Raw genomic sequence first — 230,686 nt, forward strand, 5'->3', positions numbered from 1 at the left:
GTAGCGGTATCGGCAGCAGCACCAAATAACGTTTATTTTGTTGGAGATAAAGTCAGCTTTAAATCAACCGATAATGGACTTACCTTTATACAAGGTGGTATTCCAGATGCTGAAAGAGGCCAATATGGCGGTTTTGCTGTTTCTGATACCAACCCTAATCTTATTATAAACGGTAGTCTTGATACTTACAGGTCTACAAATGGTGGCGACAGTTTCACTAAAGTAACCAACTGGATATATGGAAGTTCTACTGGTGTTGGCGGTAACTTTGTACATGCCGATATTCGTGAGATAGAAGTGGTAAACGGTACAATCTATCTTGGAACAGACGGATGGTTAGTGAAAAGTACCGATGGTGGCTTAAATTATGAAGTACTCACATACACTGTGGGTAACCATGAAATATACCAACATGGTATGGGCGTTTCTCAATCAGACGATGCCACTTTAGTTGTAGGAGTACAAGATAATGGCACCAGTATTTGGTATCAAGGTCAGTGGAATCACTGGAAAGGTGGCGATGGTGGTACCAGTATGATAGATCACTCCGACCATAACATTATCTACGGGTCTTTATACAATGGAGATTTTAAAAGAACCGATACCGGTGGTTTAACGGGAACAAGAATAGACTTAGGGGATACAAAACCCGGATCTTTACCACCACTTATTCAACATCCAACGGATCCTGCCACCATATTTTTAGGTGAAGGAAGTGGGCAGATATGGAAATCAACAAATAGAGGTGGTTCTTGGACTACAATAGCTGATTTAGGTGTAAATGATGTGATTGATGAAATGGCTATCGCGCCTTCCAACGCTGATTATATTTATGCTTCTATAAAAAATAGAATATGGCGTACAACAGACGGTGGTGCTAATTGGTCTGAAATCACAAGTGGATTAACCAATCGTGTGATTAAAGGAATAGCTGTAGATTATGATGACCCAAATCATGTCTCTGTTTGTTTTACAGGTTATGCCAATAATGAAAAAGCTTATACAACCTCAGATGGTGGTGGAACGTGGACTAACATTTCCGCAGGATTACCCAATCTTACAACATCCGATATAGTATATGATAATTCTGCAAACAATGCACTGTATATAGCAACAGATATAGGTGTGTATTATAAAGATGATACCTTAACCGAATGGCAGGCTTTTGGATTAGGATTACCAAACGTGGTAGTTAACGATTTAGAAATTCAGCACAATACACAACAGTTGTACGCAGCCACTTGGGGGCGTGGTGTTTGGAGAGCTGAATTGGTGGGCGAAGATGAAGCGCCAACAAGTAAGTTCGGTTCAGATACCCAAAGTATTTTTGAGGGTGAAACTATTAATTTTACTGATGAGTCTATCGGGTTTCCAGATGCGTGGAGTTGGACATTTGAAGGGGGGGCACCAGCTACCAGTACAAACGAAAAACCGAGTGTAACGTATGCAATGGCAGGAACATACAAAGTAACATTAACCGTTACTAACGCTTTTGGATCAGATACAAAGGAAGTAGATGGCTATGTAATAGTAAATCAAGCGTCTACTCCAGTTGCAAATTTTGAGGTGGATACGCAAACTGTTTTTGAAGGTAACTTTGTGAATTTTACCGATACCTCTACCAATTTACCTTCATCATGGAGCTGGACATTTGAAGGTGGAACACCAGCGTCAAGTACAGAACAAAACCCGACGGTTGTTTATAATACTTTAGGTACTTATAAAGTTACCTTAACTGCTACCAATCAATTCGGATCAGATACAAAAGAGGAGGTTGGGTATATTACAGTAACTGAAAATCAAGGGTCGGGACCTTTACAAGCACATTTTAATTTTCAAGGTGATATTCAAGATTCCTCTTCTTATTCAAGAGACCTTATTGCCGTTGGAGAACAAAATATAACCTACGTTAATGATAAGGATGGCAATGCAAATAGTGCTTTTCAAATCAATGGACAATATTTAGAGAACACTTATACAGGCGTTGGAGGTACCGACGAAAGAACAGTAACCGCTTGGATAAAAACTACAAACGCTGGTTCTAGAAAAACTGTAGTTTCTTGGGGAGAAAATTCTACTGGGCAGATGTGGAACGTTATGGTAGATAATGGTAACATTAGAGTAGAGGGAGGATCGTGTAATGTACAGAATGACGATTCTACCGTAGCAAGATTAGACGGCGATACGTGGCGACACATTGCAGTAACTTACAACGCTGCTGATGGTACTACTATGAATACTATCAAACTTTATATTGATGGGGTGTACTATGCCAATCAACCAGATTCTGGAGACTCATTTAGTTCAGAAACAACAGTTATAAATACAAGCACTGCCACCAATCTTAGAGTGGGAAGTGCTGCATATAACGCAATTTACGACTGGATAGGTGAATTGGATGATGTACGTGTGTATTCAAAAGCATTATCTGCGGCCGAAATTGTAACCGTAATGAATGAAACGCCTGATATGCCACCAGTAGCTAATTTTGTTGCCGATGATGTAAATCCGTTTATTAATGAAACCGTATCATTTACAGATACGTCTTCTGGAACACCTACATCATGGAGTTGGACATTTACGGGAGGTTCACCAGCAGCAAGTACCGAACAAAACCCTCAAGTAATATATACTTCAGAGGGAACTTACCAAGTGTCTTTAACAGTAACCAATGCTTTTGGTACAGATACAAAAACAGAAACAAACTTTATTACAGTAACAGTGCCACCTGCACCAACAGCAGATTTTAGTGCTAATGTTACAGAAATATGGGAAGGGGAACAGATTACATTCTCTGACGAGTCCACAGATGCCCCAACAGAATGGGATTGGGCTTTTGAAGGAGGCGAGCCTTCTACAAGCACCGAGCAAAATCCTGTAGTAACCTATAATGCTGAAGGACTTTATAAAGTTACCTTAACGGTTACAAATCCTCAGGGCTCAGATACGAAAGAAGTTGTAGATTATATTTTGGTGAAAAAACCTGTTGAAGTTAATTTAAATCAAGATAATTATTCGGTTTCAATAACAAGCGAAACTTGTAGAAATAGTAACAATGGCAAAATAAGCATAACACCTTTAGCAGATTATCCTTATACCGCTGTTATAACGGGTAATGGTGTAAACAATTCCATAGAATTTGGTGTTAATTCGCCGTTATCGATAGAGAATTTATCAGCAGGATCATATACCATTTGCATAACTGTTGCAGATGCACCAGATTATGAACAATGTTTTACTGTGCAGGTTAACGAACCAGAAAATTTAAGTGTATTCTCAAAAGTTTCAAATTCAAAAGAGATAGTTTCTTTGGATCTTGCTGGGTCTTCATCTTACCATATTTATTTAAATGGTGAAACGTTTACGGTAATGGAAAGTAGTATCAACCTAGAATTAAATCCTGGTGCGTTTAATGTCTTAAAAGTTTACACCAATAAAACGTGTCAAGGTGTTTATGAAGAAACGTTTGATTTTAGAGGAGAAACTCACTTCTTTCCAAATCCTGCTAAAAACAATATCAACATAGTTTTAAGCGAATCGTTTCATATTAGTAAATCATTAAATATATCCATTCATACTGCTACAGGTCAAAGGGTGTATCTAAAAGAATATAAAGAAAAAGAGCAATCAAAACAATTGACAATTCCATTAGAGCGTCTTAAGCAAGGTGTTTATTTTATAAATATTTCCAGTGAAAGTCAATCTAAAACGCAAAAAATTATAAAGTTATGAGAAAGTTTTTAATGTATACCTGTATTATTGGGTTGCTGTTTAACTGCAGTAGTGGTGGTGATGATGATGGTGGTGGAACACCAGAACCACAACCAAAAAAGCCAACAGCTGCAGTCCTAGTTTTTCCGAATCAAAATTCAGAATGTACCGAGGGAACTAATATTACAGCTACAAATAGCACTGTGTTATTTAAATGGAATGCAGGCGCTAATACAGACTCCTACGACGTAGTATTAAAAAATTTAATCACCGCTGAAACCACAACGCATTCATCTACAACCAATGAAAAAAGCATTGAACTTTTAAGGGCTACGCCATATTCATGGTATGTAATTTCTAAATCTGATGACGTTACGGATACTGCTAACAGTAGCACCTGGAAATTTTACAATGCTGGTGAGGGTGTAGTCACATATGCACCGTTTCCTGCAGTGGCTGTAGCTCCTGTCGATGGTGCATCTATAGCTACTACAACTACTGTAACTTTAGAATGGACAGGAAGTGATGTGGATAATGATATTGCTAATTATGATGTTTATTTTGCTGAAGAAGGAACTACTTTAAGCGATATTGCTAATGGTATAACAGCTAATAATGTATCAAGTGTGAGTGTAGCCTCAGGTAAAAGCTACAAGTGGTATGTGCTAACTACTGATGATGAAGGCAATACTTCAAATTCTGAAGTGTTTAGCTTCTCGGTTCAGTAAATATTAAAATCTATTTCACGAAATAATTATGAAAAGTATTAGCAAAAAGTTTGTTGTTTTTGTGCTATTTATGCTAGCATTATCTGCATTAGCGATCTATTTACACATGCTAAACAAAAAAGTAAATAAAGAAGAGCATGATTACCCCGTGTGGATTGAAATGATGGAAACCCCAGGGGTTAATTTAGAAGAAGCAAGACAAGCTTTTGATGCCTATTGGGAGCACCACGAACATTATAGAGGGGATAAGTCTAAGAAATTTGAAAGATGGTATGCTAGGAATAGCAAACGCTTGGATGCTTATGGCAATGTAGTTCCACAGGCAGAAATAGTGGCCGAATATCAAAAAGCAAGAGAATTATCAAATTTTGCACAGCAAGGGCAGTGGATTAATTACGGCCCAATAGATGTAGGGCCTCGTAATGGTATAAAAAAAGATGGTGGACGTGTGAAAGATGTTGAATTTCACCCTACAGATCCAAACATGTACTATGTGTCCTGTTTTAAAGGTGGATTGTTTACAACAGATAATGCAGGTCTTAATTGGACGCCTTTAACTGACCAAATTCCAGATGAAGTTTTAATATCTAAAGTAAGGCCTTCAAATCCTAGCAACATAATTATTGGGACTGATTTGGGTGTAAAATACACAACTAACGGTGGAACGGTATGGAATGCATCAACAGGAATATCTGGAGAAACAAACGCTTTAATCATCAAGCCCGATAATGAAAATATAGTTATAGCTGGTAACGATTTTGGTATATACAGGTCTGTAGATGGTGGCGTATCCTTTGTACAGGTGCAATCGGCGAAATCGGTTGAAGAACTAAGAATGCACCCCACAAATCCACAAATTATGTACGCTGGTACCAATGGAGGTTCACAAAATTCTTCTACCGAATTTTCACAGTTCTTTCGTTCTATTGATGGCGGTTTAAACTGGGTAGAAAATACAACAGATTTTGGAGATGGTACATTTATGAAAATAGCTGTAACTCCTGCACAACCAAACTATGTTTATGTTATCAATTCGAGAGACCATTTAGGTACAGATTCTTTTGACGGCGTTTACCGATCTACAGATTCTGGAGCCAGTTTTACAAAACGTTCTGTTAGTCCAGATAATATCGTGAACTATAATGATAATGGAAACATTGATACGGGCTCCAGAGGGCAACCGAATTATAATTTATTTATTGTTGCAGACCCAAACAATGCCGATATTTTATATGGCGGTGGCGTAAAATCATGGAAGTCTGTAGACGGAGGTGCTAACTGGACTCAGTTTTACAGGGATGTATCCTCTGATGGAGGTGATATACATATAGACCAGTTAACTTGGGCATATTCCCCTCATGATGATACGTTGTTTGCCGTTAATGACGGCGGTATTTATTATTTGAATTCAAATGATAAATTTCAACAGATTACCGATGGATTGCCAATTGCAGAAGTTTGGGAGTGTACTCAAAGTCAGCAAAATTCGACTAATGTTGCTGGAGGTACATTTCACTGTGGGATTAAATTAAACAGAAGTGGTGTATGGACTAGCCCATGGGGTGGTGACGAATCTACTGTGCTTTTCGATTATTCAGATGATACATATGCGTACCATTTCAAATACGATAGAATTCATAGATCAAGTAATGGCGGTATGACATTCCAACGTATCAATAATAACGCAGATAGAGGCGAATACACAGGAACTGGAGTTTTGGATAAAAGTGATGTAAATACGCTGTTTGTTGGATTGTTTGAAGTGGAACGTATCAATAATGCACGTACCGCAAACTCGTCAACAGTGTGGGATAAAATTTCCTCTTTTGGAGGGTCAACCAGAATTCAGAAGATAGAACAAAGTGATGCTGATCATAATATTTTGTACGTTTCAAGAGGAAGCGGTTCGTTTTATAGGTCGGATAATGTAAGAGATGCAAGTCCTGTGTTTACCAATTTAACAGGTAATTTAATAGGCTCGGGTAAAATAACAGATATTGCCACACACCCAACAAATGCAAATATTGTTTATGTTCTCAGGGGTAATAAAGTGTATAGGTCTCCAGACAAAGGAGGCTCTTGGACAGATATCTCTACAGGCTTACCAAACATTCCGCTTTTAGAAATGGTTTACGATAAAACAAGCGATGAAGGCATCTATATTGGTACTGATATGGGCGTGTATTATAAAGATGCCACAATGGGTAGTTGGATTGATTATTCCAATGGATTAGCCGTAGTAAGGGTTTCTGGAATGGATATCTATTATGGTGCTAACAGAAACGAGAGTTTTATAACGGTTTCTACTGATGGTAGAGGCTTTTGGAGATCCGCCTTAAATGATGTTACAGTTCCTACAACCGCAGCTAATTTCTCAGCGGATACACAAACAGTTATTGTAAATAACTCTGTATCTTTTACAGATGCTTCCACAGGAGACCCGATGGCCTGGGAATGGGTTTTTGAAGGTGGTACACCGGAAACAAGTACCAGCCAAACCCCTGTAATACAATATGCCACAACGGGCACGTATAAAGTAACTTTAAAAGTTAGTGGTCTTGGTGGGATAGACACTAGAGAAGAGGTTGGATACATTACTGTAATCAACAATCCAGGAGGCTCAGGTCCTTTGCAAGCACATTACAATTTTGATCAGAGTATATCGGATTCGTCTTCTTATTCCAGAGGGTTGTCCGTCATAGGGGGGTTCTCGCCTTCATATGTGGATGATCGCGATGGAAATTCTGAAAATGCCTATTTGGCACCGGGTAGTTCAGGCTTTTATTTGACCAACCCTTATAAAGGTATCGGCGGCACCGGTGAGCGTACTGTTACAGCTTGGATAAAAACTACTACCGCTGGAACCAGAAAAACTATTGTGTCGTGGGGAGCTAATTCTTCTGGACAGATGTGGAATGTGATGGTTGAGAATGGGAATATTCGTGTTGAAGGTGGGGGGTCCAATGTCCAAAATGATGATTCTACAGTAGCAAGGTTGGATGGAGATACGTGGCGCCATATTGCTGTGACTTACAATCCAACGGATGGAGATAAGCTAAGTGATGTAAAACTTTACATTGATGGTGTGTATTATGCCAACCAACCAGATATAGTAGATTCTTTTCAATCTGAAACCACAGTTATTAATACAGAAAACACTGTTAACGATTTGCAAATAGGTAATGCTGGCTATAATGACAACTATTACTGGTTGGGCGAATTGGATGATGTACGTATATATTCGAAGGCTTTGACCATAGGGGAGATTAATACAGTATTGGTTGGAGGTACTTTGAGTATTGAGAATAATGGGTTTGAAAATAATGAGATTAAAGTTTATCCAAACCCTGTGAAAGATTTTTTAAAAATTAAGTCTAGTAACATGGAAAAGTTGAACCTTAAACTTTTCGATATAAAAGGTAAACAATTGAATAAAGTTTACGGTAATAAAATTGATATGTCTTCCTTTGTTTCTGGGTTTTACATACTTACTGTAAGTTCTGGTGTTAAACAGGCTTCGTATAAAATATTGAAAAACTAAATACTCAATAGGCGTTATTTCTTAAAACTATGAATGCGATAAAAAATAAAATTTTAAAATTTATAATACTCCTAGCAATAAGTCTAAATGTGTTTTCCTGTTTTTCAAAAAAAATAAATTCGGTTAACGAATCAAAACCTAACATAGTATTTATTCTTGTAGATGATTTAGGCTGGAGTGATGTGGGTTTTATGGGTAATCCTGTATACGAAACATTAAATTTGGATAAATTATCTATGGAAAGCGTAACGTTTTCTAATGCTTATGCTCCAGCGGCAAATTGTGCACCAAGTAGAGCATGTATTTTAACAGGTAAAAATACCCCAAGGCACGGTATCTATACTGTAGGATCTTCTGAAAGAGGAAAGGCTGCAAATAGAAAACTAATACCTACGAAGAATACTAAAACATTAAAAGAAGACTTTATAACGTTGGGTGAAGTTCTAAAAGCTAAAGGATATCAAACGGCCACAATGGGCAAATGGCACCTAAGTGATAACCCAACAACCCAAGGGTTTGATGTAAATGTTGGCGGGTCTCATGCTGGTCATCCAAAATCGTATTTCAGCCCTTATAAAAATCCAGTTTTAGAGGATGGTGAAGATGGAGAGTATTTAACGGATAGACTTACCAATGAAGCCATCAGCTTTATAGAGTCTAATAGCACAAAGCCATTTTTCCTCTATTTGCCTTACTTTACAGTACATACACCGCTGCAAGGAAAAAAAGATTTAGTTGAGAAGTATAAGGAAAAAATAAAAGGAGATAAACGCTTTAATGCGGAGTATGGTGCTATGGTAGAGAGTATGGATGCCAATGTAGGAAGAATTTTAGAAGCATTGAAAACGCTAAATATTTCTGAAAACACCATTGTTGTTTTTACATCAGATAACGGTGGTTTGGCTAGTGTATCTTCACAATTTCCAATTCGTGCAGGAAAAGGTTCTTACTACGAAGGAGGTATTAGAGTGCCTTTTGTAATGCGATGGCCAAATAAAATAAAGCAACCTAAAAAGGAAGATACTCCAATAACAGGATTGGATATTTTTCCAACAATTCTTGAAGCTGTAAACGATACCAAAGATTATGAATTAGACGGGAATTCAATACTACCATTAGTTTTAAACAATAAACCTTTTACTGAACGGTCGTTGTTTTGGCATTTTCCGATATATTTACAGGGTGTAAATCCACTTAAGGATGAAGCAAGAGATTCTTTATTTAGAACACGCCCAGGAAGCGTGATTAGAAAGGGCAAATGGAAGCTACACGAATATTTTGAGGACAATGCACTAGAGCTTTATAATCTGGAAGCGGACTTGAGAGAACAAGAAGATGTTTCAGAAAAATACCCGAATATTACCAAGGAACTGCATCGCGAACTTGTAGCTTGGAGAAACAAAAGTAATGCACCTGTTCCAAAGGAATTAAATCCAAGGTATGTGTCCAATTAAAACGACATTATTTATCATACATCATGCATAGAAGAGATTATATAAAAACCATTACATTAGGCTCTATTTTGCCAATAGCTCTGGGATGTAAGGATTCATTAATATCTGGTAATTATTCCAAAGGCCCAGGAAAAGTACGTTTCAAAAGCAATTGGCACCAATGGGATGACATGAAGTGGGCAGGACCCGAATATTGGGGAAACACATTACAGGACTGGATGATTTCAAAAGGTAGATTGGTATGCGATATAACCAATAAAAACAGAAATATTCACCTACTAACGCTTCAAAATCCTAACGGGAATGCAGCATTAAAAATGGATGTTTCGATACAATTAATGCATACTGATATTTCTAAGGCAAATAGTGGTTGTATTGGTTTTAGAATAGGTGCAAAAGGACCTTTTGATGATTACAGGTCTGCCGCAGTTTTTGGAAAGGGGATTGATATTGGTCTAACACCTCAAGGACAATTGAAGGTTGGTGATCAATTTTATCAATCAGATTTAGCAGAAACGCCTAAAGCCTTCAATATATATGTTTCAACCAAAGCGAAAGATGATTTAAACCAGTATGTTGCTGTTAAGATTGAAGATATAGCGTCTGGCAATATGTTGTTTGAACAGGACAATATAGTTGTGCCAAATGAAGATTTAAAAGGCAATATAGCCTTACTTGCAGATATTGATATAAAAGGTAAGGTATTGCAGAATAGACCATCAGTTGCCTTTGAAGACTGGATTATAGAATCAGATAATTTATATCAAAATAAAGATCATATTTTTGGTCCTATATGTTTTGCACAATACACGCTAAATAAAAATACATTAAAACTTACCGGACAGTTTTCACCCATTGAAACTATAAAAGACCATAGTATTGAAGTAGCATTCCAGCACAATGGTACGTGGAAAAGCATGTTAAAAACCAAGCTGAAACATGAAGGTAGAGCCGTTAATTTTAAATTTGATAACTGGAATTATAATTACGATGTGCCTTATCGCATATCAGTAAAAATACCTCTTAAAAATGAGATTATAGAATATCAATACGATGGTACAATAGCTAAAGAACCATTAGATCAAGATAATTTAAAAGCAGCGGTATTCAGCTGTAATTTTCATTTTGGTTTTCCCGATGCAGATATCCATGAGAGCGTATCTAAACTTAATCCCGATGTTATTATGTTTTTGGGAGACCAGTTTTATGAAGGGACCGGTGGGTTCGGGGCAAAATTCCAGGGGGATTACGATAAAATGTGCTTAGACTATCTGCGTAAATGGATGATGTTTGGGTGGTCTTACAGAGAAATTTTTAGACATAAGCCATGTGCCATTATACCAGATGATCATGATGTTTACCATGGCAACATTTGGGGAGAAGAAGGAAAATTAGCTGATACTAGTAATGGTTTTGGCGCCTCTGCTCAAGATAGTGGTGGCTACAAAATGCCTCCGGAATGGGTTAATATGGTGCAGTTTACGCAAACCAGTCACTTGCCTGATCCTTACGACGCTACGCCAGTAAAAAATAATATTGGGGTGTATTATACGCATTGGAACTATGGTGGCATAAGTTTTGCCATTTTGGAGGATAGAAAATTTAAGTCTGCACCAGAGCATATTTTACCAAAGGAAGCTGAGGTTAATAATGGATGGATTATGGCAGATAATTTTGATATAAAAAAATATAAGCACCTTGATGCAGAGTTATTAGGTGAAAGACAAGAATTATTTCTAGAAAATTGGATTGAAGATTGGTCGAATGGTGCACAAATGAAAGCCGTTTTATCACAAACAAATTTTGCAACGGTAGCTACGTTGCCAGAAGGGGCAAAAACAGGAGCTGTAATTCCAAAACTGTATATTCCAGAACTAGGTGAATATATAAAGGGAGATAGACCGACGGTAGATATGGATTCTAATGGTTGGCCGGCAAAGAAAAGAGATAAAGCTATAGAAATAATTCGAAAAGGCTTTGCGTTTCATATAGCAGGTGATCAACACTTGGGGTCGTTTATTCAGTATGGTAAAGATGAATTTGGAGATAGTGGATACGCTTTTGCGGGACCCGCATTAAATAATATATGGCCTCGTAGATTTTGGCCACCAGTAGATAGTTCCAATCATACGTATGATAATCCCGCATATACAGGGAACCATATTGATGGTTTTGGAAATAAAATGACGGTTGAAGCTGTAGCCAATCCTCATAATATGCATAAAGAACCTAAAGTGTTACATAATAGGGCTGTGGGTTATGGTATTGTGACCTTCAACAAAAAAGATAGAACAATTAAAACGGACTGTTATCAAAGGTTTGCTGACCCCCTAGCAGAAGGCGCACAATACCCAGGTTGGCCACAGGTAATTTCGCAAGAAGCAAACTATAGTAGAAAAGCAAAGGCTTACCTGCCTGAAATTAAAGTAAATGGAATAGCCAATCCTGTCATTCAAATTAAAAATGAAAAAACTGGAGTTCTGGTTTATACGCTCCGCATGCTCAATAACATCTTTAAGCCAAAAATATTTGATGATGCTGTGACTTACACTGTAAAAGTAGGAGAGCCAGATAAAAATTTATGGCAAGAAACGAAGTCTGTTAAGGTTGATGGTAACGAATTGGTATTTAATTTCTAGTAAATACTCAGATACACAAATTTTCGATGGCATCATGAATTATAAGTCTCTAATAATGATACCATAATTTTGGTTTTATTCTTGATTTCTACTATGGTTTCAAAAACTGTAGATTAATACCAGCAAAAAGCTGAAATTGAGGTTGGGTGCCTCTATGTAGCATAGAATATTGAGGCTCTATAAAACAATTAAAAACGGTATTACTAACTTTTACAACTTTACCAATTCCTAAGGCCATTGGTACGGAATAGGATTCGGTTTCAAAATTGAAGAACCAAGCAGGAGCTCCACGAAGGTAGGTTCCATTGCCTAATTGCCAAAAATAAAATGGTTGTATAACAGAGTTGTTTGTTTTGTCACGACCGTCATCTCCAGCTATAGAGGTTTGCCACGTTACTAGCCCGCCTAGTTGAAACTGCGGCGATTTTACAACAAAGGCTACAAATGCAATTCCAGCTTGCCATTTACCAGAACCTAACAAGTCGTTAGATGCTGAAGGTGCTGAAATTATTGGTCCTATACCTACTGTAGCCGTGGGCTTTGAAACGAAGTTATAAGTTAATAAGGCATTAACATCCCCTAGGCCGTTTTGTGCATTTACAATACCAGTGCCATCAGGGGAAGCAACTGTATTTAATGGAACAGAAACCCTTAACAATAATCTTCCTGAAGAAAAAGGTTTAGCAAAGCGTATCCAAGATGTGTTGAGGTAAGCGTCATCAGGGGCATCTGCAAGCTTGGGTATATAATAATTATGAAAATTAAGAGCGGTCATGTTTGCTAATGGATTGTTAGCTTGAGCACCACCAGTATGTCCTTCTTTTGGTTCTTGAGCCACAGCAGATAGGTATACCATGAGAATTATAAATAAAGCTAAAATATATTTCATAGAATATTATTCTTTTAAAAACTTCACCATAAAATCACTGATTTTAAAATCAATAGTTTTTTCAGATTCTGCATTTTTACTAGTATATACATAATTAATAACATTTGCTTTATCGAGTTTTCTAGATACTGCAACTGCATGTTTTCTATGGTGCTGGATGATATTATTGTTTTTAGGAAAATTAGCCTCCATTAAATTCATTAGGTATGTTGGCGGGTCTTCTGAATCTATCATGGTTAGCATATCCAGACTTTCTGAAGCTTTGCGCACCTGCTTTTTAAATGGTTTATATTTTGGATAACCATAAAAATTAGCAGCAGCGTCATAGAACTGTTTACGTTTTAATGGTACTAATAAACTCATAAATGGGATGATTTTTTTCCATTTAAAAACGTTGTATGTTGCTTGAGTCGCTATGGCACCAACACATTTCAGTCGTGTTGATTCCCCCAGCAAAGTTGTGTCACCTTGGATGGCTAAATCATCATGGTACGCAAAGTACAAAGATGAGCCCGCACCTGCAGAACCGCCATAACATCCTACCCTTTCTTTATCTATATTAAACTTGCTGGCATTAAATCTGAAGTACTGAATGGCTCTCTTAATATCCTGCAGAGATACCTTTACACCCAGAGAATCATTATTTTTATAGAATCTATAATTGATGGTCGCTACCGCGATATTATTCTCTAGAAATGTTTTGATATCCTGTTTTCTTTTGTAGAGTGCTTTTTTGTCTCCATGTTGAAAACCTCCACCATGGATAAAAATAACAAGCCCGTGTTCAACATCTTTTTTAGGGATTATAATATCAAACGAATTGCGTTCATAACTGCCATAGGCTCCATTTAGAATTGTATAGTAGTTATCATTGTTTAAATAGTCTAAATCTTGACCATTTAATATTAACATATTGAATGATAAACTTACTAAAAGTATTATTCTATTTGGAGTCATATAGTTTTTTTATAAAAGCAACTCCAACTAAAGTTGTTCTAAATTAAAAGTAATTAAATATTAATAAAATGACCTATTATCTCGAAGATAAATTGATGTCAGACTTTGTGAAATCAAAGAAGCTTGCAAATGTGTCTAACTGATTAATATCTCCTTTGGCACTTCCGTTTCCACTGTTAATAGCATCTTTTACGCGCCCTTTCCCTAAAACAAAATCATACACAACACCACTTGGTATGTTAAGCACTAAATCAGCATTGTCAGGAATGTATTTGTAAAATGCAGCAATTCCATTTCTTACATGAAAACCATATTTTTCATTGCGATCCGTGATATTAAACCCTATTTTAAAATTAGCATCTAGCGCTTTTGAAGCATTAATTTTAACTCTTAGGTTTTCCAAAATGGTGCCAATTCCGAACTGTTGTATAATTACTGGGTTAGCAAAATCAAAAGCACCAGACTTATCGAGTGTTCCATCTAACTCTTTAGCACCCGATAGCGCAAAATTTCTATAGTAAATATTAGATTGATCGTAGCCCCACTCCTGCATCGCTTTTGCTTTCACTTTTCTTGCTTCAGTGTCTTCAGGATTGGCTCTCACAAGATGTGTGGTGATTTCCATGGCCCATCCATAATCTTCAGCTTTAATGGCTTCATTTGCAATTTCTAGAACGTTGTCCCTACCGCCCATGGCAGAAACATATAATTGGGCTTTACGCTTAAAAGCAGGAGTAGCCAATTCCGTAGCATCTCCAGAGTACCAGCCCAAATAACCATTGTAAACATTTCTAACCACATGTTCTACACTACCATAAAATTCTTGTAGCCAAGGGTCTTTTTTTATGTTTTCCGGGAGAGAAACAAGCCCAACGAGTTCTTCACGAGTAGCTCCTTGATTCATATGGTAAATAGATTGATCATGCGTATATTGAATAGCATCTCTATAGTTTTGTATGCGCTCAACTATGAAGTCGTTTCCAACCCATGATCTCATATGCGAGTGGCTATAGCTATCACTTTTCTTGGCGTATGCCAATAAATTATCCACGCCTTTATACCATTTTACTAAATCTCTATATTTAGTACCTCTTAAAGTGTAAAGGTTAGGGAACGATTCTCCTTGAATTGTTTCAGAACCATGTACATGTTTTAAGTCTGGAAAATACACGTTTATTTCGTCTTCAGCATCACCATAGGCCTCAAATAACACCATTTTTACACCAGCCACTTCAGCTTTAAGCTCACCTTTTACGATATCTGTTGGTCTATAAAAAGAGATTTTACCACCAGCAAACGTAGGGCCTAATCCTGCATGTACTAGTCCTTTTTCATTCTGGCCTAAATAGGTGGCGCCTCCATAAGCAGTACGCTCTGTTAAAATAGAACCCACTACGCTAGCATCATTGGCTAAATACTCCATGAATTGATGATGCGCAAATACTTTTACTTCTCCACGATTTACTTGTTCTTGAGTAACGCCCATTCCAGCAGCACCAAAAGAATGATCGGGATGCCTGTGTGAGTAAATTACCGCTTTTACAGGTAATTGGATGTTTGTTTCTTTTCTAAAATCGTTTATAATACGTTCTGAAGCTTCGTCGCTTTCGCCTGGGTCTACAACTATTAGGCCATCGTTACCTACCACGATTAACGTCGATGTTAACTGCCATCCGGCCATTAAAAAGGCTTTGTCTTTTACTGGCTCGTAAATAGTTTTTGCCATTTGTTTGCCAAAAGATGTCATTCTATCATTAATAAATTCGCTATCTTCCGTTATGGCGTAATTGTCGAACTGATTACGAATTGGTGCAAGATTTTTTAAAATGGCTTCATCTGCATAAGGTTCAATTTCTAAAGGCACATTGTGGTCTATAATTTCGGGGTTAAGTAGGCCTTTATCAAAAGTTTGATTTTCTTTACAGCCTATGATGGTTAAGCATGCAACCAAGTAAAATAGTTTTTTCATTGTATCGTATTTAAATATTTTCAAAAATAATAAATCTCAGTGAGCTTATCACATTCTGAAATTTGAAAGTTAAATTTAGATATTTTTATAGTACGTCGAAGGTTAAAGTTGTTAAAAACGGAATGTTTTAGTTGACTGAAACTCCAGAAAAGGCTCTATGGGTTGGTATGCGGTGTGCAACTGCACTTATGCATTATTTGAAAAAAAAATACCAAACAACAATTTTTGATATTTAACATACATTTTAATTATGTTGGCAAAGTGCGAAGAATGGCGGGTCCAAAACTTATATGGAGAAAAGTAGCCACTTTTAAACTCTAAATGTGCAGTCCTTTTATGGGAGATAACAATTTATAGCCTGAAACAGAAAACATCAAACGGTTTAAATCTTATTTTGACGATTCAAGAGCCATTTCAGAATTGCCGCCTTTTGGTCCAGAAGGGACATTTAACGGCTTTCATTTTGACAAACCTGTTACCCGAAGGATTGATTATATTTTCGTGAGTAAAACCGACTTCAAAGTGAAAAAGTATGCAGTACTTAGCGATTCAAAAGATTGTAGATACCCTTCCGATCATTTACCGGTATTTATAAACGTGCAAATTTTAAGGGATTAAGATTTTTTCCAGCACTAGAACTTTAACAGTATTTCGTGTAACATTTCAAACGTTAGTAAGTCTTCAGAATAACGACTAACGTAATAATTCGTAATTTTGTTCTTCAACACAAACCATAATATGGACATTAACGATAATATTGAATCGCCAATGGTGCTAAAAGTTAGCTTCAATAAGCTGCTTCAGCATTATGAAATTTTAGCTACTGGCAAGGATGAATTTTTGTCAGCCAAGGCGAAGCGTATATTAAAGACTGCTGCGCCGTATTCAGAATTAAGAGATGGTTTTAGTGATACTCAAATTTTAAAAGACAGAGAAAAAGAAATAAGTATTATTTTACAAGATTCTTTTGCTCCAGTACTAACCAGAAATGAAATTAAAACAGCTTCTGTTCCATTTCATGATATGATCTTTAATTCTTCCGAGCGGTTTAAACAAATTATAGAAACCGCAGGTAAGGATTTTGAGTTAAACATAAAAAACATGCCCAATGATGATAGGTATATTATTGCATGTACGATTATATTAAATTTTTGTTACGGGTACAATTTAAATTTTAGGCGTCCATTTTATTATGAAATACCTGATGCCAATGGTATCGTGCGCTCTTATAAAATACTATATAATGCTGATTTTTGTGAAATAGAACCAACAGAAAAGGCAAAAAAAATCACTGAAGAGGATTACGAAGAATTATTAGATAATTTTGATAATATAGAGCTCTGGAAAGAAAAATTTCCAGCTAACAGTTATATTTTTAAAGGTTTTGTTATCTCAAATATTTTTGATGTTACAGACGATCAGTCTATTTCCAAATTAAAATCGAATCTCATTGGCGAGGACAAAAAGAAGGACGATCATTTCATGAAAGAGTTTCAAGATGTTTTTCGTTCGCTTTTTGGTTTGAAAGATTTACAGATAGGTTTTTCCATATTTCATGAAAATGAAAAAGTATTTGAGAAAGTACATGGAGTTGGTATAAATAGTTTCTTGTTAAATAATGAGGATTTAGCGGAATGCTCTGATGCATTGTGTGATTGGTCGTATAACAGGTTGTTGAACGAGCAAAGGTTTTTTTCAATTTCAAATGTTGAAAAATGTCATAAACAGGCAAAAGGTAAAGCGCCACATATCAGTACGCTTTATAAGCAAGGTGTCGGAAGTGCCATTTTTGCACCAATAGCTAACGATAAGGGACTAATGGGCATCCTGGAAATAGTTTCAGATAAGCCAAAGGCACTTAACAGTATCAATGCAAATAAGTTAATTGATGTAATGCCATTTATTGTTTCTTCAGTAGAGCAGTCTAAAAAAGTAGAAGAAAATTTAATAGAGGCTATTATACAACAAGAGTGTACCTCGATTCATCCGAGTGTTTATTGGAAGTTTGTGGAAGCTGCACGTCAATTTTTAAAAGATAAGGCCAATTTTGGTAATGAAGCTACGTTTAAAAGTATCGTTTTCGATAATATTTACCCATTGTTTGGTCAAATAGACGTAAAAGGGTCTTCAGAGGCTAGGAATTTAGCAACGCAAAAAGATTTAACCTTACAGCTTAAACTAGTTGATAAAATTATCTCTAAAATTATTGAAAAGGAAAAGTTGCCTATTTACGAGCAAATTCAGTTTCAAATCAATCAGTGTTTAGATGAACTTAAAACTAATTTTAAAGTTGATAGTGAACATAATATAGTTGCATTTTTGAATAGGGAAATTGATCCTGTTTTTAAATTTCAAATAAAAAACAATCCTAGATTAAAAGCAGATATTAAAGATTATTTCAGTAAAATAGATGATAGTTTAGGCTTAGTATATTATTACAGAAAAAATTACGATGATACTATAGCGCTTATAAATAAAAATATGGCAATGCTTTTAGATGAAAAGCAAAAAGAAGCTCAGGCCATGTATCCACACTATTTTGAGCGTTATAAAACAGATGGGGTAGAACATAACATGTATATTGGGGAAGCTATTACTAAGGCCGATAGTTTTAATCCTGTATATCTTTATAATCTAAGATTATGGCAGCTACAAGTGATGTGTGAAATGGAGAATGAGTATTATAGTAATCAACATTTATATCCAGTCTCATTAGACGTTGCATCAATGATTTTAGTATTTAATCAGCCATTATCTATAAGATTTAGAATGGATGAAAAACAGTTTGATGTTGATGGCACCTACAACGCAAGGTATGAAGTGGTGAAAAAACGTGTAGATAAGGCAAAAATTAAAGGTACGGATGAGCGTGTTACCCAAAATGGAAAAATAGCTATAGTATATTCTCAAAAATCAGATGAAGAAGAGTATTTGCAATACATTAAATTTTTACAGAGCAAAAACGTTTTAGATAAAAAGGTAGAAATTCTGGAACTTGAAGATTTACAAGGTGCAACAGGTCTTAAGGCATTGCGTGTTGATATACTATTCCATGATAAGGATGACAACAAGAACTTCTATACCTACGATGATTTAATGAAAGAAATTAAAGCTTAAACGCTGTAGTATTCTTATCTACGTCTACATAGTTGAAACTTGTTGATTGGGTTTCGGGTAAAACGTCCTCGATTTCTGCACCATTACTCTTTAATGCATAGCCAAAAGCTAAGACAGAAACAATCATTCCAATCATAAAAATGGTATATGTTATTCTTAGAATTCTGTACTTTCTTTCAAGTACTTTTCCTAGGAAGTATAAATCTTTGGTAAGCGATTTGTAAACATAATCTTTATCTTTTAATAGTTCGCCAATGGCCCATTCAAATTCTGAAAGTTCCATTTTATGAAAATTCCCGAAAAAGGTTAGATTTACTTTTCTATTCGCAACGTCTTCTTTGGTGAACTCCCCACTAGTAATATTGGGTCTTGTCGCGATTATTGATAAAACCATAGATATTACGCAAGATAAAGTAAAAATAGCGGTAGGATATACCAAATACGGATTTGTATCTAATTTCGAAATTAAATTGGCCAAAACCAAAGAAATAATAATGGCATTTACCGATAATAAAATATTTGCTTTGGTATCGGCGATATCACTAAGTTTTATATGATTTCTAAGTGCTACCCTGTAAAAAGTTTGAATTCCTCTTTCCGGACTTTCATTTTTGTATTGTGCTTTATATTTAGCCTTTAGTTCTTCGGTGTTTAATTTTTTCTTACGCTTTTTCCGTGTTTTTATAAGTTTTGCAAGGTTTTTTTCTTTTCTAGACTGCCAATTCTTTAAAGCGTAATCTGTGTAATACTCATGTTTTTTGGTGAGTACTTTAATATTTTCATTCACCCATTCACTGGGAGAGTAATTGGCAATCCCTTGAATCTCTAGCTCTTTTCTTAAAAATTCACTAGCCTCGGCAAAATATTTCTTTCCAAAATGAGATGCATCTGCATCCCTTATAATTTTTCCAAGCTCTGTTTTTGGCGTATCTTTAAATTTTGTTGCCATAATACATTCGCTTACGGCATCAATTATGTCTTTTTCAGTATCTTCTTTTTTCAGAAACGTCGTAGCTATTTTCACACTTTCCTCTTCGTGTCCATCACGTGTTTTGGTGTAGCCCGTATCATGTAACAAAGCGGCTAATTCTAAAATTTCGGCATCTTTTTTCGAGATTTCAGTATTTTCAATGATTTCTCTTACGCTTTTTAAAACACGGTCTGTATGGGTTTGGTTATGGTAAATAAACGTTTGGTCAAGTTCATTTTTAAACAAATCAAACACAAACTTTTCGGCATTCTCAATCAACTTCGACATAAAAAAAATTGGTTTTTCGTTTCACAAAATACTAAAAAAAACAGAATTAACACTTTATGTTAAGACGTAATGAAATTACAAAAATTACGACTACCTTTATTGTTGAAAAGCATATAATATTAACTCAAAAAAGAAAGGAAGCTTTATTATGCTAACATGGAAAGATGTAATTAATTTTTCGGTCAATGAAAATCCAATACCAGACAAACGTGTAGAAAAAGCAGAGGCCGAATGGCAAACTCAATTAACCCCAGAGCAATTTAGAATTACAAGACTTAAAGGGACAGAACGACCACATAGTGGTGCGTTATGTAGTATTCATGAAGCAGGTAAGTACAATTGCGTGTGTTGTAACGCACCGTTATTTGATTCTACGATCAAGTTTGAATCTGGTACAGGATGGCCTAGTTTTACGCAGCCAATCAAGGAAAATGCTATAAAATATGAAAGAGACACTGCTTTTGGAATGGTGCGTGTAGAGGTAATGTGCAATACTTGTGATGCGCATTTGGGGCATGTATTTCCTGATGGACCAGAACCTAGTGGATTACGGTATTGCATCAATTCTGAATCTATGCAGTTAGAAACATCAAAGATAAAATGACGATTAATTTTAAGAATAATACAGCGATGTTACGTCTGTCTGTACTAATAAATTATTATCTATCAGACGAAAAGGAGGTTGCTAATGAGTAATAAAAATCTACAAATGGCTACAGTTGGTGGTGGCTGTTTTTGGTGCACTGAAGCAGTGTTTCAAGAAGTAAAAGGCGTTGAAAAAGTAGTATCCGGTTATACAGGAGGAAATGCTCCAGGAAAACCAACCTATCGTGAAGTTTGTTCTGGATTAACAGGGCATGCCGAGGTGGTACAAATTACGTTTGATGCTAATGTGATTTCATATGAGGATATTTTAGTTATTTTTATGACTACACACGACCCTACAACCTTAAATATGCAAGGTGCGGATAGGGGTACTCAGTACCGTTCGGTGATTTACTATCATGATGATGCTCAAAAGGAAGTAGCAGAAATTGTTTCAAAAGAAATAACACCCTATTATGAAAACCCTATAGTTACAGAGCTGTCCCCCTTGGGCATATTTTACGAAGCAGAGGAGTATCACCAAGATTACTATAGAAACAATCAAGAGCAAGGGTATTGTAGTGTCGTAATTACGCCGAAGTTGGCAAAACTTAGAAAACTTCATGCAGATAAGTTGAAGTAAATTATCGCATTATTTTCAAACATTAAATGTTATATAGCGTCCAAAGGTGTCATACAACGCTATGTTTAAACCATTACTGTTGGTTAAAATAAATAGGCAAGCCTTCTTATGTCGATGTAAAAAGTGGATTGAAAAATTGTTATGAAACTCAATATAAAAGATAAATTCAATAGGGAATTACCTGCAGACTCAAATCTTGAGAATTCTAGAAGACAAGTTGCTGAATCATGTTTTTCTTATGTTACACCAAAGCGAACGTCAAAACCTGAATTACTACACGTTTCTCCTGAAATGTTAGAAAATTTAGGGCTTTCAGAAACAGAAGTTAAAAGTGGACAGTTTTTAAACGTGTTTACAGGAAATGAAGTACTCGCTAACACAAAACCTTATGCCATGTTTTACGGCGGACATCAATTTGGAAATTGGGCAGGACAATTAGGTGATGGGCGCGCCATTAATTTATGCGAAGTTGAGCATAATGGTAAAAATTGGGCACTACAGCTAAAAGGCGCGGGAGAAACACCATATTCCAGAACAGCGGATGGGTTAGCCGTGTTAAGGTCTTCTATTCGGGAGTATCTGTGTAGTGAGGCAATGTTTCATTTAGGTGTGCCAACAACCAGGGCTTTGTCTTTGGCATTATCAGGAGATAGAGTGTTGCGCGATGTGATGTACGATGGTAATCCAGCATACGAAAAAGGCGCAATAGTGTGCAGAACAGCCGAATCGTTTTTACGTTTTGGAAACTATCAAATTTTTGCCGCAAGAGAGGACGAAAAGAATTTGAAAACACTGGTTGATTACACAATAAAACACCATTTTCCACATTTAGGAGCGCCTTCTAAAGAGACCTATATAGCATTTTTTAGAGAAGTTACAAATCGTACATTAGAAATGATTATCCACTGGCAGCGCGTTGGATTTGTACATGGTGTAATGAATACCGATAACATGTCTATTCTTGGTTTAACCATCGATTATGGGCCTTACGGATGGTTGGAAGGCTATGACTACGGTTGGACGCCAAATACGACTGATAGGCAACACAAGCGCTACCGCTATGGTAACCAACCGAATATAGGTTTATGGAATCTGTTACAATTGGCAAACGCTATTTACCCATTAGTTGAGGACGCAGAGCCTTTAGAAACTATTTTAAATCAATATAAAACGGATTTTGATAAGAAGTCTTTAAATATGATGCGCTCTAAATTGGGGCTGGAAAATAAGGATAAGAATGATCAAAAACTAATTCAAGAATTAGAGGATAATTTACATCTTACGGAAACCGATATGACGATTTTCTTTAGAAATTTAGCTAATTTCAAAAGAGAAAATACTGTAAAGGCTTTGGATATAATTCATCTTGCATTTTACAAACCGGAAGCACTAGTTGGTAACATTGAAAAACGATGGAAAGACTGGTTTGCTGCGTATTCTGAAAGATTAAAATTAGAGAAGCTTTCATATGCTGAAAGAAAAGTAAAAATGAATCAAGTAAACCCTAAATATGTACTGAGGAATTATATGGCGCAATTGGCAATTGACGATGCTGATAAAGGGGATTATAAGCTAATTGATGAACTATTTCAAATGCTTAAAAAACCATATGAAGAGCAACCGAAATATGAAAAATGGTTTGCAAAACGTCCTGATTGGGCGCGACATAAGGTGGGGTGTTCTATGTTATCATGTAGTTCGTAAATGGGGTTGTTAGATAAGATAAAGAGACTATCGGTTGGGTATTCCGAAGTAAGTTACAATAACAAAAAATATGGAGTAACCCGAACTGATTTTAATCAAGGTAAAAGCTTTAAGGTTTAGGCAGAGGATTTAGGAGGTACTGACTTTATCAGTCTCAATTATTATATAACCGCAACGTCAGAAAAATTGAAACCATGTGAGATGCCAGATGAAAAGGTGGTGCATTTTCTAAATAATTTTGCAGTTTTAAAATGAAAGATAAAATAGCATTTGGCGGTGGGTGTCATTGGTGCACAGAGGCAGTGTTTCAATCTCTAGTAGGGGTTTTAGAAGTTGAACAAGGTTTTGTAGCTTCAATTGATGAAAATGCAGCATTTTCAGAAGCTGTAATTGTTCATTTTGACACCACCAAGATTTCAATTGGGGTGCTTATTGAAATTCATTTACATACACATAGAAGTACATCAAACCATTCTATGAGAATGAAATACCGCTCTGCGGTTTATACGTTTTCAGAAGCCCAAAAATATATAGCCATAGCTCAATTGAGACTATTGCAGTTTCAATTTCAAAATCAATTAGTAACTCAGGTATTACCTTTTAATGGGTTTAGGGCGTCACGAAAGCAAATTCAAAACTACTATTTCAATAACCCCGAGAAACCGTTTTGTGAAAGTTTTATCAATCCAAAGCTACAAATACTACTGGATAAGTTTTCAATATTTACAGATAAAAATAAATTAAAACATTTAACTAATGAATCGCGAAAGGCTTACTATAAGAAACACCAAGGGTCATAATTTACAGGCCTATTTGGAATTACCAGCAGACCAGAAACCACATTACTTTGCCATTTTTGCACATTGCTTTACCTGCAATAGTAATTTGTCTGCGGTAAAAAATATTAGTAGAGCACTAACGTCTCATGGTTTTGGCGTAGTTCGTTTTGACTTTACAGGATTGGGACGAAGTGAAGGTGAATTTGCCGAAAGTTATTTCTCGGCCAATGTAGATGATTTAATAGCGGTTAATGATTTTATTACCAAAAACTATAAAGCCCCAGGACTATTAGTTGGTCATTCACTAGGTGGAGCCGCTGTAATTGTTGCGGCTTCAAAATTGGAGAATATAAAAGCAGTGGCTACAGTTGGGGCGCCTTCAACTGTAAGTCATGTGACGCATTTGTTTTCTCATGGTATTGAAGAGGTAAAACAAAAAGGAGAGGTTGAAATAAATATTGGTGGAAGACCATTCAAGATTAATAATCAATTTGTTGAAGATTTTAGCAACATAGATTTACCTGAAATTACCCAAAACTTAAGAAAACCATTGCTGATTATGCATGCGCCTTTTGACCGGATTGTTGGTATTAATAATGCACACGAGTTGTATCATAATGCACATCATCCAAAAAGTTTTGTGAGTTTAGACAATGCAGATCACTTACTGTCTAATTCAAAAGACAGTAAATACGTTGGGAATGTTATAGGCACTTGGGCTGATAGGTATTTTGAGCCTCAGGATAACACCGTATTAGATACCAATGGAGAACAGTTGGTAGCACATTTAAATTTAGTGGATGATAATTTTACAACATCAATTCAAACCAAAAAACACAGTTTTATTGCTGATGAACCAGAATCTATTGGAGGTGATGATTTTGGACCTTCTCCATATGATTTTTTAAGTGCAGGATTGGCAGCATGTACTGTAATGACGTTAAAAATGTATGCTGAACGCAAGAAATGGGATTTGCAAGAGGTGTATGCGTATATTACGTATTCTAAAAAGCATAGTGATGATTTAATGTTAGACATAGACGAGCCAAAACGAATTGACCATTTACAAAAACGTCTAAAATTTATTGGAGATTTGGATGAAACCCAAAAAGCAAAATTAAAAGAAATAGCCTCTAAGTGCCCTGTGCATCGTACTTTGTTGTCTGAAACTGTAATAGAAACTGAAATGATAGATTAATGAGTAATAGCAAAACAAAAATTGGTTTGGGGCTTGCGGCTTTAGGACGGCCAGAATACATTAATATTAGAGATAATGATGCTATTGATAAATCTGAAAAATATTTTAAAGAAAATTCACTTTCGGTTTTAGATGAAGCTTATAATTTAGGAGTCCGTTATTTTGATACAGCACCTTCATATGGAAAAGGGGAAGCATTTTTACAAGAATGGAATGTTAAAAGAAACCATAAAGATGCAATTCTAGGAACAAAATGGGGCTATACCTATGTAGCAAATTGGGAGCTTGGTTTTACAGGAAAACACGAGGTAAAAGAACATTCTTTAGAAAAATTATTAGAGCAATGGCAGGTTTCAAAAGCATTATTGCCAAATTTAAAATACTACCAAGTACATTCTGCAACTTTTGATAGTGGTATTCTTGAAAATGAAGCTGTTTTGCTTCAATTACACCAAATAAAAAACAAAACAGGTTTAAAAATTGGTATTACAACTAGTGGCGCAAATCAGAAGGAAGTCATCGCTTCTGCTTTAAAAATTCAAATTGAAAATGAAGATATATTTGATAGTTTTCAAGTAACTTATAATGTATTTGAGCAAGATACTTTTGCTATTTTAAAATCAGCTCTATCAAATGGTAAAGAAGTTATTATAAAGGAGGCATTAGCTAACGGAAGGGTTTTCCCAAATGAAAAGTTCAAGAATTATAAAAATGCGTATCAAATTTTAAATCGACTATCAAAAAAATACGATGTAGGTATTGATGCTATCGCTTTACGTTTTGTAATGGATAGTTTACAGCCAACGTATGCGTTGAGTGGGGCTTCAACTATCGCACAATTACGAGATAATTTAAAAGTAATGCGTTTTAAATTGTTGAAAGAAGAATTAGATGAATTGAAAGAACTGAGCATAGCTTCAGAATTGTACTGGAAAGAGCGTAGTAGACTATCTTGGAATTAACTAACACTAGCATTCGCACTAATAATTAGTGTAAATGCAATATATTTAGGAGTTTGTTTTTCCTAATTTTACATGTCGAAACAAAAATATATGAAGTTAAGTAAACTATTTTCAGTTACTATATCAATGTTACTACTTAGTGCATGTGCTACTTATGCACCACAATATGCTAATGAGAACCACCAACAAACCCAGTTTCCAAATAAAGAAATAGATAAAACGTTTTATCTAGTTGGAGATGCTGGAAAGTCACCTATGGGCGGTATGTCTAATGCGTTAAGCGCATTTAATACTTATACAAAGACTAAAAGCACAAAAGGTGATTACGCTATTTTTTTAGGAGATAATATTTATCCTTCAGGCTTGCCCAAAAAAGATGAAAAAGGCAGGAAGGAAGCTGAAAACGCTTTGGACGCCCAAGTTAAATCTTTGTCTGGTTTTAAAGGTGAGGTTGTATTTATTCCAGGAAATCACGATTGGTATGCCAATGGTGTTAAGGGCTTAAAACGGCAAGAAAAATATATAGAAGATGCTTTAGGGAAAAACACATTTCAGCCAGAAAATGGCTGTCCTTTAGAAAGCATTGACATAGGTGAAACCATTCAATTGATAATTATAGATACAGAATGGTATTTGGAAAATTGGAACGATCATCCCACAATCAATGATAAATGTGAAATAAAAACCCGAGAACGGTTTTTTATTGAAGTTGAAGGCGAGCTAAAAAAAGCACAAAATAAAACGATTGTATTCGCCATGCATCACCCTATGTACACTAATGGTACTCATGGTGGGAAATACGCAGCTATAAAACACTTATTTCCATTTCAGCAAAAAATCCCATTACCCATAATTGGGTCTTTAATAACACAATTACGCACACAAGGAGGTGTTTCTATTCAAGACCGCTATAATGAACGCTATAATGAATTAATGAATCGTTTGGAAACCATGGCCATAGACTCAGAAAATTTGGTGTTTGTTTCAGGTCATGAACATACGCTACAGTATATAGAACAGGAGACCATTAAGCAAATTGTTTCAGGTTCAGGTGCCAAAGAGTCGTATGCTGAAATTAGTGACAATGGTCTGTTTTCTTATGGAGGCGAAGGTTTTGCAGAATTAACCGTGTTCAAGGACGGTAGTAGTTGGGTGCGATATTATAGTGCCAAACAAGGTCGGCCAGAAATTGTGTTCACAAAAGAAATTTTTCCAGCAAAAAAACAATATGATATATCCGAGCTCCCAGATGCCTTCCCTCAGGAAGTTGAAGTGTCTATTTATTCCAAGGAAGAAACAGATGTGTCTGGTTTTTTTGAATCGGTTTGGGGAGACCATTATCGAGATGTGTACAGTACAAAAATTAAGGCTAAGGTTGCAACATTAGATACATTGTTTGGAGGTTTAGAAGTTGTTAGAAAAGGCGGCGGGCATCAAACACGCTCATTACGTTTAAAAACTAAAGACGGTAGGGAATTAAATATGAGGGCACTTCGCAAAAGTGCTACCCAGTATTTACAAACGGTATTATTTAAAGATACCTATATTCAAGATGAATTTGAAAAAACAGAAGTTGAGGAGTTAATCTTAGACTTCTATACCGCAGCGCATCCTTACGCTTTTACTGTTGTGCCAGATTTATCGGATGCTGCAGGCATTTATCATACTAATCCATATTTGTATTTTATTCCTAAGCATAAGCATTTAGGGGATTTTAATGAGGAGTATGGAGGGGAATTATATATGATTGAAGAGCGTCCTGAAGAAAATTATGCGGAAGAGAAGAATTTTGGTTATGCTGATGATTTAGAAAGCACACACGATATTATTGAAAAAATTAGAGAAGACGAAGAACATAAAATAGATGAGAACGCTTTTATAAGGGCGCGTTTATTTGATATGCTGATTGGCGATTGGGATAGACACCAAGACCAATGGCGTTGGGCGCAGTTTGATATGGAGAATGGTGCCCATTATTACAGACCGATTCCAAGAGACAGAGATCAGGTGTTTTCTAATTTTGATGGTGCTTTGTTGGATGTAATGCGTATTATTTCTGGCTCTACCAAACAGTTACAGGTATACGACGAGAAGCTGGAACATGTAGAATGGATGAATGCAGCTGGGATTAAATTAGATCGTGTTTTAATACAGCAAGCAGATAAAGAAACTTGGTTAAAACAGGCTAAATTTCTTCAAGATAACGTTACAGATGCCATTATTGATAAGGCATTTAAAAAAGTGCCAGAGGAGGTGCAAGATGAAACGCTGAAAGAAATAAAAGAAAAATTAAAAGGAAGACGCACCAATCTTTTAGATATAGCTACACGTTACTATAATTACCTGAATACATTAGTGATTTTAACAGGTACAGATAAAGACGACTATATTGAAGTTACCCGAAGCGGTGATAATGAAACACATGTTAAAATTTCTAGAATTAAAGGTGGCGAAAAAGCTGATGTTTTGGTGGATAAAACATTCAAGCGCGATATAACCAAGGAAATGTGGATATATGGACTGGATGATAAAGATATTTTTGAGGTAAAAGGAAAAGCCAATAATCCTATTTTTATTCGCCTTATTGGAGGTCAGGAAAATGACACATACATCATTAAAAATGGCAGACGAGTTAAGGTCTACGACCATGAAAGTAAAAAGAACACGATTAAAGAAAATAAAGGTGGTACCATAAGGTTAACCGATGTGTATAAATTGAATTTATTCGATTTTAATAAAAACATCACAAAAACCAGTGTAATTACACCTGCTATAGGTTTTAATCCAGATGATGGTTTTTTACTAGGCATGCAGTATGTTAAAACAACCAAAGGGTTTCAAAGAAATCCGTATTCGCAACAACATAGATATAAAGGTGGATATTATTTTGCAACAGAAGGGTTTTCGTTAAACTACGACGGTGAATTTGCAAACATTATGAACGACTGGAATTTACATATCGGCGGGCAATTTACCTCTGCAAATTTCACGAATAATTTCTTTGGCTATGGTAATGAAACAGTAAATAATGATGATGATTTAGATTTGGATTACAATCGTGTAAAAACCAGTATCATGGCTTTAAAAGCAGGTATTTTGAAGAAAGGGAATTTTGGTAGTGATTATGGGATAAGAGCTATTTTTGAGGGTATAAAGTTAGATGATACAGATAATAGATTTATTACCAATGACTTTGTGCCAGCTACTAACGAAGCCTTCTATGAGCGTCGTTTTTTCGGTGGGTTAGAAGCACAATTCAATTATTCAAGTTTCGATGATAAAATCAACCCCAAAAAAGCCATGACCTTTATGTTACAGGTGGGAGGTAAAACAGAATTTGAGGACACAAAAAATACCTACGGTTACATAAATACCAATCTCGGATTTTACAATTCAATTACGAGAAATAAAAAGCTGGTGTTAAAAACCGATATGCGGGCCCAATTTAGAATAGGCGATGATTTAATATTTTATCAAGCAGCCAATATTGGGGGAAGAAATGGATTGCGTGGCTTTAGAACTGAGCGTTTTACGGGTCAAAATTCATTTGTTGGTAGTGCAGATTTGCGTTACAGTTTTCCGTCATTTAAAACAAGCACATTACCTTTGCAAATAGGCGTTTTTACAGGTGCAGATGTAGGGCGTGTATGGGTAAAAAATGACACTTCAAAACTATGGCATAACGATTATGGTGGCGGTTTTTGGATTACTGCAGCCGAAAGTTTATCTGGAACATTCAACTTTTTCAACAGTGTAGAAGGGTTGCGTTTTTCTTTTGGATTTGGACTGAATTTTTAGTTAAGTTTAAAATTGTAAAGGTTACCGCCTTCGCTTTTGTCTTTTTCATCTGTAATGTAAACGTCGCTATTGCTTTTAAAACAAATGCCTTCTTTTTGGGATTTATGCTCAAAGCTTAGTTTTTGTATATCACCTTCAAAAAAATTATCGTCCTTAAAATTAGTAATTTTCCAAAGCTTATCATGATTGAGTAAAACAATGGTTTTTCCATCATTGCTTATATCTGCCGAAGTTATTTTAGTACGTTTGTCTTTTAATTCGAGTTCCGCGATATATTCAGCAGTATGTTTTCCGATCTGGTTTGGGACTTTAAAGAGCTTTGTAGATTTATTCTCTTTACTAAAAATATAGAAGTAATCGTTTAAAAGAAAAAACGCTTCAAAATCCTCGGATTTCATTTTTTTAGGTAATAAGAAATTAATGCGTTCTGCGTTGGCCTCATCATCTTTTAAATTAGAAACTTTATAAATGGTAAAATCATCACGGTTTTTGCTGTTGTTACCAAAATCGCCAATGTATAGATTACCCTGTTTATCTGAAGTTAAGTCTTCCCAATCGATGTTACTGGAGTTGCTAATATCTATGTCTTTTACAATATTGCCCTTAAGGTCTATGCCGTAAATGTTATTTTTATTTCCAGCGTCTTCAATAGTCCAAAGCAAATCAGAGTGTGCCACCTTTTCAATTGCCGAGGCTTCTTTTAAGCTACCTGATAAATCACCTAAAACATTCAATTTTCCTGTATGGCAAGAAGTAAGAAAAAAAGTAAGAACTAGTAATTTTTGAAAATAATACATGCTGTTTTTTCTTTTTTCTGAAAAATAACACCTTCAAAAGGTATTAAAAAATTAAAATTCTTAAACTATTTATAAAACTTGGTGTAAAGCCTCTTATAATTTAATAATTTTATGGTGAAATTGAAATTTTGTATATGACGACGGTTGATGATTTGCTAAATCTTCTAGTATTAGATAAAATAAGTGATAACGAATTTAATGGAGAAAGTAAAACAGTGGGCAGTCCCATTGTTTTTGGAGGGCAAGTTCTGGCTCAAGCGCTAAATGCAGCTAGCAGAACCATTACCAACCAAAGAATTTTACATTCCATGCACGCCTATTTTTTAGAAGCTGGCGATTTAGAGCAACCTATTACCTATCATGTTAGTGTTATTAGAGATGGCGGTAGTTTTTCAGTAAGAAGGGTTACTGCATCACAAAACAAAATCACCATTTTTATTTTAGCCGCATCTTTCCATAAACGAGAGGAAGGTTACGAGCACCAAATACAAATGAAGTCTGGTATTAAACCACCTGAGTCGTTGTTAAGTTGGACAGATTTGCGGGTGGAGTATGGTGATGCCTTGCCTAAAGGCCTAAAAACATTTTTAGAAATAAAAAGACCAATAGAGTTTAAACCAACAGCATTTGCAAATCCGTTACGTCCAAAAGATCTGCCGCCAAACCATGATGTTTGGTTTAAATTAAAGGGCAATGTTAACAATATAGATTTGGCCACCAAACAGCAGATTTTAACTTATATATCAGATTATAATATTTTGGTTTCCACCTTAAACCCTCATGCTAGTAAAGCACATTGGGGAAATACAATAACAGCGAGTTTGGACCACTCGATGTGGTATTTTAGGGATTTTGATTTTTCCGACTGGTTGTTGTACTCTATGGAGTCTCCTAGCGCATCCCATGCTAGAGGATTTGCTAGAGGTAATATATTTACAAGAGAAGGTAAATTAATAGCTACAGTTGCACAAGAAGGTTTAATACGTCCAATAAATAAATAATAAAATATGCTAAAAATAGGACACAGAGGGGTAAAAGGGCACGTTGCCGAAAATACTTTACCATCTATCCAAAAAGCTTTAAAATTAGGTGTTGATGGGATTGAAATTGATGTGCATCGTTGTGCATCGGGAGAATTAGTGGTTTTTCATGATTTTACTTTAGATAGGATGACGAATGGCACTGGAGAGATTTCAAAATTCACTTATAAAGAATTAAAAAAACTTAAAACCAAAGGTAACTTTGAAATTCCAACCTTAGCACAGGTTTTAACCCTAATTGATAATAAATGCTTGCTAAATGTTGAGCTTAAAGGGCATAATACTGCAAAAGAAGCAGCGAGAATTATTAAGTTTTATATAGATAAGAAAGGATGGGAATACCAAAACTTTATAGTATCTAGTTTTCAGGAAGACTTGTTGCAGGAGGTTTTCAATATTAATAAACATATTCCCCTTGGAGTATTAACAGAGAATAATTTAGAAAAATCTGTTGCCTTAGCTAAACGTATTAATGCAATTTCTATTCACGTAAATTATACCATGCTTACTGAGGAAATTGTTCAAGAATTAAAGCAGGATTACAAGGTGTTTGCTTTTACGGTTAATAACTTAAAACCACTTGCAAGGATACAATCTTATGGTGTAGATGGCATTATTTCTGATTATCCAGACCGTATATGATTAAGAAGGACGTAATTATTGTGGGAGGCGGAGCAGGAGGTTTTTTTGCGGCAATTAATATAGCTGAACAACGTCCAGATCTAAAAGTTGCAATTTTAGAACGCGGAAAGGAAGGGCTTACCAAAGTCAAGGTCTCTGGAGGAGGTCGTTGTAATGTGACGCATGCTGAATTTATCCCTCAGGAACTAATTTTGAATTATCCACGAGGTGAAAAGGAACTCTTAGGGCCATTTCACCAGTTTATGACAGGAGATACTATCGAGTGGTTTGAAAAGCGCGGTGTTCCCTTAAAAATTGAAGATGATGGTAGAATGTTCCCAGTGAGCAATTCTTCCCAAACCATTATAGATTGTTTTTTAGCTGATGCTAAAAAATATAAGGTTGAGGTATTGTATAATCACTCGGTAAAAAAGATAGAGACATCTTTTCAAGAGCAGTCGGGTGGTTATTATTTTGAATTAGAAACAACTCAAGGTTTGTTTTCAGCTGAAAAAATTTTAGTAGCTACAGGAAGCAATCCTAAAATTTGGAAATTGCTTGAAAACCTTGGACATACCATAACGCAACCAGTACCATCTCTATTTACTTTTAATATTGAAGACGAACGTATAAAAGACATTCCTGGAGTTGTAGCCAAAAACGTGGAGGTTCAAGTTTTAAATACAAATTTATGGAGTGAAGGTCCGTTGTTGATAACACATTGGGGTATGAGTGCGCCATCAATTTTAAAACTATCTGCATTTGGCGCTTTAGAACTTGCCAAAAGAGATTACAGATTTCAAATAGAAATTAATTTCATAAAACAGTCTTTTAATGATTGTTTAGAGCTGTTAAAAGTTCTAAAACAAGATTTAGCTAAAAAGTCGGTATATAAATCCACACAATTTAATCTTCCAAAGCGGTTATGGCACCAATTGGTTTTAGCATCACAAATGGATGAAGATACCCGATGGGCAGATTTAAATAAACAGCAATTAGAAAATTTAGCAGGCCAACTCACTAAGGCTGTTTTTAATGTTGATGGGAAAAGCACTTTTAAAGAGGAGTTTGTTACAGCCGGAGGTGTCAATCTTAAAGAAGTTAATTTTAAAACTTTTGAAAGTAAAAAAGTTAAAAATCTATATTTTGCAGGTGAGGTTTTAAATATTGATGCTGTAACAGGAGGATTTAACTTTCAAAATGCATGGACTGGTGCATATATTGCAGCGAAAGCGATTACGAAATCTATTTGATATGAAATTTTTAATTATGGTTTGTCTTATTTCTAATGTTATGTGGTCTCAAAACTTAGATGCACATCGATGGAAAGAGCGTGTTATTATAATTTCTGCGGATGAAGAAAATTCAAAACTAGCAGAAGCACAGTTGGATATATTTAAAGCTGAGACAGAGAAATGCATTGACAGAAACATTGTAATATACAAATGCGTTGCTAATAATTGTGAGTTTTATGAAGGACGACAAGATTCAAATAAAGTCAAAATTAAGAAACCTGAAAAAGGCTTTAAAATCTCATTAATTGGATTAGATGGCGGTGAAAAAGTTAATTCGAATAAAGTTGAGAAAGCTGCCGTGATCTTCAATTTAATTGATACTATGCCTATGAGACGGAATGAGATCAAAAGGCGTAAGAAAAAAAATGATTAAATATATAGCTTTACTTCGTGGTATAAATGTTGGCGGTCAAAAAAAAATTCCGATGGCAGAACTTAGGGCTCTATTAACTAATGTTGGATTGGAAAATGTGCACACTTATATACAAAGCGGGAATGTAATTTTTCAATCTTCAGAAACGGATACATCTAAGTTAGCGTTGAAAATCCAAGACACCATTACATCCCATTTTGAGTTTGAAGTCCCAGTTTTAGTTCTAAAACCAGAAGCTTTGCAGCAAATTGTTGATGAATGTCCATTTCCTAAACAGCAAAAAGAGAATAGTCATTTTATAATGTTGTACGCTGCTCCTGAAAATAACTTAGTTGATGAGGTTGCTAGATTATCATATCCTAACGAAGTATTTTTAATCACTAATTATTGTGTGTATTTCCACTCTTTTAATGGTTACGGAAAGACAAAGTTTAGCAATAATTTTTTTGAGCGAAAACTAAAAGTGACTGCAACGGCTAGAAACTATAAAACAATGATAAAGTTATTATCTTTGTCAGCAGAATAAATACTATGACAGAGAAAGATTTTATTCCCAAATCATATTCAAATAACATCGAAAGTGGAAGTTTTACTTGGTCGTCACCAAGTAATATTGCATTGATAAAGTATTGGGGAAAAAAAGAGCGCCAAATCCCTGAAAACCCTTCCGTTAGCTTTACTTTAAGTAATTGTAAAACTATAACAAAAGTTAGTTTTTCAAGAAAAGAAGATACGGCGAACTTTTCGTTTGATGTGTTTTTAGATGGAGATCAAAAAGACGATTTCAAACCAAAAATTGAAACATTTTTTAAGAGAGTAGAAGTTTACTTGCCTTTTTTAAGAGATTATCATTTTAAAATTGAAACATCAAATACGTTTCCCCACAGTTCTGGTATTGCATCCTCGGCCTCTGGAATGAGCGCATTGGCTTTGTGCCTCATGAGTATTGAAAAAGAATTAATTAATTCTGATGTCACCCTGAACGATGTCACTGAGCATGATCGCAGTGCAGCTGAAGGGTCTTTTAATCAAGAGTATTTCATCAAAAAAGCATCATTTTTAGCCAGATTAGGCTCAGGAAGCGCATGTAGAAGTCTAGAAGGCGATTTGGTAGTTTGGGGATGTCATGAAGCTATTGAAGAAAGCTCGGATTTGTTTGGTGTAAAATATCCTTTTGAAGTGCACCAAAACTTCAAAAATTATCAGGATACTATTTTATTAGTCGATAAAGGTGAAAAACAAGTAAGTAGTACGGTAGGGCATAATTTAATGTATGGGCATCCCTTTGCAAAAGAGCGCTTTCAACAGGCCAATAAAAATTTGAATGATATGGTTGACGTATTTAAAGAAGGTGATTTAGATAAGTTTGTAGCCTTAGTTGAAAGTGAAGCCTTAACATTACACGCGATGATGATGACGAGTATGCCTTATTTTATCTTAATGAAACCGAATACATTAGAGATTATCAATAAAATTTGGGCATTTAGGAGAAAAACAGGCTCAAAAGTGTGTTTTACTTTAGATGCAGGCGCTAATGTACATGTGCTCTATCCTGAACAAGAAGCAGCTAGAGTCTTAGAATTTATTGAGAATGAATTAGTTGCATATTGCCAAAATGGACAGTATATTTGCGACGTTATTGGTTTGGGTGCTGAGAAATTATAAAATTATTAATTCTTTTGTTTAAAAAAATATTATATTTGTTAAACAAGTAGCCCTAAATAAAATAGCTACATATGAAAGGACCTCTTTTTTATTCTAAAATTTTACTCTTTGGTGAATACGGTATCATCAAGGATTCCAAAGGTTTGTCTATTCCATATAGTTTTTATAACGGTGCCCTGAAGAAAGATGAACATCCTTCAGAAGCAGCAATAAAGTCTAATGAAAGTTTAAAGCGATTTGTAGAACATATACAAGGTATTGATGATGCAATCGTACGCTTTGATGTAGATAGGCTATTAGAAGATGTAAACTCAGGAATGTATTTCGATTCTTCAATTCCACAGGGTTATGGTGTTGGAAGTAGTGGTGCCTTGGTTGCAGCTATTTATGACAAATATGCGTTTGATAAAATTACGGTACTTGAAAATTTAACCCGAGAGAAACTTTTGAAATTAAAGTCAATCTTTTCAGCTATGGAATCGTTTTTCCATGGTAGTTCTTCAGGATTAGATCCCTTAAACAGTTATCTGAGTATTCCAATTTTAATCAATTCTAAAGATAATATTGAAGCCACTGGCATTCCTGCGCAACAAAGCGAAGGTAAGGGTGGTGTATTTCTTTTAGATTCTGGGATTATTGGTGAAACTGCCCCTATGGTAACCTTATTCATGGAAAACATGAAAAAGGAAGGTTTCCGAAATATGCTTAAAAACCAATTTATAAAGCGTACTGATGCTTGTGTGGACGATTTCTTGAAAGGAGATATTAAATCTTTGTTCAGAAATACAAAGCAGCTTTCTAAAATAGTGCTGAATCATTTTAAACCTATGATTCCTCAGCAGTTTCATGAACTTTGGAAAAAGGGGATTGAAACTAACGACTATTATCTAAAATTATGTGGTTCTGGTGGCGGAGGCTATATTCTTGGGTTTACCGAAGATATGGAGAAAGCAAAACAATCACTTTCAGATTATAAATTAGAAGTAGTTTATAACTTCTAAAATGCAATATTTCTTATCTTTATAGTCACCCTGAGCGCAGTCGAAGGGTGTTCATCTTGAAATTCTTTTTTAATGCTTTCCAGAAAACAGAAACATATATTGCTAAAGTTTTTCAGCATGTTTTCTGTCGTTAGAGGTTATAATATTTTAATTATTGTTATTGCCCAGTATCTCACGTCAATTTACATTTTGGCTTACGATAAACCTGTAAAAGAGGTTGTGCTAGATGTAAACCTTTTAATGCTAGTTTTAGCTTCGGCGGCAACGATCGCAGGAGGCTATATAATCAATAGCTTTTACGATTCTGAAAAAGATTTGATTAACCGCCCCATAAAATCACGATTGGATAGGTTGGTAAGTCAAAACACTAAATTGTCATTTTATTTCGTGCTTAATTTTATTGCAGTGATTATGGCGAGTTATGTGTCCTTTAAAGCGGTAATATTCTTTTCTGTTTACATTTTTGGTATTTGGTTTTATTCCCATAAACTAAAGAAATTGCCGTTTATAGGGAATCTTACATCAGCAATACTAACCATTACGCCGTTTTTCGCCATTTTCATGTATTATAAAAATTTTGAAACAGTAATTTTTGTTCACGCTATATTTTTATTTTTAATGATTTCTATGCGCGAACTCACTAAAGATTTAGAAAACATTAAGGGTGATGTCGCTCAAAACTATATCACAATTCCAGTAGCATACGGTGAAAAAGTGTCAAAAACAATGCTGACAGTTTTAGCAGTAACAACCCTTATTCCCATGTATTTACTACTGTTTTATTTTGAAGTAGGCTATATGTATCTTTTCTTTTATTTAAGTTTATTTTTATTAGTGGTGTTTTTGATATTATTGTGGAAATCTACAACAAAAGTACAGTACTTGATACTGCACAATATTTTAAAATTTATAATTCTTGCAGGTGTATTTAGTATTTTGCTGATAGATGTGAGTGTTATTTTAAACCGAATTTAAATGCAAAATTTATTGAAAGTTGCACTGGCTCAAATTTCACCAGTTTGGTTGAGTAAGCATGATACCTTGGTAAAGGTAGAGCAATCCATTATTGAAGCAGCAGAAGAACAATGTGAACTCATCGTTTTTGGGGAAGGTTTAGTGCCTGGGTATCCGTTTTGGTTGGCATTAACTGGTGGAGCAGAATGGAATACAAAAGTGAATAAGGCGTTGCATGCGCATTACGTTAAAAACTCTATTACTATTGAAGATGGTGATTTAGAAGGGATTTGTAAGCTAGCCAAGACACACAATATAGCAATTTATTTAGGTGTTATTGAACGTCCTGTTGATCGCGGCGGACATAGCATTTATGCATCTTTGGTTTATATCAATGAAAAAGGTGAAATTAAATCGGTTCACAGAAAATTACAACCCACTTATGATGAGCGCTTAACATGGGCGCCAGGAGATGGTAATGGCTTACAAGTGCATCCGCTTAAAGATTTTACCGTTGGAGGGTTAAACTGTTGGGAGAATTGGATGCCTCTACCAAGAGCAGCCCTATATGGTTTAGGTGAAAACTTACATGTAGCGGTATGGCCCGGGAGTGATCATAATACCAAAGATATTACACGTTTTATAGCTAGGGAGTCGCGGTCCTTTGTAATTTCAGTAAGTAGTTTAATGTCAAAAAGCGATTTCCCGAAAGACACACCGCATTTAGATAAAATACTTGAAAAAGCCTCAGATGTTTTAGCCAATGGAGGTAGCTGTATAGCGGGACCAGATGGGGAATGGATTGTAGAACCGGTATTACACAAATCGGGGTTAATAGTGGAAACTATTGATTTTAAACGGGTGTATGAAGAGCGACAAAATTTTGATGCCGTAGGGCACTATTCCAGACCCGATGTTACACAGCTTCATGTGAATACAGAACGACAATCTACAGTTAAATTCACTAAATAATTCGTAAATCTAAATTCTATAATGGTAAATTTTAAGTATATCTTTGTGCAAAATTATAAATAATGAATAGACAACAAGGAGGCAAAGGTAAAGGGAAACCGTCAGGACGTGGTAGTGGAAACAAGCGTTTTACCAGTTATGCGAGAGGAAATGCTCCAATAAAAAAATCTAAGCCGGAACAAAAAGGCTCTGGAAATTCTGATGAAATTCGTTTGAACAAATATGTGGCAAATGCTGGAGTATGTTCTCGTCGTGAAGCCGATGTACATATTGCTACAGGTTTAGTTGCTGTAAATGGCAAAATAATCACCGAAATGGGCTACAAGGTAAAGCCTGGAGACGAAGTACGCTATGATGGTGCTAGAATAAGCCCAGAGAAAAAGGCTTATGTATTGCTAAACAAGCCTAAAGGCTTTGCAACTACTACAAGCGAAGGTAAAGGCAAAACCGTAATGGATTTAGTGGCAAATGCTACGAATTCCAAAATAAAACCTATCGGTCGTTTGGGCAGAAATTCTAAAGGGTTGTTGTTATTTACTAATGATGATACTATTCATAAAAAATTCACCAATTCTAAGCATGGTGTGGAGCGTTTGTTTCACATTGAATTAGATAAAAATTTAAAACTGGAGGATTTAAAAAAGATTCAAAACGGATTTAAGTTAGAAGGTAAATTAATTGAAGTTGAAGAAATTAGCTATATAGATGGCGCAAGTAAAAAAGAGGTTGGTTTAAAAATAAAAAATACAGGCAATACAATTATTCGAACCATTTTTGAACATTTTAGATACGATATCATTAGTGTTGATTGTGTTGCTATTGCGCACTTAACAAAAAAAGATATTCCGCGTGGCCACTGGAAGCACTTAACGGAGCAAGAGTTGAATACGCTGCGTATGTTGTAGTTTATTAATTTCCACTCAACTTTGGGTAAATATTTTTCGAGGAAGATACACTAGTAAAGTTAAGTAATATCGAAAGAAACGGAGATGAAATTTTTAAACCCTAGCATTATACTGATTAGTGTTTAAAGAAGAATATATAAAAAAGAGCCCTAGAATTGGGCTCTCGTTTTTTGGACATATCCTTTAGTTTGGCTATTTAATCGTATTGGTGACTAATTCAAAAAATTAAATAATGGTGGATTGCCCCAAGTGAATATTCGTAAAGTTTAGATTAGTCTCTTCTGGGTTGTTTATAAAGTCTTCAATAAAATCACCCACTTTACTCGTAGAGATATTATCGTATTTCGTGTTTAAATCTGGTGTGGTGATATGCAGTTTTAACGACTTGTCTACAGCTTCACGCACCAAAGCAGCTTCATCGGCTAAATTAAAATAGTCTAATAACATAGCTGCCGATAAAATTGAAGCAATGGGGTTAGCAATACCTTTATTTTTTGCGATGGAATAGGCGCCATGAATAGGTTCAAACATCGCATGTTTATCACCACGCGAGGCAGAGGCTAATAGTCCAATAGAGCCAACGATAACACTGGCTTCTTCTGATAAAATATCACCAAACATATTCTCGGTAAGTATAACATCAAATTGTTTAGGCTTTTTTATAAGTTCTACCGCTGCATTATCAACAAACATAAAATCTAATTTTACATCTGGATATTGTTTTCCCAAGTCTAAAACCGTGCGTCGCCATAATCTAGAGCTTTCTAAAACATTGGCTTTATCAACTAAGGTTAATTTTCCTTTTCTAGATTGGGCTGCTTTAAATGCTGCATGGGCAATGCGTTCTATTTCATAACGATGGTATTCGCAAACATCAGATGCCGTATTGCCATCAGCGCTTAGTGTTTTTTTTCCAAAATAAATACCACCAGTAAGCTCTCTGAAAATAAGAATGTTTGTGTCTCTAATTTGTTTTACTTTTAAAGACGATTTGTTCAATAAATCATCATAAGCAATTACAGGGCGAATGTTGGTGTGTAACGCTAAGGCTTTACGTAATCCAAGGAGGCCTTGCTCTGGACGAATTTTAGCATCAGGATCAATGTCGTAAGCAGTATCACCAATGGCACCAAACAAAACCGCATCGGCATTTTTACAAAGTTCGATGGTTTCCTCAGGTAAAGGATTTTGTGTTTTGTCTATTGCTGCGGCACCAACTAATCCGTATTGAAAGTTAAACGTATGCTCGAATGCCATACCAATAGCCCTAAGGACCTTGACCGCCTCGGCAGTAACTTCAGGGCCGATGCCATCACCTGGTAAAACAGCAATGTCTAATTTCATAGTCGTTATGTTATGATGAAGTGATTTCGTTATACACTTTCGTAGATTCTATTATTTGATGAATATCGTTATCATCAATCTCTTTCTTTTTATCGGCAAACTCTAAAAACTTAGTGTAAACTTCGTCCAACTGTAACTTGGTGAGTTCGTAGCCTACATTCTTTGCTCTATAAGCCAAAGCTGCTCTACCGCTTCTTGCTGTTAATACAATGGCAGACTCGGTAACACCAACATCTTTAGGATCTATAATTTCGTAAGTCTCACGATTTTTAATCACACCATCTTGGTGAATTCCAGAACTGTGGGCAAATGCATTTGCACCAACAATGGCTTTGTTTGGTTGTGTATAAATCCCCATACTATCAGATACTAACTGACTTACGCCGTACAACATTTCAGTTTGTATTCTAGTATCCAAATTTAAGTACGGGTGTTGCTTTAAAATCATTACCACCTCTTCTAAGGCTGTATTTCCTGCGCGCTCACCAATACCATTAATCGTACATTCTATTTGGCGTGCTCCGTTAATTACACCTTCAATAGAATTGGCTGTAGCCAACCCTAAATCGTTATGGCAATGGCACGATAAAATGGCTTTATCAATACCTTTTACATTTTCTTTTAAGTATTTTATTTTAGCGCCATATTCATGAGGTAAACAATAACCTGTAGTGTCAGGAATATTTAAAACAGTGGCTCCTGCTTTTATCACAGCTTCACAAACGCGTGCGAGATATTCATTGTCGGTCCTACCGGCATCTTCAGCATAAAATTCTACATCTTCCACAAAAGACTTTGCATAACTTACCGCTTTCACAGCGCGTTCTATGATATCTTCTTGAGTAGATTTAAATTTGAATTTTATATGAGATTCCGAAGTGCCAATACCTGTATGTATCCTAGGTGTTTTGGCATATTTTAAAGCTTCAGCAGCAACTTTTATATCGTTTTCTACAGATCGTGTTAGTCCGCAAACGGTTGCATTTTTTACTATTTTCGATATTTCCTCTACCGATTTGAAATCGCCAGGGCTAGAAACAGGAAAACCAGCTTCAATAATATCTACACCCAATTTATCAAGCTGTTCAGCAATAATTAGTTTTTGTTCCGTATTTAGCTTACAGCCAGGAACTTGCTCTCCATCGCGAAGGGTAGTATCAAAAATTTGAACGTGATTATCAGACATTTATTAGAATATATTTTCTTATTGTTTCACGAATTTATATTTTGGTTTCGTAAAAGCTACTATTCATATCGTTTTTTTTACGATGTTTAACTCATATGTTTATAGATTAAGTAATTGAAAATCAGTTTTTTAAATCTGATTTTACGACTATGGTAAAAGAGCAAAAAGATAATTTATTTGTTTTGGTGAAATCGCTTTCTAAATCAGAGAAGCGACAATTCAAATTATACGTGGGGAGATTGGGTGTAAACGAGGATTCGAAGTTTTTGATGTTGTTTAATATTTTAGACAAATTAAAGACTTATGACGAGGCCACTATTTTAAAAAAAGGCATCGTAAAAAAGCAACAATTGTCCAATCTTAAAGCACACCTTTACAAACAGATTCTAATCAGTTTACGTTTAAACCCTTCACATCAAAACATCAGAATTCAAATTAGGGAACAGCTAGATTTTGCTACTATTTTATACCACAAAGGCCTATACAAACAAAGCTTGAAAATTCTAGATAAAGCCAAAAATTTAGCGATTACCAACGAAGAAAAAAATGTAGCCTACGAAATTGTAGAGTTAGAAAAAGTAATAGAATCTCAATACATTACCAGAAGCATTAGCAATCGTGCCGATGAGCTAACCATTCAAGCGAAAGAATTGAGTTTACAGAATGTTTTGGCAAGTAAACTGTCTAATTTGTCATTACAATTGTACGGGTTATTTTTAAAAACAGGCTATGTAAAAAATGACGAGGAATACCAAATTATCGATAAATACTATCGCGATAGATTACCAAAATACGACATTAATAAACTGGGATTTCGCGAAAAACTATGGTTGTACAAAGCAAAATTATGGTATAGCTTTTTAACTGTAGATTTTTTGTCTTGTTACAAGTACGCCTCTAAATGGGTTGGTTTATTCTACGAAAACAAAGACATGATTGTTCTTAACCCTGTATTCTTTTTAAGAGGCAACCACTATTTGTTAGAAGCATTGTTCTATTTACGGCAATACAATAAGTTCAAAGAAACCTTAGCGAAGCTAGAAGAAATTACTCAAGAAAAATGGTTTCCGTTAGATGATAATAACGAATCTTTGGCCTTTTTATACATCTACAACAACAAATTTAATTTGCATTTTATAGAAGGCAGTTTTACAAAAGGGTTACCACTTATTGATGAGGTGTTAGAGCAACTAAAAAAGTATGGTAACCGTATTGATGAGCACCACGTTATGGTATTTTATTACAAAATGGCGAGTATGTGCTTTGGTGCCGGAGACAGTAAAAAATGTATTTATTATTTAGATAAAATTATAAGTAATAAATCGCTGCAAATGCGCGAAGATTTACTGTGTTTTTCAAGAATTTTAAACCTTGTGGCGCATTACGAAGCAGGATTAGATTACAACTTAGATGTATTGATAAAAAGCACCTATAAATTCCTGATTAAAATGGAAGACCTGTACGAAGTCCAAAAGGAATTTATTAAGTTTTTAAGGGTGCTGGGAGATATTTATCCGCATGAGGTAAAAGGAGAATTTATAAAACTCCATAAGAAATTAAAAGAATTCGAAAACGATCCTTACCAAAGTCGTGCATTCTTGTATTTAGATATTATCTCTTGGCTCGAATCTAAAATTGAGAGCCGACCTATAGGGCAAATTATTCGCGATAAGTTTTTACAAACGCAAGATTAAATTTTTTTTGGGCGCAACCCACAACACTTCGACAAGCTCAGTGCAGGAGGGTCCGGGCTTTCCGTTAATAGTTTTGGCTCGATGCGCGCCTCGCCAAAAGCTGCCACTGCAATCCCTTGCGCAGGTGTATTTGTATTGGTTTATGCTTTTACTATTGTAAAGCGGTTTTCTGGGGAAGTTCGTTTAATGTATTGCCGGATTTGCGCCGTACTTTAATAACTTGTATCCTACAGTAAACGAAAGTAGCTGAAAATTTTTACAAAATCAAGTGAATTATACGTAGGTATTAGGGATTAGTTTTTAGGCAAATACAACAAAAGCGAAAATAGTTTCTCGAAAAATTTGGATTTTTCACAATTAAAATTGAATATTTGCATTCACAAAGTTCAAACACTTATTGAAATGTTATCAAGAAAGGTGGAGGGAATAGACCCTTTGAAGCCTTAGCAACCTCCCGACCTTTTTCGGGGAAGGTGCTAAATTCTACTTAAACCCCGATGCAGGCATCGTTGGTTTGGATAGATAACCAAAAAAATTACATCGCTGTAATTTCAGAATTCTTAATAACATTTTTCTATGAAGTACACTTTTTTAAAGTGCATTTGAATTTTTGGTTTTAATATTAACTAGAAAAATTAGAAAAATGAGCGATCAAAAATTAGCAACAAACGCCCTACACGCAGGGCATGATGTAAAAGCCAATGGAGGTACAAGAGCGGTACCCATTTACCAAACAACATCGTATGTGTTTAACGATTCAGACCATGCAGCAAACCTCTTTTCTTTGCAGGAATTAGGATTTATTTACACGCGTTTAAACAACCCAACAAACCAAATTTTACAGGAGCGCTTAGCAGCGGTAGAAGGTGGTATTGGCGCTGTGGTCTTTGCTTCGGGAACAGCAGCGATTTCCACAGGATTGTTAACCTTGTTAAAATCTGGCGATCATATTGTAGCATCCAGCAGTTTATATGGCGGAACGTATAATTTACTAAGCGTTACCTTGCCAAGATTGGGCATTACAACGACGTTTGTAGATGCTTCAAATCCAGATAATTTTGCCGATGCAGTACAAGAAAACACAAGAGCCTTTTTTGTAGAATCTTTGGGTAATCCAAAATTGGATGTTCTGGATTTGGAGGCTATTGCGGTACATTCAAAAGCGGCAGGTGTTCCGTTTATTGTAGATAATACGGTAGCAACGCCAGCGCTGTTAAATCCTATTAAGCATGGTGCAAATATTGTAATACATTCGTTAACGAAGTATATTGGCGGACAAGGCACATCATTAGGTGGCGCTATTATAGATGCTGGAACGTTTGATTGGGCCAACGGAAAATTCCCAGAGTTTACCGAGCCTTCGGCTGGATATCACGGTTTAAAATATCATGAAGCTTTAGGAGCTGCATCTTACACATTTAAGTTAATTTTGGAAGGGTTGAGAGATTTTGGTGGCGCTATGAGTCCTACAAATGCGTTCAACATCATTCAAGGTTTAGAAACGCTACCGGTTAGAATTAAGCAACACAGTGAAAATGCTTTGGAATTGGCCAAATGGTTGGAGGCTCAGGATGAAGTAGCTTGGGTAAATTATCCAGGTCTAGAAAGTAGCAAATACAACGCATTAGCCAAAAAATATTTACCACAAGGACAGAGTGGAATTGTTACCTTTGGACATAAAGGTGGTTTTGATGCTGCAAAAACCATTGCGGATGAAACAAAGCTTTTCTCTTTGCTGGCTAATATTGGTGATACAAAATCATTAATTATTCACCCGTCAAGTACGACGCATCAACAATTGGATGAGGCGGAACAAGCTTCTGCTGGTGTATCTACCGATTTAATCAGATTGTCGGTGGGTATTGAAGATATAGAAGATTTAAAGGCGGATTTAAAACAGGCTTTTGCTAAGATATAAAAGCCCCACCTAACCTCCCCAAAGGGGAGGAACCATACTCATGCGGAGTATTGTGTTCGAGTGAGCGTAGTCGAGGTATTAGGAAGGCGAGGGTGCGATTTTAAATATAACAGTAAGCATTTCCCTCTTTGGAGGGGCTAGGAGTAGGTAAAAAGCAAAAGTTAAACGACTTTTGGGAACGGCCTTAGCAGACACACCCGCGTTAGGGATTGCAGTGGAAAGCCCACAGCCCGACGAAGGAGGTGCGAGGACTTGGAGCGGAAAGCCCGACCTGATAGGGTAACGCCAAAAAATAAATAAAACAAAAGTTGATAGGTTTTAATTCCCAGTCGACTTTATAACATAAGAGTAAGTATTCCTCCCCTTTGGGGAGGTTGGGAAGGGCTTATGAAACACAAATTACAACACATAACAATTAAGGATTACACTACCGAAAGTGGTGTGCTTAACCCAGAAATAAAACTGAGTTATCAGGTATTTGGTAAATCGCTTGGAAGCGCGCCAATTGTATTGGTAAATCATGCATTAACAGGCAATAGCGAAGTCGCTGGCGACAATGGCTGGTGGAAAGATTTAATTGGGACGGACAAGGTAATTGATACTAAATTATACACCGTTTTAGCGTTTAATATTCCAGGGAACGGATTTGATGGTTTTGTAATTGATAATTACAAGGATTTCGTGGCACGCGATGTGGCGAAGTTGTTTTTAAATGGACTTAAAACCTTGAAAACAGGAAGGCTGTTTGCTACTATTGGTGGTTCTTTAGGAGGCGGTATTGCTTGGGAAATGGCAGTATTACAACCTGATTTTACCGAACATTTGATTGTAGTGGCTACCGATTGGAAATCTACAGATTGGTTGATTGCGAATTGCCAAATTCAAGAGCAGTTTTTATTGAATTCCAAAAATCCTGTACACGATGCGCGGATGCATGCCATGTTGTGTTATCGTACACCAGAATCGTTTAAAGAACGCTTTCAACGCTCGAAAAATGATGATTTGGAGATTTTTAATGTGGAGAGTTGGTTGTTGCACCATGGAAATAAATTGCAAGAACGTTTTCAGCTATCGGCTTATAAGTTGATGAATCAATTGTTGAAGACCATTGATGTTACCAAGGGAAGGGACACTAACTTTAATGTGTTAGAAAACATCGAAGCAAAAATTCATATTATTGGCGTGGATTCTGATTTGTTTTTTACCGCCGAGGAGAATCGAGAAACCCATAAACAGTTAGCATTAACTCACCCTAACGTAACGTATAACGAAATACATTCGGTGCACGGGCATGATGCGTTTTTAATGGAGTATGACCAACTAGAAAAAATTGTAGAAGGCATTTTTGTGCCACATTCTAAAAGAAAACGTATGAAAGTATTAAAATTTGGAGGGAAATCTTTAGCCAACGGAAAAGGCTTAAAAACAGTACTTTCAATTATAAAACAAAAAGTTGAAGCCGGAGATAGAATTACGGTGGTGGTATCTGCTAGAGGTGCAGCAACTGATGATTTAGAGTCTATTTTGAATAAAGCTCTAAAAGGGGAGTCTTATCAAGAGGATTTAGAAGCCTTTAAAGCTTATCAAACTGAGCCTTTGAAAACTATCGATTTTTCTGAGGAATTTTCGGTTTTGGATAAATTATTTGAAGGTGTAAGCTTACTGCGTGATTACAGCAAAAAGACGAAAGATAATATTTTGGCGCAAGGCGAATTATTATCTGTGAAACTCATTGTAAATCTTTTAAACGCACATGGCATTAAGGCCAAAGCTACAGATGCGCGTGAACTCATAAAAACCGATGAATCTTTTGGTAATGCACAACCATTATCAAAATTATCTAAAGAAAACACACAGGCTTACTTTAGTAAAAATAAAGATGTTGTAAATGTGGTAACCGGTTTTATTGCCTCCAATTTAAAGAATGAAACCACTACTTTAGGAAGAAACGGTAGCAATTATACCGCTGCTTTAATAGCTAACTTTTTAGATGCTGAAGAGCTGCAAAACTACACACATGTTAGTGGTATTTACACAGCAGACCCGGTATTAGTGCCAGATGCCAAACAGATCAGGGAACTGTCGTTTAGTGAGGCTAACGAATTAGCCAATTTTGGCACATCGGTATTGCACGCTAAAACCATTATACCGTTAGTTGAAAAAAATATCAACCTGCGTATTTTAAACACCTTTAATGCAGACGATGAAGGTACGTTAATTACCGCAAGACCAAGTACCAAGGAGGTAACATCTTTAACAATTTTAGATAATGTGGCCTTGTTGAATTTGGAAGGTCGCGGATTACTCGGAAAAATTGGCGTGGATGCCCGTATTTTTGGCGCATTAAGTAAATATGGTATCAGTGTAAGTATCGTGTCTCAAGGGTCTTCGGAACGGGGCATTGGATTAATTATTGATGCAGACCAAGCAACCCAAGCTGTTATTGCCTTAGAACGTGAGTTTGAGAGCGATTTCTATTCTCAAGATGTGAACAAAATTGATGTGGTGGATGATGTAGCCGTGATTTCCATCGTGGGTATAGAGTTGAGCTCTTTCCATAAGCCGTTTAATGCATTGATTAAAAACCAGATTACTCCCTTACTTTTTAATAATACGGTTACAGGGAAAAATGTGAGTTTGGTGGTTAAGAAATCCCAATTGCATAAAGCAGTAAATGTAATTCATGGCGAAGTTTTTGGAATTTCAAAAAAGATAAATATTGCCATTTTTGGTCATGGTGGTGTGGGTGGCGCACTCATTAATCAGATATTAAAATCGAAAGACGATATTGAAAAACGCAAAGGCATTAATTTGAATGTGTTTGCCATAGCGAATTCTAGAAAACTTATTTTAGATAAAAATGGCGTGAACACCAATTGGCAAGAAGCTATTAAACATAGTACTTATGATAGTTCTATTGAAGATATTATCACTTATGCTAAAAATCACCATTTAGAAAATTTGATTGCGGTGGATAATACGGCGAGTGATGTGTTTTATAATAATTATATACCGCTAGTCGAAGCAGGATTCGATTTGGTGTCGTCCAACAAAATTGCCAATACCATTTCACATGAGTTTTATACCAAATTGCGTAAGCAGTTGGGCGAACATAATAAGCAATATTTATACGAAACCACGGTTGGTGCAGGATTACCACTGATTGATACGATAAAACTACTCCACGAATCTGGGGAAAATATCACAAGGATTCGTGGTGTGTTTTCAGGAACTCTAAGTTATTTATTCAATAATTTTTCGGTTCAGGATAAGCCGTTTAGCGCCATAATTAGAGAAACGGTTGATAAAGGGTTTACAGAACCCGACCCTCGTGAAGATTTTTCAGGAAATGATGTGGCGAGAAAACTTTTAATTTTGGCCAGAGAGTTAGATTTGAAAAATGAGTTTGAAGATGTTGAAATACTTAATTTAATACCAGAAGCTTATCGAGATATTTCGGTTGAGGAATTTTTAAGTCAGTTGGAAGTTTTGGACGATCAATATCAGAATTTGAAAGACGAGCAAAAAGAAGGGCACGTACTGCGGTATGTTGGTGATTTGTCGGGTGATTTATCTCAAGACAAGGGGAATTTAGAGGTAAAATTGGTATCTATTCCAGAAGATAGTACTTTAGGCCATGTAAAAGGCAGTGATGCGATTTTTGAAATATTTACAGAAAGTTATGGCGAGCAACCTATCGTGATTCAGGGAGCAGGAGCAGGAGCAGAAGTTACAGCGCGTGGTGTTTTTGGGGATATTTTGCGCTTGAGTAAGTATATTAATTAGTACGTTTTGTCATCCTGAACTTGTTACGGGATATAAAAAATAAACATGAGTAAGAAAAAACAATTCGAAACAGAAGCCATTAGAACACAAAGTGCAACCACGCAGTTTTCTGAGCATTCGGTACCGTTATATTTAACTTCGGGGTTTGTATTCGATGATGCCGAAGAAATGCGCGCCTCTTTTGCGGAGGAAAAACAACGCGATTTATACAGCCGCTACAGCAACCCAAACGTAAACGAGTTTGTAGATAAAGTGTGCGAAATGGAAGGTGCGGAAGCAGGTTTTGCGTTTGCAAGTGGTATGGCTGCGGTGTTTTCTACATTCGCCACTTTGTTGGATGCGGGCGACCATGTGGTGTCTTGTAGTTCGGTGTTTGGGGCTACGCACGGGCTATTTACTAAGTATTTCCCAAAATGGAATATTGAATGTTCGTATTTTAATATGGATGAAGTTGAAACGATAGAGGATTTAATTCAACCAAACACCAAATTTATTTACGCTGAAACGCCAACCAATCCAGGAGTCGATGTTTTGGATTTAGAATATTTAAGTACCATTTGCAAAAAGCATAATCTGTTATTGGTAATTGATAATTGCTTTGCGACCCCATATTTACAAAACCCGATAAAATTTGGCGCAGATTTGGTAATTCATTCCGCAACTAAATTGATGGACGGACAAGGACGTGTTCTTGGTGGCGTTACTGTTGGACGAAAAGAGTTGATAAGAGAAATATATTTATTCTCGAGACTAACAGGACCTTCTATGAGTCCATTTAACGCATGGGTATTGTCCAAATCTTTAGAGACCTTGGCAGTCCGTGTTGAGAAACATTGCGAAAATGCGTTAAAGTTAGCAGAGTTTTTAGAAGCGCATCCTAAAGTAAAATGGGTGAAATATCCGTTTTTAAAGACGCACCCAAAATACGACATCGCCAAAAAACAAATGCGCTTAGGAGGCAACATTGTAGCTTTTGAAGTTGAAGGCGGATTGGAAGGTGGTAGGTTGTTTCTGGACGCCATTGAAATGTGCTCGCTATCGGCAAACTTAGGTGATACAAGAACTATTGTAACGCATCCTGCAAGTACTACACATGCCAAAGTTGAAGCAGAAGTTAAAGCTGCTGCAGGTATTACCGATGGTATGGTGCGCTGTTCTTTAGGACTGGAGCATATTGATGATATTATAGCTGATATTGAGCAAGCTTTGTCTTAATTTTTATAGGTAAATAGCAAGTTTTTCAATGTTTTACAAAGAATTTCTTAAATTGGTTAACCAATTTAAGAGTTAAGTGCTATTTTTGTAAAAAACATGCTATGAAACCAATAAGAGTTATTTTTACACTTCTAATTTTTATATCAATTACTAGTTGTAGTTCAGAAGATTCAAATGAAGAAGAGAAGGCTATAGAATTGAGTTTATCTTCAGTTTCTGAATTTTCTTCAAATCAAGAAACAAAATCACTTACAGTAACTGCTAATTTATATTGGTATACTGCAAATAACAATGATTGGATTACCCTTACTCCCACCAATGGAACGAATAATGGGACTATAAATATCACTGTGTCTTCAAACCCAACAGAAATTAAACGTACCGGAATAATTAGTGTTATAGGCGGAGATGTAGCAAGAGATTTAACCATTACCCAGGCGGGAAAAGAGGCAAATACAGGAGGATTAGATGCAAATAAAGCACCTTCAGAAAATTTTGATTTATCTACTTGGAATTTAAGCATTCCAGAAGATAAAGGGAATGGTACAGCAACTACAATTACCGTTAGCCAGATTAATAATAATTATGAAAACAGTAACTATTTTTATACTGGTGATGATGGCGGCATGGTGTTTAAATGTCCAGTAGATGGCTTTAAAACTTCTGCAAATACAAGTTATGTAAGAGTAGAACTGCGTGAAATGTTACGAGGTACTAATACAAGTATAAGTACGCAAGGTGTAAATAAGAACAACTGGGTTTTTGGTACTGCCCCCGAAGCTGATAAAAATGCTGCTGCGGGTTATGATGGAGAAATGAACGCCACACTTTCAATAAATCATGTGACTACAACAGGTAGTAGTAGTCATATTGGTCGCGTTGTTATAGGTCAAATTCACGCCAATAGTGATGAGCCCATTCGTTTGTATTATAGAAAGCTAAAGGACAATGAATTAGGGGCAATTTATTTTGCTCACGAGCCCACTGACGGTAATGGAGATGAACAATGGCATGAAATGATAGGTTCAAGAAGTAATAGCGCATCAAATCCTTCTGATGGAATTGCACTAAATGAAAAATTTAGTTATAGGATAAAAGTTGTTGGAGATATTTTGACTGTAATCATTATGAGAGAAGCAAAAGATAACGTTGTCAAAACCATAAATATGGTGAATAGCGGATTTAACGTGGGAGGACAATATATGTATTTCAAAGCAGGTTTATACCATTTGAATAACTCTGGAGATGCTGACGATTATGCTCAAGTTACGTTTTATGCTTTAGAAAAATCACATACAACTAATTAATTTTTATTTAAAAAAACACCAAAAAATAAGTAAACAGATTTGATAGATAACAAAACGATATACCAAGTAGATGCGTTTACAGATGCAGCATTTAAAGGAAACCCTGCAGGGGTTATGATTTTAGACACCTTACCTTCAGAGGAATGGATGCAAAATATGGCTGCAGAAATGAACTTATCCGAAACGGCTTTTGTTGCACCAAATAACTCAGGTTATGATATAAGGTTTTTTACCCCAACGGTTGAAATTGCTTTATGTGGGCATGCTACTTTGGCTTCGGCGCATATCATGTATGAAATGGGAATTGTATCTTCTGAAGATAGTATTCATTTTAATGCAAAAGGAGGAAAACTGGAAATTACTAAGGATGGAGATTTTATCTCTATGACATTTCCGCAATATCGCTTATCCAAGGCTGAAACTCCTATAAACTTCAAATCATATTTAGGTTTTGAACCCGTTGCGTTTTACAAAAGTGATGACAATTGGGTTGTTGCAGTTGCTGAACATCAAAAAGATATTGAAAATTGCAATCCTAATTTTGAAGCTTTAAAGGCTAATGGACTTGGGCATCTCATGGTGACATCCGAAGGAAAAATTGAGAATGTAGATTTTGTAGTGCGTTGTTTTGTACCACAGGCAGGAATTAATGAAGATCCAGTTACGGGATCAGCGCATTGTGCCTTAACACCTTTGTGGGCAAATAGATTAGGCAAAACTGAAATGGTGTCTCATCAAATTTCTGAACGAGGTGGTGTTTTAAATGTTGCGCTTAAAGATTATAATGTGGAAATTAAAGGAACAGCAATTACTGTTTTTGAGGCTACATTGAAAATATAATTTATATATATTAGCAATATGCTTTCTAAAAAAACAAAATATGGACTAAAGGCTTTAGCCTTTATTGCAAGAAGTGGGGACGATGTTCCCGTTCAAGTAAGTGCAATAGCCAAGAATGAGCAAATTCCCCAGAAATTTTTAGAAAGCATCTTGTTAACACTTCGAAAAGCGGGTGTCTTAGGTTCTAAAAAAGGAAAACATGGCGGTTACTATTTGAGAAATGAACCTTCTGAAATAAAAATGACTGACGTAATGCGAGTTTTGGAGGGGCCTATTGCTATGGTACCTTGTGTAAGCCTAAACTATTACGAGAAGTGTGATGATTGCCCTGACGAGCACAAATGTAGTGTGCATAAACTAATGATTGAAGTTAGGGACAGTACACTTAAAGTGTTCAGAAATACTACATTGGCTGATTTATCTCAGGTTTAGCCATTAACAAATTCTTAAATTTTACCAAGAACTTAATAAGTTTTCTTCGATTTATCGTCGAAATGCATCATTATTCTAAAAAATAAGTTTCACAGTTTGTAGACTGAAAAAAAATATTACTTTTGTAATCCCTACTAAATTGATAGGATTAATATAATATAACGACAAATGATTGCGCAAATGTTATTAAAGAGTAAAGAAAAGTCCACTTACAAAGAAGACAGTGTTGGTGAAAAACCGATACGTAGTGTAGCCAAAGCTTTGAGTTGGCGCGTTGTAGGTACTTTAGATACTCTAGTGGTTTCTTATATTTTAACAGGAAGAATATCTCTTGCGGCCTCAATAGCTTCTGTAGATTTTATTACAAAATTGATTTTGTACTTCTTCCACGAGCGTATTTGGAATGTTATTAAATGGGGAAAATAAACGGATAGAACAATGTTTACGGAAGAACAAATAAAAGAATTAAACGAGGCGTATAAAGAAGCTTCGCCTTCAGAAATTATTCATAAGGCTTTTGAACTTAATAATAAAGCAGTAGTAACTACAAACTTTAGACCTTATGAAGCTGCAATCCTTCATGCGGTAAGTGCTATTGAATCTCAAATACCTGTAGTTTGGTGTGATACTGGTTATAATACACCACAAACTTATAAGCACGCAGAACAAGTTATTAAAGATTTAAACTTAAATGTGTCTTTATATGTACCAAAACAAACATCTGCACACAGAGATGTGGTTATGGGAATTCCTAGTATTGATGCTCCAGAGCATGCTTTATTTACAGAGCAAGTTAAGCTAGAACCTTTTAAAAGGGCTATGGATGAGCATAAACCAAACGTATGGTTCACAAACTTGCGTCAAGGGCAAACTGCTTTTAGAAACAGCATTGGTATTTTTAGTTTAAGTAAAGATGGCGTATTAAAAGTGAGTCCATTTTATTACTGGTCTGATGAAAAATTAGATACTTATTTAGAGGAAAATAATTTACCGAACGAGTTTAAATATTTCGACCCAACTAAAGCATTAGAAAATAGAGAGTGTGGTTTACACGCTTAAATAAGATATTATGAAGAAAGATACATCACATATCAATTCGCTTGAAAATGAAGCGATTTACATCATGAGAGAAGTAGCAGCACAGTTTGAAAAACCAGTGTTGTTATTCTCAGGAGGAAAAGATTCAATTACTTTGGTAAGACTTGCGGTAAAAGCATTCTATCCTGCAAAAGTACCTTTTCCCTTAATGCATATTGACACAGGACACAACTTCCCTGAGACCATTGATTTTAGAGATCGTTTGGTACAAGAATTGGGTTTAGAACTAATTGTAAGAAACGTTCAAGATTCTATCGACCAAGGAAAAGTGAAAGAAGAGTCCGGTCGTTATGCCAGTAGAAACATGTTGCAAACCACAACACTTTTAGATGCTATTGAGGAGTTTAAATTCGATGCATGTATTGGAGGAGCCAGACGTGATGAGGAAAAAGCAAGAGCAAAAGAGCGTATTTTTTCCGTGCGTGATGATTTTGGACAATGGGATGAGAAAAACCAACGTCCGGAATTGTTTGATATGTTGAATGGTGAAATTGACCATGGGCAGAATGTTCGTGTATTCCCTATTTCTAACTGGACAGAGCTTGACGTTTGGTCTTATATCGAAAAAGAAAATATTGAAATCCCATCCATTTATTTTGCTCATAAACGCAAAGTGTTTTTGAGAGATGGATTGATCTGGTCTGCCGAAGACGGTGTGGTTTACAGAGATGAAGAGGAGGAAGTAATTGAAGAAATGGTGCGTTTTAGAACTGTAGGTGATATGAGTTGCACTGCAGCGGTATTGTCTGAAGCAGCAACAATTACAAAAGTGGTTGAGGAAATTAGGGATTCTTCAATTTCAGAACGTGGTGCCCGTATTGATGATAAACGCTCTGAGGCAGCAATGGAAAAACGTAAACAACAGGGGTATTTTTAAAATTTTCTTTTGAAAATTTTGCCTTTAGCTTTTGGTTTGTAGCCTTTAGCAAACAATAAAATGAATATTAAATGGGCTAACAGCAAATAGCAAATAGCCAACAGCCAAATAAAAATGGAAGTATTAAAAATAGCAACAGCAGGAAGTGTAGATGATGGAAAAAGCACCTTAATTGGTCGTATTCTTTATGATACAAAATCCTTAACTACAGATAAGTTAGAAGCCATAGAAAAAACAAGTAAGCAACGTGGGTACGATTATTTAGATTTTTCCTTAGCTACAGATGGTTTAGTTGCCGAAAGAGAACAGGGTATTACTATAGATGTAGCGCATATTTATTTTTCAACAAAGAATAAAAGCTACATTATTGCAGATACGCCAGGACATGTAGAATATACGAGAAACATGGTAACAGGAGCTTCAACTTCCCAAGCGTCTATTATTTTAATTGATGCTAGAAAAGGGGTTATCGAGCAAACCAATCGCCATTTTTTCATAAATAATTTGTTGAGGATTAAAGATGTTGTTGTGGCCATTAATAAAATGGACTTGGTAGATTATTCGGAAGATGTTTATAACAAAATTAAAGCTGATTTTGAAGAATTGATGAAAAAGCGAGATTATCAAGATCAAAAAATTTCATTCATCCCGGTTAGTGCTTTAAAAGGTGATAATGTGGTGAATCGTTCTGATAATATGCCTTGGTACACAGGAGAAGCCTTATTGGAGCATTTAGAACAACTAGATAAAGCCGATATTTTTAATGTAGGTACACCGCGTTTTCCAGTACAATATGTTATTCGCCCAAAAACTGAAGATTACCACGATTTTAGAGGATATGCTGGTAAAGTTTATGGTGGTGATTTAAGCGTAGGCGACGATATTATTGTATTACCGTCAAAAACGCGCTCAAAAATTAAGGATATTTATTTTTATGATGAAAAGTACGAAACGGCTTCTAGACGTTCTTCGGTAACCATAACTTTAGAAAATGATATCAATGTAAGTCGTGGCGATATGATCGTTAAGGAAGGAGACTTGCCAACTATCGATAAGCAGTTTACTGCAAATGTATGTTGGATGGATACCGATGAGTTAAGACCAGGCAATAAATACGTTGTTCAGCATGGTGTTAACAAAGTGCTGGCAAAAATAGACCGCATTAATCATAAAATTCACCCAGACTATTCAGGTTTTGAAAAAGATGTTACAGGTTTAGGAATTAATGATATTGCTTCGGTGACCTTCAAGTTAAACAAACCTATTTTTTACGATCAGTTCAAAAACCATAGAACTAACGGGTCGTTCATTATAATCGATACACAGTCTAACAACACAGTTGGTGCTGGGTTCATCCAATAAAAAAGAAAATGCAGAGTTTTAGAACGGAAATTGAAAATCCAGTTGTTGAAAGAGATATTATCGAATTAGCGAATAAAATAGAGCTTTTTCATAATGGAAAAATAGATGAAGAAAAATTTAGAAGCTTACGTTTAGCACGTGGGGTTTACGGTCAGCGTCAAGAAGGCGTGCAAATGATTCGGATTAAATTACCTTACGGAAAAGTAAAAAGCAACCAATTACGCAGAATTTCAGATGTTTCTGATGAATATTCTAGAGGGAGATTGCATATTACTACACGCCAAGACATTCAAATTCATTATGTAGATTTAAATAGAACACCAGAGCTTTGGTCAGAACTTGAGCGTGATGACGTAACGCTTCGCGAAGCTTGCGGAAATACAGTGAGAAACGTAACAGCGTCTGAAACTGCTGGGATCGATCCAAATGAACCATTTGATGTTTCGCCATATGCCGATGCATTATTTAAATTCTTCTTACGTAACCCAATTTGTCAAGAAATGGGACGTAAATTTAAGGTATCATTCTCGTCTTCTGATGAAGATACAGGATTATCATACATGCATGATTTAGGTTTTATTGCAAAAATTAAAGACGGCGTTCGTGGATTCAAAGTGATGATTGGAGGAGGTTTAGGCTCGCAACCACGTCATGCTGATGTGTTGTATGATTTTCTAGAAACCGATAAAATTATTCCAGTAATGGAAGGTGTTTTAAGAATTTTTGATCGTCATGGCGAGCGTAAAAGTCGTGCTAAAGCGAGAATGAAATTCTTAATTAAAGATATCGGTCTAGACGCCTTCAAGGCATTGGTTGATGCAGAACAAAATGCTATAGAATTCAAATCTGTTGCCATTGATGCAGGTGCTTATAAAGCGTCAACACCAATTGAAGTTGCTGAAATTCCAGAAGTGTCTATTAAAGATAAACAAGCTTTTGAAACTTGGAAATCTACTAACTTAATTCCACAAAAGCAGGAAGGTTATGTAGCTATAGGTATCAAAGTGTTGTTAGGTGATTTTTATACTGATAAAGCGAGGTTGTTAGCCGATTTAGTAGAGCACTATGCTGCAGGCGAGATTCGTTTATCTTTACGTCAAAACATTGTAATTCCTTTTGTAAAAAAGGAATTGGTGCCATTTTTCTATACTGAATTAGAAAAGTTAGGCTTTGTAGAAGCTGGGTATAATAAGGCTATTGATATCACAGCATGTCCCGGTACAGATACATGTAATTTAGGTATAGCAAGTAGTACAGGGATTTCTGTAGAGTTAGAGCGTTTGCTTAAAGCCGAATATCCACAATATTTGAAGAACGAAGATTTGGTGATTAAAATTAGTGGGTGTATGAATGCTTGTGGACAGCATAACATGGCAAATATTGGTTTTCAAGGGATGACAGTGCGTACGCCAGATAAATTGGTTGCACCAGCATTACAAGTATTGTTAGGAGGAGGAAATTTAGGTGATGGTAACGGAGCATTTGCGGATAAGGTTGTAAAAGTACCAAGCAAAAGAGGACCTGAAGCATTGCGTAGAATTCTGAATGATTTTGAAGCTAATGCTAACGGAAAAAAATTTGTAGATTACTATAAAGAAAAAGGAGAAAAATATTTTTACGATTTCTTAAACGATTTACAAGATGCTACTAATTTAACGCAAGCCGATTTTATTGATTGGGGAGAAGAAGAAAAGTATGTAAAAGAAATTGGTATTGGTGAATGTGCTGGTGTTGTAATTGATTTGATAGCAACCTTGTTTTTAGAAAGCGAAGAGAAGATTGAAAATGCCAAAGAGTCTTTCGATAATAAAGTGTATTCAAGTGCTATTTATCATGCTTACAGCTCTCTAGTGAATTCTGCGAAAGCGTTATTATTAGCTGAAAACAAGAAAACAAATACGCATGCGGGTATCATTTCTCAGTTTGATGCGCTATTTGTTGAAAGTGGAAGAATTGATTTAGGTGTTTCTTTTTCAGAATTGATATATCAAATTAATAAATTTGCACCAACTGTTGATTTTGCTTCAACATATATTGAAAGCGCAAATCAGTTTTTAGGCAAGGTGAGAGCGTATAGAGAAGCTCAAACACAACTAGAAAAAAAGGCAGTTTAATATATAGTTATGAGTATTAAAAGCCCAAAGTTAACTGTTGTAGGTGCAGGTCCTGGAGACGAAGATTTAATAACCTTAAAAGCTATTAAGGCTATAAAATCTGCAAATGTTATTTTATTCGATGCACTTATCAACGAATCTTTGCTAAAATATGCTGCTGATGATGCAGAACTTATTTTTGTAGGGAAGCGTAAGGGCTGTTATGCGTTTCAGCAAGAACAAATTAATGAACTCATTGTTTCAAAAGCCAAAGAAAAAGGGCATGTGGTGCGTTTAAAAGGTGGAGATCCATTTATTTTTGGTCGTGGTGCTGAAGAGATTGATTATGTAAGGCAGTTTGGTTTAGAAACTTTTGTAGTTCCTGGAATCTCATCATCAGCGGCGGTTCCTGCATACCAAGGTATTCCTTTAACTAAGCGTGGCGCATCTGAAAGTTTCTGGGTAATAACAGGAACAACGAAGCAGCATAAACTATCAACAGATGTGGCTTTGGCTGCAAAATCAACAGCTACTATTGTGATTTTAATGGGTATGGGTAAGCTGTCTGAAATCGTTAAGATTTTTTCTAAGGAAAATAAACAGAATACTGCTATAGCCATTATTCAGAACGGTACAAGAGAGAATGAGAATGTGGGTATTGGTACAATTAGCACCATCGAAAAGATTGTTGAGGAAAAGGAATTAGCAAATCCAGCGATTATAATTATTGGTGATGTTGTAAAAGAAAGGGCTACACTCAATTCAATATATACCGAAGTTGTAAGTGAATAAATTATGGAACGCAATAATTTATATCCGATTTTTTTAAAAGCTAAAAGCTTAAACGTACTGATTGTTGGAGGAGGTAATGTAGCGGAAGAAAAATTAACGTTCTTATTAAAATCGAGTCCAGATGCTCATGTAACGATGGTATCGCCGATGTTTCGTGAAGGCACTAAAACACTTGCCAAAACAGGTTGTGTAACATTGGTTGAAGATGTTTATAAAAAAAAGTATTTAATTGGCAAGCATATGGTAGTAGCAACGACTGATGTTCCTGAAGTTAATGTTCAGGTATGGAAAGATTGTCGTGCTGAAGCAAAATTGGTAAATGTTGCTGATAATCCGCCGTATTGCGATTTTTATATGGGCGGCATTGTAACTAAGGGTAATGTGAAAGTTGCGATTTCAACAAATGGAAAATCGCCAACAACAGCAAAACGTCTGCGTCAGTTTTTTGAGGATGTAATTCCAGAAAACGTAGATGATCTAGTAAAGAATTTAAACGAGTACAGAAAAACAATAAAAGGTGATTTCGAAGAAAAAGTGGAAAAGCTTAACGAATTCACCAAAGGATTAATAGAGAAAAAAGAATCATAACATGATTAAGACTGATATACTTATCATAGGAGCAGGACCAACAGGTTTATTCACTGTTTTTGAAGCAGGGTTATTAAAGTTAAAATGTCATTTAATTGACGCATTACCACAACCAGGTGGGCAATGTTCAGAAATTTACCCAAAGAAACCTATTTATGATATTCCAGGTTTCCCAGAAATTTTAGCGGGAGATTTAACCAGAAATTTATTAGAGCAAGGTAAGCAATTTGAGCCTGGTTTTACCTTAGGTGAACGTGCTGAAACTATAGAAAAGCAAGAAGATGGTTCTTTTATTGTTACCACTAATAAAGGCACAAAACACCAAGCCCCAATTTTAGCTATTGCTGGAGGTTTAGGTTCTTTTGAGCCACGTAAGCCTGCAATTGACGGTTTAGCAGACTATGAGGACCGTGGTGTGGAATACATGATTAAAGATCCAGAAGTTTATAGAGACAAGCGTGTGGTAATTTCTGGTGGTGGAGATTCTGCATTAGATTGGAGTATCTTTTTAGCCGATGTGGCTGCAGAAGTTACCTTGATTCACAGAAGAAATGAGTTTAGAGGTGCATTAGATTCAGTTGAAAAAGTAGGGGAATTAACAAAAGAAGGTAAAATTAAGCTAATTACTCCTGCGGAAGTTACAGCATTACATGGTGACGGAAAGATTGAAGCTGTTACTGTTACTAAAGAAGGCGAGAGTTTTGATATTAAAACCGATCATTTTATTCCACTTTTCGGGTTGTCTCCTAAATTAGGGCCAATTGCAAATTGGGGTTTAGAGATTGAAAAGAATGCTATTAAAGTGGATAACTCTAGAAACTATCAAACTAATATTGATGGTATTTTTGCTATTGGTGATGTGAACACTTATCCAGAGAAGTTAAAGTTAATTCTTTGCGGATTTCATGAAGCCACATTAATGTGTCAAGCGGCATATAGAATTATCAATCCAGGAAAAAGATTAGTATTAAAATATACTACTGTAAGTGGTATTGATGGTTTTGATGGCTCTAGAAAAGAAGCTCCAAAAGCAGTAGTACAGGCTATTAATTAGATGAATTAAACCCTATTTGGTTTTTCAAAATCTAAACCTTTAAAAATAAATTTAATATTCCTGCAAGGTTTTTAAAACCTTGTAGGTATTTTTGTTTAATGATGAAAAGTTATAACGTTTGCTTAAAGGATACAGTTAAAACATTTACAAAACGCCTATTTTATTCATTGTTTGACTGTGAGCAGGAAGAGGAACATGGGGACTATCTTAAGGATACATTTCTAAAGATTTTATCCTCGTTGGAGATTGAAAATGGTACTGAAATCTGGGAAAGCTTTAAAAGAGAATTGCCGGAAATTAGGAAAAAGCTAGATTTAGACGCGATTGCCTTTGAAAAAAACGATCCTGCCTCGCATTGTTTAGAGGAGATTTATATGGCATACCCTGGGTTTCACGCAATATCTATTTATAGGCTAAGTCACGCTTTGTATAAGCGCGACGTTTATATTCTTCCTAGAATGATGAGTGAATATATCCACGGGATTACTGGTATAGATATTCATCCAGGAGCTACCATTGGAGAATCATTTTATATAGATCACGGAACAGGTATCGTAATTGGTGAAACATCAATTATTGGTAAAGATGTAAAAATTTATCAAGGGGTAACTTTAGGAGGTATTTCAGTCGCAAAAAGCTTAGCGAAAACCAAGCGTCATCCTACTATTGAAGATGGCGTATGCATATATGCGAACGCTACAATTTTGGGAGGAGATATAGTAATAGGTGCAAATAGTACCATTGGTGCAAACGTTTGGATTACGCAATCGGTACCAGAAAATTCTTTGGTAACCTATCAAACAGAAATTAAAATAAGACCGAAAAAGAATGGCATTCGAAAATAGTATAATTGGTCAGATAGGAAATACGCCTTTAGTGGAAGCTACACATCTTTTGAAGAAAAAGGGTGTGCGTTTGTTTTTAAAGTTAGAAGGTAATAACCCAGGAGGTAGTGTGAAAGACCGACCTGCTTTTAATATGATTAATGAGGCCTTAAAGCGAGGCGATATTAAGAAAGACGGTACCTTGGTTGAAGCAACGAGTGGCAATACAGGGATTGCTTTGGCATTTATTTCAAAACTTTTAGGCTTAAATATGGTGTTGATTATGCCTGAGAACTCTACTGAAGAACGTGTTAAAACCATGCGCGCTTATGGAGCTGAGGTTATTTTAACGCCTGCGGACATTGGTATTGAAGGGTCGCGCGATTTAGCGTTTAAGTTACGAGATGAAAAGGGGTATTTTCTTTTAAATCAGTTTGAAAACGACGATAACTGGAAGGCGCATTATAAAACTACCGGGCCAGAAATATGGCGAGATACAGAAGGGCAAATTACACATTTTGTGGCCACTATGGGCACAACTGGGACCATAATGGGGACATCTCGATTTTTAAAAGAAAAAAATCAAAATATTCAAATAGTTGGAGCTCAACCTGCAGATGGTGCTAAAATTCCTGGAATACGAAAATGGTCACCAGAGTATGTGCCAAAATTTTTCGACCGTTCTCGGGTAGATACTGTTATAGATGTGTCAGAAGAAGATGCAAAATCGACTACTATAAAGTTGGCAAAGGAAGAAGGTGTATTCGCTGGTATGAGTAGTGGCGGTTCTATGTATTGTGCATTAAAAACAGCAGAAGCTATAGATGAAGGTGTAATTGTTGCTATTATTTGCGATAGAGGAGACCGATATTTGTCGTCCACGCTATTTGAGTAGATTACATTTTTATAAATTAAGTGTGAATAAAAGAATATAGTTAGTACTTTTGTTCGCTAGTTCATTAACGTGTTAGTGTTATCAAGAAAGGTAGAGGGATTAGACCCAAAGACACCTTGGCAACCCTTTAAATTGTAAAGAAGGTGCTACGTTCTACTCCTATTATTTTGGAGACAGATAACGAATAGTATTTTTTACTTTTCTTGATGATATTGCATTTAAAGTGGTATCAAAAATGTCAAACATAAAACAGGCTTTAAAAGAACGTATTTTAGTTTTAGATGGTGCAATGGGTACCATGCTACAAGCCTATAAATTTACTGAGGAGGATTTTAGAGGTGAGCGTTTTAAGGATTACCCAACACCACTTCAAGGCAATAACGATTTATTATCCATCACACAGCCAGAGGCTATTAAAACTATTCATGGAAAGTATTTTGAAGCTGGGGCCGATATTGTAGAAACCAATACGTTTTCAGGAACTACTATTGCCATGGCCGATTATCAAATGGAAGATTTGGTATATGAGTTGAACTATGAGTCAGCTAAAATAGCCAAGGAAGTAGCTGATGAATTTACAGCAAAAGAACCTCACAAACCACGTTTTGTGGCGGGATCTATTGGACCAACAAATAGAACAGCCAGCATGTCGCCTGATGTAAACGATCCTGGATATCGTGCTGTTACCTTTGATGAATTACGAATTGCTTATAAACAGCAAGTTGAAGCATTAGTTGATGGCGGTGTAGATTTACTATTAGTAGAAACCGTGTTTGACACCTTAAATGCAAAAGCTGCTTTATTTGCTATTGAAGAAGTAAAAGCTGAACGAAAGATAGATATTCCAATTATGCTTAGTGGTACCATTACTGATGCTTCTGGGAGGACCTTATCAGGGCAGACAGCTGAAGCATTTTTAATCTCAGTGTCGCATGTGCCGTTATTATCGGTTGGATTTAATTGTGCTTTAGGAGCAAACTTATTGCAGCCACATTTAGAAGCCATTGCCAATAAAACCGACTTTGCCATTTCAGCACATCCTAATGCAGGTTTGCCAAATGCTTTTGGAGAGTACGACGAAACGCCAGAGCAAATGGGAGAGCAAATTGAAGAGTATTTAAAAAAGAATTTAATTAATATTATTGGAGGCTGTTGCGGCACAAGTCCAGAACATATTAAAGTAATTGCAACTATAGCTGCGAAATACAAACCACGTCAAGCTGTTAAACTAAGCGAGGTAGAGGTATCCCATTAAAGAAGAATGAAAGTAAAGCAAACAAAATATATGAAGTTGTCTGGTTTAGAACCGTTGGTTTTAAACGAGAACAGCAATTTTATAAATGTAGGTGAACGTACCAATGTTGCAGGTTCTAGAAAGTTTCTTCGGTTAATAAAAGAGGAAAAGTTTGATGAGGCACTGGACATTGCACGTCATCAGGTTGATGGTGGTGCACAAATTATCGACATAAATATGGACGATGGTTTAATAGATGGTAAAGAAGCCATGGTGCGCTTTTTAAACTTAATTGCTGCAGAGCCTGATATTTGTCGCGTACCTATTATGATTGACTCTTCCAAATGGGAGATTATTGAAGCCGGACTTCAGGTGGTTCAGGGAAAATGTGTGGTGAATTCTATTTCACTCAAAGAAGGTGAAGAAAAATTTATTTGGGAAGCGACTCAAATTAAGCGATACGGTGCGGCGGTGATTGTAATGGCATTTGATGAAGTAGGGCAAGCCGATAACTACGAAAGGCGTATAGAAATTGCGAAAAGATCTTATGATATTTTGGTAAATAAAGTTGGTTTTCCTTCAGAAGATATCATATTCGATTTAAATATATTTCCTGTGGCCACTGGAATGGAAGAACACCGAAGAAACGCCATAGATTTTATTGAAGCCACACGTTGGGTTCGCGAAAATCTAGAAAATGTTTCTGTAAGTGGAGGTGTAAGTAACGTGTCCTTTTCGTTTAGAGGAAATAACGGTGTTCGCGAAGCAATGCATTCTGTGTTTTTATACCACGCCATTCAAAATGGTATGAACATGGGAATTGTAAATCCTACGATGTTGGAGGTTTACGATGATATTCCAAAGGATTTATTGGAGCATGTAGAAGATGTTATTTTAGATAGACGTGATGACGCTACCGAACGATTACTGGATTTTGCTGAAACTGTAAAAGGCTCTAAGGCTGAAAAAACGGTTGATTTAACTTGGCGAGAGGGCTCAATTCAAGATAGAATAACACATGCTTTGGTAAAGGGGATTGACGCCTTTATTATTGAGGATGTTGAGCAAGCGCGACAAGAAGCATCAAAACCAATTGAAGTCATTGAAGGGCATTTAATGATTGGAATGAATGTGGTTGGTGATTTATTTGGTGCTGGAAAAATGTTTTTGCCGCAAGTAGTGAAATCTGCCCGTGTGATGAAAAAGGCAGTGGCGTATTTAAATCCGTTTATTGAAGCCGAAAAAACGGATAAATCAGAACCAGTGGGAAAGATTTTAATGGCTACCGTAAAAGGCGATGTGCATGATATTGGTAAAAATATTGTGAGTGTGGTATTGGCTTGTAACAATTACGAAATTGTAGATTTAGGTGTTATGGTGCCGCCAGAAAAAATCATTGAAACGGCTATTAGTGAGCGTGTAGATGCTATTGGATTATCTGGCTTAATTACACCTTCGTTAGATGAGATGGTGTATTTGGCTAAGGAGATGCAAAATAAAAACTTTGAAGTGCCATTGCTAATTGGTGGTGCAACAACATCAAAAGCACATACAGCAGTTAAAATTGATACACAATATGAAAATGCGGTGGTACATGTAAATGATGCGTCTAGAGCAGTAACTGTTGTTGGTGACTTGTTAAATAAGAAAACGGCACACGAGTATACAGCGAAGTTGAAGAAGGATTATGACGAATTCCGAACGAAATTTTTAAAGCGTGGTAAAGAGAAGTCTTATATTTCGATTGAAGAAGCGCGAAAAAGAAAATATAAAATAGATTGGAATACTTCTGAAATCGTGAAACCAAAGGAATTGGGCGTTCAAATTTTGAAGCAATTAAGCTTAAAGGAGTTATTGCCTTTTATAGATTGGAGTCCGTTTTTTAGAAGCTGGGATTTACACGGTAAATATCCAGATATTTTAAAAGATGAAATGGTTGGAGAACAAGCTACGCAGTTGTTTGAAGATGCCCAAGAGATGATACAGCATATTGTTGCAAAACAATTATTGAAGCCTAAAGCGGTATTTGGATTGTTTGAAGCAAATGCTATAAATGAAGATGATATTTCGGTACAGAAAAAGGGTAAAGAAATTGCAGTTTTTAGAACATTACGTCAGCAATTAAAAAAGCGAGAAGGTATTCCTAATTTAGCTTTAGCAGATTTTATTGCACCAAATAATACTGGTAAGACCGATTACATGGGTGCATTTTGTGTGGGTATTTTTGGAGCTCAAGAACTTGCAGATGCTTATAAGGCTAAAGATGATGATTATAACGCCATTATGGCTCAGGCGATAGCCGATAGATTCGCTGAAGCTTTTTCAGAATATTTGCATAAACAAATAAGAACAAAACATTGGGGTTATGCGGCTGATGAGGATTTGACAAACCAAGATTTAATAAAAGAAAGTTATAAAGGTATTCGTCCTGCACCGGGGTATCCTGCGTGTCCAGATCATTTAGAAAAGGAAACTATTTGGGACTTATTGGAGGTTGAAAAACGTATAGGTGTAACCTTAACCGAAAGTTTAGCGATGTGGCCAGCAGCTGCGGTTTCAGGCTATTATTTTGCAAACCCCGAAGCTAAATATTTTGGGTTAGGTAAAATAACAGACGACCAATTAACCGATTATGCGGAGCGAAAAGGCATAACCAAGGAGAAAGCTAGAAAATGGTTACACCCTAATTTAGCAGAATAGCCCGCGTTAGCGATTGTAGAGGCATCCTTTTTTGAGGCACGATAAAAAGATATAACGGAAAGCGCGACCCGATAGGGGAACGCCCAAGAATAATAAAATGAAGGTAACAGACCATATAAAGAACGCGAAAGGAAAAGCATTGTTTTCCTTTGAGGTAATTCCGCCTAAGAAGGGGAAAAATATTCAGGATTTGTATAATAATATTGATCCGTTAATGGAGTTTAACCCCCCGTTTATTGATGTAACAACGTCTAGGGAAGAGTATGTGTATATTAATAAAGGCAATGGTTTACTGGATAAGCGAATAACAAGAATGCGCCCCGGAACGGTGGGTATTTGCGCCTCTATTATGCATAAGTATCAAGTGGATGCAATTCCGCATTTATTGTGTGGTGGTTTCACGAAAGAGGAGACCGAATATGTGTTGGTAGATTGTCATTATTTAGGCATTGAAAACGTCATGGCATTGCGAGGCGATTCCATGAAAGACGAACCTTATTTTAAGCCTTGTGATGGAGGGCATGCTTATGCAAGTGGGCTTGTTGAGCAGATAGCAAAACTAAACCGCGGTAAATATTTACATGATGAGGTGGAAGCAGAACATTATTCGGATTTTTGTATTGGTGTAGCTGGCTATCCTGAAAAGCATATGGAAGCGCCTTCTTTAGCGACTGATTTAAAACGTTTAAAAGCGAAAGTAGATGCTGGAGCAGATTATGTGGTTACCCAAATGTTTTTTGATAACCAGAAGTATTTTGACTTTGTTGAAAAAGCAAGAGAGATTGGAATTAATGTGCCTATTATTCCAGGAATAAAGCCTATTGCTGTAAAGCGTCATTTACAATTATTACCTCAGGTTTTTAAAATTGATTTACCTCAAGATTTGATTGATGCCGTTGAGAATTGTAAAGACAATAAAGCGGTAAGGCAAGTTGGTGTGGAGTTTGCGATTCAGCAGTCTAAAGAGTTGTTAGATTTTGGAGTACCTGTGTTACATTACTACTCCATGGGAAAAAGTGATAATATTAAGGTAGTTGCTGATGCATTGTTTTAAATATTACATTTGCGGTGTAGAATCCCCAAGATGAAGTTAGTATATACCTGCCTTTTCTTTTTAAGTTTTACGTGTTTGTTCGCACAAGACAAAACGCACTCTTCTTATTTAGACTTAAATTATTTTCGAGGAAATATTGCACTTCATAATAATGATATTCTGCATTTAATTCAAGGCCATCCTGAAGGCTATATTTTGAGTTGGAATAAAAAAACTTATGGTTTTAGCGATTGGGAGCAACGTTACAATTACCCTGATTATGGTGTGACTTATGCGTATCAAAACATGAAAAATGATGTTTTGGGTTCTGTGTCTTCGCTGTATGCACATTATAATTTCTATTTTTTTAATAGGAATTTGATGTTGCGTATCGGGCAAGGATTAGCCTATGCAGAAGAAACTTATAATAAGGAAACTAACTTTCGAAACATAGCTTACGGTACACGCCTCATGAGTAGTACATTTGTGATGCTTAATTATAAAAAAGAGCGGATTATAGACAGGTTTGGTGTACAAGCTGGGTTTTCCTTAATTCATTATTCCAATGCTAATGTAAGAGCACCAAATGCGAGTACAAATACGCTTGCTTTTAATTTAGGGGTGACGTATAATTTGGATGAGGAAGAACCTGAATATCAACAAACGTTAGATTCTAATGACAGCAAATTCGCAGAATCCATAAAGTATAATTTGGTTTTTAGAAGTGGTGTTAATGAGAGTGATGTTGTTGGAAGTGGTCAATTTCCATTTTATATTTTTTCTGGGTATGCTGATAAACGCATCAACAGAAAAAGTGCATTGCAATTGGGTGTGGATGTTTTCTTTTCAAACTTTTTAAAAGAACTAATTTATTTTAAAAGTGTTTCGTTTCCTGAAGAAAACGTTTCAGGCGATGAAGATTATAAGCGCGTAGGTATTTTTGCGGGACATGAATTGTTTGTTAATAAAACATCATTGCTAACACAGTTTGGGTATTATATTTATTATCCTTTTGATTTTGAAGGTCGCACCTATTTGAGAATAGGATTAAAACGTTATTTTGGAAAAAAATGGTTTGGAGCTTTAACTTTAAAATCACATGGAGCTAAAGCTGAAGCAGTAGAACTTGGTTTTGGAATAAGACTATAAATACTTTATAAAATGGAACAAAGATTAACGATTGTTGGTTTAGGTGTAAACGATTTAGAAGTGTCTTCTACGTTTTATGAAGAAAAATTTGGCTGGAAAAAGATGGGCTCTAGCAATGAAAACATCACATTTTTTCAGCTTAACGGTATCTTATTGTCCCTATATCCAAAAGAAAAATTAGCTAAGGATGCTACTGTGAGCCCTAAAGGCGAAGGTTTTAAAGGGTTTTCGTTGGCATACAATACTGGAAGCGAAGCCGAAGTGGATGAATTGATTACAACATTGAAAGGCAAAGGTGTGAAAATTGTAAAGCAGCCAGAAAAAGTGTTTTGGGGTGGCTATAGTAGTTATATTGCTGATCCAGACGACAATCTTTGGGAAATAGCATTCAACCCTTTTTTGCCATTAGATGAAAATGGAAATGCCATAAATCAGGAATAAATTAAAATGAAGCTAATACGATACATAGTGTTTTTTATTTTAGTTTTTGCTTGTGATAGCGAAAATGCTGGGGATTGCTTTCAAAAAACGGGTAATATCATTCAGCAAGATATCACGGTTGGAGCTTTTACAAAAATATTGGTAAATCGTGATATAGAACTTATTGTAAAGCAAGGACTAAATCAAAAAGTGGTTATAGAAACAGGAGAAAATCTGCTAAACGATGTTACGGCAGAAGTTATTGAAGATAGATTAATCTTAACAGATAACAATACCTGCAATTACATACGTGATTATGGTATTACAAAAGTATACATCATATCACCCAATATTACTGAAATTCGCAGTTCAACTCAATATAATATAAGTTCTGATGGCGTGCTAACTTATCCTAATTTGACCTTGCTATCTGAAGATTTTGGCGCACCAGATACTTTTACTAACGCTAATTTTAATATAGAAGTTGATAACGAGAGGTTAAGATTAGTATTCAATAATCTTTCTAACGCCTTTATTACTGGAGAAACAGAAAATTTATCGGTTACCTTTGCAGCAGGTACATCACGTTTTGAAGGGCGAAATTTAGTGGCTCAAAATATTTCAATTTGGAACCGATCGTCCAACGATATGATTCTTAATCCACAACAAGAAATTAAAGGTAGAATTTCAGGAACTGGGGACGTTATATGTGTTAATACACCTCCCGTAGTTGATGTAGAAGAACAATATAAAGGGCGTTTAATTTTTGAATAAACTCATTGACTGCTTAGCAATTTCTAACTCTTCGTTGGTAGGAATAATCAAAACTTTCACTTTCGAGTACTTTGCGCTTACATCAGTTAATATGCTAGGTCTTACTTTGTTTTTTTCAGCGTCAATAGAAATACCCAAATAGTCTAAATCTTCGCAGATACGTTCTCTCATTGAAGGAGAATTTTCGCCAATACCCGCTGTAAATACTATAGCATCCAGCCCGTTCATTATGGCTGTATAACTACCTATGTATTTTTTTATACGATAGGCATTCATATATAATGCCAATTGACAATCCTTATCACCTTCTAAGGCTTTTGCTTCAATTTCGCGTAAATCGCTATGCCCTGTTAAGCCTAACATACCACTTTTCTTTTGAAGAATTGTGTTTATTTCTTTTAAAGAATAACCAAATTTTTCTGCAAGGTGAAAGATGATAGCTGGATCGATATCTCCTGAGCGTGTTCCCATTATTAAACCAGAAACAGGTGAAAAGCCCAAAGTGTGTTCTATACTTTTACCATCTTTTATTGCAGTCATACTACAGCCATTTCCTAGATGAATAGTTATAATTTTTGAGTTTTCTTTTCCAAGATATTCAATGGCTTTTTCAGATACATATTTATGACTTGTACCATGAAATCCGTATAATCTAATATGATGTTTTTCTAGGAATTCGTTTGGAATTGCGTATTTATAAGCATGCTTTGGAATGCTTTGATGAAAAGCTGTATCAAAAACAGCTACTTGTTTTGCATTGGGGAAAATAGCCTCTGCAACTTCAATACCTTCTAAATTAGGAGGATTATGTAAAGGCGCTAGAGAGGATAACGCTTTTATTTTTTCCTTAACTTTTGCTGTGATTTCGGTGGTGTCGCTAAAATATTTACCCCCGTGTACCACACGATGTCCAACAATATCAATGTCATCAGTAGATTTAATTATACCAGTATCCTTGTTCAATAACTGTTTTGATAACAACTCTAAACCTATTTTATGGTTTAAAATAGGGGTAACAACTTCAATTGTGTCTTTTCCAGTTTTGAATTTGAATTTGGCATCTTCAAAACCTATACGTTCAATTAAACCAGAGCATAAAATGGTAGCTTCCGGCATTGAAAATAATTGAAATTTTAGAGATGAACTCCCTGAATTTAAAACAAGTACTTGCATGTTAAAGATCTTGTGCTTGAATAGCGGTTATAATTACGGTACTGTAAATATCATCAGCGGTACAACCTCTACTTAAGTCGTTTACAGGTTTGTTTAGGCCTTGTAGCATTGGTCCAATGGCTAAAGCACCAGTTTCGCGTTGTACAGCTTTATAGGTGTTATTACCTGTATTTAAATCTGGAAAAATTAAAACACTAGCTTGCCCTGCAACTTCAGAGTCTGGTAATTTGCTTTTTCCAATTCGCATATCTACAGCCGCATCATATTGAATAGGACCTTCAATTTTTAAATCGGGATCTTGGGCTTTTGCTATTTCGGTTGCTTTTCTCACCTTATCGACATCTTCGCCTTTTCCTGAAGCTCCTGAAGAATAGGATAGCATTGCTACTTTAGGCTCAATACCAAAATCTCTAGCAGTTTTAGCAGAAGAAATGGCTATTTCGGCCAGTTGTTCAGCATTTGGATTTGGATTTATAGCACAATCTCCAAAAATAGAGACTCTATCTTCCAGACACATAAAAAATACAGAAGATACTATATTCACACCAGGTTTGGTTTTAATAAATTGTAGTGCAGGCCGTAATGTATGTGCAGTTGTGTGCAATGCTCCTGATACCATTCCGTCTGCATGTCCTTTGTATATCATCATGGTTGCGAAGTATGACACATCGGCCATTGCATCCTTAGCCATATCTAGGTTTATATTTTTATGCTTCCTAAGTTCGTAAAATGTATTGGTATAATCGTCAAAGTGAGGTGATGTTAGGGGTGAAATTATACTTACTTTTGCTAAATCTAAAGTAATATCTAATTTTTCAATTTTCTCTTTTATTATAGTTTCATCACCAATTAATGTAAGGTCTACAACTTGAGCATCTATTAATCTAGATGCAGCTCTTAATACGCGTTCATCAGAACCTTCGGGAAGTACAATGTGCTTTTTATTCTTTAGAGCACGTTGTAGCAATGTGTACTGAAACATTCGAGGCGTGAAAATATCTGACTTAAACGTAATTAAATCATTTGACAATTTATCGGTATTCACATATTTCTCGAATGTAGAGATAGAAGTTTCAATTTTTTCAATATTTTCTGCATAAATCTTAGATTTTATTTTTCCTATCTCGTTAGCTACGGCAAAAGTGCCCTTCTTAACGTTAATAATAGGAACAACACTAGATAATCCTTCTATTAACTTTAGGATAGTGTCCTCAGGAATAAGGCCTCCAGTTAAAATAATTCCAGATATTTTCGGATAATTTTTTGAGACATGTGCTTGTAATGCACCCAAAATAATATCAGCTCTATCCCCAGCAGTAATAACTAAACAATCATCTTTTAGTCTACCAAGATAATTGCGTAACTGCATCGTGGCAACATTATAATTGTCAACTTGGTTATTAAGCATATCACTACCAAGAAGTACGTTTCCGTCAAGCTTCTTTATAATCTCTTTTATTGTAGGACTTGATAAGCTTTGAATTTTTGGAATTACGGTAATGTCTGTTCCAGACGTAATACGGGTTTTTAAGATGGATTTAAGTTGGGATACGTCCTCTATTTTAACCTTATTTGTCATTATAGACAATACGTCAACTTCTTCTTTAAAGGTGTCATGGGCGAGTTGAACATTATCAGCTATTTCAGACAGTTCAATACCGTCGCCTTTTGAAACAATGATTACGGGAAGCCCAAGATTTTTGGAGATTAGTATATTGATGTCTAATTCTAAACTTGAATTTTCATGAGAAAAATCGGTTCCCTCTACTAAAACAATGTCAAAACGTTCTTCTAAGTATTTATATTTTTTTATAACATGGTCTATAACATCTCCAGACTTACCTTTGTTGTATAAATCTAAAACTTCACTTCGTGTGTAAGCAAATGTTTTTTTGTAGTTAATATCTAATTCAAAATAGGATACTACGGTATTTATATGGTTGTCTAGCTCTCCGTTTTTGGTATCTTCAATAATTGGTCTAAAATATCCTACTTTGGCAGTTTTTCCAAGTAACATACGCATAAGGCCTAAAACTACTACTGATTTACCACTATTAGGCTCAATGGTTGCTACATAAATTCCTTTACTCATAATTTTTCGTGCTACAAAAACTCTACGGTTTATATTGTTTTCTTGATATTATGTTTATTAATATGCCGGCAAAATTAATATCTTAATATGGTCTTAAAGATGATTTTTGTCATAAATCGTACAATTGGGTAACCAAGTTAATAAAATTGAATTTTTTCATATTTTTTTTATTATCTATTAAAAAATAGGAGTTTAAATTAACAATAATTAATCGTTAGTTAAATCTCTAAACAAACTTTCTAAACTGGCATTCTTTTGGTTTAGCTGTAAAATCTTCAATTGGTTGTCATGTGCAAAATCAAATACGTAAGAACGCATGTCTTCTGAAGTTTTAAAGGTGATTTCATATACAAAATCATAGGTGTTTATTACCTTTTCAACTTTAGGAAGTTTTAGTAAGAAAGCGTCTTCCACGCGATAATCAAATTCTACAACTACAGTTTGCTCTTTTTCGTTACGGAGGTCTTTAAGTTTTTTGTCAGCCACAATTTCACCTTTATTGATAATGATAACCCTGTCGCACATGGCTTCTACTTCTTGCATAATATGTGTAGAAAGAAAGACGGTTTTTGTTTTTCCGATGGATTTAATCAAATTTCTGATATCAATCAATTGGTTTGGGTCTAATCCCGTAGTGGGTTCATCAAGAATTAAAACCTCTGGGTCGTGCAATAAAGCGGTTGCTAAACCTACGCGTTGCCGGTACCCTTTAGAGAGTTGTCCTATTTTTTTGCGAATTTCTGGAGTTAACCCCGTCATTTCAATAACGTCTGCTATTCTCGATTTGTCTACTTTATAAATATTAGCATTAAAAGCCAAATACTCTTTAATGTACATGTCTAAATACAGTGGATTGTGCTCCGGAAGGTATCCTACACTTTTTTGAATGTCTTGAGGCGTGTCAATATCAAAACTATTAACTTTGGTAGTACCGGATGAAGGTTGAATATAAGTGGTTAAAATCTTCATCATTGTGGATTTACCGGCGCCATTGGGTCCTAAAAAGCCCACAATTTCAGGTTGTGCTACATTAAATGATATGTTGTTTAAGGCTTTTTGGTTGCCGTATAGTTTTGATACACCGTTTACTTCAATAGACATATTGCGGAATTGTTTTGTCAAAAATAATGATTCTGTAATGTAATTTGAATTTTGTTATAAATTCTTTAAAACTTTTCAGAAATGAAGAAAAAAGGTTTTATAGTATTTTGATTTCTTGAAATATTAGTTACTTTAGCCGACGTAATTATGAGAACAACAACGTATTATACATATTTTAACTTTTTTTATTTCTTTTTTAGCAAAGAAATCGAGACGTTGTGTGTATAATTAAGTAAGAATATATATGAATGCAAGTCTCGATGAAAATCGAGACTTTTTTTTATGATTAATACAGTAGCCATACAAGGAATAAGAGGTAGTTTTCACCACATAGTGTCACAGGAGTTTTTTAACAAACCTGTTGATATAATTGAGTGCATGACTTTTGATAGGGTAGTAAACGCCCTAATTAACCAAGAATGTGATGCTGCTATAATGGCTTTAGAGAATTCTATTGCGGGTTCTATAATTCCTAATTATGCATTAATCGATGATTATCATTTACATATTGTAGGTGAACATTATTTAGATATTCAGCATAATTTAATGGCATTGCCAAATCAAAGAATTGAAGACATAAAAGAAGTGTATTCGCACCCAATGGCATTATTGCAATGTAAGGACTTTTTTAAGGATTATCCGCATATCAAATTAGTTGAAGATAAAGATACTGCTGAGGTTGCAGAACGTATTCAAAAGCATAATTTAAAGCACGTAGGAGCTATTGCTAGTGTTTTGGCTGCTGATATTTTTGAGCTTGATGTTTTGGCACATAGTATTCAAACTATAAAGCATAACGAAACGCGTTTTGCTGTAGTAAAGCGTACAAATTCTGAAGTACCGCAACATGAAATTAATAAAGCTTCCATTAAGTTTGAAGCAGACCATAAGCGCGGGAGTTTAGCAACAATTTTAAATGTGATGAGTGATTGTAAGTTGAATTTAACAAAAATTCAATCGTTGCCGATCATAAAAACGCCGTGGAAATATGCATTTTTTGTCGACGTTACTTTTGAGGCTTACGAAGATTTTTCGAAGGCAAAATCGATTATCGAAATTATGGGACAAAGTTTTAAGCTGTTAGGAGAATATAAAAACGCCAAGTTATGATTGAGGTAGCAAAGCGATTACATACGGTTGAAGAATATTACTTCTCTAAAAAATTAAGGGAGGTTGGATTGCTTATTGCTAGCGGTAAACCTATCATAAATTTGGGTATAGGAAGTCCAGATATGCAGCCACCACAGAAAGTTATTGATGCAATTTCGGCTAGTTTTTCTGACCCAACTGCGCATAAATATCAGAGCTACCAGGGCTTGCCAGAATTAAGAGAAGCTATGGCTGCCTTTTACAAAACGCAGTTCGGTGTAAATGTAAATGCTACTAATGAGATTCTACCTTTAATGGGAAGTAAGGAAGGTATCATGCACATTTCAATGGCATATTTAAATGAGGGTGATGAGGTTTTGATTCCAAATCCTGGTTATCCTACATATCAATCGGTAACTAAGTTGGTTGGTGCTAAAATTGTGACTTATGATTTAGATGCATCAAATAATTGGATGCCAAATATTGAGGCGTTAGAGCAACAAGATTTAAGTAAAGTAAAATTGATGTGGGTAAACTATCCGCACATGCCAACAGGGGCAACACCAACTGCAAATGTTTTTGAAGAATTGGTTGCCTTTGCTAAACGCCATAATATTTTAGTGGTAAATGACAATCCGTATAGCTTCGTGCTAAATGATAATCCCACAAGTATATTAAATGTTGAAGGAGCCAAAGATATGTGTTTAGAGCTTAATTCTCTAAGTAAAACCTTCAATATGGCTGGGTGGCGTGTAGGAATGGTTTTAGGAAATAGTGAACATATAAGCAATATTTTGAAGGTAAAAAGCAATATGGATTCTGGAATGTTTTATGGCATTCAAAAAGGAGCAATTGAGGCTTTAAAATGTTCTAAAATGTGGTTTGTTACTTTGAATAGTGTTTACAAACGCCGTAGGGATTTGGTATGGAAATTAGCTGAAGCATTGAACTGTACATATGATAAAAGCGCAACAGGTTTGTTTGTTTGGGCTAAGTTACCACCATATTTAAAATCGGAAGAGTTTATCGATTTAGTGTTGAAGAACAATCATATTTTCATTACGCCAGGAACCATATTTGGAAGTCAGGGTGAAGGTTATATCAGATTTTCATTGTGTGCGTCCACTGAAGTTTTAGAAGAAGCTTTGGCAAGAGTGAAGTAGAGTTTACAGTAGCGCAGTTTGCAGTAATTTAGATAAAATTTGAAAAGTATAAATAAAGAATAAAAATCCGTAATAGTTTCCTCGCTTTGGGGAGGTTAGGAGGGGCTTTGTATGAAGAATATATACGCCATAGGAGTAGGTTTAATAGGAGGTAGTCTTGCTATAGATATCAAGAAGCATCGGCCTGATGTGGTAATTTATGGTATTAGTAGAAAAGATTCTACGCTTAATACGGCTTTGGAGTTGGGCTTAATTGATGAAAAAGCTACGCTTGATGACATTGAAAATGCCGACTTAGTTATTATTTCCATTCCTGTGGATGCAACGGTAAAATTATTACCAACTATTTTGGATAAAATACCAGATACTGGTTTGGTAGTTGATGCAGGGTCTACTAAAGAAGACATTTGCAAAGTGGTTGAAAACCATCCAAAACGCAGAAATTTTTTAGCAATGCATCCCATCGCAGGAACTGAACACTCTGGACCAACAGCGGCTATTGAAGGCTTGTTTAAAGGAAAAACAAATATTGTTTGTGAGGTTGAAAAAACAACATTTAAGCTACAGGAAAAGGCATTGAAATTATTTACGGATATTGGAATGCGTATTCGGTATATGAATCCTAAAGAACATGATAAGCATATTGCGTATGTTTCGCATTTATCCCACATTAGTTCGTTTATGTTGGGTAAAACGGTGATTGACAAAGAAAAGAATGAACGTGATATTTTTGATATGGCAGGAAGTGGTTTTGCTTCTACAGTGCGTTTGGCAAAAAGTTCGCCAGAAATGTGGACGCCTATTTTTAAACAGAATAAAAGTAACGTTATAGAAACCTTAGAGGAATATATTAACAACCTTACTCATTTTAAAGAATTGATGGCTGCTGATAATTTTGAAGCCATTTTTGAGGAGATGAAAAGTACCAATCATATAAAAGATATTTTGAATGGACTTATTTAAGAAAGTAGAAGTATTGTGCATGAGAATGTTTGATGGTAAATAGATCTCGCTTTAGGGATTGAACGCCTTCCACTGCACTTGGTACAGGCTAAATGTTTTAGCTTCTCGCAGAGCGTAAGTAGTGAAAGCCCAACCACTTGCACTGAGTCCGTCGAAGTGTTGTGGTAACGCCCAAATAAAGAGATAGAATAATAAAAATTAAATAGTAAATAAAACAGCTTAAGCAGCTAAATATTAAGTAAAAATGGAAAATAAGAAAGAAATGAGAGCTTGGTTGGATGATTTAGGATTGGATCATCCTTTGGTAATTGCAGGCCCTTGTAGCGCTGAAACAGAAGAGCAAGTTCTAAAAATTGCACATGAGTTAAAGGATACTGATGTTAATTATTACAGAGCTGGAATTTGGAAACCAAGAACGCGCCCGGGAAATTTTGAAGGTGTGGGGCACTTAGGCTTAAAATGGTTACAAAAAGTAAAAGCAGAAACAGGAATGAAAACCGCTACTGAGGTGGCAAATGCAAACCATGTGAAATTGGCATTAGAGCATGATATTGATTTATTGTGGATTGGAGCACGTTCTACTGTTAGTCCGTTTATTGTTCAAGAAATAGCTGATGCTTTAGAAGGTACAGATAAAATTGTTTTAGTGAAAAACCCAGTAAATCCAGATTTACCTTTGTGGTTAGGTGCTATTGAGCGTTTATATGCTTCGAATATTCAAAAATTGGGTGTTATTCATAGAGGGTTTTCTACGTATGAAAAAACAAAATATAGAAATAAACCAAAATGGCAATTGGCCATTGAATTACAAACAAGATTCCCAGATTTACCAATTATAAACGATCCGTCTCATATTACGGGTAAAAGAGATATGATTTTTGATGTGTCGCAAACAGCATTAGATTTAAACTTTGATGGGTTGATGATTGAAACGCATACCGATCCTGACAATGCATGGAGTGATGCAGCACAACAGGTAACGCCTGCTTCATTAGTACAAATTATGAAAGATTTAAAAATTAGAAAAGAGACTGATGCAGAAACCGAATACAACGCAGCACTGGATCAATTGAGAGCTCAGATTGACGTAGTTGATAATCAAATTATTGAATTATTAGGTACACGTATGAAAGCTTCTGATGGTATTGGCGCGCTTAAAAAGCAAAAAAATGTTGCGGTTTTACAAAGCAAGCGTTGGAATGAAATCTTAGGACGCATGGTTTTAGAAGGACAAGACCATGGTTTAAGTGAGGAGTTTATCTTAAAGATGTTTAAGGCGATTCACCAAGAATCTATTAATCACCAAGAGAAAATCATCAACGGATAAAACAAAACCGTTAAAATAAAAAAGCCTCCACTAAGGAGGCTTTTTTTATTACATTACTTATTTCTTCTAAATACGTATCGTGTTATAAAAATACCTTGTCCATCATCTTTTCCAGCATCACTTTCAACAGCACTGGTTACAAAAGCCAGTTCCCAGCCTTCTTCTGTCATGGCGCTTAATTTTGAGCTAACCAATGCATCGTTTGATGCAATATTTTGAAATCTAATACCACCAATATTGTAAAAATTTAAAAGCTTGGTCTCCTCAAAATCCTCAACTCTAATATCTTTTCTTTTTGATTTATTCCTTGTGTGGTCTTCTTCTGTTTGTTCAGAAGTGAATTCTTCATAGTCACGTTCAGCATTAGCTGATATTAATCGAGATCTTCCTAAACCATTGGGAACAATAGATTCAATGCTTGTAATTACTTTATATTCTACTTGCGCATTGATTTCTACAAGGCTAAACAAGCAAATCGCTACTACTAATACTAATTTTTTCATGTCGCTGAATTTTAAATTAAGATTGAATATGCTAATATAAAAATACTCCTGCTAAAAAGAAATATTTAAACTTGAAGTGTACTCTAATAAATGAAGTTAACTAATTGAAACACTACGTACACTCATTCATTCTTTATGTAAAACAGGTTTCTACATAGGTTTGCCTGATAAACCAAAAACTATAATTATGAAAACACTAATTTCTTCGCTGTTAGTGAGTGTGGCGCTCACAGCATTTTCGCAAAATAGCATTACTGGTAATGTTTCAAGTAATGAAGGTCCGCTTGTAGGAGCCAATATCATCATTAAAAACTCTGATAAGGGTACAATTTCAAACCTTGAAGGTGATTTTAAATTAAATGTTACTATTAAAGATACGCTTGTGATATCTTACTTAGGATATAAATCCGAAGAAATTGTTGTTGGGCAACACGAAAACATCAAAGTTTTATTGGAAGGAAATATTGCTTTGGATGAGGTTGAAATTATAGCTTATGGAAACTGCACGCGTTACTGTCATCTGCGTTGCGTTGTAGTTTCTACGATTTACAACGCTTCTTACAGATTAGATAAAAATTCAGAAAAACTATACCCAAATCCCTCAAAAACAGGACGATTTCAAATAAAACTAATAGACGATTATAAAAATGTAAACGTACAAGTTTACAATAGGTCTGGGCAAATAGTAAAAACGCTATCCAAGCAACCAGTATCTAAATTAGTTCACTTAGATTTAAGCCAAAGTCCTTCAGGGATGTATCTTGTAAATATTGGCGCCAATGGTAAACGCCTTACTACTAAAAAAGCGATTATAGATTAACTATTTCAACATAAATATTGTTATTTTGTGGTATAATCTTATACATGACAGGACGCGTTTATAAATCTACAGGTAGTTGGTACACCGTAAAAACCCAATTGGGTGATGTTTACCAATGCCGAATCAAAGGGAAATTTCGAATCAAAGGTATAAAAAGTACAAACCCAATTGCCGTTGGAGATATAGTAGATTTTGAATTAGAAACCAATAATGACGAGGTTTCTGGGATTATATATAATATTCACGACAGAACCAACTATATCGTACGCAAATCGGTAAACCTCTCGAAGCAAACACACATTATTTCTGCTAATATCGATCAGGTATTTTTAATGATAACCATAAACAATCCGCCAACCTTAACCAGTTTTATCGATAGGTTTTTGGTTACGGCCGAGGCATATTCTATTAGAACAATTCTTCTTTTTAATAAAATTGATGCTTACGATGAAGACACCTTAAACGAAGTAAAGTATCTGGCACACGTATATCGTAAAATAGGGTATGAATGTATAGGTATTTCTGCAAAAACTGGAAAAAATGTAGAAAAAGTGAAAAACCTTATGCGAGATAAAGTGAGTATGTTTTCAGGACACTCTGGCGTTGGGAAATCTACCTTGGTAAATGCTATTGAGCCTTCTTTGAATTTAAAAACCAAAGAGATTTCAAATCAACATATGCAAGGGCAGCATACTACAACATTTGCAGAAATGTTCGATACTAGTTTTGGGGGCAAAATAATTGATACCCCCGGTATAAAAGGTTTTGGTGTTGTGGATATGGACAAAGAAGAGGTAGGTGACTATTTTCCAGAAATTTTTGAATTAAAACAAGACTGTAAGTTTAATAATTGTTTGCACTTGCAAGAGCCCAAATGTGCAGTTAAGGATGCTTTAGAGAGTGATGAGATAGCCTATTCGCGTTACCGTAGCTATGTTCAGATTTTGGAAGGCGAAGACGAGCATTACAGAACCGATAATTGGGATAACGAATGAAAGTAGTTATTCAAAGAGTGTCTAAGGCCAGTGTAACTATTGATGGTCTTATGGTAGCATCAATTCAAAGTGGGCTTCTCGTGCTTTTAGGGATTGTAAGCGAAGACAAGCAAGAGGACATCGATTGGCTATGTAATAAAATTGTAAATCTTAGAATTTTTGGAGATGAAAACGGCGTGATGAATAAGTCTTTAACGGATGTTGATGGAGACGTTATTGTAGTAAGCCAGTTTACACTTCACGCGGCAACAAAAAAGGGCAATCGCCCCAGTTATATAAAAGCAGCAAAACCAGAGGTTGCAATTCCATTATATGAAACTTTTGTTCAAAACCTAAAACGTGTTTTAGGAAAATCAATTCAAACAGGTGAGTTTGGAGCCATGATGCAGGTAGAATTAGTTAACGATGGTCCTGTTACCATTATAATCGACTCCAAAAACAAAGAATAAAATGGCTTCAGTTTTCGGTCATGGTATCGTTGGATTTACGCTTGCAAAACTAATTGACAATAAAAACTTAAGATGGTTAATGTTAGCAGCAATATTTTCAACCATTTTACCCGATGTTGATGTTTTTGGTTTTAGATTAGGTATTCCATATGAATCGCCTTTGGGACATCGTGGAGTTACACATTCCATCCTGTTTGCCGTATTTTGGAGTTTGCTTTTAATGTGCACTCTTGGTAAAAAGCACAAGTTAATGTGGTTTTTAGTGATTTTCTTATCAACATTATCCCATGCACTTTTAGACGCCATAACCACTGGCGGGGAAGGCGTAGGGTTTTTTATCCCTTTTGAAAACTCTAGATACTTTTTTAATACACGTGTAATCCGTGTTTCCCCGTTAAGTATAGGTAATTTTTTTACAGAATGGGGCTTTGAAGTAATAGTGAGCGAACTAAAATATATAGTAATTCCTTGTTCATTAATTTTGTTAACTTCGTTTATGCTTAAAAAATTCAAATAAAAGATGGACATAAAAAACGCGCAAAAAATTGTTGACGATTGGATTAACGAACACGGGGTAAGGTACTTTAACGAGCTTACCAATATGGCGCAACTTACCGAAGAGGTTGGCGAAGTAGCCAGAATTATTGCACGTCGCTACGGAGAACAAAGCGAAAAGGAAAGTGATAAAGATAAAGACCTTGGCGAAGAATTGGCAGATGTATTATTTGTTGTGCTCTGTTTAGCCAACCAAACAGGTGTTGATTTGCAAAAGGCTTTTGATAAGCGTATGGATAAAAAAGCAAAACGAGACCACGATAGGCACCATAATAACCAAAAATTAAAATAATTGTAATTATATTTGACGCTTCTAATTTTAGAAGCGTTTTTTAATGGATATCACTCTACAAAAGTCAGCAATACAAAAGCAATCTTCGGTTAAAATAACCGGTTCAAAAAGTGAATCTAACCGCTTATTGTTATTGCAGGCACTTTTCCCTGAAATTGAGCTAAATAACGTGTCAAACTCTGATGATAGTAATTTGATGATGAAGGCGTTAGCTTCAATAGAAAAAATTGTAGATATTCATCACGCAGGAACTGCAATGCGTTTTTTAACGGCGTATTTTGCTGTACAAGAAGGACGGGAAACCATACTCACAGGTTCAAAACGTATGAAAGAACGCCCAATTAAAATTTTAGTAGATGCTTTAAGGGAGTTAGGCGCAGATATTAGTTATGTTGAAAACGAAGGCTTTCCACCAATAGCTATAAAAGGAAAGAAGCTTTCAAAACACAAAGTGTCTTTAAAAGCAAATGTGAGCAGTCAATACATTTCAGCATTGTTACTCATTGCTACAAAGCTTGAAAATGGAATTGAACTAATGTTAGAAGGTGAGATTACGTCTGTGCCATATATTAATATGACATTAAGTTTATTGAATGAAATTGGCATTGAAACATCATTTAAAAACAACGTCATTACAGTACATCCTTCAAAATCTAAACCAAAACCATTAACGGTAGAGTCCGATTGGTCTTCGGCATCCTATTACTTCAGTATAGCTGCAATTAGCAAGGTTGGTACTCAAATTACCTTATCATCATACAAAGAAAATTCTTTACAAGGTGATTCTTGTTTAGTTGATATTTACAAGCATTTTGGAGTTACGTCAAAATTCAACGAAAACTTTGTTACGTTAACTAAAGAAACTTCAGCAGTAAAACCGCTTACTTTAGATTTAAAAAACGCGCCAGACATTGCACAAACTATAGCCGTTACATGTTTTGTTTTAGGTGTTTCATGTGATTTAACAGGGCTTCATACTTTAAAAATTAAAGAAACAGATAGGTTGGTAGCATTAAAAACCGAAATTGAAAAACTAGGAGGAAACGTTGAAATTTCAGAAAAATCCTTGCATTTAAAAGCCTCGAAAGATATTAAGCCTATGGTGCCAATAGCTACTTATAATGACCATAGAATGGCAATGGCGTTTGCGCCGGTAGCATTAAAACAACCTGTAATTATTGAAGATGCTGGCGTGGTATCTAAAAGTTATCCAACATTTTGGGATGATTTAAAAACCATCGGATTTAATCTTACCAAATAATAATTGTCCATTTACTTGACAACCCCTATGCTCAGATTGTATATTTGCAACTTTGTGAAAAATAAATATACCTAATAAATTAATTGTCTATGAAATTATCGCACTTCGGTTTCGATTTACCACCAGAATTATTAGCAGAATATCCTTCAGAAAATAGAGATGAATCTCGCCTAATGGTTTTAAACAGAAAAGATCAAACCATAGAACACAAGCAGTTTAAAGATCTTATAAACTATTTTGATGAAGATGATGTAATGATTTTGAATAACACTAAGGTTTTTCCAGCCCGTTTATATGGAAACAAGGAAAAAACTGGTGCTAGAATAGAGGTGTTTTTATTAAGAGAGCTAAACGAAGAGCAACGTTTATGGGATGTATTGGTAGACCCAGCAAGAAAAATTCGTATTGGTAACAAACTATATTTTGGAGAAGACGAAAGTTTGGTGGCCGAGGTTATAGACAATACAACCTCTAGAGGGCGTACTTTACGTTTTTTATATGATGGTTCTTATAAAGAATTCCGAATTAAACTTAATGAATTAGGGCAAACGCCACTACCAAAGTACATTAAGCGAGATGTAGAACCAGAAGACGAAGAGCGTTACCAAACTATTTTTGCAAAAAATGAAGGCGCGGTAGCAGCACCAACAGCTGGTTTACATTTCTCAAAGCACTTACTAAAACGTTTAGAAATTAAAGGAATTAATTTTGCGGAGGTAACACTACACGTAGGTTTAGGTACATTTAACCCCGTTGAAGTTGAGGATTTGTCTAAGCACAAAATGGACAGTGAAGAAATAAAAATTGGTCCAGAAGCGGTAGAAATCATCAATAGAGGTATTAAAGAAAGAAGACGCGTATGTGCCGTTGGTACAACTGCAATGCGAACTATAGAAAGTGCAGTGTCTTCTAGCGGATTATTAAATGAGATGGATGGTTGGACAAACAAATTCATTTTTCCACCATACGATTTTAGTATTGCAAACTGTATGGTTACGAATTTCCATACTCCAAAATCTACGTTGTTAATGATGATTTCAGCATTTGCAGGTCACGATTTTGTAATGGAAGCTTACCAAGAGGCTATAAAAGAAAAGTACAAGTTTTACAGTTATGGCGATGCCATGTTAATCTTATAAAATTAAAGTCCCGTTTCTAGCGGGACTTTTTATTTCGAGTAATTCTGAAGTATGAGTAATTGTATCAAGAAGTTGGGCGTTACCCTCCTAGGGTCGGGTCGGGCTTTCGGGGGTCGCTCCTCCTGCGTCGGGAGCTTCAACAAATCCCTCAATCCCTAACGCGGGTTTCGTCTCCATAATAACAATTCATAATTCAAAAATCGTAATTCGACAATCCTTTCACTATTTTTGCAAACGCAAATGAACAAAGACAAAAAAGACATACGCGCATTAACCAAAGAACAACTTCGAGACTTTTTCGTAAGTGAGGGAGATAAAGCATTTCGTGGCAATCAAGTGTACGAATGGTTATGGCAAAAATCTGCACATAGTTTTGAGGCAATGACAAACATTTCCAAAGAAACCCGCGAGATGTTAGAGGATAATTTTGTGATTAATCACATACGTGTTGATACCATGCAGCGCAGTAATGATGGCACTATTAAAAACGCAGTGCAATTGCACGATGGTTTAATAGTGGAATCTGTATTAATTCCAACAGCAACAAGAACCACTGCCTGTGTGTCTAGTCAAGTTGGCTGTAGCTTAGATTGTCGTTTTTGTGCTACAGCGCGCTTAAAACGTATGCGCAACCTTAATCCGGACGAAATTTACGACCAAGTGGTTGCTATTGATAATGAAAGCAGATTGTATCATAATAAACCATTAAGTAATATTGTGTTTATGGGTATGGGTGAGCCGCTTATGAATTATAATAATGTACTTAAAGCTATAGATAAAATTACGTCTGATGAAGGTTTAGGCATGTCGCCAAAACGTATCGTGGTGTCTACTTCTGGAGTACCAAAAATGATAAAAAAAATGGCAGATGATGATGTAAAGTTTAAGCTTGCAGTATCGCTACATTCGGCTATCGATGAGGTAAGAACATCTATTATGCCATTTAATGCAACGTTTCCATTGGCAGATTTAAGAGAAGCCTTAGAATATTGGTACGCCAAAACAAAAAACAGAATTACCTACGAATATGTGGTTTGGAAAGGTATAAACGACAAACGAAAGGATGTGGATGCTTTGGTGCAATTTTGCAAGTTCGCACCAAGTAAAGTCAACTTAATCGAATACAATCCAATAGACGACGGTGAGTTTCAACAAGCCAATTCTGATGCTATCACTATGTATCAAAAAGTATTGGAAGCCAACAGAATTACGGTAACTATTCGTCGAAGCAGAGGGAAGGATATCGATGCAGCATGCGGGCAATTAGCAAATAAGTCTTAACAATAGTATCTTTGCCAATTCCATGAAGATAGTAGAGCAAATAAAACAACCTATAGCGTACGAAATGGAGCTTTTCGAGCAAAAGTTTCAGCTCTCTATGTCTAGCAAAGTAGCTTTGCTCAATCGAATAACACATTATATCGTAAATAGAAAAGGCAAACAAATGCGACCTATGTTTGTGTTTTTGGTGGCTAAAATGGTGTCTGAAGGCGAGGTAAGCGAACGTACCTATCGTGGTGCTTCGGTAATAGAATTAATACACACTGCTACTTTGGTGCACGACGATGTGGTAGACGATAGTAATCGCCGTAGAGGTTTTTTCTCTGTGAATGCTCTTTGGAAAAATAAAATTGCTGTTTTAATTGGAGACTATTTATTGTCAAAAGGGCTATTGTTGTCTATAGATAACAATGATTTTGACTTACTGAAAATTATTTCTATTGCAGTTCGTGAAATGAGCGAGGGCGAGCTGCTTCAAATTGAAAAAGCGCGAAAGCTGGATATAACCGAGGAGGTGTATTATGAAATTATCCGCCAAAAAACCGCCACATTAATTGCGGCTTGTTGTAGTTTGGGCGCTGCTTCGGTAAAGCCAGATTCCCAACACGTTGATACCATGCGTAAGTTTGGTGAACTTATTGGTATGGCATTTCAAATAAAAGACGATTTATTTGATTATGGCGAAACCCAAATAGGCAAACCAACAGGTATCGATATTAAAGAGCAAAAAATGACATTGCCTTTAATTTATGCGATAAACCATGCCAATAAAAAAGATAAAAAATGGCTTATTAACTCGGTAAAAAACCACAACAAGGACGCTAAGCGTGTTAAGGAGGTTATTGCCTTTGTAAAAGATAATGGTGGTTTAGATTATGCCGTTACGAAGATGAAAGCCTTTCAGGAAGAGGCCTTACAATTGCTTAAAAATTATCCAAATTCGGATTATAAAAATTCATTAGAATTGATGGTGAACTATGTGATTGATAGGAAAAAGTAGGGAGATTCTAAGGCTTATTTAATATTTTTTCGATAGTCAACGTAAGCTAGGTTAACTGAAATTTTCCCCAAGCCAAATTTTAAAAATCACTACTGTTGTTGCTGTTGTTGAATAAACTCTAAATTTTGACGGTAACTATTTGTAGTTATCTTTTTTTCGTTCGCTTTTAATTTTTCCACATCCGTAGGTGCAACACTAATATCATTATAATTTTTAGTTGTACTAACATGTACTTTTACGTAAAGGCTATCCGTGACATGGCCTTTATAAACACCATTTACGGGAGCGCAATCCTTGTAATTTCTGCCAACAGCAAGTTTTACGTGATGTTCGGAAGCTACTAAGTTGTTGGTAGGGTCTAGCCCTAGCCAACCATAAAAAGGAATATACACTTCAATCCAGGCATGCGTAGCACCCTCACCTCGTGTTTTAGAATCGCCCGGACAAATATAGCCACTTACATATCGTGCCGGAATGCCCAACATACGCACCATTTGCAGTAAAATATTAGTGAAGTCTTGACAAACGCCAGCTTTTAATTGCCAAACTAAATCTAGTTTAGAATCTACATTTGTAATGCCTTGAATGTATTTGAAATTGGTATATATAAAGTCGCAAAATTCTAACGCTACTTTATATGGGCTAATGGTAGAGAGGTCTTTCTCTTTTATCATTTCAAAAATTTCAGGAGTACCATCAAAAGTGATATACTTTAAATAATCTATAAATTGGGTGTCGTTTTTTAAAGTCTTTAAAAATTGCCATTGCTCTTCAGGGGTTGCACTATCTTCTGGAAAAACAACGGGGTTTGTAATAACTTCAACATCAGATTCTATAGATAGAAAATTATGTGGTTCTACCATCATAAAAGATCCAACAAAATTATGATAGAAATCTTGATATAAATGAACATTAGGATTGCCGTTTATAAGAACCCTTTGAGAAACTATCTTTTGAAATTCATTATTAAAAGGATATAAACGTATTTGGTTTGCCCCATCAAAGACATTGCCACTGTAAGAGTATTTCGTAATATGCTTTATGTAATATAGTGGCATGTCGTGTGTTAGCTTTTTGTAGAGAAATATACATTATTAATACTCATAGATATGTTTTTAATATCTTGTTTAATACTTGCTATAAAATTCTCTAAACCTTGCTCGTTTATGTTTTCAATAGTAGTGTATTTTATTGTGCTTTCAAGCTTTCCAAGTAAAAATTCTAAATCATTTTTTACTAACTCGTTTGTTTGAATCAATTCATTAATGTGTCTGCTCAATTTATTAACACAGTAATATAAGGACTTTGGGAATAATTGTTCCTGAAAAATAACACTTATTACATTATCTTCATGAAAAGACGACTTATATTTTTTTAAATATAATTGGTAAGCACCTATAGATAAGAGTAAATATTTCCAATGAAAACTGCGTTCTAAACTGTCTGACGTCTTTGAGATTTCCATAAGTTTCATGGAAGTAAAATCTGAAATTTGAATCACACGTTCTAAAAGCTTACCTACATTCATAAAATAGTAAGCAGATCCTCGTTCTTGGGTAACCTCAATATTGCCATAATGCAACAATTGATAATTTAAAAGGCTATCCAAAAATTCAACAGGATCTTGATGTTTTAATTTTTCCGGTAAATTCGTGTCTTGTAGGTGTAAAAAGTAACTGTTTATTCCAAGCCACAATTCTCTTGGAATATGTTCTTGTGCACTTCTGGCATTTTCCCGCGATTTTGTAACGAGGTTAATAATGGAGTTAGGATTATCATAATTGAATACCATGAAGTCGATACATTCTATAGCGTTTTCTGTTTGAAAAGATGCATCTACTCCAGCATAATTTTTAATAATTGGTGTCCATGAAAATAGTTCGGGAGAATCTTGATTTGCAGAAAAATTTACTTTAAGCAGTCTCAAGATATTGTAACCGCGTTCCATATAGCGATTCATCCACATTAAATTATTTGCAACTCTACTTAGCATATATTTATTTTATTACCCAGGTATCTTTACTGCCACCACCTTGTGAGCTATTTACAACTAATGATCCTTTTTTTAATGCAACTCTAGTTAAACCACCAGGGCATATTTTGATACCATCGGGTCCATAAATAGCAAATGGCCTTAAATCTACGCATCTAGGGGTTAGCTTCCCGTCAATATAACAAGGTGCAGTGGACAATTTTAAAATAGGTTGCGCTATAAATGCCGCTGGGTTTTTATCCACGGTTGCAAAATAGTCTTCAATATCTTTTTCACTAGCTTCATGCCCCATTAGCATGCCATAACCGCCACTGCCATCGGTTTTTTTAATTACCATTTTAGAGATGTTGTTTTTCACATATTCCAAATCTTCAGGTTTTCCTAACTGGTAGGTCTCAATATTTTTTAAAATGGGTTCTTCATTTAAATAATAACGAATCATATCAGGAACATAAGTATATACCGCCTTATCATCGGCAATTCCAGTTCCGGGAGCGTTTACGATAGTAACATTGCCTTTTCTATATGCTGCCATGATGCCTGCTACACCTAAAATACTGGCTGCATTAAATTCTAAAGGGTCTAAATATTCATCATCAACACGCCTGTAAATCACATCAACACGCTTTAAACCAAATGTGGTTTTCATAAAAACCATATGATCTTTAACTACAAGATCAGAACCTTCAACAAGTTCTATACCCATTAATCGTGCTAATGTGGTATGTTCGTAATATGCTGAATTATAAATTCCAGGTGTTAATAATACTACATTTGGGTCTGGTTGATTACTACAGGATTTCAGCTTTTCGTATAGGATATTTGGATAATTAGATACCGTTAAAACATTGTTTTGTGGTAGAATACCAGGAAAAATACGTTTAGATATTTCCCGATTTTCTAACATATAGCTTACACCAGATGGTGTTCTTAAATTATCCTCTAATACATAAAATTCACCATCATTATTTCTAATTAAATCTACACCGGTAATGTGAACATAAATATCATGTGGTGGCGTTACGCCTTTCATTTCGCGCAAAAAGTAAGGGCAAGAATACACTAAATCAACCGGTATTATTTTATCCTTTAAAATAAACTGGTCGTGATAAATATCTTTTAAAAATAGATTTAAAGCAGTTATACGCTGTTTTATGCCTTTATCAATTTTCTCCCATTCGTTATGTGTTATAATCCTTGGCAGAATATCAAATGGAAATATTTTCTCTATTCCTTTTTCATCATTATAAACCGTAAACGTTACGCCTTGGTTCATAAATAGCTGTTTGCAAAGATCTTCTTTTTTTCTTAGGTCCTCAGGAGAGGATTTCTGTAAATAGCTGCTTACAATTTCATACTGCTCTCGAAGTTTAAAATCGCTAGCATACATTTCATCCCAAGTATCTTTTAGCATTTCATAAGAAGAAAAAAGGGGTGAATTCTGCATATCGTATTTTTAAGAATGTGTAACCAAATATAACGATTAATAGATGATTGTCATAAATTATATGATTTTGATAAATATAATTTTAAAAAACATAATTATTGATATAAAATATTTAAGAATAAAATAAAATTGATGTGTTTTTTTATGTTTTCTTAAATCTTTATTTGAATTTCAGCTATTTTGGAAAAAAATTAAAACTTCAGGCAACCATTTTAAAAGCATTTGCGTCTTTATAAATAGAAAGCAATATGAAATCTTTTTTGAAAGTTATACAGCTACATAAAAACGAAGGCGCATTGATAAAAAAAGCGATAAAAAACAATCGTGAAGCACAACACATTTTGTTTGAAACGCATGCCCCAAAAATGTTAAGTGTTTGTCGCTACTATATTAAGGATATTCAGATGGCTGAAGAGGCAATGCTAAATGGGTTTTTCAAAGTATTTAAAAACTTAAAAACCTATAAAAGCGAAGGCAGTTTTGAAGGTTGGATACGCCGTATTATGATAAGAGAATCAATTTCATACTTAAGGCAAAAAAAAAGTATTGATTTTTTATCTGAAGAAGATGTAAGTACATACGATTATAGTAACAGTATGGAAACCGATTTAGAGGTTAACGACATTCAAAAACTAATAGACAATTTACCCGAAGGGTATCGCATGGTATTTATTATGTATGCCATTGAAGGTTATAAACATTTTGAGATTGCAGAACTTTTGCATATAAGCGAAGGTACCTCAAAATCACAATTATTTAAAGCACGAAAATTGCTTCAAGAACAAATAAAAAAAGTAAATAAAACAAGCTATGGCACCAATTAAATTTGAAGACGATTTTAAGGACAAGTTAGAAAAACGTACCATAGCGCCATCAAAAGGGGCGTGGGATAAACTATCTGAACGTTTAGAGGCCGAAGAAGAAACAGCAAACAACAAAGGTTTCTGGTGGATTGGTATTGCGGCAAGTGTAATAGGGATTTTATTTGCAATTTTTCAATTTTCTAGTAACAGTGAAAAAACTGTTACTCCCATAATAGTTGATGCTCCCGAAGTTATAAATGATTCTGATAAAACGCCTGTAATAGAGGATTTAAATAGTACAGCACAAGAAACGCAAGTTGCGGTTGAATCTTCTACGGAAGAAAAACTGGTACAGCCTACTAATGTGGGGAAACAAAAACCTATAAAAACCTATGAAGCCCCAACCCAAATTGCAAAAGCACCAACACCTTTAAGCACTAAAAACGAAATAGATGTTATAAAAGCAAAACAAGCCGATGTTTTAAGTATTGAAAGCGAAAAGGCGCAAGAGGTTGCAGATGCCATATATACGCTTAGCGAAACAGAAGCTGGAGTTTCTAATGCTTCGATAGATTCGCTTTTAAAAGCAGCCCAACGCGATATTTTAATTAGCAGAATGAAAAACCAAGACCAAGCGATTGTTGATGCCGCTTTATTACTGCAAGAAGTGGAGTTTGAGTTGGACGAATCCTTTAGAGATAGAGTGTTTAAAGCGATAAAAGATAGTTATGGGTCTTTAAAAACAGCTATAGCACAACGTAACGACTAGCAAAATGCTGTAAGAACAATAAATTATAAAGATAAAAGTATAATAAAAACATCAATCATACCTGCCCTAGTTTAGAGGAAGGGTTTCAATCAAATCATTAATTAAAAAACGAACAGTTATGCAAACTATTACAAAGTATTTAGTGGTACTTATTTTAAGTTTAAACTTGCAATGTGTTTTAGCACAAGACAGTATTCCAAAACCCGTAAACCAAGTAGAAATTAATAAGCTCAAGGAAGCAATATCTAGAGTAGAAGCTGATGAAAAAGCAGCTTTGAAAGCTGAGGTTGAGGCTATTGACTTACGTCTAAAGAATGGAGAAATATCCCAAGAGGAAGCACAGGACCTAAAAATGGAAATGGCAAAAAAACGCGCTTTGAACATTGAAAACCGAACCGCCATCTTAAACAATAAAATCGCACTTTTAGAGCGTAATGAAAAAGGGTATGGTGAAGATAATGAAAGTGAAGACATTGTAAGAATTGGCAGAAATGGCGAGGACAAAAGCTGGATTTACATTGGAAAAAAAGAAAACGACAAGCCTAAATACAGAAAATACGATTTACGTACTACCAGCGACTTTGTACTGGCATTTGGATTAAACAACGCCATTATAGAAGGGCAAAGTTTAGACGATACGCCGTATAAAATTGGAGGTTCCCGTTTTTTTGAAATGGGGTGGGCGTGGAAATCGCGCGTGTTTAAAAACAGCAATTTTATGAGATTTAAATATGGTGTGTCTTTACAGATTAATGGCCTAAAGCCAGATGACAATAAATATTTTACACAAAATGCTGGTGAAACTATGCTTGAAGCGTTTCCTCAAAACCTTAGGAAATCTAAGTTGTCTATAAGTAATTTGGTGTTTCCTGTACATTTTGAATTCGGACCTTCTAAGCGTATAGATAAGGACAAATATTTTAGGTATTCTACTAAAAACCAATTTAAAATAGGAATTGGTGGTTATGGCGGATTTAACATTGGTACACGCCAAAAATTAAAGTACGATTTGGATGGCGAACGTATAAAGGATAAGCAAAAACGTGGGTTTAATACCAGTAACCTGGTGTATGGTGTAAGTACCTACGTAGCTATTGGCGATACAGCTTTATATCTTAAATACGATTTGTCGCCAATCTTTAAAGATCAACCAATAGATCAAAACAATATATCTATAGGCCTGCGTTTTGATATGGATTAGAAATTAATATTGAGATAGTTAAGAAAAGTCCCTTTGGGGCTTTTTTTGTTTAAGCTAAAACCTAAAGTTTTTATTTAAGCGTTCGCTGCTTATCAGTTTTTTTGATAAATCTTACTCAAGAAGTAATATTTCTTAAATACTAAACAAACAAAGTATGAAAAACTTCAAAAATTATGAGAATTTTGTGTGCTTGTTCTTTTCCTAAAAAGTAAAACCCTTGCAAATACTTCATTTACAAGGGTTTTTAAGCTTAAAAAGTGGTACCTCCAGTACCACAATAGATTGTTTAGTAGGATTTGGTGAATTTTGACAACATCTTTAACGTCAGTAAATATAAGGTTTTTAAATCTAACTAAATTTAATTAACCTATCTAAATTTAAAAATGTTGTCCCTAATGTTGTCCCTTTTAGTTATCTTTGTGAAAAGATTTCTACTATGATTCAATCCAGAAGAACAAAAGGAGTTGCACCTGTATTTAGACTTAAAGCATCAACCAAACCAGAGAAGCCAATATTCCTTGATTATTCATATGGAAGAAAGAATCGGTTTAAGTATTCCATAGGTTATTCTGTAAATCCAGATTATTGGATTAAGGAAAAGGGTAAGGTTAAAAATGTTCGTGCTGTTACTAATGCAAAAATCATAAATGATAGAATTGATGATATAACTCGCACACTAAAAGAGTTTGTTGAAGATTGTGATTCCAACCAAATTCCACTTACCAATTTTATTATGAAAGCTTGTTTAGATGATTTTAGAAATGAGGAAGAAGAAGTTCAAGAAGAGAAAGAAGAAGAGATTACAACATTAATTTCTTACATAGAAAAGTATATTAAACAAAAAGAAAAAGAATTACCAAAAACGGTTAAAGGATATAGGAATAATACAATCAAATCCTATGAACAGACATTAGGGCATTTGAAGGATTATGAAGAAGAGTATAGCTGTGTTTTGGATTTTGATTTAGATAATGAGTTCTATTCAGATTTTATTGAATTTATGAATTCAAGGACTTATCAATTTAAGAAGAAGGAGAAAAGGCATTATTCGCTCAATACCATTGGAAAACAAATTAAGAACTTGAAAGTTTTTATGGGAGCAGCCCTGATTGAAGAATACCATACCAATTTAAAATACAAGAGGTTTAAGGTTCAAACCGAGATTACTACAGCCATATTTTTGGAGATAGCTGAGCTAAAAAGTATGTATGAATTAGACCTAAGCGAATCTCCTCATTTGGAATTGGCAAGGGATGTATTTATAATTGGTTGTGAGGTTGGTCAGAGGATTAGCGATTACCATAATTTAAGAGAGCAAGAAATTGTTAATCACGAAAGTGAAAGATATATAAAGATAAAGCAAGAAAAAACTAAAAAAGAGGTGTTGTGCAAGATAACACCTGTTATTGAAACAATTATGAATCAAAGGTATGGGGGAATATTACCTTCTAAGATTACCGAACAAAAGTTGAATGATTATATAAAGATAGTTGGCGAAAAAGCTGAAATTAATTCACAGATTAAGGTAGAAATCACGAGGGGAGGGAAGCGAAAAGTTAATCATATACCTAAACATCAATTAATTCAAGGGCATTCGGCACGCCGTACCTTCTGTACCTTGAAATATAAAGCTGGTGTGCCAGTACATTCAATTCTAGAGCTGTCGGGGCATTCTACACTGAAGGAGTTCATGAAATATATTCGAAACCCCAAAGTAGAACGTGTTTCACAAATAACATCAACAGATGCCTTTCAGGTTTCATCTATTCCTGTTTAAAATCTTCAAAAACTCATAACCGATAATAGCCAAAAGAGGACTAAATATTAGTCCTTTTTTTATGACTTTTCCCAAGGTGAATGGTTCTGCTAGAAGAATTTGGTGTAAATAAGGTGTTCTGGAATCAATTTATGCTGTCAAAAAAGCTCCTTTTTAAGCCCAAATGTTAAAAGGATTAGTTAATTCAACTTTAATGAACTTTAAATTAGCTAATCTATCTTCTATTTACTTGTTAGTCAATGGTTTACGGTAAATCGTGTATTTTGAATTAGTTAATTTAAAGTACTGATAATGAATATGTTAAAGTGTTTTCTGAGACATTTTAATGGTGGTATCTTGCAGTTGTAAATTTGAACGTGCACTCAGGTTTTATAAAAAGGTTGAAGATTAAAATTCTTGAACTTATTGTATAATTTTAAATCAAGTTATTATGAGTAATAAAAAACATATTTTTCAAATGACTACTGAGGAGTTTTTTGAAGTATTTAGAAAAGAGATATTGTCCCTTATTGAAAAGAAGGATTCTATTGTTGAAAAGAACCAAAGAGAAGATAAGGAGTATCTTACTAGAGAAGAGGCTAAGGACTTATTAAAGGTCAGTTATGCAACTTTATGGAAGTATAATAAAGACGGCACTTTAAGAGCTACTAAAATAGGTAGCCGAGTATATTACAAAAGAAAGGATATTGATGACGCAATGGAAGGGGGTTGTTATGCTTAGGTAAAGAAAATTTAAAACAGTAAAAGCTCGAGCAAGAGTATAAATTGTATCTACAAAGCATCAAGAACACATTTTTGTGTGCCAACCGAGTAAGGGTCAATCCACGGTGGTTTAGCATGCGGACAATCGTCAAAACAATAGACTATTCCACTTTGCTTCTATGCCTGATGTTTTAAACTTAATAATTAGAGTATTAACATTTAAAACCTTAATGAAATGACAAGAGAAGAACTATTTACAGAAATAATTGACACCTTTCAAGATTTGCTAAACTTTGTTCATATGAATAATGAAAAATCAAAAGAAATATTTACAGAACAACAACTAGATTTAGTAGAGGAATTTTGGAGTTATTATGACGATTATAAAGATGCTACTTATGAAGAACTTGAAGATTGGTTTTACCAACATCACGAAATGCATTACATGTATTAATTGTCATCTGATATGAGATAGGAAAGCCGACTCAATTTTATAACTAGGCATACTTTTTAGGTAATGTTTTAGAGAAACTCAAATCAATAACCCCAAGGCTTTTTAGCCACAATTTCAAATTTTATTAATCACAAGACTTAAGTAGTGTTTTCACATTGCCTAGCATTTACTGTGTCTTTTTTTAACGTAAAACTTATGAAAGAATACCATATAATAACACCCAAGAAACTGAACTTAGAAGGGAGATTAAAGCAATTTCCTCCTGACTTTGAATTTAATTTAGAGTTCGCATATTTTGTAATTAGCGATATCCTAAAACAAACCGCCTATAAGTTCCAAGAAAAAGACAACCCCAATATGAAATTTGAAGATATTTATATTCAACAGTGTGCTGATAATTTACAATCTCTGAATAGAGACTATCGAAAACACATGAGATATTTGTGTGAAAATTTCCCAGGAGCAGGTAATATCTTATGGAGAGAAGACTACAGTGAGGTAGTTTGTTATTCTTATAAGCTTGCACCTAATTACGAAAAAGGAACGCTAAAAACAGTTATCCTCAAAGATAAATGTCTCATAAGAAAGATTAAAGCTAGGTCTGAATTTACAGTCCCAAATAAGCTCAAAAAAACGTATAATTTCCTAATCGGATACATTGACCCCAATAGGCTAAAAATAAAGACTGAAGATGCCTTAAAATACGTGTCAGACCAATACAAAAGGGATAGAAAATACAAGAATCAACTGATAAACTTTGTTAAGGTGTTAAGCCTTCAAAATGGAGAGTATTTTATAAGCTATAATCCCAATACAGATGGACGAGTCCATACCACTATAACCACTTTCCCTAAACAACTAAGGAGGTTCTTGCGTTTTGACGGAAAACGTCTAGCCGAAATAGATATCTCTTCTTCTGTTCCTACTTTCTTGTACTTCCTTTTGTCTAATCTTAATACTAATAATACTCATCTTAATAATGTTATTACTAGTACTAAAGCTTATTCTATTCATTATATGTCAGTGAAAAACTCCGTAGGGCTTGATATGAAAGAGATTGAGCTTTTCGGAAAGTTAGTCCTTTCAGGGGCTTTTTACAGGGGGTTTATTGAGGATTTTCATAAGGCTCATTACATTATGGACAAGCTGGAACCTGATGAGTATTATAAGAAAAATGTTAAAAAAATATGTGACAGAGAATTTGATGGAGACCTAAAGGATTTAGAAAAAGTAGTAAAGAAAAATATGTTATCAATGTTCAATGCAAAGCCTAATAAATTCTTTGCTGAGGAAGTTTTCTTTTGGAAGAAATTCCCAACTATAAACTACTTTATAATGTCGTTAAAAAAGAAGAATCACAAATACTTCTCCCATTTGATGCTACAAATAGAAAGCTATTTTATGCTTCATATAGTTGCTCGACAATTAAATAACACATACAGAAGAAAGGTTCCAATATTAACCTTGCACGACTGTATTATTACTACCGAAGATAATATGGAAAAAGTTTATGATTTTACGAAAAACACTTTGAATTACCAATTAGGCTTTGACGCAAAAATGAAATGTGAAATTTATGTATGACTTCATTCCTATTAACTATTAACCATCAAGCTTCAAGAAACATACTTTTCGAATTCAATGATGTGAAACCACAAATTACAATTGAAGAATGGTACGGTCAATTTATCCGTCCAGAACACAACCTACCCTCCAAATACCTTTTTTTGATCATTTTAAGTAATAAATTTAGATTTCAAAATACAGCCTTACACGCACGTATTACATAATCAAACTAATGACAACTTTTTAATTTACAACTTCATACTATACATTTTCTCATTTTATCCCTTTCAATTTGGGATTCGCCCTATGTTTATTATTAAGTTTTATTATAATCAAAAAAAACTTTGGTATTGTGAATACTAAAGAATTTCTATTCTTCTGGTAAATTATTAATTGGGTCCATTTCATCTGCTTTATTATATCCCCATTCTATATAGTTTTGATTTTTAGTATTATTCAAATTAGCATTTACTTTTATCTTACTTTCGAACGCCTTCAAGTATGACCTTATTTTAGATGCCTTTAAATGATTATCAACATCTGTAAGCAGTTTTTCTAATTTTGCTTTTTCCAATGCAATTATTTCAGCTTTTTCAGCTTCTCACTTTTGTTTAATTTTATCCTCTTCTTCTTGAATGCGTTGTCGTTTTCTTAACTCTGCCCATTCTTTACTGTCATTATCAATATATGCATATATAATAGGTAGGTAATCTTCTAAAACCTTTGTTTCCTTATCTATCCAACCTTTTCTAGCATAACTACCTACTTGAAATTCAAGTTTATCACTTTTTTCATAAGTATCAGAACTATAACCAGATGAATTTTTAATACGTTTTCTAAAATACTTTTGTCTTAAATTTATTTCAGTTAACTGGCCATACATTTCAATATGACACCGATTATATTCAAATTTGATACTATGATTATTGGCTTCCAAAAGATTTATTAATTCATTCATAAACCTTAATGCTCTTGTTCTTAATTTAGGCTCAACAGAAATAGGTAAGAATGCACTTTTATACTTTACTTGTTCTTCCCAACTTGTACGTTTCTGTTTGTCTATTTTTAATAATTCAACTTTTGTTTTTTGAACTAGTGGATGGAGTTTTGTTTTCACTTAAAAATTGTTAAAAAAATTGTATTTATGAAACTATATATAAACTGAGTTTAATTTTATTAGGACCTGTTATTATTATTTACTTATCTCTTTTGTTTAAGAAATTCTTTTAGTGTTATTGTGGTTATATTTAATCCTTTAGATTTTATCTGTAAACCATTATCTGATGTTAATATAATTGGGTTTTCAGATTTAAATTTTAAAGCAACGGTTAGAATAAGATTATCTGGAGAACGTTTACTAAAATCATTTGAAAGTAAGGAAGCATCTGAAATCTCCATTCTTAAATCTCTCTTGTCTATATGATGGTTAATGGATTTTAAAGCTTTTTGCACATTTATTTTCCTTTCATTATCTAGTTTAGACTTTAAGTTATCAAGCTCATCTAAAACTTTAGCTGATAAGATTACTGGATATTTTTTATTTATTTTGGAAATAATGTCTGGATAATCTACAAATACATTTGTATCAATTATATATAGATTTTCTTTGTTTTTTTTAATCTCCTTTTTTGGTTTTTCAAATTTTGAAACATCTATTTTGTCTATCACTTTGATTTTGATAACACTGTTTGGTTTTTGCAAACTAGATTGACTGCTTTCTATAATATTATCTTCTAACAAGTTTTGTTGATTATTCTCTTCTGGATTGTTAATGCGAGCATTTGCTTTAGCGTCGTTTTGTGCAGATTTAGCGATTACGCCTGATACTGAATTTATTGTAAAGGTAAATTCATCTCTAAGTTTGGAAAGATAATTGCCGACCTCATTCGGAAGATTTACTAAACGGTCAAAATCTTGTTCTACTAAAATATACGTACTTTTTTTAGCACGACTTGTCGCTACATTAAATCTATTAATATTGTAGGAAAACGAACTTGATTTTGGAATTACATAGAAACAATAATCTACATCCAGACCTTGTACTCTATCCACAGATTCAATTGAGAAATTTCTTGAATTAGTCTTTGATTTTAATTTTTGTTGTAAATAGGTAAGTGTTTCTATATAAGGTGTTAAAACTGCAATTTCATTACCTTTTAGCTCTGTTAATTCATTTAATCCCTTTACCAAAAATTTTATCATTTGACTTAAAACATCTCCTTGCTTATTAGAAAATTGCACTAACGTTGGGCCCCCATTAGAATGCGTAATTGAACCAAACTCTTTCATTTTCTTTAAATCCATCTCAATATTTTCGTACAAGGATTTAGATTGAATAGTGTTGTTATAAAAACAATTTGTAAATCTTGTAGAACGTTTTGTAAGTCTGCGTGTTTCTATTTTACGATTAAATGAAAAGTTTCTAATTTGACTCAGCGTGTTCATACCGTTTATGAGTGCATCAATGTTGGAAAACATCTTATAATTCTTGTTAGTAACGATTGGTAGAATTTGCTTTGGATCTCCAACTACAATTACTTTTTTACCCACTTTACAAGCAGCTGCAATAGTTGTTAAATATGCTTGTGATGCCTCCTCAACAATAATGTAATCGAAGGAAAGAGTGTGTTCTTTCCAAATTCTAGAAAACTGATAAAATGTTGTCAAAATTAAATGCCCCTTAGACGGTAAAAGGTCTTTGGTATTTATAAGTTTCGGAAACTTTCTTCTCTCATCAATCGATATGGGCAATTTCGAAACACGTTGTTCATCAAAAAGTTTGTCAAAAAACGGTTTTTCACAAACTTCAACTGCTGCTTTATTTGTTAAAGCAGTAATTAGAACTGATTTATTGGATAACACTAAACGTGACACTAAATCTGCTACCTGATGTGTTTTACCTGTTCCAGGAGGCCCTTGAAAAACATAGACTCTTGATTTTTCAACCTCTGTGATTATTTGTTCTGCTATATCAATCTCTTCTGTAAGTAGTTTTGGGTTTAAATTACTTTTTAAATCAAATTTAAAACTTAATATTTTTTCCCAAAGTTCATAACCATCAGCATTAAAGCTCTCACTAAATTCTTTTAAATTCTGCAAATACTCATATGGTGGTATTGTTGGACCAAAAGCCAATATTTGATTGTATTGTAGACTTTCAATAAATTCAGCATCCATTTCTCTAATCAGCATAGTAATCCAACCTTCACGTTTTGACGGAATGTAGTCTACAATTTTTGTATCAGTACGATTTCTATCCTTTAATAAATCTGAATATGTAAGGTTACCCCAACTCGAAGGTCGTTCTAAACCAGTCTGTAAAGTGAAACACGTTAATTTTTGGTCTAGACGAGGAGCGTGGTATTGCTTGCCTGTAGGTATATCTACAAATACATTACCTCTTTTCTCATCTAATCCACGATATTGACCAACATAAACATCTCCATTTTGAAATAATGAAAGTCCAGTTGCATTAAAGATTTTTTTAACCGAGAACTCTAACTCCTTAAGTTCTTCTGCATAAAATTTTACTTGATTTTCTTTTGTCACCATAGATTAAAACTTAAAATCATCACCGCCTACAGCTCCATTTTCTGCTTTATTAAATTGGCTTTTCTGTTTGAGCTTAGAAAATAAACTCTCTTTCATTTTTTCACTAGTCACCAATATTAAATGTGATTCAGATTCTAAAGCATTAAAAACACCATCAATCTCAGATGTAAACTTATTGTTAGGAACCCTAAACAATACATTTTCAGCCAATTCTTCCTCTAGCAATTCAAGCCTGTTTTTGAATAATCTTGGGCTATTACCTGGATAAATTGCAAGTAAGTACATAAAGTCATCTTGCATCATATCCCAATGCTCTTTATCTAAATACAATAAACCACCTTTAGCACTTCTAACAATACAATTTACTTGATTGCCATCGGGGTCTATAATATCAGTTAAAGCAGCTCCTGCATTGTTGACGTTAGAAACATCATATCCATTTTCATCTAAAAAATATACTGCGTGTGTTTTTGCATTACCGCTTTCTCGTTTTTGGTCTTCCTCAGAAATACCCAATCTGTCTTGTAAAAGTCTATCAATATCTTCCTTATAATCAAACGAGTCTTCATCAAGAAGAGATTCATTTTGAAGTGTTTTGTAATGCCAATCCTTCAACTTAGATAGCATATTATCTGGAAAGCTTTCAGGCAAATTGTTTAAAATATCTCTTTTCAAAACTTTAGATATATAATAGTTGCCATCATTAGCTACTTTTAAGTCCTCCATAAATGTGTTAATAGTAATGCCGTTGAAAGACCTTGTATAAGGAATTTCGTCACCATCATATATGTAAATAGGATAATCACTTCTATGTTCCCATTTGTTGTAAAATGGCTCATCCCAAAGTTTTGATTTGGATTCTAAAGTCTTTATATCAGCAGACTCTTCTAATTTAACCGTCGTAATATTAAAATAATCTGAAAGCTTACCAATGCTCTCATCAATGCAATTCGGACTATTAAGACTTTTATTTAAAGAACTAATTATTGAATCGGAGAACTCACTTTGAATACTGATTTTTAAAAGCTCAGTTTCTACCCTAACAGCTTGAAGGCTGTATATTCTATTACCTTCTTTATCTATAGATTTAATTAAAGGAACTGTGATTCTTTGAATACCGTCATTAAACCTTATACAATCATTAATCTGTTTTATTACCGAAATGTTGTGAGTTATAATATTCGGATTGTAACTAGAAAGCCAAACTATAGTATTCCAAATAATCTGAGTGTTTGGTTTAGACTCTTCATAATACCTTATTACTGTATTTTGTTCATATTCAGTAGCTATCATATATTTTCTCATGGATACTATAGTACTATCAGTTCCATTATACCCTAGCTTTGATAAAAATTCGAATCTTTTTACTTGGTCTATATATACCCACTCCTCAAGCCATTTAGGAATATATTCAGATTCGATAGCAAAATTTTTATCAACACAGTTTCTTAAAGTTAGGTCGTGAAAAAGGAAATTTGATAAATCAGTAAACTCCAGATCAAATAATATATCCAGAAACTTTTGATAGGAACTGTGAATTTGTTCTTCTGTACCATTTTCTAAGTAGTAGTCGTCAAAATGTTTTTTCGACCAATTTCTATTATTACCTAAAGATTTATCAATCAACTGAAAAATAACTTGTTCAACAGAATAGAATGATTGCCCCTCTTCTTCTATTTCATAATGAATTTCCTGTGGTTCTAATATTCTTGTCTTAAAAATGAATTTCCTCAGTTTTCTTTTATCTGTAATTTGTGTAAAAGATTCTATTATTTCTTCAAGTATATCTGACTCGCCTTCGTACTCATTTAAAACTTCTGAAAGATGTAATCCTTTTATTATTTTTCCTTTACCAAACGAAATCAAATTACTGGTATCAAAATCAGCTAGTTGCTGTTCGTTAACTAGAATTTTACTTTTTAATTCATTGATATTAGCAGAAACTTCAATAGGTATTTCAACTGATTCATCAATTGTTTTAAGTAAATTATTTATAATGATATGTTCTGGTGAATCACTACCATATTCTTTACCTGTATTGAGTTTAAACTCATTTAAATTGGTTATAAACCCATGCAGCATTGCAGTTGAAACGTTTGCTGGAAGGTGCAATGCTAAATTTTGGTCATATTCGCTAGATTCAATTAGTGCCTTTAATAATCGATCTCCTTGTAGCAAACCAAGGATTGTGCGATTTTCACTAGATAAATTACTGTCCAGTTCTTTAAATAATGTGGAAAGTTCGGCATTTGATTGAATATAGGTTTTTAATGCTTTGTCATTTCCGTCAAAAATCTGTATAGCTTCAATTTCTTCAATCTTATAATTACCCTTGGTATTTATAACAATTGTATAATTTTTAAAGAAGTCTCCAAATCCACCATCATCTTCCATCCAATCTAATAGTATATTGGCTTCTAACATTTTCAGTTCTTCAACCTCTGACCAATCTATATCTGAGCTGTCATCAGTTTTTATCTGGAATGCTTTTATTAATGCCCCACATTCTTGAACAGGAAGTATCTTTAGCTCAGCCTTTTGAAAGACCGTCTTTATTATTTCAAATTTATCAGTGGATAAATCCTTAAAAGCTTTTGACCAATAGACCTTATCAGACGTTTCAAATCTAACCTCATCATCTACATATAGCCAAGGAATGGAAGCCCATTGAGCACTAGAAATGTCGTCTGGATTATCAATCCAGCTGTACATAGCCTTTAAATCGCTTACATAATTATTGATGTTTTTTGTATCAAACTGTTGCGACCATTCCTCAAACAAATCTTCATCAAGAATAAAGGATGTGAATATTTCATCTTTGGCTATTAACTGTTTTTTTAAATCATCTGTGAGACCGTTAAACTCTGTCTCCTTGATTCTAAATTTATCGATACTATTTACCTCTAAATCCTCTTTATGACTTAATAGTTGCCATATAGGACGAGGACTGTCGCTTTCATCTATAAACAGTTTTAACCTGCCAAAATATTTATCTGGACCAATACCAACCATAAACGCACTGTTTTGAAAGAAGTCAATCAGTTTTAGTTTTGATGTAACAGGCAACTTATGAATATTGGCATTTGAAGCTATTCGCTCATAGGCAAGCGTTTTATCGTTTATATAACCATTTATGCTATGCAGGAATTCTTTAATATTAGAATATTTGTCTAGGTTTAGCTGGATGGTGTGATACCCCAATTCTTCAATAAGAGTTTCATACTGTGAAGTATGCTCATTTATTAACCAAGCATCATCCTCATCAATTAATCGCTCTAATGAGAACAAAGCATTATTATGCACTATAAAAGGAATCTTGCCAAAATCATCTGGGATGTATTTTACAAGCTTATTTAGCCATTTTAATAGTTCAGGTTTTTCATATAATGCTCGTTGAGCAATTATGCTTCCTAAGCTCTCACAAAGTTCTGGCGTAATTTGTTCTGCTAGTTCTTCTATATCTATGACCTCAACATCTAAGTAATCATAGTCTTTTAAATAATTAGCATCAAGATTTGAATTTGGAAGTCTTTTTTCGGTATCTATTATATCATAGAATATTTCGTTGCCAAATAATTCTATTAATCCTGAATCATCGATTATGGTGTCTGACAACAATTGTACCTGATCGTTGTCATTGATAACAATTTCTGTATTTTCAAGTTGTTCCAGGTACTTTGCATTATAGCTTTCTATAATTTGTTGAGCCGTATCATCTTCAGGCAAAGGGTTTTTCAAGAGTAATGATAAATATGAACTGTTAGTGTCTTTATCATTAAGAAACTCCTGAGCAAAATAGGCCAAGGTTGCTACGTGTTTTTCAGCGACCTTAATCATTATGTATTTGTTCCAAGGATTGTCGCCTTGAATACGCTGCCTATCTGATGAGGGTACAAAGTCAGCATTAACTAAGAAAGGAAGCTGAAACCTAGTATCTTCCATTGGTAAATAAGTAAACAAACTCGAATATTTCGGTAGACCATTTGTATATTCTTTTTCTGGAGAAATCTTATTATCAACCAATGAGATACCAAAAGAGATTTCTGTTTCGGTAGCTGATGCGAGTTTAGGCGGTATAGTTTCAATCTCTCTACCTTCTAAATCTGTGAAATAATAAGTTACTTCATTATAATCATTAATTTTTGATTGTTTTTTTAACCCTATGCCTAATTGTTTAAACGCTTCATCAGAAACCTCTATATTTTCAAATGTTTGCTTTGTGTAGTAAAACTTAAGATTTTCTGCCCCCTTTAATTTTTGTATCTCAATAATACCTTTGCTATCCTTTCTTAATACCATTACTCCATTTCTGCGAGCATTAAATTTTGAAGTATTTCTTAAAAATAGAAGAAATTGTGGACGCTTAGTAATATTATCAATAGCGGTTTTGTAATCCTCAATATTATTTTCACCTAATTTCAGTGCAAACTGAACAGGATTATTAAAGTTGTTGAAATTACTGTCTATAAATTCACTTGGTAAATTGTTTTGCCATATTGGTATTACTTGCCAAGGTATATCTGTTGAGCCATTAAAACGTAATCTTTGATTACGGTATTTTAATTTATCTTCGTCTAAAAGCTCAGGATATTTTTGATAACGCTCACTACTGAAATAAAAATTATCAAAATCTTCAAACAAAGGAGTATTCCTTAAAAAGGCGAATTGATACCCTCCAGATTTTAACCAAACCTCAGTGCTATCAGTAAACACGGATTTAAAACCGATTCCTTTATAACCTGTTTTTTTACTGTCGCCTCGTTTTGTGCTTTCAGCGGCACTTGTGATGGCCTCAATATCATCTTTGTTAAATGGAGCCCCATCATGCATCACAAAGAAATAATCACCATTAATATCAATGTGAAATCCCACCTTTTCTTTGCCTGGTGCATCATCAGCATTTTGAAGCAATTCAAAAATCATTCGTTGCTTAGATGAATACATTCCTTTACCAATTTCACGCATAAGATTTGCAATCATCTTATTTGCTTCTGGATTATTTAACCTTTCAAATCGCAAGCGAATATATTCTTGATAAGGGTTGGATTCTAAAATTTCAATTGTATTGGGTATAGCACTTGGTAGTTTTCCTTCGTTTTCAATAAAGGCAAATTGATAGTAACTACCTTCTTTTAATTCTAGATTAGGTGATACATACACTTTTTGTGATTCTCCTTGAAACATCAAAATTTCACCAGTTTCAGAAAACATAACGTTTTCAAAGCAGGCAAAAGATTCAGATGTTTTGTGATACACTCCAATATATTTTATACCAGTATCAATATCTGGATTCTTCTTTGAAAGGAGTTTTTCTACTTTATTTTGATTTAACTCTGAAACGGATTTAATCTCTAAAGAAAAAGGATTGTTTTTTCCTTTTGGGTTATCTGTATGCCCTAGTTCTACTTTATAGTATGAGCCATCTGATAAAGTTGAACTGTTGCTGTAATAAAATGAAACTCGTTTATCTAAAACTTCTACACCATCAAACTCAGGGTAATAAAGTTTCATTCTACTTATAGGATTCGTGAAATGATTAAAAAATCCAGCGTTTTTATTGAATCTTTTGAAAGTGGCTATAAATGCCAAATCTTTTGATTTCCAATATTTTTTAAGTTGTTCGGTATAATTGATCATAATTAACATGAATAATATCTAAATTTCATATATTTTATCTAAAACCTCAAAAATCTTTACCATAGCATAAGTGTCAAGTTTACAATACTCCAACAAGTCTTTTCTCGTTTTTTCATAATCTCCATGATATTCTCCACTTGCCATTTGAGCAAATACTGTACTTGCAGTACCACCTTCTTTGATATTTAATTCTTGGTACGATAAGTCTGGAACTAATGCAGGTAATACATATTTTATAGAATAGCTCCCTTTCATTTCTGGGGTGTAATACCAACGCTTTTGAAACGGAATCATTAAATCTTTTAAGCGATCTATAATATTGTTTATCTCATTAGTATATTGTGGGTATACCGTTATTAAATCCTTTAATTTTCCTCTTTCAAAACCTATATTGTAGACTAATATATCGCCAGAAATGTCACAATCATCTATTAATTGCTTTACAAAACCTGTTCGAGGATCTTCGTTGGTTGTGGTTTCTGCTAAATATTCATGATGCTCTAAAACTCCATTCTCATCTGATAGGGTGTGTAGTGAGTATTGAAAAACAAATTGTTGATATGGCCTAGTGTTATCATAAATCGGAATTGCAGAACCCATGGTTTCGAAATCCAAAAAAAATAATGGGTAGCTTAGGTCTTTTATAAATGCCGAGATATTCTTTTTGTCAATATGCTCGGTATTATCTAACTCGCTTATTACTTGTAAAAGTTGGGGTTTGTTTAAAGGGTTATCGGTTAAATCTATCTGATCAAATGTAGTGATGCCTTTTTCATATAATTGAAACTTTTTACTAGTCCATAAATTGGCAATATCGAATATGGAATACTCAGGAATGTGTTTCCAACAATGTCCTTTAAAATCGCAGGAGTAAGGGGAGTCGCAATGAGCACCAATATCAATATTGGGGATTGTCTCTTGTCTTATAACTTGCTTTAAATTTCCAACCTGGTTTGGTATGTTTGGAATTACTTCTTGAACTTTATCAAATACAGATTCTATAGTAAACAATTCATGAATATTAATTACTCCACTTTTCACATATTGGTTATTGATGTATACTATGGAAATGTCTTTTAGATCAACACCAGAATTTACAATTGTGTAGTATTGTATGGCCGCATCATAGATATAGGTATCTGAAACACTGGTTGAACTTTTTACTTCATAGGCTTTCCAGCCATCTGCTTCTTTCACAAGGATGTCTAAAGCTCCTAAAACACCATTAAATTGAAATGTGGCTTCATAAATAATGGACTCTCCTCTTTTGATAAACTCATCTGTTTTAAAAACAGATTCTTGCATTTTAAAATGGCTGGAGGATGATGCATCTACGCCATTTGGAAATAATTCTTGAGCTAGTAATCCAACTTTATTTCCTTGGTCAAAAATTGCTTGCTGCTTAGGTGAAATTTCATCCCTTAAATTGTAATCATGTTTATACAAATACAATGATTTCTCACATTGTAAGCCTCTTATAAATGTAGATTTAGAAAGGATGGGTTTCTCCATACTGTTAAGATTTATGACATTTAATCAATGTATTGCTTAATTAAGTCAATTATTTTATCACCCCTACTATCAATATCATTTTTTAACCAGTTGGATTTGTCTTTTAGATCTTCATTTAAAAACATCCCATTTCTATAACCTACATATGATCCATTTTTGTTAGTTCTATCACGCTTTTTAACGAATGAAAGATTACTAAGCTGTGAATTGTAACCTGTTAATGTCAAATTACCCAATGTATGAACACATTCTTCTTGAATTTTTTTTGCCCTTTTTTTATCACCATCTCCTATCATATTGATCCAGTCTTGAGGGATATTATTTCCTTGAGGGAATATATGCTCTATGGTCCAAATGAACCTATTTTTATCATCTCTTGCCCATAAATCGGTGTAAGTTTCTCTAGTCTTATTGTTTAGTTCTTCTACCTTACATAAAATGAAACGGGTTGCACCTGTATTTTCTTCATACAAATCTCCTTTTAATTTTTCAAAGAATAATTCGTCTGTTGCATATGAGGACTCCATTTGTATGTGGTGTTTTATTTTGTTCAGATTATAATCCTTTGATTCATGAAATTCCTTAATTATTTCAATAAATATTTTATCTAAATCTCGGGTAGGAGGTAAATCAGTAATACTCCTGCGCAAAAAGAATTTTACTAAATATTCAATAAGTTCAATTTTAGATTCATCGTCTAAATCAAAATTTTCAAAAACATACATTAATAATTGATAGGATGTTGCCCCACCAATATTCTGTAAGTCTTTGAGTGTTGATGTTATTTCCTTTGAATTTTCTTCATGATTAGGGATAATCAACTTATTATAAGTTTCGGAACTTTTATATAATTTATTGAAGAAAGTATTTGGATCTTTTTTAATAAGTGTATCATAAATAAGTATTAAATTTGATCTTGTAGCTCTTGTTTTACCTCTAACTTCAACACTTTTTTCATTTTTGTATGCATTATAAAAGTGTCGTAAAAATCGATCTTGAATTTTATAGTCGTCCAACAAATTATTGTTAAGTAAGGTCCATTTTTCAAAATTTGCATCAATTGAATCTTTTTGTCTTTTCTCTGATTCGTTTAGAAATGCATTCTTAATTATGTCTATTGGAGATAGAGGAACTCCTCGTGTGTTCAATGTTTCAAATAGCGTAAAGGCATCAGAGTGGTTGGATACTTCTATTTTAACTAAAATGGCTGAATTAATTTTTTTTAAGAGCTGTTTAGTCATTTCTACATCATAAACATACTCATCCTTATAATCTTCATCAGCATCTTTTGGTTTTAGCTTATATTCTGCGAGTCTGTTGGAGAAATACCTGTAAGCTTTTAAAATTCTTCTGTTACCAGCATTATCAGACCATTTAAATCGTCCTTTTAAGAAATTGGTTTCATGTGAAAGCAGATGTTCAAAATCCTCTTTATTTCTTGCTGCATAAGATGGTTCTAAACGTATCGACTTTTTATCACTCTTGAGAATAAGCTTGTATTTTAAATTGAGTAATTCTGAATTAAACTCTAATAACTCTTCTTCATCTTCAATGCTATCTTTAAGCTTACTCATGTGTTGTTGGATGGCCAAAAAGAATAGAAAAAGAGTGGTCATACGTTGTTGACCATCAATTAATTCAAGTCTATCATTTTCTATAGAATCTGTTTTTTTATTTATACAAATAATAGAACCTAGAAAGTGGTTTTCATCATTATCCCAAATATCATCAAATAAGGCTTCCCAGTTGTTCTTATTCCAGACATACTCTCTTTGATATTTTGGTATAAAATATATAATGTCTTTTTCTGTATTATATAAATCTGAAATAGACCTTGCATTTGCTGAATTTATCATAGTACGCTATTTATGTCTTCTAATTTGTTAATATTAAAATGATCCTTTTTAAAAGGAAACAAGTCAAAAGGATTTTGATTTATAATTTTTGTTGCTCTACAGTCTTTTATAGCTTCATTTACATGATCATCTCTATAAGAATATCCAGATATTAATAAATTATCTGTTGTCTTTAGGTTGTCAAAAAATTGATTATAAATATCTGAATACATATAATCATTTTTAATAATTGTTGTTTTATCCTTGCCCGTAATAAATTTTGGGATTGGATCTGGACTATAATCTTGTAATACATCACCAGATTTTGGATCTATTCTAATTGACGTGTGTCTTGCTCTGTAGCCATTGGGTAAGTAATAGGTCCCTTTCCCCGTTCGTTCCAAAAATCCTCCATTTTGATTGCAATGTTCAAATTGATAGCAATCTGTACTTCCATGCATTTTATAAAGTCTTACAGATACTGTATCTTGATATCCCTGATATGTTTCAAGTGGCTCTTCTTCATATTGAATGTTTGAATCTACTTTAGAAAAACCTTTTGTATAATTAATATTATTTTCTTCCAAAAGGAATTCAACAAGGGTATCATGATTTAAAGTAAAAATATCTACTTTATCATATTCTTTAATTAAGTCAACAAAAGGCTTATAAGTTAAGAGTAATTCATCTTTTGTTTTACCAAACCGTAACATATCCCAAATAAGATAATTTAAGATTTCCTTGGCTCTATAGTAATTTGGTTTTTTAAATGGATCTAAATGATAGCTATCTTGATTTAGACTAGGGTTATCTTTTAAAAATTCAGATTTGGCCCTTTTAAACAATAATTTACAGGCATTAAGGTTTGCTTCGGTATCAATTATAAATTGGTAAAAATCTTCATAATCCATAAATGATCCTCTATTCAATTTATAGTCTTTAACATATTCATTTAGTACGTAGGAATATGCCATGTAATCATAATTAAGAGAGCCATTGTTTAAATCTGTCTTATTTTTTCCATCTGTCCACATCCACTCACCAGATGAAAAGAGCAACAATTTTCCTTTTAATTCTCTGTCAAAACGAGCTTGAATATCCTTTCCCAAAGGAAGTCCTGCCTCAAATGAAAATCCTGCGCCAAGTATGATGGTAAGTTTTTTCATTCTTCTTGATCTGAGTTTAAATGCTTTTTTATTAGAAAATTTCCAATACTACGGGGATTATTGAAGTGGCTTCTTACTTTAGTATTTGCAAGATCTTGCAAGTTTTCTGGTAACATCGCATCAAAATCAATTTCAACTTTAGCAATGATAGATTCATAAGAAATATTGGCATCTGAAAAAATAACATCATGATCATACCTTAAATTTTCTAATAATTCTCTTGTTGGTTTTATAGCATAAACAACGCCTGGATTATTTTGAATTTCATCACAACTATCCTTCAAATTAAAGATATTATTATATCTATTGATTAAATTCTCTTTTCTAATATCTCTGATCGGAATTAAATCTATAAACTCTTCTATTTGGGCCAATGCTCTTGAAATCTTTCCTACAATTTGACCTCCTTTTGATTGACCATTAGCATAATTTAAAGCAGAAATTCCTGAAGCAGTAAAGCTAATAGGATGTGTTGGTAAATGGAACAAAAAATGATCTATGGCTCCCGCAGAGTTGAAATTTGTTTGAAATGGATTATTTCGATTAAAATTTGAAGGCTCTCCAAGATCAGCTAATACATCTAATATCTCTCCCAAAGATTCAGTTGAAAATGGTGAATGATTAATCTGGAAGCCATTTTGCTCTATTTCATCTGAGTATAAAACAGATGTTCCATGATAAAGTAATGTTAAGTCTTCATAAATGCGTTCTGGAAAAATTTCCAATAACTCAAAATCTGGATTCCAATTAAATATTTCCATATTCTAACTAGTATTATTCTCCTAAAAACGCATTTAATAAATCTCTAAACTCACGTGCTTTTTCTTTAGTGAATTGAATATTTTGCTTTGAACCACGTTCTCTATTCAAATCATTCATTGCGTAAGTTCTTAATTGCAGATAATCTCTTTCAATTATCACATCACCAACTACCTCTCCTGCTCTAATGTTAATGTCATCTACATTTTCTTTAATAATTCTACCTAATACTGCCATATTGTTTTAATTTATGATTATTCAATATTTATAATTTCAAACTCAAAATCCCCAAACTCAAATCCATCACCTATTTTTTTACCTAGCATTATTTGTGCTAATGAGGAACTAGTTGCAATTTGCTTTGACTCCCTAGTAAATTTATCTTTCATAGCTTTTTTAGTTAAGTGGTACTTCATTTTGTGACCATCTGCTCTTTGAATAGTCACTTTACAACCTTCCTTTACCTCATTAGTTGTTTCTGCAAATAAACCATATTGCGCTTGTGGTTCTTTAACTATATTGGTTTTTACTTTTTTAGGGGTTGCTTTTTTAGTTTTCACATCACTAAACGTGGTACCTTCTGGTATTTCTTTACCTTTTTGTTTGTAAAATGCAACAACATCTTTCTTTTTATGCAAACCTTGTTTTACCTCATCCTCAAAACGCTCGTGGTTAAGTAGTAACAAGCGTTTTAAAACCTCTTTACGAGCGTCTGGGTGAATGGTATAGCGTACTCTATCATTTTCTGGTAAATAGTCTACTTCATAAAAATCATGACGCAATTGTATGTCTTGCCAACCATAAGCCGCCAAAACAGCTTCATCCATTTCTTTATGTAGCTCACGCAATTTAAAAATGAGTGGCACTGCTTCTTCATAACCAATATTACCTTCTTTTTTTACTTCTAAATGGTTATATAAATTCCAGGTCTCCTTACCATACTTTTTAATAAACTCATTGTCTAAATGGGAAGAATTTACTTTTACTAATGATTGATTATTAAAGCTATTTAAAAGTTCGGTTAACCCAATGTTTAATTTAACCATTAATGCACTTCTAAGACTTACATACTCAGTTGACAAATCCAATCTATTCAAGGCGAACGGAAAACTATCAAAAACCCTTGAGGGGTTAAAATTTATACCTGCAGCCCTCATAGTGGTGCTATACTGCCAACCCCAGACTTCAAATATTGATGATTGAAGCAAACACAAGAACTCGTTTGAATCAGATGCAATCACACAAAGTTTATTGTTAAACACTTGGTTTGAATCTAAAATTGAAAAAGTTAAATATTTAGATACCAAAGGTGACACAATAACTTTAGGAAGATCTTTAATTGTATCGTATAGCTTTGGCCTTTTTTCTGCATAAATCCACCACTTTTCTGGTAGAGGCTTCCTTAATGCATAAACTCCTTCAATTGGTACTTTACCTTCATCTAACTTCCACCTTTGTCTATATGGTTTGACTTTTTCTTCTATTATCTTAAAACAGTCTGGGTATGTTCTTGCTTTTTTCTCACTATAATTTCTGAAATTAATGACAATTCTAGGTGCTATTTGATTTGGAATTTTAGACACATCAGCTCCACCAATGTATGGTGATATGACATCTTTATTAATTGGATTTTTCTTAATTAAGGAGATAGCTACTTCCTTTTGCAATAAGAATCCGTCCCCCAAAATAATAGAGCCTTGAAAAGCCATGTCTGAATTCTCAATTAATAGACAAGGTGCTCCATTGTTTATTTCTGAATCTAAAAGGTCTGAAATATGATTTACCTTAATATCATCTAAATAACAATAAACATCTTTCTTTGTTTTGGAAATAGATAACAATGTTACATTAACACCGGCAACACCTGGCCAATTAATAGATTTTTTTGCAAAAATAATATGACCATCTTCCGCAAGAATTACTTTTAATCCACCATCTCTAGTATCTCCTTGTGAAATTGAATTTGTTGATATAATTGCCGAAAAACCAAAATTATTTTTCAAATAAAATATTCTTCTAATAAAATATGTAATTAAATCACACCTTCCTTTAGCAGGAAAATATTGTTTTTTAAAATAATTTAATGAATTATTCCCCACTTTTCCTGACACATACTTAGCACCTAAATAAGGTGGATTCCCCAAAATACAATCAAAACCTCCTTGACTAAAGACTTGTGGAAACTCTAAAAACCAATGAAAAAAGCGTTTGTCTTGGCTTATGGCTGTGGCTGCACCACGGTCTAATATTTGAGTTCCTGTTTTAAGGTAGTTAATGTATTGGCTGTGGGTGGTTAGTTTTTCTTTATTGGCTTCCGTTTTTGGTATAAAAAACTGGGCTACTTGTAAATCTGCCAATTGTTTTAAACGCCACCATTTTTTACCTTTAATCAACTCTTGGTAGAGCTTGTCTTTTTTGGCAATTTGTTCTGGTGTGTTTTCTGGTAATTTGGCAAAATTGGTAAAGTCTTTTTGCAAGCCTTTTAAATCGTCATCTACCTTGGCAATTTCGTAGGTGCTTAATTGGTTTTTGGTTTTACGTTCTAAATCGTTACGTTTTTTAAAAGCACTTGCTACTAGCTTATTATCATCTGGTAAGGTTTTAAAGGCTTCACTTGCAATACCGTTTTCCAGTTCTTCAAAATGCGCCAAACCTACTATGGCGTTACCACATTTAATATGGTGGTCTAAAAAGTTCATAGGCTGCCCAGGATCGTGAGCTTCGAGCCATAAGGCTACTTTACACAACTCTACTGCCAATGGGTTTAAATCTACGCCATAAATACAATTGCGTATTACATCTCTGGTGGCTTTACGCATTTCGGTTGGTGCAGGTTGGTCTTCTTTACTACGGTATTTTGCCAATTCAAAGCCAATACGTCTTGCAGCAGACAATAAAATATGACCACTACCACAGGCTACATCGCAAACCGTTAAAGACAATAAACCAGCTTCGGGATCTGGTTCTTTTAACTTATCGGTAATTAAATAATCTAAAGAATGAGTAATTAATGGTTTTACTAATTCTTCAGGTGTGTAATGTGAGCCACTAGAAGAGCGTTCATCACCTTCTACAAAACTAAAAATAGGCTGCCCTACATGGTCTGTTATAAGGGGTTTATATTCTAATAAGCCTTCGTAGACCGAACCGAATTCTTCAACATCTAAATCGGCATAATTAACACGTACACGTATTCCTTTTTCGTTCTCAAACGTCACTAAATAACGCAGCACTTTGAGTAAACATTCGTTATCTAGCAATTGATCGTTAAGAATTCCTAAAGAACTAGGTGAAAATAGCCCAGATCCTAATGGATCTATTCCTAGTTTTTTGCCATATTGTCCATCTTCAAAGAGTGCAAAAGTGGTAAGTAGAGATTGCCATAAATCCGTTTTTCTAGGATCTACATATACTAGCTTTTCAGCTAATTTAGTTAAGCGTTGTAAACTGTAAAAATCATAATAAATGCCTTTCTTTTTGTTTAGGGCCTCATCACGTTTTTCAGGATATATCAATTTGCGTTCTTCAATGACCAATAAGAACAACATGCGATACACCAATCTCAAGGTGTAGAGGTAGTAGTCCTTTTCAGAAACTTTATTTTCCGATACTAATTGTCGTAAGTGTTCATTCGCTGGATGTGATAATAAGCCATTAGCCAATTCTTTAATCGAACTTTCTACAGCCAAACTTAAACGCTCTCTTATACGAGACCCAGAAGCAATTGCTTCCTGATGGTAAAACTCAAAAATGCTATCTGGTCCTACATCTATTTTTTCAGGCATTCTAGTGGCATGCAGTGCTCTAAATAGTAAGGCGAACTCTACATACAAACCTTCTTCCATGATTTGTTGTAAATCGAACTCCAAATAACTCAATCTGCTCAACCTTGTGGCATCACGTAGCACTCTTAAAAAACGACCGTTGGTTACAAGCCCATATAAATGCTCGTTGTTATTTAAATACTCTTGCACTAAGGCGTGTGGCGATAAGCGTGTTGTGCCTGTTTCTGGTCGCTTATCTAATGATTGGTTAACACCAACAATATGAATTGGAAATCCATCACGATTTGTTGAGCGGTGACTAATGGCGTAGGATTTGCCATTTATGATTTCTGCATTTGCAATGGTCATTTCATATCCTAAAACGGATAATAATGGCACCATCCAAAATCGTCTTGTCTCTGTTGTTCCAGTATCGGTTTCGTTTAAACTTTCTCTTTTGTGTTTAAATGCATTCCAATTAGAAACGGCCAATGACCATGCTAAATTAATTTCATCACGAATGGATGCGCTTGGATTTAAATTAAAGTCAATAGGTTTTTGAAAGCGGATATCTTCCGTTCTTATTTTTTCAAGAATCTCGCTTGATACAATATTACCTTGTATAGAAATAGAGCTATAATTCATAATTACAAGGATTTTGGTTTAGGCATTAATATATAAACTCCCATTACGTCTGGAGGCAGTACAGGTGTTGCTTTTTCATAACGGCGACCACCAACTAACTCCTTAAATCTGCCATGGGCTTCTACCAATTTTTCGGCACGCTCATTTGCCAGATCAATAAATTGAGACTTCATGGTTTCAAAATTTTTGAGTTCTGCTTCAAGATCTTCCTGCTGACGTTCTTTTGATAAGTTGGTTAAACTTTTTGCAGTGGTCATTAAATTTTTTGCGGTAGTATAATCAAGTACTTCCATATTACCATTAACAGATTGATAACCCCATAAATACATTTCTTCGGCAATGGCTTCTTTTTTAGAAGCTACTTCTTTGATTACATTTCGTACTCGGAACATTACCAAGGTAGTTTTGGTGTTTACAACATCGGTTTGGATTTCACTTACACGTGCAAGCCTACCATATTCAGGGTGTGGTTCAAAGGCTATAGCCAATAAGAATTGACATAGTTGCTCAACAAATTGATGATTACGACCAACATAGATGTAGCCTTTAGGTGTTGGCGAAACAAAACTAATTTTGGTTAGTTTCTCAGTATTGAAAAATCGTCGGATATGAGGTGGCAAGTTTTGAGCCTGTAAATTGTAACCAGATTTCCCATCCCATTCGCAATTTCCACCTAATTGCTGCACCGCACTTCTTACAAACTGTGCAACGGTTTTATCATCACCAATAGCTTCATCTACCTCATCTAAATCTTTTTTTATAGTTTCTGGATCAATGCTTTCGTGTGCAAAAATACTTCTTAAGTTTTCACCTTTCTTCCTTGCTAGATCCAATTCGTTTGTCACTGTTTCTTCAGCAAATAATTTTTGTTGTTTTCCTTCAGACTTACCCTCATCAAATAAGAGATGTTTAGCTGCTTCAGCCATTACGGATTTACTGTTTTCTCCAATAGCAATCGATACCCCTGTTGACTTTTGAATTTCGACTACCTTTTTTATTAGGACTTCCAAAACGAACGTATCCATGTCGTTATCTTCCCCATACAAAATATAGTTTTTGATAATTGGCGAAGTTTGCCCAAAACGATCAACACGACCAATACGTTGTTCTAAGCGGTTGGGATTCCATGGCAAATCATAATGTAAAACCGCTGTAAAATGTTCTTGAAGATTGATCCCTTCACTTAAACAATCGGTAGCAACCAAAACACGTTTTTCAGCTTTACCCATAATTTCAATACGCTCTTTACGTTGTTCATCGGCAAGTTCTGATGTTATCGCTTCAATATGAATACTTTTCGGTAGCTCCTTCTTTAAGCGGTCTGCTACATAATTAGCAGTTGCTATGTAATGACAAAATACAATGGGATCTAAATCCTCTTTGATTAATTGCTTTACATATTTAATGGTGGTTTCAATCTTTCTATCTAATTGGTCTTGTTGAAGTAATACAGCTTCTTTCTGCAAACTTTCTAAATCATTTAACTCTTCATTTTCAAAGTCAATACTTTCTATTAAATCTTGTCTAGGAATATCAGATATATGTTCTAAATCTTCAAATAATGTATCTTCTAATGACGGAGCTTCTGTAGTTTCCTCACTGGCCAATATTTTATCTTTTCGCCTCTCAAGCATCTCTATTGCCATAATTGGGCTTGACATGGCACCTTTTATTAAAGCTATAGCTGCCCACGAACGCAATAATTGAGTTTGTTTATTGTCTGTCTTTTTAGAAGAAATTCCTCTGGCAAAACGAATTAAATTATGATAAAACATTTGATACTCTGGTGACAAGGCATACCCAATTTCCAATGAATCACGATCGGGAAATTCAGTTTTTTCTTTTAACCACCTTTTAATGTTTTCACGCTTACGTTGTACAAAATGTCTTGCTAATTTTCTTCTATCATTTTGATCAATGGTATCAAATTTTAATTGACCAAATTTAGGTTTCAACAAACCTAAAAGCGATGTAAACTCACCATCTTTACCACTATGAGGGGTTGCTGTTAACAATAGAATATTTCTGTCTTTTTTTTCAGCGAGATCATGAAGTAAAGCATGACGTTGCTGTTGTGATTTTGATTTTGCACCTTCTGGCAATGCGCAGGTATGTGCTTCGTCAACAATTATTAATTCTGGACAATCATTAATAAATATACCACGTCTTCTATCTGACTTAATGTAATCTACGGAGATTACTTGAAAAGGCACATGATAGAATACACTTTGGTCATCAGGTATTTTTCTGTCTAGTTTAGCTGCTGTACTAGATCGAATAATTTCAGCATCAATGTCTAACTTGTCTTTTAACTCTCCCTGCCATTGCTCACATAAATGGGGAGGACAAATAACAGCAAACTTTTTAATCTCCCCTCGCTCCATTAATTCCTTTAGAATAATAAGCGCCTCAACCGTTTTACCAATACCAACATCATCAGCAATCATTAATCTTACAGTTTCCTGCTTCAATGCCATTACTAAGGGGACTAATTGATATGCTCTTGGGCGGAATGATAATTTTCCCATGCATCGAAAAGGTCCTGCAGCATTTCTGAAGGATAATCTAGAAGCATCAAATAAAATACGTGCTGTTTCGAAAGCTCCTATTTCATGTGGTTTTGGATCATCAAAATTAGCTTTGGTAATTTGCTCATTTTGAAGCGTAATGGGTAAATAAACTGCTGTTTCTTCTTCCTCAGAACCACCCAGAGGCTTAATGCGTAATATATCTTTATCATCTGATGGTAAAACCATCCAATCTCTTTTTCGATAATGGACTAGCGTCCCTGGTTGACGTTGTGTGTTGCTCATAATTAATTAACTTTTCTAAAAACGTCTTTTCTTCTCAAAACTAATTCTTCAACTTTTTCTTTATAATGCCATTCAATTACATCATAACCTGCATCTCGTAATAGCTTTCGCTTATGTAAATCGTCTTTGTTCACACTTGCTTTATCATGAATAGACCCATCACAAAATAGTAGTACAGGACCATTAGATGTGTTATAAACAAAATCAGGACTTATATAAAAATCATCCATATACACTTGCGCCTTATCTGGTAAAGCCAGTTTGTTTTTATATAGATATTTAATAAGTGGTAGTTCTGTAGCACTATTTTTATCATAGGCTTCTAATAAATAACGGTATTGCTCCTCTCTGTCATTTCCTTCTTGTACAAGGGTTAAATCACAATCCATTAATTGCTCCAAAACTTCTTTAATGCTATACCGATCTAAAATTTCATGATGTCTTTGATTGTAATAGGATAATAAGTCTTCATAAGATGCTCTTGGAAGGTTTTCCCCAACTTCAGTTTCCTCTCTGGTTTCAGGGTTGAAATGGAGATTGCGATAACTGTCTTCAAATAATTGATTTAATTTCTCAGGCTCTTGAATAAGTTGAGATAATATCCCTAAACTACCTTCTGCTGCCTCATAAATTAAAATATTTGGATTGTCTAAGTTGCCTAATACATTTACCCCAATTTCACTCTCTTCCACTTGGAAAAAACTTTCAATGCCACGCTTTAAGGCATAGCTTAATGTAATCACCTGTTCAGGAGTTAATCCTAAATTAGCCAATGGTTGAATATATAGGGTATCCGCAGTATCACGAACAAAAATCATAACATCTTTTTTGTTATCTAATGTTTCCTGATTGGTGTCTATATCTCTTTGAGTTAGCCATTTACCATTTCTTTTATCAATAGCAAATCCATCAGTTTCAGAAGTAGACCTTCGAGATCGTCGATTCAATTTTATTAATTCTGTAGATTGATCAAAGATTAGATTTAATAATTTTTCACCACCTCTTTGGACTACCAAGTTTTTAGTATGTTCGATACCCTTAGTGTATCTAAAATATTCTTCTATCATGTACCCAACTGAAGATCGATCTTCTTCAACACACGAAATACGTTCTTGAGGAACACCTTCACATTCTGATAGTTCTATTAATGTACTTCTGTATTCATGATTATTACCCTTTAATTCAGCTAATGTAATAGGATCATTGTTGGCTAATTCTGCTTCATCATCTAAAAAAGCATATCCTGTTGCTTTTGATATTTTAATTTTACGTTGATGTGTGTCTGAATCCATCAACATCATACGATTCATACGATATTTACTTCCGTTATGATATAGGGTGTTGTGTGGACCAAATTCCTTCAGAGCAATTCCTCTTGGTCGTGAAATATATTCTCCTTGGTCTGTATGCTTATAGCCAATAAAGGTTCTAACTGGCAAACGAGTAAAATTATATCCTGGTAAAAACCCTTCTGATGCTAAATATCTAAAAACATAAAATTCTGATTGATTTTTATATCCTTTTGTGGTATCATTTTTTAAAAGTTCAATTTGTTTCAAGCCAATTGCATGTTGTTTTTTGGCTTCAATTTTTTGATCGCTGTCAGATCTTATTACAGGATCATCAAGAACAATACGAGATTTTAAAATCATTGACTTTGCAGCCATAAACAAATTACGCCATCTGGTAAATGCACCATTAAATCGTTCAGAAAATGAAGATATTTTGTTTTCTAACCATCTATCAGAATACCACCAAGTTTCTTGAAGTTCAGGCTCTATGCTTGAAATCACTTTTCTATATGATGATAACCATTTATCCTTATGATTTACTATACCATTATCTATGGCATCTATTATATTTTGCTTTACTGACAATTTTTTTTCATTTGTTAAATCAAGTAAATCTGCCACTGAAGAATTTAAATCTGCTAAAGCTAATTCCATTAAAATATAAGCGTTGAAATGGGAGGTGAGTAGTTCATCATTGATTAAATCTATTCTTGGAGGAACCACCGTTCCAGCAACCATAGTTTCAGATGCATTGAAATAATTTTGATCGTGTGCTGACCAAGCGGAACAATATGTAAACACAACTGCAGTTTGACCACTTCTACCTGCACGACCACTTCGTTGTGCATAATTTGCTGGGTTAGGTGGTACGTTACGCATATGAACAATATTAAGATTAGATATATCAATACCTAATTCCATTGTTGGAGAACAATACATGGTAGAGATTTCTCCTTTTCTAAAAGCTTCTTCTCGCTCTATTCTAGTATCACTATTAACTTGCCCTGTATGTTCTCTGGCTTCAATTTCTTTTTGATATTTAGCAAAGTCCGTTTGATAAAGTTGTTGAAAATATAAGTTTGGCCGAATTTCTAAGGTACGATAAGTATTTATTCTCGTTGCATCAATTGGAACAGTTTGAGCATCACCAGGAACCCAAATAAGATTATCTGATCTAAGTAGATACCCATCAACGGTTCCTCCAGATCCTCTTAAGTTTTCTCTTTTTGATAAAAAGTTTGTGGCAGTTAGCAAATCACATAAGCTCTCAATAAAATCTCTATACTCATCTTGACTTAATGGAACAAAGTCATTTTCAAGCATCTTTCTTTTAATATATTTACCCAACCCAGATCGTAACCCGATAGTTCCAAAATAAATACCCCTTTGGGCTCTACCAGGTCTTACAGGCACCATATATGTCGGGCTTTCTATAGATTCCCTATGATCCAATGACCACAATTTTTTATCATCTAATTTATTTTTTAGAAAACTTTCAGTTTCAGAACGATCTTCAACCAAAAAGCGATGGTCCAGTGCATAATTCGTTCTAAAATAATTGAATAATTGAGTCAGAATTTCTTCTCTTATTTCTGGAGATAAATCGCTAAAAAAAGGTATATGAGCAAATTTTTGATCCATGCCACATAATCTACTCAATTCATGATATTCAACTTTTAATAACGCCGTTTGCTCAAGGTTAGGCAGCGTATAACGCCATCCTCTTTTAAGATCTTGAAATATTCTAATTAGAAGGTACGTTTTAATCGCTCTTTCATTATCACGATCAGGGAAGTCTGGATCTGCAGAAGGGGTTTTTGCAAATGCATCTTCCTTTAATTTTAGTTCTTTATATACATGTTCGGCAATTTCATGCACTCTTAAACCAGAAGGATTGTTTTTTAGGGCGTGATATAATCCTGAACGTAACCTTATGGATGAAAGAAAATCATTAAAATGTCCAGCTTGTAAAGATGCATCTTGTCTATTGTCGGTAAAACTTAATAATTTCTGATCTTTTAATTCCTCTTTTTGCTTGTAAAGCGAGTCTATAACGGCATAAGATAATATAGTTGTAGCAGTACTTCTACCTTCATTACCTAACTTCATTAACTTTGTTCCTTCATTGGTTTTTGAATCTTCATAAATAATACCCGCAGATGGGTCAATACGAAGTTTAACTGGTATGTAATAACCTCTAAGAGGGTAAATAGGCTCTGATGAATAAGCACCACTAGAGTTGAAATAAACCAATTCTGGCATTTGCCAATTATAATATGGCTTAAATTGCGTTTCACTAGGGTTTAACCAATTTGATGGAGCTATTTCAATAGGGTCTTCATTCCAAAAAGTTTCCCCTTCATCAAGAATTAAATAACCCGAACTGAAATTTCTTTCAATTAGATTTTCTCTGGTCCCCTCCCTTAATGTTAAAGTTCTAACTGGTTCATCAGGATTCCTAGGTAATAATATTTGCTTATCTACATCTTTTTCTACGCAAATAAAATCCATACCTGAATACCTGCTAAACAAAATTGGATATAGAAATTTTTCTTCATTTCCTTCCCTTATATACCTTCCAGACTTAATGGTTATACTTCTTACATTTCGTTGTTCTAATGTTACAGATACCGTACTTGTTTGAGAGATAAATTGATGAAAACGAAATGGTAAAAAGCTTTTGCCAGTATTTTGAACTCTATTTTTTTCATTTAAATACTCCGTCCATTTTAATAAGTCAATAAGTTTGCCCTCTATTAATTGAATATCTAATTCTGTTGCTTTTTTTAATAAAGAAGCAATTGTTTTAATCGTTTTGGGCTTACCTCTTTCAAGTAGACCTTCATTATCTTTTAATGCAATATTTAATTCAAGCCAATTGGTTAAAGGATGATTAATGAATGTATCTTCATCGTCTTGATTATTGATGCCTTTTTGAATGGAGTTTCTTAGGTCTATAGAATTGAAAATATTTCCAAGGGTGCATGTCTGAAGATATTCACCTATAATTTGGTGAGTATCATAATGAACACCAAAAATTTTGGTAGCCACATTAGCAACGGCTTCCTTTTTTTCGGTGGGACTTCCACCAGAAGACATGGTTGCAGAGGTTCCGATAGTTACTATGTTTAAAGAACAAAAGCTTCTAATACGCCTTATAAGCATACTAACATCTGAACCTTGCCTACCTCTATAAGTATGCAGTTCATCAAATACTAAAAATTCCAGATTATCTTTCAATGAATCACGTAACCAAGATTCCGATTGTCTTGTCATAATCAACTCTAGCATCATATAGTTTGTTAATATGATGTCTGGTTGATCATTTTTAATTTTATCTCTCGTTTCAGCGTTTTCTTGACCCGTATATTTGGCAAAAGTTATCGGGAATTCAGATCCAAAGTTTTCAGCATATTTTTCAATCTCACCTTGTTGAGAATTAATCAAAGCATTCATTGGATAAACTAGGATTGCCTTAACACCTTTCTTTTTTTTATTTCCCTGATTGAAAATAGAATTAAATATAGTTGCTAAATAGGTTAAGGATTTACCTGACCCAGTTCCAGAAGTTACTACAAATCCTTGGTTTTGAATCCCAATTTGAATAGCTTCTGTTTGATGACTATACAAATTGAAATCTCCAAACGTTTTAATTAAATTTTTATTAATTAAACCTTGATCAAATAGATCTTTCAAAGAATTTCCTTTTTTAAAAGAAGGATTAAATTGGATTAATGGATCAGGAATAAAACCATCGCTTTCAAAAGCCTTTCTAACCTCTTCTTTAATACGCTCATCTGCAATGTTTAAAAATGAATTTAAATAATCTCTATAATTTGATATTACTTGATCGTGTGTTTTAAATGCGTCCATTAAAATTACTATAAGTTAAATTTGACTACCAAGTGAACTTTGGTATAGTTTTTTGTTGCTAATTTTATTATTTCATGCTAAATACGTGGCAGTATAAGCGCAAAAAAAATATTACAATTAAGTAGGTTTGTTTTGAGCCATTATAATTGCAATTAGAGAGACTTAAAGGTATTAAAAATACACTTAAACTAGTATAAAAAACTTACAAATAAATCTTAATACATAATGATTCTAAAAAGGAGGCAAGCAATCAAAAATATTGGATTGTTCTGAGCATCTGAAAATATCGGTTATTTCACCTTCGGTAAATTGTATATAGATCGCATATTTATGGCCAGAATTATTACCAGTAAACACAAAAACTGGTTCGCTACAGAGGCATCCAGTGCAAATATTTGTAGAGAGTTCAAGATTTGTATCTCCCTTTTCACGAAACTCTTTAAAGATTTGCATTTGTTGATAGATGAATGCTGTTTTTTTCATGTCCTCGTAATAAGCTTCTTCATCCAACAATTCGTTTAGCTTATGGTAGTCCATGTTTTGGAATGCTTCAATCAATTTTGTGAGGTGTGATTTAGCTTCTTTTGTAGTTGCGATTTTATGGACTAATTCTTGTACTTGCATATTATTTTGGCCTCGTATTTTATATTTTGTTTATCAGGGTAGATTATTTTCTTTAATTACGATATTAGTTAGTATCAAATATTTTTTAAGGTAATAATATTATGATACACTAAAGATAATCACTAATTTTTAATTTAACAGAGCATAAAAATTATAACCATTAAATTTTGGTTAATAGATTAAATAATCTTTAATCTCCAATAATTAAGAATAGCAGCTATTTCAAATAATTCCTTTTCCTCAGATTTCTTAATTAGACTTAGAAGTTCTGAAGTTATTTCTCGTGGGTTTTCGAAATATCCATATAAATCTCTATTGTTTTTCATTAACTTATAAATCCAAGTAATAACTCGAATCTCTAATCCGACAGCTTCCCATTCTTTTTTCTTTGATAGAAGCTGTTCGTCGTTTTTGTATCCAGACAATACATGTGAAATAAGTTCATTACGCTGCTGATATCCTAACTTATTTTGTTCCGATGTAAGTGATTCATATTTTTCTTCTAAAGCTTTAAAAACCTTCCGAAGTTGTTTCTGATATTCTATGTATTCAGTTGTCAGCATTTTTATGTATATGAATTGCAGAGATATGAAATAGTTGATTAAAAAAAAATAATAAAATATTTTTTTGAACTTCATATATAAACAACAAGAAGTACCCTAATTAGAACCCACCCCCACATTGACATTTTTCGAAACGTCCCCGAGGTGAAAAAATGAACCTTATGAATGGCAGACTATGTTTGTTAGGTTTAGTGCCTTTTTAATATTTTATCTTATTTTTAAGAATAATTTGAAAGATGATTCTACTTCTTTGCTTGCTCGTAATACCATTGATTTATTGTGTTGTTACTTTTCTGATTTGTTCATTTGAAGAGTATTCTTCCAAGCACAAGGTGATAATTGATTTTCCTATAAGTTCAATAATTAAAGAGTGGTTTTTGCAATGCGTTATTTTTATTATGATGCCGTACGAATATTTTTCTAGATGGGAAGTTTATAATGGAAACAAAAACACTTTGGTATTAATGCTTCCTGGATATACTGAGACGCAATTTGTTTTTTATGAATTTAGAAAGTGTCTTAAAGAATCAGATGTAAGCTTTAAGACAATAAAATATAGGCCATTTCTTGGGGATTTAGATTTGGAGATAGAGAAATTAATGGTAGAAATTCATTCAGTTATTTCTAATAATCCTGAAAAAGAAATAGTTCTTATTGGGCATAGCATGGGAGGATTAATAGCTAGGTGCGTCCTTGAGCGATTGAGGGATTCAAATAAGGTGAAGTCCATTATGATTAGCACTCCTCATTTAGGTACAAAATTAGCAAGTTTTGCTTTAGGTTCATGTGGTAAGCAAATGAGACCTAAAAGTTGTTTCATTAATTCGATGGCAAAAGCATTTAATAAGAATTCATTAAATATTTATTCTAATGCTGATAGTTTGGTTTGTCCAAGGAGTAGTTTGTTGTATTTAGGTAATAATGTGCAGACAAAAAAGAAGTTACTACATAACTCAATACTTTTTGATAGAGAGGTAGTTCAAGAAATAAATAAATTCATAGATCATGGAAATAACTAGTATTATTCAAAGTTGGATTCTGTCCAAAAGAGGGTTTAATATATTTTATTTAACAATATTAATTTTATCAGGTTCGGTATATACTGTTAGTCAATATTTAATTAATAATGAGATAATTGATTCTATATTTGTTGGCTTGCTTTTGGGAGGAACTTTTGTCTTAATCCTTGGGATTTCATCGATAAAAAAGTTTATGTCTAACAATGCCAGTTCATTTGCTGAAGAATTAAATGATTTTGATAAGGATTATCTTAAATCTCTTTTTGTAAAAGTTTTTAACAACCCATTTTGGATTTACGTAGCTATAATTTACGGTGTTATGGTTGGTATAACGCCCTTTATATTTGGGTTGTGGGATGAAAACTTTATTTTAAAATTTCAGTTATCAGTTTTCTTGTTTATAGTAAACTTTCTAACTGGAGCAAGTTTGTTCGCATTGTCGATGTTGTTTGTTCTTTTATATAAAGCTTCAAAAAAAATTAATGCAAAAATTTATGACAGAACTAATATTGCAGTGAAATTTGTTGTTACCTTATCTCAAATGGCTAGTGTGATTGCATCATTCTATGTTGCTTTTTCGATTGGAAGTATTTATTTTTCTCAAATTCCCTATAATACATTGGTTATAGGTTATTCTTTATTTGCAGCATTAATTATTTTATTGGCATATATTATTCCAATGATTCCAATTAGAAACAAAATTCAACATCAGAAAAGAGATCTTAAAGACGAAATTGCACAGTTATTACAAATAGAGATTGATGGATTGCTTAATAAAGCCAAAATGGATAAGGTAATTGATACCAGTAAATACAATTCACTACTTGAAATAAATAGTAAAATATCAGGTATCCCCACGTTGCCTATAGGTATAAAGGCTATATGGAATGCTTTAGGTATAATCGCAGTCACAACTCTCCCTATAATTATTCAATTGGTTTTGGAAAAATTAATGAACTAAAAAAAATTAATTAATTTTAGTAAACGATATTAATTTCTTTTTAAATTTCAAAAGAAGAACTCTAAATTCATTCAGGTTTAAGTACGTTAATTTTGAAGCAAATTATTCGATGTTGTCCCGAATGTTGTCCCTTTCAAGAAATAAAAAACCCTTAAAAGTTTGATATTCAAACAAGTAAGGGTTAATTTAAGTGGTACCTCCAGGAATCGAACCAGGGACACAAGGATTTTCAGTCCTTTGCTCTACCAACTGAGCTAAGGTACCTCGCCAAAGCGGATGCAAATATATATGCATTTTTATTATTTGCCAAAATAAAAATACAAAAAAGATAGCTTAGTAGCCAATTCAATAATTATAATATACTTAACATATTAATTCACTTGGTTTTGTAGATTTACACTTTTACAATTTGTAATGAATTTAATAATTGATGTTGGCAATACATTTGTGAAACTGGCGGTCTTCGAATCTGATGCGTTGGTATTTAAAACCGCTGTGGAATTGGGAGATGTTGTAGATGAGGTTAAAAATTTAAAACATGATTTTCCTAAACTCAAAAACGCTATTATTTCTTCCGTTGGGGCTTTAAAAACTAGTCAAATTAGTGCCATACACAAACAAATTGACGTACTTCAGTTAAATCATACCACAAAAGTACCTTTTAAAAATAGTTATAATACGCCAAAAACTTTGGGGATAGATAGAATTGCGCTAGTTAGCGCGTCAGTATATCATTATCCTAAAAATAATGCACTAATTATAGATGCGGGTACTTGTATTACTTACGATTTTATTACCGATAAGAACGAGTATCTCGGTGGTGCCATTTCTCCTGGAATTAGAATGCGCTACAGGGCACTACATAATTTAACCGCTAATTTACCGTTACTAGAAACAAAAATGCCTAAACATATTATTGGAACATCAACACAAAGTTCTATACATTCTGGTGTTATAAATGGTGTTATTAACGAAATTGATGGCTCTATTAAAAGCTATAAAGAAAAATACTTGGATTTAACAGTTATTTTAACAGGTGGCGATGCTAATTTCTTGTCAAAACAATTAAAAAGTAGCATATTTGCCAACTCTAATTTTCTTTTGGAAGGTTTAAACTATATTTTGAAATTTAATTCAAACTAATGATAAAAAAACTGGTAGTAGTTTTTGTTGCTATTTTCACTATCACGGCGTATGCTCAAGAAGGAACAGCTTCTCCATACTCGTTTTACGGCATAGGAAGCCTTAAATTTAAGGGAACTGTAGAGAATAGAAGTATGGGAGGATTAAGTATCTACAGAGATAGTATACATATTAATCTTCGTAATCCAGCTTCATTTACGGGACCAAATCTTTTAATGTTTAATAATGAAAGTAGGCCCGTTAAATATGCAATTGGTGGTAATTATTCCAGTATCAATTTAAAAAGTAATGCAGGGACTGCTAATGTATCTTCAGCTACTTTTGATTATTTAGCCTTAAACTTTCCTGTTGGGAGATTTGGAGTAGGCATGGGGCTTTTGCCTTATACTGCTGTGGGCTACAAATTGGAAACAGATAACGATGACGGAGTTACCACAAATAGATATAATGGAGAGGGTGGATTAAATAAAGCCTTTTTTGGGGTAGCATATAGTATTTCTAATAATTTCAGTTTAGGTGTAAATGCTCAGTATAATTTTGGGAACATTCAAAACAGTGCTATGGAATTTAGGTTCGATAATGATGGCATACCTTTGTTAGCTCAATCGAGAGAAAATAATCGTTCTGATTTAAGTGGTTTGAATTTTGATTTCGGATTGTACTATAAATCAAAACTAAGCAAATCTTTAGAGTTAACTACGGCACTTACCTTTACACCAGAAAGTAATATAACATCAAAAAATCAGCGCAGTTTTTCAACGGTTGCCATTGCAGGCTCTGGAGACGAAATTGTTTTAAGCACCATTGATGATGATTTAGAAGCACAAGGTCTATTAGAGACCGATTTGGTGTTACCTTCAAAATTTTCTTTTGGCGCAGGCCTTGGGCAAGCAAGAAAATGGTTTGTAGGTGTAGAATACGAAAGCCAGAAGATTAGTAATTTTGAGAATATTCTATACCAAACATCAGCAACTAGTTATCAGGATGCTTCTAGGTTTTCATTAGGTGGATTTTACATACCAGAATATAATTCCTTTTCAAGTTATTTTAAACGTTTGGTTTATAGAGCAGGATTGCGAATGGAAAATACAGGCTTAAGTATTGAAAATGAATCCATAAAAGAGTTTGGCATATCTTTTGGTGTAGGTATACCAGTTGGAGATTTTGGTTCAAATGCAAATATAGGATTAGAAGTAGGTAGAAAAGGCACGACAAATCAGAATTTAATACAAGAGAATTTTATAAACTTTCAGATTAGTTTATCTTTGAACGATAGATGGTTTCAAAAGAGGAAATATGACTAACAGCGTAACACGATTATCATGAGAACAAAATTTACATTATTAACATTTTTATTCACTTTCTTAATAGCGGGTGTAAATAGTGTGGGTGCTCAAAATGAAGAGCAAATGGCTAAATTATCTATAATGACAGAATATGCCAAAGCAAAAAATTATGAGGCAGCTTACAAGCCTTTTAAGGAGCTTTGGGCCGAAAACCCAAAATTTAACCGCGCTATATATGTATATGGTGAAAAAATACTTGATTATCAAATAGATAAATCTACTGGCAATGACAAAGTAGGTTACCTTAATGATTTAATGAAGCTTTGGGAAGATAGACGAGAGCATTTTGCATCTAAAACCCCAAAAGGAGAATATGCCGCCAAAGCATGTCAATTAATGTTTGATAACAAGGAGGTTTTAGGAAAAAGCGATAAAGAATTGTACGATTGTTTTGATGCAGCTTACAATGACGATAAAAAAACATTCGATAACCCAAAAAGTTTATACACTTACTTTTATTTAATGGTAAAGTTGTATGATGCAGGTTTAAAACCAGCAAAAGACCTTTTTAATAAATACGATGATGTCGTTGAGAAAATTGAAGAGGAAGTTCAAATAGCTTCTGAAAAATTGAATAAACTTGTTCAGAAAGAGGAATCGGGAACGCCTTTAACCTCTAAAGATAAAAAATACGAAAAGTACTATGGTCAAATACTTAATGCTTTCGACCAAATATCAGGAAGTATTGATTCCCAATTGGGAGGACGTGCCAATTGTGAAAACTTAATTCCGTTATACAGTAAAGATTTTGATGCGAATATAAATGACGCAGTTTGGTTGAAGCGTGCTGTAAGTAGAATGTTTAACAAAGAGTGTACTGATGATCCATTATACGAAAAACTGGTTAAGGCATACGACGCTACTGCACCTTCTGCAGATACCAAATATTTTGTGGCTACGATTTTACTTAAAAATGGAAAAACTTCAGAGGCTGAAAAGTACCTAAAGGAATCTTACGATTTAGAGACAGATACCTTTAAGAAATCTAAACTAGCTAATAGAATTGGCTTAATTTTAAAGAAAAAAGGCAGATACGGTCAAGCAAGAGGGTATTTTAGAGATGCCTTAAAGCTTAACCCTTCAAATGGTCGTCCACACTTATCTATAGCTGCAATGTATGCCGCAAGTGCAAAAGACTGTGGAGATACCAATTTTAACAAAAGAGCTGTGTATTGGTATGCTGCCCAGGAGGCAAGAAAAGCATCTAGGGTAGATCCTACTTTAAATAAGGCGGCTGCCCAAAGTGCTGCAAATTATGAAGCTAAGGCGCCACAAAGAGCAGAGATTTTCCAAGCTGGAAATGGCGGTACAGTTATAAATATTGGATGCTGGATTGGAGGTTCTGTAACAGTGCCAAAAATTTAATGCAAGAACGAATAGCTAAATATAAAATTTTAAACATAGTCATAGCGTTAGTTATGGCTATGTTTTTTTCGTGTAAAAACAACTTTAAAGATATTCAGAAAATTGGTATTTCTGAAAACGAACCTATTGGTGTTGCAGAAAATATCAATTTAAAATATACAGATTCTGGTAAAGTAAAGGCTATACTAAAAAGTCCAAAAATGTACGATTACAGTAATAGGAAATTTGCCTACAACGAATTTACCGATGGTGTTAATTTAGAACTTTTTGAAGATGGCAAGAAAAGCGTTGTAGTTTCTGATTATGCTATTATTTACAACAAAACTAATATCATCGATTTGCAGGGTAACGTAGTAATTACCACGCATAGTAACGACACGCTTTTTGCAGAACAATTATACTACGATCAAGAAAAAGAATGGCTATTTACTAATAAACCTGTTACGTTTAGAACCGGTCGTGATTTAATAAATGGCAATGGTTTCGATTCTAATTCAAAATTCACAAACGCTGAAGTTTTAGAAATCACTGGTCTTATTACTGTAGATGAATAATTTTTGGGTCTTTACATTACATTTCATATTTAAAGTTCTATTTTAAGTATCTTTGTACCATAATTTATTCAATTATGAGATACGCTAAGTTTTTCCAATTTGTATACTTAGTTTTTGGGGTATTGTTTTTAGGCGATGCAATTACAAAATATACGGCCAATGGCGAAATTGCCTATCCTTCCATTTTATTGGGGATAACAGCAATTTTCATGTTCTTCTTCAGAAGAAGATTTATGAAGAAATTTGAAAATAGAGACAAATAAATGACGATTTACGTTGTTATTATTGTACTGTCCTTAATCCTTTCTGCATTCTTTTCAGGAATGGAAATTGCATATGTCTCTTCCAATAAAATTCACATTGAAATAGAGAAAAAACAGGAAGGTGTTCTGGCAACAGTGCTTAGAAGATTAACGGCCAAACCTTCCAAATTTATTACCACCATGCTTATTGGTAACAATATAGCATTGGTAATTTACGGGTTTTTTATGGGTGATGTTTTGGTACACTGGTTTCAATCCATGTTGCCATCAAACTCAGCATTGATTACTTATCTGCTAACCGATTTAAGCCTGTTAACGCAAACCATAATCTCTACGTTTGTAATCTTAATCACTGCAGAATTTTTGCCAAAAGTATTTTTCCAAATCTACGCCAACACACTTTTAAAAATTTTAGCAGTACCAGCTTACATCTTTTATGTATTGTTTACTTGGATATCAGATTTCGTGATTTGGATATCAGATTTGGTTCTAAAATATTTCTTTAAAACCGATGGTGACAATATTCAAATGGCATTTACCAAGGTAGAATTAGGAAATTATATTAGTGAGCAAATGGAGTCTGTAGAGGCGCATGATGAGGTAGATTCAGAAATTCAGATCTTTCAAAATGCTTTGGAGTTTTCAGAAGTAAAAGCTCGAGAGGTAATGGTGCCTAGAACAGAGCTTATTGCCGTAGATATTAATGAGTCTATAAAGTCTTTAAACGCTTTATTTACTGATACGGGTTGCTCTAAAATTTTAGTGTATAAAGATTCCATAGATGATATCTTAGGCTATGTACATTCTTTCGAACTGTTTAAAAAACCAAAAACCATCAAGGCTATTTTACTACCGGTAGAATTTGTTCCTGGTACGGTGTTGGTTAGTGATGTGTTAAATATTTTAATTAAAAAAAGAAAAAGTATTGCAGTAGTCTTGGATGAATACGGCGGGACTTCAGGTATTATGACCGTCGAGGATATCGTGGAAGAGCTATTTGGTGAGATTGAAGACGAACACGATACCGTGGTTTTAAAGGAAGAGCAAATTAATAAGAATACCTATCAGTTTTCCGCAAGAATGGAGGTAGATTACATTAACGAAACCTATAAAATAAACCTTCCAGAAGATGAAAACTACGAAACATTAGGTGGTTTAATTGTTAATCGTACGGAACAAATTCCACAAAAAGACGAAGTGATTACTATAGATGCATTTCAGTTTACAATTTTAGAAGTCTCCAATACAAAAATTGATTTGGTTGAAGTAAAGCTTATTGAAGAAGATTAGGCCATTTGCACATCCACTGTGTAACTTAAATTAAAGCCTATTTCTCCTTTCATTATTGAATAGAAAATAGTATTTTCGCGCACGATATTTTCATCAAATTACAATCCTTTCAATGTTTTAGGCGTTTTGAGTGTGAGGAAAAGTTGAAAATAGACAAATTATCCAACGTAACAGTTTAAAAATATAATTTACAGATGGCAGTTTTAAATAAAATTAGACAACGCTCTTTATTCCTAATAATAGTTATTGCATTGGCATTGTTTTCTTTTGTATTAGCAGATTTATTTAGAAATAGCGATGCGCTTTCGGCAAGGTCTCAAAATACAGTAGCAACTATAAATGGGAAAGACATAGACCGTGATGCGTTTTTGCAAAAAGTTGAAAATATGCAGCGCAGAATGGGACCGAATGCTACCAATACCCAGGTAATGAATAATGTTTGGAATCAGGAAGTTAGAAATGCAATATTTGAAACGCAATATGACAAACTTGAGATTTCTATTGAGAAAGACCAAATGCGTGATTTGTTGAAAGGGCCATTATCATCTAACCCAGAATTTTTAAATGAAGCAGGTTTATTTGATGAAAATAAATTGAATGAGTTTATCGCAAATTTAAAAGCTAATGCACCACGTCCGGGGTTTTTAGGAGGACAGCAAATTACATATCAAGATTGGGTAAATTACGAGCAGAATCTTGCGAATAGTGCATTGCAACAAAACTATTTTAATTTAGTAAAAGCAGGTCTTGTAGGTACTTTGGCAGAAGGGGAGTTAGAGCATAAATTAGAAGGTAACAAAGTAGATATAAAATTCGTTCAAATACCTTACACTAAAATTGCCGACAGCACAATTTCAGTATCTAAATCTGATATTGCAGCATATATTAAAGAGCACAAAAACGAATATGAGGTTGAAGCTTCTAGAGATATAAAATATGTTGAGTTTAAGGAAGCTGCTACAGTAGAAGATGAAAATGCGATTAAGGCATCTTTAAGCGCTTTTAAAAATGGTAGATCTGTTGATGAAAACGGCAGAACAGATATCATTGAGCCATTTTCAACAGTTAAAAACAACGAAGAGTATGTAAATTTAATAGCAGAATCTGATATCAAATTTGATGAGCGATTCGTGTTTAAATCTAGCTTACCTGCTCAAATCTCAGATAGTCTTTACAGTTTAAATGAAGGCGAAACTTATGGGCCTTACCGAGACGGAGAGTTCTTTAAGCTTACTAAGTTAATCGAAACTAAAACTATTCCAGATTCGGCAAAGGTGAGACATATTTTAATTCCGTTCATTGGATCCCAAAGTTCTGGAACTCCAGCAACACAAACTGAAGAAGAGGCAAAGGCTACTGCAGATAGTTTACTAACTATTTTAAAAAGGGATAAATCAAAGTTTCCAGAGTTTGTCAAAGAATTTTCTACAGATAGAGGCAGTATAGAAAACGAAGGACGTTACGATTGGCACCCTTACGGCACAATGGTTACAGAGTTTAACGATTTTGAATTTAATGGAAAAGTTGGTGATATTGATGTTGTTAAGACCGTTTTTGGTTTTCATATTGTGGAGATTGAAGGGTTAACAGACAAAAAGAAAGCTGTGCAACTCGCAACAATTGCAAGAAAGATTGAGCCATCTGAAGCTACGGTAAATGCTGTTTTTAGGGATGCCTCTAATTTTGAGATTGCTGCTGCAGAAGGAGATTTTGAAGAAGTAGCCAAAAGTAACAACTACAATGTGCGTCCTGTAAACGGAATTAAAGCATTAGACGAAAACATCCCGGGAATTGGAAACCAAAGACCAATAGTACGTTGGACATTTGATAATGAAGCTGAGGTTGGAGACATAAAACGTTTTACCATATCTGGAGGATATGCTATTGCGCAATTGGTTGCTAAGCATGAAGAAGGTTTAATGAGTGTTGAGGATGCATCGGCCACAGTACTTCCTAAATTAAGAAAAGAACGTAAAGCTGAACTGATTAAAGAGCGTGTTACTGTTACTAATTTAGAGGACCTCGCTACTGCTGAAAACACATCTGTTAGAACAGCTTTAGCAATAAATATGAAAAACCCAACTATTTCTGGAGCAGGAAGAGAGCCAATTGTTGTTGGAGCTGCGTTTGCACTTGAAGAAGGTGAAACATCAAATTTAATTACAGGAGAGAGAGGTGTCTATATGGTACAGGTAACTAAAAAAACACCGGCAGTTGATTTAGATAATTACCAATCTTTTGCCAATAGAGTAGAAACACAAAAATCTAGCGTTGTAAATTCTAAACTGTACAATGCTTTAAAAGAAGCTGCTGATATTGAAGATAACAGAGCGAAGCTTCAGATTCAATAAATTACATAAAAACTAACTCAAAAATAGCCTCAGTTTTTCACTGGGGCTTTTTTTATAGAATCATATCACGGTAAGGAATAACCGTATGGAATCCTTTTTTTATGAAATAAGAGCTAGGATCTTGCTCCGAAGCTGCAAGAATAAAATCGCCACCCCATGCCCCAAGACTTTTTAAAGCACCATCAAAATCACTAAAAAGTATAGATGTAACTGTATCTTGCCGTATTATTTTTGAAATAACCTGTTCGTGTGTAAATAACAATTCCTGGAATTCCTTTAAATTTTCACACGAAATCATTCGAGTTGTAATTGTAGTAATATCTGAGATAACCGAACCTAAATCCTGTTGAAACGTTTTGTAATGTGCAATACCATCTCGACTATTTTGTTTTTTATTTAGATATACAAAATAGAGGTGGTTTTTAAATGAAGGGTTAAAAACTACAGGTTTTACTATTGGTGTGCCGTTCAGTAATTGATATGTAATTGCTGTATTATGTTGCGCACAAGCAATATCATACCCGCTACCACCAAAGGTGAGTTCTAACAATTTAAAAGCATCAACATTTGCCCATTGGGCTATATTATTAATTAACGTCGAAGAGGTGCCAAGTCCCCAGTTATTAGGGAAATCTAAATGAGTTTCAACTTTGTATCCATTGTGGGTATTTAAAAAGTCTGGATTCAATGTGTTAACCGCTGAAAGTATTTGCTTTAGTCGTTGTGCAATATTTATATGCTGAATACTTGTGTTGAGTCCAGTCGAGGTGTGTTTCAGAACCTCAAAATCAACAGTATTAAATTCAGCGTCAAACCAACAATTACCATTTTCGTCAAAACTTTTCCAATGAATCTTTTGGTCTATAATGGTTTCAACATATAACGATTGCCCTTGTTTTGTTGGTGCAGCAAGTGCTATGGCACCATCCAAAACAACGTATTCGCCAGTTAATAATAATTTACCGTTGCTTCTAAATGTTTGCGAACTAGAATTCATTTTCCTTTTTGATTAGTGCTTTCAGGTGTTTTCCGAGTTTTCTCAATACGTTTCTCAGAAATCAGATGGCTTGAGGTTCTTGTGGTGTCTGAGGTTCTCGTGGTGTCTGAGGTTCTCGTGGTGTCTGAGGTTCTCGAAGACACCTTGTCCCTGTAAGCAATTGACAGTTCTGGTAAATTATCATAATTCTTTTCAATAAGAGCTTCTTTCTTTCTTCTATTCCAACCTTGTATTTGTTTTTCTCTATAGAATGCTTCGTCTATTCTTGTGAATTCTTCCATGTAGACTAAAGTTACTGGTAATCTTTTTTTTTATGATTAGCACCTAAACCACTGTGATGTTGATTTAGCCTTTTTTCTAAGTCAATAGTACTTCCAGTATAGTAACTGCCATCAGAGCATTCCAATATGTAAACGTAAGCTTTAGTCATTTTAGGTGTGCCTTCGAGTGCCTCAGGCACCTATGTTGGTGTTAATTTTAACTTCTCAATTTCTCTAATGCCTGCACTACTGCGCTATGAGTGACAGTTTCTGTTTTAAAATGCGCAATTAATTTTTCTTTTTCTGATGGGGTCGCTTCAAACTGATTTAAAATATTCATCAAATGCATTTTCATGTGGCCTTGTTGAATCCCCGTTGTGGTTAAAGAACGCAATGCTGCAAAATTTTGAGCTAAACCAGCCACAGCAACAATTTGCATTAATTCCTTAGCGGATGGTTTTCCCAACAATTCTAAAGCTAATTTTACCAAAGGATGTAGGCCTGTTAAGCCACCAACCGTTCCTAGGGCCAGTGGTATTTCCATCCAAAATGTAAAAACCCCATCATTAACTTCAGCATGAGATAAACTGCTGTAGGTTCCATTCCGTGAAGCATAGGCATGTACTCCGGCTTCAATAGCTCTAAAATCGTTACCCGTTGCCAAAACCACGGCATCAATACCGTTCATAATCCCTTTATTGTGGGTTACCGCACGGTAGGGTTCAACCTCGGCTATTCTAACCGCTTCTACAAACTTTTTGGCAAAAGCTGCACCAGTAATCTTATGGTTTTCGGTTAACTGATCTACAGGGCAACTTACTTCCGCTCTTACTAAACATTCAGGAACATAATTTGATAAAATACTCATTATAATATCAATATCTTTCTCTTCAGAAGAAAAACCATTAAAACGTAACGCTTCATTTTTAAAGGTCTTTGCAAATTGCTCTAAACACGAATTAATAAAATTTGCACCCATAGCATCAAGGGTTTCAAATGAAGCATGCAATTGGTAATAACCTTCGATGGCGGTGGTTTTATCGCGTAATTCAATATCCAAAATACCTCCTCCACGTTTTTCCATGTTAGCGGTGATAGATTTAGCATCTGCTATCAATTTTGATTTTATATGGGTGAAATACGCCTCTAAATGTTCGTGATTTCCATAAAACTTAAAATGTACCTGACCAATTTTTTTAGTGGAGATTACTTCCGCTTTAAATCCACCACGATCCAGCCAAAACTTAGCGGCTTTACTTGCTGCAGCCACCACCGAACTTTCCTCAATGGCCATGGGTATGGTATAGGTTTTATTATTTATTAGAAAGTTTGGAGCAACACCTAAGGGTAAATAATAATTAGTTATGGTGTTTTCTATAAATTCATCGTGTAGTTGCTGTAGCTTGTCGTTAGAATTCCAATATTGCTTTAAAATCTGTTTTGTATTTTTAGTGTTAGGGAAGTAACTGTTCACTATCCAATCAATTTTTTCAGACTTAGAAAGTTTAGAAAACCCAGAAATCGTTTTACCCATATTTACATGCTTTTGAAGTGCAAAGATACTACTCTTGTTACGAAAATTGAACAACTAAGTATCTAGCGTTATTTAACTGTTAATAATTTCGGTTAATTACATAATTTTTAGTAAACTTGAAATCGCTTTATAAATTGAGTGGTTTTTACAGCAAAACGTCTATAATTTGTAATTTGTTTTTAATGAAATACATATAAATAGAAGCTGAATTATCATATAGTACGACAGAAATATATTTATGAAATACTTAAAATTTTCCTTGTGTATTGGTCTTTTTATTTCTCTTTCACTAACGGCGCAAACTAAGGAAATTACCCTAGAAGATATTTGGAGTGGTGCGTTTAGGACCGAACGAATAGACGTGCTGCATTCCATGAAAAACGGACAACAATATTCGGTTTTAAATTTTGATCGGGCAACACGTTCTACATCAGTTGATATTTATGATTATGAAACTTTGAGTAAGATAGCAACCTTGGTGTCTTCATCGGATATTCCTGAACTTAATTATTTTACAGACTACACTTTTAGTGAAGATGAGCAGAAAGTACTTTTAGTTACGGAAGAAGAATCTATTTACAGACGCTCATCTTTAGGGTATTACTACGTTTATAATGTTAATACTAAAAGCATTAGAAAAGTTGCTGACGAGAAAATACAAGAGCCTACCTTTTCACCAGATGGCTCTAAAATCGCCTATGCCTTAAATAATAATATGTATGTGAAGGATTTAGCAGCCAATACTACAAAACAAATTACTTTTGATGGTGAAAAGAACAAAATAATCAACGGTATTACCGATTGGGTATATGAGGAAGAATTTGCCGTAGTACGCGCTTTTGATTGGAATACAGCAAGTAATAAAATTGCATTTATACGATTTGACGAAACTGAAGTTCCAGAATTTTCAATGGATATGTACGGTAAAGCTCTATACCCAACACAACAGGTATTTAAATATCCTAAAGCTGGTGAGAAGAATTCAGACGTGTCTTTGCATATTTATGATTTGCAAGATGATGAGGTAATTGATGTTGAAGTGGGTAAGGTGTATAGTGATTTTTATATTCCAAGAATACAATGGACGAATGATGCCGATGTTTTAAGTGCGCAGTATATGAATCGTAATCAAAATGAATTGGATTTATGGTTTGTTAATGCTGAAGACAATTCATCTAAATTAGTATTGGCAGAAAAAGATAAGGCCTATATTAATATAACGGATAACCTAACCTTTTTGAATGATAATAGTTTTATTTGGACGAGTGAAAAAGATGGCTACAACCATATTTACCATTATTCTAAAACAGGAGAATTAAAAAACCAAGTTACCAAAGGCAATTGGGAAGTCACTAATTACTATGGCTATAACGACGATAGTAATACTATTTTTTACCAATCTACCGAGAACGGTTCTATTAATCGAGATGTATATAGCGTGAAGCTAAACGGACGTAATAAAAAACGTTTAACAAAAACCAATGGCACTAACAACGCTTCATTTAGTGCCGACTTTTCATATTTCATTAATACATTTTCTAGTGCTACCACACCACCTGAGTATACATTGAATAGTGCTGCTTCTGGAAATCTAATTAAGAGTATAAAAGACAATGATAAATTGTCTCAAAACCTATCAGATTATACAACTTCGAAAAAAGAGTTCAGTACCATAAACGTTAATGGTAACGATTTAAATATGTGGATGATAAAACCTGCTGATTTTGACGAATCGAAGGCGTATCCTCTTTTTATGACGCAGTATTCAGGCCCAGGTTCACAATCCGTCGCCAATAGTTGGAACAGTACGGACGATTATTGGTATCAGATGTTGGCGCAACAAGGCTATGTTGTGGTGTGCATTGATGGCAGAGGTACAGGTTTTAAGGGTGCAGCGTTTAAAAAAATTACACAAAATGATTTAGGTAAATATGAAGTTCAGGACCAAATTCAAGCAGCCAAACAATTAGGGGCATTACCATATATTGATGCTGATAGAATAGGCATTTGGGGATGGAGTTTCGGTGGTTTTATGAGTAGCAACTGTTTGTTTAAGGGTAATGATGTTTTTAAAATGGCCATTGCAGTAGCACCTGTAACAAGTTGGCGTTTTTATGATACAATTTATACAGAACGCTATTTGGGAACACCACAAAACAATCCTGAAGGTTATGATGAAAACTCTCCAATAAACCATGTCGATAAATTAAAAGGAGACTTTTTATTGGTGCACGGGACAGCCGATGATAATGTACATGTACAAAACAGTATGCGTTTGGTAGAAGCTTTGGTGCAAGCCAATAAGCAATTTGAATGGGCAATGTACCCAGATAAGAATCATAGTATCTACGGAGGAAATACCAGATTACACCTCTACAAAAAAATGACTAGCTTTATCAACGAAACGCTAGGTGACAAAAAGGAGCAACCCAAAGAAGAAGTGGTTGAATCTAATATGAAAGGATAATTACTAACTAATCAAACATATTTATGGCGAATGCAGATACCTTAAAACAAAAAGAATTATTTGGACATCCAGTAGGGCTATACGTGCTTTTCTTTACAGAAATGTGGGAGCGTTTCTCGTATTATGGAATGCGTGCAATTCTTGTACTTTATTTAGTGCAAGCCACAACTGACACTAATCCTGGTTTGGGCTGGTCTAATGGCGATGCTTTAGCCTTATATGGTTGGTATACCATGTTGGTATATGTTGCTTCTATACCAGGAGGTTGGATAGCCGATAAGATTTTTGGACAGAAAAAATCCGTCCTGTATGGAGGGATACTTTTAGTATTTGGTCATAGCGTTTTGGCAATTGAACAAATGTGGGCATTCTATACTGGTTTAGGTTTAATTATTGCTGGAGTTGGTATGCTGAAACCAAATATCTCAACAATGGTAGGAGGCTTATACAGACAAGGCGATATCAGAAGAGACAAAGGATTTACTATTTTTTATATTGGAATAAATGTTGGTGCATTCTTATCCAGCCTTATAGTTGGGTATGTAGGTGAGGTTCATGGTTGGCATTATGGTTTTGGTTTAGCTGGAATAGGTATGGCGCTTGGTTTGCTGCAATATGTGATAGGACAAAAGCACCTAAAGCACGTTGGTAATTTCTTAGGGAATTCTGAAAATCAGGAAGAAAAAGAAGCAATGAATAGACCATTAACTAAGATGGAAAAAGACAGAGTTGTTGTACTGTTTGTTTCCTTTTTATTAGTCATTGTTTTTTGGGGTGCTTTTGAGCAGGCTGGAGGTTTAATGAATATCTATGCGAAAGAAAACACTAACAGGATGCTTTTAGGATGGGAAGTTCCAGCGTCTTGGTTTCAATCTTTAAATGCAATGTTTATTATATTTTTAGGAACTACTGTAGCATTGTATTGGGCTAACAGAAAACTAAAAGGAAAAATTTCTACTTCGTTATTTAAAATGATAGTCGGTCTTATTATTATGGGAACAGGTTTTTTCTTTATGACGGCTGCGTCTATTGAATTTGAAAATACTGGTGCTTCTGCTATGTATTGGCTAGTTTTAGCATATTTATTTCATACGGTTGGAGAATTATGCATATCACCAGTTGCGCTATCATATATAACTAAATTAGCACCTGTAAAATATGCATCTTTAATGATGGGAGTCTATTTTGCTATGACTGGTTTTGGGAATAAACTGGCAGGATTGTTAGGCGAGGCATCCGAAAGTTTGGGTGAGTTTACCATCTTCACAGGAATAGCTATTTTCTGTGTGGTCTTTGGATTGTTAGTCATGGTATTTAGAAAACAATTAGAAAAATTAACTCATGGGGCAGAAGACAACGAAAGAGAAATGGATTTTGATGAAACCGAAGGGTATGAATTAGCTGATCCAGAAATTAACAATTAATTATCTAAACTAAATAGTCATGGCACAAAACTCAACCGATCATTTTTTTGAAGATAAAGTATTAGGACATCCGTCAGGATTATTTGTTCTGTTTTTCACCGAGATGTGGGAGCGTTTTTCATATTATGGAATGCGCGCCATTTTAGTCATATTTTTAACAGGGGCACTTATAGGCGATAATCCTGGATGGGAATGGACATCGGAAGCGGCACTATCACTTTTAGGCACTTATGCAATGTTGGTGTATTTAACACCTTTAGTTGGAGGTTGGTTAGCCGATAATAAAATTGGTTATAGAATGGCGGTGGTAATTGGGGCGCTGTTAATGACCTTAGGGCATGCTTCTATGGCTATAGAAACGCCTACATTTTTATATATAGGAATCGCATTTTTAATTGTGGGAAATGGATTTTTTAAACCTAATATGACCTCTATAATATCTAAGATGTATGAAGGACATGATGAAAAGAAAGATGGGGCATATAACATTTTTTATATGGGTGTTAATGCAGGTGCATTTATTGGTATTATGCTCTGTGGTTGGGTAGGTGAAAAAATTGGTTGGAGTTATGGCTTTGGTCTTGCAGGGATTTTTATGCTACTGGGAATGTTGCAATTTCAATATGCACAAGCGCTATTTGGAGATATTGGGGCAAAACCCAAAAATGAAAATGTCGATTTAATAGACGGTTTAACAAATAATGCTCCGTTAGTTTCTCGCGCTGGTGTTAAGTTAAATAAGTTTTTAACTGTGGATTATATTTTAATTGGAGTATTTACTATTTCAGCACTTATATTTATTATTAATGATCCTTTAAGTAAAATAGGGAATATATATACCTTTAATTTTACCGTGGCTGGAATGCCAAATTCTTTGTTCTTTGCTTTGTTAGCAGCCATAACGTTTGTTTTATTGCTAATTGTTAGGATACCTCGATATGTTAAGATTGAAAGAGATAGGATGATAGCCTTCTCAATATTTTGTTTATTCACAATATTTTTCTGGGCAGCATTCGAGCAAGCTGCAGGATCTTTGCCAATTTATACAAGAGATTATACCAATAGAATCTTAGAAGGCGGGGCAGCAACAACGTTTAAAATTATTGATTTAATTGTAACAGTGGTTCCGCTTTGTGTAATTACTTATGTACTAATAAGTTTATTTAGGAAGACTTTCAATAGAATAGGAGTGTCAAATATTATTCTGGGGTTTAGTTTTGTTATAGTTTGGGCTATAGTTGGATATAAGTTATATATTGAATTTCAATCTACAGAAACTGAAGTACCGATTACTTGGTTTGCCATTTTAAACTCTCTATTTATAATAATGTTTGCACCGCTCTTCACGAAATGGTGGGATAGTAAATATAATCCGCCAGCATCAGTGAAGTACTTTCTAGGGCTTGCCCTTCTAGGTATCGGATTTGGTTTTTTAGCATTTGGAGCTAAAGATGTTCCTCTTGGAACTAAAACAGCTAGTTTAAGTATGGCTTGGTTAGTTTTTGCGTATTTATTCCATACGTTAGGAGAAATGTGTTTGAGTCCAATGGGATTATCTTATTTGAGTAAGCTGGTTCCCGGCAGGATGGTAGCTTTTATGTTTGGTGTTTATTATTTGGCAATCGCAATTGGAAATAAATTAGCTCACTATGTTGGCGGTGATATTGAAAAGATTACTGAGGAGCACGGTCTATCCTTTTTCTTTTTGATATTTACACTTATACCAATTGGATTAGGGTTTGTCTCTTTATTGTTGCATCCGTTGCTTAAAAAACTAATGCACGGTGTACGTTAATCGAAAAAAGCGTTAAAAAATATTCAAAAAGCTCCTGTTTAGGAGCTTTTTTTGTAAGTTAGGCATGTCATTTGCAACAAATCGATTATGAAAAAATTTGTAGTTATCGCTGTAATAGCTCTTGCAACGTCTGTTTCAGGAGTAGCTCAGGAAATAAATTGGGTGTCGCTAGAGGAGGCAATTGAACTTCAAAAGAAAACCCCAAAAAAGATTATGATGGATGTTTATACGGTGTGGTGTGGACCCTGTAAAATGTTAGATAAAAACACCTTTCACAATGCAGACGTGGTAGAGTATGTTAATAAAAACTTCTATGCCGTTAAGTTTAATGGCGAAGGGAATGATGTTGTAACATACAAGGACAAAACATTTTCTAATCCTAACTATAATGCGTCACGTGCCAAAACACGCAATAGTGCTCATGAACTTGCGAGATATTTACAAGTAAGTGCGTACCCTACTATTGTGTTTTTTGATGAAAATGCCGAAGTTATTGCTCCAATACGCGGGTATCAGCAGCCTAAACAATTGGAATTATACCTCAAGTTGTTTAAGAATGACGATCATAAGAGTATTAAAACCCAAGACGATTTTAACGCATACTACAAATCTTTTAAACCAGAGTTTGAAGGTTAACTAGTTAATACTTTATAATAAAAGCTCCCTTTTTGCTAGTTTGGTGAAAAGGGAGTTTTCTTTTTTTACAGATGGCTTCCCAACGCTCTATATAGGATTTATAATTACTACCATCAGCTATAATTTGTTTGGGGTGTAATGTGTCTATGAGTCTGTTTAAATTTATTTTTGGAGACTGCCTTAGTAAAACATAGTCTGGTTTAAAAGTATCAATGTTGTAAATGCCCAAGCTATCTATAATTAAAATGTTGTTTTGTTTTAAACTATATACCGAATGTATATTGTTTTGCAGTTCGCTTTGTAGGTGCTCCTCAACTGTATAATCTCGAATAATTGTACTTTTTATAGCAGTTATACTATCAAAGTCATGCGCGAATTTTACGGTATTATCATTTACATTACCAATTAAAGAAAATCTACTTTTATGAAATATAATAAACTGTTCTTCTGGTTTAGAATATTCAGTATAAATAAAAGTACACTGCACTAAAATAATTGCAACTAGGGCATGTTTTAAATTAGTAAAGTTCTTTCTGAAAGTCCATTTGAAAAACGTGATAATTAATCCATAGAAAGCTAAAACATGTAAAATGCCAAATGGAATGTCCTTAAACAAAAAGGCTTCTTGTTTGGATATCCAACTTATAAAATTATTCATACTGCTGATGATGTATCCAAAAAATGAAGCTAAAAAATATGGAAGGAGATTTATTACAGAAAGTAGAATAACTATTACCCCAAATGCTAATATGATGCCCAATAATGGAATAATTACCAAGTTAGACGCAAAGAAAAGCCCTGGGAACTGATGAAAATAATAGAGGCTTACAGGAATAATTCCAAACTGTGCAGCTATGGTAATGGTAAACGTATGCCAATATTTATCTAAAAGCCAGTTTTTAGGTTGCCATAGTTTATAAAGTAATGGATCGATAGTAACGATAGAAAAAACCGCCAAATAACTCAATTGAAAACCAACATCAAATAAAAACAAGGGTTTTACTAAGAGAATAACTAATATGGAAATGGAGAGGGTGTTATAAATATTTGTAGGCCTATTTAAATTCATACCAATAGCTACAATACTAAACATGGTTACTGCTCTAGTAACAGATGCAGATAATCCTGCAATAATCGCAAAACCCCACAGCATTAAAACCAAAAGAATAGTTTTTATAAGTTTACCGTGTTTAAAATGCTCTAGTGGTTTAAGTGCAAAACTTAAAATGAGTAAAATAATCCCCACATGTAATCCTGAAACGGCCAGAATATGTATGGCGCCAGCGTTGGTATAACTGGTGTACACTTCCTCACTAATATCTTGGCGCTGCCCAAGTAAAAGCGCATTGACTATAGCGCGTTCGTCCGGTTTGAAATTATAAGGTTTTAGTTTGGTGTTTACGTGTTCTCTAATGCTATTTGCTATGCCAAACAGTGTTGTTTTATCCGCTTTTAACTTTAAAAGCAACGGGCTTTCAACAAATAATTGATGATAGATATACTTCTTTTTTAGATAATCTTTATAATCAAATTGCCCGGGATTTAAAGGGTGAATCAAGTTTTTAAAATTGGTTCGTGCTACAAAGAAATCATCAACTTTTAGGCTTGGGGCGGTACTATCCTTTTCAATGTTTAAGAGTGATTTCCCAACGGCTTTAGTGTCGTCAATTTTAAAAATGTCAATAACATATTTATCATAGAAATTCCCTGGTTTAAGCACTTCCCGCACCTTAAACGTTACGGTATGTAATGCATTTAAGTCTTCAGAGATATAATGTGAATAGTGGTTTGGCAGGTTTTTTTGATTGTGAAGATTCACAGTGAGAATACCTATAGATATCATACTTAAAAAAGAGACTAATCCAAACCAAATATGCTGTTTAAATTGGCGTTTCGTCAAGAGATATATGATGAATAGGGTAATTAAACAAACAAACGCTAAAGTAATGGATATGGCTAAATCAATTTCAAAATAAAATCCAAAAATAATGCCTACAATAAAAAAGCACGTGAGTTTTATTATGGTGAAGTTTAGAAGTTTCATTATAGCCTAATTTACTAAATAACTACAACACGCGACGTACTTCAGCAAATGCGGACTTCCAGTAGTCTTCATTTAATGATGAGATTAAAACACCTTTAGAGGTTGTGGCATGAATAAAATAAATGGCATTGTTTTTTATTTCAACAACAAGACCAACGTGGTTAATCGAATTCCTTCTGTTTTTTCCTGTTTTAAAGAAAAGCAAATCTCCTTTAAGTGTTTCTTTTAAGGGTATTTTATTCCCTTTTTTGGCCATATCTCTTGAAATTCTGGGGAGATAAACTTGATGTGCTTTAAACGATTCGTATACTAAGCCAGAACAATCCATACCTTTTTTGGTAGTGCCACCCCATTTGTAGCGTGTGCCTAAAAATTGTTTCGAATAATTAACGATTTGAGAAGAGGTAGAACCATTTTTAAGATTGGCTTTGGTAGTTTTACCAGTTCTGGTAATATCCCTTTGCTCTACTTTTGATTTTTTGGTAACTACCTTTTGACGTTTAGTGGATTTACAGTTAACTAACATTACCATTAAAGAAACTAGAACTAAAAATCGTCTCATGAAAAAACTAGGATTTTAGGGCGTTATATATCAATTTAGCTGTTTTTTCACTGGCTCCTTTTCCGCCTAGTTTTTGTTCTAGCTCATAATAATCCGAAAACATTGTACTACGCTTATCATCATCCAAAATATGTTCCAATTCCTTTTTCAAACGTTTTTTGTTGAAATCATTTTGAATTAACTCCGTAACAACTTCTTTGTCCATTACTAGGTTTACTAGCGAAATAAACTTTAAAGTGATGATGCGTTTTGCGATATGATATGAAATGGTACTTCCTTTATAGCAAACTACTTGTGGGACTTTAAATAAGGCCGTTTCTAAAGTTGCAGTGCCAGAGGTTACCAAAGCCGCATAAGAGACACTCAGTAAATCATAGGTTTTGTTCGAAATAAATTTAACATCATTATGCTTTATGAATGATTGGTAGAACTCTAAATCCTGACTCGGTGCGCCTGCGATTACAAATTGATATGCTGGAAAATCGTTTATAATACTCAACATCACGCTAAGCATTTTAGTAATTTCCTGCTTTCTACTTCCAGGAAGTAGTGCAATTATAGGTTTCTCACTTAGGTTATGGGTTTTTCTAAATAATTTCGGATTTACTTGTGTTCGGTTGGCTATGGCATCAATTAGTGGATGCCCCACAAATTCTACGTCATAACCATACGATTTATAAAAAGGTTTTACAAAAGGCAAAATCACAAACATTTTGTCAATATCGCGTTGAATGGCTTTTACCCTGCTTGCTCTAGAGGCCCAAACTTGAGGTGAAATGTAGTAATTGGTTTTAAAACCGCTAGCCTTTGCCCACTTTGCAATGCGTAAATTAAATCCAGAATTATCGATAAAAACCACTACATCTGGTTTAAAGTTTGCAATATCGCTTTTACAAAAAGAAATAAGCTTGAAGATTTTCCTTAGGTTCATCAATACTTCAGAAAACCCCATAAAAGCACGCTCTTTGTAGTGTTTTACTAGGTGTCCGCCAGCGTCTTGCATCAAGTCGCCACCCCAACATCTAATATCAGCATTACTATCAACCTTACGTAGTGCTTTTATAAGGTTGGAGCCGTGTAAATCTCCAGAGGCTTCCCCAGCAAGAATGTAGTACTTCATTTAAAATAACTTAATTACAAAGGTAAATACTGCAATAAATACGGTGATGAGCAACACGCCCCTAGCACGATAATCTTGCTTTTTCTTTATAAAAACAAAAAACGCGATAAGGTTTAATACAGCGCCTAAACTAATCAGTTTTCCTAAAAACCCTTCAGTGTAGGCGGATTTTAAAACCGTCATAAAGTCATCCCCATTACCTAAAATTTGCGCCGTAATAAACAGGCCTATGGCATTGGCAATTAAACCTACTAAAATTCCTATTCCAATTTCTTTTTTCATCTGTATACGTTCAGTTTTATTATAAATCCCAGGTATTTAGGTCTTGAATAAAATGATGTGCAGTAAGATCAAACTGAACAGGAACTACAGAAACATAGCCGTTTTCTAAGGCCCATTCGTCGGTGTCTTCGCCACCATCTAAATTTACAAACTTACCCGTGAGCCAATAATAATCTCTCCCAGAAGGGGTTTTACGTTTGTCAAATGCTTCAACCCAATTCGCACGTGCTTGTCGGCATACTTTTATCCCCTTTATGTTTTTTTCTGGAATATCAGGAATGTTTACATTTAGTACAACACCTTCCTGTAACCCATGCTGTAACACGTTTTTAGTAACAGTTTTCACAAAAGTTTTACAAGCATCAAACTTTGCACTCCATTTATAATTTAATAAAGAAAACCCAACGGCAGGAATACCTTCAATACCAGCTTCAATAGCAGCACTCATGGTACCCGAATAAATCACGTTTATAGATGAGTTTGAACCGTGGTTAATTCCAGAGACACAAATATCTGGACGTCTGTCTAAAATTTCACGAACTGCCAATTTAACGCAATCGGCAGGTGTTCCAGAGCAAGTATATTCCAAATGGGTGTTATGGGGTACTTCAATTTGTTCTACATATAAGGTTGAATCTACGGTAATCGCATGCCCTTTTGCACTTTGTGGACTATCAGGCGCTACCACAACTACGTCACCAATACTAAGCATAACTTCTATTAATTTGCGTATGCCAGGGGCGGTAATACCGTCATCATTCGTAACTAAAATCAAAGGTTTTTTCAAAATAAAATTAGCTTCATTTTAAGTGATGCTAAAATACATAATTTCTTATGCAAAGCCCTGTTTTGTTTGCTTTAACAAAAAATTAGCGGCTCATCCGTTCAATGGCACGGTTTTTTCAGTAATTTAGTGAATTGATAAACGAATTAAAAAGCTTTTATTTAGTCTATGAAAGATATGATGAAAAAGAATTATAAGGTTTTACTATTAGTGCTGTTGTTGGCTTTTGCCTCGTGTAGCTTTACTTCAAAAACATTTGACGATACCGATAAGGACAAATTATTAATTCAAGTAATAACTTATGTGTTGCAGAATTGGCATTTTGATCCTATTAAAATGAACGATGCGTTCTCTGAAGACTTGTTCGACGCCTACATTGAGCGTGTAGACCCAGGAAAGCGTTATTTCTATAAATCTGATTATAAGGAGTTTGAAAAGTATAAGACTTCTATTGATGACCAATTGAAGGCTTACGATATTACATTCTTCAATGTTGTGCACGATCGATTGATTAAGCGAATTGAAGAAACAAAGACCATATATAAAGATGTGCTCTCTAAACCTTTTAATTATGCTATTGATGAAACTTTTGATACCGATTATGATAAGATTGATTTTGTGAGTAATAAGGATGGCATGAGAGAGCGTTGGAGAAAGCAATTAAAGTTTTCTACACTGTCCAATTATGATGATTTGTTGGAGCAAGAAAAACAAGCCAAAGAGAACGATGCTTCATATGAAATGAAATCTAAAGAAACTATTGAAAAAGAGGCTCGTGATGCGGCACTTCGCTCTATGGACCACTTATTCAACGATGTTTTAAACGATTTAACACGAGAAGAATGGTTCTCAATGTACGTAAACGCTATTGTCGAGGAGTTCGATCCGCACACATATTATCTAGCGCCGCGTGATAAAGAAGGCTTTGATACACAAATGTCTGGAAAATTAGAAGGCATAGGAGCTAGGTTGACTAAGAGTATGGATTATATTAAAGTAGTTGAGTTAATTTCTGGTGGTCCTGCATGGAGAAGTCAGTTAATTGAAGTTGAGGATGTAATTTTAAAGGTGAGGCAAGAAAATGAGGAAGCAGCCATTGATATTGTAGGTATGCGAATTAGCGACGCCATTGAATATATAAAAGGCCCAAAAGGCACAAAAGTGATACTTACAATTAAGAAAGTAGATGGTACTATAGAAGACGTAACTATAACAAGGGATGTGGTAGAGTTAGGAGAAACTTACGCAAAGGCATCTTTAATTGAAAAAGATAACAAGAAATTTGGCATCATTAATCTACCAAGATTTTATGTGGATTTTGAAGATTATGAAAATTTAAATGCAGCTATTGATGTTAAAAAGGAAATAGAGCGTTTAAAAGCGGAAGGGATGGAAGGTTTAATCTTAGATTTACGAAATAATGGAGGCGGTTCATTACCAGCTGTAGTTGATATGGCCGGTTTATTTATCAAGGAAGGTCCTGTAGTGCAAGTGCGTTCAACGGGCGCTCCAAAGCAAGTATTGTCAGATACTGACAAGTCTATCACTTGGGATGGTCCTATGGTTATTTTGGTAAACGAACTCTCAGCATCTGCTTCAGAAATTTTAGCAGCTGCTATGCAAGATTACAAGCGTGCCATAGTGATTGGTAGTAAACAAACCTACGGTAAGGGTACAGTACAAACCGTTTTTCCTTTAAACACCATTGTAAGGAATAATACCGCTGGAGATTTAGGCGCTTTAGCTTATACTATTCAGAAATATTACAGGATTAATGGGGGCTCAGTGCAACTGGAAGGCGTAAAGAGTGATGTGCAAGTACCAGGACGTTTTACGTTTATTGAGGTAGGAGAAAAAGAGAAAGATAATCCGTTACCCTATGATGAGATTGCTCCTGTAAATTACCAAACTTGGGACAACTATTTTGATTATGACAGTGCCATTAGTAAAAGTAATGAACGTATGAGTAGTAACAACCAATTAAAGTTGATTGAAGAGAATGCTAAGTGGGTAAAAAGCCAGATAGACGAAACTGAGTTTTCTTTAAATTACGATATATACAAAAAGCAACTTGAATTGAATGAAGAGGAATCGAAACGTTTTGATGCGATTTCTAGTTATAAAACTAATTTAACTTTTTCACCTACAAGTTTTGAAAAGCAGTTGTTCGAAAGCGATACAACTAACTTGCAAGAAAAACGAGAAAGATGGTATAAAAGCCTGAGTCAAGATGTTTATGTTGAAGAAGCAGTAAATGTACTTGAAGATTTAAAAATGGCGTACAGTATTAAAAAAGTAGCTAAGGTAAAAGACTAAGGTTTAATGAGTAGTACATCAAACTCACTAAAACAACTGGCGCTCCAAAAGTTTAAAAAGAACTTTTGGGGCGTTTTCAGTTTCTATTTTATCGTTTTTGTTGGATTGATTTCCGTTTTTGCCTATGTGTTCGCACCTGATAATTCACAATATGCTAACCAAATGCATTTGTCTATTCACTCTAAATCTCCTGGTTTTAAGGTATTGATGTTAATCATACCTTCTCAAGTAAAAAATAATCAATCAGTATTAGACAAACTATTTTTTGGCACCAAGAATATGGACACTGAAGTTCCTATTTCCGATTATACGGTTGAAGATGATATTTTAACTTACACAGAATATGCTTCAGATAATTTAAAAGGGGTTGAAAAATACATACAATTATCTAATTTTCCTGAATTTACTGCTGAAGACCTTGTGAGGGAAAAGACCTTTATTTTCGGTACAGATAAATACGGACGCGATTTATTAAGTAGGGTTTTGGTAGGTGCTAGAATTTCATTTTTTATAGGTTTTGTGGCGGTATTCATTTCATTGGTTATTGGTATATTAATGGGTAGTTTAGCAGGTTATTTTGGTGGTAAAGTAGATGCTGTTATAATGTGGATTATCAATGTAACATGGTCTATTCCTACATTATTATTAGTTATTGCTATTACCTTAGCCTTAGGAAAAGGCTTTTGGCAGGTGTTTATTGCTGTGGGATTAACTATGTGGGTTGAAGTGGCGCGTGTGGTTCGCGGTCAAATTATCAGTACTAAAGAAATGCAGTATGTTACTGCAGCAAGAGCTTTGGGGTATAATGATTTCAGAATTATTACCAGACATATCCTTCCAAATATTATGGCACCGGTTATTGTAATTTCAGCAGCAAATTTTGCAGCGGCTATTTTAATAGAAAGCGGATTGAGCTTTTTAGGCATCGGCGCACAACCTCCCATGGCTAGTTGGGGTGCTATGATAAAAGACCATTATAATTATATCATTCTAGGGAAACCCTATTTGGCAATGATACCAGGGCTTTGCATTATGAGTTTAGTAATGGCATTTATGTTAATAGGTAACGCCTTAAGGGATGCTTTGGATGTTAAGGGGTGATATTTAGATTTTGTCTATCGTATTTTATAGAGTGTTGATGTGGTCCATGGCTATTTCAAACCGTCATTCAACCCTGCAATATATTCCAAAACATCATCTTTTCCCATAGTGTTAGATGATGATGTAATAAAGTAATTCGGCATCTCTTCCCAAAATTCTAGCATTACAGTTTTGTAGTCACCAACATGTCGTTCAATAGCTTTTGGTTTTAATTTATCTGCTTTTGTGAAAATAATGGAGAATGGGATACCATTTTCTCCCAACCAATTCATAAAATCTAAATCTATTGGCTGTGGTTTGTGGCGAATATCCACCAAAACAAAGGCGGTAACCAACTGTTCCCTATGGCTAAAGTATTGTGTAATAAATTTTTGGAAGGTCTTTTTCGCACTTTTAGAAACCCGAGCATAACCATATCCCGGTAAATCAACCAGATGCCAGTTTTTGTTAATTAAAAAGTGATTGATTAATTGTGTTTTTCCAGGTTTTCCAGAGGTTTTTGCTAAGTTTTTTCTGCTGGTTAACATGTTGATCAGCGACGATTTGCCTACATTACTTCGGCCAATAAAAGCATATTCTGGCAAGCTGCTTTTTGGGCATTTTGCCACATCAGAATTGCTTACAACAAATTCGGCAGATTTAATCAACATTATTAAGTGTTTGGTTTTATTCGGACTTTTAAAGTTTGCGCTTAGTTAACCATGCATTCAAAATTGTATTGAACTCTTCCGGATGCTCCATCATTGCAGCATGCCCACATTTATCAATCCAATACAAATCAGAGTCTGGTAATAGTTCATGGAACTCTTCGGCAACTTCTGGTGGTGTAACATTGTCATTTTTACCCCAAATAATACAAGTTGGGACATTCATTTTAGGTAAGTCTTTGGCCATATTATGTCTAATGGCACTTTTTGCAATAGCCAAGGTTTTAATAAGTTTATTGCGGTCGTTTACAGTAGCATAAACTTCGTCAACAATTTCTTTTGTTGCCACTTTAGGGTCATAAAAAACATCTTGTGCTTTCTTTTTAATCACCTCATAATCACTGCGTTTGGTGTAACCGCTACCCATCGCGCTTTCATAAAGTCCAGAACTCCCAGTAATTACTAGTCCCTTTACTTTTTCAGGGTATAATTTGGTATGATATAGCCCAATATGACCGCCCAGGGAATTTCCTAGTAAAATCACCTCGTCGAAGCCTTTAAACTCTATAAAATCATGTAGATATTTGGCAAAACTTTTTACGTTTGTTTTAAGAAGCGACATGGTATAAATAGGTAATTCTGGAATTACAACTTTATAGCCTTTTTCACTAAAAAAGTGTTTTACGGCATCAAAATTACTCAACCCTCCCATTAGGCCATGTAGCACAATAATAGGTATCCCTTCTCCAATTTCTATATAACTGTAGTCTTTCTCTTTTCTTAAGCTATCCCCCATTAATCTTAGTTCATCCGTTTCCTTAAAAACAAATATAGTTAAATCATTCATATTTCTAGAAGTTTAATTTTTACTAAATCGTGTGCGTTAAAAATGGGTGTTGTTAACACCAGTTGAAAACTAGCGGGGAGTTTATCCAACCAATTGATAATTAGAGATAAGCTGTAGATATTTTTACTGGATATCGGATAAAAATCACGTGAATCTAAAAAATTATCAACAAAAGTGGGATAAAGTGGTAAATCGTGGTAAATTTTGATATATTTGAAACTTAAACACCAAAATTTTAAGCTGTTATAGTGCATTCATTAATAGGGACATACAATTGCAAAGTTGATGCTAAGGGTCGCATGATGATTCCTGCTGGCATGAAAAAACAGTTGATGCCTATTTTAGATGATGGTTTTGTATTGCGTCGTTCTGTATTTCAAAAATGTTTGGAATTGTACCCGATGACGGAATGGCAACTGCTTATGCAGAAAATGAACAAGCTTAACAGGTTTAAGAAAAAGAATAACGATTTCATCAGAAGATTTAGTGCTGGTGCGAGAATTATTGAGGTAGATGGAAATGGTAGATTGTTAATTCCCAAGGATTTAACGGTATTTGCTAACATTTCAAAAGACATTGTAATCTCACCGTCGATTAATATTATCGAAATATGGGATAAGAACTTGTATGAGCAATCTATTGACGATGCAGCTCTAGATTTTGCTGATTTAGCTGAAGAAGTAATGGGGCAAGATGATAGCGATGATGTATCATAATCCAGTTCTATTAAAAGAAACCGTTGAAGGTTTAAATATTAAGCCAGATGGTGTTTATGTGGATGTCACCTTTGGAGGTGGCGGTCATAGTAGGGAAATTTTAAGTAGGCTTGGGGAAAATGGAAGGCTATTTGCCTTTGATCAAGATGAGGATGCGCTAGCTAATGCTCTTGATGATAACCGCTTTACATTAATACATGAAAATTTTAGATACGTGAAACGTTTTTTGAGATTTCATGGCGTAAAAGAGGTTGACGGTATTTTGGCAGATTTTGGAGTGTCGTCCCATCAATTTGATGTTGCGGAACGCGGGTTTTCTACACGATTTGAAGCAAAGTTAGATATGCGTATGAATCAACAAAACGAATTATCGGCATATCATGTGATTAATGAATATGAAGAGGAGCAGCTACGACAAGTGTTTTCACAATATGGTGAATTACGGTCTGCTCCGGCTATGGCAAGATTGATTGTTGAGCATAGGCAAAATGAACCAATTGTAACCAGTGAACAGTTAAAACAGGTGTTGCAAAAGTTTTTGTCGCCACGACATGAGAATAAAATTTTAGCTCAAATATATCAAGCGATACGTATTGAGGTAAATCAGGAGATTGAGGTGTTAAAGGAATTCTTATTACAAACACCAGAAATTTTAAAACAAGGTGGGCGGTTAAGTGTTATATCCTATCACTCTTTGGAGGATAGATTGGTGAAACGTTTTATCAGAAACGGATTGTTTGAAGGCGAACCAGAGCGTGATATATACGGAAATTTTGAGGTGCCTTTAAAAAAGGTGGGAGGTTTAGTGGTCCCTGCAAAAGAAGAGGTTAAATTAAATAATAGGGCGCGCAGTGCAAAATTGCGAATTGCCGAAAAACTGTAGATGAAAAAAAACATCTATAACATATTAAAAGGAACATTTTTGGTAAGCGACGATTCGTTTAAAAATTGGCGCATTATCATTTTTATTTCGGTTTTGGCATTAATAATGATTGCAAGTTCGCATAGTGCGGATGAAAAAGTGCATGAGATTGCACGTTTAGAAAATGAGGTAAAGGAAATGCGATCTGCGTTTGTAGACGGCCGTTCTAGGTTGATGAAGTTAAAAATGGAATCGGCAGTGGTAGCAAAAATGAAGGAGAAAGGACTAATGCCTTCTGTAATTCCACCAAAAAAGATAAAAGTAAAATCACAAAATTAATTAGAGCTTTGGCAGTAAGCGAAAAACACATATTAAACCGATTGTATTTTGTTGCGGGGTGCATGTTCATCTTCGGGATCGCTGTTATGGTGAAGTTGGGGAACATACAGTTTGTGCAAGGTGATACGTATCGGGCTAAAGCTGAAGAGCGTATCGTGAAAGACTTTGTAATTCCTGCAAATCGAGGTAATGTGTATTCGGTAAATGGTAATTTGTTGGCAACGTCAATTCCTAAATATGATATTCGGTTTGATGCGTTAACACCAAAGAATTCAATTTTTGAAGCGTACTTAAAGCCACTTTGTGATTCTTTGGCAAAATTCCCTGGTATGAAAACGTCATCTCAATATCAACGTTTAATCCGTAAAGCCAGAGCTAACAAAAATCGGTATTTAATGTTGGCGCGAAACCTAGGGTATTCTGAGTATATGAGAATGAGAACATATCCTTTGTTGAAGATGAGTCCGTTTAAAGGTGGTTTAATCGTAGAGCAAAAAACAAAGCGCGAGCATCCAATGGGTGGTATCGCACAACGTACTATTGGTTATGAGCGTATTGACGAAAAAGGAAATGTTACTCGTCCTGGTATTGATGGTGCATTTGGCATAAAATATTTAAGAGGAAAAGATGGCAAACATGCCAAACAACAAATTGGTAAAAACCAATGGAAACCTATTGTAGATTATAATAAAATTGAGCCTCAAGATGGTTTGGATGTTTACACAACTATTGATGTTAATATTCAAGATATCGCGCATCATGCCTTATTAAAACAATTAGAGCATTATAAGGCAGATCATGGTTGTGCCATTGTAATGGAGGTTGAAACCGGTGAGGTGCGAGCAATCGTGAATTTAGGTAGAAATACCGAAGGTAAGTATTATGAAAGAAGAAATTATGCAGTGTGGGAAACGCACGAACCCGGTTCTACATTTAAGCTAATGGCTCTTGCTGCTGCCTTTGAGGATAAAGTAGTAGATACTAGTGATGTTGTAGATACCGAAAAAGGTGTATTGACGTTTTACGGAAAAAAGGTGCGAGATTCTAAATGGGGAGGTTATGGTAAGATTTCCGTAGCCGAAGCTTTTGAGGTTTCGTCAAATACTGGAATTGTAAGGGCAGTATATGATGCCTATAAAGATAAGCCTTCGAAATTTGTTGATAGGTTATATGATATGAATTTAAAAGACAAGCTAAATCTTCCAATTATTGGGGAAGGTGAGGCAATTATCCCAGACCCAAGAATAAAAAATAAGCGTTGGAGCGGTATAGCGTTGCCATGGATGGCTTTTGGGTATGGCGTGTCTTTTACACCTCTCCAAACATTAACATTTTACAATGCCGTAGCTAATGATGGAGTAATGGTAAAACCTCGATTTTTAAGGGAAGTTAAAGAGTTCGATAAAACTATAGAGCCTTTTGAAAGGGAAGTCATTAACAAACAAATCTGCTCAAAAGAAACTATAGGTAAGCTTCAGCAGCTATTAAAAAATGTTGTAGAGAAAAAACACGGTACAGGGCACCGATTATATTCTAAGAATTTCTCCATGGCAGGAAAAACAGGTACCTGTCAGAAAGACTATAGGGATAAGGAAAAGCTGAATTACATTTCTTCATTTGCAGGTTATTTTCCAGCGGAGAACCCAAAATATTCTTGCATTGTAGTGATTCACGAGCCTGATAAAACTGTTGGGTACTATGGTGCTGATGTTTCAGGGCCCGTTTTTAAAAGCATTGCGCAAAAAATATTTACAGATACGCCGTTAATTGAAGAAGTAGAGTCATTAGAAGTAAAGCATGCCGCTGTAGAACAGCAATTTGAAAGCTATTACAAAACAGCACAAACCTACAAAACCATTATGCCAAATGTAGTAGGACTGCCAGCTATGGATGCTGTGGCGCTATTGGAAAACATGGGTTTAAAGGTGAATTTTAAAGGTGCAGGAATAGTAAAGAAGCAATCCGTTGTAAAAGGACAAAAAGTAAAAAAGAATCAAAAAATTGTATTAGAAGTTTCGTGAGTATACTTAAAGACATATTGTATAAGGTAAATATTAATGCTGTTGTTGGAAGCACAAATATAGCTGTTAATGCTATTGATTTTGATTCTAGGAATATTGCCGAAAATGATGTTTTTGTAGCGGTTAGAGGTACGGTTACCGACGGGCATAAGTACATAGATATTGCCTTAAAGCAAGGTGCAAAAGCTATAATATGCGAAGCTTTACCAGCAAATTTAAACGATGGTATAACATACATAGAGGTTGACAACTCAAACAAAGCACTAGCAATAATGGCTTCAAATTATTACGACTCCCCATCGGATAATTTGAAGCTTGTTGGTGTGACAGGAACCAATGGAAAAACTACAGTAACTACATTGTTGTATCAACTGTTTAAAAATGCAGGATATAAGGTAGGGTTACTTTCAACCGTAAAGATTTTAGTAGACGATGAAGAATTCAAAGCAACGCATACTACACCAGATTCTTTAACAATTAATAAGTATTTGCAGCTAATGAATGAGGCTGGTGTGGAATTCTGTTTTATGGAAGTAAGCTCTCACGGTATTCATCAAAGCAGAGCAGAAGGTTTAAGATTTGAAGGGGGTGTGTTTACCAATTTATCGCATGATCATTTAGATTACCATAAGACATTTGCTGAATACCGAGATGTGAAAAAGTCATTTTTTGATGGTTTAGGTAAGCACGCATTTGCCTTGTCCAATACCGATGATAAAAACGGATTGGTAATGCTTCAAAATACTGAGGCTAAAAAATATACCTACGCACTAAAAGGGTATGCCGACTACAAGGCGCAGATTTTAGAAAATGAATTTAGTGGTCTGTTGCTGTCTATCGATGGTAGTGAAGTATGGACGCGATTAATAGGAAACTTTAATGCCTACAATGTATTGGCAATTTATGCTACAGCAGAATTATTAGGGCTTGAAAAAGTTGAAGTATTACGATTGATTAGTGAGTTGCAAAGTGTAAGCGGACGTTTTCAGTATTTAGTATCTGATGAAAAAATTACAGCAATAGTAGATTACGCTCACACACCTGATGCTTTGAAGAATGTTTTGGAAACCATAAACAGCATTCGAACAAAAAATGAATCGCTTATAACAGTTGTTGGTTGTGGTGGTGATCGTGATAAAACCAAGCGACCGAAAATGGCACATATTGCCTCGGAGTTAAGCACAAAGGTGATTTTTACAAGCGATAACCCTAGAAGTGAAGTTCCGGAAGATATTATTCAGGACATGGAAAAAGGTGTAGAACCGCAAAATTTTAAAAAAACAGTGTCAATTGTTGATAGAAAGCAGGCGATTAAAACGGCTTGTCAATTGGCCGAGGCTAACGACATTATTTTAATAGCGGGGAAAGGGCATGAAACCTATCAAGAAATTAAAGGAGAGCGCTTTGATTTTGATGATTATAAAACCGTTCAAGAATTTTTAAAACAGTTACAAAAGTAGGCCAGAGTGTCATTCAGAGCATTAGCGATGAATCTTAATAAATAGAATACATGTTATACTACCTATTCGATTATTTAGAAAAAGAATTTCAGTTTCCTGGGGCAACGCTTTTTGGGTTTTTAACCTTTCGAGGTGCTTTAGCCATGATTTTATCATTGCTAATTTCTACTATTTACGGGAAACGCATTATTCGTTTTTTACAGAGGAGACAAATGGGAGAAACTATTAGGGATTTAGGTTTGGCAGGACAAGCAGAAAAAGCTGGTACACCAACCATGGGTGGTATTATCATAATTCTGGCCACTTTGATTCCTGTATTTCTTTTAGCTAAACTCGAAAATGTGTATATCATCTTACTGATTGTAACAACGGTTTGGATGGGTGTCATTGGCTTTTTGGATGATTACAAAAAAAAATTTAAAAACGATAAAGACGGATTAAAAGGGCGTTTCAAGGTAATGGGGCAAATAGGTTTGGGTCTTATAGTGGGACTAGCTCTATTTTTTAATAATGATGTTGTTATCAAGGAAAAATTACCAGAGAGCCAACAGAAAGTACTGTTAGCAGGAAATCCTGATTTACCAATTGCGAAGTTGTTTGGTGCAGAGGAAAAATCTACCAAAACTACGATTCCTTTTGTAAAGAATAATGAATTTGACTACGCCAATTTAATCACTTGGATAAGTCCGGAGTTAGGTAAATACGCTTGGGTAATATTTGTATTGGCCGCCATCTTCATTATAACCGCTGTTTCAAACGGCGCAAATCTCACTGATGGTATAGATGGTTTGGCGGCGGGAACCTCGGCAATAATAGTACTAACGCTAGGGATTTTTGCCTGGGTATCTGGTAATATCATTTTTTCAGAGTATCTCAACATTATGTATATCCCTAGAGTAGAGGAAATCACTATTTACATAGCGGCTTTTGTTGGGGCTTTAATTGGGTTTTTATGGTATAATACCTATCCAGCACAAGTATTTATGGGCGACACCGGAAGCTTAACTATTGGAGGGATAATTGCGGTAATTGCTATCGCTGTACGTAAAGAATGGTTAATACCATTAATGTGCGGTATTTTTTTAGCCGAAAACTTGTCTGTGGTAATGCAGGTAAGTTGGTTTAAGTACACAAAAAAGAAATATGGTGAGGGTCGTCGCATTTTTAAAATGTCACCCTTACATCATCACTATCAAAAATTAGGATATCACGAAAGTAAAATCGTAACTCGATTTTGGATTGTAGGTATTCTGCTGGCTATAATTTCAATAGTAACATTGAAAATTAGATAGCATGAAAAGGCTGGTGGTATTAGGAGGGGGCGAAAGTGGTGTAGGTACTGCGCTTTTAGGAAAAGCCAAAGGGTATGATGTTTTTGTTTCCGATAAAGGGAAACTAAAGGATATATACAAAAAAGTTCTTTTACATAATGAGATTGAATGGGAAGAGGCGCAACATACAGAGGCTAAAATTTTGAATGCAGACTTGGTAATGAAAAGTCCTGGTATTCCTGAAACGGTTCCTTTAATAAAAGCTATTAGGGCTAGAGATATTCCTGTGGTTTCTGAAATTGAATTTGCTTCAAAATTTACTAATGCCACAATAGTTGGAATTACGGGAAGCAATGGAAAAACCACTACGGCAACGTTAACACATCATTTGTTAAAAGATGAGTTGAATGTGGGTTTAGCTGGAAATATTGGAGACAGTTTTGCGAATCAATTGCTAGAAAAAGATTATGAAAACTATGTGCTAGAAATCAGCAGTTTTCAGTTAGATGACGTTGTTGATTTTAAACCGAAAATAGCTGTTATCACCAATATCACACCCGATCATTTGGATAGGTACGCGTATAAATTCGAAAATTATGTGAAAGCAAAATTTAGAATTGCTATGAATCAAACGTCAAATGATTATTTGATTTATGATGCGGATGACGAAGTGATAGTGAACCACTTAAAAACCAACCCAGTTCAATCTACATTACTGCCATTTTCGCTCAAAGAAAAGATTGAAAATGGTGCATATTTTGAAAATAACAAACTAATAATAACGATAGAAAACGACAAACTAATTATGCCAACAACTAACTTAACCCTCGAAGGTAAACACAATATTAAAAATGCAATGGCTGCTTCAACCGTAGCACACTTATTGAAAATTCGAAAACAAACTATACGCGAAAGTTTAGAGAATTTTCAGGGTGTAGAGCACAGGCTGGAGCAAGTTCTTAAAATCAATAAGGTACAGTATATAAATGATTCTAAGGCTACCAACGTTAATGCTACATATTTTGCATTAGAGAGTATGGATACACCTACGGTTTGGATAGTTGGGGGAGTAGATAAAGGTAATGATTACCGTGAGTTGTTTCCCTTTGTAAACGAAAAGGTAAAGGCGATTATTTGTTTAGGTGTTGATAATGAAAAACTGATGGACACTTTTGGGAGCATGGTAGATATTATTGTGGAAACTCAATTTATGAGCGAAGCGGTGAAGATAGCTTACAAGATTGCTGAAGCAGGAGATAATGTGTTATTATCGCCAGCATGTGCAAGTTTTGATTTGTTTGAAAACTATGAGGATCGAGGGCGTCAATTTAAAGATGCAGTCAGAAATTTATAAGCTTAAATAACTCACCGAACGAGGTTAAAGTATTATTCAATAAAATAAATGCAGCAAATATTTAAAAATATAAAAGGAGACCGGTTGATTTGGGCAATAGTAGCACTATTAGCTATTCTATCGTTTTTACCGGTATACAGTGCTGCAAGTAATTTAGCCTACAGAGGAAGTGGAGGCAATACGTTTACTTTTTTTGTAAAACATTTTGTGCACTTATTGCTTGGTTTTTCTATTATGTATGGTGTGCATAAAATACCGTATCGTTATTTCAGGGGGTTGTCTTTAGTAATGATTCCTATTGTTTTGGTATTGCTTACCATTACCATTTTGCAAGGCACAACTGTTGAAGGCGCAAGTGCAAGCCGATGGATAACATTTGGAGGTATGTCTTTTCAAACATCAACGTTGGCATCTGTGGTTTTAATGGTTTATGTGGCACGGTATTTATCTAAAATGAAGGATAAAGTTATAACATTTAAATCTTCTGTTTTACCACTTTGGGCACCAGTTTTCTTAATCCTTATTTTAATTTTACCTTCCAATTTTTCAACCACAGCCATCATATTTACTATGGTGTTGGTGTTGGTGTTTTTGGGAGGGTACCCTGCAAAATATTTGGCAATTATTTTAGGCTCTGGTGTATTAGCACTTACGTTTTTTGTGTTGGTTGCGAAAATGACAGATGGTCCGTTAAAAGTAAAAGTAAATACTTGGGAAAACAGAATCGCGAATTACTGGAATGGCGAAGATACCGAGGCCGATTATCAAATTGAAAAAGCAAAAATAGCTATAGCTTCAGGAAAAATAAGAGGTGTTGGTCCTGGAAAAAGTATCCAAAAGAACTTTTTGCCACAATCGTCTTCAGATTTCATTTTTGCAATCATTATAGAAGAATACGGATTAATAGGTGGTTTTCTTATAATGCTGTTATATCTGTGGTTGTTATTTAGAGTGGTTATTGTTGCGCAAAAAGCTGACTCAGTTTTTGGAAAATTATTGGTGCTGGGTGTTGGTTTGCCTATAATTTTTCAGGCATTAATAAATATGGCTGTTGCTGTGGAGTTATTTCCCGTAACTGGGCAAACATTACCGCTTATTAGTAGTGGAGGTACTTCCATTTGGATGACCTGTTTAGCTATAGGTATTATTTTAAGTGTAAGTGCGAGACGAGAAGAAATAAAACAACAAGAAATAAATGACGACAATCCTCTAGAAATCTTGTCGGAAACGATTTAAGGCAATAGACAGGATACGGGTTAGCGTAGCGTTTTGAAATTTAGTTTTTTGAATATTGGAAATTTAATTAATGGCAAATAAAGAAGCATATAAAATAATTCTTTCAGGAGGTGGCACGGGTGGTCATATTTATCCTGCAATAGCCATTGCGAATGAGTTAAAGAGTAGGTATCCAGAATCTCAATTTCTATTTGTTGGTGCTAAGGATAGAATGGAAATGGAAAAGGTGCCACAAGCAGGATACGAGATTAAAGGATTGTGGATTTCGGGTATTCAACGGCGATTAACATTAAAGAATGTAATGTTCCCTTTTAAGCTATTGAGTAGTCTATGGAAAGCGAGAAAAATCATAAAGACTTTTAAACCGGATGTGGTAATTGGAACAGGTGGTTTTGCCAGTGGTCCTTTGTTGCAAATGGCTGCTTCAAATGGTATTTCAACATTGATACAAGAACAGAATTCCTATCCTGGAATCACGAATAAAATTCTATCAAAAAAAGCACATAAAATTTGTGTTGCTTATGAAGGGCTAGAACGGTTTTTTCCTAAGGAGAAAATTAGGATTACCGGAAATCCTGTGCGGCAAGATTTATTGAGTGTGGAAGGAAAAACGGTAGAAGCAAAAAATTATTTCAACCTAAAGCATGGTAAATATACCTTATTAGTATTAGGTGGTAGTTTAGGCTCTAGACGGATTAATGAATTGATCGAGCAAAAGCTAGATTTTTTTGATACACAGAATATAGAAGTGATTTGGCAGTGTGGTAAACTTTATTATCAGCAATACAAATTTTACGGTAACTCTAAGAACGTCCAAGTTTATGAGTTTTTAAATAAGATGGATTTAGCGTATGCTGCTGCAGATATTATTATTTCTAGAGCAGGTGCTAGTTCGGTGTCGGAATTATGCATCGTTGGCAAACCTGTAATTTTCATTCCATCGCCCAATGTGGCTGAAGACCATCAAACCAAAAATGCCATGGCCATAGTGAATCAGGATGCGGCATTATTGATAAAAGAAGCCGATTTAGATGCAAATTTTGAAAACACATTTTCAAGACTTAAGTCTGATGCGGAAAGACAATTACAATTAAGTAAAAATATAAAAAAACTAGCTTTAGTAAATGCCACCAATGATATTGTTGACGAAGTTGAAAAACTACTAAATAAATGAATTTGAATAGCGTAAATAACGTATTTTTTATTGGTATCGGTGGTATCGGTATGAGTGCTTTGGCGCGCTATTTCAAATCTATTGGAAAAGAGGTTTCAGGGTACGACAAAACACCTACTGAAATTACCGAGGCTTTAGAGAATTTAGGTGTTTCTATTCATTTTAAAGATGATGTGCTGAATATAGGCAAAACGTTTAAAGATAGGGATGCAACATTGGTCGTGTACACACCTGCAATACCAAAAGCGCATTTAGAACTAAACTACTTTATATCACATGGTTTCAGCGTAATGAAGCGTTCTCAAGTTTTAGGGATAATTACAGAAAATACATTTTGTTTGGCCGTTGCAGGAACACACGGTAAAACTACTACAACCAGTATATTAGGACATTTATTGTATCAGTCTGATGTGAAACTAACAGCATTTTTGGGGGGAATTAGTGAAAACTATAATTCGAATCTAATTTTGAATGGCGATGAGGTTTCAGTGGTCGAAGCTGATGAGTTCGACAGGTCGTTTTTAACGCTGTCTCCTAATTTGGCATGTATTACATCAATGGACGCAGATCATTTGGATATTTATGGAGACGCTTCAGAATTAATAAAATCATTCAAAGATTTTTCAAAAAAAATAAAACCTAACGGCAAATTGTTTGTTAGAAACGGATTGCCTTTAAAAGGAATTACATATGGTATAGAGGATGATGCTGATTACTCCGTTCAAAACATAAAAATTGAAAATGGCACTTATGTTTTTGATATTAGAACGCCTAAGGAGATTATAAAGAATTTAAAGTTCAATCTCCCAGGAAGACATAATTTGTCTAACGCATTAATAGCAATGGCAATGGCTACGGAGTTTGGCATATCTCAAAAGAAGCTTGCCAATGCGCTGGCTTCTTATAAAGGGGTAAAACGCCGATTTTCATATCAAATAAAAACCGATGATTTGGTGTTTATTGATGATTATGCGCATCATCCAGAAGAAATAAAAGCAGTGCACAATGCAGTTCGGGAAATGTATCCTAACAAAAAGGTGCTAGCCATTTTTCAACCGCATTTATATTCAAGAACCAGAGATTTTATTGATGGTTTTGCCAAAAGTTTGTCGCAATTTGATGAGTTGTTATTGCTCGATATTTATCCTGCTAGAGAGTTGCCAATAGCAGGTGTAACTTCAAGTTGGTTACTGGATAAAATTGATAATACTAATAAAAAATTAGTATCTAAAAAGAATTTAATTTCAGAAATACAAAAAAGTGCAGCACAGGTTATTTTAACTATTGGTGCTGGTGATATAGGGGAAGAAGTAAAGCATATTAAAAAAGGATTAAGTGTTGCAAGTTAATTGGAATTACATAAAAATGTTGGCCCTACTTATAATAGTAGTGCTTTTGTATGCCTTTTCATCAGTTAAAAATGATGTTAGAAAAATATCAAAAGCTAACATCTCATTTTTAGGTGAAAACAATCTTTTTATCACTCATGAGACTGTTAGTAAATTGTTAATACAAAATCAACAGCGCGTTGAAAATGAGGCTAAAGAAACTTTAGATTTGAATACATTAGAAAACGCCCTGAATTCTAATCCCATGATAAAATCGGCTGAAGTGTATGTTGCTGTAAATGGTACACTTAATGCCGAAATTAAACAAAAAAGACCTGTTGCGAGAGTAAGCACGAACGCATCTTATTATATAGATGATGAGGGTAATTATATGCCTTTGTCATCTAATTTTACTGCAAGAGTGCCTTTAGTTACTGGATATGTAGAGAAAAACAATTTGAAAAATGTTTTTCAGGTTGCCCGAAAGGTAGGAACGGACGATTTTTTAAAACACCATGTCGTAGAGATTCACCAAAATATAAATGGTGCTTTGGCTTTAAGATTGCGACAATGTGATTTTATTGTGAATCTTGGAGAATTAAGTTTTTTAGATAAAAAGATAAATAATTTAAAGGCGTTTTATAAAAAGAGTTTAAAAGAGAAGACGTTGGATAAATATAGCAAAGTGAATTTGCAGTTTGATAATCAAGTAGTGTGTACCAAAGCTTAACATATGGAGCATAATTTATCAGTAGGTTTAGATATAGGAACCACAAAAATTGTGGCGATGATTGGTCGTAAGAACGAATACGGCAAACTCGAAATTTTAGGTATTGGTAAATCTAAAAGTTTAGGTGTGCACCGTGGTGTAGTCAATAATATTACACAAACTATTCAGTCTATTCAACAGGCCGTTCAAGAAGCTGAAGCTACGGCAGAGTTAAAAATTGAAGAAGTAACGGTTGGTATTGCGGGGCAACATATACGAAGTTTACAACATAGTGATTATATCACACGACCAAATTCTGAAACGGTTATAGATGAAGATGATATTGACAGGTTAATTAATCAGGTTCATAAACTGGTGATGCTTCCAGGTGAGGAAATTATCCATGTGTTGCCACAAGAATTTAAGGTTGATGGGCAAGCAGAAATAAAGGAGCCTATTGGGATGTATGGCGGACGATTGGAAGCTAACTTTCATGTAGTTGTTGGTCAAGTATCTTCTATAAGAAATATTGGGCGCTGTGTGCAAAGTTCTGGGTTAAACCTTGAAGGTATTACTTTAGAACCGCTAGCTTCTGCAAACGCAGTATTAAGTCAAGAAGAAAAAGAAGCCGGTGTAGCTTTAATAGATATAGGTGGCGGGACTACCGATTTGGCTATTTTTAGAGATGGTATCATACGTCATACAGCAGTAATACCTTTTGGTGGTAATGTTATAACAGAAGACATTAAAGAAGGATGCTCCATTATTGAAAAACAAGCTGAACTTCTTAAAATAAAATTTGGATCTGCGTGGCCTGGTGAAAATAAGGATAACGAGATTGTGTCCATCCCAGGATTACGAGGAAGAGAGCCAAAAGAGATAACCCTCAAAAATCTCTCGAGAATTATTCATGCGCGTGTTGTAGAAATTGTAGAGCAAGTTTTTGCAGAGATTAAAAACTACGGGCACGAAGAGCAGAAGAAAAAACTTATTGCGGGTATTGTATTAACCGGTGGTGGTAGCCAGTTAAAACATTTAAAGCAATTGGTAGAATATATTACCGGCATGGATACCAGAATAGGTTACCCTAACGAGCATTTGGCAGGCGATAGTGATGCGGATGTTACAAGTCCGCTCTACGCTACGGCAGTTGGCTTAGTGTTGGATGGCTTAAAACGTAAGGAACGTAAAAAAGTTGAAGCGCAAGAACAGGAGATGTATGAAGAGCAAATTAAGGATGAAGCTGTTGATGAAGAAGAGATTGAAAAACCTGTTAAAGAACGCAAATCGTTCTTAGATAAATTAACCGAACGCGTAAAAGATTTTTTAGATAACGCAGAGTAGTATAGCGTGAAGTAGAAATTGTCTAGCAGACAATTTTAGCGAAGATGCCTGATGGCACAAAGTAGAATTAACCATTGATTGAAAATAATATTTAGAACCCCAGAAAAAAAGAATTTATGAGCAGCAAAGACGAATTCGGAAGTATTGCATTTGATTTACCTAAAAATCAGTCTAATGTAATAAAAGTAATTGGCGTTGGCGGCGGCGGTAGCAATGCTATTAACCACATGTTTCAGCAAGGTATAAAGGGAGTAGACTTTTATATCTGTAATACAGATGCGCAAGCATTGCAGAACAGTGGTGTGCCAAATAAAATTCAATTAGGCGTAAACTTAACCGAAGGACTAGGCGCAGGTGCAAATCCAGACATAGGAGAACAATCTGCGGTAGAAAGTTTTGATGAAATTTCCCAAATGCTGGATACCAATACCAAAATGGTGTTTATCACTGCAGGTATGGGTGGCGGCACGGGCACGGGTGCTGCACCGATTATCGCTAAAATGGCAAAGGATAAAGATATCTTAACCGTTGGAATTGTAACCATGCCATTTCAGTTCGAAGGAAAAATGCGTTTGGAGCAGTCTCAAAACGGTATTGAGAAATTAAGAAGCGTTGTAGATTCGTTAATCGTAATCAATAACAATAAACTTCGTGAAGTATATGGTAACCTTGGTTTCAAGGCAGGATTCTCAAAAGCTGATGAGGTGCTATCTACTGCTGCTCGGGGAATAGCCGAAGTTATTACTCATCACTACACACAGAATATCGATTTACGGGATGCTAAAACTGTATTGAGTAATAGTGGTACTGCAATAATGGGATCGTCTATCGCTTCTGGTCAAAATCGTGCTCAAGATGCCATCCGTAAAGCCTTAGATTCACCCTTGTTAAATGATAACAAAATTACTGGAGCTAAAAATGTATTGTTACTTATCGTGTCAGGAGCTCAAGAAATTACTATTGATGAAATCGGAGAGATTAACGATCATATTCAAAACGAGGCTGGTCATGGAGCAAATATTATTATGGGTGTTGGAGAGGACGAAACCTTAGAAGAATCAATTTCTGTAACCATAATTGCTACAGGTTTTAACATTGAGCAGCAAGACGAAATTTCTAATACTGAAACCAAGAAAGTAGTGCATGCTTTAGAGGATGATTCCGAAAAGAAAGATAAAGAACCTGTAATAATAGCGCCTATTGTAGAATTAGAAAAAAAGGAGCCGAACCCTGTTGTGAGACATACATTGGACTTAGATGAAGTTGAAGAAGAGATTGTTTCTGCCGAAAAAATAGTAGTAGAAAAGCCTAAGGCGGAAGAAGCTCCAAAAGATATTACTTTAGTTCCAACATCAGAATTGATAAAAAATATAGATGTGGTATACGATGAGGTAAATGCTAATATTGAAGAAGATGACTTTATTATCAAGCCAGTAACAACTATGGAAGTTGAAGAGGAAGTTATAGAGCGTGAAGAGGAAGAGCAACAAATTACGTTAACGTTTGATTTACCTTTATCTACAGTAAACGAAGAAGAACCTGAGGTAGAAGAAAAGGTCACATACAGTTTGGATGAAGATGAAGTAAAAGATATATCTGTAAACGATTATGTTGAATTGATTACAGTAACTGAGACCAATGAAGAAGGTAGTGATGTGCGATATGCTTTAGACGATTATATTGAAGCAGAATCATCAATGAATTCGCAACCAGTTGCTGATAAAGTAGCTGAAGAGGTTCAAGAAGAAGTAGTTTTCGAAAGAAAAGTAATTGAAGAGGAAGTGGCTGAAGAAGTGATAGAAGAAAATGTAGAGCCAACAGAGTTGCCAATTTCAGAAATATTAAAACAACGTACTGCTGAGCGTAGACGAAAGATGAAAGATTTTAACTACAAGTTTAACAATGCGAAGATTGACGATATAGAAAAAGTACCAGCATATAAGCGTCAGGGCGTGAATTTAGATGAAGCAAAACATTCTTCTGAAACAGATATGTCTAGAACAAGTGTGGGTTTAGATGATAATGACGACATACAGCTAAGAACAAATAATTCTTTTTTGCATGACAATGTAGATTAAGAAGACACTTCTGTGTTTAACCTCACTTAAGTTATGATCCCGAAGAGTTTCCCTCATTCTTTTCGGGATTTTTTAACTCTTTTTTCTATCTTCGCGACACTTTCAAAACAATTAGTTATGAGTTTACAACAAGATATTATGGCAGCGTTAAAAGATGCGATGAAAGCTAAAGACCAAACAGCTTTAGCCGCATTAAGGGCGGTAAAATCTGCAATTCTTTTAGCCAAAACAGAAAGTGGTGCAGGAGATGAGCTTTCTGAAGATCAAGAGCTTAAAATATTGCAAAAACAAGTAAAACAACGAAAGGATAGTGCTGCTGTGTATTTAGAGCAAGGTAGAGAAGATTTAGCAGCGCCAGAATTGGCCGAAGCTGAAATTATTAATCAGTTTTTACCGGAAGCCTTAAGTGAAGAAGAAATAGAAAACGTGGTTGTGGCAACAATCGATCAAATTGGAGCAGACGGCATGAAAGATATGGGTAAAGTTATGGGAATTGTTAGTAAGCAGCTTGCAGGACAAGCTGATGGAAAAACTATTTCTAACATTGTAAAAGCCAAATTAGCTTAACTCTTAAAATAGATTCCAGTTTTTATTGGAATAAACGGCCCCGTGGCGCAACTGAATAGCGCATCAGATTTCGGCTCTGAGGGTTGGGGGTTTGAATCCCTCCGGGGTCACGAATAAAAAGAAAAGTTCTGTGTCAAATCAAGCTTGCTTGAATTTGTAAGCAGAACTTTTCTTTTTTCAAGGCGGAGCCTTGTGGGATATGTAATCCCGCGACTCATTAAACGAATAAAATAAATTGTAATTTGCTTGCTTGAATTTGTAAGCAGAACTTTTCTTTTTTCAAGGCGGAGCCTTGTGGGATATGTAATCCCGCGACTCATTAAACGAATAAAATAAATTGTAATTTGCTTGCTTGAATTTGTAAGCAGAACTTTTCTTTTTTCAAGGCGGAGCCTTGTGGGATATGTAATCCCGCGACTCATTAAACGAATAAAATAAATTGTAATTTGCTTGCTTGAATTTGTAAGCAGAACTTTTCTTTTTTCAAGGCGGAGCCTTGTGGGATATGTAATCCCGCGACCCAGTAAACGAATAAAATAAATTGTAATTTGCTTGCTTGAATTTGTAGGCGGAGTTTGTCCTTTTTGAAGGCGGAGCCTTTAGGTATATGCAATCCCTTTAAGTAGCAATATTGGGTTATTTATTTAAAAATCAGCTACTTGAGTTTATAAGGGGAGTGTTGTGCTGGATATATCAATATCTACACGACCATTAACAAAACATAATCTCCCTTAAATTAAGATATTTTAATTTAAGGGAGATTATTATATTATCAAGAATTAAATTGCCTAATATTAAGTATTTAATTATTAGGCAATGTGAATACTTTTCCAGTAATATTTAACTTCTCAGAAAGTACTGTCCCATTTTTTACTCTTTCACTTGAAGGTTGAGCTCCACCTACAGATATTTTATAAGCTCCTGGTTGTATGATTTTTTCTCCTTCATTATTCACAATAGATAGCTGCTCCTTCTTGATGTTAAACTTTAAAGTCTTCTTTTCTTTCGGTTCAAATGAAACACGTTCAAAAGCTACTAATGTTTTATGAGGATTATATTCATCTGCATTTGGATTTTCAATATATAATTGAATCACTTCTTCACCTTTTAAAGCACCAACATTTTCAACGTCAACCTCAATTGTAAACTCATTACCAGCTTCAAGATTTTCAGGCGTTTTAAAATTACCGTATTTAAATTTGGTATAGCTAAGCCCATAACCAAACTCATATAACGGATCTCCTTTAAAATATCGATATGTTTTACCTTTCATATCATAATCACTAAATGTAGGTATATCATTAATACTTTTGTAGAAGGTAACTGGTAATCTTCCGGCTGGATTATAATCTCCGAAGATAACATCTGCAATGGCAGTACCTCCAGCTTGCCCTGGATACCATGCCTCTATAATAGCTGGAATGTTTTCATTTTCCCAATTTATCGAAAGTGCACTACCGTTTAGTAATACTAATATAGTGGGCTTACCAAGTGACTGAATTTTTTTAATTAAATCTGTTTGCGTCCTAGGTAATTTGGTGTTAACGCGATCTCCTCCAGAAAATCCATCAACTTTCACTTTCATTTCTTCACCTTCCAGTAACGGACTAATACCCATACATAATACAACGGCGTCAGCATCCTTTGCGATGTCTAGTGCTTCTTGTTCTAAATTATCCTTAGGTGACTCCCAAAGCAAATGCATTAGGGAATGCTCTGTATTATCTTGAACACATTCAAATCGAATTTTATAGTTCTTTCCAGCTTGTAGTTTTACATATTCATATAATTTTTTTGGGTGATGTACATCTTTTCGTTCTATCAAAAGCTTATCATCTAAAAATAATTGAATGGATGAAAAAGCTTCACCGCCTAGGGCGTAATTTCCTGTCTTGTTAACTGAAAGTATTCCAGTCCACCTTACGGAGTAGGCGTCATAAGCTATATCAGGAAAAGGAGGTGTAGTTCTCCATGTAAAATATACGGTTTTGTCAACTCGAGTGTGTTTTGGTGTGCCTTCAAAAGAAATATTATCGTAATATTCAGCTTTTAAACCCGCAGTGCTTTTTGTTTTATCTGTAAATAATACAGTGCTTGGAATAGCTTCAAAAACAGGTAGTCCCTCAGCTAGTTTACATCCTGTAGCGTAAACTACTTCTGCATTAGGCAACTTATTTTGTAATCCTTTTAGTGGTGTAATGGGTTCTTCAGGATAACCATTATAATTACCTAGTAATACTTCTAAATCATCTGCGTTTGATCCAATTACTGCTATTTTTTTAATCTTACTTTTATTGAGCGGTAATGTATTATTGTCATTCTTTAACAGTACCATAGATTTACGAGCAGTTTCAAGAGCTGCAAGCCTATGTTTTTCAGAATCTACAACATCGTAAGGTATGGTTTCATATTTAACTGCGCCTTCAGGTGCAAATAAGCCAAGTTTTAGGCGAGCTACCATCAACCTTTCTAAAGAAACATCAAGTTCAGCTTCAGTAATTAGTCCATCTTTTACTGCTTGTACTAAGGCAGGGTATGAATTACCGCAGTTTAAATCTGTACCGGCCTTTACTGCCATGGCAGAAGCTTCTTTAGCATTGGCGCTTATTTCGTGTGCGCCTTTATCATAAAAATCCCTGATGGCCCAACAGTCGGAAACAATGTAACCTTCAAAGCCCCAATCATCACGTAATAAGCTACTCAGTTTTTTACTTCCACAGCAAGGTTCGCCAAAATAACTATTGTAAGCGCACATTACTGAATACACATTAGCTTCTTTAACCACTTTTTCAAAATGTGGACTATAAGTGTTTAAAAAATCCTGAGCACTGGGCTCCGCATTGAATCGATGACGATCAATTTCAGGACCACTGTGTACCGCAAAATGTTTTGCTGTTGCTACAAGTTTTAAATAATTTGGGTCGTCTCCTTGAAGCCCTTTTATAAATCTTACTGCTAGTTCTCCAGCAAGATAGGGGTCTTCTCCATAGGTTTCCATGCCTCGCCCCCATCTAGGATCTCTAAAAATATTGATATTAGGTGTCCAGTATGTAAGGCCTTGATAGATACCTCTTTTTCCTCGTGAAGCAAATTCATGGTGTTTTGCACGAGCTTCATCTGATATTATTTCAGATATTTTGCTCATTTGATTTTTATCAAACATCGCTGAAAGCCCTATCGCTTGTGGAAATACGGTAGCTTTTCCTGCACGACCAACACCATGCAAGCATTCGTTCCACCAATTGTATTCTGGTATTCCAAGTCTTTTTATGGCAGGAGATTCATAGTTCATTTGTCCTACCTTTTCTTCTAGGGTCATTAAAGCTACAAGTTCTTTCGCCTTTTTTTCGAAATTAGGAGCTTCTTTATTTTCCTGTGTATTAGTTTGAGACTTGTCGTTAGAGCATGCTACAATGCTCAAAACAAAGAGGAGCATAATACGTATGTGAAAATTCATTAATTTTATTTAAATTAGAGATGGATTAAGTTATGGGCAAACACCTACGTCGTCTAAGTAGAATGTACCAGATACATCATCTCCTGGACTAATAAACATTTGAAATCTTATGTACTGTCCTGTAGGTTCAAAAGGTGTAAAGTCAGGAATGCCCAGAGCACCAGATCCTGTAAAACCAGCAGTGGCCGTTGTAAAATCAAACCTTAGTTCTTCCCAACCTGTTCCAGTGTGTATAAGATTAACTTCTGCTTCACGTTCTGTATCATTATTAGGGTCCTGTTGCACAGTTAATCTTAAAGGTATTTGTGTGTTTGACCAAAACTTAAGTCTTACGATTTTATCATCATTCTCACCATCACTGCTAAAATCTATTGGGCTATTCATTTGAACACCAAAACCATCAAAGTTCCCCCCACCATCTTGCGTAATTTGCAAAACATTTGAAACCTCAGGATTTGCACCTGATGGGTCTGGGTTTTCAACTGTTGTAAGATCTACTCCATTAAATCCAAAAGAAAAGGCTATGTTGCCATCATCCCAAGTAGCCGGTGCACTAAAAATTTGCGTACAGGGATCGGCAGGAGGTATTACTTCAAAAAGTTGCTCTGTCACTTTGCCATTGGGTGCAATGGCCCTGATTGTGACAAAAAAGGTCTCATCAGATTCTGGGTATAAATACATGATTTCTTGTTGAATACCAATAAGGCTAGGGGTGTCACCCGGAAGTCCCGATAATACTTCAAAAGCTGTCGCTCCAATTGCAGTAGGACTTACCGTTACCTCGAATGGAGGTTCCGAATTATTAAAAGCTATGTTGGCTTGAATACTTTCAGGAGCAGGTCCTTCTATAAGTATAGCGTCAAACTCAGAATCTCTATTACAAGAGACAAATAATAAGATTACAATTAACAATAAAAACGGTCGCATAGTTCTAGTTTATTTTAAATTTATGGAACAATATAATATTTTACTTGTGTTTAGAAGCATGTAAACATTTGTGAATATTGTATTTGCAACATTTGAGGTCTAAAATGCTACATATTTTATTGTTATTAGTTTCAAATTGCATTTATTTGACTTCTAAATGCTACATATTTTATGATTATTAAAAAACGTTATTTTTTGAAATTTTATAGATATATATTTTTGACTTTGTTTTTCCTTAACATAGTGAACGGTTATTCCCAAATTGATTTTACCGCTTTAGAGTTTAATACCGTTGAAAATAATATATTTCAACGCCCCATTACATCAATAGTTCGTGATAGAAATGGGTTTTTATGGATAGCTACCGATGGTGCTGGCTTGTATAAATATAATGGTTTTTCTTATACGTATTATGGGCATATTATAGACGATGTCAATAGTGTTAATAGTAATTCAATAACAGCCCTGTTTTTAGATAGTTCTCAGCGATTATGGATTGGAACGGATGCAGGGCTATGCGTATATAATGAAGAGCAAAATTCATTTAAGCGATATAATCACTCATATTATAACAACTTAGAAAACGCCTACGTTAGTGTATTAAGCTTCGCTGAATATGAAGATAGGTTTCTTGTGGGAACTTATGATGGTATTATGGTATTAGATATGGAGAGTGGCATGTTAAAGGATTATGGGCTAGAAGGTCAAGGGGTTTTAGATATGCAGTTTTCTGCGAAAGGGAATTTATACGCAGCTACTAATCTTGGATTGAAAGTGGAGAGATATCATGAATTAGGAGGGTTTGAGGAGATAAGTTTGGGAGCTGGTATTTTAGGGGAATACATAACAAGTTTGCATATTGACAAACAAGAGATTTTATGGATAGGAACGCTTAAAAATGGAACTTTTAAGGGTGATTTAAAAAAATCAATAGTTGCTTTCGATAAATTAGATATCGTTGATAGTGCTACAATGGCTATTACAAGTGGTTTAGATCATGTTTTTGTATCTGTAGAAAATGAAGGTCTTTTTGTTTTGGATCAGACGGGAGAAATAGTAAAACACTATTTGTATAGCGTAAAAAATCTTAACGGCGTGGGTTCAGATTCTGTTTGGTCCATGTTTTTGGATAACGAGAACAGGCTATGGTTGGGCTATTACGAAAATGGTTTAGGTTTTTTTGATAAATACCATAACAAGTTCGATTCTATTAAAAGGAAGGAGGAAGGCAATGGCATTCATACCAATGAAATAAAGGCATTTGCTAAAACAGGAGATGGTAATATATGGATAGCTCAAATAAATGGAATTGATATTTTAAATACTAGTAGTGGTACTGTAGCCAATATTTATGGGAAACAAAGCTCAGAATATAAAGGCCTGAAAAAGGGACTATATATTGAAGATGTTTTTATAGATAGTAAGGGTAATGCTTGGGTTGCAACATGGGGCGAGGGGCTTTTCTTTCTAAAAAAAGGGAGTAAAACTTTTGTAAACTTTAATAAAGTTAATACCTCTGGAGCTCTAAAAACAAATAAAGTTAAATGTTTTGCTGAAGATAGTACTGGTAAGGTTTGGATAGGTTCTTTTTTAGAAGGGGTTTTTTATTTTGATTATAATACTGGAAAAATTCATTCACCAAGTGGGGAGTTTTATGCTAGGTCAGAAGTAGTGGATAAGGATATTGAGGTGATACACAACGATAGTTCTGGTCATATTTGGATAGGGACGTCGTCTGGTTTATATCAAATCGACAATAAAGATAATAATGAGTATGTAGTAACTGCACATAATGACTCTATTTCGTCCAAATTTGCTGGCCACCCAAGTTCTAATAGAATATTAGATATCTATGAGACGCAAGACGGAACGGTATGGTGTGGGACTAATGGCGGTGGGTTGTTTGAGTACAAAAGAGATAAGAAGTGTTTTGAATCTTTTGAGTTGGAAGGATTTGATTTATCATTTGTAAATACCATTTTTGAGCCTGTAAAAAATGAGCTGTGGGTTAGTAGTAAACAGGGAATTCTTAAAATTAATCGAGATACCAATGATGTTGTTCAGTTTACTATTTATGATGGTTTGCTTGAAAACTTTTTGATAGATGGAGCAGCAATATTAGATAATAACAACAATTTATATTTAGGTACCAAGAGCGGGGTTAATATTATAAATCCACAAAACATACCGTTTAACCCTTATTTAGCAAAACCCTATCTTAAAGGTGTAAAATTATTTAATAAAAAAGTAAATAAAAGCGACAAGGATAGTCCTTTAGTTATCAAAAGTGATACTAATGTAATATCCCTAAGGCATGATCAACGTGTTGTTACTATAGATTATGGTGCCGTTAGCTTTACAAGGCCAGAAAAAAACCAGTTTGCCTATCTTTTGGAGGGTTTTGAGGAAGACTGGAATTACGTTGGGTCAAAAATGAATGCAACTTATACTAATCTTGAGCCAGGAGATTATACTTTTAAGTTAAAGGCTTCAAATAATGATAATATATGGAATGACGCATCTGCTATTCTCAAGATACAGGTGCAGTCTCCGTGGTGGAAAACTATATGGGCGTACATTGCCTACATTATTTGTTTTGGTTTATTTGTGTTAGTTGGAATGTATTCGTATCGCAAGTATGTTAACGAGCGAAATACTTTTAGACTCGAGAGAGAACGAAGAAAGCAAAAAGTGGAACTGCAAAAGCAAAAACTTCAATTCTTTACAAATATATCACACGAATTCAGGACACCACTTACCTTAATAATTAACCCAATAAAGGAGCTTATCGAGAAGCATAATACAGAAGCGTCAAAGTCTGTACAACAAAAATATCATATCATTTATAAAAACGCTGAACGCCTTTCTAGATTGATAAACGAACTTATGGATTTTAGAAAGCTGCAATCCAATAAGCTTCAATTAAAATTGAGCGAGTTTAATATTGTTAAAAGTACAAAGAACATTCTCAGCTTTTTTAACGAAGAATCTAAAAGAAGATCAATACAACTGGATTTAAAATATGAAAGCATAGATTTTAATATATGGGCAGATAAAGGGATACTGGATAAGGTATTGTTTAATTTGTTATCCAATGCTTTTAAGGTAACGCCTAATAAAGGGAAAATTCGAGTAAAGATTGCTTCTAAAAAGAAAAAGATATTACCACTATTAGATAAAGACACTCCCGTACCTGTGTTAGAAATTAGTGTTAAGGACAATGGGCCAGGTATAGACCAAAAAGATTATAATAAAATTTTTGAACGATTTTATCAAGTAGGGCAATTAAATAAATCTTACTACGGTAGTACTGGAGTGGGTTTAGATATGGTTAAAAACTTTATTAAACTTCATAAAGGTTTGATAGAAGTAGAGAGCGAATTAGGAAAAGGTTCAAGTTTCAAGGTGTTTTTGCCTTACGGAAAAGAATATTTTAAAGACGAGGAATTTTCATCGAAATTGTCAGATAAAATGTTGCAGTTACCTAAAATCTCTAAAACTAAAGTTTATAACATAGAAGATATTCTTTCAAAAAAAGAAGTAAAGAATAAATTGCTGATTGTGGAGGATAACGTAGATCTTCAAGATTACTTAGTATCAGTTTTAAAAGAAGAGTACGATTTGGTTTTGGCGTCGGATGGGCAAGAAGGGTGGCTAAAAACTATGGAACATAGTCCCGATATAATTATTTCAGACTTAATAATGCCAATTATGGATGGGATAGAGTTTTGTAAAAAAGTTAAGAATGATCCTAACCTAAGCAGTATACCTATAGTAATGCTTACAGCAAAAAACTTGAGCGAGGATAGAATAAAAGCAATAAAGGGAGGTGCCGACGCATATATCGTGAAGCCTTTTGACAATGACGAACTAATGGTGGTTCTGGAGGAGCTTCTTGCAAAGAGTGAAAAGTTATCTGAGAAGTACGCTAATACAGCAGCGCCTTTAAATGAAGAGAAAAAGGAAAAGGATTTGGACAATGATTTTATTCAAAAAGTGCTAGGATTCATTTATGAGAATATTGAAAACCCTGATTTAAATGTAGAAAAGCTATCTTCTCACCTTTGCCTAAGTAGAAGTCAGGTTTATAGAAAGATAAAAACGCTAACGGGCTTGTCCCCCATACAGTTTATAAGAAGAGTAAGATTAGAAAGATCTAAGGTGATTTTTCAAAATGATAAAAATTTAAATGTAAGTGAAGTTGCCCATAAAGTAGGTTTCCTGTCTGCATCATATTTTACAGTTTGTTATAAGAAACAGTTTGGAGAATTACCCAAAAGCAGGAAGAGCGATTAGATATTAGCCTTTTAAAAAGTGTTTTGTTTTAGTCTGCAAGGGTGTTTAAAAAACCATATAAAACACAGGTGTTTGTGGATAATGTCCAAATGCAACATATGAAATATTTATTGCATCAAATAAATTGCTCTCGTTGCAACTACTAAATATAAATTGCAATCAATAAAGCAGTTGTTGGTATTACTCATAACAATTTGTGAGACCAACAAGAAACTTAAACTATTTAATCAAAACTAAATTCGAACATGAAATTAAAGAACTTATGTATTGTTTTCTTTTTGACCATTGTAGGTCAAATCATGGGACAAACAGTCACTGGAACAGTTACTTCTAACGGAGGACCGTTACCAGGAGCTAACGTTACTGTAAAAAACCAATCTAAAGGAGTAGTTACAAATTTTGATGGAATGTACACCTTGGATAATCTAAGTAATGGCGATATTATTGTATATTCTTTTGTAGGTTTTATAACTAAAGAAGTTACGTATTCCGGACAAAAAGAGGTAAACGTTTTTCTAGACGAGGACTTGGTCGGTCTAGATGAAGTGGTTATTGTAACTTACGGTACACAAAGAAATACACCAGTTTCTGTTGTGAAATCAGAAGATCTTAGTGAATTTCCAACGGCAGATTTGGGGCAAGCACTTCAAGGAAGAGCCGCTGGTGTAACTATTACAAATGGAGGTTCTCCTGGATCGCAAACCCTAGTACAAATACGAGGTGTAAACACATTTGGTGATGGTACGCCACTTTACGTTGTGGATGGTGTTTTTACTAACAGTATTAATAGTCTCGACTTATCAAGTGTAGAGAAAGTTGATATATTAAAAGATGCCGCTTCACTTGCTGTATATGGTTCAAGAGGAACCAATGGCGTGGTTTTAATTACCACAAAAAAGGGTAAGGTAGGTAAAGCAACCTTTACAGTTCAAGCTTCTGCAGGGATTCAGGAGTTCAACAGAAGGTACGACCTTATGAATACTTCACAATATATCCAATTCTTGAGAGAAATAAATGCACTAGTAGGACAAAATGGAGGACCAGATGACCCAGTAGGAAGAATAAATGACAACCCCTTGTTTGATGGTAATGGTATAGATACAGACTGGCAAGATGCTTATTTTAGACAAGCACCCTTATATAACGTTAACGGTAATATAAACGGCGGTAGTGAAAAAGCTAGATTTAATATAGGTTTTTCTAGGCTTAGTCAGGATGGTGTATATATAGATACTGGCTTTAACCGATCAACGTTGAATATCAATTCAGATGCTAGTATAGCTGATTGGGTAGATATAGGACAAACGCTTGCATTAGCACACAGTGAAACAGTACTTCCAGAACAATTTGAGGGTAGAGATCCTTTGTGGAACATTATTGGGCAAGCACCCTATGTTCCTGTTATCGACCAAAATGGTCTTTTTGGTGGAACTGCTTCAGGCGATCTCAATGATGCAAGAAATCAAATTAGAGTTCAGGAGACTAACGATAACTTATCAAGATTTTCATCTATCATTGGTAGTTTATATGCTACTTTTAAATTGGCTAAAGGACTTACTTTTAGAACACAATTTGGTTTAAATGCAAATTTGAATTTATTTGATGCGCAAAATAGAGCTTTTGAAGAAGGTGGTGGTAGATTTGAAAACCCTATAAATTTTATTACTAAAAATAGACAGACAGTTTCTCAAACCATATTTACAAATACCTTAGGGTTTGATAGGACTTATGGTAAGCATTCCGTAAACGCTTCTGCCGTTTTAGAACAAACGAAAATTAAGCTAGAGTCAGCTTCCATATCTGATAATAACACAGTGTCATCAAGTATTCCCGAAGTATTTTCACCCAATGCTAGAGCCACATCTTTTTCTGTTCCAGAAAATCTAAATTCTATTCTATTTCTTGGCGGGTATGAGTTTGATAAAAGATATTCGGTAAGTGCTTCTGGACGTAGAGATACATCTTCAAGATTTTCTCCTGAAAATGCTTCAGAATGGTTTTTCTCTGGGGCATTAGGTTGGAACGTAACTAATGAATCCTTCTTTAATGTGGATTGGATTAATAATCTGAAACTAAGAGCAAGTTATGGAGAGACAGGAAATAATAGGACTGGAAATACAGTTAACCAATTCTTGCCTACATTAGGTCTAAATTTACCTTCTTCAATTAATAATGAAACAGCAACTGGTATTAGTCCAAATAATGCAGCTAATCCTGATATAAGATGGGAAACTCAAATTAAGCAGAACTATGGTTTTAATTTGGGCATTTTGAACGATCAGATACAGGTAACTATTGATTACTTCAAAAACAGAAGTGAGGATTTATTAATACCCGTAGAATTAGCAGCATCAGCAGGTATTCCCGGGAATGCGCAAACAGGACCATCAGTTATAAGAAATGTGGGTATTGTAGATGTAAAAGGTTTTGAGTTCACATTAGGGTACAATGATTACAAAGGAGATTTTAAATGGAATTTTTGGGCTAATTTAACAACTGCTCAAAATGTTGTTGAAAGTTTAGGTGTTAGTGGAGAACCCATTGAACGTGCTAGATTGAATCCACCATTTGCTGCTCCTTTAAATAGATTAGCAGTAGGTGAAGCTCCATTCCATTTTTTTGGTTTAGTAGCTGATGGTGTCTTTTCTACCCAAGAGCAAATAGATGCGGAGCTACCTAATAATGGTAATGCTGCTGTACCAGTTCAACCAGGCGATGTAAGGTATCTTGATATTGATGGTGATGGATTGGTTACCTTAGGTGACAGAGCTGTTATTGGTGATCCTAATCCAGACTTTACCTATGCTATTAATCTTAGAGCCGAATATAAAGGCTGGGATTTTAATGTATTACTCAATGGCGTACAAGGTGTTGATGCCTTTAATAGTAACATTTACTATTTAGAAGGTTTAGATAATGGGTTAAATTACGGCACTCGCGTAATACGAAGATGGCAAAACCCAGGAGATATTACAGATATACCAAGATTTAGGTTTGGATCAAACATTAATAACGAAATTTCTTCCCGTTATGTTGAAGACGCCTCTTATCTTAGGTTGAGAAACGTTACGGTTGGTTATAATCTTCCAAGTAATTGGATAAATAAATCAGGCAATGGCATAATTAAAAAGCTTAGGATTTATGTACAAGGTCAGAATTTGTTAACTTTCACTAATTACACAGGACTTGATCCAGAAATAGCACCATTTTACAATGCGCTAGGGCTTGTGGATGGGCTAGGAATTGACAGAAGTGCACAACCAAGACCAGTTACCGTGTTGAGCGGAATTCAAATAGAGTTTTAAATAAAAGAATTGTTAAGATGAAAAAATTTAGTAATTATTTTTTGGGTTTTGCAGCGTTGTTTGCGTTATTCCTTATAGCTGCATGTGACGAAGATGTACCTGTTGAGAATACAAATGCATTAAATCCTGAGATTTTCTTTGAGTCTCGAAGTCAAGTAGAAGCGGCTGTTAACTCAGCTTATAATCAATTTCAAACCTTATATCAGCGTGTAGGTTATGTTTTTCCGGATGCAATTTCGGATGAGGTGGTCGCTAGTGGAGATCCAAACTTTGCACCTTATAATAGGTTTGAGTTTAATGCCACTCTTGATAATATCGCATTGTATTGGACTGCTTGTTTCAATGGTGTAGGAGCCTGTAACTTTGTTATAGGGAATGAAGACAGGATGAGAGCCAATGCTGAAGGCTCCGATTTTTCTGACGAAGATATTGATAATGCATTAGGACAAGCCTATTACTTAAGAGCACTTTACTATTATCACTTAGTAAAGCGTTTTGGTGGTGTACCCCTAAAAATCGATGTTTTGACAGCTACTAATGACGAACCTAGGGCAACGGCGGATCAAGTTTACAATCAAATCATAGCAGACTTACAAATGTCAACCACATTAACTTTGTCTAAAGGTGCAACGGAAAAAGGACGAGTTACAAAAGAGGCTGCCTATGCCATGCTTGGTAAAGTATATTTGCACAGGGAGTTATACCCTGAAGCTAAAGATGCCTTTAGCAATGTTACAAATCATAGTCTACTTCCAATAGAGGAATATCGTGATAACTTTAGTGAAACAGGAGAACATAATGATGAGTCTATGTTTGAGATAGGCTACAATGGAGAAGTTGGTACTGAAGCAGAGCGATGGGCGCAAACAGGTATAGGAACGTCAGAAGTAACGTTTCGCTCTCAAGACTACACTGGATGGGCTAATGCACGGCCATCTACTAAAATTATAGAAGAGTTTGAGGAGGATGACCCAAGGTTAGACCTTGCTATTTTGCAGGATGATACCAATAGTTATGGACCAGGAGATGCTTTTCAATTTCCGTGCCCTGGATGTGTTGGTGGACCTGTTTGGTATAAGTTTTCACAATTGTATGATGAGCAAAATGTATCACAAAATAGTGGGGTGAATGTAAGAATAATGAGGTATGCCGATGTGGTACTTATGCAAGCAGAAGTCGAAATGAATTTAAATAATAATGATGCCGCTGTAGATTTTCTAAATGAAATAAGGGACAGGGCAGGCATGCCAAGATATGGTACTGCAACAATGGACGCAAGAGGTTTTCCAGTAAACACAAAAGAACAAATATTTGATGCTATTGTGCATGAAAGATTTGTAGAGCTGTGTGGGGAACAAGTAAGATTTGACGATTTGGTAAGATGGAATTTAGACGATCAGGAATTATCAATTTTTCCAGATGCTAATTTTAACAATCCAGATCCATCATTGAGAGTCACCAGGAATTATGATCCATCTGTACATCGTGTAATGCCAATACCTCAGAATGAGATAGATGCGAATACACAAATGACCGGAGCGGATCAGAACCCCGGATACTAATTGAGTAATTTGTTTAGTTTAGTTAATAAATGGGCGGAAGTTTTTCTTTTCGCTCATTTGTTTTTAATTTAAGCAAATAAAGAAAGTTAAAAAGTAAACACCATGTTGCGATACATTGTTATGTTGGTTTTGGGAGCAACCATTTTAGGTTGCGCAGGAAATGATGCTATAGAGAAAAATTCAGGTAATACGGATAAAGAAAAGATTTTTACTAAACTTTTACCTGAGGATACGGGTATAGTTTTTAAAAACAACTTAGTTGAAAATGATACGTTAAACTACTTTACTTATCCTTACATATACATGGGTGGCGGTATTTCTGCTGGCGATATTAACAATGACGGCCTTACCGATTTATTCTTTTCGGGTAATATGGTGGATAACAAACTTTACCTTAATCAGGGCGAACTAAATTTTAAGGATGTTACTGAGGAATCTGGACTTTCTGGAGATAGACGATGGTACACAGGTACAACTATGGCAGATGTAAATGGAGATGGTTTAATGGATATCTATTGCTTAGTTGCTGGACAATCTGGAAATAAAAAAAATCAACTTTTCATTAATCAAGGCGATAATACGTTCAAAGAGCAAGCATCTAATCTTGGTTTAGATGATGCTGGTAATAGTGTTGATGCCACTTTTTTTGATTTCGATAATGATGGTGATCTCGACGTATATGTTGCTAACTATCCCATTACACCATTTGAATACAATAGCTATCATTACAAGATGCGCATGGATAGGGTAACAGATACAGAAACCGATAATTTATATAGAAACGATGGTGGAAAATTCACTAAAATTACAAACAACGCGGGAGTTAGGCTATATAGCCTTTCGCTTAGTGTTACAGCATCTGATATAAATAATGATGGGTGGATCGATCTTTATGTTTCCAATGATTTTGGTACACCAGATTGTTTATATATCAATCAAAAAGATGGCACGTTTAAAAACGAAATTAAGAGTGCCACGGCTCATACTGCATTTTATGGAATGGGTGTGGACATAGCAGATTTTAATAACGATGGCCATGTCGATATCATCCAAATGGATATGGATGCCTCGTCTAACAGACGCTCCAAAGCCAACATGGCTAGTATGAATCCTGAGCTTTTTGCAAATATAGAGCGTGTGGGTTTTCAGTACCAATATATGCAGAATGCGCTTCAGATCAATACAGGGTTTAATCATCAAGGCATTCCAAAGTTCAAGGATATTTCGCGTTTAGCAGGAGTGTCTTCCACAGATTGGAGTTGGGCACCACTATTGGCTGATTTTGACAATGACGGCTATAAAGACCTGTTTGTTTCTAACGGTACAAGAAGAGAAATAAACAATAAAGACTATTTTGAGAGCCTTCGAGGTGAAAAAAAACATGAGGATAGTTTGTTAATTAAAAGCCTAAACATTCCAACAGAACCCATTGATAATTATGTTTTTAAGAATAATGGGGATCTCACATTTTCAAAAAGTAATGCAAACTGGGGTATTGAAGATAAGGGCTTTTCCAATGGTGCTGTTTATGTGGATTTGGATAATGATGGGGATTTAGAATTGGTCACAAATAATATAGATAATTATGCGTCTTTATTTGAAAATCATAGTGCGGATATTAGTAATCATTTAACGGTAGCTTTTAAAGGAAGCGCTAAGAACACCCATGGCATAGGAGCTAAAATACACTTGTATCATAACAATAAATATCAAGTTCAAGAGCTGTCTTTAAGTCGTGGATTTCAATCATCAATAGCACCAAAGCTTCATTTCGGGCTTGGTGATGATGAAAAAATTGATAGTTTGGTAGTTGTTTGGCCAAATCAAAAAAGCCAAAAGTTATCAGATGTCAAAATAAATACTGCAATAACTCTGGATGTAAATCAGGCTCAAGGAGGAAAGGTTGTTGAAAATAATATTGCTGCTGGTGAGTTATTTGAGAGTTTTACAGATACACTAGCGCTATACAAGCACAAGGAGAACAGGTATGATGATTTTAAAAAGGAAATCCTTTTGCCACATAAAACGTCTCAATTTGGCCCTGGTTTATCAGTGGGCGACTTAAATGGTGATGGTTTGGATGATTTTTATGTTGGCGCCGCATCAAAATACCCGGGAGGATTATTTTTTCAGAAAAGCGACGGTACTTTTGAGCAACAAAAATTTAAGATACTGCTTGAGGATAGAAAACATGAAGACATTGGTTCGCTTATTTTTGACGCTGATAACGATGGAGATAATGACCTTTATATTGTTAGCGGTGGAAACGAATTTAATAGTGGATCACCCATGTTAATGGATAGACTTTATGTGAATCAAGGTAATGGTGAATTCATTAAAAGTTATAATGCATTGCCACCAATAAGCGAAAGCGGTAGTAGAGTTTACGCTTATGATTTTGATAAGGATGGTGATAAGGATTTATTTGTGGGCGGCAGGCTTGTGCCGTCAAATTATCCATACCCAGCTTCTAGTTATATATTAGAGAATATAAGTGAAGCGGGTAAGCCTAAATTTAGAAATATAACTCAGAATGTTGCTCCTGAATTAAGTAGAATAGGTTTGGTAACCGCTGCACAATGGTTTGATTATGATAATGATGGTTGGGAAGACCTCGCTGTGACAGGAGAATGGATGCAGGTTAGGGTTTTTAAAAATGATAAAGGAAAGCGTTTTACTGAAACTACTAAAGCCCTTGGTTTAGATGAAACAAGAGGTTGGTGGTTTAGTTTAGTGGCTGACGATATTGATAATGATGGCGATATTGATTTGGTTGGAGGAAATCTTGGAGATAACTACAAGTATAAAGCTTCGGATGAGGCTACTTTTGATATTTACTTAAATGATTTTGATGGAAACAGAACTAATGATATTGTTTTGAGTTATTATAACGAAGGGAAGCAGTATCCTGTAAGGGGTAGAGAGTGTTCTTCACAACAAATACCATCAATTAAGAAGAAATTTAAAAATTATAATGAGTTCTCAACAGCAACGTTGAGTGATGTTTATAGTGAGAAAAAACTTGAGAACGCCATACACTATCAAGTATCTTCATTTAAAAGTGCCGTATTTGTAAACGAAAATGGGAAGTTTATCAGGCGCGACTTGCCTATACAGGCGCAAATTGCACCCACAAATCAAATTTTGGTAAAGGACTTTGATTCTGACGGGATTAAGGATATGGTTCTTGGCGGTAATTTATATGCTTCGGAAGTTGAAACACCTAGGGCAGATGCTGGTTATGGTACGTTTTTAAAAGGCCAAAAGGAAGGTAAAGGTTTTAATGCCTTAAGTGCCACACAAACAGGACTATTTATTGATGGTGATGTTAAAGACCTCGCGATGATTCAGGTGCAGGGAAAGTTTTACATTTTGGTAGCAAAAAACAATGATTTTTTAAAATTTGTTGCTATACTATAACTCATTTATAGTTACTGATAATTACCCGAATTGGCTTCAGGCAAAAACGCTTAGTACTGCCAAAAAAACCGCTAAGTTGGCTGGTAAGCCCCATGGTGGCTGAGGTTCTCGAAGCAAGGGTAACACCCAAATTTTGTTATTGGTTTGAGTCGTCTTAAAAAAGGTTTTTTTATTTATTGGTAGGCTTTAATGATTACATTGGCGATATCATCAAAAGGCCAGGTAATATTTCGCCTGTTAAATATGCCTAAATCGTCGTTAGATACGCCAATTTTACCATTATCCCACCAAACGGACGGCATGCCTCTTTGCGCTGCTGCCTTGGCATAATAATCGGCATGCGTGATACGGTCAGACAAATTGTTTAAGTTTCCAGAACTCCATTCACCAAGTACTACGGGGATGCCGTTATCAATAAATTTAGCCTTTATCTTATCCATTTCGGCATCCAAGGCTTGTTTGTCACTGTTAGTACCCCAAGTTGTATCAGTACCCCCCAATGTAAAAGGAAAAGGAAAATAAGAATGAAGGGAGACGATGACTTTCTCATCATTGTTAGGAATTTTTAGTGCGTTTATGGCAACAGGCAGCGTACTTGCTGCATAGCTTGAAATCATGATGTGCCTTGAGATATTATTGCCTCCAGTAGCTCTTATGGCGTCCAAACTTACTTGATGGTATTGGTTTACTACATCTCTGCCCTCTGCGGTTCCGCCCGTCCATTCTTGTGGTGTGTTTTCATAACGGGGCTCGTTAAGTGTTTCAAAAATTAGATAGTCGCTATAGTTTCGAAATCTGGTTGCGATTTGTGTCCATAATTTTGATAGTCTTTTTTTTACTTCGTCGGCTTCCGCATAAGTAGGTATTATCCAAGTATCTTCATGGTGCGTATTAAGGATAACATACATGTTATTGGCTCTAGCGTAATTTACGACCTCTTCCACACGATCCAACCACGCTTTGCTAACAGTATAATCGGGACTTGGTCCTTGGTGGAAACGCCAAGTTACTGGTATTCTTATGGTTTTAAAACCCCTATTTGCTACTGCGTCAATCATAGCTTTTGTGGTAACAGGGTTGCCCCAATGGGTTTCGGTAGGGCCTTCAGCATCTAGGCTGTTTCCCAAATTCCAGCCTATTTTCATTTCAGAAACAATTGCAACAGATGTCATGTCTCTCATTTCTCCATCATCAAATTCGCTAGCAAAACCATCGCCATCGTTATTATCGATTGGTGCTTCTTGTTCTGGTATTACAGTTATATTCATTGTTGGTTTATCGCATGAGGCGACCAATATAAACACAGCAAATAAAATAGTGTGAAATCTCATAGTATTCTTTTTTTGCAAATTTAGTTAAAACTACGGATGAGCTTCATCCGTAATGATGTAAATAGTACTAGAAATGATGAATATTATTTGTGTGTTAACTAAAATAAGAGCGCACTCTAGTTTAGGGTAAGTTGTATCTTTAAATATTCTTGTTGTTTCGTGATAATTTTTTCCTAACTGAGATTAATTTTAGAAATTCATGCTTCTTGATTTTAATGTATTACTTGACTGCTATTTTTTTTGAAACAACAAGGACTAACTTGATCAAAACATATTTTTAGAGTTTAATAATGATACGCATCATTTGTTATATAAGATGCTCTATTTGGACTGTTGGATTATTTGGAAGGATACTAATTTAGTGTTCATAAAAAACTATATAATTATGATGAAAAAATTACTCTTTTGTACAACGCTCCTATTGAGTGTTTATGCGTCAAATGCACAAGGATTTTCAAATCTTGTTTTTGACACCACTATTCCGCCAACGGCAACAACAGTAGATGTAACTTTTGACTACTCAGGTATTTCAACTGGAGATGTTTTTGAGTGGCAATTGTTTTTGGCTAATCCTGATGGGAGCCCGAATTGGGGTTCAGGACGAAACATAGCTTATGAAGGAAATATTGTTCCCACTTCTATGGGGTCTGGAACACAAACCGTTACTATTAACATTTTTAACACACCGGTAGATGGTGAGGTTTTCACATGGGCTGGTAAAATAACGTTGGGTTCAGATGGTTCTGATACGGGTTTTAACAATACTGGAAATTTAGTTACAATATCGTCTACTGCTAGTGTAGAAGAAGTTGTAAATAAAAATTCAATTTTGATTTTTCCTAATCCTGTTGAGAATATCTTAAATATAGACCTTATGGGGGTGCCGTCGGAAAAAGCATCAATTTTAGATATGACTGGAAAAGTAGTAATGAAGCTTTTGAATATTACTACTGAAATCGATGTTTCGAATTTAGAACAAGGATTTTATTTTCTAAAAACAAATGATAATAGGTCATTTAAATTTGTTAAGAAATAAAACTGTATGAAAAAATAAAAATTCAAAAGTCTAGTTATAAATTTGGCTAGTCTTTTGAGTTTTTTTGTAAATCAAGATGTTAAAAGTTTCCAAAGAACTCTGCGCATTTAAAAAAAATTAATATAATCGATTAGTTGTATAAATTAATTTAAATAAATGAAAAGGAAAATGAAAAAAAATCAAGCTTTAAGTCAAACTATAAAATTTATCTTAGTGTTTGTTATAACCGGAAGTTGTGCGCAATCAAAATCGCATCTAGATAAAAGTAAGCCTATAGAAGAGCGCATAACACTTTTAATGAACCAGATGACGTTAGACGAAAAGGTAGGGCAAATGAACCAGTATAACGGTTCTTGGGATTTTACGGGGCCTTTGCCAGAATCAGGTTCGGAAGAAGAAAAATATGAGCACCTTAAAAAAGGTTGGGTTGGTTCTATGCTAAGTGTTAGAGGCGCAAAAGAAGTTAGGGCTGTTCAAAAAATTGCTGTGGAGGAAAGTCGTTTGGGCATCCCAATTATTTTTGGTTTTGATGTGATACACGGGTACAAGACATTAAGCCCCATACCGTTGGCAGAAGCCGCAAGTTGGGATTTGGAGGCTATAAAAAAATCTGCTAGTGTAGCTGCGCAAGAGGCTTCGGCATCAGGTTTAAATTGGACTTTCGGACCTAACGTTGATGTCGCCAATGATGCCAGATGGGGACGTGTTATGGAAGGCGCGGGAGAAGACACCTATTTGGGAAGTAAAATAGCCACGGCCAGAGTTACAGGATTTCAGGGAGATGACTTAGCCGACGCTACTACCATTGCATCTTGTGCAAAGCATTTTGCCGCTTATGGTTATGCTGAAGCAGGTAGGGAGTACAATACCGTTGATATGAGCAGGTCAAAATTGTATAATTCTGTTTTGCCTCCTTTTAAGGCAGCTGTAGATGCAGGAGTTCGTACACTTATGAATTCTTTCAATATACTAAATGGTATCCCTGCAACAGGCCATGTTTTTTTACAAAGAGATATTTTAAAGGGCGATTGGGGTTTTGATGGATACGTAGTATCAGATTGGGCTTCGATTTCTGAAATGGTAACGCACGGTTACGCTTTAGATGGCGCAGATGCTTCTGCTAAGGCTGTAACTGCAGGATCAGATATGGATATGGAATCGCACCTATATGTTAAGGAATTAGTGAAGTTAGTTGAGAACGGAACGGTAAAGGAAGCATTAATTGATGATGCCGTTAGAAGAATACTTCGCGTAAAATTTGAGCTTGGTTTGTTTGATAATCCTTACAAATATTGTGATGAAGCTAGAGAAAAAGTTACCATAGGTAATAAGACTATTAATGATGCGGTTTTGGATATGGCCAAGAAATCAATTGTACTATTAAAGAATAACGATAACCTATTACCATTAAAAAAATCAGGACAAAAAGTAGCTTTAATAGGTGCACTGGCAGCCGATAAAAATAGTCCTCTGGGAAGTTGGAGAATTGCTGCCGACGATAATACTGCCGTGTCTGTTTTGGAAGGTATGCAGCAATATAAAAATAATGAACTTGTTTATGAAAAGGGAACAGATGTCTCTATTGGAAAACAATTGTTTGTTCAAGAAGTCAAGATAAATAACAATAATTTCTCTGGATTTGAAGCTGCAAAAAACGCTGCAAAAGATGCTGACGTTGTGGTGATGGTTTTAGGAGAAGTAGGTTTTCAAAGTGGAGAAGGCAGAAGTAGAACAAAATTAGGTCTACCTGGAAACCAACAACAATTACTGGAGGCCATTTTTGAGGTGAATAAAAACATTGTTTTGGTCTTGAATAACGGACGTCCATTGGCTTTACCTTGGGCAGCCGAACATATTCCAGCAATAGTTGAAGCGTGGCAATTAGGAACGCAAGCTGGAAATGCTGTGGCTCAAGTGCTATATGGAGATTATAACCCAAGTGGTAAATTACCAATGTCTTTCCCAAGAAATGTTGGGCAATGCCCCATTTATTATAATAACTTCAGTACGGGTAGACCAGTTAACTCGCAAGACAACGTATTCTGGTCTCATTATATAGATGTTGAAAACACACCTTTATTTCCTTTTGGTTATGGGATGAGTTATACAGATTTTAAGTATAACAACCTAAAATTAGGTAAATCTGAATATAATAAAGGTGAAACCGTAGAGTTAAGTGTAGAAGTTACAAATGTTGGTGATTTAGATGGAAAGGAAGTAGTGCAACTTTATATAAATGATCCAGTGGCTAGTATCGTAAGACCTGTTAAGGAGTTAAAAGGATTTGAGCTAGTCGAATTAAAAAAGGGACAAACAAAAACTATAACATTCAACTTAACAAATGCTGAACTCGGTTTTTATGATAATGATGGCAATTACCTAGTAGAACCAGGGATGTTTAACATTATGGTTGGAGGAAGTTCAGACAGTGGATTAAAAGATAAATTTAAGTTGAAATAATTGTTATAAATAAAAAGCTATGAAAAATATAATAACAACCTATAAGGTTATTTTTCTCTTTGCAATACTATCTGCATTTTTTGCATGCTCTAAAGATGATGACACTGCACCACCAGATAACCCTACACCTATTGTTTTATCTTTTGATGTATTAATATCAGAGCAAAACCCGCTTAGAGTTGCAGTAAATAATACATCAACAGGTACAAGCGGATTAAGCAGTTACTGGCAGTTTTTTACAAATGGTCCCAGAGTTGAAGATTTGGCAGGTCCAGAAGTGCATTTGTACGAGACAGCAGGCGACTATACAATAACTCTTACAGTAGAAGGCCCCAACGGTGATGTTAGCACTAGTCAAGTAGTATCGATTACTGGACAAGCTGCTGCGGATCCCGCACTAAAAGATGCAGCTGATAAATTTTCAATTGGTATGGCGGTTAAATCAAATAGATTAGATGGAAGCCACGGTGAAATTCTAACCCGTGAATTTAATAACCTTACCGCCGAATTTGAAATGAAAATGAATATCATGTATCCTTCTCAGGGTAACTATGACTTTACAGCGGCCGATGCAATTGTGGACTATGGAATTGCGAATAACATGGATATTCATGGACATACTTTAATTTGGCATACAGCAACACCACAATGGGTAGAGAATTTTTCGGGTACAGATGAGGAGTTTGAAACGATGATTAAAGATTATATTACAACAGTACTAACACGTTATGCTGGTAAGGTAAGATCTTGGGACGTTGTAAATGAAGCAGTTGAAGATGGTACTAATCAATTAAGAAATACTGTTTTTAGGAGACGTATGGGGGATAACTATATTGAAAAATGTTATCAATTTGCAAGGGATGCTGATCCAAATGTACTTCTCTTCTATAATGACTACAATATAACTTTTGATGCAGGTAAGCAAGCTGCAATGTTTGCTATTGTAGATGATTTGTCTTCAAAAAGCATAATAGACGGGGTTGGTGCCCAAATGCATATAGCCTATAACTTTCCATCTGCAGCTCAAATACAAAGTGTAGTTAATGGAGCCGTATCAAGAGGTTTGAAAATGCATTTTTCTGAGCTAGATATAAGGGCAAACCCAAATAATGATATTACCTCTTTAACAGATGCAAGAGCAACTGCTCAAGAAAACAAGTTTAGAGAGGTGGTTGAAATTTATAATGCTATACCTGAGGCTAATAAATTTGCATTGACCGTATGGGGAATACGAGATAACGAAACTTGGTTGATTGATTTTTGGGGACAACCCGATTGGCCATTGTTGTATGATTCTAATTTCAATGCTAAAAAAGCTTACAGAGGGTTTTTAGATGGACTGAATTAAAAATCAAGCACTCGTTTATGATGGTTTTAGTCAGATATAAAAAGCGGAACTTACATATAAACTTATTTCATAAAGTTCTTGTTTAATAGAGTTTAAACAGCTACCATAAGTAGTTTAATACAATTTACTTCTTTACTTTAGTTCTAGCACTTATAAACTAGTTTATGTTATTGTTAGAACAAACCAACTATGATTTTATTGGAAATATAGTTGTTACCATTCTTTTGTTGGGTGTTTTATTTCTTATGCTACTATTCATAAGAAAAATAATTACAACGATATTAGATGGACTAGAAATGATATATGCGCTCTTCACAAAACGTCCAGTCTTTATTCATTTTTATTTTTTTAGAAGGAATTTGAGTCCAGAACAACACAAAATCCTAGAAAAGGAATTTGTTTTTTACAGAAGACTAAGCAAGAAGCATAAAAGCTATTTTAGACACCGAACGGCGACCTTTATTAAGTATAAAAAATTTGAAGGTAAAGAGGGTTTTGTAATTACTGAAGAAGTAAAAGTCTTAATTTCGGCAATGTCAGTAATGTTGACTTTTGGCTTTAGGAGATATATAATTCCGTACATAGAAACTTTTATTGTATATCCTACAGACTATTATTCCATGTTTAGTAAAACAACCAATAAGGGAGAGTTTAACGCGCGCCTTAAAACGTTAGTGTTGTCTTGGGATAATTTTTTAGAAGGACATAGAATCGAAGATGATAAATTGAATTTGGGAATTCACGAGTTGTCACATGCTATTCATTTCAACTGTATAAAGAGTGATGATATCAATTCCATTCTATTTGTGGATACATTTAATGAGCTTAGAAATACCTTATCATCCGATGAAACATTAAAAACTAAATTGGTTAATTCTGAATTCATAAGAAGTTACGCTTTCACGAACGATTCGGAGCTGCTTGCAGTAATTATAGAAACTTTTATTGAATCTCCTGAGGTATTTAGAGTGCTTTTCCCTCATATTTATGATAAAGTAAAGCAAATGTTGAACTTTAATTTTTCTGGCTATTAATAGGTTACATGATTTTTGTCATGCTTTTTTTGTATTTGTATTCCTAATTTTAGAGATAACTAAACTAAATACTTCAATGACATGATACGAAAAGCACCAATTTCGATGATAATGACGGAGAATGTCATTACATTACAAAAAGATGATCATTTAGAAAAAGCAGAAAAACTTTTTAAACAACATCATATACGGCATATACCTGTTGTGCAGGATAATGTTATTGTGGGTATGCTAAGCTACTCCGATTTATTAAGATTGAGTTTTGCAGATGTAACTGATAATAATGACAGTGCTGCTGATGTCATGGTTTATAATATGTTTACTATTAGCCAGGTAATGAAAAAAAAGATAGTTTGCGTATCACCTTCATACTCTATTAAGGAAGTAGCTGAAATTTTAGCTAACAAGGAGTTTCATGCGCTACCAGTAGTAAATAACAACCAATTGGTAGGTATTGTAACAACTACAGATATGATTAATTACTTGCTGAAGCAATTCTGATTGCAGACACCTTGGCGCAATACTAGCTTGCGAAGAGATTGGTGATTGAAATTTCATATTATATTAAACTTAAAACTATAGCAATGAGACAGGGAGTTCCAGTATCGACTATAATGACAAAAAATCTTATAGCGCTTACACGTTCAGATAATTTAGAAAGAGCAGAAAAACTATTTAATAGGTATAAAATTAAACATATGCCAGTGGTTTCAGGCGAAACCATTATAGGTATGTTAAGCTATACAGATTTAATGCGCATAAGTTTTGCGGAGACTTCATCTATTGGAGGTGATACCTTAGAAACGGTAGTTTATAATAATTTTACCATAGAGCAGGTAATGGTGAAAGATGTGGTTACAATTTCTACAGAAACTACAATTAAAGAGGCGGCTGAGATTTTAGCAAAAAGCGGTTTTCATGCATTGCCTGTTGTAGAAGATGGTACTTTGGTAGGCATAATTACTACAACAGATTTACTAAACTATTTTATTAAACAAATTTAAGAGTTAGCAATCAACTTTAATTTTTTAATAGTTTCTGGTTGATTGCTACTTTTAAAGACATGGCTTCCCGCCACAAATACATTTGCACCAGCGTCAACTAGTTGTTTTATATTCTTGTCAGTAACACCACCATCAATCTCAATATGAGTATCTAAACCTTGCTCATCTATCATTTTACGAAGCTTTTTAATTCGGTTATATGTGATGTCTTCAAATTTTTGTCCACCAAAACCTGGGTTTATAGACATTAATAAAACCATGAAACATTCTGGAAGAATATCTTCCAATACAGATACTGGTGTGGTTAAGTTGAGCACAACGCCTGCTTTACATCCAGTGGCTTTAATTTGTCTAAGTGTTCTATGGAGATGTACTGTAGATTCGTAGTGTACCGTAATAATATCTGCACCAACTTTAGCAAATTCCTCTATATAGCGTTCAGGCTTTTCTATCATCAAGTGTACATCTAGAGGTTTGGTGGCGTGCTTTTTAATAGCTTGAATCACTGGCATACCATAAGATATGTTTGGCACAAAATGCCCATCCATAACGTCTATATGAAACCAGTCTGCTTCACTGTTGTTCACCATTTCGGTATCTCGTTTAAGATTTCCAAAATCTGAAGCTAGCATGGAGGGAGCGATTAATTTAGAGTTCATAATATTTAATAGAAAAGTTTTTGCAAAAGTAGGGAAAAAAACAAACCCGCGGTAATCAGCCGCGGGTTCTTTCATCAATCAAAAAACGAACAGTTATGTGTAACTGTTGTTGTCGTAATTTAGTCGTTACGCCATGGCATAACTATCCTAAATATGTTTTTAATATTTTACTTCTAGACGTATGTTTCAATCTACGAATAGCTTTCTCTTTTATTTGTCTTACACGCTCGCGAGTTAAATCAAATGTTTCACCAATTTCCTCTAAAGTCATTGGGTGTTGGTTGCCTAAACCAAAGTATAAACGAATAACATCTGCTTCACGAGGGGTTAAGGTTTCCAGTGCACGCTCAATTTCTGTACGCAAAGATTCATGTAATAACTCTTTGTCAGGATTTGGCGATTCACCAGAATTCAATACATCGTATAAGTTAGAATCTTCACCTTCAACTAAAGGTGCATCCATACTAACGTGACGTCCAGAATTTTTCATAGATTCCTTAACATCGTTAATTGTCATATCCAACTCTTTCGCAATTTCTTCAGCGGAAGGCGGGCGTTCATGACTTTGCTCCAAGAAAGCAAATGTTTTATTAATCTTGTTAATAGAACCAATTTTGTTCAGCGGTAAACGCACAATTCGTGATTGTTCAGCTAATGCCTGTAGAATTGACTGACGAATCCACCAAACTGCGTACGATATAAACTTAAAACCGCGCGTTTCATCAAAACGTTGTGCAGCTTTAATTAAACCTAAATTACCTTCATTAATTAAATCTGGTAATGTTAAGCCTTGATTTTGATACTGTTTTGCTACAGAAACCACGAAGCGTAAATTAGCCTTTGTTAGCTTTTCTAAAGCAATTTGATCACCAGCTTTAATACGTTGCGCTAATTCAACTTCTTCATCGGCAGTAATTAAATCTACCTTACCAATTTCCTGTAGATATTTATCTAACGATGCAGTTTCCCTATTAGTAACCTGCTTCGTAATTTTAAGTTGTCTCATCTAATGTTCTCCTGTAATTTAATTGTGAAATATGGGTATTCATTAATTATACGTACAAATACCATATTTTGTTACAAAAAAATTAAAATTTTTATAACACTTTACTATTGAGACACGTAGAATAGACAAAAGTCACAAAACGGAAACATTGTTGTGTTATATTCTGATGAGTTTTTTATTGGTGAGGTTAATATCTTCTAACATGTCTTTTGAAAATTGTATATGCCCCCTAGTGGTTATGAGTCTAAATCTGTGTGATTTTAGATTACTTAAAGCATTTAAAAATAACCACTTAGATTTTAGTAGTCTAGGTTTTTCAGATTTTAGGCTTATGTCAAAAATATGCTTTCTACCTTCTTTTGTTGCCACAATATCTGGAGTTACAGCGATGTCACTCCCTTTTTTGATGTAAGATTTTGGTGTTTCGTACCCATCCATATCCGCCTTAATATTTTCAAAACCTCTATTTTCTAAATAGTTAATAGAGTTCTCTAGAATATCAGAGTACTTTTCTTTCTCTGTGTAAATCATTTGTCCATTTCATTTAAAGATGAACTAGTAATATAATGGATAATATGAAAAAATCAAGTTTTTAACAGGGTTTAACGTTTATTCAAAATCAAAAGCATCATTATCAATCCTAATGCGTTCCCTAAGCCTGTTTATTTTTTGATGCATTCTATTGAAGAATAATGAACGGTCCTTTTCTCCTGCATTTACCAAGAGTTTGGAAATACTCATTTGTTTTTCGAAAAACTCAAACATGAGCTCACAAGTAGGTTGGTGCTCAATTTTAAAATAACTAATTACTGTAAAAGGTGTAAAAAATACTTTTTGGAATGGTGTCTTAACCATGATGGTATTGCTCATGGTATGAATATCATTGATATAAAGATTATAGGAGGCTTTAGTTTTAGAATCAATTAGTGATTGCTGTATAGCTTGTTTTTCGATGTGCCGAATAACATCTTCTATGTCATCACAAATTTTTAAAGATAATTCTTTAGAAAGTGCACCAGCTTCAAAATAATAGAGTACTTGCTGTAAGGACCCATTAATTGTTGTGTTATTCCATATTTCAGTAATATTAATGTCTTTATAGATTTCTCCTAACCTAAATGCACTTTCTAACATTGATTCTGGTATGTTTTTGATGAAATCATCGAAAGTAACCTTGTTTCTTGTCATTTCTGGATCAACATCTTTTAACCAGACGTAAATTTTATATCTAGATAAATAGGAGTCCTTTAGAGTGTGGAATAATGGAATGTCCTTAGCAGAATAAATAATGGAGGCACTTTTTAACTTAGTGAGAGGAAAAACACTATTGTAAGACTGATTTAGCCATATTTCAAGACCTTTTTTATTATGTATAGGTGGTGACAAATCGGCTAAAATTGTGTTTGGGCTTCCAACTTCAAACAACTTATTAAGCGATATTTTATAGTGTTTTGCAAGTTTAACGCTTTCTTCTAATGATAAATTTGTTTTTAGATTGATACGACGATAAGCGGCATCATAGCCTATATCCAATACACTGGCTACTTCCTCAGCAAAAGAAGTGTTATCCTGTGCTCGTTCCTTAAGATACTTGATAAACTGTTCTTGCATTTTTTCAAAAATTACAAGTTCAAAGGGAGTCAGTTTGTGAAAATTAAGAAAATAAATTGAAATATTCGGACAATTTTCACAATAAGCTTTCAAAAATTGCAATTAAATTTGGGTAATTCGATTCGAATTTTGCCATTAACAATTAAATTACTAACCATGAAAACTCAAAACCCTAACAAGTCTAGTAAAGTATTTCAATCCATTTTAAAGTTAATAGATAGCTATATCTATTTTGTCCTTGTAAGTAAAAAAAACAAATCTGAAATTAATTTAAAAGCCTGAAATACTTATATTTAGTAAAATTTTACTAAAGGAAGTTGGCTTCGATAATAAACTTTTTTCTAATTGCTGGTGTTATTCAAGGTTTCGCATTTAACCTTGTTACCATGTTTGTCAAAAAAAAATGCGATAAAGTTATTGTCTTCCTAAACTTAACCGTTCTTTTTATATCTCTCAATAACCTTCAAAGATGGTTAATTGATAATCATTATACTTCTGATTTATTTTTGTTAGAAAATTTACTTATTCCTTGGTATGTCCTTATTCTGCCAATGTTTTATGCGTTTACAACACACTTTTTAAAGGTAGAGGATAAGGTAAACGACTTCTTAAAGTTTTCAATAATACTTTTTGTAACTGAAATTATTCTTCGTCTTTGTATTATTTCTTATGTGTATTATGAAGTGCCAGATAGAGATGCTTTTTTAATAGAAAGGTACACGATGGTAGAAGATATATTTAATTTATTGTACAGTATATTCTTATTTATAAATGCTTGCCTGATTATCTTCAGAAGGCATCATTTAATATCTTACATTTTATCTTATGATGATTTAAACTGGATAAAGTGGTTTATAAGAATAGGCACCATTGTTATCATTTTTTGGGCCATAGCTGTGGCTATTAAATCTCTTACCGGAAACGAGGATGCTTATATGTTTTTAAGGCTAAGTTCATCCATACTTTTATACTGGATAGGTTATCAAGGTTTTTATAAGTATAATGTGCTCAGAGACCGTATAGTTTTAAGAAGCTCAATGGAAGCTAATCTCATTTCTCTGGAAAATGAGAGTATTAAGATTTCGTCTGATAATGAAGACGATTTTTATAACGAAAAGCATCAAAATGATTTTGATAGGATAAGAGATTATGTAATTAAAGATAAATTGTATTTAGATCCATTATTAAGTATGGAATCTTTAGCATCTGATCTTGGTATGAGTAAAAGTTATTTCTCAAAACTTATAAATTCGTATAGTGACTATAATTTTTCCGACTTCATAAATTCGCTTAGAGTTGAGCAAGCTAAAAAGTTCTTGTCTAACAATGAGTTTAGCGAGTACACAATAGTAGCCATAGGTTTAGAATGTGGTTTCAATTCTAAATCTACCTTTTATTCAGCATTTAAAAAATTTACTTCAGAAACCCCTTCAGCCTTCAGAGATAAGTTTTAGTCTAGATTTTAGTCCGAAATAATCGTTGGACATCCTGTTTTTTGCTTCCTAGACCATATGGGACAATGGTTTTAACATGCTCTAATAGTTTTACAATCAATTAGAAATCATAAAACTTTAGTCATGATACCAATGTTAATTGTCTACCTCTTAAAGAAGATGAAAAGACATCCATTCTTTTCTAGAAAACTGTTATTTATTAAAAAATTAGCAATAAGATTAAAAATCTTTATTGTCTTTTTTATGATTACTACATCATACGCAAATGACAAGAATCCTCTAAAGCAAATAAGTTACAACGTCGTGAGAAACAATGTAACTATAGGTACTATTAAAGTGAGTTGCAACACGAAAAGCGATTCTACAATTTATGCTTTAGAAAGTAGTATCGATGTAAGATATATTTTGAAATTTAGTATACGTGGAAAGGAAACAGCCATTTATAAAAATGGTGTTTTAATCTACTCTTCAGTTTACCGAAAAGTAAATAATAAGGTTAAAGCGAATCACAGCGTAACCTATAAAAATGACAACTATCACTTAGAAGTTGATGGCACTAAAAAAGAATTAGGTTTTAAGGATATTCAGGATAATTTGGTGATGCTTTATTTTAAAGAGCCAAAAGGTGTAAAGCATATTTATTGCGATAATGTGAAGCGCATGGTAAACCTTGAGTCTTTGGGTAAAGGTAAGTATAAGGTAGCATTCTCTGATGGTAAGTATAATATCTTTCATTATGAAGATGGTAAGTGTGTAAGAGTTGAAGCTAATAGCTCTTTGTTTAGTGTAACCTTAATTCCTGCTTCATCATGATATCAGTAGAAAGTAAATGGACAATCATAGCAATTGTATTCTTTACTTATTTTTTGGTAAGCTGGGTATATAAAAGATTAGAGGTAGTTAACCTAGAAAAAGCGTTGTTAATTAGAAACGGACTTAGATTGTTAAACTTAAAACATAGTTTGGGTATTGTACTTTTTGGAGTTTTATTCTATATCATATTTCCTGAGCTAAGAGACTTAATAACTAATATTGAAGTTCCGCGATTAGAGCTTCTTCTTTCCTTTGTGGTATTGACGATTCTAAGTGCAATGATTTCGCGAATTTCTGTGAAACGAATTATTCAAACAGAAGGTGGTAATAGCCATTATAAATTTTCTAACGCTTGGTTGTACTTTATAATCCGATTTGTATTTCTATTCTGTTATGAGTTCTTTTTTAGAGGTGTGCTACTATTCAGTTTACTGGAATATTTTAATCCTACATATGCTATTACATTAAGTGTTATAGCTTATTTAGTTATACACTTATTTGATTCGAAGAAAGAGATTATTGGCGCCATTCCTTTTGGGATAGTCTTATGCATTCTAGCTTATCAAACACAAAGTATTTGGTATGTTTTTACAATGCACTTAGCACTTTCTGCAGTTTACGAAATATCAATTTTTTATCATCAAACCTTAAAAACATAATATTATGAACGTATTACTAACTGGAGCTACAGGGTATGTAGGTCATCAACTGGCTCTAACATTAGCAGAAAAGAAATTTAAAGTACATGCACTGGTACGAGATTTAAATTCTTATAAAGTTCCTAAGCATGATAATATTGTCTTGTTTAAAGGCGATATCTGTGATTACTCATCAATATTAAAGGCTATTGAGAATTGTGAATATGTATTCCATACTGCTGCTTATACCAATTTGAAATGTAGAAATATTGATAACTTCTACAGCACCAATGTGCTAGGTACTGAAAATTTGCTAAAAGCTGCGTTACATCAAAAAGTTAAAAAAGTTATTTATACCAGTACGTTATCAACGTATGGGCCTTCATATAAACAAGTACCTATTGTAGAAACCCAACCCAGAATTGCGTCATATGCAAACGATTATGAGCTTACCAAAAGCATGTCTGAAGAGATTGTTTACAGTTATTCTAAAAAGGGACTTTCGTGTGTTGTACTTAATGTTTCAAAAGTATATGGTCCAGGTTTAGCTACATTCTCAAATGGTGTCAATAGGTTGATATCAATGTTTGCAAAGAATGATTTTTTAGTAGTGCCAAATAGATTACAAAGTATATCCAATTATGTATTTATAAAGGATGTTGTAAATGCGCATCTCTTGGCAATGCAAAGTTCAGTGGTATATGGCAGATACATTATTGGAGGAGAAAATGTTAGCTACAAACAATTGTTTGCCCTACTTAAGAATTTAACAAAGAGTAAGATTAGAATTGTGAAAATAAATTATTCGGTTATTAAAACACTCTTTTCCATTTCGTCATTTTTTCACGCAATTACAAATGCTGCACCATCTATCACACCAAAGATTTTAGATTCACTTTTTGTGAACCGTATTTCTTCCTCCAAAAAAGCGCAAAAGGAACTAAACTATAAACCTACATCATTACAGGTAGGACTTCAAGAAACGATTCAATTTTTAAAATTATCATCATGAAAACATACACTTTAATAACGGGAGCAAGCACAGGCTTTGGCAAATCATTGGCTATTGAATGTGCAAAACAATCCATGAATCTCATTATAGTTGCATTACCAGATTCTGGTATACAAGAGCTTGGAGATTTTCTCAAATCTAACTTTAACATAGATGTTTTGGCATTTGAAATGGATTTAAGTACAAAAGAAAATTGCAACCTGCTTTATAAAAATATTAAAGAAGAAAAAGCCTCCATCAAATATTTAATAAATAATGCAGGGGTATTGAGTAGGGGTTATTTTGAGGATTTATCTGAGGACTATTTCCTTACTCAAATTAATGTTAATGTAGCAACACCAACTATACTCACCAAATTGTTTATGGAGGATTTTAAGATTAATGCTCCATCAGGAATTTTAAATGTGAGTAGTATGGCAAGTTTTTTCCATTTACCAAAAAAGCAGGTCTACAGTGGTACAAAAGCATATTTGCTTTCTTTTTCAAAAAGTTTAAGAAAAGAGATAAAGAAATATGGCATATGGGTGTCTATTGTATGTCCAGGAGGCATGAATACAACTACAGGGTTGTGTCTTCAAAATAGGAAGTTAGGATGGTTTTCTAGAACCTCTATACTAGATCCTGAAACTGCAGCCAAAGAAACGCTTAAAAGCTTTTTTAATAAAAAGGAGATCATTATTCCTGGAGCTATGAATAAGGTTTTCATGTTTTTGGACAATATCATTCCAGCGGTCATTAAAAATAGACTTACGGCAAGCGCTGTTTGAGTTTGTTAGTGTCCAGATATGTCCTAAATCATCCATGAAATATAATTTCGGACACTAATTATATATGGATATGGCAAATTTGTATAAATGAAGTAATTAAAAATAAATTTAAGATGAAGACGCTTTTAATAACACTGGCTTTTATTTGTATATTAGATGGGGTTCAGTCACAAAATCAAACACAAGTAACTGATTTTCATTTTTCTGATAACATAACCAATACTTTTAGCGTAGATAATGCACTAAAACTATTTGAGTGGATAGATTTAGCCATGATACCTCAATTAGGAGGACTTTTTGCTACAACCTTCAATACGGTTGCTCCTAATTTAAAATGGCAAGATTGGTACAACGATTTTGATTTTGGATTTAATGCACAAGCTGGATGGAAGCCAAATGAAAAAATTAAGATTCAAGCTTTTTATAATATTGGGATGCTAAAGTTTAATAATAATTTGGGTGAGGCTAGTGGCTATAATTTTAAGATTTCAATCAATTTCAATTTTTAATATTAACAAAATGAAAAAGCTTTTAAACCTTTCTGCCATTTCGCTTGTTCTAGTAACAGCAGGTTGTAGTAATAATGACGAAATGGAAAACCCAATTGAATATCCAATAAGTGATAAGGGTATAGTTGAAATTAAATATGAAAACCAGCGGCTTTTATTGCAGAACGCAATTTTCATTACAGAGCGTGGAGATACACCGAGAAATACATTAAGTTTTATTGCCGAAAACTGTGATAAAAAAATAAGTTTATCTTTAACGGTGCCATTAACCGAGGGTACTCATACTTTTGGAGATGGTTCGACTTATGGAAGTTTCTATTTATATGATAAGATGGATTGTGTTGAAATTTTCTCAGACTATTTGTTTGAAAGCAACCGAACTCTTAAAGATCGTTTTATTGCCTCTATAGGATCTATAAATATTGAAGAAATAACCTCAGAAACTGTTAAAGGAACTTTTGGTTTTAGAGCATATACATTTGATAATGGTTATAGGGTGGTTTTTATTGAAGATGGAAAGTTTGATTTAAAGATATAAATTAAAAAACAATGAAAAATGTAATAGTATATGCTATGATAATTGTATGTGTAATGCTTACAAGTTGTAGCAACGATGATAATAATACAGAAGTGTTTAGTAATTTTAAGTACGGACGCTTAGAAGCAACCATTAACGGCGAAGAACATATTTCCGGTCCTCTTTATCCAGCACCTTATGACGCCAATAATAACAGTATTGTACTATATTGTTATAATGGTGTTGTCGAAATAGGAATTACCATAAGAATTCCTCCTGAATTAGGGAGTTATGATATTGGTAAAGATGAAGCTAGTGCAGTATTAACCTACGGAGATCCTTTTGATTTTTTTGATCAGAATGATGATGGTCCTACTATCGATTATTTTGCAGTAGAAGGCACTGTGACGGTTTCTGAGATTAATGAAACAAAAGTTATAGGAACGTTTGAATTTACCGCTGAAGATGGTACAGTTCTAGAACGGCAGAGATCAGTTAAGGAAGGTGTTTTTGATATTCAAAGACAATAGCGTGTTAAAATTATTAAAAAAGCAAATCATGAAAACTTTCAAATTACTTAAAAATGCCGACATTTTTTGAGTCTTCTGTTATGATTCAGATTTGTACAACCGTATACAAAGCAATATTAAAAATTGTCATATTTTTTTTGTAAAAAAGTAAAAACAAACTCATACAAAAGCCAATAAATTGTAGTTGCAATCAAAGCACATAGATTTGATATCAACATGTTGTTTAATTGCAGTACGGAAATCCTTAAAAACGTATGATTTTATTGGATTGAATTATACAATTGTGAACTTAGTAATAGCAGACCAATAATAGAACCGTATATTAAAGTTTCATTAAAAAATAGAAAATTGCTATTTAATGACAACTAGATGCAAGCCAAATATAGAGTTAAGAACACCAATTTTCTTTTTGAAATCCCATTTTTAGTTATTCTTTTAATACCGTATGAAATCTGATTGTTCATCTTTTTTAATTTTTGACAAATTTCACATATTTTTTTCATTAAATTTTATTTATATTTTTTTATAAAATTTATAAACTAAAATTATGTGTTGCCTATATAAAAGTTATTCGATAATGCTGAGTGACCCCACGAATATAAGATAGCAAATACGGAGACGTTTGAAGTAGAAATATAAAAAAACAATTTTGTTGATTGTGTATAAAGCAAAAAAAACCGTTTCTATAAGAAACGGTTTTTAGTATTTAACTAAAGATTCTTAATCTTCCTTCTTATCTTCTCTAGGTTTTCTATCGTCTCTGCGGTTATCACGATTGCGATTATCACGTCCACGATTATCCCTACCGCGGTTGTCGCGTCCACCACCTCGGTTGTTATCCCTTGGAGGTCTAGGCTGCCAACCTTCTGGCTTTGGTAAAATAGCTTTACGAGACACTTTCTCTTTGCGTGTTTTTGGGTCAATACCAAAATACTTCACATCAAATATGTCTCCCATGTTTACAACATCAGATACATTTTCTGTACGTTCCCAAGCTAATTCGCTTACATGCAATAATACTTCATTTCCTGGAGCATCTACATACTCTACAACAGCCCCAAAATCAAGCATTTTAATAACTTTAACTTCGTAAACGCTACCAACTTCAGGTTTAAATAACAAAGAATCGATTTTTGCCATAACAGCATCAATACCTTTACTACCAACACCTAAAACTTCTACAATACCTTCTTCAGTAACAGGGTCCTCATTGATTACTATAGTGGTATCAGTTTCCTTTTGTAATTCTTGAATTACTTTTCCGCCAGGACCAATTAAGGCTCCAATAAATTCATTAGGAATACGCCTAGTTACCATAGTAGGTGCATGATCTTTCACTTCTGCATTTGGTGATGCAATAGTTTCGGTAATCTTGCCTAAAATATGTAAACGTCCTTCTCTTGCTTGTTTTAAAGCATTTACAAGAATTTCATATGATAATCCTTTCACTTTAATATCCATTTGGCAAGCCGTAATACCGTCAGCAGTACCAGTTACTTTAAAGTCCATATCTCCTAAATGATCTTCATCACCTAAAATATCAGAAAGTACGGCATATTTTCCAGAATCTACATCGGTAATTAATCCCATAGCAATACCAGAAACAGGTTTTTTAAGTTGTACACCAGCATCCATCATTGCCATTGTACCAGCACAAACCGTTGCCATAGATGACGAACCATTAGATTCTAAAATCTCTGAAACTACTCTTACCGTATAAGGGCAATCTTCTGGCACCATTCCTTTTAAAGCACGTTGCGCTAAATTACCATGCCCAACCTCACGACGAGATGTACCACGAATTGGTCTAGCTTCACCTGTAGAAAAAGGAGGGAAGTTATAATGTAAATAGAAACGCTCTTCACCTTCGTAAGATGGCATATCTATTTGGTTCGCCTCTCTACTGGTTCCTAAAGTTACAGTAGCTAAAGCTTGAGTTTCCCCACGTGTAAAAATTGCAGAGCCATGTGTAGATGGCAAATAATCAACCTCACACCATATTGGTCTTATTTCATCAGTTTTTCTACCATCTAAACGTAATCCTTCATCTAAGGTTAAGTTTCTAATAGCCGATTTTTGAGCTTTCGCTACATATTTATGAATTAATTTTCCTAATTCTTCCTGCTCTTCTTCAGAAAACGATTCAAAAACTTCTTCTTTTATGTTACTAAAAGCTTCACCACGTTCATGCTTAGCAGATCCTGCTTTTGCAATGGCATACGTTTTGTCGTAAACCATATCGTGAATTTTCTTTGCTAAATCTTCATCCTCGACTTCTGGCTCATACTCACGTACTTCTTTTTTACCAAAAGCTTCGGCTAATTTTACTTGAGCAGCACATTGCACTTTAATAGCTTCGTGCGCAAACTTAATAGCATCAGCCATTTCTTCTTCAGAAATCTCATTCATTTCACCTTCAACCATCATTACAGAATCGGCTGAAGCACCAATCATCATATCGATGTCAGACTCCAATAATTGCGCGCGTGTTGGGTTGATTACAAATTCACCATTAATACGACCAACTCTTGCTTCAGAGATTGGGCATTCAAAAGGGAAATCAGATAATTGAATAGCTGCTGAAGCTGCTAAACCTGCCATAGCATCTGGCATCACTTCATCGTCATGAGACATTAACTGAATCATCACCTGAGTTTCAGAATGGTAATCTTTTGGGAATAACGGACGTAAAACACGGTCTACCAAACGCATTGTTAAAACTTCGCCGTCACTTGGTCTAGCTTCTCTTTTAAAGAAACCGCCAGGGTATCTTCCTGCTGCAGCAAATTTTTCTCTGTAGTCTACCGTTAAAGGTAAAAAGTCTACATCGGCAGCGTGATAGTTGGAAACAACTGTACACAAAAGCATACATTTTCCAGATTGTACAACAACAGAGCCATGGGCCTGCTTTGCTAATTTTCCGGTTTCAATAGAAATTTCTCTACCGTCACCAAGGTCTATAACCTCTTTAAATGTTTGTGGAATCATAAATTTTTTCTTGTAATTTAAGCGTAAATCGGCCTAAATCATATTAAACAATGGTCGTTGTGTTGTGTGTAGTTGTTGTGTGTGCGACTGTAAAGCCTCGACCAATGAAAAACTATAATTAGCTTCTTCTAATGCGCGGTTTAAACTCCTACGCTCGAGTTATATTTGGGCGTTACCCACAAGGGGTCGGGCTTTTCGCTATATCTTTTTTGAAGAAAAATCAAAAAAGGATGCCGCTGCAATCCCTAACGCAACCCTTCGACAAGCTCAGGGTAAAAAGAAAAAAAGAGGCTTACATAATGCAAACCTCTCTTATCTTGTTTATTTTCTTAATCCTAATTCTTTTACTATGGCACGATATCTTAAGATATCCTTCTTAGTTAAGTAATCTAGTAAAGAGCGACGCTTACCTACTAGTTTTACTAACGAACGCTCAGTATTGTAATCTTTACGATTCTTTTTTAAGTGTTCTGTTAAGTGATTAATTCTGTGCGTAAACAACGCAATTTGAGCTTCTGCAGTACCAGTATCGTTCTTTCCTTTACCGTGTTTTGCGAAAATCTCTTCTTTTACTTCTTTTGTTAAATACATGCTAATATTATTGTAAATGATTGTTATGTACTATGAAAGTCTCTCTTTCAGGCGGCAAATATAGCATCTTTTTTGTATTTAAATGTTTTTTTGTGTAACTTTTCGTTGATTTTAAAGCGTTACTTCCCTAAGGTAACTTCTTATTGGCTCTCAAAACAATAACTTGAAGCACTTACATACATGAAATCACTTTTTCCTCAAGAAAGTTTTCCAGACTCCTACGACTCCCTCGAAAAAATTTTCAATAACACATACAATGGTATTGCTATTCTAACATTAGATGGCGATTGGATTAAAGTAAATGATAGTATGTGCGATATGTTAGGGTATCCTAAAAAGGAGCTCTATAACATGAAGATTGAAAATATTATTTTTAGGGATGATTTAGGTGTGCATGCTGTTAAATATGAACGGTTAATGCAGGGGAAAATTGATAGATATCGTGTAATGCAACGGTATTTCCATAAAGATGGTTCTGTAATTTGGTTTTTAATCTCTGTATCGCTTATAACTGCCGTTAACGGAAAACCATCTCAAATGATATGGCAGTTCGCTGATATTACAAGTCGCAAGCTAAATCAAGATAAACTGAAACTAATGTTGCGCGTCGTAAGGGAGCAGAATGAAAGATTATCTTCGTTTGCTGGGATTGTTACGCATAATTTACGTTCGCACTCAGGCAACCTCACTACAATTAGGGGATTTATTGAAGAGGAATTTCCCTGGTTAAAAGACAATGAGAATTTCAATCTACTTTCCAATGCCATTGAAACTTTAGAAGAAACGGTATCGCATCTTACCGAAGTAGCCAAGATAAAACTTGTAGATGCAAAAGAGCTTGAAACATTAAATCTATATGACTATGTTGAGAAAGCTATTTATAATGTTGCAGCAATAGCTAGAAATACAAAGACGACTATAATTAACGATGTAGACGATTCATTATACATAAAAGGAATACCCGCTTACATTGATAGTATAATTCTAAACTTTTTAACCAATGCTATAAAATACCGATCGGATGATAGGCAGCCCCAGATTGAGTTAACCTCGAGTATAGAGAATGATTATATAGTATTTAAAATTGCCGATAATGGTATGGGAATAGACTTAGAAAAATATGGTGATAAGCTATTTCAGCTCTACAAAACCTTTCATACCAATAGAGATTCTATTGGCTTAGGATTGTTTATTACAAAAAACCATATTGAATCAATGGGTGGCAGAGTAGAAGTTACGAGTGAAGTTAACGTAGGTACTGAGTTTTCAATATTTTTTAAAATGGCAAAAAAAGACTCAGCTACTTCTGCAAGTGCCGAGTCTAAAATAATAATTAGTTAAATAATTATGCTCTTAATGGTTCGTTCAATATCAAATCTAAATATTGATTCACTTTATTTTTTAATTCCTTTCTTACGGTTATAAAATCTAGAAAGCCGTGTTCTAGTAAAAATTCAGAAGTTTGAAATCCTTCTGGTAATTCTTTCCCAGTGGTGTCTCTTACAATTCTTGGGCCAGCAAAACCAATTAAAGCTCCAGGTTCGCTAATGTTTATGTCTCCTAACATAGCAAAAGAGGCCGTAGTTCCTCCAGTTGTTGGGTCTGTACAAAGTGAAATGTATGGAATTTTAGCTTCGGCCAATTGCGCTAATTTTACAGAAGTTTTTGCTAATTGCATTAAGGACAAAGCGGCTTCCATCATACGTGCGCCACCAGATTTTGAAATCACCATTAAAGGAATGTTGTTTTTTAATGAATAGTCTGCTGCACGGGCAATTTTTTCGCCTACAACACTACCCATAGAGCCGCCAATAAATGCAAAATCCATACAGGCAACAACTAGATCTTTACCTTTTGATTTTCCAACTGCTGTGCGAACAGCGTCTTTTAGTTTGGTTTTTTCTTGGGCTGCTTTTAAACGCTCTGGATATTTCTTGGTATCCACAAATTTTAAAGGGTCTTTAGATTCTAGTTTAGCATCTAGTTCTTTAAACTTGTTGTCATCAAAAAGAATTTCAAAATATTCTTTACTGCCAATTCTAACGTGGTAACCATCTTCTGGACTTACATAAAAGTTCTGTTCTAATTCTTTAGTGTCAACAATTTTTCCTGTTGGAGATTTATACCACAAGCCTTTTGGCGTGTCTTTTTTCTCTTCAGTTTTTGTTTGTATTCCTTTATCTTTTCTTTTAAACCAAGACATACTATTAAGGGTTTTTAGTTGGTTTGTTTACAGACTAAAATCTAATTTGGCGATATCTCGCGTTAAGGATTGAGGCAAACTTCGACTGCGCTCAGCACAGGTTTGTTAAAGCGCTCTCGATTTTTTTATCGAGAAGCGACTACCGAAAGCCTGACGACAAAATTAAACCTTTTTTTAATTTTGGGGTAACGCCTTAAGAGTTTTATTGGGTTTTAACTTGTAATAACCTGTATATTAACAATTTAATCTAAAAAAAGGCTTTGCTAGAAGCAAAACCTTTTTAATGTAATTTGTAGTAATTTACCTTATTTTATAAGGTGTTAACATTGTTTAAATCTTCAAATGCCTTTTTAAGTCGTGCTACAAATGTCTTCTCACCTTCACGTAACCAAACTCTTGGGTCGTAGTATTTTTTGTTTGGCACATCGTCACCGTCAGGATTTCCAATTTGCGCTTTTAGGTACTCAGATTTATCGTTCATGTAATCGCGAATACCACTCATAAAAGCGTATTGTAAGTCTGTATCAATATTCATTTTAATAACACCGTAGCTAATGCCTTCTCTTATTTCTTCTACTGTAGAACCAGAACCACCATGGAAAACAAAATCGATATGATTATGCTCTACGCCATATTTTTTAGTGATATATTCCTGAGAATTTTTTAAAATTTTCGGTGTAAGTTTCACATTTCCTGGTTTGTAAACACCATGAACGTTACCAAAAGCTGCTGCAATTGTAAATCTTGGGCTTACTTTACTTAATTCTTCGTAAGCATAGGCAACTTCCTCTGGTTGAGTGTATAGTTTAGAATCGTCAACATCTGTATTATCAACACCATCTTCTTCACCACCTGTTATACCTAACTCTATTTCTAAAGTCATGTCCATTTTAGACATTCTTTCTAGATATTGTTTGCAAATTTCAATATTTTCTTCAATTGGTTCTTCCGAAAGGTCAATCATGTGTGAACTGAACAACGACTTGCCAGTTTCTTTATAATGCACTTCGCTTGCGTCTAACAAACCATCAATCCAGGGCAACAATTTTTTTGCACAGTGGTCTGTATGTAAAATCACTGTAACACCGTAAGCTTCAGCCAAAGTATGCACATGTTTTGCTCCGGCAACGGCACCAGCTATGGCTGCTTTTTGTCCGTCGTTGCTTAATCCTTTTCCAGCATTAAACTGTGCGCCGCCATTAGAAAATTGAATGATTACAGGAGAATTTAAATCTCTTGCTGTTTCTAACACGCCATTTATAGTATCTGAACCTATTACGTTAACTGCAGGTAATGCGTATCCGTTTGCTTTTGCATGGTTAAAAATTGCTTGAACTTCATCACCCGTAGCCACTCCTGGTTTTATATTATGTGCCATTGTTTTATTTAATTTGTTTGTTAATTAGAATGTCAAAAATAATCATTTTTATAGTTTCTATATCAATGATTTATAATGAAAATAATATTTATTCGCTAAAACGTTATAGTCGGTAAAGGGCTAAAAAGGATAATTAATACCAATGTTATACACCGCATTTTTAAAATTATAGTCGTTAAACCAACGATTTGCGTCTTGGTAAGATGGGTCGTAGGTTTTAAAGCCAACATCAAAACGAAACAAGAAAAACCCAAAATCGTAACGCAAGCCAAAACCAGAGCCTACAGCAATATCTTCCAAAGAATTTAAACTAGAGAATGTTGCTCGAGGATCGTCAACATCATCCAAAACATTCCAAATGTTTCCAGCATCAATAAATAAAGCACCATTTAAATCGCCAAATAAATTAAATCGTTGTTCGGCACTTAAGGCAATTTTAAGGTTTGCTTCGTTAAATTCGTTAGTGGTTTCTGAGCTTCCAGGGCCTAAAGCATAGGCTGTCCATGCTCTATTGTCGTTGGCGCCACCTGCAAAGAAACTTTTTGCAAACGGTATATTGTTAGAGTTGCCATAAGGAATCGCTATTCCAAAAAAACTGCGTATAGCAAATACATTCTTTTTTCCTAAATCCCAACGTTTTACATAATCAAGTTCGGTCTTTATATATTGTGAGAAAGCTACATTTAGTAATTCATATCGGTCTTCACTATCTTTTTCAAGTCCAAGTAATCTAGATGCATTAGCCAAAAGTGTTCCAGCAGACTCTATTTTAAATCTAAAAATTGAAAAGTTTTCGTCGAGTAAGTTTGTACGGTTGTCTTTAATAAAACTAAAACTTGTGGATAGTATTAAGTTGTCTTCAGTTAATCTGTCTTTTCGTTCTCCAATAGCCGATACGCGTCTAAAATCCTCGTCATTTGGTGTTAAACTGGTATTGTTATTTAATACATCAGTGATAAAAATATCGGTTTCCCCTGTTTCAATATCTAAATCATTCCCGTTATTATAGTTTATTGATCTTGCTATATCATTAAGCCTGCGATATGAGGTGCTATAAATATCAAAATAATTATTCACATTTAAGTTCCTAACATATTGTATGTTAAATAAATCGAGTTGATTTGATACTTTTGAAGTAGGTCTCCAGTTGTAGCTTAAAATACCACTAAGGGCTTGTTTATCAAGTCCTATATTAGTTTGTCCAGAGCCTGATAATGTTATTCTAGTTGAAGGAAACATGTATTTAGGTATAATTCTATCGGTATTAAAAGGCGTAAAAAGTCGCGGAATAATCAACCTTAAATCTAATGCTAATTCATTTATGTCAAAAAAAGGATCGCTATCTAGCCTATTACCCTCAGAAGAAGAACCAATAGCGGCAGTTCCTGAAATTTCGAAAGTTTCTGCACCTTTAAAAATATTCCTAATCATTAAACTAGGGTTTATTGAAAATCCAATAGTTTGAATGTTGCTTGTTGAGGCTTCCGTACTGAGGCCGAGACTAAACTTTTTCAAAGGTGTTAAGTAAATATTGGCAGTTAAAGTAGTATCACTTTCTTCAACATATTTTATATCGGGGTATTTAAAAGTTCTAAGCTCGTTTAAGTGCCTATAAGTGTAGGTTCTATCAATATCCTTGAATAAAGAATTAGGTGCTATAAAAATAGCGTCGGTTATAGCCTCTGGTTTATAGCGCATGTCTCCATAACTATAAAGTTTGAAATTGTTAAAGGAAATGGAATCTTTTGGTGGTGTTCCTTCATTTTCAAAAGTATGATCGGTGTAAATATTTACATCTTTTACCTTAAATATTTTAAAGGGCTTACGAATAATAGAGTCATGTGATCTAATTGCTCTATTCTGAATATTAAAACTTACATTAACTTTTTTGTTGGTGCCTATGGTGTCAATTTCTGCGGTAATATAATCTCGTTTAAAATGAAATAACCCATGGTTACGCAAAAGCCCCGAAATACGTTCGCGTTCTAATTCAAAATTTATGGTTTTATATTGCTCACCTTTTTTTACCAAAGCCCCTTTTTTAAATCTGGGATATAATGTTTCTACAGCAGGAGATATAATATTTTCTGTTATAGAATCTATTATAAAGGCAGGACCTCTTTCAAAATTATAAGTAACCTCTGCACGTTTGTTATCTTTTTTGTTAATTTCATAGGTTCCGTTTACATTAAACCATCCATTGTTTATGTAATAATCTTCAATGCGCTTTACCGATCTTTTGGTTTTGTCTTCACTAACTATAACCGGTGCTTCACCAGTTTTTTTTAACCACTGGTTAAAGTGTAATTTAGACTCCTGCATTTTGAAAAATTGTTTTCGCGATAGTAACTTTTTTGCACCTTGCTTACTAGAATCTGCAAGTGTTTTTTCAAGAATGGAATCTAAATTAGGACGGGCCAAGTTGTAAATAAGAAGGCGCAATGGTACTTTGCTATTGGGTTTTTGATAGAGTAAACTATTAATAGTTTCAGAATTATCTTTTTTTCCATCAATAACAACTGTATTTTGTGTTAAAAGATGTTCGTCTTCGGCAACTCGTTTAACCAGGTTGCACGAGGTAAAACAGTTATAAAGTACTATAACAGAAAGTATTTTTATAAAATGTTGTTTCAAATGCACCTATAAAAAATCTTTAAAGATTTGTTTTTGAAATTTAACTAAAATTTACTTGGTTTATTTTGTTTCTAATGCCTTCAAAAATACATTATTTCTATTTAAACTAACCTAGTACTATGCAGGTAAAATAGTTTAGCTTTTTCTTTATGTTTGTATAATTATTTTAGACAGATGCTTTCGAAAAACCAAATAAAATATATAAAACGTTTAGGTCAAAAAAAAATCAGACATCAAGAAAGGTTGTTTGTGGTTGAAGGGATTAAAACCGTGAACGAACTTTTGCAATCTAATTTTCAGCTTCATTGTTTATATACGACCGAAAGCTTCAATATTGATGCCAAAAGCGAAAATATAATTTCAGAAAACGACTTAAAGCGTATTAGTTTTTTAAAAACACCAAATAAAGTTTTGGCTATTTTTAAATTTCCAGAAGAGACTCCAATACAGTTTAACCGCTTAATTGTGGCTCTAGATGATGTGAGGGATCCTGGAAATTTGGGCACTATTATAAGGTTATGCGATTGGTTTGGGATTAGGGATTTAGTATGTAGTAGACAAACGGTAGATTGCTATAACCCAAAAGTGTTACAAGCTACAATGGGATCTATTTCTCGGGTGAGTATTAATTATGTTGATCTAGAACTATTTTTGAGTGAGACGTCGCTTCCTGTTTTTGGGGCTTATATGAACGGTGATAATGTATATAAAACAGCTCTTCCTGAGAAAGGAGTTTTGGTGATGGGTAATGAGGCAAATGGTATTTCAAAAGATATTGAAACTCACATCTCAAACAGAATTGCAATTCCAAGATTTGGAGACTTACAAGCTACCGAGAGTTTAAATGTGGCCACCGCTACGGCAATTTTGTTAAGTGAATTTAAGCGTGGTTTAAACTAGATGCCTTTTTGTTCTGCAATTTGCTAGTAAATTATTCGTTTTATTTTAAAAATGATTAATTAATCTTTCCGATTTTATACTTTAGTGTTCAACTTAAAAAAAAATTGAAATGAAAAAGTTCCTTTTATTAATTTTAGCTTTAAGTGTTATTGTTGGTTGTAATAATGACGACGATGGGACTACCGAGCCACCATTACAGAGTTTTGATTACAACGAAAATTTACTTGGCGATTTGTCAAGTTCAAATAATGCGCCTACTGCACTTGCTTTTGTGGGTGGGCAAAACACCATTACAGCAACCCAATCTTCTAGTGATGTAGATTATTTCACGTTTACAGTGCCAGCAGGTTACCAATTATCGCAAATTATTGTTGATGATTATATTTCTAATGATGATGCGGGTTTTATTGGTATTGTAAATGGCAATACCTTTCCAACCGATGCTGCCAATACTAATGCTAGCGATTTATTGGGAGGGTTAGTATATGGCGTTTCCAATAGGGGAGACAATATATTGGGCGATATAGGTGCATTAACTGGCGCACAAGGATTTACAGGGACTTTACCGGAAGGGGATTACAGTATTTGGTTAAACCAAACGGGCGCAGAGTCAGAGGCTTCCCTTAATTTTATAATTACAAAAATTAATTAACCTATAGATTTACTGAAACGTAAAGTTGATAAATACGCCTCTGGTTTGCATTCTAGTGATATTGCTTGTCCAGGGACTGTTAGGGTCTTTATCCCTCACGAGTTCATCCCCCATACCAAACAGTCCGCGAATTGATGGCGTGAATTTGAAATTGTATAAATAGAAATCTATACCGAACCCCAGTTCATAAAACAACGGACTGCCTTTTGTTCTAAACTGTCCTTTGCTGTTGTCGTCTGGGTTGTTTTCATTACTCGATAAGTTTATGGCAGTAGAAAATCCTCCAACAATAAACGGTTTAAAATTATTGATGCGTTTGGTAGAAATTTTTAACAAAAGTGGAACGTGTATGTAAGTAGATTTTACTTCGCGCGTTAAGTCCGATTCCTTAAAATCGACACCTTGAAAGTACTCTTCGCTGTAAAATAAATTTCTGGTAGTAATGAAAAGTCCAGGCTCTAATCTTAAGTCAATAAAATTATTTACCCGCATATTACCTATAAGACCAACACTAAAACCTGGAGAACGTTCTACATAAATATCACGAAGGTCTTCATTGTAGTCAAAATTGAAATCGTAGGTATTAATACCTAAAAAATAACCCCAACGCAAAAATTTAAAGTCTGTAGTGCCTCGGCCTTGATTTGCATCATAAGTAATTTTTTCTTTCTTAAACAATTGCGCCTGAGTTGTTTGAAAGCTAAATAGTAAAATAAAACCTATTAAGAGATGCTTCATGATTATTTTGACGATTTATAAATTGTTGCCACCCCAAAGGTTTGAGGAAAATCTTCAACATTAATAAACCCAATTTCTCGTAAAATATTGTTTAGTGCTTCGCCATAAGGAAACGCAGAAGCAGATTCACTCAAATACTTATAAGCACTTCTGTCTTTAGAGAAAGCGCGCCCTATTAGTGGCAATATGTTTTTAGAATAAAAATTATAACCCTGTTTGTATGGTGTTTTAGTGGGGATAGAAGTCTCCAAAATCACAAAAACACCGTTGGGTTTTAAAACTCTTAATATCTCTTTAAGTCCGTTTTTAAGGTTTTCAAAGTTTCTAACGCCAAAGGCAACCGTTATAGCGTCAAAAGTATTGTCTTCAAACGGCATGTTTTCAGAATCTCCTAAAACCATTTCAATTTTAGAGGATAATCCTTTTTTATGAATTTTTTCCTTTCCGATGTCTAGCATACCACTGCTAATATCTAAACCAACTATTTTTTCAGCGTCGGTATCTGCCATAGCTATAGCTAAATCGCCTGTTCCTGTAGCAATATCAAGAATGGTTTTTGGCGCTTCCGCCTTGACTAAACTTACTACTTTTTTGCGCCATTTTATATCTATTCCAAATGATATTACACGGTTTAAGCCATCATAATCTCCAGAAATAGTATCAAACATTTTAGTTACCTGCTCTTTTTTGCTTAGGTCGCTATCTTTATAAGGTTTAATTTTAGACAAAGTGCTTTTTTTTGGCAAACTTACATATTTAAATCATTTTTACCTAAGAAGAAGAACCTAACTGTATGGCAACCATATTCGTAAGATTTAATGTTATAATGTAGATTTTATAGTATCTTTGTAGCACTTTTTATGATACATAGAAGATGAAAATAATAATTGCTGGAGCTGGTGAAGTTGGATTTCATTTAGCAAAATTATTGTCCTACGAGTCTCAGGAAATTACGTTAATAGATACAGACAAAGAGAGTTTAACCTACGCTGATACCCATTTAGATATAAAGGTTATTCGTGGCGATGCAACCTCAATCGCCATTTTACGTGAGGGTAAAGTAGGGTTGTGTGATTTACTCATAGCCGTTACAGCCTCAGAAACTACAAATATTACCATTTGTGTATTAGCAAAACAATTGGGTGCAAAGCGAACCATTGCAAGAATTTCTAATACGGAGTTTATTGCCAATAAAGAAGAGGTTGGTTTTACAAGATTTGGTATTGACGAGTTGATTTCTCCGGAAGCTTTAGCAGCTTCAGAAATTGAATTGTCCTTGAGGCAATCATCTTTTAGTGATACTTACGAATTTGAAGAAGGTGCCCTTACTATGGCGGGACTTACCCTATCTAAAGAAGCATCTTTCGTTGGTAAAAATGTTAAGGATGCAGCGAAAATATTTCCAGAAATTCATTTTATTCCTATTGCTATTCAGCGTCAAGGAACACAGTATACACTAATACCTAGAGGAGATACCATTTTTAAAGAAGGCGATAATGTGGTGTTTATTACTTCGGAAGGAGGTGCAGAAGAACTATGCAGACTAACGGGAAAAAAGAACACTGAGATAAAAAATGTGATGATTCTTGGTGGTACCGAGATTGGTTTTAAGGCAGCAAGGGATTTATGTAAAAAAGGGTTTAATATTAAACTTTTAGAAGGCGATAAGGAGCGTGCTTTTGATATTGCCGACCAATTGCCTAACGTATTGGTGATTAAGAGTGACGGAAGAAAGGTTGATGTTTTAGATGAAGAAAGTATTGGTGATATGGATGCCTTTATAGCTGTAGGCGATAATTCTGAAACCAATATTATGTCTTGTTTAGTCGCAAAATCTAAAGGTGTAAAAAAATCTATCGCTCTTGTTGAGAATATGGATTATTTTGAATTATCACACTCCATTGGGATTGATACATTGATAAATAAAAAGCTCTTAGCTGCAAATAGTATTTTTAGATATATTAGAAAAGGAGAGGTTGTGGCAATGACAAAATTGAGCAACATGAATGCGGAGTTGTTGGAGTTTGAGGTAATGTCTACGTCTGCCATATGTAATAAATTAATCAAGAATGTAGATTTTCCACGTTCTGCAATTATCGGTGGTGTTATTCGAGGCAATGTAGGTTATATTGCTTTAGGAGATTTCAAGATTCAAGAAGGAGATAAGGTCGTGGTATGTAGTTTACTGCGTTCTATAAAAGGTGTTGAGAAATTATTTCTCTGAAAAACTTCTAACTAATGAGGCTTAATTACAAAATCATTTTTCATTTTTTAGGATTGCTTACTCTGTTTAACGGCGGGTTTATGTTGTTGTCAACATTAGTGAGCTATCTTTATGAAGATGGTGTAACTGGCACATTATCGTTGGCTTCGTTATTAACCTTGGTTTTAGGAGGCGTGGTAATGCTTTTCACGAGAAAGCATAATAAGGAGATGAATAAGCGCGAAGGTTATATTGTTGTAGCCTTTGGTTGGGTTATAATGGCGCTTACAGGAACATTACCATATGTGGTTACAGGAAGCATACCAAGTTTCACGAATGCGTTTTTTGAAACCATGTCTGGATACACCACAACTGGTGCTTCAATCTTAAACGATATTGAGGCTATGCCAAAAGGTATTTTGTTTTGGCGTAGTTTAACCCATTGGATTGGTGGTATGGGTATCATTGTTTTGGCTATTGCCATTCTACCATTGTTAGGTATTGGGGGAATGCAAATGTTTGCCGCTGAAGCTCCAGGACCAAGCGCCGACAAATTACACCCAAGAATTACGGATACTGCTAAGCGTTTATGGCTCATATATTTTGGATATACAGCTGCTGAAACTTTATTGTTAAGCGTTGCGGGAATGTCTTTTTTCGATGCGATTAACCATGCGCTATGTACTGTATCAACAGGTGGTTTTTCTACAAAAAACGCAAGTGTAGCTTACTGGAATGGACAGCCTTTGATTCAGTACATTATCATTTTGTTTATGTTTTTAGCAGGAACGAATTTCGTATTGAGTTATTTCGCATTTAAGGGTAAGGTACAAAAGGTGATACACGACGAAGAATTTAAGCTATATTTCAAGTTTATTGCAATTTTTACTGCTATAGCTGCGCTTTTAATTTATTTTAGAGCAGATGTTTCAGTGTCGTCCATAGAGCATCCAATGGTTTGGGGTGAAGGCGAAAGCGCTATTCGGCATGCCTTATTTCAGGTTTTAGCTATCGTAACAACAACCGGCTTTGTAACCGCTGACTACACACTCTGGACGCCTTTTCTTGTTGTATTCTTTTTTGGTCTCATGTTTTTAGGAGGGTCTGCTGGAAGTACATCTGGTGGCGTAAAGGTAGTGCGCCATTTATTGTTGATTAAAAACGGATTTTTAGAATTTAAACGTGCACTACACCCCAGCGCTATTTTACCAGTTCGCTACAATATGAAAGCCATTTCAGGAGATATTGTATTCAATATATTAGGTTTCTTTATTCTCTACATGCTATCATTTATTATTGGCGCGTTGGTGTTTTCCATGTTTCAACTAGATTTTGAATCTTCTATAGGTTTAGCAGCCTCTAGTCTAGGAAATGTAGGGCCGGCACTTGGAGATTTTGGTCCTGTAAATAATTATGCAGCGTTGCCACCTCTGGCACAATGGTGGGCATCGTTTTTAATGCTCATTGGGCGGTTGGAACTCTTTACCGTTTTGGTATTATTTACACCGTTTTTCTGGAGGAATAGGTAGTAATTTGTTTGAAATATTCGTCTTTCTTATTTTTTGAGAACATCTGAAAAGTTTAATAATCTGATTGTTTTTTATTGATATCTAATAAGTTGGAGCACTATTAGTATGTAACAAATTTTAAAGTTGCGCGTCTAGATAGTATAACCAATTAAAATCATCAATCATGGAATTAGTATTAAATTCTGGTAAATTAGAATCAGTATCATTACTTGAAGAAGATCTTTCAAAACCTTTAGGGTTTTTAAACTCACAATACAAATCTGCTGTAGAAGATAGCCTGAGAGATACATCGTCAAGATCAATTTTTGGATTGAGAAGACGTATTAAAAATTCGCGTTATAACTTTGTATCTGGTATGGAAATAGCCTTAAAGCTATCGGTGTTTTTAGTGGCTATTATTGCAATATTCAACTAAAACATAGAGCCTACAACTTAATGACATTTCGATATAACAATAGAATATCGTTTTGTTTTACGATAGTCTAAAAAAAAAGCTCCTGGATAGGAGCTTTAAGATTTAATTATATAGAGTTTAAAATATTAACTTAAAATAGAATTAAAGGTTTTACTTGGACGCATCACCTGAGTTATTAAATGTTCGTCTGGTTCGTAATATCCACCAATATCTGTAGGGTGTCCTTGAATATCAGTTAATTCTTTTATGATGCTTTCTTCATGTTCCTCAAGTGCTTTTGCAATCGTTGAAAATTCAGTTTTTAATTCGGTATCATTATTTTGATTAGCTAATTCTTGAGCCCAATACATTGCCAAATAAAAATGACTGCCCCTATTGTCAAGCTCTCCTGCTTTTCTAGAAGGACCCTTTTTGTTTTCTAAAAGTTTTTCGGTAGCATCATCTAAAGTTTCGCTTAAAACTTTGGCTTTAGCGTTATTGTTAACCTCGCTATAGTGCTCTAAAGATACTGCCAAGGCTAAAAATTCACCTAGCGAATCCCAACGCAAATGGTTTTCTTCAAGGAGTTGTTGTACGTGCTTTGGTGCAGAACCACCAGCGCCAGTTTCAAACAAACCTCCACCATTCATTAAGGGTACTATAGACAACATTTTAGCACTTGTACCTACTTCTAAAATTGGAAATAAATCGGTGAGGTAATCCCTAAGTACATTGCCTGAAACAGAGATAGTGTCCTTCCCGTCTTTAAGTCTTTCACAAGTAAAAAGTGTTGCTTCGATGGGAGAAAGAATGCTCAAATCTAAACCAGTAGTATCATGGTCCTTTAAATAAGTATTCACTTTTTTAATCAATTCCGCATCATGCGCTCTGTTTTCATCTAGCCAGAATACAGCGGGGGTTTCAGAAGCTCTAGCTCTGGTTACGGCTAATTTTACCCAATCTTGAATTGGTGCATCTTTGGTTTGGCACATTCTCCATATATCGCCCTTTTCAACATTGTGTTGCAATAAAACGTTGCCTGAAGCGTCAATAACTTCAACGACACCATTTGAAGCAATTTCAAAAGTTTTATCATGAGAGCCATATTCTTCAGCCTTTTGCGCCATTAAACCAACATTAGGTACAGTGCCCATGGTTGTAGGATCGAAAGCACCATGTTTTTTACAAAAATCTATAGTTGCAGCGTAAATACCAGAATAACTACTATCTGGAATTACAGCTTTAGTTTCTTGCAATTCCCCTTTAGCATTCCACATCTTTCCAGATGTACGAATCATTGCAGGCATAGAAGCATCAATAATCACATCACTTGGCACATGCAAATTGGTAATGCCCTTATCGGAATTCACCATGGCGATACCAGGACCTTTAGCATAGGTAGCTTCAATATCTGCTTCAATTTCCGAACGCTTATCTTCTGGCAATTCTTGGATGCGCTCCAAAAGGTTACCTAAGCCAGAATTAACGTTTATGCCTAATGCATCAAAAGTAGCACCATGTTTTTCAAAAACATCTTTAAAGTAAATCTTTACAGCATGCCCAAAAATTATAGGGTCACTCACTTTCATCATGGTACCTTTCATGTGCAAAGAAAATAGAATACCTTTCTCTCTAGCATCTGCAACTTGTTCCTCAAAAAAGTCAATTAGTGCTTTTTTGCTCATTACGGTAGCATCAATAATTTCGCCTTTTAATAGCGGAAAACTATTCTTTAATACCGTTTTGTTTCCACTTTCATCAGTATGTTCAATTCGGATTGAAGTCACTTCAGCTATTGTAGTAGATTTTTCATTGTGCGCAAAATCACCATGGCTCATCGTAGCAACATGCGTTTTGGAGTCGCTAGTCCATTCGCCCATTGCGTGTGGATTGTTCTTAGCGTAATTTTTTACTGCTTTTGGTGCACGTCTGTCGCTATTGCCTTCTCTAAGTACTGGATTTACGGCACTGCCTTTAATTTTGTCATAGCGCGCTCTAATATCTTCTTCCGCTGAATTTGATGGGTCGTTGGGGTAATCAGGAATACGAAAACCCTTGGCCTGTAATTCTTTTATAGCACCTTTTAGTTGAGGAATCGAGGCACTAATATTTGGTAATTTTATAATATTGGTTTCTGGCTGTTTTGCCATTTCACCAAGAATAGCCAAGTCATCTGATACACGTTGATCTTCATTCAGAAATTCAGGAAAAACGGCTAAAATTCTCGCCGCTAACGAAATATCTTTAGTTTCAATCTCTATGCCCGAAGACTGCACAAAAGATTTAACAATAGGAAGGAATGAACGTGTTGCTAAAGCCGGAGCCTCATCGGTTTTGGTGTAAATTATTTTAGACATGCGCGTCGTTGTTTTAATTGTCGTAAGGCTAAAAATGGATATGAAAAGATGATATATTTTTAGCGATTGCGAATATACAAAAATTGGAATTTATAAATGAAGTCTATTTCTATGAAAAGCACTTAAGTTCAATACAATTAAGATAATTTTAATAACTCTTTCAAAGAATAAGGATTTATTAAGAATTGCGATAACAAAGTATTAAAAAAACAAAAGCCATATCACTAAAGAAATTAATCTATTTTGACATGGCTTTTTTGAAATAACTTTACTTCATCTAATTTAGCATAACTACTAAATTCATTTAAGAAATGTCTTAAATGGTTTCGATTTAAAATCTAGTTATTTCAATGAAACATAATTTTGTGATTTTCAAAATGTATTGACCTATCACTCAATGCTTCAGTAGGTTGTTTTTCATTTTGTTTGATTATGTAATACACTGCGTGTATTCGCCTCGACCAAACACTGTTCTTTTTAGGCGTTTTAAGCCTTGGTAGAACATTTAATGCTACTTATCTATTCTTAGCAATTTACACTGAATCGAACAACCAGTAACATTTAGGCCATTAGTTCTTAATGCAAGCATTTGAACTTTTACCTTGAAAAACAACAATATGTAAAGAACGTTACTTTATCCGAAATTTAGCGAAAACGTAGATGTTTACCGCTTTAAATCTCTTACCAAGATAGTGAAAAACAATCGAAAGTTTAAGTTTTGTAACAAATTTTATATCAACTGGTTATAAACTACATTTATTAACTTTTGTTAATAAGTAAGACTTTATGTTTTTCAATAAGAGGATAGGGGAATCTTTCTATTTAACAGAAAGTTCCAGAAGAAAATTATCGCTTTGTACAAGAGAGCCGTTGCGAAGTGACTCTCTTGTATATTACAAAGAAGTAAAGCAGGGTTTTAACTAACCGCCGCTTTAATACGTTTTACAGCTTCTATAATTTGCTCTTGAGATGCTGCATAAGAAATTCTAATACAGTTAGGATTTCCAAAGGCATCACCGGTTACGGTTGCCACTAAAGCTTCTTCAAGCAAAAACAACGAAAAATCTGTTGCATTATTTATTTTATGCCCTTTTAAGGTTTTTCCGAAGAAATGTGTTACATCTGGGAATACATAAAAGGCACCATCAGGCGTATTAGATTTAAAGCCTTCAATATCGCTTAATAAATCCAAAATTAAGTCACGGCGTACTTTAAATTCGTCTATCATGTATTTTACACAAGACGGATCTTCGTTTAAGGCTGTAATTACAGCGCGTTGTGCAATACAATTAGCACCACTTGTTGTTTGTCCTTGTAATTTATTGCATGCCCTAGCAATTTTTTCAGGAGCGCCAATAAACCCAATACGCCATCCTGTCATTGCAAAAGCTTTTGAAACACCATTCACGGTAATAGTTCTATCGTACATTTCATCAAACTCTGCGATACTCGTGTACGCTTTTCCGTAGTTGATATGTTCGTAAATCTCATCAGAAACTACGTAAATGTTAGGGTGTTTTGCCAAAACATCAACTAGCGACTGTAATTCTTCCTTGCTGTATACCGAACCACTAGGGTTGCAAGGTGAGCTAAACCACATCATTTTGGTTTTTGGTGTAATAGCAGCTTCTAGCTGTTCAGCAGTCATTTTAAAATCAGTATCAATTGAAGTTTTTACTTCAACAGGAACACCTTCATTTAATTTTACAATATCGGCATAACTTACCCAGTACGGACATGGTAAAATAACCTCGTCGCCAGCATTCAACATCACACCTGCAACATTTGCCAAACATTGTTTTGCACCAGTGGATACTACGATTTGTGCTGGTGTATAAGTTAGGTTATTATCGCGCTTAAACTTTTTAATTACGGCTTCTTTCAATTCCCCATAACCATCTACAGGCGTATAAGAATTATAGCCATCATTAATAGCTTGAATAGCAGCTTCTCTAATAAAATCGGGTACCTTAAAATCTGGTTCTCCTAGGCTTAGGCCTATAATGTCTTTTCCTTCGCCTCTAAGTTCTCTTGCTTTGGCTGCCATAGCTAATGTGGCAGAAGTGGACATGTTTAAAATCCTGTCTGATAATACTTGCATTTTGGATTCGGTTTGTTTTTGGTCAATAAATAGGGTTACGCTAAACTAGGTTTTTGTCCTAGCGCTTTTAATTGATTGTAGTGTTCTGCAACTGCTTCCCAAAACGTGTTATATTCATTATATGGTAAGCTGAATTCTTGCGCAGTTTCTCTAACTATTTTTGCTAATTTACTGTAGTGAATATGGCTAATATGTGCAAATAAATGGTGCTCTACTTGCCTGTTTAAACCACCAGTATAAAACTCTACAAACCAGCTTTTAGGAGAAAAATTTGACGTTGTAAATAATTGATGAATAGCCCAAGTGTTTTTCATGTTGCCTTGTTCATCAGGCATAGGCATTTCAGTATTTGGCATTACATGTGCCAATTGAAAAATCACACTTAAAATAATACCAGCAGTATAATGCATTACAAGAAAACCTATAAGTACTTCCCACCACTTAAAACCAAGCGCTAAGGGTAATACCACCCAAATGGAATAATATACTATTTTACCAATTATAAGTTTGGTCCATTGTGTTGCCGGATTAGGCATTTTACCATATGCTAATTTTCGTTTTAGATATCTATAGGTTTGAATAAAATCGGTAGTAATTGCCCAATTAGCGGTTAAAAAGCCATAAAGGAAAAATGCATAATATCTTTGATATCTATGGAAACTGTACCATTTTGCATGTTTTGAGAATCTAATAATTCTACCGGCATCGATATCCTCGTCGTGTCCCTGAATATTTGTATAGGTGTGATGCAGCACATTATGCTGAACCTTCCAATTATAATCATTACCAGCTAAAATATAAATACTGCTTCCCATTAATTTGTTTACCCATTTTTTACTGGAAAAAGAACCATGGTTAGCGTCGTGCATTACATTCATACCAACACCAGCCATACCAACACCAACTATTACCATGCCTAGTATTTGTGCCCAACCAGGTAGGTCGTCTATAGTTAGAATTAAAACCACAGGTACAATTAATAATGAAAACATCACAATGGCTTTTATATATAATTTCCAGTTGCCGGTGCGTTTTACATTATTCTCTTTAAAGTAGTCGTTTACACGTTTATTTAGGGTCTTAAAGAATTTTGCAGGATCTTTTCTTGAAAATGAAAGTGCTTGCTTACTCATAATAAATTTAGTTTAATCAATTTGTATAAAATTTAATATAAACATATACATTGCAAAGATATGTATTAATCAATTCAACAAAGAACGTTTTAATGTAAAAAAATATATGTGAAACCTCTATTTTTGTTTAAAATTTAACATACATGGAGTTAATTCTTAAATACTTTCCTAATCTTTCAGAGGAACAAATATCTAGATTTCAGTTGTTAGAGCGCTTATATCAAGATTGGAATTTAAAGATAAATGTAGTGTCTCGTAAGGATATTGATGAATTATATTTAAGACATGTGTTGCACTCGCTAGCTATAGCCAAAATTATTTCCTTTAAGGATGATACTCAAATTATGGATGTGGGCACTGGTGGTGGGTTTCCTGGAATTCCATTAGCAATTATGTTCCCAAATTGCAATTTTCACCTTGTAGATAGTATAGCAAAAAAACTAAAAGTAGTTAATGAAGTAACCGAAGGCTTAGGATTAACTAACGTGAGAACCACGCATAAACGAGTAGAGGAAATTAATGAAACCTACGATTTTATTATAAGTCGCGCCGTTGCTGTAATGCCAACCTTTGTGCATTGGACGAAAGGCAAAATAGCCAAAAAACAAAATAACGACCTAAAAAATGGTATTTTATACTTAAAAGGAGGCGATTTGAGTGAGGAGCTAAAAAATTATACAACTACTACAATTTATAATTTAAGCGATTTTTATACGGAAGCTTTTTTTGAAACAAAAAAATTAGTGCACCTGCCACAGAAGTTCACTAAATAGCTTCCTATTTTCTATTTATAAGGTGTTTAGTTTGTCAAAATAAGCCCCAAAGATAAACCCTTCATTCAGGTTCCAAGTGGTACTATCAAAAAGAGAGATGTCATTAAAGTCATAATCCGGTGCGTAGGATATTAATATGTTTTTGGCTTTTTTAAAGCATACCCGCGCCTTATCATATTCGTTGGTGTGATAATAGGCTATAGCTAAACCAACCAAGGCTTCATGGTCTAAAGAGTTGTAAGAAAGTGTTTCTTTAAAGCGTTCGGCGGCGGTGGTATAGTTTCTAGTAAATAGTTGCGCAATACCAAGGTAAAAATGTGCAGCATCATTTTTATTATCCAAGCGTATAGCCATATTAAAATCGGCCATGGCCTTTTTATATTGTTTCATGTCTAGATAAGCCATTCCTCTATTGTAATAGGTATTGGTATTCTTATCCAGGTTAATACTTTTATTAAAAAACAGTAATGCAAGTCCATAGTGCTTTAGTCCCATTAATGTTTCTGCCATTTGTATGATGATTTCAGGATCGTTAGGATAATTGCGCATTAAAAAGTTAAATGAATTTAAGGCTCCTTTATACTCCCCCAAGTGCAGTTGTGTGATTCCTAAATTATAATAGGCCTGAAAAAAATTACGGTCGAGTTTAATAGCCATACCGTAATCATTTCGAGCGCCTTTAAAATCTTCAATTGCAAACTTAGAATTGCCACGGTTAAAAAAAGAGTCTGCATCAGGTTTACTAAAAATTACAGTTGTAAAGTCTAACATGGCTCCCCAATGATCTTCTTTGTTTGCTCTGGCAATACCACGATGAAAGTAAGCATCAAGATTATTTTTATCTAATTGAATGGCTTCAGTAAAAAGTTCAATTTGTTTTTGGGGATCAGTAAGTTTTTTTCCGTGTCTTACTAATTTCTTTGATTGCCCAAATGTTAGCATGGTACAACCAAGGATGCACCCAAATAATAAACGTGTAAAATAAGACTTATTCATAGCAAAAATAACATCAAAAAATTACAAATTATGTTTAAACACCTGAATAAGAATCAGGTGTGTGTTATAAAGATACAAAACACATTATTTTTATGCTTATTTTTAAGAGAACTTTTGCAATCTTGAAGTATGTTTACTGTTAAATTAGAGAGAAAAAATTAGAGTTTACTTAGCCTCTGGTTCATTTCTGTAAATAATGGCTTTTCATTTACTTCCCAATACGTGTCTTCAAAGGTTGAGATGTCATCATTATTCGAAGAGGGATCTAGGATTTTTTTAGCACGTTCAAATTTTTCTTTAGCCTTATCAAAATCATTTAAGTAATAATATGCCATGGCTAATCCAAAATAAGCATCATAATCCATTTGATCTTTGTTAGTAGCGAAAGATAGACTTTTTATAGCCGACAGGAAATCACTTAATAAAAATTGACTCACTCCTAAATAAAAATAAGCAGGTGTGTTATCGGGGTTTCTTTCTATTGCCTTTAAAAAGTCGTCTTTAGCTTCTTTGTAATAATTTATTTCTAGCAAAGCATATCCACGATTGTAATAAGATTCACTATCGGGTCTTATTAGAATACAAGCACCAAAATCATCAAAAGCCAATCGGTACTTATTCAATTCCATATAAGCCAAAGCACGTTGGCTGTAGGATTTATAGTCATTGGGAAAAAAACGAATTACCTTGGTAAAGGCTTCCACAGCACCACTGTAATCCTCTTGCGCAAACT

179 protein-coding genes, 2 tRNA genes and 3 riboswitches (2 of these 184 running past the window's edge) are annotated in these 230,686 nt (G+C 34.6%); of the genes, 122 read left to right on the top strand and 59 right to left on the bottom strand.

The window, feature by feature from the left end; genetic code table 11:
* The 5 genes in view from BMY39_RS04260 to BMY39_RS04280 are tightly spaced (at most 29 nt apart) and all read left to right on the top strand, a layout consistent with a single transcriptional unit that may run on beyond the window.
* Positions 1 to 3,732, top strand: the 3' portion of a protein-coding gene (locus tag BMY39_RS04260; protein WP_092575916.1) for a PKD domain-containing protein. 966 nt of this gene lie to the left of the window's left edge; only the last 3,732 of its 4,698 coding nucleotides appear in the window; its start codon lies off the left edge, out of view; the stop codon is at positions 3,730 to 3,732.
* Complete coding sequence (locus BMY39_RS04265) at positions 3,729 to 4,439, top strand: hypothetical protein (protein WP_092575919.1); 711 nt, start codon at positions 3,729 to 3,731, stop codon at positions 4,437 to 4,439. Before BMY39_RS04260 ends, BMY39_RS04265 begins: the two co-directional genes overlap by 4 nt.
* A 28-nt stretch (positions 4,440 to 4,467) precedes the next feature.
* Positions 4,468 to 7,980 carry a LamG-like jellyroll fold domain-containing protein gene (locus BMY39_RS04270; RefSeq protein WP_092575922.1) on the top strand — a complete coding sequence of 1,171 codons (3,513 nt, stop codon included), beginning with the start codon at positions 4,468 to 4,470 and terminating at the stop codon, positions 7,978 to 7,980.
* A gap of 29 nt (positions 7,981 to 8,009) precedes the next feature.
* The gene (locus BMY39_RS04275; RefSeq protein WP_092575925.1) at positions 8,010 to 9,434 is read left to right on the top strand and encodes a sulfatase; all 1,425 of its coding nucleotides are present in this window, start codon (positions 8,010 to 8,012) and stop codon (positions 9,432 to 9,434) included.
* A gap of 23 nt (positions 9,435 to 9,457) precedes the next feature.
* Positions 9,458 to 12,073, top strand: a complete 2,616-nt coding sequence (locus BMY39_RS04280; protein ID WP_092575928.1) for an alkaline phosphatase D family protein — start codon at positions 9,458 to 9,460, stop codon at positions 12,071 to 12,073.
* 91 nt (positions 12,074 to 12,164) lie between these two features.
* Here BMY39_RS04280 and BMY39_RS04285 read toward each other — a convergent pair whose 3' ends face one another.
* The 3 genes from BMY39_RS04285 to BMY39_RS04295 form a co-directional block, all read right to left on the bottom strand.
* Positions 12,165 to 12,962, bottom strand: coding sequence for a hypothetical protein (locus tag BMY39_RS04285; protein WP_092575930.1), 798 nt, complete (start codon positions 12,960 to 12,962; stop codon positions 12,165 to 12,167).
* A gap of 6 nt (positions 12,963 to 12,968) precedes the next feature.
* Positions 12,969 to 13,919, bottom strand: a complete 951-nt coding sequence (locus BMY39_RS04290; RefSeq protein WP_143064736.1) for an alpha/beta hydrolase — start codon at positions 13,917 to 13,919, stop codon at positions 12,969 to 12,971.
* Positions 13,920 to 13,995: 76 nt separating this feature from the next.
* Positions 13,996 to 15,888 (bottom strand): alkyl sulfatase dimerization domain-containing protein, encoded by a 1,893-nt coding sequence (locus tag BMY39_RS04295; RefSeq protein WP_092575938.1) that lies wholly within the window; start codon positions 15,886 to 15,888, stop codon positions 13,996 to 13,998.
* A gap of 738 nt (positions 15,889 to 16,626) precedes the next feature.
* On the opposite strand from BMY39_RS04295, the gene BMY39_RS04305 reads away from it, so the two are divergent.
* On the top strand, positions 16,627 to 19,005 hold the full coding sequence (locus BMY39_RS04305) for a GAF domain-containing protein (RefSeq protein ID WP_092575944.1): 2,379 nt from the start codon (positions 16,627 to 16,629) through the stop codon (positions 19,003 to 19,005).
* Here the strand turns inward: BMY39_RS04305 and BMY39_RS04310 are convergent.
* Positions 18,995 to 20,263 (bottom strand): Pycsar system effector family protein, encoded by a 1,269-nt coding sequence (locus BMY39_RS04310; protein WP_092575949.1) that lies wholly within the window; start codon positions 20,261 to 20,263, stop codon positions 18,995 to 18,997. The two genes, BMY39_RS04305 and BMY39_RS04310, sit on opposite strands and share 11 nt — an antisense overlap.
* 148 nt (positions 20,264 to 20,411) lie before the next feature.
* On the opposite strand from BMY39_RS04310, the gene msrB reads away from it, so the two are divergent.
* The 7 genes from msrB (at position 20,412) to BMY39_RS04350 (ending at position 29,932) form a co-directional block, all read left to right on the top strand.
* Positions 20,412 to 20,867 carry a peptide-methionine (R)-S-oxide reductase MsrB gene (msrB, locus tag BMY39_RS04315; RefSeq protein ID WP_092575952.1) on the top strand — a complete coding sequence of 152 codons (456 nt, stop codon included), beginning with the start codon at positions 20,412 to 20,414 and terminating at the stop codon, positions 20,865 to 20,867.
* 84 nt (positions 20,868 to 20,951) lie between these two features.
* A complete protein-coding gene (gene msrA / locus BMY39_RS04320) occupies positions 20,952 to 21,491 on the top strand; it encodes a peptide-methionine (S)-S-oxide reductase MsrA (protein WP_092575955.1) in 540 nt (179 codons plus the stop codon).
* A gap of 141 nt (positions 21,492 to 21,632) precedes the next feature.
* Positions 21,633 to 23,195, top strand: a complete 1,563-nt coding sequence (locus BMY39_RS04325; RefSeq protein ID WP_092575958.1) for a protein adenylyltransferase SelO — start codon at positions 21,633 to 21,635, stop codon at positions 23,193 to 23,195.
* A gap of 251 nt (positions 23,196 to 23,446) precedes the next feature.
* On the top strand, positions 23,447 to 23,995 hold the full coding sequence (locus tag BMY39_RS04335; RefSeq protein WP_092575961.1) for a peptide-methionine (S)-S-oxide reductase: 549 nt from the start codon (positions 23,447 to 23,449) through the stop codon (positions 23,993 to 23,995).
* Complete coding sequence (locus BMY39_RS04340) at positions 23,952 to 25,172, top strand: bifunctional alpha/beta hydrolase/OsmC family protein (RefSeq protein WP_092575964.1); 1,221 nt, start codon at positions 23,952 to 23,954, stop codon at positions 25,170 to 25,172. Before BMY39_RS04335 ends, BMY39_RS04340 begins: the two co-directional genes overlap by 44 nt.
* Positions 25,172 to 26,134 (top strand): aldo/keto reductase, encoded by a 963-nt coding sequence (locus tag BMY39_RS04345; RefSeq protein WP_092575967.1) that lies wholly within the window; start codon positions 25,172 to 25,174, stop codon positions 26,132 to 26,134. The genes BMY39_RS04340 and BMY39_RS04345 overlap by 1 nt, the downstream gene beginning before the upstream one ends.
* A 90-nt stretch (positions 26,135 to 26,224) precedes the next feature.
* Positions 26,225 to 29,932, top strand: coding sequence for a metallophosphoesterase (locus BMY39_RS04350; protein ID WP_092575972.1), 3,708 nt, complete (start codon positions 26,225 to 26,227; stop codon positions 29,930 to 29,932).
* On the opposite strand, the gene BMY39_RS04355 is transcribed toward BMY39_RS04350, so the two are convergent.
* A complete protein-coding gene (locus BMY39_RS04355; RefSeq protein ID WP_092575975.1) occupies positions 29,929 to 30,729 on the bottom strand; it encodes a hypothetical protein in 801 nt (266 codons plus the stop codon). The two genes, BMY39_RS04350 and BMY39_RS04355, sit on opposite strands and share 4 nt — an antisense overlap.
* Positions 30,730 to 30,863: 134 nt before the next feature.
* Between BMY39_RS04355 and BMY39_RS04360 the strand changes: the two genes are divergently transcribed.
* From BMY39_RS04360 to BMY39_RS04405, 10 genes are all read left to right on the top strand, one after another.
* Positions 30,864 to 31,730, top strand: a complete 867-nt coding sequence (locus tag BMY39_RS04360) for an acyl-CoA thioesterase (RefSeq protein ID WP_092575978.1) — start codon at positions 30,864 to 30,866, stop codon at positions 31,728 to 31,730.
* A 6-nt stretch (positions 31,731 to 31,736) separates the two neighbouring features.
* Positions 31,737 to 32,411: a glycerophosphodiester phosphodiesterase gene (locus tag BMY39_RS04365; protein WP_092575981.1), complete on the top strand. Its 675-nt coding sequence runs from the start codon at positions 31,737 to 31,739 to the stop codon at positions 32,409 to 32,411.
* Positions 32,408 to 33,643 (top strand): BaiN/RdsA family NAD(P)/FAD-dependent oxidoreductase, encoded by a 1,236-nt coding sequence (locus tag BMY39_RS04370; protein WP_092575985.1) that lies wholly within the window; start codon positions 32,408 to 32,410, stop codon positions 33,641 to 33,643. Before BMY39_RS04365 ends, BMY39_RS04370 begins: the two co-directional genes overlap by 4 nt.
* Before the next feature lies 1 nt (position 33,644).
* A complete protein-coding gene (locus tag BMY39_RS04375) occupies positions 33,645 to 34,058 on the top strand; it encodes a DUF4174 domain-containing protein (RefSeq protein ID WP_177176541.1) in 414 nt (137 codons plus the stop codon).
* Positions 34,024 to 34,584, top strand: a complete 561-nt coding sequence (locus BMY39_RS04380) for a DUF1697 domain-containing protein (protein WP_245738163.1) — start codon at positions 34,024 to 34,026, stop codon at positions 34,582 to 34,584. The genes BMY39_RS04375 and BMY39_RS04380 overlap by 35 nt, the downstream gene beginning before the upstream one ends.
* Positions 34,585 to 34,589: 5 nt before the next feature.
* Positions 34,590 to 35,723 (top strand): diphosphomevalonate decarboxylase, encoded by a 1,134-nt coding sequence (locus tag BMY39_RS04385; RefSeq protein WP_092575993.1) that lies wholly within the window; start codon positions 34,590 to 34,592, stop codon positions 35,721 to 35,723.
* A gap of 71 nt (positions 35,724 to 35,794) precedes the next feature.
* Entirely contained in the window at positions 35,795 to 36,724 is a 930-nt protein-coding gene (locus tag BMY39_RS04390; RefSeq protein ID WP_092575996.1) for a mevalonate kinase family protein, read from the top strand.
* A 72-nt stretch (positions 36,725 to 36,796) separates the two neighbouring features.
* Positions 36,797 to 37,699, top strand: coding sequence for a geranylgeranylglycerol-phosphate geranylgeranyltransferase (locus tag BMY39_RS04395; protein WP_092576001.1), 903 nt, complete (start codon positions 36,797 to 36,799; stop codon positions 37,697 to 37,699).
* Positions 37,700 to 38,650 carry a carbon-nitrogen hydrolase family protein gene (locus BMY39_RS04400; RefSeq protein WP_092576006.1) on the top strand — a complete coding sequence of 317 codons (951 nt, stop codon included), beginning with the start codon at positions 37,700 to 37,702 and terminating at the stop codon, positions 38,648 to 38,650.
* Between the two features lie 62 nt (positions 38,651 to 38,712).
* Entirely contained in the window at positions 38,713 to 39,555 is an 843-nt protein-coding gene (locus BMY39_RS04405) for a pseudouridine synthase (RefSeq protein WP_092576012.1), read from the top strand.
* Between the two features lie 225 nt (positions 39,556 to 39,780).
* On the opposite strand, the gene leuB is transcribed toward BMY39_RS04405, so the two are convergent.
* The gene (leuB, locus tag BMY39_RS04410; RefSeq protein WP_092576015.1) at positions 39,781 to 40,899 is read right to left on the bottom strand and encodes a 3-isopropylmalate dehydrogenase; all 1,119 of its coding nucleotides are present in this window, start codon (positions 40,897 to 40,899) and stop codon (positions 39,781 to 39,783) included.
* Positions 40,900 to 40,909: 10 nt separating this feature from the next.
* Positions 40,910 to 42,085, bottom strand: a complete 1,176-nt coding sequence (locus BMY39_RS04415) for a 2-isopropylmalate synthase (protein ID WP_092576019.1) — start codon at positions 42,083 to 42,085, stop codon at positions 40,910 to 40,912.
* Positions 42,086 to 42,234: 149 nt separating this feature from the next.
* On the opposite strand from BMY39_RS04415, the gene BMY39_RS04420 reads away from it, so the two are divergent.
* The 23 genes from BMY39_RS04420 (at position 42,235) to BMY39_RS04530 (ending at position 70,170) form a co-directional block, all read left to right on the top strand.
* Positions 42,235 to 43,779, top strand: a complete 1,545-nt coding sequence (locus BMY39_RS04420; RefSeq protein WP_092576022.1) for a hypothetical protein — start codon at positions 42,235 to 42,237, stop codon at positions 43,777 to 43,779.
* A 402-nt stretch (positions 43,780 to 44,181) separates the two neighbouring features.
* Positions 44,182 to 44,308: riboswitch (SAM riboswitch) on the top strand.
* Positions 44,309 to 44,422: 114 nt separating this feature from the next.
* Positions 44,423 to 45,697, top strand: coding sequence for an O-acetylhomoserine aminocarboxypropyltransferase/cysteine synthase family protein (locus tag BMY39_RS04425; protein ID WP_092576025.1), 1,275 nt, complete (start codon positions 44,423 to 44,425; stop codon positions 45,695 to 45,697).
* Between the two features lie 387 nt (positions 45,698 to 46,084).
* Entirely contained in the window at positions 46,085 to 49,483 is a 3,399-nt protein-coding gene (gene thrA / locus BMY39_RS04430; RefSeq protein ID WP_092576028.1) for a bifunctional aspartate kinase/homoserine dehydrogenase I, read from the top strand.
* A 45-nt stretch (positions 49,484 to 49,528) separates the two neighbouring features.
* Positions 49,529 to 50,698, top strand: coding sequence for a trans-sulfuration enzyme family protein (locus tag BMY39_RS04435; protein ID WP_092576031.1), 1,170 nt, complete (start codon positions 49,529 to 49,531; stop codon positions 50,696 to 50,698).
* 101 nt (positions 50,699 to 50,799) lie between these two features.
* The gene (locus tag BMY39_RS04440) at positions 50,800 to 52,005 is read left to right on the top strand and encodes a polysaccharide lyase family 7 protein (protein ID WP_092576034.1); all 1,206 of its coding nucleotides are present in this window, start codon (positions 50,800 to 50,802) and stop codon (positions 52,003 to 52,005) included.
* A gap of 39 nt (positions 52,006 to 52,044) precedes the next feature.
* Positions 52,045 to 52,845 carry a PhzF family phenazine biosynthesis protein gene (locus BMY39_RS04445; RefSeq protein ID WP_092576037.1) on the top strand — a complete coding sequence of 267 codons (801 nt, stop codon included), beginning with the start codon at positions 52,045 to 52,047 and terminating at the stop codon, positions 52,843 to 52,845.
* 18 nt (positions 52,846 to 52,863) lie between these two features.
* Positions 52,864 to 53,277 (top strand): RrF2 family transcriptional regulator, encoded by a 414-nt coding sequence (locus BMY39_RS04450; protein WP_092576040.1) that lies wholly within the window; start codon positions 52,864 to 52,866, stop codon positions 53,275 to 53,277.
* 180 nt (positions 53,278 to 53,457) lie between these two features.
* Positions 53,458 to 53,703, top strand: coding sequence for a DUF2061 domain-containing protein (locus tag BMY39_RS04455; RefSeq protein WP_394333959.1), 246 nt, complete (start codon positions 53,458 to 53,460; stop codon positions 53,701 to 53,703).
* A 12-nt stretch (positions 53,704 to 53,715) separates the two neighbouring features.
* Positions 53,716 to 54,336, top strand: coding sequence for a phosphoadenosine phosphosulfate reductase domain-containing protein (locus BMY39_RS04460; protein WP_092576046.1), 621 nt, complete (start codon positions 53,716 to 53,718; stop codon positions 54,334 to 54,336).
* Positions 54,337 to 54,346: 10 nt separating this feature from the next.
* Positions 54,347 to 55,252: a sulfate adenylyltransferase subunit CysD gene (gene cysD / locus BMY39_RS04465; RefSeq protein ID WP_092576050.1), complete on the top strand. Its 906-nt coding sequence runs from the start codon at positions 54,347 to 54,349 to the stop codon at positions 55,250 to 55,252.
* Positions 55,253 to 55,366: 114 nt separating this feature from the next.
* Positions 55,367 to 56,614 (top strand): sulfate adenylyltransferase subunit 1, encoded by a 1,248-nt coding sequence (locus BMY39_RS04470; RefSeq protein WP_092576053.1) that lies wholly within the window; start codon positions 55,367 to 55,369, stop codon positions 56,612 to 56,614.
* Positions 56,615 to 56,622: 8 nt separating this feature from the next.
* Positions 56,623 to 58,728 (top strand): HEPN domain-containing protein, encoded by a 2,106-nt coding sequence (locus BMY39_RS04475; RefSeq protein ID WP_092576055.1) that lies wholly within the window; start codon positions 56,623 to 56,625, stop codon positions 58,726 to 58,728.
* A 9-nt stretch (positions 58,729 to 58,737) separates the two neighbouring features.
* Positions 58,738 to 59,499: a uroporphyrinogen-III C-methyltransferase gene (gene cobA, locus BMY39_RS04480; protein WP_092576058.1), complete on the top strand. Its 762-nt coding sequence runs from the start codon at positions 58,738 to 58,740 to the stop codon at positions 59,497 to 59,499.
* A 3-nt stretch (positions 59,500 to 59,502) separates the two neighbouring features.
* Positions 59,503 to 60,087 (top strand): precorrin-2 dehydrogenase/sirohydrochlorin ferrochelatase family protein, encoded by a 585-nt coding sequence (locus BMY39_RS04485; RefSeq protein ID WP_092576061.1) that lies wholly within the window; start codon positions 59,503 to 59,505, stop codon positions 60,085 to 60,087.
* Between the two features lies 1 nt (position 60,088).
* Positions 60,089 to 61,141 carry an NAD(P)/FAD-dependent oxidoreductase gene (locus tag BMY39_RS04490; protein WP_092576064.1) on the top strand — a complete coding sequence of 351 codons (1,053 nt, stop codon included), beginning with the start codon at positions 60,089 to 60,091 and terminating at the stop codon, positions 61,139 to 61,141.
* A gap of 98 nt (positions 61,142 to 61,239) precedes the next feature.
* Positions 61,240 to 61,986 carry a serine O-acetyltransferase EpsC gene (gene epsC, locus BMY39_RS04495; RefSeq protein WP_245738165.1) on the top strand — a complete coding sequence of 249 codons (747 nt, stop codon included), beginning with the start codon at positions 61,240 to 61,242 and terminating at the stop codon, positions 61,984 to 61,986.
* The gene (gene cysM, locus BMY39_RS04500) at positions 61,970 to 62,860 is read left to right on the top strand and encodes a cysteine synthase CysM (RefSeq protein WP_092576068.1); all 891 of its coding nucleotides are present in this window, start codon (positions 61,970 to 61,972) and stop codon (positions 62,858 to 62,860) included. Before epsC ends, cysM begins: the two co-directional genes overlap by 17 nt.
* A 75-nt stretch (positions 62,861 to 62,935) precedes the next feature.
* A riboswitch (SAM riboswitch) is annotated at positions 62,936 to 63,044 on the top strand.
* Positions 63,045 to 63,095: 51 nt separating this feature from the next.
* Positions 63,096 to 64,115: a homocysteine S-methyltransferase family protein gene (locus BMY39_RS04505; protein ID WP_092576073.1), complete on the top strand. Its 1,020-nt coding sequence runs from the start codon at positions 63,096 to 63,098 to the stop codon at positions 64,113 to 64,115.
* 6 nt (positions 64,116 to 64,121) lie between these two features.
* Positions 64,122 to 66,794, top strand: a complete 2,673-nt coding sequence (gene metH / locus BMY39_RS04510; protein ID WP_092576078.1) for a methionine synthase — start codon at positions 64,122 to 64,124, stop codon at positions 66,792 to 66,794.
* A 97-nt stretch (positions 66,795 to 66,891) separates the two neighbouring features.
* Positions 66,892 to 67,848, top strand: a complete 957-nt coding sequence (gene metF, locus BMY39_RS04515; RefSeq protein WP_092576083.1) for a methylenetetrahydrofolate reductase [NAD(P)H] — start codon at positions 66,892 to 66,894, stop codon at positions 67,846 to 67,848.
* A 30-nt stretch (positions 67,849 to 67,878) separates the two neighbouring features.
* Positions 67,879 to 68,976, top strand: a complete 1,098-nt coding sequence (locus tag BMY39_RS04520; RefSeq protein WP_092576086.1) for an acyloxyacyl hydrolase — start codon at positions 67,879 to 67,881, stop codon at positions 68,974 to 68,976.
* 12 nt (positions 68,977 to 68,988) lie between these two features.
* Positions 68,989 to 69,417, top strand: coding sequence for a VOC family protein (locus BMY39_RS04525; protein WP_092576089.1), 429 nt, complete (start codon positions 68,989 to 68,991; stop codon positions 69,415 to 69,417).
* Between the two features lie 6 nt (positions 69,418 to 69,423).
* Complete coding sequence (locus BMY39_RS04530; protein WP_092576092.1) at positions 69,424 to 70,170, top strand: head GIN domain-containing protein; 747 nt, start codon at positions 69,424 to 69,426, stop codon at positions 70,168 to 70,170.
* On the opposite strand, the gene BMY39_RS04535 is transcribed toward BMY39_RS04530, so the two are convergent.
* The 3 genes from BMY39_RS04535 to gldA form a co-directional block, all read right to left on the bottom strand.
* Positions 70,156 to 71,343: an acetate/propionate family kinase gene (locus tag BMY39_RS04535; RefSeq protein ID WP_092576095.1), complete on the bottom strand. Its 1,188-nt coding sequence runs from the start codon at positions 71,341 to 71,343 to the stop codon at positions 70,156 to 70,158. The two genes, BMY39_RS04530 and BMY39_RS04535, sit on opposite strands and share 15 nt — an antisense overlap.
* A gap of 1 nt (position 71,344) precedes the next feature.
* Positions 71,345 to 73,435 carry a phosphate acetyltransferase gene (gene pta / locus BMY39_RS04540; protein WP_092576098.1) on the bottom strand — a complete coding sequence of 697 codons (2,091 nt, stop codon included), beginning with the start codon at positions 73,433 to 73,435 and terminating at the stop codon, positions 71,345 to 71,347.
* Between the two features lie 207 nt (positions 73,436 to 73,642).
* On the bottom strand, positions 73,643 to 74,536 hold the full coding sequence (gene gldA / locus BMY39_RS04545) for a gliding motility-associated ABC transporter ATP-binding subunit GldA (protein WP_092576101.1): 894 nt from the start codon (positions 74,534 to 74,536) through the stop codon (positions 73,643 to 73,645).
* A 282-nt stretch (positions 74,537 to 74,818) separates the two neighbouring features.
* Between gldA and BMY39_RS04550 the strand changes: the two genes are divergently transcribed.
* The 4 genes from BMY39_RS04550 to BMY39_RS04565 all read left to right on the top strand — a co-directional run bounded on the left by BMY39_RS04550 (position 74,819) and on the right by BMY39_RS04565 (position 79,078).
* Positions 74,819 to 75,646: a prephenate dehydratase gene (locus tag BMY39_RS04550; protein WP_092576104.1), complete on the top strand. Its 828-nt coding sequence runs from the start codon at positions 74,819 to 74,821 to the stop codon at positions 75,644 to 75,646.
* Positions 75,643 to 76,788, top strand: coding sequence for a pyridoxal phosphate-dependent aminotransferase (locus tag BMY39_RS04555; RefSeq protein WP_092576109.1), 1,146 nt, complete (start codon positions 75,643 to 75,645; stop codon positions 76,786 to 76,788). Before BMY39_RS04550 ends, BMY39_RS04555 begins: the two co-directional genes overlap by 4 nt.
* 111 nt (positions 76,789 to 76,899) lie before the next feature.
* Positions 76,900 to 77,751 (top strand): prephenate dehydrogenase, encoded by an 852-nt coding sequence (locus tag BMY39_RS04560; RefSeq protein ID WP_092576112.1) that lies wholly within the window; start codon positions 76,900 to 76,902, stop codon positions 77,749 to 77,751.
* A gap of 244 nt (positions 77,752 to 77,995) precedes the next feature.
* Positions 77,996 to 79,078 carry a bifunctional 3-deoxy-7-phosphoheptulonate synthase/chorismate mutase type II gene (locus BMY39_RS04565; RefSeq protein ID WP_092576118.1) on the top strand — a complete coding sequence of 361 codons (1,083 nt, stop codon included), beginning with the start codon at positions 77,996 to 77,998 and terminating at the stop codon, positions 79,076 to 79,078.
* A gap of 53 nt (positions 79,079 to 79,131) precedes the next feature.
* On the opposite strand, the gene BMY39_RS04570 is transcribed toward BMY39_RS04565, so the two are convergent.
* Positions 79,132 to 79,581 carry a hypothetical protein gene (locus BMY39_RS04570; RefSeq protein WP_092576123.1) on the bottom strand — a complete coding sequence of 150 codons (450 nt, stop codon included), beginning with the start codon at positions 79,579 to 79,581 and terminating at the stop codon, positions 79,132 to 79,134.
* Positions 79,582 to 79,768: 187 nt separating this feature from the next.
* Here BMY39_RS04570 and BMY39_RS04575 point away from each other — a divergent pair, with 187 nt between their 5' ends.
* The 9 genes from BMY39_RS04575 to BMY39_RS04615 all read left to right on the top strand — a co-directional run bounded on the left by BMY39_RS04575 (position 79,769) and on the right by BMY39_RS04615 (position 87,373).
* Positions 79,769 to 80,401, top strand: a complete 633-nt coding sequence (locus tag BMY39_RS04575) for a carboxypeptidase-like regulatory domain-containing protein (RefSeq protein ID WP_092576128.1) — start codon at positions 79,769 to 79,771, stop codon at positions 80,399 to 80,401.
* Between the two features lie 44 nt (positions 80,402 to 80,445).
* Positions 80,446 to 81,396 carry a ribosome small subunit-dependent GTPase A gene (gene rsgA, locus BMY39_RS04580; RefSeq protein WP_092576133.1) on the top strand — a complete coding sequence of 317 codons (951 nt, stop codon included), beginning with the start codon at positions 80,446 to 80,448 and terminating at the stop codon, positions 81,394 to 81,396.
* Positions 81,393 to 81,845 carry a D-aminoacyl-tRNA deacylase gene (gene dtd, locus BMY39_RS04585; protein WP_092576138.1) on the top strand — a complete coding sequence of 151 codons (453 nt, stop codon included), beginning with the start codon at positions 81,393 to 81,395 and terminating at the stop codon, positions 81,843 to 81,845. The genes rsgA and dtd overlap by 4 nt, the downstream gene beginning before the upstream one ends.
* A gap of 1 nt (position 81,846) precedes the next feature.
* The gene (locus tag BMY39_RS04590) at positions 81,847 to 82,362 is read left to right on the top strand and encodes a metal-dependent hydrolase (RefSeq protein WP_092576141.1); all 516 of its coding nucleotides are present in this window, start codon (positions 81,847 to 81,849) and stop codon (positions 82,360 to 82,362) included.
* Positions 82,363 to 82,365: 3 nt separating this feature from the next.
* A complete protein-coding gene (locus BMY39_RS04595) occupies positions 82,366 to 82,692 on the top strand; it encodes a nucleotide pyrophosphohydrolase (RefSeq protein ID WP_092576144.1) in 327 nt (108 codons plus the stop codon).
* 43 nt (positions 82,693 to 82,735) lie between these two features.
* Positions 82,736 to 83,953: a 3-phosphoshikimate 1-carboxyvinyltransferase gene (locus tag BMY39_RS04600; RefSeq protein WP_092576147.1), complete on the top strand. Its 1,218-nt coding sequence runs from the start codon at positions 82,736 to 82,738 to the stop codon at positions 83,951 to 83,953.
* An 89-nt stretch (positions 83,954 to 84,042) separates the two neighbouring features.
* Positions 84,043 to 85,092: a tRNA preQ1(34) S-adenosylmethionine ribosyltransferase-isomerase QueA gene (gene queA / locus BMY39_RS04605; protein WP_092576150.1), complete on the top strand. Its 1,050-nt coding sequence runs from the start codon at positions 84,043 to 84,045 to the stop codon at positions 85,090 to 85,092.
* 240 nt (positions 85,093 to 85,332) lie between these two features.
* A complete protein-coding gene (rlmN, locus tag BMY39_RS04610) occupies positions 85,333 to 86,373 on the top strand; it encodes a dual-specificity RNA methyltransferase RlmN (protein ID WP_092576154.1) in 1,041 nt (346 codons plus the stop codon).
* Between the two features lie 22 nt (positions 86,374 to 86,395).
* Positions 86,396 to 87,373, top strand: a complete 978-nt coding sequence (locus BMY39_RS04615) for a polyprenyl synthetase family protein (protein WP_092576157.1) — start codon at positions 86,396 to 86,398, stop codon at positions 87,371 to 87,373.
* A gap of 89 nt (positions 87,374 to 87,462) precedes the next feature.
* On the opposite strand, the gene BMY39_RS04620 is transcribed toward BMY39_RS04615, so the two are convergent.
* From BMY39_RS04620 to BMY39_RS04630, 3 genes are read right to left on the bottom strand one after another with little or no spacing between them, the layout of a single operon-like run.
* Positions 87,463 to 88,431, bottom strand: coding sequence for a transglutaminase family protein (locus BMY39_RS04620; protein ID WP_092576161.1), 969 nt, complete (start codon positions 88,429 to 88,431; stop codon positions 87,463 to 87,465).
* An 8-nt stretch (positions 88,432 to 88,439) separates the two neighbouring features.
* Positions 88,440 to 89,366 (bottom strand): alpha-E domain-containing protein, encoded by a 927-nt coding sequence (locus BMY39_RS04625; RefSeq protein WP_092576164.1) that lies wholly within the window; start codon positions 89,364 to 89,366, stop codon positions 88,440 to 88,442.
* 4 nt (positions 89,367 to 89,370) lie between these two features.
* Positions 89,371 to 90,813 carry a circularly permuted type 2 ATP-grasp protein gene (locus BMY39_RS04630; protein ID WP_092576167.1) on the bottom strand — a complete coding sequence of 481 codons (1,443 nt, stop codon included), beginning with the start codon at positions 90,811 to 90,813 and terminating at the stop codon, positions 89,371 to 89,373.
* Positions 90,814 to 91,061: 248 nt separating this feature from the next.
* Here BMY39_RS04630 and BMY39_RS04635 point away from each other — a divergent pair, with 248 nt between their 5' ends.
* The 8 genes from BMY39_RS04635 to BMY39_RS15060 all read left to right on the top strand — a co-directional run bounded on the left by BMY39_RS04635 (position 91,062) and on the right by BMY39_RS15060 (position 98,309).
* The gene (locus BMY39_RS04635) at positions 91,062 to 91,637 is read left to right on the top strand and encodes an RNA polymerase sigma factor (protein ID WP_245738167.1); all 576 of its coding nucleotides are present in this window, start codon (positions 91,062 to 91,064) and stop codon (positions 91,635 to 91,637) included.
* Positions 91,624 to 92,385: a hypothetical protein gene (locus BMY39_RS04640; RefSeq protein ID WP_092576170.1), complete on the top strand. Its 762-nt coding sequence runs from the start codon at positions 91,624 to 91,626 to the stop codon at positions 92,383 to 92,385. The genes BMY39_RS04635 and BMY39_RS04640 overlap by 14 nt, the downstream gene beginning before the upstream one ends.
* A gap of 118 nt (positions 92,386 to 92,503) precedes the next feature.
* On the top strand, positions 92,504 to 93,586 hold the full coding sequence (locus BMY39_RS04645) for a hypothetical protein (protein WP_092576174.1): 1,083 nt from the start codon (positions 92,504 to 92,506) through the stop codon (positions 93,584 to 93,586).
* 436 nt (positions 93,587 to 94,022) lie between these two features.
* On the top strand, positions 94,023 to 95,363 hold the full coding sequence (locus tag BMY39_RS04650; RefSeq protein WP_092576177.1) for a site-specific integrase: 1,341 nt from the start codon (positions 94,023 to 94,025) through the stop codon (positions 95,361 to 95,363).
* Between the two features lie 457 nt (positions 95,364 to 95,820).
* Positions 95,821 to 96,084: a helix-turn-helix transcriptional regulator gene (locus BMY39_RS04655; RefSeq protein ID WP_177176542.1), complete on the top strand. Its 264-nt coding sequence runs from the start codon at positions 95,821 to 95,823 to the stop codon at positions 96,082 to 96,084.
* A 52-nt stretch (positions 96,085 to 96,136) separates the two neighbouring features.
* A riboswitch (SAM-I-IV-variant riboswitch) is annotated at positions 96,137 to 96,231 on the top strand.
* 69 nt (positions 96,232 to 96,300) lie between these two features.
* Entirely contained in the window at positions 96,301 to 96,519 is a 219-nt protein-coding gene (locus BMY39_RS04660; RefSeq protein WP_092576184.1) for a hypothetical protein, read from the top strand.
* Positions 96,520 to 96,714: 195 nt separating this feature from the next.
* Positions 96,715 to 98,103 (top strand): hypothetical protein, encoded by a 1,389-nt coding sequence (locus BMY39_RS04665; protein ID WP_092576187.1) that lies wholly within the window; start codon positions 96,715 to 96,717, stop codon positions 98,101 to 98,103.
* Positions 98,100 to 98,309, top strand: coding sequence for a hypothetical protein (locus BMY39_RS15060; RefSeq protein WP_092576190.1), 210 nt, complete (start codon positions 98,100 to 98,102; stop codon positions 98,307 to 98,309). The genes BMY39_RS04665 and BMY39_RS15060 overlap by 4 nt, the downstream gene beginning before the upstream one ends.
* Positions 98,310 to 98,455: 146 nt before the next feature.
* Here BMY39_RS15060 and BMY39_RS04675 read toward each other — a convergent pair whose 3' ends face one another.
* The 14 genes from BMY39_RS04675 to BMY39_RS04740 all read right to left on the bottom strand — a co-directional run bounded on the left by BMY39_RS04675 (position 98,456) and on the right by BMY39_RS04740 (position 126,120).
* Complete coding sequence (locus BMY39_RS04675) at positions 98,456 to 98,659, bottom strand: hypothetical protein (protein WP_092576193.1); 204 nt, start codon at positions 98,657 to 98,659, stop codon at positions 98,456 to 98,458.
* A 27-nt stretch (positions 98,660 to 98,686) separates the two neighbouring features.
* A complete protein-coding gene (locus BMY39_RS04680) occupies positions 98,687 to 99,202 on the bottom strand; it encodes a hypothetical protein (RefSeq protein ID WP_092576197.1) in 516 nt (171 codons plus the stop codon).
* 83 nt (positions 99,203 to 99,285) lie between these two features.
* Positions 99,286 to 101,637: a PIN domain-containing protein gene (locus BMY39_RS04685; protein WP_092576199.1), complete on the bottom strand. Its 2,352-nt coding sequence runs from the start codon at positions 101,635 to 101,637 to the stop codon at positions 99,286 to 99,288.
* Between the two features lie 3 nt (positions 101,638 to 101,640).
* Entirely contained in the window at positions 101,641 to 107,274 is a 5,634-nt protein-coding gene (locus BMY39_RS04690; RefSeq protein WP_092577676.1) for a sacsin N-terminal ATP-binding-like domain-containing protein, read from the bottom strand.
* Between the two features lie 18 nt (positions 107,275 to 107,292).
* On the bottom strand, positions 107,293 to 108,786 hold the full coding sequence (locus BMY39_RS04695) for a DUF2779 domain-containing protein (RefSeq protein ID WP_092576204.1): 1,494 nt from the start codon (positions 108,784 to 108,786) through the stop codon (positions 107,293 to 107,295).
* 20 nt (positions 108,787 to 108,806) lie between these two features.
* Positions 108,807 to 110,642, bottom strand: a complete 1,836-nt coding sequence (locus tag BMY39_RS04700; RefSeq protein ID WP_092576208.1) for a DUF262 domain-containing protein — start codon at positions 110,640 to 110,642, stop codon at positions 108,807 to 108,809.
* Positions 110,639 to 111,787 carry an SIR2 family protein gene (locus tag BMY39_RS04705; protein ID WP_092576214.1) on the bottom strand — a complete coding sequence of 383 codons (1,149 nt, stop codon included), beginning with the start codon at positions 111,785 to 111,787 and terminating at the stop codon, positions 110,639 to 110,641. Before BMY39_RS04705 ends, BMY39_RS04700 begins: the two co-directional genes overlap by 4 nt.
* Entirely contained in the window at positions 111,784 to 112,548 is a 765-nt protein-coding gene (locus tag BMY39_RS04710) for a hypothetical protein (protein ID WP_092576219.1), read from the bottom strand. Before BMY39_RS04710 ends, BMY39_RS04705 begins: the two co-directional genes overlap by 4 nt.
* Before the next feature lie 13 nt (positions 112,549 to 112,561).
* Positions 112,562 to 112,783 (bottom strand): hypothetical protein, encoded by a 222-nt coding sequence (locus BMY39_RS04715; protein WP_092576223.1) that lies wholly within the window; start codon positions 112,781 to 112,783, stop codon positions 112,562 to 112,564.
* Between the two features lie 17 nt (positions 112,784 to 112,800).
* Positions 112,801 to 116,955: an Eco57I restriction-modification methylase domain-containing protein gene (locus BMY39_RS04720; protein WP_092576227.1), complete on the bottom strand. Its 4,155-nt coding sequence runs from the start codon at positions 116,953 to 116,955 to the stop codon at positions 112,801 to 112,803.
* 2 nt (positions 116,956 to 116,957) lie between these two features.
* Positions 116,958 to 119,768: a helicase-related protein gene (locus tag BMY39_RS04725; protein WP_177176543.1), complete on the bottom strand. Its 2,811-nt coding sequence runs from the start codon at positions 119,766 to 119,768 to the stop codon at positions 116,958 to 116,960.
* A 2-nt stretch (positions 119,769 to 119,770) separates the two neighbouring features.
* A complete protein-coding gene (locus tag BMY39_RS04730; protein ID WP_092576237.1) occupies positions 119,771 to 124,933 on the bottom strand; it encodes a DEAD/DEAH box helicase in 5,163 nt (1,720 codons plus the stop codon).
* A gap of 231 nt (positions 124,934 to 125,164) precedes the next feature.
* Positions 125,165 to 125,557, bottom strand: coding sequence for a hypothetical protein (locus BMY39_RS04735; RefSeq protein ID WP_092576242.1), 393 nt, complete (start codon positions 125,555 to 125,557; stop codon positions 125,165 to 125,167).
* Positions 125,558 to 125,736: 179 nt separating this feature from the next.
* Positions 125,737 to 126,120, bottom strand: a complete 384-nt coding sequence (locus tag BMY39_RS04740) for a hypothetical protein (protein ID WP_143064737.1) — start codon at positions 126,118 to 126,120, stop codon at positions 125,737 to 125,739.
* Positions 126,121 to 126,518: 398 nt separating this feature from the next.
* Between BMY39_RS04740 and BMY39_RS04745 the strand changes: the two genes are divergently transcribed.
* Positions 126,519 to 127,139, top strand: coding sequence for an alpha/beta fold hydrolase (locus BMY39_RS04745; protein WP_177176544.1), 621 nt, complete (start codon positions 126,519 to 126,521; stop codon positions 127,137 to 127,139).
* The gene (locus tag BMY39_RS04750; RefSeq protein ID WP_092576256.1) at positions 127,126 to 128,100 is read left to right on the top strand and encodes a hypothetical protein; all 975 of its coding nucleotides are present in this window, start codon (positions 127,126 to 127,128) and stop codon (positions 128,098 to 128,100) included. Before BMY39_RS04745 ends, BMY39_RS04750 begins: the two co-directional genes overlap by 14 nt.
* A gap of 191 nt (positions 128,101 to 128,291) precedes the next feature.
* Here BMY39_RS04750 and BMY39_RS04755 read toward each other — a convergent pair.
* Positions 128,292 to 128,364 (bottom strand) — tRNA-Phe (locus BMY39_RS04755).
* 150 nt (positions 128,365 to 128,514) lie between these two features.
* Here BMY39_RS04755 and BMY39_RS04760 point away from each other — a divergent pair.
* From BMY39_RS04760 to BMY39_RS04790, 7 genes are all read left to right on the top strand, one after another.
* Entirely contained in the window at positions 128,515 to 129,243 is a 729-nt protein-coding gene (locus tag BMY39_RS04760) for a type III pantothenate kinase (protein WP_092576259.1), read from the top strand.
* Entirely contained in the window at positions 129,243 to 130,547 is a 1,305-nt protein-coding gene (locus tag BMY39_RS04765) for a BamG family beta-barrel-assembly machinery protein (protein ID WP_092576262.1), read from the top strand. Before BMY39_RS04760 ends, BMY39_RS04765 begins: the two co-directional genes overlap by 1 nt.
* Before the next feature lie 18 nt (positions 130,548 to 130,565).
* The gene (locus BMY39_RS04770; RefSeq protein WP_092576267.1) at positions 130,566 to 131,954 is read left to right on the top strand and encodes a tetratricopeptide repeat protein; all 1,389 of its coding nucleotides are present in this window, start codon (positions 130,566 to 130,568) and stop codon (positions 131,952 to 131,954) included.
* Positions 131,954 to 132,508 (top strand): LPS export ABC transporter periplasmic protein LptC, encoded by a 555-nt coding sequence (gene lptC / locus BMY39_RS04775; protein ID WP_092576270.1) that lies wholly within the window; start codon positions 131,954 to 131,956, stop codon positions 132,506 to 132,508. The genes BMY39_RS04770 and lptC overlap by 1 nt, the downstream gene beginning before the upstream one ends.
* 74 nt (positions 132,509 to 132,582) lie before the next feature.
* Positions 132,583 to 132,771, top strand: coding sequence for a hypothetical protein (locus BMY39_RS04780; protein ID WP_092576277.1), 189 nt, complete (start codon positions 132,583 to 132,585; stop codon positions 132,769 to 132,771).
* Entirely contained in the window at positions 132,772 to 134,061 is a 1,290-nt protein-coding gene (locus BMY39_RS04785) for a hemolysin family protein (RefSeq protein WP_092576279.1), read from the top strand.
* A gap of 194 nt (positions 134,062 to 134,255) precedes the next feature.
* A complete protein-coding gene (locus tag BMY39_RS04790; protein ID WP_092576282.1) occupies positions 134,256 to 136,412 on the top strand; it encodes a peptidylprolyl isomerase in 2,157 nt (718 codons plus the stop codon).
* A 52-nt stretch (positions 136,413 to 136,464) separates the two neighbouring features.
* Here BMY39_RS04790 and BMY39_RS04795 read toward each other — a convergent pair whose 3' ends face one another.
* From BMY39_RS04795 to BMY39_RS04805, 4 genes are read right to left on the bottom strand one after another with little or no spacing between them, the layout of a single operon-like run.
* Positions 136,465 to 137,409, bottom strand: a complete 945-nt coding sequence (locus BMY39_RS04795; protein WP_092576285.1) for a GYDIA family GHMP kinase — start codon at positions 137,407 to 137,409, stop codon at positions 136,465 to 136,467.
* Entirely contained in the window at positions 137,406 to 137,690 is a 285-nt protein-coding gene (locus BMY39_RS15340; RefSeq protein ID WP_317039322.1) for a hypothetical protein, read from the bottom strand. The genes BMY39_RS04795 and BMY39_RS15340 overlap by 4 nt, the downstream gene beginning before the upstream one ends.
* 11 nt (positions 137,691 to 137,701) lie before the next feature.
* Entirely contained in the window at positions 137,702 to 137,869 is a 168-nt protein-coding gene (locus BMY39_RS15345; RefSeq protein WP_317039323.1) for a GIY-YIG nuclease family protein, read from the bottom strand.
* A 17-nt stretch (positions 137,870 to 137,886) separates the two neighbouring features.
* Positions 137,887 to 139,203, bottom strand: coding sequence for a hydroxymethylglutaryl-CoA reductase, degradative (locus tag BMY39_RS04805; RefSeq protein ID WP_092576288.1), 1,317 nt, complete (start codon positions 139,201 to 139,203; stop codon positions 137,887 to 137,889).
* A 238-nt stretch (positions 139,204 to 139,441) separates the two neighbouring features.
* Here BMY39_RS04805 and BMY39_RS04810 point away from each other — a divergent pair, with 238 nt between their 5' ends.
* From BMY39_RS04810 to BMY39_RS04825, 4 genes are all read left to right on the top strand, one after another.
* Positions 139,442 to 141,670, top strand: coding sequence for a S9 family peptidase (locus BMY39_RS04810; RefSeq protein ID WP_092576291.1), 2,229 nt, complete (start codon positions 139,442 to 139,444; stop codon positions 141,668 to 141,670).
* A gap of 23 nt (positions 141,671 to 141,693) precedes the next feature.
* Complete coding sequence (locus BMY39_RS04815; RefSeq protein WP_092576294.1) at positions 141,694 to 143,094, top strand: peptide MFS transporter; 1,401 nt, start codon at positions 141,694 to 141,696, stop codon at positions 143,092 to 143,094.
* A 19-nt stretch (positions 143,095 to 143,113) separates the two neighbouring features.
* The gene (locus tag BMY39_RS04820; protein WP_092576297.1) at positions 143,114 to 144,889 is read left to right on the top strand and encodes a peptide MFS transporter; all 1,776 of its coding nucleotides are present in this window, start codon (positions 143,114 to 143,116) and stop codon (positions 144,887 to 144,889) included.
* An 87-nt stretch (positions 144,890 to 144,976) separates the two neighbouring features.
* Entirely contained in the window at positions 144,977 to 145,525 is a 549-nt protein-coding gene (locus tag BMY39_RS04825; protein ID WP_092576300.1) for a thioredoxin family protein, read from the top strand.
* A gap of 4 nt (positions 145,526 to 145,529) precedes the next feature.
* Here BMY39_RS04825 and BMY39_RS04830 read toward each other — a convergent pair whose 3' ends face one another.
* From BMY39_RS04830 to surE, 5 genes are read right to left on the bottom strand one after another with little or no spacing between them, the layout of a single operon-like run.
* Positions 145,530 to 147,569 (bottom strand): ComEC/Rec2 family competence protein, encoded by a 2,040-nt coding sequence (locus BMY39_RS04830; RefSeq protein ID WP_092576303.1) that lies wholly within the window; start codon positions 147,567 to 147,569, stop codon positions 145,530 to 145,532.
* Positions 147,570 to 147,591: 22 nt separating this feature from the next.
* Complete coding sequence (locus BMY39_RS04835; RefSeq protein WP_092576305.1) at positions 147,592 to 148,131, bottom strand: C40 family peptidase; 540 nt, start codon at positions 148,129 to 148,131, stop codon at positions 147,592 to 147,594.
* 7 nt (positions 148,132 to 148,138) lie between these two features.
* A complete protein-coding gene (gene lpxB, locus BMY39_RS04840; RefSeq protein WP_092576308.1) occupies positions 148,139 to 149,251 on the bottom strand; it encodes a lipid-A-disaccharide synthase in 1,113 nt (370 codons plus the stop codon).
* Positions 149,252 to 149,533: a hypothetical protein gene (locus tag BMY39_RS04845; RefSeq protein ID WP_092576314.1), complete on the bottom strand. Its 282-nt coding sequence runs from the start codon at positions 149,531 to 149,533 to the stop codon at positions 149,252 to 149,254.
* Positions 149,534 to 149,552: 19 nt separating this feature from the next.
* A complete protein-coding gene (surE, locus tag BMY39_RS04850) occupies positions 149,553 to 150,323 on the bottom strand; it encodes a 5'/3'-nucleotidase SurE (protein WP_092576317.1) in 771 nt (256 codons plus the stop codon).
* Between the two features lie 174 nt (positions 150,324 to 150,497).
* Between surE and BMY39_RS04855 the strand changes: the two genes are divergently transcribed.
* Both BMY39_RS04855 and BMY39_RS04860 read left to right on the top strand, forming a co-directional pair.
* Complete coding sequence (locus BMY39_RS04855) at positions 150,498 to 152,633, top strand: carboxy terminal-processing peptidase (protein WP_092577683.1); 2,136 nt, start codon at positions 150,498 to 150,500, stop codon at positions 152,631 to 152,633.
* Positions 152,634 to 152,639: 6 nt separating this feature from the next.
* Entirely contained in the window at positions 152,640 to 153,734 is a 1,095-nt protein-coding gene (locus tag BMY39_RS04860) for an ABC transporter permease (RefSeq protein WP_092576321.1), read from the top strand.
* Positions 153,735 to 153,784: 50 nt separating this feature from the next.
* Here BMY39_RS04860 and yihA read toward each other — a convergent pair whose 3' ends face one another.
* Positions 153,785 to 154,384, bottom strand: coding sequence for a ribosome biogenesis GTP-binding protein YihA/YsxC (yihA, locus tag BMY39_RS04865; protein ID WP_092576324.1), 600 nt, complete (start codon positions 154,382 to 154,384; stop codon positions 153,785 to 153,787).
* 28 nt (positions 154,385 to 154,412) lie between these two features.
* Positions 154,413 to 155,177 carry an alpha/beta fold hydrolase gene (locus BMY39_RS04870; RefSeq protein WP_092577692.1) on the bottom strand — a complete coding sequence of 255 codons (765 nt, stop codon included), beginning with the start codon at positions 155,175 to 155,177 and terminating at the stop codon, positions 154,413 to 154,415.
* A 299-nt stretch (positions 155,178 to 155,476) separates the two neighbouring features.
* Here BMY39_RS04870 and mraZ point away from each other — a divergent pair, with 299 nt between their 5' ends.
* The 15 genes from mraZ to BMY39_RS04950 all read left to right on the top strand — a co-directional run bounded on the left by mraZ (position 155,477) and on the right by BMY39_RS04950 (position 171,797).
* On the top strand, positions 155,477 to 155,944 hold the full coding sequence (gene mraZ, locus BMY39_RS04880; RefSeq protein ID WP_092576330.1) for a division/cell wall cluster transcriptional repressor MraZ: 468 nt from the start codon (positions 155,477 to 155,479) through the stop codon (positions 155,942 to 155,944).
* Positions 155,931 to 156,827 carry a 16S rRNA (cytosine(1402)-N(4))-methyltransferase RsmH gene (rsmH, locus tag BMY39_RS04885; RefSeq protein WP_092576332.1) on the top strand — a complete coding sequence of 299 codons (897 nt, stop codon included), beginning with the start codon at positions 155,931 to 155,933 and terminating at the stop codon, positions 156,825 to 156,827. The genes mraZ and rsmH overlap by 14 nt, the downstream gene beginning before the upstream one ends.
* On the top strand, positions 156,828 to 157,145 hold the full coding sequence (locus BMY39_RS04890) for an FtsL-like putative cell division protein (protein ID WP_092576337.1): 318 nt from the start codon (positions 156,828 to 156,830) through the stop codon (positions 157,143 to 157,145).
* Between the two features lie 62 nt (positions 157,146 to 157,207).
* Positions 157,208 to 159,166 (top strand): penicillin-binding protein, encoded by a 1,959-nt coding sequence (locus tag BMY39_RS04895; protein WP_092576342.1) that lies wholly within the window; start codon positions 157,208 to 157,210, stop codon positions 159,164 to 159,166.
* The gene (locus tag BMY39_RS04900) at positions 159,163 to 160,626 is read left to right on the top strand and encodes a UDP-N-acetylmuramoyl-L-alanyl-D-glutamate--2,6-diaminopimelate ligase (RefSeq protein ID WP_092576347.1); all 1,464 of its coding nucleotides are present in this window, start codon (positions 159,163 to 159,165) and stop codon (positions 160,624 to 160,626) included. Before BMY39_RS04895 ends, BMY39_RS04900 begins: the two co-directional genes overlap by 4 nt.
* A gap of 50 nt (positions 160,627 to 160,676) precedes the next feature.
* Positions 160,677 to 161,918 carry a phospho-N-acetylmuramoyl-pentapeptide-transferase gene (gene mraY / locus BMY39_RS04905; protein ID WP_092576349.1) on the top strand — a complete coding sequence of 414 codons (1,242 nt, stop codon included), beginning with the start codon at positions 160,677 to 160,679 and terminating at the stop codon, positions 161,916 to 161,918.
* Position 161,919: 1 nt separating this feature from the next.
* Positions 161,920 to 163,251 carry a UDP-N-acetylmuramoyl-L-alanine--D-glutamate ligase gene (gene murD, locus BMY39_RS04910; protein WP_092576352.1) on the top strand — a complete coding sequence of 444 codons (1,332 nt, stop codon included), beginning with the start codon at positions 161,920 to 161,922 and terminating at the stop codon, positions 163,249 to 163,251.
* Positions 163,252 to 163,299: 48 nt separating this feature from the next.
* Positions 163,300 to 164,487 (top strand): FtsW/RodA/SpoVE family cell cycle protein, encoded by a 1,188-nt coding sequence (locus tag BMY39_RS04915; RefSeq protein WP_092576356.1) that lies wholly within the window; start codon positions 163,300 to 163,302, stop codon positions 164,485 to 164,487.
* Between the two features lie 70 nt (positions 164,488 to 164,557).
* Positions 164,558 to 165,661: an undecaprenyldiphospho-muramoylpentapeptide beta-N-acetylglucosaminyltransferase gene (gene murG, locus BMY39_RS04920; protein WP_092576361.1), complete on the top strand. Its 1,104-nt coding sequence runs from the start codon at positions 164,558 to 164,560 to the stop codon at positions 165,659 to 165,661.
* The gene (gene murC / locus BMY39_RS04925) at positions 165,658 to 167,010 is read left to right on the top strand and encodes a UDP-N-acetylmuramate--L-alanine ligase (RefSeq protein WP_092576367.1); all 1,353 of its coding nucleotides are present in this window, start codon (positions 165,658 to 165,660) and stop codon (positions 167,008 to 167,010) included. Before murG ends, murC begins: the two co-directional genes overlap by 4 nt.
* 16 nt (positions 167,011 to 167,026) lie before the next feature.
* The gene (locus tag BMY39_RS04930) at positions 167,027 to 167,719 is read left to right on the top strand and encodes a cell division protein FtsQ/DivIB (RefSeq protein ID WP_317039324.1); all 693 of its coding nucleotides are present in this window, start codon (positions 167,027 to 167,029) and stop codon (positions 167,717 to 167,719) included.
* Between the two features lie 3 nt (positions 167,720 to 167,722).
* Entirely contained in the window at positions 167,723 to 169,042 is a 1,320-nt protein-coding gene (ftsA, locus tag BMY39_RS04935) for a cell division protein FtsA (protein ID WP_092576377.1), read from the top strand.
* Positions 169,043 to 169,158: 116 nt separating this feature from the next.
* Positions 169,159 to 171,120 carry a cell division protein FtsZ gene (gene ftsZ / locus BMY39_RS04940; protein ID WP_092576380.1) on the top strand — a complete coding sequence of 654 codons (1,962 nt, stop codon included), beginning with the start codon at positions 169,159 to 169,161 and terminating at the stop codon, positions 171,118 to 171,120.
* 117 nt (positions 171,121 to 171,237) lie between these two features.
* On the top strand, positions 171,238 to 171,687 hold the full coding sequence (locus BMY39_RS04945; RefSeq protein ID WP_092576383.1) for a GatB/YqeY domain-containing protein: 450 nt from the start codon (positions 171,238 to 171,240) through the stop codon (positions 171,685 to 171,687).
* Positions 171,688 to 171,723: 36 nt separating this feature from the next.
* Positions 171,724 to 171,797: transfer RNA gene (locus tag BMY39_RS04950), tRNA-Arg, on the top strand.
* A gap of 692 nt (positions 171,798 to 172,489) precedes the next feature.
* On the opposite strand, the gene BMY39_RS04955 is transcribed toward BMY39_RS04950, so the two are convergent.
* Positions 172,490 to 175,144 (bottom strand): glycoside hydrolase family 3 C-terminal domain-containing protein, encoded by a 2,655-nt coding sequence (locus BMY39_RS04955; RefSeq protein ID WP_092576388.1) that lies wholly within the window; start codon positions 175,142 to 175,144, stop codon positions 172,490 to 172,492.
* Positions 175,145 to 175,174: 30 nt separating this feature from the next.
* On the bottom strand, positions 175,175 to 176,071 hold the full coding sequence (locus BMY39_RS04960) for a hypothetical protein (RefSeq protein ID WP_092576390.1): 897 nt from the start codon (positions 176,069 to 176,071) through the stop codon (positions 175,175 to 175,177).
* Positions 176,072 to 176,314: 243 nt separating this feature from the next.
* Here BMY39_RS04960 and BMY39_RS04965 point away from each other — a divergent pair, with 243 nt between their 5' ends.
* The 4 genes from BMY39_RS04965 (at position 176,315) to BMY39_RS04980 (ending at position 188,654) form a co-directional block, all read left to right on the top strand.
* The gene (locus BMY39_RS04965) at positions 176,315 to 180,367 is read left to right on the top strand and encodes a hybrid sensor histidine kinase/response regulator transcription factor (RefSeq protein ID WP_177176545.1); all 4,053 of its coding nucleotides are present in this window, start codon (positions 176,315 to 176,317) and stop codon (positions 180,365 to 180,367) included.
* 245 nt (positions 180,368 to 180,612) lie between these two features.
* Complete coding sequence (locus BMY39_RS04970; protein WP_092576396.1) at positions 180,613 to 183,672, top strand: SusC/RagA family TonB-linked outer membrane protein; 3,060 nt, start codon at positions 180,613 to 180,615, stop codon at positions 183,670 to 183,672.
* A 17-nt stretch (positions 183,673 to 183,689) separates the two neighbouring features.
* Positions 183,690 to 185,234: a RagB/SusD family nutrient uptake outer membrane protein gene (locus tag BMY39_RS04975; protein ID WP_092576400.1), complete on the top strand. Its 1,545-nt coding sequence runs from the start codon at positions 183,690 to 183,692 to the stop codon at positions 185,232 to 185,234.
* A gap of 102 nt (positions 185,235 to 185,336) precedes the next feature.
* Positions 185,337 to 188,654, top strand: coding sequence for a CRTAC1 family protein (locus BMY39_RS04980; RefSeq protein ID WP_092576402.1), 3,318 nt, complete (start codon positions 185,337 to 185,339; stop codon positions 188,652 to 188,654).
* Positions 188,655 to 188,827: 173 nt separating this feature from the next.
* Here BMY39_RS04980 and BMY39_RS04985 read toward each other — a convergent pair whose 3' ends face one another.
* On the bottom strand, positions 188,828 to 189,985 hold the full coding sequence (locus BMY39_RS04985; RefSeq protein ID WP_092576404.1) for a glycoside hydrolase family 5 protein: 1,158 nt from the start codon (positions 189,983 to 189,985) through the stop codon (positions 188,828 to 188,830).
* Between the two features lie 385 nt (positions 189,986 to 190,370).
* Between BMY39_RS04985 and BMY39_RS04990 the strand changes: the two genes are divergently transcribed.
* From BMY39_RS04990 to BMY39_RS05015, 6 genes are all read left to right on the top strand, one after another.
* A complete protein-coding gene (locus BMY39_RS04990; RefSeq protein WP_177176546.1) occupies positions 190,371 to 191,021 on the top strand; it encodes a T9SS type A sorting domain-containing protein in 651 nt (216 codons plus the stop codon).
* Between the two features lie 168 nt (positions 191,022 to 191,189).
* Positions 191,190 to 193,481, top strand: coding sequence for a beta-glucosidase BglX (gene bglX / locus BMY39_RS04995; protein WP_092576413.1), 2,292 nt, complete (start codon positions 191,190 to 191,192; stop codon positions 193,479 to 193,481).
* 19 nt (positions 193,482 to 193,500) lie between these two features.
* The gene (locus tag BMY39_RS05000; protein WP_092576416.1) at positions 193,501 to 194,829 is read left to right on the top strand and encodes an endo-1,4-beta-xylanase; all 1,329 of its coding nucleotides are present in this window, start codon (positions 193,501 to 193,503) and stop codon (positions 194,827 to 194,829) included.
* A 164-nt stretch (positions 194,830 to 194,993) separates the two neighbouring features.
* Positions 194,994 to 195,863, top strand: a complete 870-nt coding sequence (locus tag BMY39_RS05005; protein ID WP_092576419.1) for a zinc-dependent peptidase — start codon at positions 194,994 to 194,996, stop codon at positions 195,861 to 195,863.
* Positions 195,864 to 195,944: 81 nt separating this feature from the next.
* Positions 195,945 to 196,364 (top strand): CBS domain-containing protein, encoded by a 420-nt coding sequence (locus BMY39_RS05010; RefSeq protein WP_092576422.1) that lies wholly within the window; start codon positions 195,945 to 195,947, stop codon positions 196,362 to 196,364.
* A gap of 83 nt (positions 196,365 to 196,447) precedes the next feature.
* Complete coding sequence (locus tag BMY39_RS05015) at positions 196,448 to 196,867, top strand: CBS domain-containing protein (protein ID WP_092577696.1); 420 nt, start codon at positions 196,448 to 196,450, stop codon at positions 196,865 to 196,867.
* On the opposite strand, the gene rpe is transcribed toward BMY39_RS05015, so the two are convergent.
* The 4 genes from rpe to BMY39_RS05035 form a co-directional block, all read right to left on the bottom strand.
* Positions 196,864 to 197,526, bottom strand: a complete 663-nt coding sequence (gene rpe / locus BMY39_RS05020; RefSeq protein WP_092577698.1) for a ribulose-phosphate 3-epimerase — start codon at positions 197,524 to 197,526, stop codon at positions 196,864 to 196,866. The two genes, BMY39_RS05015 and rpe, sit on opposite strands and share 4 nt — an antisense overlap.
* Positions 197,527 to 197,668: 142 nt before the next feature.
* Complete coding sequence (locus tag BMY39_RS05025; RefSeq protein WP_019387909.1) at positions 197,669 to 198,532, bottom strand: sigma-70 family RNA polymerase sigma factor; 864 nt, start codon at positions 198,530 to 198,532, stop codon at positions 197,669 to 197,671.
* A gap of 156 nt (positions 198,533 to 198,688) precedes the next feature.
* Positions 198,689 to 199,063: a hypothetical protein gene (locus BMY39_RS05030; RefSeq protein WP_092576427.1), complete on the bottom strand. Its 375-nt coding sequence runs from the start codon at positions 199,061 to 199,063 to the stop codon at positions 198,689 to 198,691.
* Positions 199,064 to 199,141: 78 nt separating this feature from the next.
* Complete coding sequence (locus BMY39_RS05035; protein ID WP_092576430.1) at positions 199,142 to 200,143, bottom strand: hypothetical protein; 1,002 nt, start codon at positions 200,141 to 200,143, stop codon at positions 199,142 to 199,144.
* A gap of 386 nt (positions 200,144 to 200,529) precedes the next feature.
* On the opposite strand from BMY39_RS05035, the gene BMY39_RS05040 reads away from it, so the two are divergent.
* The 8 genes from BMY39_RS05040 (at position 200,530) to BMY39_RS05075 (ending at position 206,383) form a co-directional block, all read left to right on the top strand.
* Positions 200,530 to 201,597 (top strand): helix-turn-helix domain-containing protein, encoded by a 1,068-nt coding sequence (locus BMY39_RS05040; RefSeq protein WP_143064738.1) that lies wholly within the window; start codon positions 200,530 to 200,532, stop codon positions 201,595 to 201,597.
* 243 nt (positions 201,598 to 201,840) lie between these two features.
* Positions 201,841 to 202,410, top strand: a complete 570-nt coding sequence (locus tag BMY39_RS05045) for a DUF6134 family protein (protein WP_092576438.1) — start codon at positions 201,841 to 201,843, stop codon at positions 202,408 to 202,410.
* Positions 202,407 to 203,069 (top strand): CPBP family intramembrane glutamic endopeptidase, encoded by a 663-nt coding sequence (locus BMY39_RS05050; protein WP_092576441.1) that lies wholly within the window; start codon positions 202,407 to 202,409, stop codon positions 203,067 to 203,069. The genes BMY39_RS05045 and BMY39_RS05050 overlap by 4 nt, the downstream gene beginning before the upstream one ends.
* A gap of 4 nt (positions 203,070 to 203,073) precedes the next feature.
* On the top strand, positions 203,074 to 204,060 hold the full coding sequence (locus BMY39_RS05055) for an NAD-dependent epimerase/dehydratase family protein (RefSeq protein ID WP_092576444.1): 987 nt from the start codon (positions 203,074 to 203,076) through the stop codon (positions 204,058 to 204,060).
* On the top strand, positions 204,057 to 204,827 hold the full coding sequence (locus tag BMY39_RS05060) for an SDR family NAD(P)-dependent oxidoreductase (RefSeq protein WP_092576449.1): 771 nt from the start codon (positions 204,057 to 204,059) through the stop codon (positions 204,825 to 204,827). Before BMY39_RS05055 ends, BMY39_RS05060 begins: the two co-directional genes overlap by 4 nt.
* 113 nt (positions 204,828 to 204,940) lie before the next feature.
* Positions 204,941 to 205,336: a hypothetical protein gene (locus BMY39_RS05065; RefSeq protein WP_092576454.1), complete on the top strand. Its 396-nt coding sequence runs from the start codon at positions 204,941 to 204,943 to the stop codon at positions 205,334 to 205,336.
* Between the two features lie 10 nt (positions 205,337 to 205,346).
* Positions 205,347 to 205,874: a DUF6252 domain-containing protein gene (locus tag BMY39_RS05070; protein ID WP_143064739.1), complete on the top strand. Its 528-nt coding sequence runs from the start codon at positions 205,347 to 205,349 to the stop codon at positions 205,872 to 205,874.
* Positions 205,875 to 205,885: 11 nt separating this feature from the next.
* The gene (locus BMY39_RS05075) at positions 205,886 to 206,383 is read left to right on the top strand and encodes a DUF6252 domain-containing protein (RefSeq protein ID WP_092576461.1); all 498 of its coding nucleotides are present in this window, start codon (positions 205,886 to 205,888) and stop codon (positions 206,381 to 206,383) included.
* A 720-nt stretch (positions 206,384 to 207,103) separates the two neighbouring features.
* Here the strand turns inward: BMY39_RS05075 and BMY39_RS05080 are convergent.
* Together BMY39_RS05080 and rpsO are read right to left on the bottom strand one after the other, a co-directional pair.
* Positions 207,104 to 209,371: a polyribonucleotide nucleotidyltransferase gene (locus tag BMY39_RS05080; RefSeq protein WP_092576468.1), complete on the bottom strand. Its 2,268-nt coding sequence runs from the start codon at positions 209,369 to 209,371 to the stop codon at positions 207,104 to 207,106.
* A gap of 321 nt (positions 209,372 to 209,692) precedes the next feature.
* Positions 209,693 to 209,962, bottom strand: a complete 270-nt coding sequence (gene rpsO / locus BMY39_RS05085) for a 30S ribosomal protein S15 (protein WP_092576471.1) — start codon at positions 209,960 to 209,962, stop codon at positions 209,693 to 209,695.
* A 180-nt stretch (positions 209,963 to 210,142) separates the two neighbouring features.
* Here rpsO and BMY39_RS05090 point away from each other — a divergent pair, with 180 nt between their 5' ends.
* Positions 210,143 to 211,303, top strand: a complete 1,161-nt coding sequence (locus BMY39_RS05090) for a sensor histidine kinase (RefSeq protein ID WP_092576474.1) — start codon at positions 210,143 to 210,145, stop codon at positions 211,301 to 211,303.
* 4 nt (positions 211,304 to 211,307) lie between these two features.
* Here the strand turns inward: BMY39_RS05090 and accD are convergent, their stop codons facing one another.
* The 3 genes from accD to tamL all read right to left on the bottom strand — a co-directional run bounded on the left by accD (position 211,308) and on the right by tamL (position 216,177).
* The gene (accD, locus tag BMY39_RS05095; protein ID WP_092576477.1) at positions 211,308 to 212,165 is read right to left on the bottom strand and encodes an acetyl-CoA carboxylase, carboxyltransferase subunit beta; all 858 of its coding nucleotides are present in this window, start codon (positions 212,163 to 212,165) and stop codon (positions 211,308 to 211,310) included.
* 310 nt (positions 212,166 to 212,475) lie between these two features.
* Entirely contained in the window at positions 212,476 to 213,543 is a 1,068-nt protein-coding gene (gene fbaA, locus BMY39_RS05100; RefSeq protein ID WP_092576480.1) for a class II fructose-bisphosphate aldolase, read from the bottom strand.
* Positions 213,544 to 213,663: 120 nt separating this feature from the next.
* Positions 213,664 to 216,177: a translocation and assembly module lipoprotein TamL gene (gene tamL, locus BMY39_RS05105; protein WP_092577701.1), complete on the bottom strand. Its 2,514-nt coding sequence runs from the start codon at positions 216,175 to 216,177 to the stop codon at positions 213,664 to 213,666.
* A gap of 174 nt (positions 216,178 to 216,351) precedes the next feature.
* On the opposite strand from tamL, the gene BMY39_RS05110 reads away from it, so the two are divergent.
* A complete protein-coding gene (locus BMY39_RS05110) occupies positions 216,352 to 217,077 on the top strand; it encodes a TrmH family RNA methyltransferase (protein ID WP_092576483.1) in 726 nt (241 codons plus the stop codon).
* A 109-nt stretch (positions 217,078 to 217,186) separates the two neighbouring features.
* On the top strand, positions 217,187 to 217,729 hold the full coding sequence (locus BMY39_RS05115) for a hypothetical protein (protein WP_092576488.1): 543 nt from the start codon (positions 217,187 to 217,189) through the stop codon (positions 217,727 to 217,729).
* A 9-nt stretch (positions 217,730 to 217,738) separates the two neighbouring features.
* Here the strand turns inward: BMY39_RS05115 and porT are convergent, their stop codons facing one another.
* Both porT and ubiE read right to left on the bottom strand, forming a co-directional pair.
* Positions 217,739 to 218,467, bottom strand: coding sequence for a type IX secretion/gliding motility protein PorT/SprT (porT, locus tag BMY39_RS05120; protein WP_092576493.1), 729 nt, complete (start codon positions 218,465 to 218,467; stop codon positions 217,739 to 217,741).
* 2 nt (positions 218,468 to 218,469) lie between these two features.
* On the bottom strand, positions 218,470 to 219,195 hold the full coding sequence (ubiE, locus tag BMY39_RS05125) for a bifunctional demethylmenaquinone methyltransferase/2-methoxy-6-polyprenyl-1,4-benzoquinol methylase UbiE (protein WP_092577704.1): 726 nt from the start codon (positions 219,193 to 219,195) through the stop codon (positions 218,470 to 218,472).
* A 146-nt stretch (positions 219,196 to 219,341) separates the two neighbouring features.
* On the opposite strand from ubiE, the gene trkA reads away from it, so the two are divergent.
* The 3 genes from trkA (at position 219,342) to BMY39_RS05140 (ending at position 222,614) form a co-directional block, all read left to right on the top strand.
* Entirely contained in the window at positions 219,342 to 220,691 is a 1,350-nt protein-coding gene (gene trkA / locus BMY39_RS05130) for a Trk system potassium transporter TrkA (protein ID WP_092576496.1), read from the top strand.
* Between the two features lie 14 nt (positions 220,692 to 220,705).
* On the top strand, positions 220,706 to 222,199 hold the full coding sequence (locus BMY39_RS05135) for a TrkH family potassium uptake protein (RefSeq protein WP_092576499.1): 1,494 nt from the start codon (positions 220,706 to 220,708) through the stop codon (positions 222,197 to 222,199).
* Positions 222,200 to 222,362: 163 nt separating this feature from the next.
* Positions 222,363 to 222,614, top strand: coding sequence for a hypothetical protein (locus BMY39_RS05140; RefSeq protein WP_092576502.1), 252 nt, complete (start codon positions 222,363 to 222,365; stop codon positions 222,612 to 222,614).
* 125 nt (positions 222,615 to 222,739) lie between these two features.
* On the opposite strand, the gene BMY39_RS05145 is transcribed toward BMY39_RS05140, so the two are convergent.
* The 3 genes from BMY39_RS05145 to BMY39_RS05155 all read right to left on the bottom strand — a co-directional run bounded on the left by BMY39_RS05145 (position 222,740) and on the right by BMY39_RS05155 (position 228,184).
* Positions 222,740 to 224,950 carry an NADP-dependent isocitrate dehydrogenase gene (locus BMY39_RS05145; RefSeq protein WP_092576506.1) on the bottom strand — a complete coding sequence of 737 codons (2,211 nt, stop codon included), beginning with the start codon at positions 224,948 to 224,950 and terminating at the stop codon, positions 222,740 to 222,742.
* Positions 224,951 to 225,866: 916 nt separating this feature from the next.
* Positions 225,867 to 227,051: a pyridoxal phosphate-dependent aminotransferase gene (locus BMY39_RS05150; RefSeq protein ID WP_092576510.1), complete on the bottom strand. Its 1,185-nt coding sequence runs from the start codon at positions 227,049 to 227,051 to the stop codon at positions 225,867 to 225,869.
* A 35-nt stretch (positions 227,052 to 227,086) separates the two neighbouring features.
* Complete coding sequence (locus tag BMY39_RS05155; protein WP_092576513.1) at positions 227,087 to 228,184, bottom strand: fatty acid desaturase family protein; 1,098 nt, start codon at positions 228,182 to 228,184, stop codon at positions 227,087 to 227,089.
* Positions 228,185 to 228,327: 143 nt separating this feature from the next.
* On the opposite strand from BMY39_RS05155, the gene rsmG reads away from it, so the two are divergent.
* Positions 228,328 to 228,957 carry a 16S rRNA (guanine(527)-N(7))-methyltransferase RsmG gene (gene rsmG / locus BMY39_RS05160; RefSeq protein ID WP_092576515.1) on the top strand — a complete coding sequence of 210 codons (630 nt, stop codon included), beginning with the start codon at positions 228,328 to 228,330 and terminating at the stop codon, positions 228,955 to 228,957.
* Between the two features lie 15 nt (positions 228,958 to 228,972).
* Here rsmG and BMY39_RS05165 read toward each other — a convergent pair whose 3' ends face one another.
* Complete coding sequence (locus tag BMY39_RS05165; RefSeq protein WP_092576519.1) at positions 228,973 to 229,953, bottom strand: tetratricopeptide repeat protein; 981 nt, start codon at positions 229,951 to 229,953, stop codon at positions 228,973 to 228,975.
* Between the two features lie 158 nt (positions 229,954 to 230,111).
* A protein-coding gene (locus BMY39_RS05170) for a tetratricopeptide repeat protein (protein ID WP_143064740.1) crosses the window boundary here: on the bottom strand, positions 230,112 to 230,686 show its 3' portion. It continues 379 nt past the right edge of the window; the window shows 575 of its 954 coding nt (coding positions 380-954); the start codon falls outside the window, past its right edge; its stop codon occupies positions 230,112 to 230,114.

This window comes from Hyunsoonleella jejuensis (assembly GCF_900111025.1).
In the GTDB taxonomy this organism is placed as follows: Bacteria; Bacteroidota; Bacteroidia; order Flavobacteriales; family Flavobacteriaceae; genus Jejuia; species Jejuia jejuensis.

Bases quoted from the DNA above. Each gene is read 5' to 3' on its own strand.
- thrA (WP_092576028.1), top strand. From the start codon at position 46,085: ATGAAACACAAATTACAACACATAACAATTAAGGATTACACTACCGAA.
- porT (WP_092576493.1), bottom strand. From the start codon at position 218,467: ATGAAGCATCTCTTAATAGGTTTTATTTTACTATTTAGCTTTCAAACA.
- BMY39_RS04460 (WP_092576046.1), top strand. From the start codon at position 53,716: ATGTTTACGGAAGAACAAATAAAAGAATTAAACGAGGCGTATAAAGAA.
- BMY39_RS04415 (WP_092576019.1), bottom strand. From the start codon at position 42,085: ATGTCTGATAATCACGTTCAAATTTTTGATACTACCCTTCGCGATGGA.
- BMY39_RS15340 (WP_317039322.1), bottom strand. From the start codon at position 137,690: ATGGAAGAATTCACAAGAATAGACGAAGCATTCTATAGAGAAAAACAA.
- BMY39_RS04760 (WP_092576259.1), top strand. From the start codon at position 128,515: ATGAATTTAATAATTGATGTTGGCAATACATTTGTGAAACTGGCGGTC.
- BMY39_RS04955 (WP_092576388.1), bottom strand. From the start codon at position 175,144: ATGAATTTTCACATACGTATTATGCTCCTCTTTGTTTTGAGCATTGTA.
- BMY39_RS05165 (WP_092576519.1), bottom strand. From the start codon at position 229,953: ATGAATAAGTCTTATTTTACACGTTTATTATTTGGGTGCATCCTTGGT.
- BMY39_RS04655 (WP_177176542.1), top strand. From the start codon at position 95,821: ATGACTACTGAGGAGTTTTTTGAAGTATTTAGAAAAGAGATATTGTCC.
- BMY39_RS04695 (WP_092576204.1), bottom strand. From the start codon at position 108,786: ATGGAGAAACCCATCCTTTCTAAATCTACATTTATAAGAGGCTTACAA.
- murG (WP_092576361.1), top strand. From the start codon at position 164,558: ATGGCAAATAAAGAAGCATATAAAATAATTCTTTCAGGAGGTGGCACG.
- BMY39_RS04830 (WP_092576303.1), bottom strand. From the start codon at position 147,569: ATGAAACTTCTAAACTTCACCATAATAAAACTCACGTGCTTTTTTATT.
- BMY39_RS05090 (WP_092576474.1), top strand. From the start codon at position 210,143: ATGAAATCACTTTTTCCTCAAGAAAGTTTTCCAGACTCCTACGACTCC.
- BMY39_RS04405 (WP_092576012.1), top strand. From the start codon at position 38,713: ATGAATAGACAACAAGGAGGCAAAGGTAAAGGGAAACCGTCAGGACGT.
- BMY39_RS04780 (WP_092576277.1), top strand. From the start codon at position 132,583: ATGAGATACGCTAAGTTTTTCCAATTTGTATACTTAGTTTTTGGGGTA.
- gldA (WP_092576101.1), bottom strand. From the start codon at position 74,536: ATGTCTATTGAAGTAAACGGTGTATCAAAACTATACGGCAACCAAAAA.
- cobA (WP_092576058.1), top strand. From the start codon at position 58,738: ATGAGTATTAAAAGCCCAAAGTTAACTGTTGTAGGTGCAGGTCCTGGA.
- BMY39_RS05050 (WP_092576441.1), top strand. From the start codon at position 202,407: ATGATATCAGTAGAAAGTAAATGGACAATCATAGCAATTGTATTCTTT.
- BMY39_RS04970 (WP_092576396.1), top strand. From the start codon at position 180,613: ATGAAATTAAAGAACTTATGTATTGTTTTCTTTTTGACCATTGTAGGT.
- BMY39_RS04395 (WP_092576001.1), top strand. From the start codon at position 36,797: ATGCTTTCCAGAAAACAGAAACATATATTGCTAAAGTTTTTCAGCATG.
- BMY39_RS04355 (WP_092575975.1), bottom strand. From the start codon at position 30,729: ATGTATTATTTTCAAAAATTACTAGTTCTTACTTTTTTTCTTACTTCT.
- BMY39_RS04715 (WP_092576223.1), bottom strand. From the start codon at position 112,783: ATGGCAGTATTAGGTAGAATTATTAAAGAAAATGTAGATGACATTAAC.
- BMY39_RS04535 (WP_092576095.1), bottom strand. From the start codon at position 71,343: ATGCAAGTACTTGTTTTAAATTCAGGGAGTTCATCTCTAAAATTTCAA.
- BMY39_RS04635 (WP_245738167.1), top strand. From the start codon at position 91,062: ATGAAATCTTTTTTGAAAGTTATACAGCTACATAAAAACGAAGGCGCA.
- BMY39_RS05150 (WP_092576510.1), bottom strand. From the start codon at position 227,051: ATGCAAGTATTATCAGACAGGATTTTAAACATGTCCACTTCTGCCACA.
- BMY39_RS04365 (WP_092575981.1), top strand. From the start codon at position 31,737: ATGCTAAAAATAGGACACAGAGGGGTAAAAGGGCACGTTGCCGAAAAT.
- leuB (WP_092576015.1), bottom strand. From the start codon at position 40,899: ATGAAATTAGACATTGCTGTTTTACCAGGTGATGGCATCGGCCCTGAA.
- BMY39_RS04915 (WP_092576356.1), top strand. From the start codon at position 163,300: ATGCAGCAAATATTTAAAAATATAAAAGGAGACCGGTTGATTTGGGCA.
- BMY39_RS05060 (WP_092576449.1), top strand. From the start codon at position 204,057: ATGAAAACATACACTTTAATAACGGGAGCAAGCACAGGCTTTGGCAAA.
- BMY39_RS04275 (WP_092575925.1), top strand. From the start codon at position 8,010: ATGAATGCGATAAAAAATAAAATTTTAAAATTTATAATACTCCTAGCA.
- metF (WP_092576083.1), top strand. From the start codon at position 66,892: ATGAAGGTAACAGACCATATAAAGAACGCGAAAGGAAAAGCATTGTTT.
- BMY39_RS04975 (WP_092576400.1), top strand. From the start codon at position 183,690: ATGAAAAAATTTAGTAATTATTTTTTGGGTTTTGCAGCGTTGTTTGCG.
- BMY39_RS04990 (WP_177176546.1), top strand. From the start codon at position 190,371: ATGATGAAAAAATTACTCTTTTGTACAACGCTCCTATTGAGTGTTTAT.
- trkA (WP_092576496.1), top strand. From the start codon at position 219,342: ATGAAAATAATAATTGCTGGAGCTGGTGAAGTTGGATTTCATTTAGCA.
- BMY39_RS05040 (WP_143064738.1), top strand. From the start codon at position 200,530: ATGTTTGTCAAAAAAAAATGCGATAAAGTTATTGTCTTCCTAAACTTA.
- BMY39_RS04595 (WP_092576144.1), top strand. From the start codon at position 82,366: ATGGACATAAAAAACGCGCAAAAAATTGTTGACGATTGGATTAACGAA.
- msrA (WP_092575955.1), top strand. From the start codon at position 20,952: ATGAGTAATAAAAATCTACAAATGGCTACAGTTGGTGGTGGCTGTTTT.
- mraY (WP_092576349.1), top strand. From the start codon at position 160,677: ATGTTATACTACCTATTCGATTATTTAGAAAAAGAATTTCAGTTTCCT.
- BMY39_RS04550 (WP_092576104.1), top strand. From the start codon at position 74,819: ATGATTAATACAGTAGCCATACAAGGAATAAGAGGTAGTTTTCACCAC.
- BMY39_RS04625 (WP_092576164.1), bottom strand. From the start codon at position 89,366: ATGCTAAGTAGAGTTGCAAATAATTTAATGTGGATGAATCGCTATATG.
- yihA (WP_092576324.1), bottom strand. From the start codon at position 154,384: ATGTTGATTAAATCTGCCGAATTTGTTGTAAGCAATTCTGATGTGGCA.
- BMY39_RS04325 (WP_092575958.1), top strand. From the start codon at position 21,633: ATGAAACTCAATATAAAAGATAAATTCAATAGGGAATTACCTGCAGAC.
- BMY39_RS04615 (WP_092576157.1), top strand. From the start codon at position 86,396: ATGAAGATAGTAGAGCAAATAAAACAACCTATAGCGTACGAAATGGAG.
- BMY39_RS04470 (WP_092576053.1), top strand. From the start codon at position 55,367: ATGGAAGTATTAAAAATAGCAACAGCAGGAAGTGTAGATGATGGAAAA.
- metH (WP_092576078.1), top strand. From the start codon at position 64,122: ATGAAAGTAAAGCAAACAAAATATATGAAGTTGTCTGGTTTAGAACCG.
- pta (WP_092576098.1), bottom strand. From the start codon at position 73,435: ATGAGTAAAGGAATTTATGTAGCAACCATTGAGCCTAATAGTGGTAAA.
- BMY39_RS04600 (WP_092576147.1), top strand. From the start codon at position 82,736: ATGGATATCACTCTACAAAAGTCAGCAATACAAAAGCAATCTTCGGTT.
- bglX (WP_092576413.1), top strand. From the start codon at position 191,190: ATGAAAAAAAATCAAGCTTTAAGTCAAACTATAAAATTTATCTTAGTG.
- BMY39_RS04265 (WP_092575919.1), top strand. From the start codon at position 3,729: ATGAGAAAGTTTTTAATGTATACCTGTATTATTGGGTTGCTGTTTAAC.
- rpsO (WP_092576471.1), bottom strand. From the start codon at position 209,962: ATGTATTTAACAAAAGAAGTAAAAGAAGAGATTTTCGCAAAACACGGT.
- BMY39_RS04890 (WP_092576337.1), top strand. From the start codon at position 156,828: ATGAAAAAAAACATCTATAACATATTAAAAGGAACATTTTTGGTAAGC.
- BMY39_RS04270 (WP_092575922.1), top strand. From the start codon at position 4,468: ATGAAAAGTATTAGCAAAAAGTTTGTTGTTTTTGTGCTATTTATGCTA.
- BMY39_RS04340 (WP_092575964.1), top strand. From the start codon at position 23,952: ATGAATCGCGAAAGGCTTACTATAAGAAACACCAAGGGTCATAATTTA.
- BMY39_RS04650 (WP_092576177.1), top strand. From the start codon at position 94,023: ATGATTCAATCCAGAAGAACAAAAGGAGTTGCACCTGTATTTAGACTT.
- accD (WP_092576477.1), bottom strand. From the start codon at position 212,165: ATGTCTTGGTTTAAAAGAAAAGATAAAGGAATACAAACAAAAACTGAA.
- BMY39_RS05140 (WP_092576502.1), top strand. From the start codon at position 222,363: ATGGAATTAGTATTAAATTCTGGTAAATTAGAATCAGTATCATTACTT.
- BMY39_RS05135 (WP_092576499.1), top strand. From the start codon at position 220,706: ATGAGGCTTAATTACAAAATCATTTTTCATTTTTTAGGATTGCTTACT.
- BMY39_RS04720 (WP_092576227.1), bottom strand. From the start codon at position 116,955: ATGAATTATAGCTCTATTTCTATACAAGGTAATATTGTATCAAGCGAG.
- BMY39_RS04440 (WP_092576034.1), top strand. From the start codon at position 50,800: ATGAAACCAATAAGAGTTATTTTTACACTTCTAATTTTTATATCAATT.
- BMY39_RS04770 (WP_092576267.1), top strand. From the start codon at position 130,566: ATGAGAACAAAATTTACATTATTAACATTTTTATTCACTTTCTTAATA.
- BMY39_RS04725 (WP_177176543.1), bottom strand. From the start codon at position 119,768: ATGAGCAACACACAACGTCAACCAGGGACGCTAGTCCATTATCGAAAA.
- BMY39_RS04815 (WP_092576294.1), top strand. From the start codon at position 141,694: ATGGCGAATGCAGATACCTTAAAACAAAAAGAATTATTTGGACATCCA.
- BMY39_RS05015 (WP_092577696.1), top strand. From the start codon at position 196,448: ATGAGACAGGGAGTTCCAGTATCGACTATAATGACAAAAAATCTTATA.
- BMY39_RS04385 (WP_092575993.1), top strand. From the start codon at position 34,590: ATGACAGAGAAAGATTTTATTCCCAAATCATATTCAAATAACATCGAA.
- BMY39_RS04740 (WP_143064737.1), bottom strand. From the start codon at position 126,120: ATGCTGACAACTGAATACATAGAATATCAGAAACAACTTCGGAAGGTT.
- BMY39_RS04475 (WP_092576055.1), top strand. From the start codon at position 56,623: ATGCAGAGTTTTAGAACGGAAATTGAAAATCCAGTTGTTGAAAGAGAT.
- BMY39_RS05030 (WP_092576427.1), bottom strand. From the start codon at position 199,063: ATGATTTACACAGAGAAAGAAAAGTACTCTGATATTCTAGAGAACTCT.
- BMY39_RS04930 (WP_317039324.1), top strand. From the start codon at position 167,027: ATGTTGGCCCTACTTATAATAGTAGTGCTTTTGTATGCCTTTTCATCA.
- lpxB (WP_092576308.1), bottom strand. From the start codon at position 149,251: ATGAAGTACTACATTCTTGCTGGGGAAGCCTCTGGAGATTTACACGGC.
- BMY39_RS04785 (WP_092576279.1), top strand. From the start codon at position 132,772: ATGACGATTTACGTTGTTATTATTGTACTGTCCTTAATCCTTTCTGCA.
- BMY39_RS04895 (WP_092576342.1), top strand. From the start codon at position 157,208: ATGTTCATCTTCGGGATCGCTGTTATGGTGAAGTTGGGGAACATACAG.
- BMY39_RS05065 (WP_092576454.1), top strand. From the start codon at position 204,941: ATGAAGACGCTTTTAATAACACTGGCTTTTATTTGTATATTAGATGGG.
- epsC (WP_245738165.1), top strand. From the start codon at position 61,240: ATGATGAAAAGTTATAACGTTTGCTTAAAGGATACAGTTAAAACATTT.
- ftsA (WP_092576377.1), top strand. From the start codon at position 167,723: ATGGAGCATAATTTATCAGTAGGTTTAGATATAGGAACCACAAAAATT.
- BMY39_RS04360 (WP_092575978.1), top strand. From the start codon at position 30,864: ATGACGACGGTTGATGATTTGCTAAATCTTCTAGTATTAGATAAAATA.
- BMY39_RS04590 (WP_092576141.1), top strand. From the start codon at position 81,847: ATGGCTTCAGTTTTCGGTCATGGTATCGTTGGATTTACGCTTGCAAAA.
- BMY39_RS04855 (WP_092577683.1), top strand. From the start codon at position 150,498: ATGAAAAAGAATTATAAGGTTTTACTATTAGTGCTGTTGTTGGCTTTT.
- BMY39_RS04945 (WP_092576383.1), top strand. From the start codon at position 171,238: ATGAGTTTACAACAAGATATTATGGCAGCGTTAAAAGATGCGATGAAA.
- BMY39_RS04705 (WP_092576214.1), bottom strand. From the start codon at position 111,787: ATGAAAAAACTTACCATCATACTTGGCGCAGGATTTTCATTTGAGGCA.
- BMY39_RS04960 (WP_092576390.1), bottom strand. From the start codon at position 176,071: ATGCGACCGTTTTTATTGTTAATTGTAATCTTATTATTTGTCTCTTGT.
- BMY39_RS04750 (WP_092576256.1), top strand. From the start codon at position 127,126: ATGGAAATAACTAGTATTATTCAAAGTTGGATTCTGTCCAAAAGAGGG.
- BMY39_RS04420 (WP_092576022.1), top strand. From the start codon at position 42,235: ATGGTAAAAGAGCAAAAAGATAATTTATTTGTTTTGGTGAAATCGCTT.
- BMY39_RS04820 (WP_092576297.1), top strand. From the start codon at position 143,114: ATGGCACAAAACTCAACCGATCATTTTTTTGAAGATAAAGTATTAGGA.
- BMY39_RS04985 (WP_092576404.1), bottom strand. From the start codon at position 189,985: ATGAGATTTCACACTATTTTATTTGCTGTGTTTATATTGGTCGCCTCA.
- BMY39_RS04370 (WP_092575985.1), top strand. From the start codon at position 32,408: ATGATTAAGAAGGACGTAATTATTGTGGGAGGCGGAGCAGGAGGTTTT.
- BMY39_RS04795 (WP_092576285.1), bottom strand. From the start codon at position 137,409: ATGAATTCTAGTTCGCAAACATTTAGAAGCAACGGTAAATTATTATTA.
- BMY39_RS04335 (WP_092575961.1), top strand. From the start codon at position 23,447: ATGAAAGATAAAATAGCATTTGGCGGTGGGTGTCATTGGTGCACAGAG.
- BMY39_RS04555 (WP_092576109.1), top strand. From the start codon at position 75,643: ATGATTGAGGTAGCAAAGCGATTACATACGGTTGAAGAATATTACTTC.
- BMY39_RS04290 (WP_143064736.1), bottom strand. From the start codon at position 13,919: ATGACTCCAAATAGAATAATACTTTTAGTAAGTTTATCATTCAATATG.
- BMY39_RS05080 (WP_092576468.1), bottom strand. From the start codon at position 209,371: ATGATTCCACAAACATTTAAAGAGGTTATAGACCTTGGTGACGGTAGA.
- BMY39_RS04805 (WP_092576288.1), bottom strand. From the start codon at position 139,203: ATGGGTAAAACGATTTCTGGGTTTTCTAAACTTTCTAAGTCTGAAAAA.
- BMY39_RS05075 (WP_092576461.1), top strand. From the start codon at position 205,886: ATGAAAAATGTAATAGTATATGCTATGATAATTGTATGTGTAATGCTT.
- rpe (WP_092577698.1), bottom strand. From the start codon at position 197,526: ATGAACTCTAAATTAATCGCTCCCTCCATGCTAGCTTCAGATTTTGGA.
- BMY39_RS04825 (WP_092576300.1), top strand. From the start codon at position 144,977: ATGAAAAAATTTGTAGTTATCGCTGTAATAGCTCTTGCAACGTCTGTT.
- BMY39_RS04735 (WP_092576242.1), bottom strand. From the start codon at position 125,557: ATGCAAGTACAAGAATTAGTCCATAAAATCGCAACTACAAAAGAAGCT.
- murD (WP_092576352.1), top strand. From the start codon at position 161,920: ATGAAAAGGCTGGTGGTATTAGGAGGGGGCGAAAGTGGTGTAGGTACT.
- queA (WP_092576150.1), top strand. From the start codon at position 84,043: ATGAAATTATCGCACTTCGGTTTCGATTTACCACCAGAATTATTAGCA.
- BMY39_RS04710 (WP_092576219.1), bottom strand. From the start codon at position 112,548: ATGGAAATATTTAATTGGAATCCAGATTTTGAGTTATTGGAAATTTTT.
- BMY39_RS04350 (WP_092575972.1), top strand. From the start codon at position 26,225: ATGAAGTTAAGTAAACTATTTTCAGTTACTATATCAATGTTACTACTT.
- BMY39_RS04665 (WP_092576187.1), top strand. From the start codon at position 96,715: ATGAAAGAATACCATATAATAACACCCAAGAAACTGAACTTAGAAGGG.
- BMY39_RS04810 (WP_092576291.1), top strand. From the start codon at position 139,442: ATGAAATACTTAAAATTTTCCTTGTGTATTGGTCTTTTTATTTCTCTT.
- BMY39_RS04870 (WP_092577692.1), bottom strand. From the start codon at position 155,177: ATGGGGGATAGCTTAAGAAAAGAGAAAGACTACAGTTATATAGAAATT.
- BMY39_RS04640 (WP_092576170.1), top strand. From the start codon at position 91,624: ATGGCACCAATTAAATTTGAAGACGATTTTAAGGACAAGTTAGAAAAA.
- BMY39_RS05010 (WP_092576422.1), top strand. From the start codon at position 195,945: ATGATACGAAAAGCACCAATTTCGATGATAATGACGGAGAATGTCATT.
- rsmH (WP_092576332.1), top strand. From the start codon at position 155,931: ATGATGTATCATAATCCAGTTCTATTAAAAGAAACCGTTGAAGGTTTA.
- BMY39_RS04745 (WP_177176544.1), top strand. From the start codon at position 126,519: ATGATGCCGTACGAATATTTTTCTAGATGGGAAGTTTATAATGGAAAC.
- BMY39_RS04700 (WP_092576208.1), bottom strand. From the start codon at position 110,642: ATGATAAATTCAGCAAATGCAAGGTCTATTTCAGATTTATATAATACA.
- BMY39_RS04685 (WP_092576199.1), bottom strand. From the start codon at position 101,637: ATGGTGACAAAAGAAAATCAAGTAAAATTTTATGCAGAAGAACTTAAG.
- fbaA (WP_092576480.1), bottom strand. From the start codon at position 213,543: ATGGCACATAATATAAAACCAGGAGTGGCTACGGGTGATGAAGTTCAA.
- BMY39_RS05000 (WP_092576416.1), top strand. From the start codon at position 193,501: ATGAAAAATATAATAACAACCTATAAGGTTATTTTTCTCTTTGCAATA.
- BMY39_RS04285 (WP_092575930.1), bottom strand. From the start codon at position 12,962: ATGAAATATATTTTAGCTTTATTTATAATTCTCATGGTATACCTATCT.
- cysM (WP_092576068.1), top strand. From the start codon at position 61,970: ATGGCATTCGAAAATAGTATAATTGGTCAGATAGGAAATACGCCTTTA.
- murC (WP_092576367.1), top strand. From the start codon at position 165,658: ATGAATTTGAATAGCGTAAATAACGTATTTTTTATTGGTATCGGTGGT.
- lptC (WP_092576270.1), top strand. From the start codon at position 131,954: ATGCAAGAACGAATAGCTAAATATAAAATTTTAAACATAGTCATAGCG.
- BMY39_RS04630 (WP_092576167.1), bottom strand. From the start codon at position 90,813: ATGCAGAATTCACCCCTTTTTTCTTCTTATGAAATGCTAAAAGATACT.
- BMY39_RS04835 (WP_092576305.1), bottom strand. From the start codon at position 148,131: ATGAGACGATTTTTAGTTCTAGTTTCTTTAATGGTAATGTTAGTTAAC.
- BMY39_RS04645 (WP_092576174.1), top strand. From the start codon at position 92,504: ATGCAAACTATTACAAAGTATTTAGTGGTACTTATTTTAAGTTTAAAC.
- BMY39_RS04660 (WP_092576184.1), top strand. From the start codon at position 96,301: ATGACAAGAGAAGAACTATTTACAGAAATAATTGACACCTTTCAAGAT.
- BMY39_RS04310 (WP_092575949.1), bottom strand. From the start codon at position 20,263: ATGTCGAAGTTGATTGAGAATGCCGAAAAGTTTGTGTTTGATTTGTTT.
- BMY39_RS05115 (WP_092576488.1), top strand. From the start codon at position 217,187: ATGAAAAAGTTCCTTTTATTAATTTTAGCTTTAAGTGTTATTGTTGGT.
- ftsZ (WP_092576380.1), top strand. From the start codon at position 169,159: ATGAGCAGCAAAGACGAATTCGGAAGTATTGCATTTGATTTACCTAAA.
- BMY39_RS04435 (WP_092576031.1), top strand. From the start codon at position 49,529: ATGAGTAAGAAAAAACAATTCGAAACAGAAGCCATTAGAACACAAAGT.
- BMY39_RS04730 (WP_092576237.1), bottom strand. From the start codon at position 124,933: ATGGACGCATTTAAAACACACGATCAAGTAATATCAAATTATAGAGAT.
- BMY39_RS05110 (WP_092576483.1), top strand. From the start codon at position 216,352: ATGCTTTCGAAAAACCAAATAAAATATATAAAACGTTTAGGTCAAAAA.
- BMY39_RS05025 (WP_019387909.1), bottom strand. From the start codon at position 198,532: ATGAGACAACTTAAAATTACGAAGCAGGTTACTAATAGGGAAACTGCA.
- BMY39_RS04790 (WP_092576282.1), top strand. From the start codon at position 134,256: ATGGCAGTTTTAAATAAAATTAGACAACGCTCTTTATTCCTAATAATA.
- cysD (WP_092576050.1), top strand. From the start codon at position 54,347: ATGAAGAAAGATACATCACATATCAATTCGCTTGAAAATGAAGCGATT.
- BMY39_RS04565 (WP_092576118.1), top strand. From the start codon at position 77,996: ATGGAAAATAAGAAAGAAATGAGAGCTTGGTTGGATGATTTAGGATTG.
- BMY39_RS05070 (WP_143064739.1), top strand. From the start codon at position 205,347: ATGAAAAAGCTTTTAAACCTTTCTGCCATTTCGCTTGTTCTAGTAACA.
- BMY39_RS05005 (WP_092576419.1), top strand. From the start codon at position 194,994: ATGTTATTGTTAGAACAAACCAACTATGATTTTATTGGAAATATAGTT.
- BMY39_RS04620 (WP_092576161.1), bottom strand. From the start codon at position 88,431: ATGCCACTATATTACATAAAGCATATTACGAAATACTCTTACAGTGGC.
- BMY39_RS04295 (WP_092575938.1), bottom strand. From the start codon at position 15,888: ATGAAAAAACTATTTTACTTGGTTGCATGCTTAACCATCATAGGCTGT.
- BMY39_RS05145 (WP_092576506.1), bottom strand. From the start codon at position 224,950: ATGTCTAAAATAATTTACACCAAAACCGATGAGGCTCCGGCTTTAGCA.
- BMY39_RS15060 (WP_092576190.1), top strand. From the start codon at position 98,100: ATGACTTCATTCCTATTAACTATTAACCATCAAGCTTCAAGAAACATA.
- BMY39_RS04380 (WP_245738163.1), top strand. From the start codon at position 34,024: ATGAGATCAAAAGGCGTAAGAAAAAAAATGATTAAATATATAGCTTTA.
- BMY39_RS04520 (WP_092576086.1), top strand. From the start codon at position 67,879: ATGAAGTTAGTATATACCTGCCTTTTCTTTTTAAGTTTTACGTGTTTG.
- BMY39_RS05045 (WP_092576438.1), top strand. From the start codon at position 201,841: ATGATTACTACATCATACGCAAATGACAAGAATCCTCTAAAGCAAATA.
- BMY39_RS04485 (WP_092576061.1), top strand. From the start codon at position 59,503: ATGGAACGCAATAATTTATATCCGATTTTTTTAAAAGCTAAAAGCTTA.
- msrB (WP_092575952.1), top strand. From the start codon at position 20,412: ATGCTAACATGGAAAGATGTAATTAATTTTTCGGTCAATGAAAATCCA.
- BMY39_RS04765 (WP_092576262.1), top strand. From the start codon at position 129,243: ATGATAAAAAAACTGGTAGTAGTTTTTGTTGCTATTTTCACTATCACG.
- rlmN (WP_092576154.1), top strand. From the start codon at position 85,333: ATGAACAAAGACAAAAAAGACATACGCGCATTAACCAAAGAACAACTT.
- rsgA (WP_092576133.1), top strand. From the start codon at position 80,446: ATGACAGGACGCGTTTATAAATCTACAGGTAGTTGGTACACCGTAAAA.
- BMY39_RS04375 (WP_177176541.1), top strand. From the start codon at position 33,645: ATGAAATTTTTAATTATGGTTTGTCTTATTTCTAATGTTATGTGGTCT.
- BMY39_RS05155 (WP_092576513.1), bottom strand. From the start codon at position 228,184: ATGAGTAAGCAAGCACTTTCATTTTCAAGAAAAGATCCTGCAAAATTC.
- BMY39_RS04560 (WP_092576112.1), top strand. From the start codon at position 76,900: ATGAAGAATATATACGCCATAGGAGTAGGTTTAATAGGAGGTAGTCTT.
- BMY39_RS04525 (WP_092576089.1), top strand. From the start codon at position 68,989: ATGGAACAAAGATTAACGATTGTTGGTTTAGGTGTAAACGATTTAGAA.
- BMY39_RS04425 (WP_092576025.1), top strand. From the start codon at position 44,423: ATGAGCGATCAAAAATTAGCAACAAACGCCCTACACGCAGGGCATGAT.
- BMY39_RS04530 (WP_092576092.1), top strand. From the start codon at position 69,424: ATGAAGCTAATACGATACATAGTGTTTTTTATTTTAGTTTTTGCTTGT.
- dtd (WP_092576138.1), top strand. From the start codon at position 81,393: ATGAAAGTAGTTATTCAAAGAGTGTCTAAGGCCAGTGTAACTATTGAT.
- BMY39_RS04455 (WP_394333959.1), top strand. From the start codon at position 53,458: ATGTTATTAAAGAGTAAAGAAAAGTCCACTTACAAAGAAGACAGTGTT.
- BMY39_RS04570 (WP_092576123.1), bottom strand. From the start codon at position 79,581: ATGAAAAAATTAGTATTAGTAGTAGCGATTTGCTTGTTTAGCCTTGTA.
- BMY39_RS04575 (WP_092576128.1), top strand. From the start codon at position 79,769: ATGAAAACACTAATTTCTTCGCTGTTAGTGAGTGTGGCGCTCACAGCA.
- BMY39_RS04345 (WP_092575967.1), top strand. From the start codon at position 25,172: ATGAGTAATAGCAAAACAAAAATTGGTTTGGGGCTTGCGGCTTTAGGA.
- BMY39_RS04280 (WP_092575928.1), top strand. From the start codon at position 9,458: ATGCATAGAAGAGATTATATAAAAACCATTACATTAGGCTCTATTTTG.
- BMY39_RS04450 (WP_092576040.1), top strand. From the start codon at position 52,864: ATGCTTTCTAAAAAAACAAAATATGGACTAAAGGCTTTAGCCTTTATT.
- BMY39_RS04390 (WP_092575996.1), top strand. From the start codon at position 35,795: ATGAAAGGACCTCTTTTTTATTCTAAAATTTTACTCTTTGGTGAATAC.
- BMY39_RS04505 (WP_092576073.1), top strand. From the start codon at position 63,096: ATGTCAAACATAAAACAGGCTTTAAAAGAACGTATTTTAGTTTTAGAT.
- BMY39_RS04845 (WP_092576314.1), bottom strand. From the start codon at position 149,533: ATGAAAAAAGAAATTGGAATAGGAATTTTAGTAGGTTTAATTGCCAAT.
- BMY39_RS04980 (WP_092576402.1), top strand. From the start codon at position 185,337: ATGTTGCGATACATTGTTATGTTGGTTTTGGGAGCAACCATTTTAGGT.
- BMY39_RS05035 (WP_092576430.1), bottom strand. From the start codon at position 200,143: ATGCAAGAACAGTTTATCAAGTATCTTAAGGAACGAGCACAGGATAAC.
- BMY39_RS04690 (WP_092577676.1), bottom strand. From the start codon at position 107,274: ATGATCAATTATACCGAACAACTTAAAAAATATTGGAAATCAAAAGAT.
- rsmG (WP_092576515.1), top strand. From the start codon at position 228,328: ATGGAGTTAATTCTTAAATACTTTCCTAATCTTTCAGAGGAACAAATA.
- BMY39_RS04400 (WP_092576006.1), top strand. From the start codon at position 37,700: ATGCAAAATTTATTGAAAGTTGCACTGGCTCAAATTTCACCAGTTTGG.
- BMY39_RS04490 (WP_092576064.1), top strand. From the start codon at position 60,089: ATGATTAAGACTGATATACTTATCATAGGAGCAGGACCAACAGGTTTA.
- BMY39_RS04305 (WP_092575944.1), top strand. From the start codon at position 16,627: ATGGACATTAACGATAATATTGAATCGCCAATGGTGCTAAAAGTTAGC.
- BMY39_RS05055 (WP_092576444.1), top strand. From the start codon at position 203,074: ATGAACGTATTACTAACTGGAGCTACAGGGTATGTAGGTCATCAACTG.
- BMY39_RS04860 (WP_092576321.1), top strand. From the start codon at position 152,640: ATGAGTAGTACATCAAACTCACTAAAACAACTGGCGCTCCAAAAGTTT.